Annotated in this window: 227 protein-coding genes and 8 pseudogenes (2 of these 235 only partly in view); 115 read left to right on the top strand and 120 right to left on the bottom strand. The window is 65.2% G+C overall.

Annotated features, from left to right (window positions below):
* Positions 1–199, top strand: partial view of a DUF2993 domain-containing protein gene (locus ABZ942_RS18615; protein ID WP_357383496.1) — the 3' end only. Its footprint begins 497 nt before the window's first position; 199 of the gene's 696 nt are visible here — the last part of the coding sequence; its start codon lies beyond the left edge, outside the window; it ends in the stop codon at positions 197–199.
* Positions 200–225: 26 nt separating this feature from the next.
* On the opposite strand, the gene ABZ942_RS18620 is transcribed toward ABZ942_RS18615, so the two are convergent.
* Positions 226–1,107 (bottom strand): helix-turn-helix transcriptional regulator, encoded by an 882-nt coding sequence (locus ABZ942_RS18620; protein WP_357383498.1) that lies wholly within the window; start codon positions 1,105–1,107, stop codon positions 226–228.
* A 101-nt stretch (positions 1,108–1,208) separates the two neighbouring features.
* Here ABZ942_RS18620 and ABZ942_RS18625 point away from each other — a divergent pair, with 101 nt between their 5' ends.
* Together ABZ942_RS18625 and ABZ942_RS18630 are read left to right on the top strand one after the other, a co-directional pair.
* Positions 1,209–2,114, top strand: a complete 906-nt coding sequence (locus ABZ942_RS18625) for an MBL fold metallo-hydrolase (RefSeq protein ID WP_357383500.1) — start codon at positions 1,209–1,211, stop codon at positions 2,112–2,114.
* Positions 2,115–2,141: 27 nt separating this feature from the next.
* On the top strand, positions 2,142–3,587 hold the full coding sequence (locus ABZ942_RS18630) for a carboxylesterase family protein (protein WP_357383502.1): 1,446 nt from the start codon (positions 2,142–2,144) through the stop codon (positions 3,585–3,587).
* 267 nt (positions 3,588–3,854) lie between these two features.
* On the opposite strand, the gene ABZ942_RS18635 is transcribed toward ABZ942_RS18630, so the two are convergent.
* The 3 genes from ABZ942_RS18635 to ABZ942_RS18645 all read right to left on the bottom strand — a co-directional run bounded on the left by ABZ942_RS18635 (position 3,855) and on the right by ABZ942_RS18645 (position 8,357).
* Entirely contained in the window at positions 3,855–5,366 is a 1,512-nt protein-coding gene (locus ABZ942_RS18635) for an MFS transporter (RefSeq protein ID WP_357383504.1), read from the bottom strand.
* A gap of 475 nt (positions 5,367–5,841) precedes the next feature.
* Positions 5,842–7,833 (bottom strand): NAD-dependent DNA ligase LigA, encoded by a 1,992-nt coding sequence (gene ligA / locus ABZ942_RS18640; RefSeq protein WP_357383505.1) that lies wholly within the window; start codon positions 7,831–7,833, stop codon positions 5,842–5,844.
* A gap of 68 nt (positions 7,834–7,901) precedes the next feature.
* Positions 7,902–8,357: a MarR family winged helix-turn-helix transcriptional regulator gene (locus ABZ942_RS18645; protein WP_357383507.1), complete on the bottom strand. Its 456-nt coding sequence runs from the start codon at positions 8,355–8,357 to the stop codon at positions 7,902–7,904.
* Positions 8,358–8,449: 92 nt separating this feature from the next.
* On the opposite strand from ABZ942_RS18645, the gene ABZ942_RS18650 reads away from it, so the two are divergent.
* The 3 genes from ABZ942_RS18650 (at position 8,450) to ABZ942_RS18660 (ending at position 10,902) form a co-directional block, all read left to right on the top strand.
* A complete protein-coding gene (locus ABZ942_RS18650; protein ID WP_357383509.1) occupies positions 8,450–9,145 on the top strand; it encodes an SDR family NAD(P)-dependent oxidoreductase in 696 nt (231 codons plus the stop codon).
* A 42-nt stretch (positions 9,146–9,187) separates the two neighbouring features.
* Positions 9,188–9,940, top strand: coding sequence for a HEAT repeat domain-containing protein (locus ABZ942_RS18655; protein ID WP_357383511.1), 753 nt, complete (start codon positions 9,188–9,190; stop codon positions 9,938–9,940).
* A 101-nt stretch (positions 9,941–10,041) separates the two neighbouring features.
* On the top strand, positions 10,042–10,902 hold the full coding sequence (locus ABZ942_RS18660; RefSeq protein ID WP_357383513.1) for an MBL fold metallo-hydrolase: 861 nt from the start codon (positions 10,042–10,044) through the stop codon (positions 10,900–10,902).
* Positions 10,903–10,957: 55 nt separating this feature from the next.
* Here the strand turns inward: ABZ942_RS18660 and ABZ942_RS18665 are convergent, their stop codons facing one another.
* Positions 10,958–11,860 carry a class I SAM-dependent methyltransferase gene (locus ABZ942_RS18665; protein WP_357383515.1) on the bottom strand — a complete coding sequence of 301 codons (903 nt, stop codon included), beginning with the start codon at positions 11,858–11,860 and terminating at the stop codon, positions 10,958–10,960.
* A gap of 244 nt (positions 11,861–12,104) precedes the next feature.
* Positions 12,105–12,851 (bottom strand): DUF2306 domain-containing protein, encoded by a 747-nt coding sequence (locus ABZ942_RS18670; RefSeq protein WP_357383517.1) that lies wholly within the window; start codon positions 12,849–12,851, stop codon positions 12,105–12,107.
* Positions 12,852–12,969: 118 nt separating this feature from the next.
* On the opposite strand from ABZ942_RS18670, the pseudogene ABZ942_RS18675 reads away from it, so the two are divergent.
* Positions 12,970–13,146: pseudogene (locus tag ABZ942_RS18675) on the top strand (DUF6745 domain-containing protein); the annotation flags it as partial.
* A gap of 227 nt (positions 13,147–13,373) precedes the next feature.
* The gene (locus ABZ942_RS18680) at positions 13,374–13,736 is read left to right on the top strand and encodes a hypothetical protein (protein WP_357383519.1); all 363 of its coding nucleotides are present in this window, start codon (positions 13,374–13,376) and stop codon (positions 13,734–13,736) included.
* Between the two features lie 24 nt (positions 13,737–13,760).
* On the opposite strand, the gene ABZ942_RS18685 is transcribed toward ABZ942_RS18680, so the two are convergent.
* Positions 13,761–14,960 carry an NAD(P)/FAD-dependent oxidoreductase gene (locus tag ABZ942_RS18685; RefSeq protein WP_357383521.1) on the bottom strand — a complete coding sequence of 400 codons (1,200 nt, stop codon included), beginning with the start codon at positions 14,958–14,960 and terminating at the stop codon, positions 13,761–13,763.
* Between the two features lie 154 nt (positions 14,961–15,114).
* Here ABZ942_RS18685 and ABZ942_RS18690 point away from each other — a divergent pair, with 154 nt between their 5' ends.
* A complete protein-coding gene (locus ABZ942_RS18690; protein WP_357383522.1) occupies positions 15,115–15,819 on the top strand; it encodes a TetR/AcrR family transcriptional regulator in 705 nt (234 codons plus the stop codon).
* A 27-nt stretch (positions 15,820–15,846) separates the two neighbouring features.
* Here ABZ942_RS18690 and ABZ942_RS18695 read toward each other — a convergent pair whose 3' ends face one another.
* Together ABZ942_RS18695 and ABZ942_RS18700 are read right to left on the bottom strand one after the other, a co-directional pair.
* Complete coding sequence (locus tag ABZ942_RS18695) at positions 15,847–17,049, bottom strand: glycoside hydrolase family 76 protein (protein ID WP_357383524.1); 1,203 nt, start codon at positions 17,047–17,049, stop codon at positions 15,847–15,849.
* Between the two features lie 215 nt (positions 17,050–17,264).
* A complete protein-coding gene (locus ABZ942_RS18700; RefSeq protein WP_357383526.1) occupies positions 17,265–17,828 on the bottom strand; it encodes a dihydrofolate reductase family protein in 564 nt (187 codons plus the stop codon).
* Between the two features lie 166 nt (positions 17,829–17,994).
* On the opposite strand from ABZ942_RS18700, the gene ABZ942_RS18705 reads away from it, so the two are divergent.
* Positions 17,995–18,222 (top strand): hypothetical protein, encoded by a 228-nt coding sequence (locus tag ABZ942_RS18705; RefSeq protein WP_357383528.1) that lies wholly within the window; start codon positions 17,995–17,997, stop codon positions 18,220–18,222.
* A gap of 38 nt (positions 18,223–18,260) precedes the next feature.
* On the opposite strand, the gene ABZ942_RS18710 is transcribed toward ABZ942_RS18705, so the two are convergent.
* Entirely contained in the window at positions 18,261–18,947 is a 687-nt protein-coding gene (locus ABZ942_RS18710) for a TetR/AcrR family transcriptional regulator (RefSeq protein ID WP_357383529.1), read from the bottom strand.
* A 65-nt stretch (positions 18,948–19,012) separates the two neighbouring features.
* On the opposite strand from ABZ942_RS18710, the gene ABZ942_RS18715 reads away from it, so the two are divergent.
* From ABZ942_RS18715 to ABZ942_RS18725, 3 genes are all read left to right on the top strand, one after another.
* Positions 19,013–19,468: a hypothetical protein gene (locus tag ABZ942_RS18715; protein ID WP_357383531.1), complete on the top strand. Its 456-nt coding sequence runs from the start codon at positions 19,013–19,015 to the stop codon at positions 19,466–19,468.
* Between the two features lie 201 nt (positions 19,469–19,669).
* Entirely contained in the window at positions 19,670–20,404 is a 735-nt protein-coding gene (locus tag ABZ942_RS18720) for an alpha/beta hydrolase (RefSeq protein ID WP_357383533.1), read from the top strand.
* 447 nt (positions 20,405–20,851) lie between these two features.
* Positions 20,852–21,676: a HEAT repeat domain-containing protein gene (locus tag ABZ942_RS18725; protein WP_357383534.1), complete on the top strand. Its 825-nt coding sequence runs from the start codon at positions 20,852–20,854 to the stop codon at positions 21,674–21,676.
* Between the two features lie 137 nt (positions 21,677–21,813).
* Here ABZ942_RS18725 and ABZ942_RS18730 read toward each other — a convergent pair whose 3' ends face one another.
* A complete protein-coding gene (locus tag ABZ942_RS18730) occupies positions 21,814–23,127 on the bottom strand; it encodes a hypothetical protein (RefSeq protein WP_357383536.1) in 1,314 nt (437 codons plus the stop codon).
* Between the two features lie 411 nt (positions 23,128–23,538).
* Between ABZ942_RS18730 and ABZ942_RS18735 the strand changes: the two genes are divergently transcribed.
* The 4 genes from ABZ942_RS18735 (at position 23,539) to ABZ942_RS18750 (ending at position 26,453) form a co-directional block, all read left to right on the top strand.
* Entirely contained in the window at positions 23,539–23,841 is a 303-nt protein-coding gene (locus ABZ942_RS18735; RefSeq protein WP_357383538.1) for a hypothetical protein, read from the top strand.
* Positions 23,842–24,087: 246 nt separating this feature from the next.
* Positions 24,088–24,405 carry a DUF222 domain-containing protein gene (locus ABZ942_RS18740; RefSeq protein WP_357383539.1) on the top strand — a complete coding sequence of 106 codons (318 nt, stop codon included), beginning with the start codon at positions 24,088–24,090 and terminating at the stop codon, positions 24,403–24,405.
* Between the two features lie 260 nt (positions 24,406–24,665).
* Positions 24,666–25,862 (top strand): hypothetical protein, encoded by a 1,197-nt coding sequence (locus tag ABZ942_RS18745; RefSeq protein ID WP_357383540.1) that lies wholly within the window; start codon positions 24,666–24,668, stop codon positions 25,860–25,862.
* 24 nt (positions 25,863–25,886) lie between these two features.
* The gene (locus tag ABZ942_RS18750; RefSeq protein ID WP_357383542.1) at positions 25,887–26,453 is read left to right on the top strand and encodes a hypothetical protein; all 567 of its coding nucleotides are present in this window, start codon (positions 25,887–25,889) and stop codon (positions 26,451–26,453) included.
* A gap of 101 nt (positions 26,454–26,554) precedes the next feature.
* On the opposite strand, the gene ABZ942_RS18755 is transcribed toward ABZ942_RS18750, so the two are convergent.
* Both ABZ942_RS18755 and ABZ942_RS18760 read right to left on the bottom strand, forming a co-directional pair.
* Positions 26,555–27,040: a hemerythrin domain-containing protein gene (locus tag ABZ942_RS18755; RefSeq protein WP_357383544.1), complete on the bottom strand. Its 486-nt coding sequence runs from the start codon at positions 27,038–27,040 to the stop codon at positions 26,555–26,557.
* A 263-nt stretch (positions 27,041–27,303) separates the two neighbouring features.
* Positions 27,304–27,789, bottom strand: a complete 486-nt coding sequence (locus ABZ942_RS18760; RefSeq protein WP_357383545.1) for a MarR family transcriptional regulator — start codon at positions 27,787–27,789, stop codon at positions 27,304–27,306.
* A gap of 84 nt (positions 27,790–27,873) precedes the next feature.
* Between ABZ942_RS18760 and ABZ942_RS18765 the strand changes: the two genes are divergently transcribed.
* The 3 genes from ABZ942_RS18765 (at position 27,874) to ABZ942_RS18775 (ending at position 29,753) form a co-directional block, all read left to right on the top strand.
* Positions 27,874–28,728, top strand: coding sequence for an NAD(P)-dependent oxidoreductase (locus tag ABZ942_RS18765; protein WP_357383546.1), 855 nt, complete (start codon positions 27,874–27,876; stop codon positions 28,726–28,728).
* A 7-nt stretch (positions 28,729–28,735) separates the two neighbouring features.
* Positions 28,736–29,188: a VOC family protein gene (locus tag ABZ942_RS18770; protein ID WP_357383548.1), complete on the top strand. Its 453-nt coding sequence runs from the start codon at positions 28,736–28,738 to the stop codon at positions 29,186–29,188.
* A gap of 139 nt (positions 29,189–29,327) precedes the next feature.
* Positions 29,328–29,753 carry a hypothetical protein gene (locus ABZ942_RS18775; protein ID WP_357383549.1) on the top strand — a complete coding sequence of 142 codons (426 nt, stop codon included), beginning with the start codon at positions 29,328–29,330 and terminating at the stop codon, positions 29,751–29,753.
* Between the two features lie 135 nt (positions 29,754–29,888).
* On the opposite strand, the gene arfB is transcribed toward ABZ942_RS18775, so the two are convergent.
* Positions 29,889–30,578: an alternative ribosome rescue aminoacyl-tRNA hydrolase ArfB gene (gene arfB / locus ABZ942_RS18780; RefSeq protein ID WP_357383551.1), complete on the bottom strand. Its 690-nt coding sequence runs from the start codon at positions 30,576–30,578 to the stop codon at positions 29,889–29,891.
* Between the two features lie 96 nt (positions 30,579–30,674).
* Here arfB and ABZ942_RS18785 point away from each other — a divergent pair, with 96 nt between their 5' ends.
* Complete coding sequence (locus tag ABZ942_RS18785; RefSeq protein WP_357383553.1) at positions 30,675–31,418, top strand: hypothetical protein; 744 nt, start codon at positions 30,675–30,677, stop codon at positions 31,416–31,418.
* A 264-nt stretch (positions 31,419–31,682) separates the two neighbouring features.
* On the opposite strand, the gene ABZ942_RS18790 is transcribed toward ABZ942_RS18785, so the two are convergent.
* The gene (locus tag ABZ942_RS18790; protein ID WP_357383554.1) at positions 31,683–32,705 is read right to left on the bottom strand and encodes a serine/threonine protein phosphatase; all 1,023 of its coding nucleotides are present in this window, start codon (positions 32,703–32,705) and stop codon (positions 31,683–31,685) included.
* A gap of 389 nt (positions 32,706–33,094) precedes the next feature.
* Between ABZ942_RS18790 and ABZ942_RS18795 the strand changes: the two genes are divergently transcribed.
* A complete protein-coding gene (locus ABZ942_RS18795; protein WP_357383555.1) occupies positions 33,095–35,008 on the top strand; it encodes a peptidase M61 in 1,914 nt (637 codons plus the stop codon).
* 204 nt (positions 35,009–35,212) lie between these two features.
* Here ABZ942_RS18795 and ABZ942_RS18800 read toward each other — a convergent pair whose 3' ends face one another.
* Positions 35,213–39,085, bottom strand: a complete 3,873-nt coding sequence (locus ABZ942_RS18800) for a hypothetical protein (protein ID WP_357383557.1) — start codon at positions 39,083–39,085, stop codon at positions 35,213–35,215.
* A gap of 239 nt (positions 39,086–39,324) precedes the next feature.
* On the opposite strand from ABZ942_RS18800, the gene ABZ942_RS18805 reads away from it, so the two are divergent.
* On the top strand, positions 39,325–39,891 hold the full coding sequence (locus ABZ942_RS18805; RefSeq protein WP_357383559.1) for a hypothetical protein: 567 nt from the start codon (positions 39,325–39,327) through the stop codon (positions 39,889–39,891).
* A 212-nt stretch (positions 39,892–40,103) separates the two neighbouring features.
* Here the strand turns inward: ABZ942_RS18805 and ABZ942_RS18810 are convergent, their stop codons facing one another.
* The 3 genes from ABZ942_RS18810 to ABZ942_RS18820 form a co-directional block, all read right to left on the bottom strand.
* Positions 40,104–41,669: an AMP-binding protein gene (locus ABZ942_RS18810; RefSeq protein WP_357383561.1), complete on the bottom strand. Its 1,566-nt coding sequence runs from the start codon at positions 41,667–41,669 to the stop codon at positions 40,104–40,106.
* A gap of 129 nt (positions 41,670–41,798) precedes the next feature.
* Positions 41,799–42,653, bottom strand: coding sequence for an MBL fold metallo-hydrolase (locus ABZ942_RS18815; RefSeq protein WP_357383563.1), 855 nt, complete (start codon positions 42,651–42,653; stop codon positions 41,799–41,801).
* 3 nt (positions 42,654–42,656) lie between these two features.
* Positions 42,657–43,220: an ester cyclase gene (locus ABZ942_RS18820; RefSeq protein WP_357383565.1), complete on the bottom strand. Its 564-nt coding sequence runs from the start codon at positions 43,218–43,220 to the stop codon at positions 42,657–42,659.
* Positions 43,221–43,335: 115 nt separating this feature from the next.
* Between ABZ942_RS18820 and ABZ942_RS18825 the strand changes: the two genes are divergently transcribed.
* The gene (locus ABZ942_RS18825) at positions 43,336–44,028 is read left to right on the top strand and encodes a TetR family transcriptional regulator (RefSeq protein ID WP_357383567.1); all 693 of its coding nucleotides are present in this window, start codon (positions 43,336–43,338) and stop codon (positions 44,026–44,028) included.
* Positions 44,029–44,165: 137 nt separating this feature from the next.
* Here the strand turns inward: ABZ942_RS18825 and ABZ942_RS18830 are convergent, their stop codons facing one another.
* The 4 genes from ABZ942_RS18830 to ABZ942_RS18845 form a co-directional block, all read right to left on the bottom strand.
* Positions 44,166–45,059 carry a hypothetical protein gene (locus tag ABZ942_RS18830; RefSeq protein ID WP_357383569.1) on the bottom strand — a complete coding sequence of 298 codons (894 nt, stop codon included), beginning with the start codon at positions 45,057–45,059 and terminating at the stop codon, positions 44,166–44,168.
* 294 nt (positions 45,060–45,353) lie between these two features.
* Positions 45,354–45,767, bottom strand: coding sequence for an SgcJ/EcaC family oxidoreductase (locus tag ABZ942_RS18835; protein WP_357383571.1), 414 nt, complete (start codon positions 45,765–45,767; stop codon positions 45,354–45,356).
* Positions 45,768–45,876: 109 nt separating this feature from the next.
* Complete coding sequence (locus ABZ942_RS18840; protein WP_357383573.1) at positions 45,877–46,836, bottom strand: sigma-70 family RNA polymerase sigma factor; 960 nt, start codon at positions 46,834–46,836, stop codon at positions 45,877–45,879.
* 48 nt (positions 46,837–46,884) lie between these two features.
* Positions 46,885–47,319 (bottom strand): MarR family transcriptional regulator, encoded by a 435-nt coding sequence (locus ABZ942_RS18845; RefSeq protein ID WP_357383575.1) that lies wholly within the window; start codon positions 47,317–47,319, stop codon positions 46,885–46,887.
* Between the two features lie 104 nt (positions 47,320–47,423).
* Between ABZ942_RS18845 and ABZ942_RS18850 the strand changes: the two genes are divergently transcribed.
* The gene (locus ABZ942_RS18850; protein WP_357383576.1) at positions 47,424–48,974 is read left to right on the top strand and encodes a nitrilase-related carbon-nitrogen hydrolase; all 1,551 of its coding nucleotides are present in this window, start codon (positions 47,424–47,426) and stop codon (positions 48,972–48,974) included.
* Positions 48,975–48,984: 10 nt separating this feature from the next.
* Here the strand turns inward: ABZ942_RS18850 and ABZ942_RS18855 are convergent, their stop codons facing one another.
* Positions 48,985–49,521: an HIT family protein gene (locus ABZ942_RS18855; RefSeq protein WP_357383578.1), complete on the bottom strand. Its 537-nt coding sequence runs from the start codon at positions 49,519–49,521 to the stop codon at positions 48,985–48,987.
* A gap of 273 nt (positions 49,522–49,794) precedes the next feature.
* Positions 49,795–50,586, bottom strand: coding sequence for an SDR family oxidoreductase (locus ABZ942_RS18860; protein ID WP_357383580.1), 792 nt, complete (start codon positions 50,584–50,586; stop codon positions 49,795–49,797).
* Between the two features lie 303 nt (positions 50,587–50,889).
* Between ABZ942_RS18860 and ABZ942_RS18865 the strand changes: the two genes are divergently transcribed.
* Complete coding sequence (locus ABZ942_RS18865) at positions 50,890–51,426, top strand: hypothetical protein (protein WP_357383582.1); 537 nt, start codon at positions 50,890–50,892, stop codon at positions 51,424–51,426.
* A 12-nt stretch (positions 51,427–51,438) separates the two neighbouring features.
* Here ABZ942_RS18865 and ABZ942_RS18870 read toward each other — a convergent pair whose 3' ends face one another.
* Entirely contained in the window at positions 51,439–51,834 is a 396-nt protein-coding gene (locus ABZ942_RS18870; protein ID WP_357383583.1) for a nuclear transport factor 2 family protein, read from the bottom strand.
* 84 nt (positions 51,835–51,918) lie between these two features.
* Between ABZ942_RS18870 and ABZ942_RS18875 the strand changes: the two genes are divergently transcribed.
* Both ABZ942_RS18875 and ABZ942_RS18880 read left to right on the top strand, forming a co-directional pair.
* Positions 51,919–52,365, top strand: a complete 447-nt coding sequence (locus ABZ942_RS18875) for a MarR family transcriptional regulator (protein ID WP_357383584.1) — start codon at positions 51,919–51,921, stop codon at positions 52,363–52,365.
* A 63-nt stretch (positions 52,366–52,428) separates the two neighbouring features.
* Positions 52,429–52,656 (top strand): hypothetical protein, encoded by a 228-nt coding sequence (locus ABZ942_RS18880; protein WP_357383586.1) that lies wholly within the window; start codon positions 52,429–52,431, stop codon positions 52,654–52,656.
* A gap of 15 nt (positions 52,657–52,671) precedes the next feature.
* Here the strand turns inward: ABZ942_RS18880 and ABZ942_RS18885 are convergent, their stop codons facing one another.
* Positions 52,672–53,547 carry an LLM class F420-dependent oxidoreductase gene (locus tag ABZ942_RS18885; RefSeq protein ID WP_357383588.1) on the bottom strand — a complete coding sequence of 292 codons (876 nt, stop codon included), beginning with the start codon at positions 53,545–53,547 and terminating at the stop codon, positions 52,672–52,674.
* Positions 53,548–53,900: 353 nt separating this feature from the next.
* Between ABZ942_RS18885 and ABZ942_RS18890 the strand changes: the two genes are divergently transcribed.
* The 3 genes from ABZ942_RS18890 to ABZ942_RS18900 all read left to right on the top strand — a co-directional run bounded on the left by ABZ942_RS18890 (position 53,901) and on the right by ABZ942_RS18900 (position 56,424).
* Positions 53,901–54,365, top strand: coding sequence for a DUF6299 family protein (locus ABZ942_RS18890; protein WP_357383590.1), 465 nt, complete (start codon positions 53,901–53,903; stop codon positions 54,363–54,365).
* A gap of 403 nt (positions 54,366–54,768) precedes the next feature.
* Positions 54,769–55,683, top strand: a complete 915-nt coding sequence (locus tag ABZ942_RS18895; protein ID WP_357383592.1) for a 2-dehydropantoate 2-reductase — start codon at positions 54,769–54,771, stop codon at positions 55,681–55,683.
* Between the two features lie 168 nt (positions 55,684–55,851).
* Positions 55,852–56,424 (top strand): hypothetical protein, encoded by a 573-nt coding sequence (locus ABZ942_RS18900; RefSeq protein WP_357383594.1) that lies wholly within the window; start codon positions 55,852–55,854, stop codon positions 56,422–56,424.
* Between the two features lie 12 nt (positions 56,425–56,436).
* Here ABZ942_RS18900 and ABZ942_RS18905 read toward each other — a convergent pair whose 3' ends face one another.
* On the bottom strand, positions 56,437–56,592 hold the full coding sequence (locus ABZ942_RS18905) for a hypothetical protein (protein ID WP_357383596.1): 156 nt from the start codon (positions 56,590–56,592) through the stop codon (positions 56,437–56,439).
* Between the two features lie 186 nt (positions 56,593–56,778).
* On the opposite strand from ABZ942_RS18905, the gene ABZ942_RS18910 reads away from it, so the two are divergent.
* A complete protein-coding gene (locus ABZ942_RS18910) occupies positions 56,779–58,104 on the top strand; it encodes a DoxX family protein (RefSeq protein WP_357383598.1) in 1,326 nt (441 codons plus the stop codon).
* A 440-nt stretch (positions 58,105–58,544) separates the two neighbouring features.
* A complete protein-coding gene (locus ABZ942_RS18915) occupies positions 58,545–59,009 on the top strand; it encodes a thioesterase family protein (RefSeq protein WP_357383600.1) in 465 nt (154 codons plus the stop codon).
* 106 nt (positions 59,010–59,115) lie between these two features.
* On the opposite strand, the gene ABZ942_RS18920 is transcribed toward ABZ942_RS18915, so the two are convergent.
* Positions 59,116–59,577, bottom strand: coding sequence for a GNAT family N-acetyltransferase (locus ABZ942_RS18920; protein WP_357383602.1), 462 nt, complete (start codon positions 59,575–59,577; stop codon positions 59,116–59,118).
* Positions 59,578–59,611: 34 nt separating this feature from the next.
* Positions 59,612–60,010: a PPOX class F420-dependent oxidoreductase gene (locus ABZ942_RS18925; RefSeq protein ID WP_357383604.1), complete on the bottom strand. Its 399-nt coding sequence runs from the start codon at positions 60,008–60,010 to the stop codon at positions 59,612–59,614.
* 440 nt (positions 60,011–60,450) lie between these two features.
* Between ABZ942_RS18925 and ABZ942_RS18930 the strand changes: the two genes are divergently transcribed.
* A complete protein-coding gene (locus ABZ942_RS18930) occupies positions 60,451–60,870 on the top strand; it encodes a Dabb family protein (protein ID WP_357383606.1) in 420 nt (139 codons plus the stop codon).
* A 65-nt stretch (positions 60,871–60,935) separates the two neighbouring features.
* On the opposite strand, the gene ABZ942_RS18935 is transcribed toward ABZ942_RS18930, so the two are convergent.
* Entirely contained in the window at positions 60,936–62,108 is a 1,173-nt protein-coding gene (locus ABZ942_RS18935; protein ID WP_357383608.1) for an epoxide hydrolase, read from the bottom strand.
* 102 nt (positions 62,109–62,210) lie between these two features.
* On the opposite strand from ABZ942_RS18935, the gene ABZ942_RS18940 reads away from it, so the two are divergent.
* Both ABZ942_RS18940 and ABZ942_RS18945 read left to right on the top strand, forming a co-directional pair.
* Positions 62,211–62,780, top strand: a complete 570-nt coding sequence (locus tag ABZ942_RS18940) for a CGNR zinc finger domain-containing protein (protein ID WP_357383610.1) — start codon at positions 62,211–62,213, stop codon at positions 62,778–62,780.
* 181 nt (positions 62,781–62,961) lie between these two features.
* A complete protein-coding gene (locus tag ABZ942_RS18945) occupies positions 62,962–63,243 on the top strand; it encodes a hypothetical protein (RefSeq protein WP_357383612.1) in 282 nt (93 codons plus the stop codon).
* A 112-nt stretch (positions 63,244–63,355) separates the two neighbouring features.
* Here the strand turns inward: ABZ942_RS18945 and ABZ942_RS18950 are convergent, their stop codons facing one another.
* Together ABZ942_RS18950 and ABZ942_RS18955 are read right to left on the bottom strand one after the other, a co-directional pair.
* Positions 63,356–64,108 (bottom strand): transporter substrate-binding domain-containing protein, encoded by a 753-nt coding sequence (locus ABZ942_RS18950; RefSeq protein WP_357383614.1) that lies wholly within the window; start codon positions 64,106–64,108, stop codon positions 63,356–63,358.
* A 182-nt stretch (positions 64,109–64,290) separates the two neighbouring features.
* Entirely contained in the window at positions 64,291–65,427 is a 1,137-nt protein-coding gene (locus ABZ942_RS18955; RefSeq protein WP_357383615.1) for a glycosyltransferase, read from the bottom strand.
* Positions 65,428–65,726: 299 nt separating this feature from the next.
* Here ABZ942_RS18955 and ABZ942_RS18960 point away from each other — a divergent pair, with 299 nt between their 5' ends.
* Positions 65,727–66,983, top strand: a complete 1,257-nt coding sequence (locus ABZ942_RS18960) for an FAD-dependent monooxygenase (protein ID WP_357383617.1) — start codon at positions 65,727–65,729, stop codon at positions 66,981–66,983.
* A 31-nt stretch (positions 66,984–67,014) separates the two neighbouring features.
* Here ABZ942_RS18960 and ABZ942_RS18965 read toward each other — a convergent pair whose 3' ends face one another.
* Genes ABZ942_RS18965 through ABZ942_RS18980 form a run of 4 tightly spaced genes read right to left on the bottom strand, consistent with a single transcriptional unit; the run spans position 67,015 to position 69,140 of the window.
* Positions 67,015–67,230 carry a hypothetical protein gene (locus ABZ942_RS18965; RefSeq protein ID WP_357383619.1) on the bottom strand — a complete coding sequence of 72 codons (216 nt, stop codon included), beginning with the start codon at positions 67,228–67,230 and terminating at the stop codon, positions 67,015–67,017.
* Positions 67,231–67,266: 36 nt separating this feature from the next.
* Positions 67,267–68,151 carry an NAD(P)H-binding protein gene (locus ABZ942_RS18970; protein WP_357383620.1) on the bottom strand — a complete coding sequence of 295 codons (885 nt, stop codon included), beginning with the start codon at positions 68,149–68,151 and terminating at the stop codon, positions 67,267–67,269.
* A complete protein-coding gene (locus ABZ942_RS18975; RefSeq protein ID WP_357383622.1) occupies positions 68,148–68,561 on the bottom strand; it encodes a hypothetical protein in 414 nt (137 codons plus the stop codon). Before ABZ942_RS18975 ends, ABZ942_RS18970 begins: the two co-directional genes overlap by 4 nt.
* 54 nt (positions 68,562–68,615) lie before the next feature.
* Positions 68,616–69,140, bottom strand: coding sequence for a MarR family transcriptional regulator (locus ABZ942_RS18980; protein WP_357383624.1), 525 nt, complete (start codon positions 69,138–69,140; stop codon positions 68,616–68,618).
* Between the two features lie 167 nt (positions 69,141–69,307).
* On the opposite strand from ABZ942_RS18980, the gene ABZ942_RS18985 reads away from it, so the two are divergent.
* The gene (locus ABZ942_RS18985) at positions 69,308–69,715 is read left to right on the top strand and encodes a hypothetical protein (protein WP_357383626.1); all 408 of its coding nucleotides are present in this window, start codon (positions 69,308–69,310) and stop codon (positions 69,713–69,715) included.
* On the opposite strand, the pseudogene ABZ942_RS18990 reads toward ABZ942_RS18985, so the two are convergent.
* Positions 69,701–69,769 (bottom strand): annotated as a pseudogene (locus ABZ942_RS18990) (rubredoxin); the annotation flags it as partial. The gene ABZ942_RS18985 and the pseudogene ABZ942_RS18990 overlap by 15 nt on opposite strands.
* A 300-nt stretch (positions 69,770–70,069) precedes the next feature.
* Positions 70,070–71,032: a WYL domain-containing protein gene (locus tag ABZ942_RS18995; RefSeq protein ID WP_357384553.1), complete on the bottom strand. Its 963-nt coding sequence runs from the start codon at positions 71,030–71,032 to the stop codon at positions 70,070–70,072.
* Positions 71,033–71,092: 60 nt separating this feature from the next.
* Between ABZ942_RS18995 and ABZ942_RS19000 the strand changes: the two genes are divergently transcribed.
* The 4 genes from ABZ942_RS19000 (at position 71,093) to ABZ942_RS19015 (ending at position 76,169) form a co-directional block, all read left to right on the top strand.
* On the top strand, positions 71,093–72,250 hold the full coding sequence (locus ABZ942_RS19000; RefSeq protein WP_357383628.1) for an epoxide hydrolase family protein: 1,158 nt from the start codon (positions 71,093–71,095) through the stop codon (positions 72,248–72,250).
* An 85-nt stretch (positions 72,251–72,335) separates the two neighbouring features.
* Positions 72,336–73,859, top strand: coding sequence for an FAD-dependent monooxygenase (locus ABZ942_RS19005; RefSeq protein WP_357383630.1), 1,524 nt, complete (start codon positions 72,336–72,338; stop codon positions 73,857–73,859).
* Positions 73,860–73,894: 35 nt separating this feature from the next.
* Positions 73,895–74,560 carry an SGNH/GDSL hydrolase family protein gene (locus ABZ942_RS19010; protein WP_357383632.1) on the top strand — a complete coding sequence of 222 codons (666 nt, stop codon included), beginning with the start codon at positions 73,895–73,897 and terminating at the stop codon, positions 74,558–74,560.
* A gap of 514 nt (positions 74,561–75,074) precedes the next feature.
* Complete coding sequence (locus ABZ942_RS19015; protein ID WP_357383634.1) at positions 75,075–76,169, top strand: DUF4037 domain-containing protein; 1,095 nt, start codon at positions 75,075–75,077, stop codon at positions 76,167–76,169.
* A gap of 53 nt (positions 76,170–76,222) precedes the next feature.
* Here ABZ942_RS19015 and ABZ942_RS19020 read toward each other — a convergent pair whose 3' ends face one another.
* Positions 76,223–77,089: an oxidoreductase gene (locus tag ABZ942_RS19020; RefSeq protein WP_357383636.1), complete on the bottom strand. Its 867-nt coding sequence runs from the start codon at positions 77,087–77,089 to the stop codon at positions 76,223–76,225.
* A 75-nt stretch (positions 77,090–77,164) separates the two neighbouring features.
* Here ABZ942_RS19020 and ABZ942_RS19025 point away from each other — a divergent pair, with 75 nt between their 5' ends.
* The gene (locus tag ABZ942_RS19025) at positions 77,165–77,791 is read left to right on the top strand and encodes a TetR/AcrR family transcriptional regulator (protein WP_357383638.1); all 627 of its coding nucleotides are present in this window, start codon (positions 77,165–77,167) and stop codon (positions 77,789–77,791) included.
* A gap of 102 nt (positions 77,792–77,893) precedes the next feature.
* Here the strand turns inward: ABZ942_RS19025 and ABZ942_RS19030 are convergent, their stop codons facing one another.
* From ABZ942_RS19030 to ABZ942_RS19040, 3 genes are all read right to left on the bottom strand, one after another.
* A complete protein-coding gene (locus ABZ942_RS19030) occupies positions 77,894–78,658 on the bottom strand; it encodes an SDR family oxidoreductase (RefSeq protein ID WP_357383640.1) in 765 nt (254 codons plus the stop codon).
* Between the two features lie 2 nt (positions 78,659–78,660).
* Positions 78,661–79,296, bottom strand: a complete 636-nt coding sequence (locus ABZ942_RS19035) for a class I SAM-dependent methyltransferase (RefSeq protein WP_357383642.1) — start codon at positions 79,294–79,296, stop codon at positions 78,661–78,663.
* A 382-nt stretch (positions 79,297–79,678) separates the two neighbouring features.
* Positions 79,679–80,161, bottom strand: a complete 483-nt coding sequence (locus tag ABZ942_RS19040) for a MarR family transcriptional regulator (RefSeq protein WP_357383644.1) — start codon at positions 80,159–80,161, stop codon at positions 79,679–79,681.
* Positions 80,162–80,265: 104 nt separating this feature from the next.
* Here ABZ942_RS19040 and ABZ942_RS19045 point away from each other — a divergent pair, with 104 nt between their 5' ends.
* A complete protein-coding gene (locus tag ABZ942_RS19045; RefSeq protein ID WP_357383646.1) occupies positions 80,266–80,610 on the top strand; it encodes an EthD domain-containing protein in 345 nt (114 codons plus the stop codon).
* Positions 80,611–80,680: 70 nt separating this feature from the next.
* A complete protein-coding gene (locus ABZ942_RS19050) occupies positions 80,681–81,535 on the top strand; it encodes a class III extradiol ring-cleavage dioxygenase (protein WP_357383648.1) in 855 nt (284 codons plus the stop codon).
* Positions 81,536–81,542: 7 nt separating this feature from the next.
* Here the strand turns inward: ABZ942_RS19050 and ABZ942_RS19055 are convergent, their stop codons facing one another.
* From ABZ942_RS19055 to ABZ942_RS19075, 5 genes are all read right to left on the bottom strand, one after another.
* Positions 81,543–82,295: a TIGR03084 family metal-binding protein gene (locus ABZ942_RS19055; RefSeq protein ID WP_357383650.1), complete on the bottom strand. Its 753-nt coding sequence runs from the start codon at positions 82,293–82,295 to the stop codon at positions 81,543–81,545.
* A 232-nt stretch (positions 82,296–82,527) separates the two neighbouring features.
* Positions 82,528–84,021, bottom strand: coding sequence for an MFS transporter (locus ABZ942_RS19060; protein WP_357383652.1), 1,494 nt, complete (start codon positions 84,019–84,021; stop codon positions 82,528–82,530).
* 100 nt (positions 84,022–84,121) lie between these two features.
* Positions 84,122–85,024, bottom strand: coding sequence for an NADP-dependent oxidoreductase (locus ABZ942_RS19065; protein ID WP_357383654.1), 903 nt, complete (start codon positions 85,022–85,024; stop codon positions 84,122–84,124).
* Positions 85,025–85,084: 60 nt separating this feature from the next.
* On the bottom strand, positions 85,085–85,825 hold the full coding sequence (locus tag ABZ942_RS19070) for a TetR/AcrR family transcriptional regulator (RefSeq protein ID WP_357383656.1): 741 nt from the start codon (positions 85,823–85,825) through the stop codon (positions 85,085–85,087).
* 82 nt (positions 85,826–85,907) lie between these two features.
* Positions 85,908–86,900 carry a PhnD/SsuA/transferrin family substrate-binding protein gene (locus ABZ942_RS19075; RefSeq protein WP_357383658.1) on the bottom strand — a complete coding sequence of 331 codons (993 nt, stop codon included), beginning with the start codon at positions 86,898–86,900 and terminating at the stop codon, positions 85,908–85,910.
* 117 nt (positions 86,901–87,017) lie between these two features.
* Between ABZ942_RS19075 and ABZ942_RS19080 the strand changes: the two genes are divergently transcribed.
* Entirely contained in the window at positions 87,018–87,659 is a 642-nt protein-coding gene (locus tag ABZ942_RS19080; RefSeq protein ID WP_357383660.1) for a TetR/AcrR family transcriptional regulator, read from the top strand.
* Between the two features lie 104 nt (positions 87,660–87,763).
* On the opposite strand, the gene ABZ942_RS19085 is transcribed toward ABZ942_RS19080, so the two are convergent.
* Positions 87,764–88,504: a VOC family protein gene (locus tag ABZ942_RS19085; protein WP_357383662.1), complete on the bottom strand. Its 741-nt coding sequence runs from the start codon at positions 88,502–88,504 to the stop codon at positions 87,764–87,766.
* 206 nt (positions 88,505–88,710) lie between these two features.
* Here ABZ942_RS19085 and ABZ942_RS19090 point away from each other — a divergent pair, with 206 nt between their 5' ends.
* Positions 88,711–89,145, top strand: a complete 435-nt coding sequence (locus tag ABZ942_RS19090) for a DUF4189 domain-containing protein (protein WP_357383664.1) — start codon at positions 88,711–88,713, stop codon at positions 89,143–89,145.
* Positions 89,146–89,239: 94 nt separating this feature from the next.
* Here the strand turns inward: ABZ942_RS19090 and ABZ942_RS19095 are convergent, their stop codons facing one another.
* A complete protein-coding gene (locus tag ABZ942_RS19095; RefSeq protein ID WP_357383666.1) occupies positions 89,240–90,466 on the bottom strand; it encodes a lipase family protein in 1,227 nt (408 codons plus the stop codon).
* A 194-nt stretch (positions 90,467–90,660) separates the two neighbouring features.
* Here ABZ942_RS19095 and ABZ942_RS19100 point away from each other — a divergent pair, with 194 nt between their 5' ends.
* Entirely contained in the window at positions 90,661–91,254 is a 594-nt protein-coding gene (locus ABZ942_RS19100) for a DinB family protein (RefSeq protein ID WP_357383668.1), read from the top strand.
* A 33-nt stretch (positions 91,255–91,287) separates the two neighbouring features.
* On the opposite strand, the gene ABZ942_RS19105 is transcribed toward ABZ942_RS19100, so the two are convergent.
* The 3 genes from ABZ942_RS19105 to ABZ942_RS19115 form a co-directional block, all read right to left on the bottom strand.
* On the bottom strand, positions 91,288–91,467 hold the full coding sequence (locus tag ABZ942_RS19105; protein ID WP_357383670.1) for a DUF6011 domain-containing protein: 180 nt from the start codon (positions 91,465–91,467) through the stop codon (positions 91,288–91,290).
* Positions 91,468–91,549: 82 nt separating this feature from the next.
* Positions 91,550–92,101 (bottom strand): dihydrofolate reductase family protein, encoded by a 552-nt coding sequence (locus ABZ942_RS19110; protein ID WP_357383671.1) that lies wholly within the window; start codon positions 92,099–92,101, stop codon positions 91,550–91,552.
* Between the two features lie 180 nt (positions 92,102–92,281).
* Positions 92,282–93,256 (bottom strand): WYL domain-containing protein, encoded by a 975-nt coding sequence (locus ABZ942_RS19115; protein ID WP_357383673.1) that lies wholly within the window; start codon positions 93,254–93,256, stop codon positions 92,282–92,284.
* 63 nt (positions 93,257–93,319) lie between these two features.
* On the opposite strand from ABZ942_RS19115, the gene ABZ942_RS19120 reads away from it, so the two are divergent.
* The 3 genes from ABZ942_RS19120 to ABZ942_RS19130 all read left to right on the top strand — a co-directional run bounded on the left by ABZ942_RS19120 (position 93,320) and on the right by ABZ942_RS19130 (position 95,200).
* Positions 93,320–93,673: a nuclear transport factor 2 family protein gene (locus ABZ942_RS19120; protein ID WP_357383675.1), complete on the top strand. Its 354-nt coding sequence runs from the start codon at positions 93,320–93,322 to the stop codon at positions 93,671–93,673.
* Positions 93,674–93,689: 16 nt separating this feature from the next.
* Positions 93,690–94,175, top strand: a complete 486-nt coding sequence (locus ABZ942_RS19125; RefSeq protein WP_357383677.1) for a DUF488 domain-containing protein — start codon at positions 93,690–93,692, stop codon at positions 94,173–94,175.
* Between the two features lie 461 nt (positions 94,176–94,636).
* Entirely contained in the window at positions 94,637–95,200 is a 564-nt protein-coding gene (locus ABZ942_RS19130; RefSeq protein WP_357383679.1) for a hemerythrin domain-containing protein, read from the top strand.
* Between the two features lie 12 nt (positions 95,201–95,212).
* Here the strand turns inward: ABZ942_RS19130 and ABZ942_RS19135 are convergent, their stop codons facing one another.
* Positions 95,213–96,331, bottom strand: a complete 1,119-nt coding sequence (locus tag ABZ942_RS19135; RefSeq protein WP_357383681.1) for a serine hydrolase domain-containing protein — start codon at positions 96,329–96,331, stop codon at positions 95,213–95,215.
* Between the two features lie 65 nt (positions 96,332–96,396).
* The gene (locus tag ABZ942_RS19140) at positions 96,397–97,266 is read right to left on the bottom strand and encodes an AraC family transcriptional regulator (protein ID WP_357383683.1); all 870 of its coding nucleotides are present in this window, start codon (positions 97,264–97,266) and stop codon (positions 96,397–96,399) included.
* A 44-nt stretch (positions 97,267–97,310) separates the two neighbouring features.
* Between ABZ942_RS19140 and ABZ942_RS19145 the strand changes: the two genes are divergently transcribed.
* The 3 genes from ABZ942_RS19145 to ABZ942_RS19155 all read left to right on the top strand — a co-directional run bounded on the left by ABZ942_RS19145 (position 97,311) and on the right by ABZ942_RS19155 (position 100,667).
* Positions 97,311–97,433: a hypothetical protein gene (locus ABZ942_RS19145; protein WP_357383685.1), complete on the top strand. Its 123-nt coding sequence runs from the start codon at positions 97,311–97,313 to the stop codon at positions 97,431–97,433.
* 66 nt (positions 97,434–97,499) lie between these two features.
* A complete protein-coding gene (locus ABZ942_RS19150) occupies positions 97,500–98,948 on the top strand; it encodes an amidase (protein ID WP_357383686.1) in 1,449 nt (482 codons plus the stop codon).
* 165 nt (positions 98,949–99,113) lie between these two features.
* Positions 99,114–100,667, top strand: a complete 1,554-nt coding sequence (locus tag ABZ942_RS19155) for an acyl-CoA carboxylase subunit beta (protein WP_357383688.1) — start codon at positions 99,114–99,116, stop codon at positions 100,665–100,667.
* Between the two features lie 155 nt (positions 100,668–100,822).
* Here the strand turns inward: ABZ942_RS19155 and ABZ942_RS19160 are convergent, their stop codons facing one another.
* A complete protein-coding gene (locus tag ABZ942_RS19160) occupies positions 100,823–101,092 on the bottom strand; it encodes a hypothetical protein (protein WP_357383690.1) in 270 nt (89 codons plus the stop codon).
* Between the two features lie 114 nt (positions 101,093–101,206).
* Here ABZ942_RS19160 and ABZ942_RS19165 point away from each other — a divergent pair, with 114 nt between their 5' ends.
* The gene (locus ABZ942_RS19165) at positions 101,207–101,620 is read left to right on the top strand and encodes a VOC family protein (protein WP_357383692.1); all 414 of its coding nucleotides are present in this window, start codon (positions 101,207–101,209) and stop codon (positions 101,618–101,620) included.
* Here the strand turns inward: ABZ942_RS19165 and ABZ942_RS19170 are convergent, their stop codons facing one another.
* Together ABZ942_RS19170 and ABZ942_RS19175 are read right to left on the bottom strand one after the other, a co-directional pair.
* Positions 101,621–102,391 carry a MerR family transcriptional regulator gene (locus tag ABZ942_RS19170; RefSeq protein ID WP_357383694.1) on the bottom strand — a complete coding sequence of 257 codons (771 nt, stop codon included), beginning with the start codon at positions 102,389–102,391 and terminating at the stop codon, positions 101,621–101,623. It abuts the gene before it with no gap.
* Complete coding sequence (locus ABZ942_RS19175) at positions 102,385–103,203, bottom strand: alpha/beta fold hydrolase (protein WP_357383696.1); 819 nt, start codon at positions 103,201–103,203, stop codon at positions 102,385–102,387. Before ABZ942_RS19175 ends, ABZ942_RS19170 begins: the two co-directional genes overlap by 7 nt.
* A 226-nt stretch (positions 103,204–103,429) precedes the next feature.
* On the opposite strand from ABZ942_RS19175, the gene ABZ942_RS19180 reads away from it, so the two are divergent.
* The gene (locus tag ABZ942_RS19180; protein ID WP_357383698.1) at positions 103,430–104,242 is read left to right on the top strand and encodes an SAM-dependent methyltransferase; all 813 of its coding nucleotides are present in this window, start codon (positions 103,430–103,432) and stop codon (positions 104,240–104,242) included.
* A gap of 7 nt (positions 104,243–104,249) precedes the next feature.
* Here the strand turns inward: ABZ942_RS19180 and paaK are convergent, their stop codons facing one another.
* From paaK to ABZ942_RS19220, 8 genes are read right to left on the bottom strand one after another with little or no spacing between them, the layout of a single operon-like run.
* On the bottom strand, positions 104,250–105,557 hold the full coding sequence (paaK, locus tag ABZ942_RS19185) for a phenylacetate--CoA ligase PaaK (RefSeq protein WP_357383700.1): 1,308 nt from the start codon (positions 105,555–105,557) through the stop codon (positions 104,250–104,252).
* 15 nt (positions 105,558–105,572) lie between these two features.
* Positions 105,573–106,664: a 1,2-phenylacetyl-CoA epoxidase subunit PaaE gene (gene paaE, locus ABZ942_RS19190; RefSeq protein ID WP_357383701.1), complete on the bottom strand. Its 1,092-nt coding sequence runs from the start codon at positions 106,662–106,664 to the stop codon at positions 105,573–105,575.
* Between the two features lie 2 nt (positions 106,665–106,666).
* The gene (gene paaD, locus ABZ942_RS19195) at positions 106,667–107,164 is read right to left on the bottom strand and encodes a 1,2-phenylacetyl-CoA epoxidase subunit PaaD (RefSeq protein ID WP_357383703.1); all 498 of its coding nucleotides are present in this window, start codon (positions 107,162–107,164) and stop codon (positions 106,667–106,669) included.
* On the bottom strand, positions 107,158–108,075 hold the full coding sequence (gene paaC, locus ABZ942_RS19200; protein WP_357383705.1) for a 1,2-phenylacetyl-CoA epoxidase subunit PaaC: 918 nt from the start codon (positions 108,073–108,075) through the stop codon (positions 107,158–107,160). Before paaC ends, paaD begins: the two co-directional genes overlap by 7 nt.
* Positions 108,076–108,086: 11 nt before the next feature.
* Positions 108,087–108,389, bottom strand: a complete 303-nt coding sequence (gene paaB, locus ABZ942_RS19205; RefSeq protein WP_357383707.1) for a 1,2-phenylacetyl-CoA epoxidase subunit PaaB — start codon at positions 108,387–108,389, stop codon at positions 108,087–108,089.
* The gene (gene paaA / locus ABZ942_RS19210; RefSeq protein ID WP_357383709.1) at positions 108,386–109,324 is read right to left on the bottom strand and encodes a 1,2-phenylacetyl-CoA epoxidase subunit PaaA; all 939 of its coding nucleotides are present in this window, start codon (positions 109,322–109,324) and stop codon (positions 108,386–108,388) included. Before paaA ends, paaB begins: the two co-directional genes overlap by 4 nt.
* Positions 109,325–109,354: 30 nt before the next feature.
* Positions 109,355–110,134 (bottom strand): enoyl-CoA hydratase-related protein, encoded by a 780-nt coding sequence (locus tag ABZ942_RS19215; RefSeq protein WP_357383710.1) that lies wholly within the window; start codon positions 110,132–110,134, stop codon positions 109,355–109,357.
* A complete protein-coding gene (locus ABZ942_RS19220) occupies positions 110,131–110,850 on the bottom strand; it encodes an enoyl-CoA hydratase/isomerase family protein (RefSeq protein WP_357383712.1) in 720 nt (239 codons plus the stop codon). The genes ABZ942_RS19215 and ABZ942_RS19220 overlap by 4 nt, the downstream gene beginning before the upstream one ends.
* A 114-nt stretch (positions 110,851–110,964) precedes the next feature.
* On the opposite strand from ABZ942_RS19220, the gene ABZ942_RS19225 reads away from it, so the two are divergent.
* From ABZ942_RS19225 to ABZ942_RS19235, 3 genes are all read left to right on the top strand, one after another.
* On the top strand, positions 110,965–111,576 hold the full coding sequence (locus ABZ942_RS19225; RefSeq protein WP_357383714.1) for a TetR/AcrR family transcriptional regulator: 612 nt from the start codon (positions 110,965–110,967) through the stop codon (positions 111,574–111,576).
* 105 nt (positions 111,577–111,681) lie between these two features.
* The gene (paaZ, locus tag ABZ942_RS19230; RefSeq protein ID WP_357383716.1) at positions 111,682–113,721 is read left to right on the top strand and encodes a phenylacetic acid degradation bifunctional protein PaaZ; all 2,040 of its coding nucleotides are present in this window, start codon (positions 111,682–111,684) and stop codon (positions 113,719–113,721) included.
* Positions 113,718–114,029 carry an EthD family reductase gene (locus tag ABZ942_RS19235; RefSeq protein ID WP_357383718.1) on the top strand — a complete coding sequence of 104 codons (312 nt, stop codon included), beginning with the start codon at positions 113,718–113,720 and terminating at the stop codon, positions 114,027–114,029. The genes paaZ and ABZ942_RS19235 overlap by 4 nt, the downstream gene beginning before the upstream one ends.
* Here the strand turns inward: ABZ942_RS19235 and ABZ942_RS19240 are convergent.
* Entirely contained in the window at positions 114,022–114,147 is a 126-nt protein-coding gene (locus ABZ942_RS19240; RefSeq protein ID WP_357384585.1) for a hypothetical protein, read from the bottom strand. The two genes, ABZ942_RS19235 and ABZ942_RS19240, sit on opposite strands and share 8 nt — an antisense overlap.
* Here ABZ942_RS19240 and ABZ942_RS19245 point away from each other — a divergent pair.
* Both ABZ942_RS19245 and ABZ942_RS19250 read left to right on the top strand, forming a co-directional pair.
* A pseudogene (locus ABZ942_RS19245) lies at positions 114,110–114,435 on the top strand (hotdog fold thioesterase). The gene ABZ942_RS19240 and the pseudogene ABZ942_RS19245 overlap by 38 nt on opposite strands.
* 1,191 nt (positions 114,436–115,626) lie before the next feature.
* Entirely contained in the window at positions 115,627–115,965 is a 339-nt protein-coding gene (locus tag ABZ942_RS19250; protein ID WP_357383720.1) for a DUF6300 family protein, read from the top strand.
* Here the strand turns inward: ABZ942_RS19250 and dnaE are convergent.
* From dnaE to ABZ942_RS19270, 4 genes are all read right to left on the bottom strand, one after another.
* On the bottom strand, positions 115,949–119,509 hold the full coding sequence (gene dnaE / locus ABZ942_RS19255; protein WP_357384555.1) for a DNA polymerase III subunit alpha: 3,561 nt from the start codon (positions 119,507–119,509) through the stop codon (positions 115,949–115,951). The genes ABZ942_RS19250 and dnaE overlap by 17 nt on opposite strands.
* Before the next feature lie 224 nt (positions 119,510–119,733).
* Positions 119,734–120,693, bottom strand: a complete 960-nt coding sequence (locus ABZ942_RS19260; protein WP_357383722.1) for a LysR family transcriptional regulator — start codon at positions 120,691–120,693, stop codon at positions 119,734–119,736.
* Between the two features lie 57 nt (positions 120,694–120,750).
* On the bottom strand, positions 120,751–121,611 hold the full coding sequence (locus ABZ942_RS19265) for a class I SAM-dependent methyltransferase (RefSeq protein WP_357383724.1): 861 nt from the start codon (positions 121,609–121,611) through the stop codon (positions 120,751–120,753).
* 241 nt (positions 121,612–121,852) lie between these two features.
* Entirely contained in the window at positions 121,853–122,290 is a 438-nt protein-coding gene (locus ABZ942_RS19270; RefSeq protein ID WP_357383725.1) for a MarR family winged helix-turn-helix transcriptional regulator, read from the bottom strand.
* 55 nt (positions 122,291–122,345) lie between these two features.
* Between ABZ942_RS19270 and ABZ942_RS19275 the strand changes: the two genes are divergently transcribed.
* Together ABZ942_RS19275 and ABZ942_RS19280 are read left to right on the top strand one after the other, a co-directional pair.
* Positions 122,346–123,158, top strand: a complete 813-nt coding sequence (locus tag ABZ942_RS19275; protein WP_357383727.1) for an alpha/beta hydrolase — start codon at positions 122,346–122,348, stop codon at positions 123,156–123,158.
* Between the two features lie 82 nt (positions 123,159–123,240).
* The gene (locus ABZ942_RS19280) at positions 123,241–123,390 is read left to right on the top strand and encodes a hypothetical protein (RefSeq protein WP_357383729.1); all 150 of its coding nucleotides are present in this window, start codon (positions 123,241–123,243) and stop codon (positions 123,388–123,390) included.
* A 109-nt stretch (positions 123,391–123,499) separates the two neighbouring features.
* Here ABZ942_RS19280 and ABZ942_RS19285 read toward each other — a convergent pair whose 3' ends face one another.
* The 3 genes from ABZ942_RS19285 to ABZ942_RS19295 all read right to left on the bottom strand — a co-directional run bounded on the left by ABZ942_RS19285 (position 123,500) and on the right by ABZ942_RS19295 (position 125,746).
* Positions 123,500–123,655, bottom strand: coding sequence for a hypothetical protein (locus tag ABZ942_RS19285; protein WP_357383731.1), 156 nt, complete (start codon positions 123,653–123,655; stop codon positions 123,500–123,502).
* On the bottom strand, positions 123,652–124,479 hold the full coding sequence (locus ABZ942_RS19290; RefSeq protein ID WP_357383733.1) for a hypothetical protein: 828 nt from the start codon (positions 124,477–124,479) through the stop codon (positions 123,652–123,654). The genes ABZ942_RS19285 and ABZ942_RS19290 overlap by 4 nt, the downstream gene beginning before the upstream one ends.
* A gap of 67 nt (positions 124,480–124,546) precedes the next feature.
* Positions 124,547–125,746 carry a dipeptidase gene (locus ABZ942_RS19295; protein WP_357383735.1) on the bottom strand — a complete coding sequence of 400 codons (1,200 nt, stop codon included), beginning with the start codon at positions 125,744–125,746 and terminating at the stop codon, positions 124,547–124,549.
* Between the two features lie 241 nt (positions 125,747–125,987).
* Between ABZ942_RS19295 and ABZ942_RS19300 the strand changes: the two genes are divergently transcribed.
* From ABZ942_RS19300 to ABZ942_RS19310, 3 genes are all read left to right on the top strand, one after another.
* Complete coding sequence (locus tag ABZ942_RS19300; protein WP_357383737.1) at positions 125,988–126,302, top strand: SDR family NAD(P)-dependent oxidoreductase; 315 nt, start codon at positions 125,988–125,990, stop codon at positions 126,300–126,302.
* A gap of 115 nt (positions 126,303–126,417) precedes the next feature.
* Positions 126,418–127,584: a DUF2252 family protein gene (locus tag ABZ942_RS19305; protein ID WP_357383739.1), complete on the top strand. Its 1,167-nt coding sequence runs from the start codon at positions 126,418–126,420 to the stop codon at positions 127,582–127,584.
* Positions 127,562–127,822: a DUF2252 family protein gene (locus ABZ942_RS19310; protein WP_357383741.1), complete on the top strand. Its 261-nt coding sequence runs from the start codon at positions 127,562–127,564 to the stop codon at positions 127,820–127,822. Before ABZ942_RS19305 ends, ABZ942_RS19310 begins: the two co-directional genes overlap by 23 nt.
* Before the next feature lie 218 nt (positions 127,823–128,040).
* Here the strand turns inward: ABZ942_RS19310 and ABZ942_RS19315 are convergent, their stop codons facing one another.
* A complete protein-coding gene (locus ABZ942_RS19315; RefSeq protein WP_357383743.1) occupies positions 128,041–128,937 on the bottom strand; it encodes an alpha/beta hydrolase in 897 nt (298 codons plus the stop codon).
* Between the two features lie 99 nt (positions 128,938–129,036).
* Between ABZ942_RS19315 and ABZ942_RS19320 the strand changes: the two genes are divergently transcribed.
* A complete protein-coding gene (locus tag ABZ942_RS19320) occupies positions 129,037–129,423 on the top strand; it encodes a helix-turn-helix domain-containing protein (RefSeq protein ID WP_357383745.1) in 387 nt (128 codons plus the stop codon).
* A 370-nt stretch (positions 129,424–129,793) separates the two neighbouring features.
* Here ABZ942_RS19320 and ABZ942_RS19325 read toward each other — a convergent pair whose 3' ends face one another.
* Positions 129,794–131,047 (bottom strand): MFS transporter, encoded by a 1,254-nt coding sequence (locus ABZ942_RS19325; protein ID WP_357383747.1) that lies wholly within the window; start codon positions 131,045–131,047, stop codon positions 129,794–129,796.
* A 65-nt stretch (positions 131,048–131,112) separates the two neighbouring features.
* On the opposite strand from ABZ942_RS19325, the gene ABZ942_RS19330 reads away from it, so the two are divergent.
* The 5 genes and pseudogenes from ABZ942_RS19330 (at position 131,113) to ABZ942_RS19350 (ending at position 136,508) form a co-directional block, all read left to right on the top strand.
* Entirely contained in the window at positions 131,113–132,090 is a 978-nt protein-coding gene (locus ABZ942_RS19330) for a DUF5937 family protein (RefSeq protein WP_357383749.1), read from the top strand.
* A 64-nt stretch (positions 132,091–132,154) separates the two neighbouring features.
* A pseudogene (locus ABZ942_RS19335) lies at positions 132,155–132,349 on the top strand (cytochrome P450); the annotation flags it as partial.
* Between the two features lie 113 nt (positions 132,350–132,462).
* Entirely contained in the window at positions 132,463–135,657 is a 3,195-nt protein-coding gene (locus ABZ942_RS19340) for a trypsin-like peptidase domain-containing protein (protein WP_357383751.1), read from the top strand.
* A 42-nt stretch (positions 135,658–135,699) separates the two neighbouring features.
* A complete protein-coding gene (locus tag ABZ942_RS19345) occupies positions 135,700–136,023 on the top strand; it encodes a CU044_2847 family protein (RefSeq protein ID WP_357383753.1) in 324 nt (107 codons plus the stop codon).
* A gap of 44 nt (positions 136,024–136,067) precedes the next feature.
* Entirely contained in the window at positions 136,068–136,508 is a 441-nt protein-coding gene (locus ABZ942_RS19350) for a phenylalanine--tRNA ligase beta subunit-related protein (RefSeq protein ID WP_357383755.1), read from the top strand.
* Here the strand turns inward: ABZ942_RS19350 and ABZ942_RS19355 are convergent.
* The 5 genes from ABZ942_RS19355 to ABZ942_RS19375 all read right to left on the bottom strand — a co-directional run bounded on the left by ABZ942_RS19355 (position 136,451) and on the right by ABZ942_RS19375 (position 142,006).
* The gene (locus tag ABZ942_RS19355; RefSeq protein ID WP_357383757.1) at positions 136,451–137,389 is read right to left on the bottom strand and encodes a fatty acid desaturase family protein; all 939 of its coding nucleotides are present in this window, start codon (positions 137,387–137,389) and stop codon (positions 136,451–136,453) included. The two genes, ABZ942_RS19350 and ABZ942_RS19355, sit on opposite strands and share 58 nt — an antisense overlap.
* A gap of 257 nt (positions 137,390–137,646) precedes the next feature.
* Positions 137,647–138,012, bottom strand: coding sequence for a hypothetical protein (locus ABZ942_RS19360; protein WP_357383759.1), 366 nt, complete (start codon positions 138,010–138,012; stop codon positions 137,647–137,649).
* A gap of 344 nt (positions 138,013–138,356) precedes the next feature.
* The gene (locus tag ABZ942_RS19365) at positions 138,357–138,794 is read right to left on the bottom strand and encodes a hypothetical protein (protein WP_357383761.1); all 438 of its coding nucleotides are present in this window, start codon (positions 138,792–138,794) and stop codon (positions 138,357–138,359) included.
* 114 nt (positions 138,795–138,908) lie between these two features.
* Positions 138,909–140,918, bottom strand: coding sequence for a hypothetical protein (locus ABZ942_RS19370; protein ID WP_357383763.1), 2,010 nt, complete (start codon positions 140,916–140,918; stop codon positions 138,909–138,911).
* 20 nt (positions 140,919–140,938) lie between these two features.
* Positions 140,939–142,006, bottom strand: coding sequence for a hypothetical protein (locus ABZ942_RS19375; protein WP_357383765.1), 1,068 nt, complete (start codon positions 142,004–142,006; stop codon positions 140,939–140,941).
* Between the two features lie 343 nt (positions 142,007–142,349).
* Between ABZ942_RS19375 and ABZ942_RS19380 the strand changes: the two genes are divergently transcribed.
* The 7 genes from ABZ942_RS19380 to ABZ942_RS19410 all read left to right on the top strand — a co-directional run bounded on the left by ABZ942_RS19380 (position 142,350) and on the right by ABZ942_RS19410 (position 148,412).
* Positions 142,350–142,805 (top strand): hypothetical protein, encoded by a 456-nt coding sequence (locus ABZ942_RS19380; RefSeq protein ID WP_357383766.1) that lies wholly within the window; start codon positions 142,350–142,352, stop codon positions 142,803–142,805.
* 437 nt (positions 142,806–143,242) lie between these two features.
* Complete coding sequence (locus ABZ942_RS19385) at positions 143,243–143,365, top strand: hypothetical protein (RefSeq protein ID WP_357383768.1); 123 nt, start codon at positions 143,243–143,245, stop codon at positions 143,363–143,365.
* 31 nt (positions 143,366–143,396) lie between these two features.
* Positions 143,397–143,519, top strand: coding sequence for a hypothetical protein (locus ABZ942_RS19390; RefSeq protein WP_357383770.1), 123 nt, complete (start codon positions 143,397–143,399; stop codon positions 143,517–143,519).
* 30 nt (positions 143,520–143,549) lie between these two features.
* A complete protein-coding gene (locus ABZ942_RS19395; protein WP_357383772.1) occupies positions 143,550–143,684 on the top strand; it encodes a hypothetical protein in 135 nt (44 codons plus the stop codon).
* Between the two features lie 2 nt (positions 143,685–143,686).
* Positions 143,687–144,856, top strand: coding sequence for a tetratricopeptide repeat protein (locus tag ABZ942_RS19400; RefSeq protein ID WP_357384557.1), 1,170 nt, complete (start codon positions 143,687–143,689; stop codon positions 144,854–144,856).
* A gap of 108 nt (positions 144,857–144,964) precedes the next feature.
* Positions 144,965–147,592, top strand: coding sequence for a lantibiotic dehydratase (locus ABZ942_RS19405; RefSeq protein ID WP_357383774.1), 2,628 nt, complete (start codon positions 144,965–144,967; stop codon positions 147,590–147,592).
* A 64-nt stretch (positions 147,593–147,656) separates the two neighbouring features.
* Positions 147,657–148,412 carry a thiopeptide-type bacteriocin biosynthesis protein gene (locus ABZ942_RS19410; protein WP_357383776.1) on the top strand — a complete coding sequence of 252 codons (756 nt, stop codon included), beginning with the start codon at positions 147,657–147,659 and terminating at the stop codon, positions 148,410–148,412.
* Here ABZ942_RS19410 and ABZ942_RS19415 read toward each other — a convergent pair.
* The 5 genes from ABZ942_RS19415 to ABZ942_RS19435 form a co-directional block, all read right to left on the bottom strand.
* Complete coding sequence (locus ABZ942_RS19415; RefSeq protein ID WP_357383778.1) at positions 148,375–149,958, bottom strand: MBL fold metallo-hydrolase; 1,584 nt, start codon at positions 149,956–149,958, stop codon at positions 148,375–148,377. The genes ABZ942_RS19410 and ABZ942_RS19415 overlap by 38 nt on opposite strands.
* Positions 149,959–149,976: 18 nt before the next feature.
* Positions 149,977–151,428, bottom strand: coding sequence for an amidohydrolase family protein (locus ABZ942_RS19420; protein ID WP_357383780.1), 1,452 nt, complete (start codon positions 151,426–151,428; stop codon positions 149,977–149,979).
* Between the two features lie 129 nt (positions 151,429–151,557).
* Positions 151,558–151,998, bottom strand: a complete 441-nt coding sequence (locus ABZ942_RS19425) for a hypothetical protein (protein ID WP_357383782.1) — start codon at positions 151,996–151,998, stop codon at positions 151,558–151,560.
* Positions 151,999–152,024: 26 nt separating this feature from the next.
* The gene (locus ABZ942_RS19430; RefSeq protein ID WP_357383784.1) at positions 152,025–152,693 is read right to left on the bottom strand and encodes a response regulator transcription factor; all 669 of its coding nucleotides are present in this window, start codon (positions 152,691–152,693) and stop codon (positions 152,025–152,027) included.
* A gap of 240 nt (positions 152,694–152,933) precedes the next feature.
* The gene (locus ABZ942_RS19435; RefSeq protein WP_357383786.1) at positions 152,934–155,750 is read right to left on the bottom strand and encodes an AAA family ATPase; all 2,817 of its coding nucleotides are present in this window, start codon (positions 155,748–155,750) and stop codon (positions 152,934–152,936) included.
* A gap of 271 nt (positions 155,751–156,021) precedes the next feature.
* Between ABZ942_RS19435 and blsG the strand changes: the two genes are divergently transcribed.
* From blsG to ABZ942_RS19450, 3 genes are read left to right on the top strand one after another with little or no spacing between them, the layout of a single operon-like run.
* Positions 156,022–157,170, top strand: a complete 1,149-nt coding sequence (gene blsG / locus ABZ942_RS19440) for an arginine 2,3-aminomutase (RefSeq protein ID WP_357383788.1) — start codon at positions 156,022–156,024, stop codon at positions 157,168–157,170.
* A gap of 11 nt (positions 157,171–157,181) precedes the next feature.
* Positions 157,182–158,396: an MFS transporter gene (locus tag ABZ942_RS19445; RefSeq protein ID WP_357383790.1), complete on the top strand. Its 1,215-nt coding sequence runs from the start codon at positions 157,182–157,184 to the stop codon at positions 158,394–158,396.
* Positions 158,393–160,267: a hypothetical protein gene (locus tag ABZ942_RS19450; protein ID WP_357383792.1), complete on the top strand. Its 1,875-nt coding sequence runs from the start codon at positions 158,393–158,395 to the stop codon at positions 160,265–160,267. Before ABZ942_RS19445 ends, ABZ942_RS19450 begins: the two co-directional genes overlap by 4 nt.
* A gap of 149 nt (positions 160,268–160,416) precedes the next feature.
* Here the strand turns inward: ABZ942_RS19450 and ABZ942_RS19455 are convergent, their stop codons facing one another.
* The 3 genes from ABZ942_RS19455 to ABZ942_RS19465 form a co-directional block, all read right to left on the bottom strand.
* Positions 160,417–160,656 (bottom strand): PLD nuclease N-terminal domain-containing protein, encoded by a 240-nt coding sequence (locus tag ABZ942_RS19455; RefSeq protein ID WP_357383794.1) that lies wholly within the window; start codon positions 160,654–160,656, stop codon positions 160,417–160,419.
* A gap of 47 nt (positions 160,657–160,703) precedes the next feature.
* Positions 160,704–160,850: a hypothetical protein gene (locus ABZ942_RS19460; RefSeq protein ID WP_357383796.1), complete on the bottom strand. Its 147-nt coding sequence runs from the start codon at positions 160,848–160,850 to the stop codon at positions 160,704–160,706.
* A 193-nt stretch (positions 160,851–161,043) separates the two neighbouring features.
* Positions 161,044–161,520: a hypothetical protein gene (locus ABZ942_RS19465; RefSeq protein WP_357383798.1), complete on the bottom strand. Its 477-nt coding sequence runs from the start codon at positions 161,518–161,520 to the stop codon at positions 161,044–161,046.
* A 50-nt stretch (positions 161,521–161,570) separates the two neighbouring features.
* Between ABZ942_RS19465 and ABZ942_RS19470 the strand changes: the two genes are divergently transcribed.
* From ABZ942_RS19470 to ABZ942_RS19505, 8 genes are read left to right on the top strand one after another with little or no spacing between them, the layout of a single operon-like run.
* Entirely contained in the window at positions 161,571–162,494 is a 924-nt protein-coding gene (locus ABZ942_RS19470) for a hypothetical protein (protein ID WP_357383800.1), read from the top strand.
* The gene (locus ABZ942_RS19475; RefSeq protein WP_357383802.1) at positions 162,481–163,872 is read left to right on the top strand and encodes a V-type ATPase 116kDa subunit family protein; all 1,392 of its coding nucleotides are present in this window, start codon (positions 162,481–162,483) and stop codon (positions 163,870–163,872) included. Before ABZ942_RS19470 ends, ABZ942_RS19475 begins: the two co-directional genes overlap by 14 nt.
* Positions 163,869–164,285, top strand: coding sequence for an ATP synthase subunit C (locus tag ABZ942_RS19480; protein ID WP_357383804.1), 417 nt, complete (start codon positions 163,869–163,871; stop codon positions 164,283–164,285). The genes ABZ942_RS19475 and ABZ942_RS19480 overlap by 4 nt, the downstream gene beginning before the upstream one ends.
* Before the next feature lies 1 nt (position 164,286).
* The gene (locus ABZ942_RS19485; protein ID WP_357383806.1) at positions 164,287–164,505 is read left to right on the top strand and encodes a hypothetical protein; all 219 of its coding nucleotides are present in this window, start codon (positions 164,287–164,289) and stop codon (positions 164,503–164,505) included.
* Positions 164,502–165,086 carry a hypothetical protein gene (locus tag ABZ942_RS19490; protein WP_357383808.1) on the top strand — a complete coding sequence of 195 codons (585 nt, stop codon included), beginning with the start codon at positions 164,502–164,504 and terminating at the stop codon, positions 165,084–165,086. Before ABZ942_RS19485 ends, ABZ942_RS19490 begins: the two co-directional genes overlap by 4 nt.
* Positions 165,083–166,840 (top strand): V-type ATP synthase subunit A, encoded by a 1,758-nt coding sequence (locus ABZ942_RS19495; protein WP_357383810.1) that lies wholly within the window; start codon positions 165,083–165,085, stop codon positions 166,838–166,840. The genes ABZ942_RS19490 and ABZ942_RS19495 overlap by 4 nt, the downstream gene beginning before the upstream one ends.
* Complete coding sequence (locus ABZ942_RS19500) at positions 166,837–168,267, top strand: V-type ATP synthase subunit B (protein ID WP_357383812.1); 1,431 nt, start codon at positions 166,837–166,839, stop codon at positions 168,265–168,267. The genes ABZ942_RS19495 and ABZ942_RS19500 overlap by 4 nt, the downstream gene beginning before the upstream one ends.
* Positions 168,268–168,270: 3 nt before the next feature.
* Positions 168,271–168,978, top strand: a complete 708-nt coding sequence (locus tag ABZ942_RS19505; RefSeq protein WP_357383814.1) for a V-type ATP synthase subunit D — start codon at positions 168,271–168,273, stop codon at positions 168,976–168,978.
* 63 nt (positions 168,979–169,041) lie between these two features.
* On the opposite strand, the gene ABZ942_RS19510 is transcribed toward ABZ942_RS19505, so the two are convergent.
* Genes ABZ942_RS19510 through ABZ942_RS19535 form a run of 6 tightly spaced genes read right to left on the bottom strand, consistent with a single transcriptional unit; the run spans position 169,042 to position 174,027 of the window.
* Positions 169,042–169,497, bottom strand: coding sequence for a hydrogenase maturation protease (locus ABZ942_RS19510; RefSeq protein WP_357383816.1), 456 nt, complete (start codon positions 169,495–169,497; stop codon positions 169,042–169,044).
* Positions 169,494–170,786, bottom strand: coding sequence for a Ni/Fe hydrogenase subunit alpha (locus ABZ942_RS19515; protein WP_357383818.1), 1,293 nt, complete (start codon positions 170,784–170,786; stop codon positions 169,494–169,496). The genes ABZ942_RS19510 and ABZ942_RS19515 overlap by 4 nt, the downstream gene beginning before the upstream one ends.
* Positions 170,783–171,568 carry an oxidoreductase gene (locus ABZ942_RS19520; RefSeq protein WP_357383819.1) on the bottom strand — a complete coding sequence of 262 codons (786 nt, stop codon included), beginning with the start codon at positions 171,566–171,568 and terminating at the stop codon, positions 170,783–170,785. The genes ABZ942_RS19515 and ABZ942_RS19520 overlap by 4 nt, the downstream gene beginning before the upstream one ends.
* Entirely contained in the window at positions 171,568–172,419 is an 852-nt protein-coding gene (locus ABZ942_RS19525) for an FAD/NAD(P)-binding protein (RefSeq protein WP_357383821.1), read from the bottom strand. The genes ABZ942_RS19520 and ABZ942_RS19525 overlap by 1 nt, the downstream gene beginning before the upstream one ends.
* Positions 172,416–172,910 (bottom strand): cyclic nucleotide-binding domain-containing protein, encoded by a 495-nt coding sequence (locus tag ABZ942_RS19530; RefSeq protein ID WP_357383823.1) that lies wholly within the window; start codon positions 172,908–172,910, stop codon positions 172,416–172,418. The genes ABZ942_RS19525 and ABZ942_RS19530 overlap by 4 nt, the downstream gene beginning before the upstream one ends.
* Positions 172,897–174,027, bottom strand: coding sequence for a 4Fe-4S dicluster domain-containing protein (locus ABZ942_RS19535; RefSeq protein WP_357383825.1), 1,131 nt, complete (start codon positions 174,025–174,027; stop codon positions 172,897–172,899). The genes ABZ942_RS19530 and ABZ942_RS19535 overlap by 14 nt, the downstream gene beginning before the upstream one ends.
* A gap of 226 nt (positions 174,028–174,253) precedes the next feature.
* Between ABZ942_RS19535 and ABZ942_RS19540 the strand changes: the two genes are divergently transcribed.
* The 5 genes from ABZ942_RS19540 (at position 174,254) to ABZ942_RS19560 (ending at position 180,085) form a co-directional block, all read left to right on the top strand.
* Entirely contained in the window at positions 174,254–174,502 is a 249-nt protein-coding gene (locus tag ABZ942_RS19540) for a hypothetical protein (protein WP_357383827.1), read from the top strand.
* A 61-nt stretch (positions 174,503–174,563) separates the two neighbouring features.
* Positions 174,564–176,615, top strand: coding sequence for an MMPL family transporter (locus ABZ942_RS19545; protein WP_357383829.1), 2,052 nt, complete (start codon positions 174,564–174,566; stop codon positions 176,613–176,615).
* Between the two features lie 192 nt (positions 176,616–176,807).
* Complete coding sequence (locus ABZ942_RS19550) at positions 176,808–178,169, top strand: wax ester/triacylglycerol synthase domain-containing protein (protein ID WP_357383831.1); 1,362 nt, start codon at positions 176,808–176,810, stop codon at positions 178,167–178,169.
* A gap of 74 nt (positions 178,170–178,243) precedes the next feature.
* Complete coding sequence (locus ABZ942_RS19555; RefSeq protein ID WP_357383833.1) at positions 178,244–179,173, top strand: ribose-phosphate pyrophosphokinase; 930 nt, start codon at positions 178,244–178,246, stop codon at positions 179,171–179,173.
* 39 nt (positions 179,174–179,212) lie between these two features.
* Positions 179,213–180,085, top strand: coding sequence for a 1-acyl-sn-glycerol-3-phosphate acyltransferase (locus ABZ942_RS19560; protein ID WP_357383835.1), 873 nt, complete (start codon positions 179,213–179,215; stop codon positions 180,083–180,085).
* 96 nt (positions 180,086–180,181) lie between these two features.
* Here ABZ942_RS19560 and ABZ942_RS19565 read toward each other — a convergent pair whose 3' ends face one another.
* Positions 180,182–180,520 (bottom strand): hypothetical protein, encoded by a 339-nt coding sequence (locus ABZ942_RS19565; protein WP_357383837.1) that lies wholly within the window; start codon positions 180,518–180,520, stop codon positions 180,182–180,184.
* A 542-nt stretch (positions 180,521–181,062) separates the two neighbouring features.
* Between ABZ942_RS19565 and ABZ942_RS19570 the strand changes: the two genes are divergently transcribed.
* Positions 181,063–181,974, top strand: a complete 912-nt coding sequence (locus ABZ942_RS19570; RefSeq protein ID WP_357383839.1) for a hypothetical protein — start codon at positions 181,063–181,065, stop codon at positions 181,972–181,974.
* 24 nt (positions 181,975–181,998) lie between these two features.
* On the opposite strand, the gene ABZ942_RS19575 is transcribed toward ABZ942_RS19570, so the two are convergent.
* The 5 genes from ABZ942_RS19575 to ABZ942_RS19595 are packed head-to-tail and all read right to left on the bottom strand — an operon-like array spanning position 181,999 to position 185,424.
* Positions 181,999–182,853 (bottom strand): universal stress protein, encoded by an 855-nt coding sequence (locus ABZ942_RS19575; RefSeq protein WP_357383841.1) that lies wholly within the window; start codon positions 182,851–182,853, stop codon positions 181,999–182,001.
* Positions 182,854–182,881: 28 nt separating this feature from the next.
* On the bottom strand, positions 182,882–183,460 hold the full coding sequence (locus ABZ942_RS19580; protein WP_357383843.1) for a hypothetical protein: 579 nt from the start codon (positions 183,458–183,460) through the stop codon (positions 182,882–182,884).
* A gap of 1 nt (position 183,461) precedes the next feature.
* Positions 183,462–184,370 carry a zinc metalloprotease HtpX gene (htpX, locus tag ABZ942_RS19585; protein WP_357383845.1) on the bottom strand — a complete coding sequence of 303 codons (909 nt, stop codon included), beginning with the start codon at positions 184,368–184,370 and terminating at the stop codon, positions 183,462–183,464.
* 5 nt (positions 184,371–184,375) lie between these two features.
* A complete protein-coding gene (locus tag ABZ942_RS19590) occupies positions 184,376–184,654 on the bottom strand; it encodes a hypothetical protein (RefSeq protein WP_357383847.1) in 279 nt (92 codons plus the stop codon).
* Positions 184,651–185,424, bottom strand: a complete 774-nt coding sequence (locus ABZ942_RS19595; RefSeq protein WP_357383849.1) for a PspA/IM30 family protein — start codon at positions 185,422–185,424, stop codon at positions 184,651–184,653. Before ABZ942_RS19595 ends, ABZ942_RS19590 begins: the two co-directional genes overlap by 4 nt.
* A 252-nt stretch (positions 185,425–185,676) precedes the next feature.
* Here ABZ942_RS19595 and ABZ942_RS19600 point away from each other — a divergent pair, with 252 nt between their 5' ends.
* Positions 185,677–188,286, top strand: a complete 2,610-nt coding sequence (locus ABZ942_RS19600) for a cation-translocating P-type ATPase (RefSeq protein WP_357383851.1) — start codon at positions 185,677–185,679, stop codon at positions 188,284–188,286.
* A 181-nt stretch (positions 188,287–188,467) separates the two neighbouring features.
* Here the strand turns inward: ABZ942_RS19600 and ABZ942_RS19605 are convergent, their stop codons facing one another.
* Positions 188,468–189,256 carry a sulfite exporter TauE/SafE family protein gene (locus tag ABZ942_RS19605; RefSeq protein ID WP_357383853.1) on the bottom strand — a complete coding sequence of 263 codons (789 nt, stop codon included), beginning with the start codon at positions 189,254–189,256 and terminating at the stop codon, positions 188,468–188,470.
* An 18-nt stretch (positions 189,257–189,274) separates the two neighbouring features.
* Positions 189,275–190,630, bottom strand: a complete 1,356-nt coding sequence (locus ABZ942_RS19610; RefSeq protein ID WP_357384559.1) for an MBL fold metallo-hydrolase — start codon at positions 190,628–190,630, stop codon at positions 189,275–189,277.
* A 453-nt stretch (positions 190,631–191,083) separates the two neighbouring features.
* Between ABZ942_RS19610 and ABZ942_RS19615 the strand changes: the two genes are divergently transcribed.
* Entirely contained in the window at positions 191,084–191,353 is a 270-nt protein-coding gene (locus ABZ942_RS19615) for a metal-sensitive transcriptional regulator (protein ID WP_357383855.1), read from the top strand.
* 213 nt (positions 191,354–191,566) lie between these two features.
* Here ABZ942_RS19615 and ABZ942_RS19620 read toward each other — a convergent pair.
* Positions 191,567–192,934, bottom strand: a pseudogene (locus ABZ942_RS19620) (hypothetical protein); the annotation flags it as partial.
* Between ABZ942_RS19620 and ABZ942_RS19625 the strand changes: the two are divergent.
* Positions 192,932–193,171, top strand: a pseudogene (locus ABZ942_RS19625) (hypothetical protein); the annotation flags it as partial. The pseudogenes ABZ942_RS19620 and ABZ942_RS19625 overlap by 3 nt on opposite strands.
* A gap of 513 nt (positions 193,172–193,684) precedes the next feature.
* Here the strand turns inward: ABZ942_RS19625 and ABZ942_RS19630 are convergent.
* Together ABZ942_RS19630 and ABZ942_RS19635 are read right to left on the bottom strand one after the other, a co-directional pair.
* Positions 193,685–193,873 (bottom strand): annotated as a pseudogene (locus ABZ942_RS19630) (hypothetical protein); the annotation flags it as partial.
* A gap of 159 nt (positions 193,874–194,032) precedes the next feature.
* The gene (locus tag ABZ942_RS19635; RefSeq protein ID WP_357384561.1) at positions 194,033–194,923 is read right to left on the bottom strand and encodes a DUF6777 domain-containing protein; all 891 of its coding nucleotides are present in this window, start codon (positions 194,921–194,923) and stop codon (positions 194,033–194,035) included.
* Between ABZ942_RS19635 and ABZ942_RS19640 the strand changes: the two genes are divergently transcribed.
* Positions 194,879–195,634 (top strand): hypothetical protein, encoded by a 756-nt coding sequence (locus tag ABZ942_RS19640; protein WP_357384587.1) that lies wholly within the window; start codon positions 194,879–194,881, stop codon positions 195,632–195,634. The two genes, ABZ942_RS19635 and ABZ942_RS19640, sit on opposite strands and share 45 nt — an antisense overlap.
* 9 nt (positions 195,635–195,643) lie before the next feature.
* On the opposite strand, the gene ABZ942_RS19645 is transcribed toward ABZ942_RS19640, so the two are convergent.
* On the bottom strand, positions 195,644–196,690 hold the full coding sequence (locus ABZ942_RS19645; protein WP_357383857.1) for an alpha/beta fold hydrolase: 1,047 nt from the start codon (positions 196,688–196,690) through the stop codon (positions 195,644–195,646).
* A gap of 1,131 nt (positions 196,691–197,821) precedes the next feature.
* Between ABZ942_RS19645 and ABZ942_RS19650 the strand changes: the two genes are divergently transcribed.
* Positions 197,822–198,439, top strand: a complete 618-nt coding sequence (locus ABZ942_RS19650) for a DUF4360 domain-containing protein (RefSeq protein WP_357383859.1) — start codon at positions 197,822–197,824, stop codon at positions 198,437–198,439.
* A gap of 13 nt (positions 198,440–198,452) precedes the next feature.
* Here the strand turns inward: ABZ942_RS19650 and ABZ942_RS19655 are convergent, their stop codons facing one another.
* From ABZ942_RS19655 to ABZ942_RS19675, 5 genes are read right to left on the bottom strand one after another with little or no spacing between them, the layout of a single operon-like run.
* A complete protein-coding gene (locus tag ABZ942_RS19655; RefSeq protein ID WP_357383861.1) occupies positions 198,453–198,818 on the bottom strand; it encodes a DUF1707 domain-containing protein in 366 nt (121 codons plus the stop codon).
* A complete protein-coding gene (locus ABZ942_RS19660; protein WP_357383863.1) occupies positions 198,815–200,476 on the bottom strand; it encodes an AMP-binding protein in 1,662 nt (553 codons plus the stop codon). Before ABZ942_RS19660 ends, ABZ942_RS19655 begins: the two co-directional genes overlap by 4 nt.
* Positions 200,473–200,649, bottom strand: coding sequence for a hypothetical protein (locus ABZ942_RS19665; RefSeq protein WP_357383865.1), 177 nt, complete (start codon positions 200,647–200,649; stop codon positions 200,473–200,475). Before ABZ942_RS19665 ends, ABZ942_RS19660 begins: the two co-directional genes overlap by 4 nt.
* Positions 200,650–200,671: 22 nt before the next feature.
* Positions 200,672–201,955 carry an aromatic ring-hydroxylating dioxygenase subunit alpha gene (locus tag ABZ942_RS19670; protein ID WP_357383867.1) on the bottom strand — a complete coding sequence of 428 codons (1,284 nt, stop codon included), beginning with the start codon at positions 201,953–201,955 and terminating at the stop codon, positions 200,672–200,674.
* A gap of 1 nt (position 201,956) precedes the next feature.
* Positions 201,957–203,585: an aromatic amino acid ammonia-lyase gene (locus tag ABZ942_RS19675; RefSeq protein WP_357383869.1), complete on the bottom strand. Its 1,629-nt coding sequence runs from the start codon at positions 203,583–203,585 to the stop codon at positions 201,957–201,959.
* 298 nt (positions 203,586–203,883) lie between these two features.
* On the opposite strand from ABZ942_RS19675, the gene ABZ942_RS19680 reads away from it, so the two are divergent.
* Positions 203,884–204,828 (top strand): LysR family transcriptional regulator, encoded by a 945-nt coding sequence (locus ABZ942_RS19680; protein ID WP_357383871.1) that lies wholly within the window; start codon positions 203,884–203,886, stop codon positions 204,826–204,828.
* 277 nt (positions 204,829–205,105) lie between these two features.
* Positions 205,106–205,270, top strand: a complete 165-nt coding sequence (locus tag ABZ942_RS19685) for a hypothetical protein (protein ID WP_357383873.1) — start codon at positions 205,106–205,108, stop codon at positions 205,268–205,270.
* 148 nt (positions 205,271–205,418) lie between these two features.
* On the opposite strand, the gene ABZ942_RS19690 is transcribed toward ABZ942_RS19685, so the two are convergent.
* Positions 205,419–205,631, bottom strand: coding sequence for a chitin binding peritrophin-A domain-containing protein (locus ABZ942_RS19690; RefSeq protein WP_357383875.1), 213 nt, complete (start codon positions 205,629–205,631; stop codon positions 205,419–205,421).
* Positions 205,632–206,069: 438 nt separating this feature from the next.
* A pseudogene (locus tag ABZ942_RS19695) lies at positions 206,070–206,297 on the bottom strand (aromatic amino acid lyase); the annotation flags it as partial.
* Here ABZ942_RS19695 and ABZ942_RS19700 point away from each other — a divergent pair.
* The gene (locus ABZ942_RS19700) at positions 206,227–206,511 is read left to right on the top strand and encodes a hypothetical protein (protein WP_357383877.1); all 285 of its coding nucleotides are present in this window, start codon (positions 206,227–206,229) and stop codon (positions 206,509–206,511) included. The pseudogene ABZ942_RS19695 and the gene ABZ942_RS19700 overlap by 71 nt on opposite strands.
* A gap of 53 nt (positions 206,512–206,564) precedes the next feature.
* Here the strand turns inward: ABZ942_RS19700 and ABZ942_RS19705 are convergent, their stop codons facing one another.
* The gene (locus ABZ942_RS19705; protein ID WP_357383879.1) at positions 206,565–208,217 is read right to left on the bottom strand and encodes an FUSC family protein; all 1,653 of its coding nucleotides are present in this window, start codon (positions 208,215–208,217) and stop codon (positions 206,565–206,567) included.
* 744 nt (positions 208,218–208,961) lie between these two features.
* On the opposite strand from ABZ942_RS19705, the gene ABZ942_RS19710 reads away from it, so the two are divergent.
* From ABZ942_RS19710 to ABZ942_RS19720, 3 genes are all read left to right on the top strand, one after another.
* Positions 208,962–210,962: a TPM domain-containing protein gene (locus ABZ942_RS19710; protein WP_357383881.1), complete on the top strand. Its 2,001-nt coding sequence runs from the start codon at positions 208,962–208,964 to the stop codon at positions 210,960–210,962.
* Positions 210,963–211,376: 414 nt separating this feature from the next.
* Positions 211,377–212,501: a lipase family protein gene (locus tag ABZ942_RS19715; protein WP_357383883.1), complete on the top strand. Its 1,125-nt coding sequence runs from the start codon at positions 211,377–211,379 to the stop codon at positions 212,499–212,501.
* Positions 212,502–213,177: 676 nt separating this feature from the next.
* Positions 213,178–213,951, top strand: a complete 774-nt coding sequence (locus tag ABZ942_RS19720) for an LLM class F420-dependent oxidoreductase (RefSeq protein ID WP_357383884.1) — start codon at positions 213,178–213,180, stop codon at positions 213,949–213,951.
* A gap of 165 nt (positions 213,952–214,116) precedes the next feature.
* On the opposite strand, the gene ABZ942_RS19725 is transcribed toward ABZ942_RS19720, so the two are convergent.
* Complete coding sequence (locus ABZ942_RS19725; protein WP_357384563.1) at positions 214,117–214,473, bottom strand: lipase family protein; 357 nt, start codon at positions 214,471–214,473, stop codon at positions 214,117–214,119.
* Positions 214,474–214,620: 147 nt separating this feature from the next.
* On the opposite strand from ABZ942_RS19725, the gene ABZ942_RS19730 reads away from it, so the two are divergent.
* A complete protein-coding gene (locus tag ABZ942_RS19730; RefSeq protein ID WP_357383886.1) occupies positions 214,621–215,013 on the top strand; it encodes a hypothetical protein in 393 nt (130 codons plus the stop codon).
* A 335-nt stretch (positions 215,014–215,348) separates the two neighbouring features.
* Complete coding sequence (locus ABZ942_RS19735) at positions 215,349–215,975, top strand: hypothetical protein (RefSeq protein WP_357383888.1); 627 nt, start codon at positions 215,349–215,351, stop codon at positions 215,973–215,975.
* A 272-nt stretch (positions 215,976–216,247) separates the two neighbouring features.
* Here the strand turns inward: ABZ942_RS19735 and ABZ942_RS19740 are convergent, their stop codons facing one another.
* The gene (locus ABZ942_RS19740; RefSeq protein ID WP_357383890.1) at positions 216,248–216,769 is read right to left on the bottom strand and encodes a hypothetical protein; all 522 of its coding nucleotides are present in this window, start codon (positions 216,767–216,769) and stop codon (positions 216,248–216,250) included.
* Positions 216,770–216,980: 211 nt separating this feature from the next.
* Here ABZ942_RS19740 and ABZ942_RS19745 point away from each other — a divergent pair, with 211 nt between their 5' ends.
* A complete protein-coding gene (locus tag ABZ942_RS19745) occupies positions 216,981–218,072 on the top strand; it encodes a DUF3578 domain-containing protein (protein WP_357383892.1) in 1,092 nt (363 codons plus the stop codon).
* 204 nt (positions 218,073–218,276) lie between these two features.
* Here ABZ942_RS19745 and ABZ942_RS19750 read toward each other — a convergent pair whose 3' ends face one another.
* Positions 218,277–220,052 carry an AIPR family protein gene (locus ABZ942_RS19750; protein WP_357383894.1) on the bottom strand — a complete coding sequence of 592 codons (1,776 nt, stop codon included), beginning with the start codon at positions 220,050–220,052 and terminating at the stop codon, positions 218,277–218,279.
* 361 nt (positions 220,053–220,413) lie between these two features.
* Positions 220,414–220,917: a hypothetical protein gene (locus ABZ942_RS19755; protein ID WP_357383896.1), complete on the bottom strand. Its 504-nt coding sequence runs from the start codon at positions 220,915–220,917 to the stop codon at positions 220,414–220,416.
* Positions 220,918–221,861: 944 nt separating this feature from the next.
* Between ABZ942_RS19755 and ABZ942_RS19760 the strand changes: the two genes are divergently transcribed.
* Positions 221,862–222,518: an HAD family hydrolase gene (locus tag ABZ942_RS19760; protein WP_357383898.1), complete on the top strand. Its 657-nt coding sequence runs from the start codon at positions 221,862–221,864 to the stop codon at positions 222,516–222,518.
* Here ABZ942_RS19760 and ABZ942_RS19765 read toward each other — a convergent pair.
* On the bottom strand, positions 222,515–223,792 hold the full coding sequence (locus tag ABZ942_RS19765) for an XRE family transcriptional regulator (RefSeq protein WP_357383900.1): 1,278 nt from the start codon (positions 223,790–223,792) through the stop codon (positions 222,515–222,517). The two genes, ABZ942_RS19760 and ABZ942_RS19765, sit on opposite strands and share 4 nt — an antisense overlap.
* Before the next feature lie 154 nt (positions 223,793–223,946).
* Here ABZ942_RS19765 and ABZ942_RS19770 point away from each other — a divergent pair, with 154 nt between their 5' ends.
* From ABZ942_RS19770 to ABZ942_RS19785, 4 genes are all read left to right on the top strand, one after another.
* Positions 223,947–224,174 carry a helix-turn-helix domain-containing protein gene (locus ABZ942_RS19770; RefSeq protein ID WP_357383901.1) on the top strand — a complete coding sequence of 76 codons (228 nt, stop codon included), beginning with the start codon at positions 223,947–223,949 and terminating at the stop codon, positions 224,172–224,174.
* Between the two features lie 480 nt (positions 224,175–224,654).
* Entirely contained in the window at positions 224,655–224,999 is a 345-nt protein-coding gene (locus tag ABZ942_RS19775; protein WP_357383903.1) for a hypothetical protein, read from the top strand.
* Positions 224,996–225,394, top strand: coding sequence for a hypothetical protein (locus ABZ942_RS19780; RefSeq protein ID WP_357383905.1), 399 nt, complete (start codon positions 224,996–224,998; stop codon positions 225,392–225,394). Before ABZ942_RS19775 ends, ABZ942_RS19780 begins: the two co-directional genes overlap by 4 nt.
* Positions 225,391–225,888, top strand: the start of a protein-coding gene (locus ABZ942_RS19785; protein ID WP_357383907.1) for a hypothetical protein. 561 nt of this gene lie beyond the right edge of the window; only the first 498 of its 1,059 coding nucleotides appear in the window; the start codon lies at positions 225,391–225,393; the stop codon falls past the right edge of the window. Before ABZ942_RS19780 ends, ABZ942_RS19785 begins: the two co-directional genes overlap by 4 nt.

Raw genomic sequence — 225,888 nt, forward strand, 5'->3', positions numbered from 1 at the left:
CGAGGTCACCCCGGTGTCGGTGCAGTCGGCGGCAGGCGGACCGACGATGCCGCTGGCGCTGCTGCGTCGAGCCCTCACCTTCGTCGTGCCGCTACAGAAGCTGCCGCTGGGTGCAAAGCTGACGGCCATCCAGCCGAGTGCCAACGGACTTCAGGTAACCGCCGTGGCGCACGACGTGCACTTCTCCGATCTGCCGTAAGCGTCGGAATCTATTGCAGCGCTGCGTCATACACGCACTGAGGTCGTCCGGGTAGCGCTCTCGCTCGCCTGTCGAAGCAACGCGATGGCTTCCTCGGCGGGGGAGCCCGCAGGGGTCGTGCACACGATCAGCGCCTGGTCGGAGGCACGGGCGATCGAGAGGGTCTGCTGCGTCACCGTCACGGTGCCGACGACGGGATGGTGCAGTTCGTAAGACGCTGCGTCGCAGGGCGTCACGCGATGATCGCCCCAAAGTGCCACGAAATCGGGGCTTTTCATCGTCAGCTCGCCGATCAGTTCCGCGAGCAACGGGTCGTCCGGGTGCTTGCCGACGGCGATGCGCAGGTTGCCGACGACCGCGCGGGCCTTGCGTTTCCAGTCCGCGTACAGCTCGCGGCAGTGCGGGTCCAGGAAGACGATCCGGCTCATGTTCGGCCGCCGCGCGGGGTCGTCGGGGCTGTGGAAGTCCAGGTGCCCGGCCAGCAGGGCGTGCCCGAGAGCGTTCCACGCCAGCACGTCCGTCCGGCGGCCGAGCACCAGCGCGGGGACGCCCTCGACCGCGCGGAGGAGGTCGCGCGTCTCGTCGACGAGCTTCTCGGGCCGTGGCCTGCGCACCCGGGGTGTATGGCGAGCGGCGTCGGCGAGGCGGTCGAGGTGCTCGCGCTCGTGGTCGTCGAGCAGTAGCGCGCGGGCGACCGCGTCGAGCACCTCGGCGGAGGCCCCGCGCGACATCCCCTGTTCCAGCCGTGCGTAATACGAGACGCTGACCCCTGCGAGCTGGGCAAGTTCTTCGCGCCGCAGGCCGCTCACCCGCCTGCGGGGGCCGGTTTCGCGCAATCCGACGTCCTCCGGCCGCAGCCTTGCCCGTCGGGCTTGGAGGAAGTCGCCGAGTGGTCCGGGTCCGTCCATGTCTCCAGTATCCGGGGACGGGTCGGGCGCAGCCACACCCTGCCGGTGGTAGGACAAAGCGGGAGTGGTTGGTCCGCGTCCGGATGTCCAGGCTTGACCACATGGAACAAATCACTTTGGGCAACGTCACCGTCACCCGCATCAAGGAGTTCTACGGCACGGTCGAGATGGGCCCCGGCCAGTTCTTCCCGGACAGCCCGGCGGGCTCGTGGGCTGAGCACCGCGACGAACTCGCACCGGACTTCTGGAACCTGGAGACGGACGAGTGCCACTCGGCGCTGCAGACCTGGCTGCTGCGCAGCGAGGGACGCACGATCCTCGTCGACACCGGCGTCGGCAACCACAAAGACCGGCCGTACGCACCGGTGTGGAGCCGCCTCGACACCAACTACCTCGACAACCTCGCAGCCGCCGGGGTTCGCCCCGAGGACGTCGACGTTGTCATCAACACCCACCTGCACATCGACCACGTCGGCTGGAACACCCGCCTCGACGGCCGCACCTGGGTGCCGACCTTTCCGAACGCCACCTACCTGATGCCGTTGCGGGACTTCGAGTTCTGGGATCCGGCCAACGACAACTACACCGTGTTCGGCCGCGGCAACCAGAACGTCTTCGAGGACAGCGTCATGCCGATCCAGCAGGCCGGGCAGGCCCACCTCTGGGACGGGTCGTATCGGATCGACAAGAACCTGCGCCTCGACCTCGCACCCGGCCACACGCCGGGCTCGTCCGTGCTCACCCTGGAGTCGGGCACCGACCGGGCGCTGTTCGTCGGGGATCTGATGCACACCCCGCTGCAGATCGTGGAGCCGGACATCAACTCCTGCTTCTGCGAGGATCCGGCCGAAGCCAGCGCCACCCGGCACCAGCTGCTCGGTAACGCCGCCGAGACCAACGCGCTCGTCTTCCCCGCGCACTTCGGCGGCCAGGGTGCGGCGACCGTCGAGCGCACCGGGTCGAAGTTCTCGATCAAAGAGTGGGCGGGTTTCTCCCGCATCTCCTGAACTCTCCCAGATAGGAAGCGTTTTCCGATGCCTGAATATCCAGACCCGGTCGTCGAAACCCCGGCGGGCGCCGTGCGCGGCGGTCGCGACGAGTCCGGTGAGTTCTTCCGTGCCATTCCCTATGCGATGGCCCCGACCGGTACCCGCCGTTTCGCACCGCCCACGCCGCATCCTGGCTGGTCCTATGTCCGCGACGGCACCCAGTCCGGGCCGACGGCGCCCCAGCCGGCCCGCGATTTCGGCAAGCTCGACATGATTCCCTACTTCGGACCGGGCTGGGTGCGGGGCGCGGAGTACCTGACGGTCGATGTCCGCACGCCTGCTGCGGACGGCGGCAAACGACCCGTCATGGTCTTCGTGCACGGCGGCGGGTTCGTCACCGGCTCGACCCGGGCCGCGCTCTACGACGGCGGCGCTTTCGCTCGTGACGGCGTTGTCCTCGTGCGGGTGAATTACCGCCTCGGCGTTCCTGGTTTCCTCGACCTGGAGGGTGCTCCGGCCAACCGTGGATTGCTCGATGTGGTCGCCGCGCTCGGCTGGGTGCGCGACGCGATCGCTGCGTTCGGCGGCGACCCGGAAAACGTCACAGTGTTCGGTCAGTCCGCGGGCGCCACGATCGTCGGTGCACTGCTCTCGACACCGGAGGCGAAAGGGCTGTTCGGTCGGGCGATCATCCAAAGTGGTAATGGCACCGGTGCTTTCACGCCGGAGCAGGCGCGGCGGGTTACCTCGGCGGCGGCCGCCGCGCTGGGTGTCGCACCGACTGCCGAGGCGTTCGCCGCGATCCCGGACGAGCGTTTCCTGGCGATACTGCCTGCCTTGGGCGGCCTGGACCTGCGCACCGACACCGCCACGGATCCGTTGGTCGGTCTCAGCCCGTTCAGTCTGGTGCTTCCGGTCCAGCCCGCGGACAGTCTGGCCGATGGCCCGGCCGGTGACGTCGACCTGCTGATCGGTACCAACACCGAGGAGGGCCGCCTATACGTCGTGCCCGCAGGCAATCTGGAGTCCTCGACAGCGGCCGACCTACTCGATGTGGCCGCTCGCGTGTACCCGGATCCGGACTCGGCGGTGGCCGAGTTCCGCGCGGAGCGGCCGGACGCGACACCGGGCGAGCTGCGTTCCGTGGTGCTCGGGGACGCCCTGTTCGAGACCGGTACGGCGCGGATGGTGCAGGCGCACACGCGGATCTCGGGTGGCCGCACACACGTCTACTCGTTCGGGTTCCGCTCGACGGCTCTGAACGGGCGGCTCGGCGCTACCCACACCGTCGAGCTGCCGTTTGTGTTCGACACGGCCGACGAGCCGTGGCTGCGCGGGGACACCGGGCTGCTCGGTCCCGGTGACGTGCCGGTCGGTCTCGCGTCCGAAATGCACACTGCCTGGGTCACTTTCGCCCGGACCGGGAATCCGGGCTGGGCTGCATACGACCCGCAGCGACCAGTGGTGCAGACCTTCGCCGACGTAAGCTGATGCCGTCTATCGCGCGTGATCCGATTTGAACCGTCGGGTTGCGGACACGGCTGCTGGTCGCCGCATAGACGATCGACGCGACGAACAAGCCCACGAACGCGGGCAGAGCGAGCGCTTGCGCTCGGTTCAGGTATTCCGGCGGGCGGCTGTTGTACCCATCCACCCCAACAGCCGCCCGGCGGGGGACTGCCAATCATCGGCGTCCCCGCCGTCGGACATAACCCAGCAGAAGATCGTCAGCCCGACCAGATCAGATCATGAGTATTCCTACCGGCCAGTGCCCGGTGCTTCCACCCGTGCTGCCGAAGCCTGACTGTTCGGGTGTCTGGGCAGCAAGAACATCAAGGCCCACATCACGATCAAGACGCCACCAACCCACCACAGCACGCCGGTGAACGCGTCGCGGTTGAGTGCGCTGTCGGCTGAGCCGCCGGTGGCGGCGAAGAACACGAGCCCGGTCAGGGCGACGCCGATGGCGGCGCCCAGCTGTAAGGCGGTGTTGAACAGGCCCGAGGCCGAACCGGCGCTTTCGTGCGGAACCTTCGCCAGAGCCAGGTCGGCGATCGGTCCGCCGATCATGCCGAGACCGAACCCGACCAGCAGCACGGGGACCGCCATCGCGAGCAGAGTCAGGTCGGACCGCCCGCCGCTGACCTGGAGCCCGTAGGCAGTCATCGAGGCGAGGGCGATCAGAGCGCCTGCTTGGGGTAGGCGGCGCGCGAAACGTCCGGCGGTTTTCGCCGCGATCGTCGCACCGCCCAGCTCGCCCAGGGCGAGCAGCACGAAGGCCACAGCCGCTTGGAGCGGGCTCATGCCAAGGCCGCGTTGCAGATACAGCGTCCAGGTCATGAAGAACAGGCCACACAACAGGCCCACCATGAGCTGCGCGGACAGGCCGCCGGCGAATTCCTTGCCTTTGAACAGAGACAGCACGACAAGCGGGGCGTCCTTCTTACGCTGTTGCTGGTGCAGGAACAGGCCGAGCGCGAGCAGACCACCTGCGAACATGGCGAAGCACCACAGCGGCCAGCCGTTGGTATGACCTTCGGTGAGCGGACAAACGATCAGCACCATCGCGATCGCGGACAGCAGCATGCCCGCGAGGTCGAGGCGATCGGCCTGCCGCGCGGTCGACTCGATGATGAACTTGCGTCCGAGGATGATCACGGCGAGCCCGATGGGCACGTTGATCAGGAAGATCGGCCGCCAGGAAAGGCCGAACAGGTCGGCCTCGGTGAGCACGCCGCCCAGCACCGGACCCAAGACGTTGCCCATCGCCAGGACGGCTCCATAGAGTCCGAAAGCCCTGCTGCGGTTTTCGCCGTCGAAAGTGACATGAAAGGTGGCCAAGACCTGCGGGATCATCACGGCAGCCGCACCGCCTTGGAGCACCCGCGCGGCGATCAGCATGCCGGGGCCGGCCGCGAGGCCGCACAGCAGCGAGGCGAGGGTGAACCCGGCGGTGCCGAGCAGGAAGATCTTGCGTCGGCCGAAGATGTCGCCGAGCCTGCCGCCGGTGATCAACCCGAGGGCGAAGGTCAGCGCATAGCCCGCGGTCAGCCACTGCACTGCGGCCGGTCCGGCACCGAGCGACTGTTGCAGGGTAGGGATGGCGGTGAGGACTATCGAATCGTCGAGGATGTTCATCAGTTCGGCGGTCAGCAGGACCGCGAGGGCGATCTTGGCGGCGGTCGTGATCGTCGACGATGCCTCGGATCGGACCTGAGCCGAGGGCTCAGGGGTTTGCTCGGGCTCGTTGTCGAGCGCGGGGGAATGCACGGTGGGACTCCTGGTTCAGGGGAGCTCGCCGTCAGCCGCATCGGGGGCAGAGAACACGAAACCGGGGCAGTCGGCAGAGCTGCACCCGGGAATGACAGAAAACTGCAGGGGTGACGCAACTCAGACCAGCGCGACGTCCGCCCCTCGGCACGTTCCGCAAATCAGAACGGGGGGAGTACGGACGACTACCTGGTCTGGGCGATACGCCACCACCTCGAATCCACTACCGAAGGAACAATAAGTCTGAGCCGGGCCGAAGGCACTTCACGCCCGCGCGCACCCACGATACGGCACGCCCCGGTTGCTGCGCACTCAGATATCGGGTCGTCCTCCGCGGACGGTCGGATCCCTTTTCCGAGGTCGGAGGGGGTCTACTGGTCCGTCCGCAACGTGCCGTTGCCTGTGCTCGAGAATGCTTGGTGCCGAAGTCATTTCGTCGCCCGGCCGGCGCGGGTCCGGCCGGGCGCACCGAGGTCTAGACGACCTTGGCGTCGATCAGCAGGTTCCAGATCTCGCCCTGGTCGACGACCTCGACGCCGAGCTTCTCCGCTTTGGTCAGCTTGCTGTCGCCGACTCCCGCGCCGGTGATGAGCAGGTCGGTGTTCGCCGAGACCGAGGATGCTGCGGTCGCACCCGCCTGCTCGCACAGGCGTTGGAACGTTGGGCGGGCGACCTTTTCGCCGGAGCGTGGGTCGCTGATGGCGCCGGTGATCACCACCGTCTTGCCTGCCAGCGGTGCGCCGGCCGCGATGACCGGGGGGAGGTCTTCCTCGCGCACGTCGAGGGAGACGCCCGCTGCGCGCAACCGTTCCAGTTCCGGGCGCAGGCGGGTGAGGTGTGCGACGAGGGAGGCGGCGACCTTCGGTCCGATGTCCTCCACCGCCACCAGGCGTTCTTCGCCCGCGTCGGCGACCTCCTCCAGCGAGCCGAATCCCGATCGGGCCAGGCGCGCGGCGGTGCCGTCGGAGGCCATCGGGATCGCCAGACCGATGAGCGCGCGGCGCAGGCCGACCTGGCGGCTGGCATCGATCGAGTCGATCATGCGTGCTGCGGAAACCTCGCCGATGCGGTCGAATTCGAGCAGACGCTCCTTGGTGAGCGTGTAGAAGTCGGAGGGGTTCTCCAGGATGCCCGCCTCGGCAAGGCGTTCGATCCACACTCCACCGATCGCGTCGATATCCGCCGCCGCGCGCGAGGCCCAGTGGATCAGCCTGCGTACCGTCTGTGCGGGGCAGGCGACATTGGTGCAGAACAGTTCTCGACTGTTGCCCTGCTCGGTTACCGGTTGCTCGCACGAGGGGCAGACGGTGGGCGGCATGATCTCGAGCTCCTCGCCCGTGCGTTTGGCGGCATCGAGTACGCCTGCGACGAACGGGATCACGTCGCCCGCGCGGCGGACCAGCACCGTGTCGCCGACCTTGATGTCGCGGGCTTTGATCACCTCTTGATTGGCCAGCGTCGCCTTGGTGACCGTGGTGCCGCCGACGAACACCGGCTCCAGCCACGCGACCGGGACGATCTTGCCCGTCTTGCCGACGTCCCAGATCACCTCGCGCAGCAACGTGGTCTTCTCCTCGGCGGCGAACTTGAACGCGAGCGCGCCGCGCGGGGAGTTCGATCGAGTTCCGGCCGCCGCGTAAGCATCTCGGTCGGCAAGTCGCAGCACGGCGCCGTCGAGGTCGTAGTCCAAGTCGTTGCGGCCCTGTTCGATCGCGGTGATCGCCGCCTGCGCCTGCTCGGCGTCGGCACAGTGCCGCATCTGCGCTCCGGCGATGCCGAGCGCCCGAAGGCCCTCTTCCAGATCGACGGCAGCATCATCGTCAGCGGTATCCAGGTCGAAGCCGAAGAACTGCAAGCGTCGTTCGGCGACCGTGGCCGGGTCCTTAGCCCGCAACGTGCCTGCAGCGGCGTTGCGTGGATTGATCAGCGGCTTGTCCGGATGCGCCGTGTTGTAGGCGAGGAAGGTCGAACGCAGCATCACCGCCTCGCCACGCACCTCGACCCGGCCGGGGACGTCGATCTGCGCCGGGATGCCGTCGACCAATGCGCGGACCAGCATGGTCACGTCGTCACCGGTGGTGCCATCGCCTCGGGTCACCGCGCGGGCCAGTCGCCCGTCCTCGAAAACCAAAGCCAGGGACAAGCCGTCGAGCTTCGGCATCACCACCACCGACTGGCCGGGGAAGCGGTTGAAGAACGCCTCGACCTGCTCGGGCTTGGTCGCCTTCTCGAGCGACAGCATCGGCCGCGAGTGCCGGATCGGAGCGTGCAGCACGGCGGGCGCGCCGACCTGATCCAGCGGATTCGGGTCCGGTGTGAGGTCCGGGTTCGCCTCGATCAGGGCGCGTAGCTCGTCCTCGATCGCGTCATAGTCGGCGTCGGCGACCAGCGGCGAGCCCTGATAGTAGGCGTCGCGCAGCGCCACGATGCGGTCCGCGAGCTCTTGGATATGTTCCCCAGTTTCCACAGCACCAGACGCTACCGACACCCACCGACACCTGCGCGCATCGGCGGCCGGGTGCCGCGGATCGGCTGCTACTGATTGGCCACGATCACAGTGTGCAGGCTGTGCTTCAGCTGTTCGGCGGCCGGTTCGCCGAGCGCGGCCAAGAACATTCGCTCGCACTCGTCGATGATGCGCATGCCGCGGCGCAAGATGTCGCGTCCCTTCGTGGTGAGGCTGACGGTGTTCTTACGGCGATCACCGGGATGGGGACGGCGCTCGACCCAGCCCTTGACTTGGAGCTGGTCGAGCAACGCGACCATGGTCGTGCGGTCGATTCCGAGCAGCTCTGCCACTTCTTTTTGAGAGCGACCATCCTGCTCGTTCAGGCAGTTGAGGGCTGCCCACTCCTGTGGGGCGATGCCGATCGGCGCGAGTTCGGTCGAAGTCAGCGCTCCGTAGCTCAGGGCCGCGTGTTTGAGCAGATACCCCAACCGGGGGAGCTCGCCTCCGTCGGAGGGGCTCGACGACTCGTCTTGAATGGGCACGTCATAACCATATACGGTTCTGATCGTCAGTAATGCTGATGATCAGCTAGCATGACTAGTGTCCCGATTCGTGTTGTTAGTGAAGGTGTTTCATGTCCAAATCGATCGCAGTATTCGGCGCCGGTCCTGGCCTCGGTCAAGCCGTCGCGCACCGCTACGCACAAGACGGTTACGAGGTGGTGCTCATCGCCAGACGCCGAGAACCACTCGATTTGATCGCCAAAGAGTTGGGTCCGACAGCGCACGTCATCACGGCTGACCTGGCCGACGCCGATGCCGTTCCCGCACTGGCGGCACAGATTCGCGCCACGGTCGGTGACCTCGACGCGTTCTATTACGGCGCCGCGGCCAACGGGTTCGTGCCGGTGCTCGACCTGACGCCGGAGCGCGTGCAAGACCTCATGCGGCTCGGCGTCTATTCGCTGCTGGAGTTGGTGCGAGAGTTCTTGCCCGCCATGATCATTCGAGGAAACGGCGTGATCCTCAGTGCCCAAGGGGCCAGTGCCCTGCAGGGCAATCCGCGCGTCGCGGGCGGGCTCACCCTGGCCGCGCAACGCAACTACCTCCAGGCGTTGCATGCCGAGGTGGCCGGGAAAGGCGTCTACGTCGGCGGGCTCTACATCGGTGCGGCCATCGAGAACAGTGCCTGGCACCTCGAGATGGAACGAGCCAAGGCTGCGGGCGAGCCGTTCTGGGAGGTGCCCACCGTCGACCCGGCCGAACTCGCGGACCTGCTCTGGAATATGCACAACGCCAAGGGCGAAGCGGAAGCTCGATACCCTGCGTAAAACCGCTTCGACGCTGTCGTACCGGATCGCTACGGTGTACGCGTGGCCCTGTTGGTGCATCTGACACCGGAGAAGAACGCTCGGCGAATCCGCCGTGCGGGTATTACCGCGCCTGGCTTCCGGCACGGAGTGTTCTGTATGCCGGTGCTGCCGTCGTATGTGCTGTCGCATCAATGGTTGCGTGAGCTGCGCCGGGGCGGGCAGCGGCTGTTCGTCGCGGTGCATTTCCGGATTCCCGACGACGAGCCGGTGCTGGTCGGGCATTACTCGGCGGAGGGCACGGAAATGACTGCGGCCGAGGCCGTTTCGATGATTCTGCACGCCGAGGACCCGCGGGGATACCAGATCGTCGTGCCTCGTTCGATCGCGGCCGCAGAGCTGCATCAGGTTCGGCATGTGCGGCAGGTGACGGGGTGGCGGTATCGCCCGGAGGCGCACGGTCGTCGGCCCTGCGCCTGTCCGGTGTGCCTCGGACGCGGCGGATTCAAGGCCGCCGACCTGCGTCGGCGGTTCCCGATCGGTGCTCCGGAGCTCACGAAACCGCAACTGCTGGACCGATTACGGAACGCGGCCGACGATGACGAGTTGATGGACGCGCTCTACGGCTTGGGTCGTCGTAGTCGTGGCGATGTCGCCGACGTCGCGCACCTGGTCGACCACGCCAACCCTGAGGTTCGCTACGCCCTCGCGTTCGCGTTGCGCAGATATCGTGGCAGCGAGGCGCGACGACTGCTGGCGCGCTTGGCTGCCGATCCCGATCCCGAGGTACGTGAGGCAGCGACGCGGTGCTGGTAATTCCGCCGCGGCGGCCTATCCGCGCCTGCCCCGGACGAGATGCGACGTACCCGGCCCGCCAAGACAACAAATGAGGAGGCGTCACGGGCGCAGGCCTATCGATGATCGATTTCGCTGGGGCGACCGCCCAGCCTCGTGCGCTGGATGTCCGGTGGATCCACGGATCGCCGTCGGCCAAGCACAACACCGACGAAGACATCCAGATTTACGCCTACGACGAGCACACAGTCATCCTCCGGCAGAACATGGCGGTCAATTACGAAGCCCCATTTCTGTTCCTGCTGTTCGGAAATGCTCGTGCGGTGCTGATCGACACCGGTGCCACCGCGTCCGCAGAGTTCTTCCCGCTGCGCCGCGTGGTCGACGAGCTGATCGAGGGCTGGCTCGCGCGTAATCCGCGGCAGGGATACCAACTGCTGGTGCTGCACACCCACTCGCACGGTGACCACGTCGCGGGCGACGGTCAGTTCACCGACCGCCCCGACACCACGGTGGTCGGCGCTGATCTGGACGCCGCCTGGAAGTACTTCGGATTCAACGAGGATCCCGACGCGGTGGCGCCGGTCGACCTGGGCGGGCGCGTGCTGGAATGTCTGGCGACTCCCGGCCATCATGAGGCGGCGGTTACGTTCTACGACCCGTGGACCGGGTTCCTGCTCACCGGCGACACGGTCTATCCCGGCCGGCTCTACATCCAGAACTGGTCGGACTTCATCCGCAGCATCGACCGCCTGATCGAGTTCGCCGACCGGCGACCGGTCACGTACGTGCTCGGCTGTCACGTCGAGATGACCACTGAACCGGGCGTGGATTACCCGATTCGCGCCACGTATCAGCCCGATGAGCCGCCGCTGCAGATGACCACCGGCCAACTCCGTGAAATCCGCGCCGCGATCGACGAGATCGGTGATCAGCCCGAGCGGCGCGCGTTCCCCAGCTTTGTCCTGTGGCCGATCGTCTGAACAGCGAATTGGCTACCGGGGGTGGTCGTTTCGAGCAGGCTGGGAGCGGACCAAGTTACCGAGTTGTGCGTGGTTTGGCGACCGCCACCCAGCGCGAGCTGTGGAACATCGGCGCGAGCGGTTCCGGGATCGGCGGCAGTTCGCGGTTATAGCGGGCGGCCAGGGCCGGCACCTTCTCCGGGTTCGCCGACCAGCCGCGGGCGGCGAACCAGTCCTCCGGCTCGATGCGGTGATCGGTGTAGAACAGCTCGCTCAGATCGATCTCGGCCATCGGCGAGTTCTGCGTGTTCTCGCCCTGATGCTCGGTCACCTGATCCAGATTCTGATAGTTGCCGATCCAGTCGAAGGCCAGGTGGCTTCCGGGCGCGGACAGCTGGGTGATCTGGTCGAACAACCCCTCCTGCGCGGCGCCGGGCAGATACGGCAGCAGGCCCTCCGCCAACCACGCCGTGGGCGCGGACGCATCGAAACCCGCGTCGAGCAGGGCAGCGGGCCAGTCCTCGCGCAGATCCGCGGCGACCGCGCGCCGATCCGCCGCTGGCTGCGCGTCGTTGTCGATGAGCACCCGGCGCTTGAACTCGAGCACCGCGGGCTGATCGAGTTCGAACACGACGGTGCCCGCGGGCCACGGCAGCCGATAGGCGCGCGCGTCCAGGCCTGCGGCCAAGATCACCGCCTGGCGTACTCCGTCGGTGGTGGCCGCGACGAAATGGTCGTCGTAGTACTTGGTGCGCAAGCCGATCATGCCCGAGCCGAGCAGCCAATCATCCTGGGCCGCAGGGCCTTCGAGCATGGCGATCATTCGCTCGTGCCCGGAGGCCCGGACGAAGAGCGCGGCGTACTCGTCGCGCACCAGCGGGTCGGGTTTGGCGGTCTCCATGGCTCGGGCGGCGGCGATGCCCAGTGCGGTGGCGCCGACGCTGCTCACGATGTCCCAGGAATCTCCCTCAGCACGCACGGCGTCCTCCGATAAGCAGCTATGGCACAGCACAATACGAACGGTCGGCACGATCTTAGGTCCGCTGACCAAACTACGCCCACCTGGAATCAACCCGGCGCGCCCGTGACCCTGTTTCGCGCTGATGGCTCTCATCGGGGCCATCCAGGATGCACAGCAGGCGAATCCCGGGGCGGGGCTCTGCTTTCCAGTGGTCACGTTGCCGCAACCGCCGGATCATGGACAGTTTTGTGACTTCTAACTGTCAACTTTGAGCCACCTGCGATGCCGCGGGGAGCATTTGGCCCTGCAGTTTCTCGGTAACCGTGGTGCTGCTGCGCCGCTCTCGGCGGGCCAACGGGGCCAGCGTGCGCTGGATGATGAAGTATTCCGCGACAAGGACATTGCCCAAGAGAGAGGCCCATGCACTCGCGGTGTAGATGTCTCGATACTCCAGTGACGGGATGAATTTCGCCACCTCCGTACCCGCGAGCAGGTACAGACGCAGAGTGACCGCCGCGAAGGTCAACGCGTAGTTGCGGATCATCCAGATGCGGTGCAACTGCACTTCTCGGCGGCGGATCGTTCGATAGCCCTTTGCGGCCGTGTACAACCACGCCACCACCAGCATGTAGAACGCGACCTGCAACGGGAAACCGCTCGGCGTCACTGCCGCCGCATACGACGCCGCGGCCGATGCTGCGACGACCGAGACCATGTACACCCGGCCCGCCACGCGGTGCAATCGAGGAAAGCGAGTTCGCAACTGCGGCACGAACTGCCACGGCCCGATGATCAACGCCAGGCCGGCCGGCACTGCGTGCACCACCAGGCTCGCGTAGTACCCCACGATGCTGCGGTCGATCGGGACGGTGGAACCGCCGCGCAGGTACGGCGTCACGAAGAAGGCCGCGATACCGATCGCCAGCGCGGTCAGCAGACCCCATGAGAACCACCACCAGCGCCGACGAACTGCCTGTGACATGACTGCGGACATACGAAGAACTCCCATGCTGCGATCCACTGACGTAACGCATGTAAGGCTACGACTGTAAGCCGACCTTAGGCAAGAGATAACAGCTGTAAGTTTTGCAATGTGATGGGAGCGAGCCTCAGGTGCGGTCGAGGTCGTCAATTCCACTCCGGAACCCGACGGCACCAACCGCACCTACTGGCTACGCGTGCCGCCGGACACACGCACCGCTCGGGAAGGAGTGGCATGGACTTTCGGGCTCGATGCGGAAGTTGTGAGCCGGTCCAGCAGGCGGCGCTGGCCGGGCTCCGGTGCGAAGTGGGGACGGGGGTAGGGAACGACGGCAGCGGTCCTAGGGGAGAATACGGATCGTGCGTGATGTAAGCAGGACGAAGTTCGGAGATCAGCTCGGGGTACCGACGGTCGTGGCGTCGGCGGGTGCCATGGCACTCGCCGGCTGGTAGCTCGATGTCGGAGCGGGAAAATCCGGGATCCTTGCCCGGGCCAGGGGAGAACAGATTCGATGCGGTGGAACGTTTGCGCAGGAAGCTGGAAGGTTTGATGGCGACCGAGACCGGTCGGGCCGAGGCGGGCGACGGCGCGTCGAAACTCATTCGGCTGCCGCACCGCCCGCGGCGCATGACCGAGGACGCCGGCGGGCGTCCGCGCAAAACATGGCGTTCCGAGGGCGGCTCCCACTTCGACCCGGCACCGACCAGACCCGTGACGCGATCAGAACTGCAGGGTGAGACCGGCGCCTGGCCAGCCGACCCCGCCCCGGAGCATGATCCGACCGGAGCCGAGCAGGACGCGAGCGTCATCGACCTCGCCGCATTGCGGCGGAAGCGCGCCGGTGACGACGGCCCGGCCGCAGGCATTCGGCGCATGGCCAAGCCCCGCAGAATCCGACCCGACACCCCGTAGTTCCGATTTCTGGGGGATTGGTTGTTATGCGCTTTCGGTTTGCCTGCGCCGGTATTCGGCAGCCCTCGCCTCGTAGTTCTTGTGCTCCTGCGCGTGGTCTGGGGGAAGGTGTGGCGCGTCGGGGGATGTGGTGGCGAAGAAGCGGGTGAGTGCGGTGTTCGAGCCCGCCGCGAGTTCGCCGGATCGTGGGAACATCGTTGTCTCGTAGCGTGTGATCGCTTCGTCCAGGGAATTCTCATTTTTGATGGCGTGTGCGAGTTCCGCGCCATCGAGTAGCGCGAGGTTGGTGCCGTGGCCGCCGAAGGGCGCCATCAGGTGGGCCGCATCGCCGATCAGGGTGACACCGGGGGTGTGGTTCCAGGTCAGCGGGGCGGGCAGGGCCCAGAAGCTGCGCTGGATGTAGTCGCCGTCGTTGTCGGTGATCAGTGGGCGCATGATCGGGGACCATTCACTGAATTCCCGCACCAGGTAAGACCGGACGGCCGCAGGGTCGGTGACGTCAACGCCTGCCGTGACATACCAGTCGAGTTCGGCGCGGAAGGCGACGTAGCCGCGGACCACGCCGTTGCTGTTGCGCTGGACGATCACCGCGCGGCCCGCGCCGTCGGTGGAGAACATGTGGCCGTTGCCGACGATCGCCGCGATATCAGGGTGTTTGGTGTCCACGTCGTCGAATCGGGCGTCGAGAAAGCAGACGCCGAGGTATTGCGGCACCACGTCGGTGAGCAGCCGGCGAACCGGCGACCATGCGCCGTCGGCGCCGATGACGAGGTCCACGTCCGTGCCGGCGCCGTTGGCGAATTCCAGTCGGTGCGTGCCGTTTTCGACAGGATTGGCCTGCAGGAGTTTATGTCCCCAGCGGACCGTGCCGGGGCGCAGGTGTTCATAGAGCATCGTGCGCAATTGGCCGCGGTCGATCTCGGGAGCTGCCGCGTCGCCCTCGTCGGGAGTGAACTCGGCCAGGACGGTGCCGTGCTGGTCTCGGCGGCTTTTGGCCTGGCCTTCGACCCGGGCCAACGCCAGGAAGGCGTCCATCAGCCCGGCGTCTTCCAATGCGATCTGGCCTGAGTCGGCGTGCAGGTCGAGTGTCCCGCCGGGGTCGCGGGAGTCCACGGCGGCGTCGGCGTCGTACACCGTCGGCTGGATGCCATGTCCCTGCAGGATGCGGGCGCACATCAAACCGGCGGGGCCGCCGCCGATGATGGCGATTCTGGGTGTGGTCATGGGAGTGGAACCTTTCCGAACTTGGTGCGGCGGTGTGGTTATCGCGGCTGGGCGCAGGCCGGGCGGCCTGCCTCGTCCAGGATAGGTTGATCGGTTCTAAAAGTGCAACCGTTCTACATTTATATTTGTTCTACCCAGGGGGTAAGGTGAGCACATGACCGAGCCAGGACGCCGCGAGCGCAAGAAGGCCGCCAACCGACAAGCCATTGCGGACGCGGCAGTGCAGCTGTTCTTGGAGCGCGGCTACGACGCGGTCGGCGTCCGGGAGATCGCGGAGGCCGCCGACGTCTCGGTGGCCACGCTGTTCAAGCACTTTCCCGACGGGAAGGAAGCGCTGGTCTTCGACCAGGACGAAGACCGTGAGGCAGCGCTCGTCGCGGCCGTCCGCGAGCGTCCCGCCGGGCATTCCATTCCCCAGGCTCTGCGCCAGCTGCTGCACCATGAGCGCGCCCGGCAGGTCCGCACCGATCCTCGCTTCGCGGACTTCCTGCACCTGATCGATTCCACTCCGGCGTTGCGCGAACATGCTCGCCGCATGTGGCTGCGCCACGAAAACGCCGTGGCAGCGGCGATCGTCGCCGATGCTGGACTACCTGAGGGCGACCCTGTTGCCCAGGCGTTGGCCCACTTCGCCCTCGAAGCGGTCACTCTCGTGCACGGACAAGACGACCCCGAGTCCGCACTTGACGGAATTTTCGGCTTGCTCGACGCCGGCTGGGCGGCCACTGTCGATCCCGCGACGGCCAGCTGTGCTGTACCGGAACCCAACTCTTCAGACGTCGAGAGTTGCGGTGACCTTGCGGGCCATCGCGGCCCGCGGCCGGGCTCGGTGCGCCCGGCGGGGCAGGTTCATGGCTGACCGAGAAACCTTGCGGCCGTTGTGTTCTCAGAGCCCCGCTGCGGTGAGCTGGTGATCCGCTTCGAGCAATATCCACGCGCTCAACTGCACCGAGAGATCGTGGCTCAGGTTCGTCGACGCCGTGGCCGGGCGCGCGAGCTGGGTGAGGGTGCCGGGCAGCTGTGGCACCGTGACCGGGCGGGTCCAGTCCGGGCCGAACAGCGGTAGCCCGTCCACCTCGGCGCGGTTCTGCCAGGCCGCCCGCGCGGAGGCGTGCACGATCTGTGCGGCGGTGGTATCGCCTAGGGCCAGTGCGGCTTCCGTGAGGTATCTGGCGAGGATGCCCATGAACAGTCCGGAGTCGTCCCCGGAGGCGGCGGCGATCACCCCTGCCTTCGTGAGTCTGTCGCCGGTCGCGGCAATGAGGTCTGTCGCGCGCTTGTGATGGTCCGATTCGCCTGTGCGCAAAGCCAATTCGGTTTCCAGTCCGATGGCGACGCCCTGGCAGTAGGTGTGCACGGTCCGCTCGACCCGTCCGCCGGGTTCATGGACGCCGTCGAGGATCAGGCCGCTGCGGGTGTCGCGTAGTCGGGTCTGCATGAAATCGGCAAGTTCGGTGGCGCGGGACAACTCGCCCAGCCGCGCCATCGCGATACCGGTCGGACCGATCGCAGGGGTGTTGTAGTACTCGTCGCCCGCGCGCCAGGGCACCGCGCCGACAGCCGGGTTCCAGCCGTCGATCAAGCCGGCCTTCAGCTCGCCGACAGCGCCGCCGAATCGGATACCGAGCAGCCGGTCGGCGCGTTCGAGCGCCAGCACCAGCCACGCCATATCGTCGTAGTAGCGGTTGGTCCAGCCGGTGAGATTGCGCGTCCGGATACCGCGGGCGATCGCGGCGACCCGGCCGACGCGTTCGGGGGTGCGGGCGCGGTACGCGGCGTCCACCGCACAGTCGAGCAGGTGGGCCTGCCACCACATGCACCATTTCACGAACGACCGGTCCACCAAGGACGCGGGCCAGAAGAGCATCCCGAGTCGCATTTGCGGTTGGCCCCAGAGCGTGCGCACATGTCGCTGCACGATCGCCTGTTCCGCCAGGCTCGCCCGCTTCGCCGGCTCGTCGGGACCCGCGGCGATTCTCCGCGTGATCGTCATCGCTTCCGTCGGTTCCGCCAGCACGGTGAGTGCGATCGAGGCGCCGCCCGCCACCAGCACACTGCGCCGGCTGATTCCCTTGCTCCGGCGATCCATCCGCTCGGACTCCCTTTACTGAACGATCCCGCAGCCGGAAACCATGCAGCAATTCTATCTCGCAAGACCCGTCGCAGCGTGTCGACCGGCTGCGTCACGGATAGGCGTCAACCATCGGTTCGAGATCGAGGAATTCCGTTTCGCCGCTGGTCAACCCCGCCGCCGTGACCACCATGGGCGGCGCGACGCCAGCCCATGACGGTCGGACTTTCCGCTTATTTCTTGATCTCGTAGCGCAGAAGTACCACGCCGTTTTCGAACCCGGCGGCCTCGATGAGCTCCAGGTCTCGCCGATCCTCGAAGAGGCGTGTTCCCTTGCCGCGTGCGGCCGGGCTGATCAGCATCCGGACTTCATCGATGAGGTCGGCGTCGAGCAGGAAGCGCATGAGTGTCAAACTGCCCCACAGCCAGATGTCCTTGCCGCTCTGCGCCTTGAGTTTCCGGATGGTGGCGGCCGGGTCGCGCGTCACGGTCGCGGCGGGAAAGTCACCCCAGGGGGCGTCGGCCAACTTCGACGAGGCGACGAACTTGGTGAGGTTGTTGAGCTTTTCGCCGTACTCGCCCTGGTCTTCGGCGTATGCCCAACCGGTTGACTGGGCATAGGTATTCGCGCCGAGGATCATCGTGTCGACCGAATCGATGAGCCCCATCACGCTCGTCTTGAACGCGGGATCGGTCGTCTCGGAGAAGGACTCCCCGGAGACGAAGCTGAGCCCGCCGTTCTCCTCCGCGGCGATGTTGTCGACGGTAACCCACTGCTGGACTACGAGCTTGCGCATGGCGATGATCCTCCTTCGTCGTGCGGCCCGTTGTGGCCGCTGTGCCCCTGGGACGGAGCCGGCGCTGCGTTCTCGACATCCCGTTACGAACCGCGGAGGGAAACACCAATGAATTGGGGGCAGCTGCGCGTGCAACGCACCCACCTCGCTCGCCGATTAATCCACCATGATCACTCGTAAACTCATGGCAGGCGGATTGCTTTGTGCTGCTGCACTTTTCATTGCAGCCCCGACGGCCCAGGCCGGAACGGGCAGTTCATCGCTCGGTTCGCTGATCAATGTCGGCTGCCTGCTGCAGTCCCTGTCCGCCCAATCCCCGACCGCCGATTGCCATCCGGTGCAGATCCCGACCGCCGGAATCGAAGACACCACCACCGCGCCCGCCGCCCGCTGAGGCGTCGGAATTCTGAGTGAATGAGGGCGCGAGCCGGGCTACCAGGTGTCCGGTGCGTGCGCGGCGAGTCGTTCGGCCGCGCGAGCCCTTGATTGTTCGAGGAGGGTGCGCTCGTCACCCATGCCGACGAGGAGGTCCATCGTGGCGGGGCCGAGGATGTTGGTGAAGGCGCGTCCTTCTCGACCGAGGTAGCCGGCCATTTCGAGTAGCACCACGCCGTGCACCAAACTCCACAGCCGTCCCGCGATATCGGCGATCGGATCCGGACGGATCCGCCCTGCTTCGACCATCCGCTCGACCACGTGCATCATTTGGTTGAAAGACGTTGCGTCGGTGCTGGATTCAGTGGGAGGGCGGTCGAGGCTTGTCGCCGCGGGGCGGGTGGTCTGCGGGGACACGAGACCGAACATCAGCCGGTAGCGCTGCGGATTGGCGAGTGCGTAGGCGCAGTACGCGTTGCCCGCGACGAAGAAGTCGGCGACCGGATCGTCGGTGTCGGGGACGGTCACTGCGGCGCCGAAGCGTGCGAAGGCTTCCGCCGCGACCGCCTCCAGCAGTTCGTTCATGCCGCCGAAGTGGGTGTACACGGCCATCGTGGATGCACCGATCTTGGTGGCAACCGTGCGTGCGCGCAACGCTTCCGGCCCCACCTCTTCCAGCAACTGGATGCTCGCCTCGATCAGTTGCGCACGCCTGCTCGGCGACTGGTCCGATTCCGCGGTCACTATTGCCACTGCTCCATAACGACGTTATCCTACGGGCATAACACTGTTATGAAGCTGGGGGAGACATGCGCCGTCATGATCTCGACGATGCGGAACCGGTGCTGTCGCCGGAGGCGCTACTGGCCGCGATATCCGGTCATCTCGACGCGGCCACGCCGCTGGTCGGATGGGCGCGTGAACTCGGCGGTCTGCACGCGGCTCGGATGTCGGAGCAAGCTGACCCGATCGACTTCGATGCGGCCACTGAGATCGCGCGGATCGTTGCCGCGATCGATTCGTGGGCCGAGTTGCACATGCGTCGAAACCCAGACGCGCGCAAGGAGACTCACTCCCTCGGCGAAGTCTTCAGCCGCGTCGCTGGAACGTACGTCCAGGCACGGTGGACGGTCCTGCACCCCGTCGATGACCAGGTGCAACGTGCGGCCTGGCTCGAGCTCGGCGAAGCCCAGGAGGGCTATGGAAGGCTCGTCGCGGACATCGACGCCCGGCGGTATCCCGCTGGGGCGCAACGGAATCCGTAACACCACGGAGCACCGCAGAACCTCCGCGAAAACCTGTTGGCGGACAGCGACGATCACTGCTAGTTTTCAGAGGCCGTGTTAGCCGACGAGGAGGTGGTACCCGTGAACGCAATATCGATATGGGTGCTCCCCTCTGGGGTCACGGTCGGGCGATAGGTCGTCCGGGAGCGCCGTTTACGAGCACTCCCGAAAGGCACGACCATGCAATTCATTTCTGAACAGCGCTTCGACGACGACGTTCGCGAGCGCGAATTCACCCTCGGCGAGATCCCCGGCATCCTGTGGACGCCCGCATCCGCAGTCACACCGCTGCCGCTGATCCTGCTCGGCCCTCCTCCGCTCGGACTGCGCAAGGCGTACCCGCGACTGTCGGCCCGGGCCCGGCACGCCGTGGCAGAGGGCTACGCCGCGGCGACCATCGAGCTCCCCTGGAGCGGTGATCGACCTCGTTCGGCCGCCGCCGATCAGGCCCTCGCCGACCTGCATCGGGCGCTGGCGGCCGGCGGCCGGATCGACGACGAGATCGTCGACCGGCTCATCCTCCCGCTCGTCGACAAGGCGGTCCCGGAATGGCAGGCCACCCTGGACGCCCTGCTCGAGCTGCCGGAGATCGGCGGCCCGGTCGGGTATTCGGGCGGCGTGATCTCCATCGGCGTCCGGCTGGCGATAGTCGATCCACGCATTTCGGCCGCCGTGCTGTTCGCGGGGAGTTTCGTGCCCCGCGCCATTATCGAGGAGGCCCGGCAGGTCACCATTCCGCTGCATGTCCTGCTGCAGTGGGACGACGAAGGAAACGACCGGCAGATGGCCCTGGACCTGTTCGACGCCTTCGACTCCAAGGAGAAAACGCTGCACGCCAATATGGGCGGGCACACCGGCGTCCCGCAGTTCGCAGGGGAGGAAGGAAACCGTTTCTTCACCCGGCACCTGAAGTAAGGCCGGCCCGTCGGGTCGACAGCAAACGATAGGAGCTGTCGCACAGGATGCCGCCATCGAGGACGGATCCCAGCTTTCCTCGATGGCGGTGTCCAGACGCACAACCGCCCCGACCGGGCAGTACCGGCCGGTCGGGGTCAGCGCGTCTCCAGATTGACGCCGGTGAAGATCCCGCCGGGGCAGGGCCGGAGGACCCCGATTGTCGTAGCCGGAACGTCCGGTGCCGCCCGCTGATCGGTTGGCGGCCAACGTCTCTGGAATATCCGATAGTGCCGATACCGCACGCGGTACGTCCGAAGGTCAATGGGCTGAAGCCGTGCCCTGCAGTGTGGCAGGTCATGGCGGCCGGTGTCGGATTGCCGAGGCAGTCACCGTCCAGGTTCCCGGGCGATGTCGACCACCCGGAACGTGGCAGGGGAGGGGATCATCGCCAGGTACCGTTGGGCGGTGAACCCAGCTGATGTGCGCCTCCTCAAAGATGGTGATCTCGAGACCCGCGAGGAGAATCTGCGGCTGCTGCTCGTGCGGGCTGCTGATGGTGACGTATCCGCGAAGGAAGCACTGTGCGCGCTGGTGCGCGACTATCGCGACTATCACCGGTCGCTGTACAGCCGGGCATTGAATCGGGCGGCGGTCTTCGGCGACGACACGCTGCGGGCGCCGCTGCTCGCGTCACTGGCCGACACTCGGTACAACTGTCAGGCCTGGGCGGCGATGGGTTGCGCGGCGCTCGGCTTCCGCGACGCGGTTCCCGGCTTGGTCGCGATGCTGGACCACCCACAGCAGATGGCTCGCGAGCAAGCGGTGATCGCCCTCGGTACGCTCGGTGACGAATCGGTCGTCCCGGCGCTCACGCCCGTGCTGCAGGACTCGATCGTCGGAATGCGCGAACGTGCCGCCGAGGCCCTCGGCCTGATCGGCGGCGCTGCGGCTCTGGCCGCACTATGGGACGAATTCGAGCACCGCCGGTACTACCGCATCGGCTATATCGCCAGCGCCCTGGCCACATTCGCCCCGGACGTCATTCCGCGACTCTGCGCGGCGGCCGACAGCGATGACCCGGACCAGCGCTACTGGGCGGCCGTTGCGCTCGGTTCCACCGGCGACGATCGTGCCGTGCCGACACTGGAACGGTTGATGGCTGATGACCGAGGCTCCACCGTCTTCGACGGCATGGTGAGCGTCGCCGCGAAGAAGGGCCTGCGCACGCTACGGCGAATCCAGGCCGCAATCGCAGCCCGTGAATCCGGAAAGGGTTCCGTGGCAGGGTAATTGGTGTCGCGACGGGCAGCCGTCCTGGGGGCTGTTTCCTCGCGCGCGGTCGGTAGCATCGGGCGATGCGAACGCACTGGCGAGGGCGCTGTCCGAATCGTCACCGTCGATTGGGCGGTGTGTAATCGTTCGCTCTCTCAGCGTCGCTGCATGATTCGATCTGTGGCGGCTCGCCGGTTGCAGGCTTCCTCGGTCGGGTCGTCGGCGGTTCGACCGATGCGCTCACGGACCGCTGGGATCGCTATGTTCGCGTGTGCGATGCCGAGCTCTCGGGTCTCGGGCTCGCAATCGTCGAGGCATTCCACGGCTCGCTCGTCGGCGAAGTCCGGTGCCAGGCGGCCCAATGCCGTCGCGCATTGGATGCGTAGATACGAGTAGATCGTGTTGTCGAAGATCTCGTCGATCGCCGCGCGGGCGGCGACATGGTTCAGGCGGCCTAGTGCGGAGACTAGGTCATTCTGGTCGTAGAGGTGGGTGTTGCCGCCGGATACGGCTTCGGTTAGGAACTCGAACACCCTTGGGGCATCCGATGTTTCGGAGAGTTCGGCGAAGAGTGACAGGGCGCTGCGCCCGACGGAGTCGTCTAATGTTGCGCAAGTCCGGGCCCAGGTCAACGCCTGCGGTGAGCGGAGTGTGCGCAGGGCCTTGCGCACTGCGTTCTGTAGGACAAGCGGGGTTTCCTTGTCCTGGAGCAGGTTTGGCGCGATGCGGAGAAGTGTTGTCTCCCAACGGGCCTCGGTCACCTCCGACACCGCAGTGACAAGGTTCGCCTCGACGGCGGCGCGCAGCACCCGTTCGCGGTTCGCCGCCTCTCGGGCGGCGCGATCGAGCACTCGTCGCTCACCGGATCCTTGGATGTGCGCCGCCGCCACGATGATTCGTTCCATACGGGCGCTGGCACGCCGCCAGTTCGGCCAAGGCGGCGCGGACAGATCACGCAACTGTCCGAACGGGGCGAGGGTGGACGCCAGCTGTTCGTCGTCGGCGATCTCCAGTACGTCGTTGAGTAGTCCCTCGGCCTCAGGGTGCTCGACGAACGGGATCAGACGGTCCAGCGCCTGGTCGAGGTCGCGTCCCGAGCGCAGATAGTGCCGCAATTCGGTGACCGCGCCATTGACACCACGACGGGCCAGCCGTTCGAGAACGCCGGTGGCGAGCCAAGCGTCGGAGTCTCCGTGCGGGTCTACCGGTCCGCTGTACGCCGCCCGCAACCGGGAAAGTTCGATCCCCGAGTCGGCGACGAGCATCGCGTACAGCCAACTACGTTGTTCGACTTGATGATCCCACCGTGGATCGTGAACTATGCACTCGACCACAAGGTTGCCCGCCGCTACAGGCTCCGCCCGCGCCTCGCGGTAACAGGCGCCACGCCCGCGTTGCATCATTCCCAGCAATGTGCCTGGCTCCGCCCACGACTCCGGGACATTCGTATCGGTCTCGTTCTCGGGCACGACGTGACCCTAGAGTTCCGGAGCCCGAACAGCCACCGGATTGATCGCCGAGTCGCCGACGTGAGCTCGCCTCGCCGGAAATCCTTCCTCTACCTGCGGGAATGAGCTATCGCTGACTGGTCAACGTTGGCTGGGGCGGTCGCTGGTCGCGATGTCACCGTGCACGTCACGCAGGTATCAGCGGCGGAAACGTCGGTGTCAGTGGGGCGTGTTGTGGGCGGGACTCCTTCGCTGCCAAGGCTTTTCGTGGTTCGTCAGCGATTTCGGGAGTTCGGTCGAGTAGGTGGCTGGTCGTGGTAGTGGCCGCGCCCGTGATCGCTTGCCGGGCAAGGCTTCTTGCCCGTGGGCAGTGCGCGGAAACAACGCTTTTGGGGGCATCAACGGGACGATTCTGCATGCCATACTCGTCACGTGACGACGTTTCGGCGCGGACTGCGACAGTGGCTGCGTGATGACCTCGAGAAGATGGTCGGCTTCGGTGGCGCAGCGCGGTTGATTCGCCGTGAGCCTCGGTTGCTGTGGCTGTTCGCGTTGTATCTCGCAGCCACGTTTGGGGTGACGGTCATCGGCTTCGCGTTAGTTGGTCGTCTTGATGTCTTCGGCAACTGGGCATTCGTCCCGGCCTTTGTGGCCGCTGGCATGTTCGGTCAGAAGCTTTATCAACGACGCGAAGCCATCAGGCGTTACGGGTATAACACTCCCTCCGCACACTGAAATCTGTGGCCCGGAATCGAGGCAACATCGCCGCGTGCCGCGGATCTGTGTACCTCTACAGGCGCGAACGCGGACGGACTGTTGATCTCGCGAGCCGGCGAGCCGGACCGCCTATCCGCGCGTCCGACCTTGTGGCAACTGCGACCTGCATGTGACAGATATGGCCTGCCGTCGAGTCGGGAAAACACGGTCGGCAGCAACGCGATTTGTCGAACATATGTTCTATCGTGAGGTAGGCTCGCTCGGGTGAACATACATTCGACCGCGCTTGCGCCGGATGCTCCAGCGTCAGGATGGCCGGAGCTGACCGATGTCGACTTGCTGCGCACCCTCGTCGAAACCGAACGCCGCCGGAGACGACTTGATGCCGCTATGCGCGCGGCCGTCGCCGAAGCCGCGCGTCGTGGCCTCGCCGCAGACACCGGCTATCGGGACACCGTCGAGCTATTGACTGATCTGCTGCGGATCAGCGCTGACGAAGCGCGCCGGCGAATCGGATACGCGGCTCCGCAGCCCCGCCCGCGTTCCAGAAAGGTGTGGAGGGTGCTGGCAGCGGCAAGTTGAGGCTCCCTTCGCCACCCTCCGGCGAACATTCTCATTTGTCGCGTTACCGCGTTGAAGCAACCGGCCAGCTCGAGGCATCGGTCCGCTGATGGCCAGAGCGCTCGAAGGCGAACCGATGCCTGCGTCGCGGTGGTTGACGCATCACTCGCGCTGCGGTCTTGACCGGCGGAGAACGATGACGTTAAGTTGGGTGCACTTGGTTCATTGGGGGTGAAATGAGTTCTCCTGTAACGTCTTTCATTCATCGCCTGGTTGCTGTCGTGGCTGCGATGCTCGGCACGCTGGTGATTCTGGTCGGGTTTGCGCCGGTCGGGCAGGCTGATCCGTTGGATTGCTCGGCGGTGGCCGCGCAGATCGAGGCCCACAACGAGAGCGCCGCGGCCCACAACGCGAATCCGCCAAATCCTCGGGATGAGGCGGCGGTTGCGGCGTACAACGCCGAGGCCGAACGCGGCAACGCCGAGATACCGGAGCTCGAGTCGCTGGCCGCGCAGTGCCGCCAGCAGGGCCAGGATGTGCCGCAGGTGGGGGCGCCGCCGAAACCCGATGAGCCGCAACAGTGCCCGGCCGCGCTGGTCATTACACCCGTCGCGGCAGGGCAGCCGCAGGTTGCGTGCCCGCCGCCCGCGCCGCAGCCCGCCCCGCCACCGCCGGCGAACCGCCGCAACCCGCGCCCCGCGGTTCCTGCGAACGTGTTGCCTCCGTTGAGCCGTGTCGCCCCGGGGGCGCCGACGACGGCGTATCAGCCGTGGCAGGTGACCAAGACACCGCTTGGTGCCCCGCAGTCGTCGCTGCCGCCATCGTTCGCGGCCAACCCCGCGTTGAAAACCGCTCCCGGACTGATGATTCCGGCACCGGGACAAGCGAACCCGAGCGCGGCGGCACCGAACATTTCCGAGACCGCAGCGAACTTCCTGCCCTACGCGATGCAGTACCTCGGCCAAGGAACACCGCTGCCGCCGGGCAGCTACGGCATCCCCAACCCGACCGGGTACGACGCGGCCGCCGACAGTACTCCCGTGGTCGACGTCCACCCAGGGGGCGGTGTGATCGCCTACGGCCCCACCGACGGCGTCTACGGTCCCAGCGGCGTCTACATGCGTGTGGTGCCGGGCATGAAAAACCAAGGCACCGCCGCGAACCGGGCGCTGCTGGACGGCATCACCGCCGACCAGGACGCGGGCCACCTCGCGGGAGCCACAGTCGGTGGGTCCGGGCGCATCCTGCAGAACCTGATCCGGGAGAACGCACACAACAATCGCGGTGTGAAGAGTCAGTGGGATTCGATGCTCACCGATGTCGCCGAGGGCACCATGCCCGGCGTCGAGCAACAGGTCGTGCATGCCCTGGTCATCCCGGTGTGGGGCGAACCCGGGGAACCACCGGTAGCGTTGTGGCTGTTCGCCTGGGGCGAGAAGGGCTGGAACCTGCCGCCGATCGTCATCGACAACAGCTGACCCGCACACTCCCGGAGGCCATGTGTGACCGCGCTCGACAACCTGCAGCGACTGCTCCCGCCACCGCAACCGCGCCCGGCAGCGGTCGACTGGAATGCCGTCGAGCGCGACGTCGGCCTCGCCCTTCCTGACGATTACAAACAGCTCGTCGACACCTACGGCCCGGTCGAGTTCTCTTCTACCGTGCGCCTTGCCGTACCGGGCCATCCCGCGCCGTCGCTGGACCTGCTGTGGTGGATTCGCGAAGCCCGGGACCGGCTCGGCGACCCGGACTTCCCGCCGCGCTGGGATCAGATTCCCGACGGGTTCAGCCTCGACCCACAGCGCCTGATCGCGTGGGGCAAACTCGGCGGCGGGGAATACTGCCTGTGGCACACCACCCCCGACCCTGAGGCCTGGCGGGTCGTCGTCGGCAGCAACGCCGGCTGGGGCTTCTATCCAGGCACCCTCACCGGTTTCCTTGTCGCGCTTCTGACGAAAACCCTTCCCGCCGAACGATTTTTCGACGACATCACCGATCTGGTGGATGAAAACGGCATCTACTACGACCTCCACCAGCCAGACGGCACCGTCCGAACTCGCGCTGATTAAGGGGCTATGGCCTGGTCACAATCAGGCCTGAAACGCTGCGTGGAGGCCCTGACCGCCCAAGCGGATGAAGTGTCGCGATGACCGCGTGAACCTGCGGGACATCATTGCCTGCGGCTGAACAGCTCCGCTGCGGTGTACTCGGCGCTCGGCAGCTCGTCCAGCGCAGCCGCGATTCGACGTTCCTCCCACTGGAAATGGGATTCCATAATCGCCGATAGCCCCGCGATCTCGCCGCGCACTGTCGCTAGATTCTCGGCCCTTAAATCGGCGAGCGCGGTGGTCATCCGGTTCAGGATGTCCGCGATCAGGTGGTGGTCGGCGGAGAGCTCGGTGAGTACCGGGGCCAGTTCGGGGAAGCGTTGGGCCAGAACGGGAAACGCTGTCGCGTCCTCGCTCGTGTGGTGGTCGGTGAGGGCCTGGCAGAACGCCAGGCAGTGCGCACGCAGGTCTCGGAGCGGGCTGATCGGCTCGTCGCCCCGATACTCGTCCAGTGCGCGGGCGACGCGGCGTAGTTCGCTACGCAACCAGTGGTGAGTGTCGAGCAGTTCGCGGCTCAGGACATGGGCGCGCTGGGGATCGGTGGACATGGAGATCTCTTTCGCGAAGCAGACGGGAGGCGGCCCTCGCTGATGGCAAGAATGCGCGAGGTCTGAAAGGCGCTGGGGCAGCGGTTGTCACGCGCCCGGTGTCAGCAGGGCAGGAAAAGTGGACCCATAGCTGCCTCCTGAAATGCGGTGCCTCCATGCCGACGCCGTCCACCCGGCGCGCACACGCGACACCACCACATCCTATGCGGATGGCAACTTGCCTTCCAACGGCCTGAACCGAAGCGGCGGTGAGTCCGCCGAAACTACGACCGCGACTCGCTGTCGAGTTCGCAACTGTCGTCGCCCATAAACCACAGCCCGTCGCCCATCGGCGTCGCGTCGAAGTGCCGAAAGAAGTGCGCGCGAACCGAACTCGCATGCACCGCCAGCGCCGATTCGTAGGTCCGCCGTCCCGCATCGGCGAGGGAGATCGTCATGAGGCGACCGTGCCCTGCGGAGGTACGATCGACGAAGCCTCGTGTCTGCATTCTCGTGAGCTGGTGCGACAGTCGTGTCGTGGTCCAGCCGACGAGCTCGCCGAGTTGCTTCTGGCCGAGCCGTTGTGCTTCGGATTCGTAGAGGCGAGCGAGGATCTGGAAGTCGGCGCCGGAGAGTCCGGTCGCGGCGAACAGGTCGCGCTCGACGGCGGAGATCACCTTTCCACTGAAGCGCAGGAAGGCTCGCCAGAGTTCCTTCTCGCGTGCGGAGAGTTCGGCCGGAGGGCCGGTATGCGTTGTGTCGGAATCCATCTCGCTCCAGTACTGATCCGGGGTTGTGAGGTAGCATCGTACCGTGAGTGGATGTATCAAGTTGATGCATCAGGAAGGTCGGCAATGACCACTGTGACGGTTCTCGGGACCGGCGATGCCGGATTCGCGATGGCGCAGCGACTGCTCGAACTCGGGTTCGCGGTGCGCGTGTGGAACCGGACCGAGTCGCGGGCTCGGCCGCTGGCGAACCAGGGCGCGCTGGTTCTCTCGACCGCGGCCGAAGCGGTGCGAGCGGCCGAAGTCGTCATCATCACCGTGTTCGACACGCCTGCGGTACTCGACGTCCTCGAGCAGGTCGCGCCCGCTCTGGCGGCGAATGCGGTTGTGCTGCAGAGCGCGACCGTCGGCACGGCCATCGACGAGGTTCTCGCGGCGGGGACGCGCCTGGGCGTGGCGATCGTCGACGCACCGTTCCTCGGCAACCCGGGTCCCGCTCGGCGCGGCGAGCTGACATTCATGGTCGCGGGCGCGCCGGAACACAAGCGGGCGGCGGCTCCTGTGCTCGAGGCGCTCGCGTCCAACGTTGTCGACGTCGCCGATCGTCCCGGCGGGGCGAGCCTTCTCAAACTCACCTGCAACACATGGCTTTTCGGGATGAACGCGATGGCAGCGCAGGCAACCGTGCTGGCCGAGTCCTTCGGTTTGGACCCCGCGCTGTTCCTGCGCGCGGTCGCCGGCACCAACGCCGACAGCACCTACCTGCACTACCGCGCCGCCCAACTGACCGGGAAGAGCGACGAGGTGCTCAGTCCGGTTCGCGCCGCTGTCAAAGATCTCGGCCACATCCGTTCCGCCGCAGCCGGCGCGGGCGCTCCGGAGCTGCTCCTCGCCACACTCCAGGCAATCTACGACCGTGCCGCGAATACCGGTCTGGCAGACCAGGACCTAGCCGCGATCCGCACGGTGCTCGCCGTATAGGACACCCATGGCCACCCCCACCGGATTCGACGGAATTCACCACCTGAAGATCTTCGTCACAGACCTGGCTGCCGACCTGGCTTGGTGGACAGCTGTCGTCGGTGCCCGACGTGATCCGCAACTGGACCACCGCACCTCCGACGGTGAGGTGTTCGCCCACATCGTGCACATCCCCGGGGTGGAAGCACCCGTGGAACTGCGGTTGAACCGGGACGCCGCCGAGCGGACGGCCACGCTCGATCCCGTAACCTTCGCCGTCGGCACTCGCGACCATCTCGACATTCTCGCCAACCGTCTGGATACCCTCGGCATCGCGCATTCCGCGGTGCTGCGCGGCATGCTCGGCTGGCTGCTCGTAGTCCGCAGCCCGAGCGGACTGTCGGTCCGCTTCTACACGCGCCAGACACACAACTGGGATCCCACCGCTGCCGATGCCGTTTCCCCTTGGCTCACTACGTAATTCGCCAACCAGATCAACACCCCGTCGTCCTATACCGGCTGCGCCGACGTGAGGTTGTTCGGGGTGCGTGCCGATGCGCGCGCGATCGAGGGGCAGTCGGCGTGCGCGAGGTGTCGGTGCGCCATGCCACGATCCTCGTATGTCACTGGAGTTCTTCAATGGGTTGTCCGGGACGTTGGTTATCGAGCTGACGGAACCGACCGAAGATGTCGCGGCGAACCTGTCCAATCAGCGCGCGACAGCTACCGCGGCGATCAGGGAAGTCTCGTTTGCGCCGAATGTGTTCGAAAACGGGGACTTTCGTGACTTGACCGTCGATGAGTTCGACCGCGTCGTCCTCGAACTACCTGTGCTGAACTTGCGTGGGTTCGGCGATCCCGTTGAACACCGAGCGCCCAACGGTAAGTGGTTCACGGTGCGTGACCTTGCCGCCGCTATCGGCGAGACGGAACGGAGCACTCGCCAGCAGTCGCAGTGGTTCGGCGGCGTCGACGTGCATCACATCTTCTTCGAAGGCATCCACGAGGGAGATGGCGGAGTGTGGGAGATCTATTGGGGGTCATGAACATTCGGGTAGTGCCGGGGTGAGGGCAATCGGCCAACGCACGATACTGCCGGACATCGGAGGTGTCCAGATGGTGTCGACTTCAAAGTTCCCCGTGCAAGCTCTCGGCTTCAGCTGAGGGCAATGCGAACGCGGCTAGTCGTCGGGGGAGGCGCGGCGGTTGCGTTTGGTGATGCCGCGCCGCTTCTTCGCGGCGATGCGTCGTTCCTTTGCTCCGCGTGAGGGTTTGGTGGCGCGGCGAACGGGCGGTGGGGCGGCAGCGGCGTCGCGCAGCAACGAGGCCAGGCGTTCGCGGGCGGCCGCGCGGTTCTGCAGTTGTGCGCGTTGCTCGGATGCGGCGATGGTGAGCACCCCGTTGACCAGGCGGGTCGCCAGGCGGTCGAGCATTCGGGTGCGCAACCACTCCGGCACGGTGGGCGAGTTGGCGACGTCGAACGACAACTCTACCCGGCTGTCGGTGGTGTTGACGTGCTGTCCTCCCGGACCGGACGACCGTGAGAACCGCTCGCGTAACTCGGACCCGGGTATCACCAGCTCCCGAGTCACGGTCAGGTCCTCTGCCATGATCCGACGCCGCTCTTTCCTGGTCCGCGAGTCGACTAGGCCACGCCGGTCTAGTTGCGACTGAAAGCTGACCTCGTCGTTCACGATAGCGACGACCTTGCCGACGTGTAACAAGCAGGCCGTCCGCGCATGCCGTGACCGCGTCAGTCGAACCGGCGGGGTGACCGGGCAGTTCGCGGACGGAGTAGTAGAGGCGAACACCATCCGTCGCCGTGGATCTCGGCGCGCTGACTTGTCGGTCCTCTGGGGTACGTTGATCATGTTGCGGCAATACGGTTGCAATGCTTGATATTTCGATGCCCCGGGCAGCGGGGTAGATAGTGGGGGGACGCTATGGGATCACAGGGACGACGGCCGATGCGCACGGTCGTCAGATGTGGAATCGCGGCTGCGGTGGCGGTCGCGATGGTGACGGTGGGCGTAACGACGGCGACGGCCGACGCGGAACAACCGTCCTCGGGCTGCACCTACGCCTCGGGGTCGAATCCGGCCAACCAACCCGCGGTGTCCAGCACGACTCCGCAGGTGAATTCGACCTATACGGTCAGCGCCGCGGTGCTGAATCCGAACACCACGATCGTCTTCAATGACGTCGGTCCGGACGGGTCGAGTGTGCCGATCGGCGCTCCGGTTGTGGTCGCCGATGGGGTCGGCACCACTGCCAGCGTGCAGTGGACTCCGGCGACGGTGGGCACACACCGCCTCTATGCTGCGGAATCCGGTCCGGGCTGGAACTTCACCTACGGCCCGACCACCTGCGGAGTCGCGGCAGTGTCCTTGGGCTGCACGTATGCCTCGGGGTCGAATCCGGCCAACCAACCCGCAGTGTCCAGCACGACTCCGCAGGTGAATTCGACCTATACGGTCAGCGCTGCCGTGCTGAATCCGAACACCACCGTCGTCTTCAGTGACGTCGGTCCGGACGGGTCGAGTGTGCCGATCGGCGCTCCGGTTGTGGTCGCCGATGGGGTCGGCACCACTGCCAGCGTGCAGTGGACTCCCGCGTCGGTGGGCAGCCATCGCCTGTATGCCGCAGAATCGGGCCCTGGCTGGAACTTCACCTACGGCCCGACCACCTGCGCCGTCGCGGCAGCATCCTAGAAAACCGGTTCCGCCAACGGTATTCCGTTCTTCAGCGGGCTCTGAACGCTCACTGCCCGGATAACGTGCCGCCGCTGCCCCGGAGCCAGGGGCAGCGGCGTTCGGCGGTAGATGTTCTGCGCCCCGTTCAGCTGGGCTCGGCGGACGTGCTCGCCTGGCATCACCGCCGTGTCGGCTGCAGAGAGGTGTTCTGTGTGCTTGTAATATTTTGAGCACGAACAGGATTCGTCATGTGGTCGATTACATTGATGTTCGAGCGGGATGTCAGTGGTCCGATCTGCCACTGGTGGTCGGGTATTCCGCGTGGATGTCGCCGCCGAACAATCGCCAGTAGAAGGCGTTCATCTTCGCGGCGGCTGGTGCATGCCGGGTCAGGATCGCGGCCACAGCTGATGGCACGTTGTCGGGGATGTGGCCAGTGGCGCACTGGATTACGTACTCGTTGCGGACGACCGGGCCGCCGCTGGTCGGCATGGGTATTCCGCAGACGTCGGTCACCAGCCAATTGACCAGTCGCATGGCGGCATAGTCGGCGTCGTGCGTGGTGTGGCGTTCGGCGAACTCGCGTTCGGCGGTCGAGAGGTCGAAATGTGGTGAGGTGGCGAGCCCGAAGTCGGTGAGATAGATCTGCTCCCCGTCGCAGCGCATGTTGGCGAAGTGGCCGTCCATGTGCAGCAGCGCCCGATCGCTCAGGAACGTGATGATCTCTGCGAACTGCCGCTCGACCGTGCCGGCCTTGCCGACAGGATCCTCGCGCAACCAGTCCGGCATCGGGTGCGGGATGTATTCGCTGAACAGCACGAGGCTCGACGGTGCGGCGGCCAGCGCTTCGAGACGTGCCCGCACGGCCGGGCTACCGCCCTGGGCGGCAACCACCGTGTTGATGTCGGCGTGTTCGGCGGCGATCGGTGACCGGCCGGGCAGCACCCGCCAGTGGTAGAGCATCGGGAACGACTGTGCCTCGCCGGCCAGCACGCCGTCGGTGACGATGATGTTCGCGGCCAGCTCACGCCATGCGTTGAAGCTCGGGCCGCCGATGCCGTACTGGCAGAACACCGGCAGGTCGAACAGGTTCGCGGTGGAGCCCTGGTAGGTGAGTTCTCGATCGGTCAGTGGGATGCGTTTCGCGAACACCGGTATGCCGTTGACGTCGAGGACCGCCGAGCTGCCGCCTACGCCCACACTGTTGGATCGACCCGTGTTCATGAGCTCGGCGAGCTCAATGTCGTTGCGGGAGGCCAGGAAAGCCGAGAGTCGATGCTGGCGATCGCTCCTGGCGGCTGTCATCGTACGATTCTGCCACCGAAGGAGTGGTCGACCGGTTCGCCACATCCACCCGAATTCGGCCAGTCGCGACCACGCCGCGCGACAGGTATGACGCAGCCCACACTCGCTCCTCGCACACTGCGATACCAACCCTCGTAGGATCGGCAATTAGTTCAGTAACTAAGGGACGCTCGCCGACCCGAACAAGCTATTCGAAGTGTTGACGCCGGAGGAGGAGATAGAGTAAGCGGTCGCAGCGACCGTACCGTACGCGAACTTGTTGCCACTATAAGCTGTATTGTTTATAACGGCAATCGGTAGGTCGCATTCTCGGCCGATGGGCATCAGCCGCCGGGGGTGGGCATTGCGTCTATTTCGTAGTTTCGACAACATCGTCTGTGACTCGGGGAGTGTCATTGTCTAAGACTCGTATTATCGGCGCTGTCGGCGTCGTCGTTCTCATTATCCTGGCGGGCTCGCTGTACTTCGGCTTGCGCAACAAGCCTGATGAAGATCGGGCGAATCAGAAACCGATTTCGGTGGCGGTCGACGTGACCAATCTGCCGCAACGCGTGATTCAGGTGAAACAGTCGATCCCCGTTCGGTCGGGTGAGGTAGATTTACTTTTTCCGCAGTGGCTGCCCGGCAACCACTCGCCGTCCGGTCCGATCGACAAGATCGCGGGCATCGCCTTCACCGGCGCGGGGAACAAGCTGGAGTGGAAGCGTGATCCGCTGAACGTATATGAGTTCAAGGTTACGGTGCCCGACGGCGTGGAATCCATTGACGCGAGCTTCCAGTACCTCACCCCCACCGATTCCACTCAGGGGCGCGTCGTGATGACGCCGAATATGCTGAATTTGCAGTGGAATGCCGTGGTCCTCTATCCAGCCGGTACTCCCGTCAGTGAGATTCCCTTCACCGCGAGCGTTACCTACCCGCCAGGATTCGAGGCAGGAACCGCGCTGGAGGTCGCCGGTAAGGACGGCGACACCGTGAATTACAAGACTGTTCCGTTGGACATCCTCGTCGACTCGCCCGTGTACGCGGGGCGCTATCACAAGGAGTTCGACCTGGCTCCTGGCGCGAAAACCCCTGTGCGGCTGCAAGCATTCGCCGACGCACCGGAGCAGCTCGAGGCCAAGCCCGAGCACATCGAGCTGCATAAGGCTCTGGTGCAACAGGCTGTGAAACTGTATGGCGCACAACACTATGACCACTACGACTTCTTGCTGTCGTTGTCGGATCAGCTCAGCTCCAACGGATTGGAACACCAACGATCCAGCGAAGACGGCCAACCCACGGACTATTTCACCGGATGGAACCCCTCGGTCGGCAGTGACGACCTGCTCGGGCACGAGTACACCCATTCCTGGAACGGCAAGTTTCGCCGCCCGGCAGACCTGTGGACACCCAACTACAACGTCCCGATGCAAGACAGCCTGTTGTGGGTCTACGAGGGACAGACCCAGTATTGGGGCAACGTGCTCACCGGCCGGTCCGGCTTGCGACCTGCGGAAGTCTCTCGTGATGCGTTGGCTTCGGTAGTTGCCGCATACACCGACAACCGGCCCGGACTCACCTGGCGCAATGTGCAGGACACCACCAACGATCCCATCGTCGCGCAGCGGCGTACGAAGCCGTATCGGTCGTGGCAGCTCAGCGAGGATTACTACCAGGGCGGGCAACTGGTGTGGCTGGGGGTGGACGCGCGTATCCGCGAACTGTCGGGGAACACGAAGTCGCTCGATGATTTCGCTCGCGCGTTCTTCGGTGTCGACGATAGTAAGTGGGCGTCACAGAACACCTACGACTTCGATGACGTCGTCTCGACGCTGAATGGCGTGGTCTCCGACGATTGGGCGAAGTACCTGCGCGATCGCCTCGACGGAAAGGAACCGTTCGCCTCGAGTGTCGAGAAGACAGGGTGGAAGTTGGTCTACGACAACAACCCAGGCGCCTTACTCACGGCTCAGCGGAAAGAGGCTGAGGGCGCCGTCAACTACACCTATTCGATCGGTCTCAACGTATCCGGTGAAGGCAAGGTCACCGACGTGCGATGGGACGGGCCCGCATTCAAGGCGAAAATCGGCTCCGGGATGAAGGTGGTTTCGGTCAACGACGCCCCCTATTCCCAGGCCACGATGGAAGCCGCAATCGAGGCGGCCAAGACAAACCCCGCACCGATCCGATTGCAGGTGAAAGACTTCGATCAGACACGGACCGTTGAACTGAACTATCACGACGGTCTCCGTTTCCCGCATCTGCAACGTATCGACGGCACCCCGGACTACCTCACCCAGATCCTGGCCGCGCGGAACTAGCGCCGCGGTCCAGCAGCGGGACGTCGCGGGCGCGCAGTTGATCCAGCAAGGTGCCTGGTCCTCGAATTGATCGACCAGCGCACGAACATGCGCGCCGCGACGAACCGGAATTCCCGCTGACTGTTGCCCGGCCATCGCGCCGGCCCAGGCAGCGATGGAGGGCATGAGGCAGCACAGCGAAGCCGGGTAGTGGGTGGGACTCGTTCAGCGGCAAGGGGGTTGGTAGGGGAGGTCGGGGAGGTGGGTCTGCCATTGCTGTCGCGTGATCGTGCCGTGGGTTATTCGGCAGATGCGCTGGGCTGCGTGGTCGGTGTCGAGGTCGAACAGGAGGATCGTGTCGGTGCCGTCGGCGTTGACCATGGTGTGTCCGTCGGGGCTGAAGGCGAGATCGAGTGGTGCGTCGGCGCGGGTGGCTACCGGTTGTCCTTCGGGTTCGGGTTGGTACGGGTCGGTGACGTCCCAGAATCGGATGGTGTGGTCGGTGCTGGCGCTGGCGAGAGTTGTGCCGTCGGGGGTGAAGGCGAGGGTGTTGACTCCGTTGGTGTGGCCGGTGAGTTGTGCTATCGGTGTGGGTTGGGTGGGGTTGGTGACGTTCCAGAGTCTGATGGTGTGGTCGGTGCTGGCGCTGGCGAGGGTGGTGCCGTCGGGGGTGAAGGCGAGGGTGTTGACTCCGTTGGTGTGGCCGGTGAGTTGTGCTATCAGTGTGGGGTGAGTCGGGTTGGTGACGTTCCAGAGTCTGATGGTGTCGTCGGTGCTCGCGCTGGCCAAAGTCTTGCTGTCCGGGCTGAATTCGGTCGAGGTGATGTAGCTGGTGTGGCCGGTGAGTTGCCCGAGCGGCGCGGGGCGGGTCGGGTCGGCGACGTCCCACAGTTGCGCGGTGTTGTCGTCGTATCCGGTCGAGAGCGTTCGTCCGTCGGGGCTGAACGCGAAGAAGCTGGCGTGTCTGGTGTTCAGTTCCAGCGTCGGTCCCAGGAGCGTGGGGTGGGCCGCGTCGGCGACGTTCCATAGTTGGACGATTCTGGCGTAGCTGAGCACGGCGAGCGTTCGTCCGTCCGGGCTGAATCGCACGTAGGTGTTGCAGTTGCTACAGGACTGCAAGTAGCCGGGTGCTGCCGGGATGCGGCCGGACTGGGTCGGCTGCGTCGGATCGGTGGTGTCCCAGAGTTGGACTGTGTTGTCCTCGGCGCCTGCGGCGAGCAGCGTGCCGCGTGGATTGTAGGAGATCGAATTCACGGTGGCCCGGTGTCCGGCCAGGACGGTCATCGGCAGGGACCAGAGCCGGATCGTGCCGTCGGCACTGCCGGTGGCGAGGGTGTGGCCGTCGGGGCTGAAGCCGACCGTGTAGACGGTGCTGTTTCCGTCGGCGAGCGGCACGGCCAAGGGGCCCGCATGTGCCGGGTCGGATACGTTCCACAGCCGGGCGGTGCCGTCGTCGCTGCCGGTGGCCAGCCGACGGCCGTCGGGGCTGAACGCCACCGACCAGATGCCCGCGGTGTGGCCGGTCAACGGCTGCCCGACCGGCATCGGGCCGGCCGGGTCGGTCACATCCCACAGCCGGAGGGTTCGGTCGCCGCTCGCGGTGGCGAGCAGGCGATTGTCGGGGCTGAATGCCACCGAGAGCACGATGGCGGTGTGCCCGATCAGCGCGGAGCCAACGCGCGTGACATGGCTCGGGTCGGCGACGTGCCAGAGCAGCACAGTGGTGTCGTCGCTGCCGGTGGCCAGGGTGTGGCCGTCCGGACTGAATGTCAGCGAGCGCACCGGCCCGGTGTGACCGGTCAGGGGTGGAGCGGACGATATCGGATGGACTGGATCAGTCACGTTCCACAGCCGGACGGTGTGGTCGTCGCCCGCGGCCGCGAGGGTGCGCGCGTCCGGGCTGAAGGCCACCAGATAGATCGAGCCGCTACCGACCGTGAGCGGTGGCCCGAGACCGGTGGTGTGTTCGGGGTCGGAGATGTTCCACAGTCGGATGGTGCTGTCGTCGCCGGCGGTCGCCAGCGTGCGGCCGTCCGGGCTGATCACCGCCGCGGACACCCGGCCGGTGTGGCCGGTCAGCGGCTGGCCGAGCGGTCGCGGCTGCGCCGGGTCACGGACGTCCCACAGTCGCGCGGTGTGGTCTTCGCCGGCGCTGGCCAGCGTGTGTCCGTCGGGGCTGAAAGATGTCAGCGTCACTTCGCCGCCATGTCCGTGGACCGCGGCGGCCAACGGCGTGTTCTGGGTGGCGACGAGTCGGTTGCGGCTGTTCGGATCGGCTGGTCGCAGGCGCGCGGCCACCAGATCCAATTGCGCGGCGAGTGACGGCTCCCGCTCCGTTATCCGGTCGGCCTCGGCCATCACACTGCGATAGACGACATCGTCGCGCTGGTGCAGCGCGGTCGATCGCTGTTGCACGGCGACGAACGCGGCGACGGTGGCCAGCACCGCGAAGACCACGACCGCAAGAGTGAGCAGCCGGGTGACGCGAGACCGTCGATCCGACCTCGCCTGCTCGTCGATGCGAGCCTGGATGCTGGCCTGCAGAAACTGCCGCTCCCGATCAGCCATGCTGTGGCGGCCGGAGTGCGACCACGCGCTCGCGTGAGCCAGTCGAACGCCCTGATACAACAGCGTCGGATCCCGGTCCAGCGACTCCCAAGCCTCGGCCGCCTCGGCCAGCTGGCGGTGGGTGCGCAGGCCGTCGCGGTCCTCGTCCAACCAGGTTTGCAGGCGCGGCCAGGCCCGGATGAGGGATTCGTGGGCAAGTTCCACGCCGTGCTCGGTCACCGTGACCAGTCGCGTGGCGGCCATCCGGTCGAGCACCGCGCGAGTGACGTCGTCGTCGAGCTCGTCGTGGGCGGCTCGGCGTTTGGTGTCCTCGGTGCCGTCGCCTGGCGCGATCAGCCGCAGCAGCAGGTGTTTGGCGGCCACGCGCTGGGAGATGTCGAGGTCGGTGTACAAGGTCTCGGCGGTTTGCGCCAGGGCGCCGTCGACACCGCCGACGCTGTGGTAGCCGGACAGGGTCAACGTCGTGCCGCGGCGGCGACGCCATGTTTCCAGCAGTGCGTGCGACAGCAGCGGCAGCGCGCCCACCTGTCCGGCGGTCGTCGCGATGAGCGCCGCCAGCAGTGGACCTTCCACCACACACCCGGCTCGCGCCGCCGGACCGGTGATGGCTTGGCGTAGCTCGTCGACGCTCATCGGTCCGACCGGCACCTGCGCGTCGCGCAAGGCGGCCACCAAACCTGGATGCGTGGTGAGGCGGCCATAGAAGTCCGCGCGCACGCCGATCACCACGCGACAGCGGCTGGTCCGTGCCTGCGCCGCGGCCAGCAGCGCATCGATGAACTGCTCCCGTTCCATGCGATCGGGACAGACGGTGAACACCTCTTCGAACTGATCGACCACCAGCACGAGGTCGGCTCCGGCCGGTTGCTCGGCCAGTGCCTGACGCACCAACCGGTGCAGGCCATAGACGTCGGCAAGCAGATCAGCGTGCACCCGGCCGGGCGTGTGACCGACGAGCGCGGACAGCGTGATCGCGCACTCTTCCATCGGGTGGGGTCCCGGCGTGAACACCAGCGCCGTACCCGACGGAGTCGCGCCCGCGCGGATGCGGGCGATCAGACCGGCGCGCAGCAGCGAGGATTTGCCCGACCCGGATGCGCCGACGACGGTGAGGAATCGGTGGCGCGCCAGCTGCGCCAGCAGGTCTTCGATGAGGTTGTCGCGGCCGAAAAAGCGGTCGGTGTCTTGCGGCTCGAATGCTGCCAACCCGACATACGGCGCCTGCCCGTCGCTCGCGACTGCCTGCGGTGGCTCCTGGGTTGCGGCGAGTTCGGCGGCCAGTGCGCGCCAGCGCCGTTCCCATGTCGTCACGTCGCCGTCACATGCCCGCACGTATGCCAGCGTTACCGCGAGGCTCGGCAGCTTCCGGCCGGACGCCGCCTCGGACAGCGCCGCCGCCGAATAGTGTGCCCGCCTTGCCAACTCGCGGTAGGTCGGCCCGCCCGCCTTCGCTCGAAGGCAGCGTAGATCCATCGCTAACAGGCACAGTTGCCCGCCATCCGCATCGAGCAGCCGTTCCGCGCGTGGCACCGTTACCCTCCGCATCCCACACCGTTGTTCAGCAATTGTTGTTCAGCGCAAGGAGATCGACGCTGAACAACGAATCCGGGCTAAACCTAACCCAGTCCACAACGCAAAACCTTCAGGGGAATCCCCACTTGGAGACGGCCGCCGATGTCGTCGACAGCCTTCGGGAGGGGAGTGGGCTGAGGTTCCGAGCCCTCGACACGGGTCGAGGTGCGACGCCGATCATCAGCAAGGAATTCACGATGAATCTGTTGTCCAGAGTCAAGGTAATTGCGGGAGCATCCGTTCTCGCCGCGACGGTGCTGTCGATGAGCTCCGTGCCCGCTCAGGCTGGGCCTGCCGGGGCGGCGCCGGGTGCTGCTGCCCCGGGTGCCGCGGAGTTACGCAATACAGATTGTCCCGTCAGCAACCCGCTGATCACCTATCGGGTCCACGTTCAGGACTATGGCTGGCTGGGCCAGTCCTGTGACGGCTATGTTGCCGGCACGACCGGGGAATCCCGTCGGATCGAGAAGCTCGAAGTGCACGCGAATATCGGCTATCTCTGCCTCAAAGGCCACATCCAGGACCAAGGCGACGATCCTTATTGGAGCTGCCAAAGCGGGAGCGCCAGCGCGGTGACCGGAACCGAGGGGCTGGGGCGACGCCTGGAGGGCGTCCATATCAACATTGCCGATTCCCCGCCCATTTGTGCGGAAGCCCATGTGGAGGGCGACGGGTGGCAGGAGGCCAGGTGCGGTACCGATATCTGGGTGGGCACATCGGGGCAGGGCAAGCGGATGGAAGCCATAAAGATCTGGAAGCAGTAAGTAGCGTGGCGTAGCCGATTTCGGTGTCGCCGAAGGTCTTCCGGCGCGATTCGTGCTCGAGGTGGGACTGATGCCAACTATCGGGCACGAATTGCACCGGAACCGCGCTACGGCTGTCGGGAACCGATCTCGGCCTCACGTCGTTCGATCGGACTCCTGTCCGGTACGTCGAAGCCGACAGGTCGATCCGAACATCGGGCCGTCGACGAAAGTCACTGCACCCCGGATATACCTGTGGCGTAGCGGTTTCGGATCTGGCGCTTGTAAACCTTGCCGCTGTCGTCGCGGGGCAGTGACTGCACGATCTCGATGCGGGCGGGCACCTTGTAGTTCGCGAGTTGGCCGGACAGTGTTCGGCGGACCACGTCGGCGGTGAGGTTCGCACCGGGGCGGGGCAGGATGTGCGCGGCCACCATCTCGCCGAGGTCGCCGGTGTCGGGTATGCCGAACACGGCCACATCTTCGACGCCGTCTATCGCGGCAATGGCATTCTCGATTTCGGCGGGATAGATGTTCACTCCGCCCCGGATAACCACTTCGGCGTCCCGGCCGGTCAGATATAGGAAGCCGTCCTCATCGAGATAACCGAGGTCGCCGACCCACAGCATGCCCTCGACGGGGGAGTGCGGCGCGCCTTGGTTGAGGTACTCGAAGCGCGGCCAGTAGTCGGCCCCGCGTACCCAGACGCGGCCGATCTCACCGACCGGCAGCGCGTTGCCGTGCTCGTCGCCGATGTGCACGGCCGAGCCGTCGGTGGCGTGGCCGACGCTGCCGGGGTGGTCGAGCCATTCCGCGGCGCTGATCCAGGTGATCGTGCCTGCCTCGCTGCAGCCGTAGAACTCCCAGAGCGCATCGCCGAACAGGTCGATGGCGGCCCGCTTGAGTGCGGGCGGGCATGGTGCGGCGGAATGGATGACGTGGGTGAGGCTCGAAAGGTCGTAGGTGGCACGGACTTCGGCGGGCACGCTCAGAATGCGTGAGACCATCGTCGGCACGATCTTGACCTGCTGGATGCGATGGTGGTCGACCAATTGCAGGAACTTCTGGGCGTCCCATTTGGGCATGATCACGATGTCGGCGCCGATCCGTAATCCGAGCACGGCGACGGCGTTGGGGGAGGTGTGGTACAGCGGCCCGGCCACCAGCATCGGCACGCCGGGGGCCAGGCCCATCCGTTCGGCAGTGGCGCCTGCGATGCTCAGCAGCTGGTGCGGTGTCATCTGTTCCCGTGCAACACCTTTGGGTTTGCCCGTGGTGCCGGAAGTGTAGATGACGCCCATGGATTGGGCGATCGCGCCTTCGATGTGCCCGACGGGCTCGGGGTGGGCGGCGATCCAGTCTTCCAGCAAATCATGGCGGCCGGTGGGCTCGGCCAGGGCGAGGTTCCAGCCGCCCTCGGTGAGAAGCTCTGGGGGCATGGCGATTTCGACGATGCGGGCCTGGCTGCCCGCCAGTTCGCGAGCGGCTTCGAGGACGGGCACGAACTCGGTGTGCGAGAAGATCAGGCGCACTTGCGCGTCGGTGAGGACGTGCGCGACTTCGCTTGCGGTCCAACGGGTGTTGATCGGCAGCGGGTTGGCGCCGGTAGATGCGATACCGACCGAGACTTCGAGGAACTCGAGGTCGTTGCGAGCCATGATGACGCATTTGTCACCGCGATCGATGCCGGCGGCCAGGATCGCCGACCCGAGCCGGCCTGCGCGAAGCAAGGCTTCGGGCTGGGTGCGGGTGCGGGCGCCGCAGACGAGGGTCGGCGTTTTCGGCGGGGTATCGATCATGTCTGGGAGTCTGCCATCTGAACGATCGTGTGAGTTCGGCTGTATACGAAATCCGGTCGGCGTCGACAGCAGTTAGTTTCACGGAGCCGACATCGACTCTGTCGCAGCATGTTCCGCGACGAACGAGAACTAGCCGCCTGGTTGTTGAAGTCGATCGTCTTGGCGTCTGACCGCAACAGGCTCGTCGATCACCTCGAGTTGCTGGGCGCGGCGAAGGAGAGCGGGATCGTGCGCGTTGACGAGGAGTAGGTCGGGCGTCGGTGTCGCCCACAGCTCGGCGAGACGCTCGTGGTTGGCCCGGACGTCGGCCATGCTGTGCGCGACGACGCGCTCCATCATGGTCAGCGCCCGCGGTGTCCGGTCGGTGCCGTCTATCTGCCCGCGGTGGTAGAACGCGTCACCGGCGTGCAAGATCCATCGTTTGCCGGTGTCGACGGCGACGGCGGCATGGCCGCGGCTGTGCCCGGGCAGGCTGATCATGACAACGCCGGGCGCGATATCGGTGAGCTCTTCGGTGGCGGTGAAACCGTGCCACGGCTCGCCTTGTCCGGGTGTGTGCGGAACGTACGTCGGGTGATGGTCGTATTGCGTGGGCAGATACCGCCCTCTTTCGACGAAACCTCTCGGATGGAGTGCCGCATTCGCTTCGACTGCGGTGAGATGAACTCTCGCCCAGGGGAAGTCGGCGAGCCCGCCGCTGTGGTCGGCGTCGAAATGGGTGAGGACGACGTCGCGGACATCGCGCGGGTCGAAGCCGAGGCGTTCGATCTGCCGGATCGCGGTCTCGGTCTCGTCGAACTGCGGGCGGATGAAGAAGCGGCTCGGCCCGAACCGGGCGCCCGGTTCGGCGACGTCGCGCAGGCCTAGTCCGCTGTCGATCAGCGCGAGGCCGGTGTCGGTTTCCAGCAGCAGGACATGGCAGACCAAGCCCTCGGGTGTGCCCAGCGGGCGCATGGTGCCGCAGTTGAGGTGATGAACCTTCATCTGTCACGCACCGAGATTCGGTGGTGTGGTGGTGAGCAGGCGCGGATCCGGCGGGGGGCCTGCCGTGGCGATGGCGCCGGCTGCTGCTCGAGCGAGCGTGAGCAGCTCGCGGGGGTTGCGTTTGTCCAGTCCGCCCAGCAGTTGTTTCAGGATGGTGAGCTGGTCGAAGTAGATGCGTTCGATCGCCAGGTTCTCGTGTTCGTCGAACACGAAGTAGGCCGTCATCCTGGTCCGGTGGGTCGAGCCCGTCGGTGGGATCTTCCCCAGCGGCCCCAAATGCGTTCCGAGTAGCCAGAATTCGACGATCACCGCGTCGTGACTGTGTCGCAGCGCGATGATCTCGTGGTCCTGGTCGGGAAAGGCGCGGCGGGTGTCGCGGTAGTAGTCGCGGACCTCCTCGTCGCCGTCGTGGACGACCATCGGGGCGATCAGCTCGTAATGCGGGTGGGGGAACGTCGAAAGTGTTGCTTCCCAGTCCTGGAGCACCTCGTCGTGGAAGTGGTCGAGGACGAGTTTCTCCCGTGCGCGCAGGATGTCTTCGGCGGGCAAGGTGAATCGTGTCGACATCAATGACTCCTGGGAGACGCATGTGGACTTCGATATCCACAGCGTGGGTTTTATGTACCGCCGACCATATACCCACGGCGTGGATTTAATCAACGGTTTGCGGCAGGATGGCCTGATGACCAGTCACGCTGCACCGGCGCGCCGCGGGCGACCTCCGAAAGGTGCCGGCCAGCTCAGCCGTGCGGGAATCGTCGAGGCAACCCTCGACGTCATCGGCAACGAGGGAGTCGGCGCTGTCGGCATGCGAGCGGTGGCTCGAGTGCTCGGAGTCGATCCGAAAAGCTTGTACAACCACGTCGATGGCAAGGACGGGTTGCTCGACGCGGTTGCCGAACATCTCCTCGGCTCGATCGAATTGCCAACGCGCACTGGTGATCTCCGCCTGGATCTGCGTGCGATCGCCGACGCGTTCCGGCAGCGCGCGCTGGTGCATCCGGCAGCCGCGGCGTTGGTGCTCACCCGGCAATTGGGATCGGTGGAAGGGCTGGCGCCAACTCAGCTTGTCCTGGAGGTGCTCCGCGACGCGGGTTGCGACCCGGACCAAGCGGTCCACCTGTTGCGAACGATGTTGGCGACCCTTGTCGGCGCGCTGCTGCGGGAAGTGAACGCAGGCCCCACCTACGGAACCAGCGACCTCCCCGGCATCGCCGCACGCCGAGAGTCGTTGGAGCAGTCGGGATTACCCGCCGTCGCCGAGGCCGCTCCCTATCTGGCACGGTTCGACAGCCAGGCGGAATTCGACTTCGCGATGGACCTGACCCTCGACGCGCTCGTCGCCCGCATCAACGCCTCGGCGCCGAACAGCTGACGTCGTGCGTAAATGTCTTGCACAAATCCACGCCTGCCGGGTTCGGTGCACCGGGCGTGGGAACGATCGTGCCTGTTCTCGAATGCTGGCCCGGGCAACAGGGTGGCGATGCGGTGCGCTGTTGCGCCACAAGGGCTTCAGCGGGTTCGGGTCGGGCGGGGGAAGTCCCAGAACATCCGGGGGAGGAATCCGGCTCGGTACCAGTTGACGGTGAAATGGACGCAGAGTTCGGAGGTTACTTCGACAGGCTGTGGTGTTGCGACCGCGATGCTCGGGACCGGTGCGAATCCTGTTCCGGGTCGGCATTCCTGTGTGGCGCTGACGTTGCCGGGGTCGGGGGTGTTTTCGCTGTCGAGGGCGGAGGCGGCGAGCAGCCAGTTGCGATAGCGGCCGGTGGGCGTTGCGACGAGGGCTGAGGTGACATGAGTGTCTGGTCCGTCGGCGCGGATGTCGGTGATCGTCCACGAGAACCACGGCAACCGGTCCTTGTCGCCGGTGTGGGGGTGGCCGAGCGATATGTTCGCCGCCAGTAATTTCGGGTCGGCGACGTATGCGCTGATCTGGACCCACGTTGGGACGTCGGTCCCCACTGTCCCAACGGTTTTCAAGCACACGCGTCCGGTTCGGGTGGCGTCGGGGTCGACGAGTCCGGTGCGGGGGAGTGGGCTGCCGTCTTCGGGTGCGCAGTCGATAGTGTTCGGTCCGGTAGGAATGAACACGGCGCTGTTGGCGTCGCGGATTGCCGCGAAGAATCGCAACGCGGACAGATCCGCGAACCCGCTGGTGACGTTGTGAGCGTTCACCGTCACCACGTAACGGTCCGGATGGTCCGCAGGCCCGATTGTCGTGTAGTCGGAGAGCGTGATCGACCAGGGGCCGACCCGACTGTCGCTGGTCAACTCCTCGGCCGCGCGGGGAGGTGTTGCCGACTCAGCCGACCGGGACAGCCGGGCGGCGATGACTCCCACGACCGTCACCACCACAAGTAACACCACCACGGCCAGGACAATCATCCGTGGTCGCAGCGCCATGGCCGCATGGTGCCGGTCTGTCTGCCGCTGGTCATCTGACACGGAATCGGGCTGTTCTGTCATCACGGCCTAACCTGCTAGAACACGGGTTTCGGTCCGCTGATACGGACCGCTAGGTCTCATCGACACCCCTGCGTGCTGCGTTACCCACGCACATCATTGTTTGATCATCGCGCAGCTCGGTCATCAGTCACGAAGCGAACTCCACTGCGGAAGAGCGCAAATGATTGCCGAGCCAGATGGCCCTCATCCGTATTGGCGGATGAGGGCCATCTGGTCAGTTCACGCCGCGACTCACTGAGCAGACGCCAGTACCGGACTGTTGTGATAGGCGGCGATCAGCCACTGACCGTCGCGCTTCTCGAAGACCCACGTCGCGTTCACCTTGCGCTCATCACCGGGAACTTCGGTTTCACCGGCGAACAGGATGGCGGACTCGCTGATGACGAGCGCGGCGTCCTGGCCGAGGAAGCGGATGCTGAGCTGCTTGTTGTAGGTTGAACTGCCCGCGAGCGGCCCCTCGAAGGCCAGTGCCATGATGTGGCGGATCACCGCACGGCTGTCGCGGAGCGAGCCGGTCATGATGGCGGTCGCGTCCGTCGTGTAGTTGGCGACCATGGCGTCGGCGTCGCCCGCCGCCCACGCCTTGTAGGAATCGGAAAGCACGGCCTGGATTGCGGCCTCGTCGGCGGCACGATTGTTCGACATCGAAGTCTCCCTTGTTGATCGGCTCGCCTGGTGTGTTCCGGCGAACTCGGGAGTACATACCGGCGGCGGCGTCCGAACTCATCGCGCTCGCCGGAAAGAAATCTCGGGTCTACGCGTCGACTCGGTCCGCCAGGCCGAAAGCCGCGAAAACCGCGGGATCCTGGAACACCGAATTCCGGCTGATGCCCTCGGCGGTGACGGTGAAGATCTGGAGGGTGTGCAGTTCGTACCGGCCATCGACGCGCCGATAGGCGGCGAACCCGGGTTGGCCGCCGTTGGCGGTTACCCGCTGGAGCGACCAGTCCTTCCCTGCCGCCTCGAAGACCCAATCCATGAAAAGGCCGTAGTTGTCGCGGCCCGCGAACCAGTTGAGCATCGGCGGCATCTCCATGATGACGTCCTCGGTGAGCAGCCGCTTGAGGCCCTCGACGTCGGCGTGCGCGAACGCCGTCATATAGCGCTCGACCCAGGCTCGCTGCTCGGCCGTGGACGGCTCGGTGACCCGTTCCGGCCCGACGTCGATCCCGTTCAGGCGAGTGCGTGCCCGCTGCAGCGAGCTGTTCACCGATACGACGGTGGTGCCGAGGATTTCCGCCGTCTCGGCCGCGGAGAAGCTGAGCACCTCACGCAGGATCAGCGCACCGCGCTGCCGCGCCGACAGGTGCTGCAGAGCGGAGGCGAATGCCAAACGCAGGGTGCTGTGATCGATCGCGGTCCCCGCCGGATCGCCGTTGTCCAGCAACGAATCCGGTAAGGGCTGCAGCCAGGCGTGTTCTCCTCGGACGAGCGGCCCGAGCGGATCCGCCGGGGCCACGAGCCCCGAGGGCAGCGGTCGGCCGCCGCGACGCTGCAGCGCGGTCAGGCAGACGTTGGTCGCGATCCGGTAGAGCCAGGTGCGCAATGAGCTGCGCGTATCGTCGTACTGCTCGCGCGCCCGCCAGGCCCGCAAATACGTGTCCTGGACCAGGTCTTCGGCGTCGTGCGCCGAGCCGAGCATGCGGTAGCAGTACGCCAGCAGCTCCGTCCGGAACGGTTCGATCCGATGATCGAAGCCGTCATCTCTCGTCATCACGCCTCGTCTCCACTGCCGTCAGCACCATACCGGTTTGCTCGCCGCCTATTTCGGTCGTGCGGCCTTGGTCAGTAGTCGGCTGAGTTGGCGCTGCTCTGTCGGGCTGAGGTGGGTAATGGGTGACTGGGTGCGCATTGCCGTTCCGAGTTGTCGCCGTACTTCGAGGCCGCGCTCGGTGAGGGTCACGATCTTGGCGCGCCGGTTCGCCGGATCGACCTCTCGGGTGATCAGGCCCTTGTCCTGGAGGCGGTCGGCGAGGAAGGTCACCGTGGACGGGTCGCAGCCGAGGCTGGCGGCGAGTTGCCGCATCGACGGGGTCGCGGACGGCTCGATCTTCCACAGGGTGTTGGCCATGACGGCGGTCAGCCCCAGTTCTCCGACGGTGTCGGCCAGTAGCGCATTGGTCTGCTCGGCCACGACGAAAACCAGGTCCAGCACGTCATAGATCAGCGATTCTTCCGCGTCTGCCTGCTTCGCCACCACTCGACAATACTTGGTCGCTCAAACACTTGACAACTCCAAGTATTGGCGTGAGAGACTGCCAACGCTTGGACGATCCAAGTATTTGATTCAGGAGATCTCGAATGACCACGGGCACAAGCAATCTGCGATCCGACCCCGATGCGCCGTCCAGCAATTCGCCGAGCGTCCGGCGACCGCCGGATCGGTGGCGTTATCTGTGGCTGGGCGCCGGTGCGATCCTGTCGTTGTTCGCGGTCAACGGTCGATGGGACATCCCGTTGGCCGCTTGGCTGTTTTCGATTCTGCTGCTGCGTTTTTCGCGAACCAGCCGGGTGCCCGTCGGCATCGGTCTGGTCTGGCTCGTCAGTGTTGGGGCCGCGATGTTCTTTCTGTGGCACGTTGCCGTTCCGCTGACGGGCATGACAGCACTGGGCGGGCTGGCCTTCGGTACCGTGCTCGCCCTGCCCTACCTGGCGGACCGCCTGCTCGCGCCGCGGCTCGGCACGGTCGCAAGCCTGCTGTTGTTCCCGTTGGCGCTGGCGGCGTGCGAGTTCGTGCTGGGAGTCTTCGGTCCGTTCGGTACGGCCTACGGTCTGCTCGCCGACACGCAGTACGCCAATCCTGCTCTGCTGCAGGTGATCTCACTGACCGGTCCGTACTCTGTCGGGCTTCTCATCGGCGCCTTCGCCACCGTGGTGAACCATGTGTGGGAGCGCCCGCTGTCCTGGCGCACCGCTCGCGTGCCCGTCGTCTACGCGGCCGTGCTCGGCATCGTGATCGTCGGCGGCAGTGCACGTTTGGCGTTCTTTCCGGTATCTACCGCCCAGACCGTACGCATCGCCGGTATCAATCCCAGCACGGCGGCTTTGGACGTCGAAATGAAGGCACTCGGCCAACCCGGATTCGACCCGTTGAACATACCTCGGTTCGACCCGGCCACCGTGCCACTGGAATCGAAGGCGGTGATCGACGGACTGTTCAACGACACCCGGCGAGCCGCTCGAGCCGACGCGAAAATCGTTGTCTGGTCGGAGAATGCGGCCAGGATTTCGGTCTCGGACGAACCGGCGTTCCTCGCCGCCGCGCAGGCCGTCGCCCGAGACGAGCAGGTGTATCTGGACGTCGCCGTCAACGTCTACCTGCCGACCGCACCCTACGGTCGCGACGAGGCCCATTTCATCGGCCCGGACGGGGCCCTGCTCTGGACCTACCAGAAGGCCCATCCGATTCCGGGCCTGGAGACCTACACCCCCGGTGACGGAAAGGTGCCCGTGGTGAGCACCCCGTACGGTCGAATCGCGAACGTAATCTGTTACGACGCAGACTTTCCCGCCATGATGCACGCCGAGGCCGACATCATGCTGGTGCCGGGCGGTGACTGGCCACAGTTCGGCCGACTGCACACCCAGATGTCGAGCCTGCGCGCGATCGAGAACGGCTACGCACTGGTCCGCCAGGACTTCAACGGTTGGTCGGCCGCCTACACCCCACACGGACAACCCATCTCCACCCAGGACACCACCGTCGACCACGACCCATGGATCGTGGACGTCCCAACCCGCGGCACCACCACGCCCTACCGACTCACCGGCGACATCGTCGCCTGGCTATGCCTGGCAGGCACACTCGTGCTGACGGGCATCGCACTGATCCCGCGACGCTCGGCAACATGACAGGCCGCGGTTACGCCTGCGAGTTGTTCGGCTGAGCCAGGGCGGACATGCCGGCTCCGATCCGCTGTGCCAGTTCATCGCGCTCTGCCTGTGCGATGACGAGGTAGTCGGGTTTGTCGACTGCGGCGAACTGCTGTTCGCGGAAGGGGATTCCGGGTGGGAGCGGTGCCAGGTGCCAGTGCACGTGGGCGACGCCTTGCATGCTGCCGAAGCTGAATACGTACAGGCGTTCGGTGGGTGTGATCTGGGTGAGGACGCGACCGAGGCGATGGACACGTAGCTGGAGTGCGAGGTAGTCGTCCTCGGTGAAGTCCGAGACGACATTTGTCGCGTGGCGTCGGGGTGCGAGCAAGCAGTAGGCGTAGAGGCGCGGAAAGGGCGGAATGAACACGATGCAGTGTTCGTCACGGTAGGCGACGGTTTCGCGGGTGCGAGTCGTATTCTCGTCGGCCAGTTCGCAGATGAAACACTGACCGGCGGCGTTCTCGGCTTGGATTCTGGCCAGGTAGGCGTTGGTATCGATCGTCCCGGTCTGCCTGTCGGCCACAGTGCTGGATGTTCCAGGGTCTTGTACCGATGTGCTCTGTGGCTCCATAACTATCGTTGCTCCCTTTCGTGGTGCCCGACTCATGCTCAGTCGCTGGCACGACTCCTGGAAGGTCAACGGGCCGAGATCATCTCGGCCCGTTCACCGGCTCCATAAGCAGGCCCCTTGCCGAGTATCCGATCTTAGGATGGCGCGTAGGCCCGTCGAGGTGTCCAACTAGCCGAATTGAGCTGGTTCGGCGGTCGAGACAAGGATCGCCGCAACATAGTTCTGTCAGCGCCAGTGGTGGTCACCGAGTACTACAGCTTCCGAACCTCCGTCGGCGAAGATGATTTGACCGGTCACGAAACGGTTGCCCTCGCCGGCAAGCCAGCAGATGAGTTCGGCAACCCATTCCGGTCGTCCCGGGAACCCGCCGAAAGGTTGCGGCGCAGCGGTTTCGACGGCCCTACGCACTTCGTCATCGGCGAAAATCCACGCAGCCGCCGGGGTGTCGACGACACCAGAAGCAACGACATTGAGGGCGATGCCAGCTCCGGCCCACTCCGCGGTTGGGGCGACCGTGCGCACCCAGCGATTCAAGGCGCGCTTGGCAATCCCGTAACCACCCGTCGCGCCACCGGCAGCCGGATCGGCGGCCAGATATGCGACAGCGGTGGCCTCGTCTCCAGCAAGGCATGCCTGCATGATGCGCTCGTCCGCCGGTGCCAGCGACGATGTCGACGACACGGCCACCGCGCGAGGCGCGGGACTCTGTGTCAGCAGCGGGCGAAGCCCGTTCAGCGTCGCCACAGCGCCGAAGTAGTTCGTTTCCAGCAGGCCGGTCTTTCCACCACCAGCGATCGCCAGGACCGCATCGATCGGTCCGTACTCGCTCACCTGGTCAACAAGAGACTGCCGACCACTCGGCGTGGACAAGTCGGCCCGCACCTCGGCATTATCGAGATCGCAGCCGATGACCTTGGCGCCGCGTTCGCGAAGCAGCGCGGCAGTCGCAGCGCCGATACCCGACGCCGAACCGGTTACCACACAGGTACGCCCGGCGAACTCACCCTGCGACGCCATCGCATCCTCTCCTGCCCACCCGACCGACATCACACGCCTACGCGTCCCGATGCCGGGATAACCCCATCACCCTAAGCAACGACTGCCGCCGCACGCATCAGGACCAACCAAGATCCATTGCACCCCAGAACATCCGCTAGCCGCTGTGCGCGCGATGCGGATACGTTCGCCACCCCCCGCCCCTCGGCTAGTGACTGTACAAACAACGGTGTAACTCCGAAACAGGGAGTGGCACATGAACTCCGGCGGATCCCGGTGTGGTGTGGGTGCGGGATCGGCTCTGATCGTGGCATTGTGGACTGGGTGAGCAGGTTGCCCTTTGCCGCCGACAACGATTTTCGCGTGTGGCGATACGGGGTCGGCCACAGTGAATTATTGTTGCGCGGCTACGGCTTTGGGGATTTCGAGTGCCGGGATGAGATCTGTTTCGATGGTGTAGAGCGGATGGAACTGGACTCGCGCTTTACCGGTGGGTTGACCATCACGCCCGTGTCCAGCCACGGTGACTTGGATGACAGTGCGCCTCTGCCATTGTTGCTGTTGGAGCTGGTAGGTGGCGTGTTCGGGGCCGGTTTCGTCGCGTGTCGCATGGTCACCGCTCGGCGCTTCCGGCGGGAAGGTGATGGCGTCGTGTCCGACAGCATGCTGTTCCGGGAGAGTGCCGGTAACTCGGTGCACGGCGTGGGTGGCGTACCTCCCGGTCCCGGTGAGAGGGCTTTCGGTATACCGGTGCTACGCAGGTATGCGCCTGAAAAGCACACGACGGCGCGGTTCCCGCCGCCGCGGACCGGTGGAGGCCACGTGCAGGTTGCTGGCGACGATGATGAGGCTCGTGGCTAGATTTCAAGCAGGTCAGCGGGCACTGCCCAGGTGCTGGTCCCCTTCGCCGCCGGAGAGCATGCTGGTGGTTTCGATGATCTGCTGGAAACGACCGTCTGGGGTCAATTCGGCGAAGACCAGCACCTCGAAGGCGACTGCACTGCCGTCGATCTTGTTGGCGTGGACGGTGTGCCGGTCGGCGTAGCGATCGCCGACGATCAGTTCGTCGTGCACCTCGACGTGTCCGCCGACGAGAACCTCGCGCAGATGCGTGATGTGCGCGGCGAATTCGGCGCGGTCGCTCCATACGCCGTCGGTGCGTTGGCGATAGCCGTCGGCGAAGTGACGCGTGACAGCGGAGTCGACATCGAGCTGTCGGTCGAACAGCAGGTCGTTGAGCGCGGTGGCAATGCTGGTGGTGCCGGACATAAGAACTCTCCAATCAGATGCGTGCTTCGTGCACGCATCTCAGGCTACAACATATGCGTGCTCGGTGCACGCTATTCTGGAAACATGTCACACCAGGGACCCGGCGCTCGCGTCGCCGACGCCATCGCGGAGCTGCTGCGCAGGCGGACGAGGGAGGGGATCTACGCCGAACTCACCGAAGGATTGGACCCGGCGGTCGACACGGCGACCTATCCGGTACTCAGTGCCCTGGGCCGCTTCGGCCCACGCAGTGCGGCCGCGCTGGCTGCCGAGATCGGCCTGGACCGGTCGGTGACCAGCCGCCACGCCACCCGACTCGAGCGGGCCGGACTGGTGCGGCGCTCACCGGATCCGGCCGACGCCAGAGCCACCCTGCTCAGCTTGACCGAACCCGGGCAGCGAGCGGTCGATGTGATGCGTGACCGGCTAGCCCGCCGCTTCGACCAGCATCTCGCCGCGTGGCCCGAGTCCGAAGCACAGGCGTTCGCCGCAGCCCTGACCCGGTTCGTCCGCGAGGAACCATTCGGCTGAGCCGACCGGCCACGGCTTCCAGACCGGGTAAGTCGTCTCGACCACAATGCTGAATGTCATTCTGTGACAACAGGGTCCACAGAAGGCCGCGGACCGTGGGGTACTCAACTGACATCAGGTTGGGCGTTCAGATACACCACGAGATCACAGGGCAGGCCGGACACCTTCTACGGCGACCGGGCCGGACAGTTCATCGATCTGTACGGCCACCGTTGGGGCGTGTTCAAACATCTTCGTACGGTCGCACCGGAGGAGATCGTCGCCGCCGCGGCCGAGATGTTCGGTCGGTAGACGCTGGAGCAGGACCTACTTCAGCAGTTCGATCACGGGCGCGAAGGCTTCCAGGTCCGGTTCCATCATCGTGAAGTAGGTGACCCCGTAGCGGTCGCGGCATTCACGCACACTGTCGGCGATCTGCTGGGGCGTGCCGACCAAAACACCGGGTGCGGTGCGGATTCGGTCCTCGGTGAAGCCGGGCTGGAACTGGCGCACCCGATCGATCACGGTGTTCCACTCGGTCGGGACGCCTACCGCCCATACCAGCAGGTTGAGTTCCACCTGATCGCGCCGCTCGCCGAGCAGGCCGCGGACGTAGTCGGCGCGTTCGGTGAGTTCGTCCGGGGTCATGGCGTTCGGCAGGCCGGTCTTCGGCATTGCGGCACCGGGTAGGGCGATCACATCGGCGTGCTGAGCGGCGATGCGTAGCAGGCGGTTTCCCGATCCGGCGATCATCAGCGGCGGGCCTTGCGGCCGCGTGGGCGCCGGTTGATAGTCGAGGTCGGCGTACAGTTTGCGCAGGGTGAGCACGGTCTGCTCGAGGTGCTCGACGCGGGCGCCCGGGCTGGGCATCGGTATCCCCGCGGCGTCGAATTCTGCCTTGACGTATCCCGCGCCTAACCCTAATTCCAGTCTGCCGCCGCTGAATTGGTCCAGTGCGGCGACGTCACGGGCCAGCAGCGTCGGATTGTAGAACGGCGTGTTCAACACGAAGGTGCCCAGCGTGATTCGTTCGGTCGCCTCCGCGACCAGCGACAACGCCGGAAAGGGAGCGATCAGCCCGAGATGGTCGGGCACCGAAAGCACGTCGTACCCGAGCGCCTCCGCCCGGCGGGCCTTGTTCGCCCACTGGGCATGCGACCCGGGGAAAGCCATGCTGATACCGAAACGGAACTCATTGACCATGATCTCGAACGTAGCAGGCTGCGACAACCGACGAAGCCGGTCAACTGGTTGAATAACTCCGCCGACGGGCGGGGCGGAGCAGCCGATCAGCGTCTGTGCCGCATTCGGGTCGACTACTTCCTCCGTCTGGGGATTCGACAGGAAACTGGCCGAGTGTTATTGGCAGACACCGCAATCAATCAGTTTGGGCAGGTATTTGCTTGGCGCAGAACATAACTGGGGACCATTTTGCCCCAGTCGTGTTGCTACGGTTGTGGAACGCCCGGGAAATAGGCCGGGGATGACGCACGGCGTGCTGACGACGACCCGATGCGTGGTCTGAATTCCTTTCCGACACAAGAGGAAGTCGTGTTATGGCCGAGTATCTTCGGACCGCCGAACGGCGGGCCATCATGCCCAGGAATCTGATCATGAAACTGGCCGTCGCCGCGGCTGCGGCGTTCGCGGGCTCGGCCATGCTGGTCAGCCCGGCCATGGCGGACCCGTCCCTCAAGCTCACGGTCGACAACAAACAGCACATCAACGCCGACGGCAGCGCGCAGATCACCGGCACCTACACCTGCACCGGCGTCGGTCGGGTCAACAGCGCCAGGTACGCCTTCTTGCAACAGGGCAACATCCAGGGGGACGCGCCCGGTGGGCGGGGGATGGTGACCTGTGACGGCGCCGCGCATCCCTACACCAGCGACGTCGCGGCGCCAGTGACTTTCCCCTACCAGCTCGGCCCCGCCACTGTGAACGTCACCTGGGATTTGTACAGCGCCGACGGCAGCACCGAGGTCAAACTCACCGATGTCCCCGTCACCTTGCAGTTGTGAGGTTCGAGTCTCCGCAGTCGAGGACACCCGAACGCGCGGTTTTCGACCCTGTCTGCCGGGAGCTCAGCAGGACTGTCCGATCACGACACCTGCTGCACGACGATCGGCCGAACTGCAACGTCTGTCGCCGATGTGACCCCTCAGGCTCTGGGAATCATTGATCGGAGTCTGCGCCGGGCCGGGCCATGGACGCGACTTCTGTTGATACAGCAGGGTTTCGGCATCGGTGACCGTCGCCAGGTTACGACCACCCACCGTGGGGAGCCGTAGACAACCCGACAGTTGAATACGCCATCTCACCAGTCCGGAACCTCCGTTCGACGCGCGCCCAACGGTGCTGGTTCAGGCGGACGTTCGTCGCCATTCAGCATGCCTGCCGGTATAGAGCGGCACACAATGAGGGATGGACAGACTCGAGGTCTTGGTCATCGGTGCCGGTGTCATCGGCAGGATCTACGCCTGCCGCCTGGCTCGGTGTGGTCATCAGGTGACCGTGCTCGCGCGTGGAGCAACATCGACTCATATTGCCGCAGAAGGGATTACGCTGCACGAAGGCGCTGAGGTCAGCAACGCTGAAGTGCGGGTGGTCGATGCGGCGAACGGCGAGCGCTACGACCTCATCATGATCGCCGTGCGCTATGAGCAGCGAGCGGGCGCGATCGAATCGGCAGCTCGGGCGGCAGGCGGCCTCGTTGTGCCCCTGTTCAACAATCCGCTCGGCCTCGGTCCGCTGCGCGACCGGTTCGGCGCCGACCGTGTCGTCGGCGTTTTTCCCGGGGTGGGTGGATATCTCGAGGCGGACGGTTCGGTGCGATACCACCGGATCCGGCAGCAGCCGACGACGGTGGCACGTAACCACGGACGTGAACAGGCGGTGGTTCACGCGCTGACCGACGCGGGATTCGCCGTCGCGGTGACCGACGACATGGATGGCTGGCTCGCCACACACGCGGTGTTCGTTGTGGCGGTTTCCGCCGCGCTCGAACGTGCCGGCTACTCCATCGCGCGCCTCACTGGCGACCGTGCCGCTATGACGTCAATGGTGCGGGCCATCCGCAGTGGGTTCGATGCGCTGCGGAATCGGGGCATCACCGTCTCGCCGGCCGGATTGCGGATCATCTTCACCAGGGTGCCGGTCACCGCTGCGGCGTGGTATTGGCGCCGGACATTGCGCGGTCCGCTGGGTTCGGTGGCGATCGTGCCGCATGCTCGAGCGACCCGCAACACCGAGATGGCGGCCTTACGCGCCGATGTCGCGAAGCTGATTCCGCGTGGCGCGGCACCGGAATTCGATCGCCTGGTGGGTCCGCTCGGGTAGGTACGGACTGATGATTGACCGGCCGCACGAAGCAAGGTCGGTGGCCGCGCGTGAGCGGTGTTGCGCCCGTGCCGATTTCGTTGCCGACGCTGGGGATCAGCTTGGCGACACGATCGGCCTGGGCGTGCCCGGTGGCCTCATCGAGCGGTCGTCGACCATGCTTGCTGGATGGAGCGCGTCGAAGTCGAAATGCTGGCCCCGCGAGGCAATGTCACCGTTATCCGGTTGCCTTGGCGTAGGTTTCCCGGAGTTTTCATTCAAGGCGACTCGTTCTCGATTCTCGAGGCAGCCGCCCGTGCGGCGGCCCAGAGGGCACCCGAAGTCCGGGAACTCGCTGGTGACTTGACCAAGATCCTCGCCTTGTACGCCAGGACGCTCGCCGAGCACGGCATGTCCCTGCCCTACGCGACTGCACCCTCCCAGGACAGCACCGAGTTGCTCGCGTCCGGCCGGATCCCTTCGTCGGACCTCCGACTCTTTCTCGAACTCGCCAGCAGCTACATCGGTTACGACTTCGACAACTCGGACTGGACGGCGATCACCTCTGCCTTCCCAGAGACCCCGGCGCTGGACTATCCCTTGATCGGCGCGACTTCGCTGACCGCCCGAGTGCAGTCAGCGGATGGCGGTGCGCACGTCACGGTCGCGATCACCGGAACGCCGAACGATGCGTTGCGAATCCGTCTGGCCACCCTCTTCGACGTGCTCACCCACGAAAGCCGCCGCGATCGGGACCAGTAGTGAGTCCTGCGATCACCGTCTTTCCGGCCCCCGGCCCCCGGCCCCCGGCGCGCCGAGCAGGGCGGTGATCTTGCCCGCCGGAACGGTCAGGTCCACTGCCTCGAGCACCGTTTCAGCCCATCGTCCGGTGTCGATATGGACCGTGAGGCCACGCAGTTCAGCAGTCAAGTCGATACCACCAGCCGTTCGGTTTCATAACATCCTGAATACCGATGATGCCCGGTGCAGCCGACAGCGCATTCGAGTGAGCTGGCCCCGGAGCCCCACAATGCGGCTTGTTAAGCGGACTGACCGGTCCTCGTTAAGCCTCCGCGCCTACGGTCACGACGCAATGTTCACGACAGGGGAGGTCCGGTGCCGCAGGAGAGTGGGGGAGTAGTCGAGGGGCATTGGCATCCGTTGACGCGCATCGGGTTTCGTTTCGGGGTCTGTTATTTCGGTGCGCTCGGCCTGGCGTGTGTGCTCGGGTTGACGCCGATTCTGTTGGCGGGCCTCGGGATCGGGGCGGGCTCGGTACTGCACGTGTTGACCTTCACGCGCCCGCCGATCGAGTGGACGGCGACCCACGTGCTCGGTTTGCATGTGACGAGTACGCAGGTGGGCAGCGACAGCGCGTTCCAGTGGACCGCCCTGTTTCTCCTGATGGTGATGTCCGCCTTGGCGACTGCAGTGTGGTCGGTCCTGGATCGCAGGCAGATGTACACCCGGCTGTTCGCCTGGACCCAGGTGTATCTGCGGTTCATGCTGGCGCTGGCGATGTTCTATTTCGGGATGGCCAAGGCGATTCCGACCCAGATGCCGTTCGTGCTGAATCGATTGGTGGAGCCCTACGGCAATTTCAGCCCGGAGGGCGTGCTCTGGTCGCAGGTCAGCGTGTCGCAGCCGTATGAAATCGCCTTGGGCGCAGCGGAATTGCTGGCTGGTCTGCTGTTGCTCGTGCCGCGGGCGACCGCGGCCGGGGCGCTGTTGTGTGCGGTAGATATGACGCAGGTGTTCCTGCTTAACATGACCTACGATATCCGCCTGAAAACGGTCTCGTCCCAGTTCCTGCTGCTGAGTCTGTTTCTGCTCGCGCCCTACGCGCGCCGGTTGCTGGCGGTGCTGTTCGGCGGCCATACTCCGCCTGCGCACCAGCCTGTGTCGCTGTTCGGTTCCGCGCGGGCCAACCGGATCGCGCTCGTGGCACAGCTGGTGGTCGGCCTGTTCCTGCTCGGCGTGCTCGGCGCGCAGAACTGGCGGCAATGGTCGAAGGAAACCCCCAACCTGTACGGCATCTATCGGGTGGACGGCTTCTCCTCCGAAGGCTATCCCCGCGACCCCTTGCTCACCGACGAATTGCGTTGGCGCCGAGTCATTATCGACCGCCCCTTCCACGTCTCCGACCCGATGGTGCTCACCATCCAGCACATGGACGACTCCTTCGAGGTGTACGGCGGCGCCATCGATCCGAAGCGCCACTTCATCGACCTGCACCACCGAATCGCCTTGGGCACCTACGAGGAAACCCCGGTCCGAGTACGTCTCACCTACTGGTGGCCAAGCCCCGGCCGCATGGTCATCGACGCCGACGACTATGCCGATCACCGCATCCATACCTCGTTCACCCAACTCGACCCGAAGTCCTTCCCACTGCTCGAACGCGGTTTCAGCTGGGTCCAGGAACAGCCGTACAACCGTTGACCCCGTGCTCGACATGCCGCCTCCCGACACGCCGCGCGGTTACTGGTCAGTTGATCACGAGGAACTGAGGTCGGTATCGCGCGAGAGGCCGACGGCACCAGTTCCTCGTGATCGCTTGTCCAGCTGCGCATCTCGCACCGGACGCCGAATTGTGCACATGTGCTCCGGTGTTCGATCGGGTTGGCGACCACGTCGAGCGGGTTAGCCCAATTGCTAGTGACTGGACACTGCTGTCGGACGCGCGTCTGTTGGTCCGACCGTGCGCCTGCCGAAGATCATCCAAGGATGATGCGGCTTAGCTCGGCCGCGATGTGCTGATGACCAAAAGGGTTCCGCAAGAGCAAGGTTCGGGCATCATCGTGATGGCGGCAGTTGCACCAAGCGACCGCTTGGTTGTATTTTGGCGAGGTAACTGCTGACAGTGTGGGGAAGGTGGCGGTTTGCGAACCCTCGAATGTGACGTCGATGCGACGTGGATCGATATCAACGACCATATGAACGCGCAGTACTACGGGATCGTGGTCTACCGCGCCCATGCCGCGTTCACCGACGCCCTCGGTCTCGGCGATGAGTACGTCCGTACAACGGGGTTCGGGAAGGTCGTGGTGCAGACCGCCATGACCTACGAGCGAGAGGTACTGCACGGGTCGCGGTTGGCCGTCGATTCCTGGTTGCTGGGCGTGGATGCCAAGCGGCTGCACTTCTTTCACGAAGTGCACAATCTCGGCGACGGGGCTCGGGTCGCCGTCTCCGAACAGTTGGACCTGCATGTCGACCTCGGGACGAGAAGAACCGCTCCACTACCCGCCGACGTCCGCGACCGGCTCACGCAATTCGCCGCCGAACAGCAGGCGACAGGCCATCCCGACGGTGTGGGGCGCACGATCAGATTCCCGCGGAGCTGACCCGAGAAACGCACTCGCGCCGGACGGACGGCGGCCAACCACTGATCGGTTTGCCGCCAAGGGGTTCCGATCAGGCGGAAGGCGGGTGGCAGCCGGTCGGTCCGATCTAGTTGTCGGCCAGGCTCAGCTTGAAACCCACGTGACTGGCCTCGAATCCGAGCTTGCCGTAGAAACGATGCGCTTCCGCCCGGCTACCGTGCGAGGTCAATTGCACCAGGGTGCAACCGCGTTCGCGGGCCCGCCGCACGCACTCCTCGATCAGCTGCGATCCCAGACCGTGGCCGCGCAGTGGTCGGTCCACCCGCACCGACTCGATCTGTGCCCGTACCGCTCCCTTGTGGGCCAGTCCGGGCAACATGGTCAGCTGCGCTGTTCCGATCACGGCGCCGCGGCGTTCGGCGACCAGTAACTCCTGTCGCGGATCGCTCTCGATCTCGGCAAATGCCGCGCGGTACACGCTCAGATCGTCTGCGGACTCGCGGGCGCTGCCGAGTGTGTCATCGGCGAGCATCGTCACCAGCGCTGGAAGGTCATCGATCGTCGCGGACCGGAAGATGATCTCGTCCATACCCCAATTCCATCACGAGCCGCGGCCCCATCGGCTACTCGGTGCCGCGGCTGGCGAAGTCGAAAGATCCGCCGTCGATGCCCCAGGAGATGATCTGTTCGGGGTGAATGCGGATGACCGCGCGTTCCTGGGGTGGGAACGGTGGCTCCTCGTCCGTGAGCGCGTCGGCCGTGCCGCGTACCTCGATGCCGCGAATCACGTAGGGCTCCAACGAAACCTGTTGGTCGATGACGAAGGACACCCGGCTGCCCGCCTCGACATTGCGGAACTTTCGACTGGCTCGCATCCGCATGCCGCCGATGTCGATCGTGCCGTCGGCGTTCACCCGATAGCTGGTCGGGTTGTTCTGTACGACGCCGTCGGGCGACACCGTGGCCAGTCGGCCGATCCCGGCCTCCGCGAGAAACTGCTGTTCGTTGCTGGTGAAGGTCATTTCCGTTACTCCTTGATGCGTTCCGTCTTCTAGCAGTGCTAGCAACTAGAGCAACGGTAACAGCTCATGGCTAGCTTGTCTAGCATTGCTAGGTTTTGGATCGCCACCGCGGGATCCCGCTCGGATCAGCAAGCTGCTTCACCTACCTAGTCGCTGGCTCGGCTGCGTATCTAGGTAGGAATCACCGACGCGAATGCCGGTGCGCGGATGGAAATCTCGATGTCAGCAAGCGAGCACGGCTTGCCGGACACGAGGAAGAACGCCATGAGCGCAGCATCTGACGAGGCGGTGGCACGAGAGCTGGCCACGCCGGGATCGCCATGACGCTAGGTGCGGTGATCGCGCTGCCTCTACTCCGTAATGCCAAGTAACACCACCGAATTCATCACCAACCACCGAGTCCGCAAACCTGCGGCTCACCTGAATGAAGGATGAAAGACATGATCTACCACGGCAACCGTTTCACCCTCCGCGCTGACGCCACCCCCGAGGCGATCGAAGCAGCCCTCGAGAGCCTGCGTAACCAGGGCCGGGTGATCCCGTCGGTGAAGTCGTTCGTGGTCGGCCCCGACTTCGGTGGCGAATACCAGTGGGGCGCGGTGTTCGTCATCGAGGACCTGGCAGGCTACTGGGAGTACCTGATCCACCCGGCCCACCGCAACACCGACCGCGTCGGTCTGCCCCTGGTCGACAAGTTCGCCTCCTTCGACATCACCGACGACGAGGATCCGGCGATGGCGGAGAAGATCGCCGAACTGCACCAGCGCCGCTACGACAGCGACCCGGAACTGACCCAGCTGGTCTCCGACCTCGGCGAATACAGCGGCAGCGCCGCACCCGGACGCCACGGCGAGAAGTAACCACCCGATCCAACCGCAACCCCCTGTCCGACAGGGGGTTGCGCGTTATCCACACCCAGCCGCGTTCACCGAACCGCGGCCAGCACTGCCGCGAGACCTTCTTGCAGATCCTTGACGAAATACTCGGGAACCTCCAGCGACGGGAAATGTCCCCCGTTTTCGGGCGAGTTCCATCGGACGATCTGTCGGTACCGCTCCTGTGCCCAGGGGCGCGGATACTTCTCGATGTCACGGGGATACATGGTGATTGCCGACGGGACGTCGACCCGAAGTTCGGGGTCGAGCGAGTTATGGCTTTCGTAGTAGATGCGAGCCGCCGATGCGCCGGTCCGTGTCAGCCAATACAGGGTGACGTCGTCGAGAATGCGGTCTCTGGAAATGGTTTCGAACGGGCTGTCTTCGGTGTCTGTCCACTCGGCGAACTTGTCGAGGATCCAGGCGAGCAGCCCGACCGGTGAGTCGACGAGGGAGTAGCCGATGGTCTGGGGTCGGGTCGCCTGCTGTTTTGCGTACGCCGCGCGTTGGTGCCAGAAAAGGCGGGTTTCCTCGGTCCATGTGCGCTCGGACGCCGTCAGCCCGTCGGTTGTCAGCCCGGGCGGCGCCTCCGCGAACGTCGTGTGGATGCCGAGCACGTGCGCCGGGAACCGGCCGCCGAGAACCGTGGTGATATTGCCGCCCCAGTCGCCGCCGTGGGCCAGGAACTTGCGGTAGCCGAGCCTTTCCATCAGTTCCACCCATGCGGCCGCGATCTTTTCGGTTCCCCATCCGGGTTTGGTCGGCTTATCGCTGTAACCAAATCCTGGGAGTGACGGGACCACGACGTGGAACGCCGGCGCACCCGCATCTTTCGGATCTGCCAGTTCGTCTACTACATCGATGAATTCAGCAATGCTGCCTGGCCAGCCGTGCGTCAAGATCAGCGCAGTGGCGTCTGCGCGTGCGGATCGACGGTGCAGGAAGTGGATTCCCAGATCGTCAATTGTCGTGCGGAACTGGCCGATTCGGTTGAGGCGCGCTTCGAACGCCCGCCAGTTGTACTCGGTGCGCCAGTAGTTCACGACATCGACGAGGTCGGCGAGCGGAACGCCCTGGTCCCATCGGCGCGGGTCGGGCGCGGCGCGATAGACCGTCTCGGCTTCCGGCAGTCGCGCAGCGGCCAGTCGTGCGCGCAGCTCGTCGAGGTCGGCGTCGGTTGCGTGGGTTTCGAATGCTTGTACGTCGCTGGTTGCACGGTTCATGAGACCTCCTGGCCATCGGGGACCGGCTACGACCTTCTGTGAACCGGCTAAGACGGTTCTAACATGTCTCGGTGCCGGGGTGCAACCAGCTAAGGTGGTTCCATGAATGCCGGATTCCCTGACTTTCGCCTCGGTACCGTGCTGGCGACCAGCTTCACGGCGACTCTGACGGAGCGTCAGGGCGACTCGGTGGAACGCATCCCCACGCCGCAGCGACTCATCGACTGGCTGTCGGTGAACGGCCTCGCCGTGGACTCCTGCACCACCGCCCAGCTCGAACTTGCTCGAAAACTGCGGGAATCAATTCACGCCGCCGCGACAGCGGCAGCGATCCACGACGCTCTCCCTGCGTCTGCCGTCCAAGTCATCAATGACTGCAGCATTCAGGGCCGGGCGTCGGCCATTCTGACGCCGGAGCGCAATCGGCAGTGGCGACTCGGCTCGGCTTCCCGCGTAGAAGATGCCCTAGGCGTAATCGCTGCCGACGCAATCAGCATCATCGCGGGCGAACGAGACGGAAAATTGGCCTTGTGCGCATCGCCGACCTGTCGAGCTGCTTTCTTCGACACCAGCCAAAGTCGCACCCGCAAATGGTGTGAGATGAACACGTGCGGGAATCGGCAGAAGAAGGCACGCTTCAACGCCAACAAGAACACCAGATCAGCGGAGTGAACGCGGTCTGTGGATTAATCCTGTTGTCCGCCATCGTATTCGACGGACGCGGCGTGACGCAGTGTTATATCCGGGTGACACAGTCCTTACCCTCGGCTGCCTAATCTCGACGGTGGCCCGGCCGAACGGTCTGGCCTGGACAACGGCGACGATCCGTCGTCGTTCTGGATCGGGAGTTTCGATGAGCTTGTTCACCGTTCGCCGCGGCATCGCTGTCGTGGGCATCGCCGGTGCGGCCGCGGCCGTCGCGTTGACAGTTCCCGCGTTGGTTACCGGTCAGGCGGTAGCCCCCATTTCGAGCGTTGCGCCCGCCGGACATCCGGGGACCGTGCTGGCGGACGGTCCCGGCGATCCGGATATGGGTCAGCAGGGTCCGGGCAACCCCAGCGCCGGGCAAGGCGGCGGGCCGAGCAACCCCGGTGCCGGGGGTGGCGCGGGCGATCCCACCATGGGCCAGGGTTAGCATCCGTCCGGCAGCGTGCCGAGTGCGGCAGGAGGGCACCCGAACAGCCCGCCTGCCGCATTCGGCGCATTCCTGATCGCCTGTCCGGCAACAGATCTGGCCGACTGGATCGTTACTTGCTGACGTCGCTGCCGAAGTACTTCTCGGAAATCTTCGCCAGCGTCCCGTCGGTGCTGAGGGTCGCCAGCGCCTTGTCGACGTCGGTCATCAGCGCATCACCCTTGCGGGCCGCGAACGCCTGCAGGCTGGCGGTGCCGGTCTTGCCCGCGATCCGCACGCTGGTATCGCCGGTCTTCTTGGTGTATTCGGCGACGGCGAGATTGTCGTTGACGGTGGCGTCGACACGGCCGATCTTCAACAGCTGAATAGCCTGCACAAACCCTTCTACCGCTTCGATTTTCGCGCCCGCGTTCGTGGCGACCTTGGCCCAGGTGGTCGTCGCGGACTCGGCGCAGGTCTTGCCGTTGAGGTCGGCGAGTGAGGTGATCGCGTTGTTGTCGGTTCGGGTGACAATCACTCCCTCGGAGAAGGTATATGGCTGTGACAGTGCGTACTTCGACTTGCGCTCGTCATTGACCGTCACCTGGTTGGCGATGAGGTCGAAGCGCTTGGACTCGAGCCCGGCGAAGATCGCATCCCACGGAATCTGCACGAATTCGACCTTCTTGCCGAGCTTTTCGGCGATCGCCTGCACTACCTCGATGTCGTAGCCGGTGAGCTTGCCATCGGAGCCCTGGTAGCTGAAGGGCGCGTACACGCCCTCGGTGCCGATCTTCAACACGTTCGGATCGGCACTGCCGCAGGCACTGAGCCCGGTGGCGGCGAGGACGGTGAGCATGACGGCGGCGAACAGCTTGCGACGCACGGGATTCCCTCTCTTCGGTGGGTGGACAGCAGATACGTCCACGCACCACACAAACCCGACTCAGGAAACTCCGAGACGATCTGATCGACGGTATCCCCATCGCGGTGCGCCGAGTGCTTCTATGCGGAATTAGGCCGATAAAGAATTCGACGTGCAGCTGAATCCCCGCCGAGCATGCCCCGTTACCGTGTTATCTCTGCGATCACCGTGCTGGGCTGCGGACGACCCGCGATCTCGTCGGCGATGCCGCGGGCCCGGCGGTGGTATGCACTGTTCGCGAGCACTTCCGCGACTGCCGGAGCGATCTCGGCTGCCGAGTCGACCGTGACGGAAGCCCCTGATGCCGCAGCGCGCGCGGCGTTGATGGGCTGGTCGGCGCCTTGCGGCCAGAGCACCATGGGCAGGCCGTGCGCCAAGGCGCCGAGAATGGTGCCGACGCCGCCTGCACCGACCACTAGATCGGCCTTTTCGAGCAACTGGCCCAACGGGACGAAGGGCACGTACTGTACGTGCGCCGAGTCGGTTCGGGCCGTTAGTTCCTGGCTTGCGCTGGAGTGCCGGAGCGACGAGCCGAGTGTGGCGATCACGTGGGTCCCGGTCTCAGTTACCGCCGCCACGGCGGCGGAAAGAGTGTCCGGGTCGGAGAAGATGGTGCCGAAAGTGACCAGCACCGTGGGCTTTTTGTGCCCGTCGAGGTCGGACAAGTCGAGCGCGACATCCTTCGACCGGCGGTGGGCCTTGGGCTGGACCATACGCACGGGGGAGTCGGGTGACCAGCCCGGATCCTGCAGTTGCGGCGGACACGGGTCGAGATAGCTCGACGCCGCGATCGGGCGAAGACGCAGCCGGTCATACCGGACCGAGGCCGCGCGGTCGATCTCGTCGGTGATCACCCTCGGCAGCGCCGGGCCGATGCCCGCCCGGTGCCATTCGATGCCCAGCCGAGCGGCGACGATCGGACCCACCGCGTCGAACGGCTCGGCGACAACCAGGTCCGCGTGCCAGTCCGAAGCACGGTCGATGCTTTCCTCGATCGCGAGATCGACTCGGGCGCCACCGAATATCTCGCCGATGACCGCAGGCGTCGGATGGAACACGTCGCCGCCGGTGCGGCGGGCCGCCTCCTCGGAGAACTCCCCCGGCAGCACACCGGCGTCGAGGAACTCGACCTCCGCAGGCAGTTCGCCGGCGATCGTGGCCCGGAACCCGGCACTCGACAGCAGCCCGACGGTGTGGCCGGCGTCGACCGCCGCCTGCATGAGCGGAACCAAGGGCAGGATGTGACCGAAGGCGGGGGTCGCGCTGAACAGCAGTTTCATGGAGCATCCGTTCGTCTGTCGACGTCGCGTCGACGCTTCTTCGTGAAAACGAGGTGGTACGTCAGGCGGCCGCCTCGCTCAGAGTCCTTGGCCGCCAGTCGGTCTCGCGAACTTCTGATCGTGATCATGACATCGAGTGTTCGACTGGCCGGGGTGCGGGTGTTGCAGGAGAGTGGACACGATTTCGGTTATACCGATGAATTCGGTGTGCATCCGTAGTCGATATGGCTGGATACACCGATAGCGGTGGGCCTGTGCCGGGACTGTTCCGGTGCGGGAGGAAACATATGGAGGCAGTGATGAGCGTCGACAACTCCGCACAGGAGGACATGATCCGGGTGAACGGTCCCAGGGTGTTGGTGGCGGGGGCGAGCATCGCGGGACCCGCGCTGGCGCACTGGCTGCGTCGGTGGGGCGCCGAGGTGACCGTGGTGGAGCGGGCTCCCGAGTTGCGTCCCGGTGGACAGGCGGTGGATGCGCGTGGCGTGGCCAAGGACGCCATTCGGCTGATGGGGTTGGACGCGGCGGTACGCGCGGCCTGCACCGACACCGCCGGCGCGCACACCGTGGACGCGGACGGGAACGTGCTGGAGACGTTCCGTGCCGATGACAACGGCGGTGACGGGTATATCGCGGAGATCGAGATCCTGCGCGGGGACCTGTCCCAGGTGCTCTACGACGACACCCGCGACGGTGTCGAGTACATCTTCGGCGACCGCATCGCCGAGCTCACTCAGGACGCGGACGGGGTCGACGTTGTCTTCGCGGGCGGTGACCGGCGGCGCTTCGACCTGGTGGTCGGGGCGGACGGACTGCACTCGGCGCTGCGCGCGATGGTCTTCGGGCCGCACGAGCAGTTCGTTCGCCACCTCGGGCTGGTGCTGGCTTTCTACAGCGTGCCCAACGAATTCGAACTGGATCGCTGGCTGCTCGACTACCAGGAGTCCGGGCGCTCGGCCAGTCTGCGGCCCATCCGGGACGCCACCCGGGCGATGGCCATGTTCTCCTTCCCCTCGGCCGACTTCGACGTCGACTACCGCGACATCGAGGCCCAGAAGCGGCTGCTGCGCGAGCACATCGCCGACCTGGGCTGGCTGACCCCGGACATCCTCGCGCATCTGGACGACACCCCGGACTTCTACCTCGACCAGGTCGCCCAGGTGGTGATGGACCGCTGGTCGAGCGGACGGGTGGTGCTGCTCGGTGACGCGGCGTTCAGCGCCTCGCCGATGTCGGGGGCGGGCACCGGGCTGGCCCTGGTCGGCGCCTACCTGCTGGCCGGAGAACTGGCCGCCGCCGGGTGGGATCCGGAAGCCGGATTCGCCAGTTATGAGCGACAGATGCGCCCGTTCGTCGAGGCCAACCAGGAGATCGGCCGATTGCACACACGCAGTCGCGACGGCTCCGAGTCCGAGCCGGACATCGATTTCGCCGGCGAATGGTTCACCGAACTGCTCGAGCGCGCGATCAACGGCGTCGAGTTGCCCGACTACGCAGGGGCACTGGACTCCGCGACCCCGGCCGGACCGCCCATCGCCGCGTCGGCCAAACCGTAAGCGTCACATAGCGTGTCGAGCGGGACGACCGTCAGTCTTCCTTCGTGACAATCCGGTAACGCAGATGTGTGACGTCGCCGACCGCCGGCGACGCCTGCGCCGCACCCGCGCCGTGCACCAGCACGGCGCGATCTCCCGCTGCTTCGCGGGCCTGGTCGGCACACGCGTCGACGTCGGTGTAGAACTTCGCGCTGCCCGGCGGCTCGTCGGCCGGGTCGACGGTGTGGGTGAGCACGTGGATCGGCACGCCGTCGGGTGGTCGGTGTGCTTCTCGCGGCTATCCCTATATTTCTGGGGGCTCAGTTGGGGGATGGCGGAAGGTGTCGAGGTTTTCGGCCAGGAAGGACTCCAGGGTGCGTGGAGGTCGGCCGAGAATGTTGGTGACGGTGTCGGTGGGGTGTTCTGGTTGGGCGATGGCCAGTTGTTGGATTTCGGTGAGGTGATCGGCCAGCCAGGGTGGTAGGCCGGATCGTTCGGTGAGGTGTTGGCGGAAGTCGGTGGGGGATAAGTCGATGTAGTGGATCGGGGTGTCGAGTATGGCGGTCAGCAGGGCTGTCAGTTGGGGGTAGCTGTAGGTGTGGGAACCGGTGAGAAGATATGTGCCACCGGCGATCTCGGCCCTGGTGAGGGCTGCTGCGGCGACGTCGGCGATGTCGCGGCAGTCGATGTAGTTGCAGGGTGCGTCGCCCATGGTTCCGGTGATGGTGCCCTGGGTTGCCACCTGGGGGCCGAGGAGGAGCAGTTTTTGCATGAATGCGTAGGGGCGCAGGATGGTTCGGGTCAGGCCGGTGGCGCGTAGGGCCTCCTCGATGGCGTAGTGCCAGCGTGCGACGGTCACCGGGGAGTTGGCGGCGACTGCCGGTGCCGAGAGTTTGACGACGTGTTCGATACCGCATGCTGCGGCGATTTCGATTGTGCGCGTTTCGAGTTCGACCTGGGCGGGGCTGTTGGTCATGGTCAGGAAGAGTTGCGTCGCGCCTTGGCAGGCGGTTCGCAGCGAGGTCGGGTCTGCCGCGTCGGCGTACTGGATTTCGACCGTAGGCGGATATCCCATGGCCCGCAGGCGATCTGGATTCCGGCTCAGTGCGCGGCAGGGCACTCCGAGGTCGAGCAGGCGGGTCAGGAGCGCGTTGCCGGTCACGCCGGTGGCTCCCATGACGACGATCATGTGCCGACCTTTCGTTGGATCGCGGACCAGCGCCAGGTGATGATCGTGGCGGCCAGTGCGGCGGCGATCGGGAAGTCGATGCGAATGCGATCGGGGAATGAGTTTGTGGTGGTGAGGAGTTGGGCTGTCGATGCGGCGAGCGTGGCCGCGCCGAGTCCGAAGGCTGCCGCGAGAGCGACGGGCCACGCGCGTCGTAGTCGAGTGCATCGAATTCCGCTGTACCGCAGCCACATTCCCAGGAGTAGGGCTACCAGCGCGGACGTCCCGGCGATCGACGTCACCGCGGCGCGGAGTAGTTCCGCCTGCCCGGTAATCAATCCGCCCGCGCCGGCGCACACCGCTGGGGCCAGGTAGGCGAACAGCACCTCTTGCCACAGGATGAATCGCGGAGGTGCGATAGCTGTATCCATTTGATTAGGTCCCTAACTATATGGGTATGCAAAACGTCGAACAGTAGTCGGCGGTCAGTCCGCGGTGAGTGCGCCCATGCCGTGGCCGATGCGCTCGAGCAGGTCGAGGAAGACCGTGCGTTCAGTGCGGGTCAAGCCGCCGACCATGGACTGCAGGCGCCCGAAATGTTCGGCGGCCATATCGCGCAACAGCTGCGCGCCGCGGGCGGTGAGCACCACCACCACGGCGCGACCGTCCTCGGCCGAAGCGCGCCGGCACACCAGACCCTGCTGCTCCAAGCCGTCGATCAGCCCGGTAACCGTTGCGCGCGTTACTCCGAGGCTCGACGCCAACTGTGAAGGCGACTTCTCGCCGTCCGCGTCCTCGAGGTCGGCCAGCAGTCGATACCGTCCGGTGGACAGCCCGAATCGCGCGAAGTGTGTCTCGGTTGCCTGCCCGAGCCGTGCCCCCGTGGCCAGCAGTCGCACCGCGACGAGCACCGCCTGCGGATCGATCTCGGATTCCAGCCCGTAGCGCCGCAGCTGCGTCCGCGCCTGCCCCAGGGTGGGCGTTTCCGGAGCGTCCGGGTCCGTCGTCATGAAACTAATATGGCACCTAATTACCTAGGCGTCAAAGTTGCCTCCGTCACAGGCGAAGGCCCCGAGGAGGTCGACCGCTGGGCACACAGGATTACGCACGGTGAGACCGTTGATCGGCAGCTCGGCCACGGCGATACTTGTCGGTGGCCGATGGCATCCTGTGCGCCATGACAGTCTGGGACCTCCTCGCCATCGACAACGCACTGCGCGTGAGTTGGGCCGCCGATACCTGTTCCCCGGATGACCTTGCCAGGTCCGGCTGGCAACCGGACAATCCCGCATGGGGACATTGCGACATCACAGCCTTGATCGTCAACGACATCTTCGGCGGCGATCTGCTGGTCGGCGAGGTGCGCTCAGCGGGCGAGCAACACGGTTTCCACTGGTGGAATCGCCTACCCACCGGCCTCGAATTGGATCTGACCCGCAGCCAGTTCCGCAACGGTCAGGTCATCACCAATCCCCGGGCCGTCCAGCGTCCGCGTGGCCCATCCCCGCGCCGATGGGATGAGTATCTTCTGTTGCGCCAGCGCGTAATCGGCCATCTCGGTCACCTGCCGTCACTCGACAGCTGACCAGTCGCTCGGGACATCCTGCCACCGCGTGCCGGGCGCGATGCCGTCATCCGGCTACCCGGCGCGCTCGGTGCCATTGAATGTGGATTCGGCGAGAGAATTGGGCTCAAGCCAGGTCGATCTCTTGCAAATAGCGGTACCACGGGTCGGTGGACCACCAAGGCTCGCTCCAGGTTTCGTGGGGGCCGTGGATGAGCGAGTATCGAGGGCCCACCGCTACCGTGTTGATGAACTCCGCGACGCTGTCGCATCGGAGAACGAAGCCGTTGTCCACACCGAAGCCCTCCGTCTCGTTGGTGCTGACGCTAGATCCCAACACTGACAACTGAATTCGCGCGCCTCGCAACTGCCGACCTACCCCATACGAGTCGCGCGGGTAAACCGGCCGGCGAGGGCCTGGAGGTGGGTCACGAGTTCTGGTGGGGATTCGACCTCGAATTCGACGTCCAGCATGCCGACCGCCAGCGCGACCAATGCGTAGGAGTCCGAACCCATTTCGAGGCGGCAGGTGTGTTCGTCGATGGGCGTGACGATGCCTTCGACGCGGCCGATGAGATCCTCGGCCGGGACGTGGACGCGCATGACGGAACGGTACGGCCACAGCGCGAAGCCCATGGTGTGGCGCAGGTAGGCGACGACGTCGCCGCCGGGGGAGGGGCGGTGGGTGAAGCGTCGGCCGTTGGGCGTACGCAACGACATCCGGTCGACCCGGAAGGTGCGCCAGTCGGCGCGGTCGGTGTCCCAGCCGACGAGGTACCACCGGTGGCCCCAGTGCGCGATGCGGTGCGGTTCGACGCTGCGCCGGGTTTCGTCGCCGGCATGGTTGAGGTAGTCGAAACGCAGCGTCTCGGCGGCGCGGATGGCGGCGGAAATGGTGGTGAGCGTGCCGGCGTCGACCGCGGGGCCGGAACCATACCGGGGTGGCATCGCCACCACCGCGCTGTGCAAGGCGTCGACTCGGTGGCGCAGCCGCGTCGGCAGCACCTGCTCTACTTTGTTCAGTGCGCGTAGCGAGGCTTCCTCGATTCCGGTGACGCTGCCGGTCGCGTTGGCTTGCAGGCCGAGCGTGACGGCCACCGTCTCGTCGTCATCGAGAAGTAGCGGAGGTAGCGACGCGCCCGGGCCGAGCCGGTACCCGCCGACGGGCCCCAGTACGGCGTGGACCGGATACCCCAACTCCCGCAACCGATCCACGTCACGGCGGACGGTGCGGGTCGTGACGTCGAGTCGTTCGGCCAATTCGGTTCCGGTCCAGTCTTGATGCATCTGCAGCAATGACAGCAGCCGCAGCAGGCGGGCGGAGGTGGTTTCCGGCATGAACAAATATTCTCGCATGAGTAGGACCGTTCCTGTCCTATACAGGGAGATGCTTAGGTGATGACCACAACAGCGATCACGCCCTTCCACATCGACATTCCGCAGGCCGCCCTCGATGAGCTGAACGACCGACTCGACCGCACCCGTTGGCCCGACGCGTTGCCCGAGGTCGGCTGGTCCTACGGGGTCGACCAGGACTACCTGGCCGACCTGGTCGAATACTGGCGCACCGGATACGACTGGCGGGAGCATGAGGCGCGGTTGAACAAGATCCCGCAGTTCACCACCGAAATCGACGGGCAGACAGTGCATTTCCTGCATGTCCGCTCACCCGAGCCGGACGCGACCCCGCTGATCCTCACCCATGGCTGGCCCAGCACACCGGCCGACTTCCTCGAAATCCTCGGGCCGTTGACCGATCCGCGCGCCCACGGCGGAGACCCGGCCGACGCGTTTCATGTGGTAGCCCCGTCGGTGCCGGGATTCGGGTTCTCCGGCCCGACGCGCGCCACCGGCTGGGACGTGGCGCGGATCGCGCGAGCCTGGGCGGAACTGATGGCACGGCTCGGCTACCAGCGCTACGGCGCGCAGGGCGGCGATTTCGGCAGCCTCATCTCGCCTGCGCTCGGGCGGGTCGCGCCGGAAAACGTCATCGGCGTCCAAGTGAACGCACTCGCCGACGCGGCGACGGCGGCCGGCTCGGGACAGGAGCTCGCGGGATTGTCGGAGGCGGATCGAGCCAAGGCGATCGCCAACCAGATGTGGTGGTTCGGGCACAACGGCTACGCGACCCAAATGTCCTTGCGCCCACAGACCATCGCCTACGCCCTCAACGATTCCCCGACCGGCCAACTGGCCTGGAACCTCGAGTGGTTCGTCGACTGGGACCCGACCGCCACCGATCAATCGCCCATCGACCGCGACACCATCCTGACAAACGTCACGACCTACTGGCTGACCGGCACCGCCGGTTCGGCCGCCCGCCTGTACCGCGAGTCCGGATCGTCGTGGGGCAGCAAGCCCGCACCCTCAGGCGTACCGACCGCCGTCGCGAACTTCCAAGGCGACCGCGCCGTCCGCGGTCTCGCGGACCTGGCCCACTCCATCGTCCGCTGGACGGAGTACCCGGTAGGCGGACACTTCGCCTCCCTGCAAGCCCCCACCGAACTCGTCACCGACATCCGCGAGTTCTTCCACTCCATCGGCAAAGCGGGCTGATCGAACCGGCCTGCACTTGCACGGGAATTCGCCTGCGCAAGCAGCGTGCCAGGGTGGTGCAAGAGCCCTCGAAAAACATTGAGTCATGGACGAATTCGATGTTGTGATCGTGGGGGCCGGACCCGTTGGGCTTTTCCTCGCTTGCGAGCTCGGTCTGGCGGGTTGCGCCGTGCTGGTGCTCGAGCGGGAGTCGGAGCCGCATTCGCCGTGGCGGGTGGACCCGCTGGGGATGCGGGGCCTGTCAGCTAGTTCGGTGGAGGCGTTCTATCGCCGCAGGATGCTGCCGCCGTTGCTGACGGCGTCGGGTGTCGACGATTCCGGGGTGGCGGCGGACTCGGATGAGCTGTCGTTGCCACGTAGTGCGGGGCACTTTGCCGGCCTGGTGCTCGATCCGGCCAGGGTCGACCTCGCCGCGCTGCCGTTCCGATTGCCTAGTCCCGCATCGGAATTCATGATGACGAGCCTCGAAGCGGTCGAGACAGTGCTGTCGGAGCGGGCGGCCGAGCTCGGTGTTGCCATCAGGCGCGGGGTCGCGGTCTCCGCTGTCACGCAGGACGACGAGAGCGTGATCGTCGAGGCGGGCGAGCAGGAATTCGCCGCCCGCTGGGTCGTCGGTTGCGATGGCGGTCGCAGTGCGGTGCGTCGACTCGCGGACTTCGAATTCGTCGGCACCGAACCACAATTCACCGGCTACACCATGCTCGCGACCGTCGATGATCCGGAGCAGCTGCGCCCCGGGATCAACCTGACGTCGACGGGCATGTACATCCAGATGAGCAGGCCAGGGCACATCGGGATGAACGACTTCGACGGCGGCGCGTTCGATCGGACGCGGCAGCCGACCCGCGAGCGTCTCCAGGCGGTGCTGCGCCACGTGTCGGGCACCGATGTGACACTGAGCGATGTCCAGTTCGCCTCGACCTTCACCGATCGAGCGATGCAGACGACGACCTACCGGCAGGGCCGCGTCCTGCTCGCGGGCGACGCAGCGCACATCCACTCACCGCTCGGCGGGCAGGGGCTGAACCTCGGCATCGGCGACGCCATGAATCTGGGATGGAAGCTCGCGGCGACCGTGCGGGGGAACGCACCGGACGGGCTGCTCGACACCTACACCCGCGAGCGTCATCCGGTCGGTGCCCAGGTCCTCGACTGGTCCCGCGCTCAGGTGGCGATCATGCGGCCGGACCCGCATTCCCGCGCGGTCCAAGGCGTGATCCGCGACCTGCTCGGGACCCGTGACGGAACGACCTACGGGTTCGAGCGGCTCTCGGGCTCATGGATCCGCTACGACCTCGGCAGCGAGCACCCGCTGGTCGGCCGTAGTGTCCCGGACTTCCGTTTCGGGGACGGCGCTCGGCTCGGCGACTTGATGCAGGACGGACGAGGTGTCGTTCTCGACTTCAGCGGCGATCGGGGCCTGCGCGATTCAGCGATGTTGTGGGAGAACCGGATTCGTTACTCGGCCGGGGTGGCGAAGGACGATCTCGGATTGGGCGCCGTGTTGGTCCGACCCGACGGCACCGTCGCCTGGGTAGGTGATCGCGATCCTGACCGCGAGGCGTTCGAGCGGGTCGCGGGCCATTGGTTCGGCCGTCCTGCAATGTGAATCATTCTTTCTCCCAATAACTTTCAGGAGTGCACATGACGATCACCCTCCGCCCTGGAACTACCGTGATATTCACCGGCGATTCGATCACCGACCCCGACCGGCTCGAGAGCGAGAACGGCGGCAGGTTCGGTTACCCCCTGCGCATCGCGGACGAGTGGGGACGTCGGCATCCGGAGCGAGCCGTGACCTGGCTGAACTCCGGGATCGCCGGCAGCAAGGTGATGGACCTCGAATCGCGTTGGCAGGCAGATGTACTCGACGCGCGACCGGATGTGGTGTCGATCCTCGTCGGCATCAACGACGTCGGCTGGCACACGCTCGACCCGGACAACGGCTACGTGATCCCCGCACGGGACTATGCGGCAGGCTATGACCGCCTGCTCGCACCTTTGGCCGAGGACGGCACCGAACTGATCCTCATCGAGCCGTTCCTCCTGCCCATTCGTGGCGTCATCGAGAAGCATGGTGTGCGCATCGACGAGGAGGTCCGAAAGGGCTGGCGCGCCGACCTGGACCTGAAGATCCAGGTCGTACACCAGCTCGCCGACAAATACGGCGCACACCTGCTCACGGCCGACGACATGTTCGCCAAGCTCGCCGTGACAACCGGCCCGGAGCACTGGTCCGCCGACGGCGTGCACCCGACCCCGGCCGGTCACGCCGCCCTCGCAGACGCCTGGCTCCACCTGGTGGCCTGACCGTGAAAGCCCGCTGTGAAAACCTCTAGCAACAAGAGGGTTTCGTTGTGCGAAAACCAAATGTTCGACCGTTGTCCGCCGTCGAGTCGCGTGTTCACGGAAGGCATGAAAACATCTCTGCCAGTTGATCATCGGAATGCGGAAAGCACTGCCACCGCATCGTAGCAAAGCTAAGGAATTCGGAGCGTAGATGCTGTTTTGGGCAACTATCGGAGGCGCTGTGCTCGTTGTGCTGCTGTTGCTCGGGGCGGCGGCGCGAGCCATGGATCCGCGCGGCCGGAAAGAGCGGCGGGGCACCATGAATGGAGCTGACGCGCGTGGGCCGGTACCGCAGCGGGAGTGGCCCCATGTCGCTCGTCCGGATTCCCGCCGCTAGGCAAGTCCGCAATATTTCGCCGAGGCCGTATTGCCATGGCGTGCAAGAAGAGTAGCGGGCCGGCCAAGACTCCGGCCGTCCGCACCGAAACCCGGAACCCCCAACCTGGCCAGAGCCGATTCGTCGGATAATGCTCGGATGGAGATCGGCTTTGTGCCCGGGGTGGAGCTTTCGGGGCGGTTCTACGGGGAAGTCGTCGCGCCGCTGATCAATCGGTACTTCGGTGCGTTGCCGCATACGGCGGCCCGGATCGGGGCGGGGTCGGAGGTGCTCGGGTTCGATACGGAGCGCTCGATGGATCACGAGTGGGGACCGCGTCTGCAGATCTTCTTGCGGGAGCGGGATATCGAGGTGAAGGCGCAGGACATCAGCGCGATGCTCGCCGAGCGCCTGCCCAAGACCTTCCTGGGTTACCCGACCCACTTCGCGGGCGAGGGACGGATTCGGCAGATGCAGGTCACCGACGGGCCGGTGTTCCATCGGATCGAAATAGCCGCCCTTGGAACATGGTTCGCTACGCACCTCGGTTTCGATCCGCGCGATCAGGTCACTACGTTCGACTGGCTCGCCACTCCTACCCAGACCCTGGCGGAGGTGACCGCGGGCGCGGTGTTCCATGACGGGCTTGCCGAACTGGAGCCGGCACGATCGTGCCTGGCTTGGTATCCGCCGCAGGTGTGGCGCTACGTGCTGGCCTGTCAGTGGGAGCGCATCAGTCAGGAGGAAGCCTTCGTCGGGCGATGCGGCGAAGTGGGCGATGAGCTCGGCTCGGCGATTGTCGCGGCCCGCCAGGTCCGGGATCTGATTCGCTTGTGCCTGTTGATGAATCGCCGCTATCCGCCGTACAGCAAATGGCTGGGTAGCGCCTTCGCGCAACTACCGGCAGCGGCGGCGCTGAACCCGGTACTGAGCGCGGCGCTCGCGGCAAGTGACTGGCGAGAGCGCGAGGAACACCTGTCCCGCGCCTACGAAACCGTTGCGGCCCAGCATAATCAGCTGGGACTCACCGAACCGCTCGACCCGGGCACGCGATGGTACTACGACCGACCGTTTCGGGTGCTGGATGCCGGACGCTTCGCGGTCGCACTGCGGGAGGGCATCACCGACCCCGATCTGCGCGCCACGGCGCAGATCGGGGCCATCGACCAATACGTAGATAGCGCAGAGGTTCTCGAACACCGTGACCGCTCGCGCGCCGCCGCCCACGCAGCCCTGGATCCCCGCCAGAGCTGACCTTCGACGTGCACGCGTCCGGAACTTCGTCAGGATTGCGGCCGCCTACCGGGTCAGCCCGGCAGTTGCGCCCCGTCGGCGAAGTCCGTGGTGCGCGAGAGATCGGCCCACTTCTCGATCTCGGCATCCACGGCCGCTCGACCGGCTTGCACCAGCCGCAGCGCATCCGAGCCGAGCACCAGGTGCGCCGGTGGATCCGCGGCCTCGATCACCGAAAGTATCGCGGCCGCAGCTTTTTCCGGATCGCCGAGCTGATTGCCGTCGGCGGCCTGGCGGCGTGCGCGCACCGGATCCATCAACTCGTCGTAGTCCGGGATCGAGCGTTCGGTGCGGACCATCGATCGTCCCGCCCAATCGGTACGGAACGAGCCGGGCGCGACGGCGGTGACGTGGATGCCGAATCCGGCGACCTCCTTGCCGAGCGTCTCGAGGATGCCCTCCAAGGCGTACTTGCTGCCGTGGTAGTACGCCAGGCCGGGCACGGTCATCAGCCCGCCCATGGAGGTGATGCCCAGAATGTGGCCCGAGCGCCGGGCCCGCAGGTGCGGTAACACCGCCTGAATGGTGGCGACCGCGCCGAAGACGTTGACCGCGAACTGGTTTCGCAGTTCGTCCATCGGCGATTCCTCGAATACCCCTTCGTGGCCGTATCCGGCGTTGGCGATGACGACGTCGATCGGGCCGACCGTGGATTCGATGTCGTGCACCGTGTCCAGGACCGCCTCGTCGTCGGTGACGTCGAGAAGGCGCGCGATGGCGCGGCTGGGATGCAGCGCCCGGAATTGCGCCGCGTCGGCCTCGCGCCGGACCGTGCCGACCACGACGTGGCCGTCCTGGATGGCTTTGCGCGCGATCGCCTGTCCGAAGCCGGAGCTCACGCCGGTGATGAGGAAGATCTTGCCGGTGGTTCGATCAGTCATGCCGAAAAAACTACACCCTGTCACGTAAAATTGACATAGTGTCGAAAATAATCACCCTGGAGTAGAATCAGGCTCGTGCCCGAGACCGGAACTACCCGCGGCCGTCGCCGCGCCACGCCCACCAAGGGGGACCAGCGCGAGCGAGACATCCTCGACGCCGCCGAAAAGCAGCTGGACACCATCGGATTCGACGGGATGACGATCGAGACGATCACCAAGGCGGTGGGCATCACCCGTGGTGGGTTCTACTTCTACTTCGCCTCCAAGAACGCGGTGCTGGCCGCCCTGGTCGAACGAACCGTGGCCGTGCTGCGCGCGGAAATCGAAGCCGCCGACGGCTCTGGTGAACCGGCGCATGCCCTGCGCCGCAGCATCGATCAGACCCGCGACATGTGGCGCGACCACGGCAACGTCATGCGCGCCGCCGTCGAGCTCACGCCCACGGTCGCGGCTGTCGGCGAGAGCTGGCATTCCGCCGTCACCGCCATTCGCGACATCACCCGAGCCATCGCCGAACGCGCCGGTCTGCCCGATGACGACGGCCCGACCGGCGCGCATGCCGTGACGACCGCACTCGTGTGGATGACCGAGCGCGCGTTCTATCAGGCGTCGAAGACCGGCATCTCACTCGACGACACTGCGGTGACGCTCACCCATCTGTGGCTCAACGCGCTGGGCTTGGCGCCGGGGCGCTCCACGTAGCGACGTCGCCGTACGGCCACCGGGTACTGCGTGACCGGGATGCACTGGGGCCCAAAGCATCCAGCGTTGATGATCGGATCGCGCATGGGCGACAACGTGCTCCTACAGTCCGACGCCGCCGGTGACGTCGAGCTTGGTGCCGGTGATCCAACGAGCGTCGTCCGAGGCCAGGAAGGCGATCGCGTCGGCGATATCCGGGACCTGGCCGATCCGGCCGAGCGCGGTCAGGCCGATGTTGCGCTCGACGTTCGCCGGATCGGCCAGCACCGCGGCGGTCATGTCGGTTTGCGTAAAGCCGACCGCGACGGAATTGACGGTAATGCCGCGCGGGCCAAGGTATTTGGCCAGGGTGTGGCTGAAGACGTCGAGCGCGCCCTTGGTGAGTGGGTAGGCGATGCCGTGGGCCGAGGCGATGCGGGTGGAGACCGACGAGATGTTGATGATCCGGCCACCGTCACTCAGCAGGGGCAGCAGCCGCTGGGTGAGAAAGAACGGCGCCTTGACGTTGACGGCGATCAGCCGGTCGAACTCCTCAGGAGTGAGTAGCTCGATCGGGCGACCCATGATGTTGACGCCCGCATTGTGCACCAGAATGTCGATCGCGGATTTCCGGTGTGCGCGCAGCCCGGTTTCGAGTCCGGCCATGAGCGTGTCCACGTCGTCGGGGACGCCCAATTGGGCGGGCACGAGGAACGCCTGACCGCCGGCCTCGACGATGGCCTCGGCAGTCTCCTTGGCCGCCGTTTCGTTGCTGCCGTAGTGGATCGCGACCAATGCGCCGTCGCGGGCAAGGCGTTCGGCGATGCCGCGCCCGATACCACGGCTGCCACCGGTGACCAGTGCGACTTTTCCGCTGAGATCACCCATGTCTAAGCCACTTTCACGCAGAGTTCGGTGCCGCCGTGCAGCGGCAATGTCACCGCCAGGAAGCCGTTGGCGGGATCGCGGACGTACGCGAGGAAATCCGGTTCGGCGTTGTCGTTCATGACATAGGCGCCGATGCGCAGTTGCGGGGCGATGATCTCGATGACCTCGCGGGCCAGCGACGGTTCGGCGCCGAGCCAGCCGTCGATCAGTGCGAAGTCGACTCGACCGCCGAGGTCGCGCAGTGTCGTGCGCGCGTCGCCCTCGCGGATCTCGGCGTAGTCGGCGAGTCCGGCCTCGGCGAGGTTGGCCCGGGCCACGGTGACTTTGGTCGGCACGATCTCCGAGCCGATCACCGTGCCACCGCCGTTGTCGCGCACGGCGGCCGCCGCGTAGAGCGTCGACATGCCGACGGAGGTCGCGAACTCGACCGTCCGGGTGGCGCGAATGCCACGGCATAGCAGGTAGATCAGGTCGCCCTGCTCCTGGGCGATCGAGTAGCCGTACTTGCTGTAGTCGTGTGGATCGCGCGCGCGACCGGCGAGCGGGTCATCGGGCCGATACTGCTGCGCCGCAGCGAGCCTGGCGATGACGGCGTTGACTGCGGGATCGCGGAGCGGGCGGTGCGTGTCGGTGATCATCGTGTCCCCTAATCCTTTGCGGCCCAATGCGAATCGGGCGTCATCCACACGTAGCTTGGTTGTAAGGCAAGCCTAATGTGGCGGATGTGCGGCAGGCGGCCACCTGAGGCCCCGAAACGGCCAACCTTGCGCGCGGCCGGCGCGGGTGGACGGCGATCACGGGTCGGGAGCTTCCGCCTCATTGTCGACGAGACCGGAATAGCCTTCGCCCACAGCTGCATTCGCGTCCGAATCTGAGTGGCGCGGAACTGTCTCGCCTACGTCTGTCCCCGCTCGCGCTGTCGGCTTCGGCAATCCTGGCGCGCTCAGCTGCCTCGCCGTTCGGCTGAGCGTCTATCACCCGAACCGGCAGCGCTGATCCAAGGCTGCGCGGCGTGCGTACCTATTCGGCAGGGCCACCGCCGCTTTCGCGCCGTACGGTCTCGGCAATGCCGGAAAGCGCCGTACTCAGCTGGCGGCGTTGCGCGGTGGTCAGCGGGTCGAACACGAGTCGGCGTACTTGCGCGACATGTCCTGGCGCGCTGTCGACCACCTTCTGCCGACCGCTGTCGGTCAGTGTCGCCAGGGTATAGCGACCGTCGCTCGGGTCGATGCGGCGAACGATCCACTCTCGAGCCTCGAAGCGGTCCATCAGCTTCGATAGCCGGGGCAGCGTGCTGTTGCAAACCCGAGCTAGCTCGCTGAGTCGCATCGTCTCCTGATCCGCCATCGACAGCCGGGCGAGCACGCTGTACTCGAAGTTCGAGATGCCCGCGTCGCGTTGCAGCTGCCGATCCAGGGCTGTGGGCAGTGCGATCACGACGGTGAGCAGGTCCTGCCAGAGTGCTTGCTGTTCGGCGTCGAGCCAGGGCGTCGGTTCGTCCATGCGGTCTACCTTACTTGCTCGGGCAAGGGATATCGGTTGCCTAGGCAAGCGAAAGGGGTCTATGGTTTGAGTTGCCCAGGCAAGTCAATCTAGAGGAGTTCTCCATGATCAAGCTCAGCGTCTTCCTGACTCGGCGGGCAGACCTCACCCACGAGGAGTTCGTGGAGTACTGGACGCAGAAGCACACGCCGCTGATCGCGAGCGTGCCCGGCGGCGAGGTCCCGGTTCGGCGCTACGTCCAGCTGCTGCCCACCGACGACGAGATCCCTGGCATCGCCACCGCCTACTACGACGGTGTCGCCGAGGTGTGGGTGGACGACATCGCCGACGCCGCCCGCTGGTTCACCTCCGACACCTACACCACGACCATCGCCGCGGACGAGGAGAAGTTCATCGACCGCTCGAAGACCCGCTTCCTCTACACCACCGAGAGCCCGATCTTCGGTTGAGCCCCAACGACTCCGGGCGACCCGACGATCGGGCCGCCCGGAGTCACACCCGCTTCCGACAAGGAACGACATGACCACTTCCCACCTCCCGGCCGCCGCCTACGACGACCACCTCGCGCGGGTCCTCCCTCGGGCAAACGAGCATCGACTCTGGGTCCCCGCCGATGGAGCGCTGCCGAGCCTGTTCATCAGCCATGGAGCGCCGTTCACCCTCGACGACCCGCAGTGGCTCGACGACCTGTTCACCTGGGCGCAGTCCATGCCCAAACCGAAAGCCATCGTGATCATCTCAGCGCACTGGGAGGACGCACCGGCCGCGATCTCGGGTGCGGCCGCTGGCACCCCGCTCTACTACGACTTCAGCGGCTTCCATCCCCGCTATAAGACCCTGCCGTACGCGACCCCGGACGCGACCGACCTCGCCCGTCGGCTCACAGCCACCCTCAGTCCGGCGACTACGGTGCACGAGCGCGCCGACCGAGGTCTCGACCACGGTGCGTTCATCCCGCTCATGGCGATGTATCCCGCGGCCGACGTTCCGGTCGTCCAATTGTCGATGCCCAGCCTCGATCCCGTGGCGTTGGTCGAGTTCGGCGCTCGTCTGCGATCACTGCGCGGCGAAGGCGTGCTGGTGATCGGCTCGGGCTTCATGACCCACAGTTTCGCGGTGTTCCGCCGCCCGGATCTCGCCGCACACACCAGAGCGTTCGATGAGTGGGCCGCCGACGCGCTCGGGCGCGGCGATGTCGATGCCCTGACCGACTACCGGCGCAAGGCGCCCGGCGCCGCGGTCGCGCACCCGACGGCCGATCACTATGTCCCCCTGCTGGTTACGATCGGCGCCGCGAGCGATCCCGGCAGCGCGATCAGCGCGATCGACCGCATGGTCATGGGCAACTCCATCCGCTCGGTGCAGATGAACTGAGGATGTCTCAGAGGAAAATACGGGCGATCTCCAGCCACTTCCGGGCGTCCGCGCCGACTGCGGTGAGATCGGTCTCGGCCAGGGGCCTGCGCCGGGTGACGCGGAGACAGAAATCGAGGGCGCTGCCCCGCACCCGTTGCTCGGCATCTGCGGGGCCCCATGCCCAGGTCTCGCCGTCGGGTCCGGTCAGTTCGACCCGGAAAGGCTCTGCGGGAGTTGGTAATTCGGCAGTGTAGAAGGACAGCTCTCGTCCTACGACGCCCATCGCAGCTATCGGCCGGAGCCGACTCGTCGCATGACGGGTGACACCCAGCGTGTCGAAAATGTCCTGCCCGTGCGCCCACGTCTCCATCAGGCGAAGCGGCACCATGAGCTTGGCGGTCAGTTCCGCGCCGTACCACGGAAACGCCTGGTCCAGCGGAATGTCACGGAGCGCCGCGGCAACCTCGATGCGACCGGCGCGCCACTGTTCCAGCAGTTGCGCTCGCGGCAGGGCCGCACCCTCGGCGGCATCGACATCCCGGTATCGGGGGCCGAGGTTTTCCGCGTGCTTCAGCACGGCGTCGAACGCCTCCGGGGTCCGGATGGCGATGAGCACGTTCGCGTCAGCGGAAGCGAGATGGGCGATCTGGTGGGCGATCGTCCACCCCACCGCGGGCGTGTCCTTGGACCAGTCGGCCTGCGCCGATACCAGGGCGTCGAGCTCGTATCCTTCGGCGACCAAGTCGGGCAGCGCGACGTCGCGCTGCACATCGGACATGTCAATGCCGTAATCCAACATCCCAGTAGCACTTTCACACGCGTTGACGGCAACGGGTTTGTCCCGTCTGGACGGACAGACTTCGGTTGCGAGCCGGAGATCTGCGAAGCCTTGCTCACTTCCGAGCCTATGGGGGCTGACTACGGCCCTGCAAACCCTGTGACCTGCAGTGTTACTGAAAACTGACGGGCGACTTCGCTGGAGAACCGGTTTCGGACATACGCTGTCGGTTTCAGTGCACGACGTTCGGATTGGCTGGTAGCGGGCCCGAGCGGAAGAGAAGCGCGGCCAGCGCGGCACTACCGAGGAACACTGCTGCGGCAATCCAGAACACCAGGTGGTAGCCGCTGATCGTCGCTTGGGCGATGGTCGCCGGTTGGGTCGCGGTCGCGGCGTGGGTGGTGAGGTAGTGGTTGATCGCGGTCGTGGTGAGTGAACTGAACACGGCCAGCCCGATGGCCCCGCCGATCTGCTGGGCGGTGTTGACCGTAGCGGAGGCCACGCCGGCGTCGTGCGGTAGGACGCCGCTGGTCGCCGCGTTCTGGATCGGGCCGAAGATGAAGCCGAATCCGAGGCCGATGACGAGCAGGGCAGGCAGCACGCCGCTGACGTAACTGGAGTCGGCGCCGATGCCGGTGAGCAGTGCCATTCCGGTGGCCGCGAGCAGGCAGCCGCCGGGGATGAGCGGGCGCGGCCCGGTGCGCGGCAGCAGCGCTGTCCCGGAGAACACCGCACCCACCATCACCATGGCGATCATCGGGAGGAATGCGGCGCCGGACTGAATCGGACTGAACCCCAACGTGTTCTGCAGGTAGTAGGTGAGGAACAGGAAGACCACGAACATGCCGGTGCCGGTGATCGCGACGGTCAGGTAGGCCGAACCGCGGACGCGGTCCAGCACCACGGGCAGGGGCAGCAGGGGATGCGGGGTGCGGCGTTCGATGAGCACGAAGGCGGCCAACAGGAGGATTCCAGCGATGATCGGCGCAAGCGTCGCAAGGTTGTCCCAGCCGTGGGATTCGGCGTTGCCGAGTCCATAGACGAGACCGGCCAGGCCTGAGACCGCGGCGGCTGTGCCCGCGATGTCGGGCCGGACTCGCTCGGGGCGGTCGCCGTCACACAGGAACATCAGCGCACCGGCGAACGCGATCGCGGCGATCACGATGTTCACGTACAGGCACCACCGCCACGACAGTCCCTGGGTGAGGATCCCGCCGAGCAGCAGACCCAATGCGCCGCCCGCGCCGGAGATCGCGCCGAAGATGCCGAACGCGCGGCCACGTTCTTTTGCGTTGTCCGCGAAGGTGACTGAGAGCAGCGACAGTGCCGCCGGCGCGAGCAGCGCACCGAAGACGCCCTGCGCGACCCGCGCGACGAGCAGCATTTCCAGACCACCGGCGGCACCGCCGAGCGCCGAGGCGGCGGCGAATCCGCCGACGCCGATGAGGAACATTCGCTTGCGTCCGAAGAAATCCGAGAGCCTGCCGCCGAGGAGTAGGAGGCTGCCGAAGGCCAGCGCGTAACCGGTGACCACCCACTGCCGGTCGTCGGTGGAGAAGCCCAGGTCGTGCTGGGCGCTGGGGAGGGCGATGTTCATGATGGTGTTGTCGACGATGTCCATCAACTGGGCCAGGCTCAGCACGACCAAGGCCAGCCAGCGGTTTCGGCCACGGTGCTCTTCGGTCGTCGGGTAGTCGGATCCGGTCGATGGGATGGTGGAACTCATGGTGGCCTCTCGGTGTGTGCGCAGGCGTCATCGCCGATGCAGGCCCGCGGCATCGGGAATCATGTTGTGGGCGCGACACATTCGGTGTCGCGCGGGGATGTCAGCGGGGGAGTAGCACGAGCTTCGCGCGTACCGCGCCGGATTCGCCGACACGGTGTGCCTCGGCGACATCGGCCAGCGGGAAGGTCTGGACGGCAGGAAGGGTGAGCTGTCCGGACTCGACCAGCGGGCCGATCTGGGTGAGTACGTAGAGTGCGCGGCTGGCGTCGCCGCGAGAGAACCGCACGCCGTATTTTTCCGCGCCGGGGAAGTCGGCGAGCGTGATGACGTGCTCGGGACCGCCGGCGAGCTCGATCAACTCGGGCAGCACACCGCTGCCCGCGATGTCGAGCGCCAGATCGACACCCTTGGGCGCGACCGCGAGGACCCGTTCGCTCATGCCCGCGCCGTATGCGACGGGTTCGGCACCGAGTGAACGCAACAGGTCGTGCGAGGCCGGACTGCCGGTGCCGATCACCCGGGCACCCCGGGCCACCGCCAGCTGCACCGCGGCACTGCCGACGGTGCCGGACGCGCCGTTGATCAGCACGATGTTCCCGGTCTCGACGCCGAGCTGGTCGAGTGCACGCGCGGCCGTCTCCATGGCCGCGGGCAGTGCGGCGGCCTCGGCGAAACCGACCGACGACGGAATGGGCGCGTAGTAGGACAGCACCACCAGTTCCGCCTGCGCGGCACCCTCGGAGCTGAATCCGAACACCCGGTCGCCGGGCGCGACGTCGGTGACGCCCGCGCCGAGCTCATCGACCACGCCCGCCGCCTCGTAACCCAAGGTCTGCGGAAGTTCCTGATCCATCAGCCCTTGACGTTTCTTCCAGTCGCTGGCGTTGACGCCCGCGGCCTCGACCGCGATCCGGACCTGGCCGGGGCCCGGGTGCGGGTCGGGTAGATCGACGATTTCCAGGACCTCCGGGCCCCCGAATCGGTCGAAACGAGCTGCCTTCATGATTGTCGTCCGTCCTCGGCCCGAGTGTGGGGCCGGTCGAGTGTCGTGGTTTGTGGCGACCTAGTCCTCGCGGGCCAGTCCGCGGAACAGTTGTTCGAGGGTGAAGTCGAACCGTTCGTGTCCGGCACCGGTGGTCAGCTCGTGCGCGTAGGTGACCATGTTCGGAAAGTGCGTGGGGGGCAACATCTTCAGTCGAGCGATATGTTCGGCTTGATCCAAGACTCGCCCGTCGGTGTCGGTGACCGGATCGCGGCGCAACGATGCCTCGAAGCTGTACGCGGCGACGTACAGCACTGCGGAGTCGACCGCCCACGCGGCGTTCTGCGGCGACACCCCGGCGGCCAGCAGGATCGCCAGCAGGCCCTCGCCGATCCGCAACGTGTCCAGACTGTTCGGCGCCGCCGACAGTGCCGCCCGGGATATCCCCGGATAGCGCAGGTATTGGTCACGCAACTGCCGGCACACGTCAACGATCTGCGCGCGCCAGTTCGCCGGATCCGGCTCGGGGATCGACACTTTCCGGCACAGCTGCCCGATCAACAGATCATCCAGCTCCGCCTTGTTCCGCACATGCGCATACAGCGCACCCGGACTCGTCCCGAGCGCCGCGGCAACACGCCGCATCGTCAACGCGTCGAACCCCTCGGCCTCGACCAACCCGAATGCGGCCGCCAAGATCCCAGCGACCGTGATCGGCTCCTTACGAACCCGCCGCGGCGGGTTCGTCGCATCAAGCGCCGCGATCTGCGCTTCCCACTGATCACGCGTAACAGCCCTGCTCGAGGGACTCTTCTCGGCCACTACCCAACCGTAACACAGCTGGAGAACACTGTTCAATGGGTGAACACTGTTCATTGACGAACAGTGTTCAATAGGTCGGGGTTCAGTGGGTGCCGGGGACGAAGATGTCTGCGGAAGTGAGCAGCCGCTGGGACAGGCCTTGCTCGTGGTGGTAGCGCAGGAAGGTGTCGACGGCCTTGCTGTTGGCGTCGAGCCCGTAGGGCCACCAGTCCTCGCCCAGTAGTGCACGGTTCTCCGCGAACAACTCGCTGAACCACGGAGTGATCACGGCCATGTGCTGCTTCGCCGCGTTGGCCCGATAGTGCTCCTGCACAATGTCTTTGGCCTGACGGAACGCTTGGCAGACCGAGTCGGCCAGGCCGGGCATCTCGGCCAGTTCCCGGCGGATCGCGACGACGTGCATCATCGGAAAGATGCCGGTGCGGCGGTAGTAATCCCGTTCGGCCGCTTCATAATCGACGAACAGTCGCCGGATCTTCTTCGTCGAGCCGTCGAGCAGACTTCGCGGGACGTCGACCGACAGCAGGGCGTCGATCTCGCCCGCTTCGAGCATGGCGGCCAAGGTCTGATCGCCCTCGGTGTGGCGGACTCGAACGCCGTCCGGGACGGGCTGCGGGATCCAGTCGAACGAGGGGATGGGGTGGTCGGTGCCGCCGATCACCCAGTCGATCTGGTCCGGCGTCACGCCGTATTCGTCGGCCAGGATGCCCTTCACCCAGACGCCGGGGTCGGAGCCGTACAGCGCGAACTCACCGACCGTCTTACCCGCGAGATCCTCTGGCCGCTCAATTCCGCTGTCGGCGTTCACGAACAGTGCCGAGTGACGAAAGTTGCGGTTCGGGAAGATCGGCAGGGCCAGGAACGGTGAATCGTCCAGGTCGAACGAGCGCAGGAAGTAGGTGAGCCCGTACTCGGCGATGTCCAGTTCGCCCTTGGCCATGCGCTGGAAAACGTCGGAGATCAGCGGCGAGGTGTTCAGGTGTGCGTCGACGCCATCGATCGTGACTCGCCCGTCGAACAGCGGCTCGGTGTGCTCGTACCGGTAGACGCCCAGCTCGAGCTGCAGATCGGTCATGACAGAACTCCTTCTCCCGGCCGCTTCCGTGAACGACCTTTCATTTTTATCGTTGCGGGAGATGCTGCTACCGTCAAGGCGAATGATCGTTCATTCACGGAATGAAGGAGGGGTCCCGTGCCGCGTCTCACCGACGAACATCGGGCAGCGAATCGGTCGCAAATCGTGGCGGCGGCTCGTCGCTGTTTCTCGCGCGACGGGTTCCATCAGACCTCGATGCCCGATATCGCGGCCGAAGCGGGCGTGTCGGTGGGTGCTCCCTACCGGTACTTCGCCAGCAAGGAAGAGATCATCGTCGAGATAGCGGGTGATGCCTTCCGTGTGATGTTCGCTCCCGTGGAGCGTCTCGTCGATGGGGACGGCGAGATGACGGTTGCCGATCTGGTCGCAGCGGCAGTCGACCCGGTGAGCGGTGATGTCGCTGTCGATGCGACTGGCCAAGCTATTCCAGTCGACGAGTTGCTGCGCGTAGCGGTCCAGGCGTGGGGCGAGCTGCTACGCCACGAAGGACTGCGACAGCAGGCCGAAGCGGGCTTCGAGCAGGTGCGCGGACGCATCGCGGACGTGCTTCGCAATGGTCAGCGGGCGGGCACTGTGTCGACCGAGCTGGATCCCGATCGCGGCGCACGGGTGGTAATGGCGTTGCTGCACGGTTTCGTCTTGCAGCACACGGCTTTCGGGCTCGATGACATCGCTGGTTTCGCGCACGACGTTCGCGTCGTATTCGACGATGCCGGGCTGCTCCGCGGTTCTCGCTGACGCAGTCGTACGATTGCTGATCTTCCTGCCGAGAACTATTGCAGCACAATATATTCTGTTAGATTCTCGCCCCGAGTCGCGCACGGGCGCTGCGGTGCCCTCGGTCAGCGTCCCGGGCCGAGAACGCAGAAATCGTTGCCCTCCGGATCGGCCAGGACCGTCCACGGCACATCGCCCTGGCCAAGGTCTCGGTCGATGGCGCCCAGAGTGCGCAGTCGGGCGACTTCCGCCGCTTGATCGTCACCGGCATAGGGCAGAAGGTCGAGGTGGATGCGGTTCCAGACGGTCGGCACACCGGACCTGCGGATGAACTCCAGGTAGGGGCCGACGCCCTTGGATGAACGAAACGTCGCGTGATCATCGGTCACCTCGTGCAGGGTCCAGTCCATCGCCTCGCCCCAGAATCGGGCCATGGCCCGCGGATCCGCGCAGTCGACCACCACCGCGGCGATCGGCCCGGTGTCCCGGTAGATCTCCCGAGGTTCCAGCACGCAGAACACATTGCCCTCGGGGTCGGCCAGCACCGTCCACGGGACGTCGCCCTGGCCGATGTCGGCGGGCGTCGCGCCGAGATCCTGCAGGCGCGCAACCCATTCCGCTTGATGGGCCAGGGAAGTGGTGGCGAGATCGATGTGCACCCGGTACTTCACCGTTTCGGGGTCCGGGACGGTGACGACATCGACGCAGACCGCGCTGGGGTCCGGCCAAGAGAAGCCCACGGGTTCGATATTGGTCACGCCGGGCCCCTCGCTGGAAACGCCCCAACCCAACGCCTCCGCCCAGAACCGGCCGAGCGCGGAGTCGTCCCGAGCCTTGATGTTGACTTGCACAAGCCGTGTCGCCATGTCGGCGATCCTATGCACACTGCCCCGAAACGACATACCCGAATACCGTGGCCGAACAGGCGCCGCCGTTTTCTCCGGTTCGACGTGGTGATAGCCGTCGGCCGGGAATGTGATCCTGCCGGGACGAATTGCGCGAATCGGACAGCGATCCGCCATGATTCGTCGGGTCAACGTCCGCTACACGTGTTCACAAAGGAAAGTGCTTGATGAAGTTCATGGGTAAGGCCGTCGTCGCGATCGCGGCGGTGGGTCTTGCGGCCGGGTCGGTGTTCGGTGCCGGCACGGCGAATGCGGTCAGTCTGCACGGCGCGATCGCGTTCAGTGCCTCGGACTGGAGCTACGGCACCAGCGTCGATGCGCTGAGCCGCGACGAAGCCGTTGACGAGGCGCTCGCCAACTGCGGCCTGGGCGGCGGCACCGACTGCATCCTGTTGGTGGACTGGTCGAACGGTTGCGGCGCGCTGGTCTACACCAAGCACGCCGTCGCCACCGGCGCGGGCACCGACCGCTCGCTCGCGCTGTTCGCCGCCTACACCAGCCTCGCGCGGGTCTATCCGCCGGCGATGCTGGCCAATGTCGGTTCCGCGGACAAGTCGGGGGCTGAGGTCAGCGAGGTGGTCTGCACCGCCAACGCGCGCTGACCGCAGTCGGCTCGGAAGACCCGGGACCTGTTGGGGGCCGGGTCTTCTCGACGTTGGTGCGGGTGCGCCGGTCGATCCCGATGGCGTGCGTCCGTCAGCAGGTGCTGGGAGCGGGCTTGCCGGCGAAGCGGTCGGTCAGGTAGGTGAGGGCGGTGGGGAGTCCGGCCGCTGCCTCGGTGCCGTGCTCGCCGATCGGATTCTCCACTCGTTGCACCGGAACCCCTGCGGCGCAGTACTTTCCGGCGAGTGCCCGGGCGGCGGCGATGGGGGCGAACTCGTCGGCGATCGCGTGATAGAGCAGCACCGGCGCGGTGGGGGAGCCGTCGCGGAACAGTGGGCTGGCCTTCCGGACGACGCTGCTCAGTTCGGCGTTGTCGGTGATCGAACCGGGCCAGGCCTCCAGGTCCGCCGCATTGAGAAACGGGTGCGTGAGCGCGGCGTCATGTAGGCAATCCGTTTGGCCGGCGGCCAGCATCTCGCGACCGGATTCATTCAGGTACTGAAGCACATTCGCTTCCGGATAGGACCGGTTCAGGCCGACCAGACCGACGACGACCGCGCCGCCCGCGATGCCGCCGCTGAAGCCCGACATGGTGGCCGCCAGATCGGCCACCACCCCGCCCAGCGCCGCGCCGGTCAGCTGCAGTTCCGGGGCATAGACGCTCTGTGCTTGCGCCGCGACAGCGGTGGACTGCGCCCCGCCGGAGTACCCCCAGAGGCCGATCGGAGCGGCGGGATCGATAGCCGCCGGTGTGAACGACTTGGCCGCGCGAATTCCGTCCAACACCCCGTGCGCGTAACCGTCAGCGCCGGAGAAATCCGAATCGGGCCCCTGATAGTCCGGCACTACCACGGCCCAACCTTGTTGCAGCGCAAGACGAATCACCCCGGTCTCGGAGAACGCGTTACTCGGTCCGCCACCGAGCCCGCCGCGCAACGCATACGAGGGCGCACATTTCGAGCCGACCCCGTCTTCCGCGACCTGGTACGACACCAACGGCCGCGGGCCGGTGCCCGTCCATTCTTGCTGCGGCACAAGAATTGTGGCGACGTAGGCGCTGGGCCGACCATGGTTGTCGATCGTCTTGTACTGCACCTGCCAAGCGTTTGCCGGCAGCGGCACCAGGAAGGACTCCGCGCCGATCGGCCGGGACGCGAGCACCGCGCCATTGGGCAGACCCGCGATACCGGGCGGCGCGGCATAGAACGAATCCTGGTCCGGCAGCGGCACCGCCCCGGCCCAACTGCCACCCGTCATCACCAGCCCGAAAACCACGGCAACAACCGCAGCCCGCAACGTCACGATCCGCACTGACCGCACAGCGGCAGCCCCTCCCCTGAGAACCTGTTCTAGTTCGCGTGGTTGGGAAGCTTAACGCACCAGGCGTTCCACCGTGTCAATACTTATCGCGCAGTTCGCGTTTCAGAACCAGGCGATCAGCGGTAGCCAGTGGATGGTGTTGGTGGAGAAGGAAATTCGGTGAGGTATGGGCGGGGTCTGGCAGAGTGCTCGATATGACAGTTTCTGACCCGAAATCGGATCTGCACCGGTACCTGCGTGATGCCCGCCAAGTCATGCTGTGGAAGCTGGATGGTCTGTCCGAGTATGACGTTCGTCGGCCCGTGACCCCCACCGGCACCAACCTGCTCGGGCTGGTCAAACACCTCGGCACCGTCGAGTTCGGCTACTTCGGCGACACTTTCGGGCGTCCGAACGACGAATCCATCAACCAGCACGATTTCGCGGCCGACCCCACCGCCGATATGTGGGCGACCGCTGAAGAATCGCGTGCGGACATCATCGGCTTCTATCGCCGCGCTTGGGCGCATGCCGACGCGACGATCGACAGCCTCGACCTCACGGCCGAAGGCTCGGTTCCGTGGTGGTCAGCGGACCACCGAATTGTCACGCTGCACCGCGTCCTGGTGCATGTGACCGCCGAAACCAATCGGCATGCCGGACACGCCGATATCCTTCGCGAACTCATCGACGGCGCCGCGGGCCTGCTCGCCGGCAACGACAACATGCCCACCGGCGACCCCGCCTGGTGGCAGCAGTATCGGTCCAAGCTGGAGGACGCCGCGAAGCAAGCTGCCGGACTCGGCTGACCGCGAGTCCTCCTATTCGAGGCCGAGACGGACTCAGGCTGCGATGTCGAACAGGGTCAACTCTCGTGCGGCGGCGCGCTGCTCAGCACGTTCACGGATCGCGCAGGTCGGTCCGATGCCCAGCGTGACCGATTCGGTTGACAGCAACCAGCCGTGGCAGCGCCGACAGTGCGCAACGAGTCTGGCCTCGGGCTTGTTGTCAGTCTCGGCCATCCAATTCTCCTCCGGCCGTGGGTCGATATGTCCCCAGCCTGGCACAGGGCACCGACACAAAACGCTGCGCGCTGAATCTTCCTCAGTCGAGGAGATAGCGGTGCATCACCGCGGTGTTGAAGTGCTTCGTCTCGGTCAAGCGGAGCTGGATGCGCTTGTCCAGCAAGGGGAGGAAGGGGGTGCCGCCGCCGAGTATGACGGGCATGAGGAATATCTGGTACTCGTCGATGAGGCCGTGGGGAATCAGCGAGGCGGCGAGGCTCGCGCCACCGACCTCCATGACGCCGTCGCCGCCGGCCTTGAGCTTGCGGACCTCCTCGACCGCGTTCTCGCTGACCAGCGTGCTGTTCCAGTGGACTTCGGTGAGTGTGCGGGAGAAGACGACCTTCGGCTTCGACGTCCAGAGCCCGGCGAACTCACGCTGGATAGGCGGCGCGTCCTCGGGCACGTGCGGCCAGTATTCGGCCATCAGTTCGTAGAGGCGACGGCCGTGCAGCGAGATCTCGATGTCGCGGTAGCGGTCGTTGTGGAACTGGTGCAGCTCGTCATCCGGGTTGCTCCAGTCGATGTTGCCGTCGCGATCGTTGATGTAGCCGTCCAGGGTCACGCTGAACCCGTAGATCAGTTTCCGCATAACCGGGTAGACCTCCTGCGCGCTCGAAACTCATCGGTGACACGTGCCGTAACTCGGTGACAGACATGATGCTTTGTCACTGACGGTTGGTGGTGGATATCGGGGTCAATGGACGGACTTGCCCGATCATGCCGGTGCACGGGTTGAACTTCGCCGAATCCGATGAGCACGCAGCCACTTTCAGGATGACGGTTCGTAGCGGGTGGCAATTTCGGCGGCATGGTTGTGCATGGAGGTGCGTAACCATTGGGGGGCAAGGGCTTCCGCGTTCGCACCGAGCTGCCACAGCGCCCATTCGGCGTGTTTCGGATCTTGGAAGGTCACCTCCAGCCGCAGCCAGCCGTCGGCGTCGGTATCCTCGGCGCGGACGGCGAGAGCGGTGCTCAACAGTTCCGCCCGACGTGCCGGGTTCACCCGTATCAGTACGGAGACTTGATCGCCGGCGTTCCGGAACTGCGTGCTGCGTTCCTGCCAGGCGCGGTCCAGATCGACCCGGTCCGGTCGTTGTGCGAGTTCGGGGAGTTCCTCGGCGGCCAGTACCCGCGACAGCCGGTAGGTGCGGTCCGCGCCAGATCTGGTGGCCAGCAAAAAGCCTTGGTCGCGCACGGTGACCAGGCCGATCGGGTCCACTGTGCGCCACTTCGGGAGCTGGTCCACCGCTGCGTAATGGATGCGCAGCTTGTGTCCGGCCAACACCGCGCGCCGGACCGTGGCCACTATGGCGTCGGGCACCTCCTCGGGAACCAGCCTGCGCGAGAAGAGGTCGGTTTCCGGGTCGATGAGCAATCGCTGGGCCGCACCGGTCGCGGTGTCCCGATAGCTGTCGGGTAGCGCGTCGACCACCTTGCGGATGGCCGAAGCGAGCGCCGCGCCGAGTCCGAAAGCCTGTGCGCCGCGCCGCGATCCGGCGACGAGCAGGGCAAGTGTCTCGTCGTGGTTCAGTCCGATGAGCTCGGTCTGGAAACCGGGCAGCAAGGCGAAACCGCCGTGCCTGCCGCGTTCGGCGTAGACCGGGACGCCGGCCGTGGACAGCGCCTCGATGTCACGCAGCACTGTCCGGGTGGATACCTCGAGCTCGCGCGCCAGCGCGGTGGCCGACAGCTGACCGTGCCGGCGCAGGAGCAGCACCAGTGACACCAACCGGTCCGCTCGCATGCGAAAAACCTTAGCCGGAATACACGACACAGGATGTCGTGATTGGTTGGGAGACTTATCAGTATGACAATCAAGATCGTGGCCACCGAACCGAACGACCTGGGCAAGTACTTCATCGAGCGCGCCAACGCGGGCGACGTCGACGGACTGGTGGCGTTGTACGAGCCGACCGCGGTACTGGAATTCCCGCCGGGGAACGTCGTGACCGGACACGCGGAGATCCGCAAGGTGTTCGAGCAGTTCGTCGCCGCCGCGCCGGTGCTCTCGCCGGGGCGGCAGCATCCAGCGCTGGTGAGCGGCGACCTGGCACTGACCGCATCCACGCTGACCACCGGCGAGATGACCGTCGAGATCGCCCGCCGCCAGCCGGACGGGTCGTGGCTGATTGCCGTGGACCAGCCGAACCTCGTGCCGTAGTGGCGGGCCGGGTGCGATGAAGCGCATCGTGACGATCGGCGTCTACGGCTTCACCGTCGAAGCCTTCGTCGAGAAGCTCACCGGCGCCGGCGTGGGGTTGCTATTAGACCTCCGCCAGCGCCGCGGCGTTCGCGGCCACGAGTACTCCTGGGCGAACTCGGCCCGGCTCCAACTCGCGCTTGCCGCAGCGCATATCGACTACCGCCACGTCCGGGAGTTGACGCCGACCACCGATATGCGCCAGGCCCAGTACCGCGAGGATGACCGCCAGGGCGTAGGCAAACGCAACCGCATCGCCCTGGCCTCTGAATACGTCGAGCGCTACACCCGCGAGATCCTCGACCCGTTCGACCTCTGCGCGCTCGTAGCCGAACTCCCGAGCGACTCGGTAACCGCCCTTTTCTGCGTCGAATGCGACCCGGAGGCCTGCCACCGCTCGCTCGTGGCCGAGCGTCTCCGCGTCGAGCACGGCCTGCGAGTCACGAACCTACGCCCGAGCTGAGCTCGGCCCCGCAGTCCGTCCGGCATCGCCTGCGGGTTCAGGCAGCAAGCGGTCGAGATCCGCTGTGGCTCAAGACATCTACACCTGCCGGTGATCGAGTGTCCGAAATACGCGGCACCACATCGGCGGGCCGTAGGCGCGGGTCCGACTGCTTTGGTCAGACGATCAGGAGGAACTGAGGGTGGCATCGCGCGAGAGGCGAGTTGCATCAATTCCTCCTGATCGCTTGTCCAGCAGTGTATCTCGGAAGTTGCTTCCGATTTGACGGCATCAGCGGCCTCCGGTCGCACAGTGTGAACGTGCGGGCAGGACACCCGGTAATGCACTGCTGCGGCGCGCTTCGAAGAGGCAATTGGCGGCGTGTGGCGGGGCCGTACGTTATCGTCGGCTCCCATGGGGAAATGCCAGCTGCCCCGAGGGACGTTCAGAGCTGACCTGACCTGCGGTATCAGGGAGGAATTGTGGACATTACCGAGCTGATCCTCGATGACCATCATGAGCAGCGGCGACTGTTCGCGATTCTGGAGCAGATCGATCGCGCGGAAACCGGTGTCCTGTCCGCGATCTGGGGCAGGCTGTCGGCCTTCCTCGAGCTGCATGCGAAGGCGGAGGAGGAGATCTTTTATCCCGCGCTGCTGCAGGTCGGCATCGCGGCCAGGCGCACGGGCCGGGTGGAGGACGAGACGCTCGACGCGATCCACGACCACAACGAGATCAGAAACGCGATCGCCGAGGCCGAGCGTCATCAGGTCGGCACCGATGACTGGTTCGCGGCCGTGGCGGCCGCGAACCTGGCCAACAGCGATCACATGGCCGAGGAAGAACGCGAGGGCCTCACCGATTTCCGCCGCCTGGCCGGACTGCCGCGGCGCCATCAGCTGGCCGTCGCCTTCGCCGCCTACGAGGCGCGGCACTACGCGGGCGTCAAACCCGTCGACCAGGATCCCGCCGATTACGTCCGCGCGGTGGAGGAGAAGCTGCCGGGGAGCGGATCGTTGAGCGTCGGCAGCCTGAAGCCGAACTGACCCGGCCGCGGCTCAGGCACCCAGCGCGAGCTGGATGAGCGCCTGCAGCGCGCCGTCGATGGGATGGGGCTGCGGCCGGCCCTCGGCGTCGAGCCGGTTCCACCGCTGCAGGTTCACCGCGATAGACATCTGCCGGGTGCCGTCGGCACTGGTCATCGATATCGCGCCGCCGCCCCAGACGGAACCGTCATGGCCCCAATAGATTCCGCGACCGGGCACCGTCAGCTTGTGCAGGCCGAGACCGTACTCGATGGTCTTCCCCTCGAAAGAGATGACGGGACCGGAGCGTTGCATCTGCGCCAGCGCTTCCCGGCTGACGATGTCGCCGGCCAGCAGCAGGCCGAAGAATCGATTCAAGTCCGCGACGGTCGATATCAGCGAAGCCGCAGGTCCCACAAACGACATGTCGAACACGCTGAAGTCGCGCGGCGGGTCGATCATGCCCAACCAGGCCTCGTAGTGCAATGCGTGCGGGCCGTTGATGTTCGGGCTGTCCGGGAACTCCGTATCGCGCAGTCCGGCCCGCTCGATGACGTCGCGGGTAATGCACTTCTCCGCCGAGGTGCCGGTCACCAACTCCAGAAGTTCGCACAGGAGAAGGTAATTGGTATTCGAGTACACCCCTGGTGTGCCACCCGGCGTCCCGCAGGCCGGCGTCGAGACGCCCATCTCGATCAGATCGGTCCGCTGAAACTTGGTGAACCGGTTGTCCTCCAGGCTCTGCGGTGTCGTTTTCCCCACGGCAGGAAAGCCCGCGAGGGACGGGTAGGCGCGCGGGAGGTATTCGGTGAGGCCACTGGTGTGGTTGATCAACATCCGGACTGTGATCGCCGCGCCACGTTCGCCGGGAACCAGCTTCGGCAGGTAGTGGCCGATCGGTGTGTCGAGGTCGATTTCGCCGTTGTCGACCTGCTGCAGCACGGCGGCGGCGGTGAATGTTTTGGTGATGCTGCCGACGCGGTGCCGCATATCGGCGGTAACGGGACGGCCGGTGTCGGTATCTGCGACTCCCGCTGCGCCACGCCAGATTTCGTCGTGGTCGCGCACTTCGGCGAATACGCCGGGCATGCCCGCCTGGTGCAGGGTCTCCAGGGCCGTCTGTAGGTTCGCGGGATCGAGGGTGTTGGTCACGACGCGTGTCCTCTCGCTGTCGATGGGTGACGAGTGGCGGTCGGCTCGCCGACCGCACCGGACCACTATCGACCGAGCGGTCCCGCACCGTATTGGAAGAATTTCCCCCACGCCTGGTATCGGTGCTGGGCGATGGTCGGCAGGTAGTTCGTCGTCAGCGCCCCCGGCGTGTGGTCCGCGAAGATCGACACGTCTCGGCACAGATGGGCCTGATCGGTGTACCCGCAGTCGATCGCGACGTCGGCGGCGGGCCTGCCCGCCAGTAAACCGTCGACCGCGTGCCGGAATCGGACCAGCATCGCCGCCCGCTTGGGCGCCAAGCCGATCTGGGACTCGAACCGCGACAACAGCCGCTTATGGCTCCAGCCAACGGATCCGGCGAGCTCACCGATCTTCACCTGGCCGTGCGAGGTGAGTATCCGATGCCAGCCGGCGAGTACCTCCGGGTCCGGCGTCGTTGGCCTATCGCGCTGTGTCAGAAACGATTTCGTCAATGCGAAACGCTCGTCCCAGGTCTGGGCGGACGCGAGTTGCTCGCGGAGTCGCTGAGCCCGTTCTCCCAAAAGATCTTCGAGCGCGACTGCGCCCCGGCCCAAATCCGTAGGGGAAACATTTAATAGCGAGTACGCCTGAATCGGCGACAACCGAATCTCGATGCACTCGGCCCGCTCACTGCGAATGCGCATGGCCTCGACAGGCAGCCCGACTACGAACCCGCCGAGAGCCCGTTGCCCGAGCACATCGTCGACGATCACCTCGCGCCCACCGAATTCGATCACCACGGTGACCGCCGCCGTCCCGGCAACCCGAAGGTTCAACCCTGCCCCGCCCACATCGCGGTAACCGATCATCGCCACCCCGCGCGGCACCGCCTCGGCCGGACCCGCGAAATCCCATGCCGCATCAGGTTCGCGCCCGAAGTCCACAGCTCCCACCCCATCCAGGCTACGGAAACGTGCGAACGCCGTAAGGTCGCGGCATGCGCGAGACGCGCCTTGATCTGGATCGGATCCCCTCGGCCCGCCGCCGGTGTGCACCGGCCACCAGCGTCGGCAGTCAACCGTTTTTCGAGGCGCTGACCTGCGAGGTTCAGAAAAATTGAGACTTCGACCCTATTGTGCAAAGAATTATTTTATGGCTACTTCACCCCGTATGTACGGTCGATTTCATGGAATGGAGTTTTACTGCGGCCGAGGATCTTTCGGCTGCGTTGCGGGCTGGTGAAGTGACCTCGGTGGAGCTGACCGAGGAGGCGATCGCGCGAATCGAGCGCGACGACAAGGCGATCAACGCGATCTGCGTACCGGATTTCGACAATGCGCGGGTCGCCGCCCGTGAGGCCGATCAGGCGCGCGCCAACGGCGAAGATCGTCCGCTGCTCGGTATCCCGGTGACGGTCAAGGAGTCCTACAACATCGCCGGACTGCCGACGACCTGGGGCATGCCGCAATTCCGTGATTTCATCCCGGCCGAGGACGCGGTCCAGGTGGCGCGGGTGAAGGCGGCAGGCGCGGTGGTGCTCGGCAAGACCAATGTGCCGCTGATGCTGAAAGAGTGGCAGAGCTTCAACGAGATCTACGGCACCACCAACAACCCGTGGGATCACGATCGCACGCCGGGCGGATCCTCCGGCGGCTCCGCGGCGGCCCTGGCGGCCGGATTCGGCCCGCTGTCCCTCGGCACCGATATCGCCGGTTCGTTGCGCGTCCCCGCGCATTACTGCGGCGTCTACGCACACAAGCCGACCGTCGGGCTGGCCGCGACCCGCGGCATGATCCCGCCGCCCGCACCGGCCTTGCCGGTCGAACACGATCTCGCCGTCGTCGGTCCGATGGCGCGTACCGCGCGCGACCTCACGCTGCTGCTGGATGTGATGGCCGGACCGGATCCGCTGACGCGCGGCGTGGCATATGACTTGCGGTTGCCGCCCGCACGCCACGAGCGGCTCGGCGATTTCCGGGTCTTGGTCCTCGAGGAGCATCCGCTCATTCCGACCGCCTCGGCGGTGCGAGCGGGCGTGAACCGGGTGGCCGACGCGTTGATCGACGAGGGCGCCCGCGTGGAACGGCACAGTGCGCTGCTGCCAGATCTGATCGAGGCCGCGACCCTCTTCACGCAGCTGCTGGTTTCCAACGTGGCGGCGGGTTATCCGGTGGAGCGGTACGAGCAGATACGGGCCACCCTCGGACTGAGCGACGACGACCACAGTACCGGTGCGACATGGGTGCGCAGCATGTTGTTCACCCACCGCGACTGGATGGAGGCGAACAATCGTCGCGAGCTGCACCGACAGGGCTGGCGGCAGTTCTTCGCCGAGTTCGATGCCGTGGTGTGCCCGATCACCTCGACGCCCGCGTTCCCGCACGACCATGAGCTCGGTATGGGGGAACGACGGATCGACATCGACGGCGTCGAATACCCGTTCATCGACCAGGTCAGCTGGGTCGGTCTGGCGACCATGCCCGGCCTGCCCGCCACCGCCATCCCGGCGGGCCGCTCGCCCGAGGGCCTACCGGTGGGCGTGCAGCTTATCGGTCCGATGTTCGAGGACCGCACCCCGCTGCGGCTGGCCGAACTGCTCGAGCAGAAGATCGGCGGCTTCCAGGCACCGGAGTAGGGCGTAGTGCCGCTTTCGTCCTAACTCGAGCTGTCCGGAGTGCCATACGAACTGGGCCCCCACTGTGACCTGTCCCGCATCTGCCGCCGGATGATGCGTTCTTGTGTCTGTACCGCTTAACGTCGCGGAGGCACAACAGCGTTGGTAGGGAAGGTGGCGGCGGGCGTGGTGGATACCCAGGCGAAGCTAGATGAGTTGGTCAAGATCCTGGCGATCGCCGAGGAGCCGGCGGGTGAAGCCGGCATCGCCAAGCGAGAGAAGAAGGGCGTCCCGAGCGTCCGGCAGCGGATGCGCATGCTGCTGGACCCCGGGACCTTCATCGAGACCAATGCCTTAGCTCGTCAGCCCGACCAACCCGACGCCCTCTACGGCGACGGATTGGTCACCGGTCGTGGCTTGATCGCGGGCCGCCCGGTCGTGGTGATCGCCCACGATCAGACCGTGTACGGCGGTTCGGTGGGTGTCACCTCCGCCCGCAAGTTCATGCGGGCGCTGCAGTTCGCGTTCGACAACGCGTGCCCGGTGGTGACGATCAACGATTCCGGCGGCGCGCGCATCCAGGACGCGGTCGGCTCGATCGCGTCGTTCGGCGATATCTCCCGGGTGCTGGAGAAGCTGTCCGGCTATGTGCCGCAGGTGTCGATCATTCTCGGCAAGTGCGCCGCGGGCTCGGTGTACGGGCCGATCAACACCGACGTGCTGATCGGCACCCGGGATTCGTACATGTTCGTCACCGGGCCCGAGGTGATCAAAGCCGTCATGGGTGAGGACATCACGGCCGAGGCGCTCGGTGGCGCGGAGGTCCAGGCCAAGCGCGGCACGCTGCACCACGTGGCCGACACCGAGCAGGCGGCCTACGACTGGGCCCGCCAGTACCTGAGCTACATGCCGACGAGTTGCCTCGAGCAGCCGACGGTCGTGAATCCCGGCCTGGAGCCGGAGATCACCGCGACCGATCGGGAACTCGAGAAGATCATCCCGGATTCGGATCGCGCCGGGTACGACATGCACGAGATCCTGCTGCGGATCTTCGACGACGGCGAATTCCACGAGGTGCGTACCGAATTCGCGCCGAACCTGATCACCGGCTTCGCGCGGGTCGATGGCTTCCCGGTCGGTGTGATCGCCAACCAGCCGCTGGTGCTCGGTGGTTCCATCGACGCGGCCTGCTCCGACAAGTCGACGTACTTCATCCGGCTCTGCGACGCGTTCAATATTCCGCTGGTGTTCGTCGTCGACACCCCTGGCGTGCTGCCCGGCCTCGATCAGGAAGCCAACGGTGTGATCATCCGCGGCGGCCGGGTCCCGCGCGCGATCATCGAGGCCACCGTGCCGATCATCAACCTGGTGGTGCGCAAGTCCTACGGCGGCGCGTACGGCATGATGGCGGCCCGGCAGGTCGGGGCCGACATCAGTTTCGCCTGGCCGACGGCCCGGATCGCGGTGATCGGCGCGGAAAGCGCGGTCGACCTGATCGGCAAGCGGCAGCTGGCGGCGGTCCCGGAGGAACAGCGGGCAGCCGCGCGGGAATTCATGGTCAACCACTACAACGAGACCATCGCCACCCCGTGGATCGCGGCCGAACGCGGCTACATCGACGCCGTCATCGAACCCGCCCGCACCCGCCTGGAGATCCGGCACGCGCTGAACCTGCTGCGCGACAAGCCGCCGGTGAAGCCGGGATTCAATCCACGAAAGCATGCCGTATACCCGATGTGAGTCCCGGCGGCACGATAGCGCGACGAGATCGCTTACCGCATCGAAGGTTTCGTCGTACTGTCGTGCCGCTAGTCGGTCTGGTCTCCGGTGGTTGCTGTCCACTCGACGTTCCACGACAGCAGGATTCGGAGCGCATCGTGCGAAGGGGTGCCGAGTCAATTGCCTCGGCCCGGCCAATGATCCGTGGGCAGCGGCTGCACAACCGGATCTGTGTTGATGTAGGAGGGCTGGGTCGGATCGTATTGATCGCTCTGCTCGAACACGATCAATGCGCCGATGACCAGTGTCAGTGCCGCTATCGTACCGACCAGTGGCCGCACCCACCGCAGTTGCGTTAATCGCCATAGTCGCCACAGCTGCGCCAACCGCCATAGTCGCCACAGCTGGCCCAGCCGCCACGGCTGCCATTGCCGCACTTCGTCCATGCCACAGTCCCGTCGCCGCACTGCATAGGGTGAATCGCGCTGGCGGCCAGTGCGTTACAGCGGACGTGCGGGTCGAACCGGCGGGTAGGGCGGCGGTGTGCGAGCATCGGTCGCATGCCGATTGCAGCGGAATCCATTGCGCATCTGCGCCTCACGGTCTGTGACATCGACCGGTCGCGGGCCTTCTACGAGAAGGTCTTCGGCTGGCCGGTGGCATTGGAGATTCCGGCCGATGCCGACGAGGAGACCCGGCAGCGGCTCGATTTCCTGCACGGCGGGGTGATTTATCGGATGCCGCACGGAATGCTCGGACTGCGCCCCGTGGCTACCGATCGTTTCGACGAAAACCGCGTCGGCCTCGACCATCTCGCGTTCGCGCTCGGCTCACTCGCTGAACTGGAAACGGCCGCCGCGCATCTGGACGCCTGCGGCGTGGTGCGCGAGGAAATCAAAGACATCGGCGTCAGTTACATTTTGGAGTTCCGGGACCCGGACAATATCGCCCTGGAGCTGGTCGTTCGGAAGTAGTTATTTCGGATCCATCCGCACGAGCTCGGTCCAGCCGTTCCAGCCTTGTTCGTTCAGCAGCTCGATCAGTCGACGGGTCGGTGGTGCGGTGTCGAATGCCAGTGTGTCGAGCAGTTCGACCAGCGACGGTTCGATGTTGCCGCCGATGTAGTCGTCGCCTTGCTCATCGGCCAGCTGAGTGAGGTAGGCGGCCACCTTGTCGACGAGTTCGATCAGCATCGGGTCGCTGTCGGTTCGGTCGAGGACCTCGCTCAGAGTGCGATAGAAGTCGATGAGTGGTGGGTGCGTGATTTGTACTCGCTTGCGTGCGATCAACTCCTGGACTCGTTCGGGAGAGCGCGCGGCCAGCGGGATCCAACCGTCCCGTTCCACCTGCACGATCCGTTCGTCGACCCCGAGTGCGCGCAACTGGTCCAGAAACTCGACTACTTCCGGCGGCAACGCCAGACTGTCCCCGGCCGCGAGCCGGGCGATCCGCTCGCGATGTCGCTGTCGCTGCCGGATCTCTGCCCGCAGCCGCTGATCGATCTCCGCGACCGCCGTGGCGAACTCCGCCGGGTCGGCCTGCAGCAACTCTCGCACCCGCGCCAGCGGGACTCCGGCGTCGGCCAGGGAGCGGATCTTGATCAGCTCGACCACGGCACCCGCGTCGTACCGGCGATAGCCGGAGTGGTCCCGTTCCGGCTCCGGCAGTAGGCCTTTGGCGTGATAGTGCCGCACCGCGCGCACCGTGACTCCGGCGTACGCGGCCAGCTCGCCGATGGTCAGCATCGATCCAGTATGAGCTCGGCGACTTCCGGCACCCGGTCGACGACCAACGCGTGCGTGGCATCGAGCCACGATATAGCGATGTCCGGCCGCTCGCGGACGAGCCGCTCGATACCGGCCCGCCAGAGCCGATTGTGCCGCGGCGCACGCCCTTCGCCGCTGTCGCCCGCCATCGAGCTCGCCATGATCATCCGAATCGGACGGTCGATCTTGCGATACCGGTCGAGGATTCCTGGCCCGACCACATCGATATCGATATCGACGCCGGACCGCAGCACATCCAACTCGAGATTGAGGGCGAGGATCTCCCGCGCGGTAAGCGAAACATGACGTGGGGTGCCCTGGATGGTCTCCTGCCACGCCGCCAGGTCCTCCCACAGCGCGCGAAACCCCGGCAGATCCATCGTGGTAATGAACGGTGCGGGAATCGGATTCGCCCCATCGATGAGAACGAGCTCCCCGACAGTCTCGGGATACTCGGCCGCATAATGCACGACCAGGTCCGCACCATACGAGTGACCCGCGAGCACCGGTGAGCCGAGGCCGAGCCACCCCACCTCAGCCAGCACAGCGACGAAATCCCCGAGAAACGCCTCGAACGAATACCGGTCGCCCTCCGACGAAAGCCCATGGCCCCGCAGGTCGAAGCTCACCACATCGAAGTCCCGCCGCAACACCCCGATGAGCTCACGCAACTCGGCCTGCGTCGACGTCAGCCCGGGACACAGCACCAACGGCCGCCCGGCGCCACCCCGAGACGCCGAGATCGTCACTCCATCGTGGCGAACCGTGAATTGATCGGTTTTCATAGTCATGTGACCATGCTGAAACGTTGACCCTGCGTCAGTGTCAACCCTGTGGGCTCGGCGTGAATCCCACCGAGCAATCTCGCGGAAAGTGTTGCAACACAGTAACGATGGGTCTCGCTCGACCGGGTGAGCGGGCAAATTCGAACTGGACTGCCGGATTTTTGTCGGGTCTATTGTCCGGATGCGGTATACCTCGGTAGGTACAGATCCCAACGTGCAAGGAGACTTCGGCGTGTCCGATGGCCCTATCGACCTGCGTACAGACGTGGCCCATCCGGCGCGGATGTACGACTACTTCCTCGGCGGCAAGGACTCCTATGACGCCGATCGCGTCGCCGCCGAGCAGGCGCTGCGCGACTTTCCGCACGTCCAGCTGACCGCTCGCACCAATCGCGAGTTCATGCGGCATGCCACGCGTTACCTGGCCGGGCAGGGTATTCGGCAGTATCTGGATATCGGGACCGGTATCCCGACCGCGCCGAACCTGCATCAGGTCGCGCAGGAGCAGGCTCCCGAGTCTAGGGTGGTGTATGTCGACAACGACCCACTGGTGCTCGCGCACGCGCGGGCGCTGCTGGTGAGTACCTCCGAGGGGCGCACCACCTACCTGCAGGCCGATGCCGCGGAACCGACGGCTATCCTCGACTCTCCGGAATTGCAAGCGACGCTGGATCTTTCGCAGCCGGTCGCGGTCTCGCTCATGGCGGTGGTGCACTTCGTGCCCGGCGACGTCTACGACATGGTGAAAACCTTGCTGGAGCCGTTGGTGCCAGGGTCTTATCTGGCGATGTCGCATGTCACGACAGATTTCGACGACGGTGACGCAGACCCGGAAGGCATGGCACGGCTGCTGCAGGTCTACGCGGATCGTGGCATTCCGGTGCAGCCGCGGACGCGTGCCGAGGTTGCCCGGTTCTTCGAGGGATTGGAACTGGTGGATCCTGGCGTCGAGGTGATCCACCGCTGGCGGCCCGAGGGCATCGAACGGCCGAAAAGCTATGACAAGCGGGTATCGCTCTATGGTGCCGTCGGCAAGAAGGTCTGAACGGTTCTTATCCTTCAGGCCGATTGTCGATCAGCCTGTGCGCCTTACCAACTGACCGCTCCAGCGCGGCCGGTGCCATGACGTCGACAGCCACCGTGACGCCGATGCGGTTCTTGATCAGCTCTCGCAGGCTTTCGGACGCGACCGAATGCTGGTCGCCCGGAACTCCGGGTCGAGCCTCGACCCGGATGGTCAGCATATCCAACCGACCGGTTCGTTCTAGTACGCACTGGAACTGTGGAGCCAGCACAGGTACCGCGAGGATTAGTTCCTCTATCTGAGTCGGGAAAAGATTGACCCCGCGCAGAATGATCATGTCGTCGGTACGTCCGGTGACCTTCTGCATGCGCCGCATCGTCCGCGCCGTCCCCGGTAGCAGCCGAGTCAGGTCTCGGGTGCGGTAGCGAACGATCGGCATCGCCTCCTTCGTCAGCGAGGTGAACACCAATTCCCCCGCCGCGCCGTCCGGAAGAACGGCGCCGGTCACCGGATCGATGATCTCGGGATAACAGTGGTCTTCCCAAATGTGCGGTCCGTCTTTGGTTTCGACGCATTCCATCGCGACGCCGGGACCCATCACCTCGGAGAGTCCGTAGATGTCGACGGCGTCCATCTCGAGGATGTGCTCGATTTCCTTGCGCATCTGCTCGGTCCACGGTTCGGCGCCGAATACTCCGACGCGCAGCGAGGTGGTGGCGGGGTCGATGCCCTTGGCGATCATCGCGTCGGCGATGGTGAGCATGTAGGACGGTGTGACGAGGATGGCATCCGGACGGAAGTCGGTGATGAGCTGGATCTGGCGGTCGGTCATGCCGCCGGACATCGGAATCACGGTGCAGCCCAACCGTTCCGCGCCGTAGTGCGCACCGAGTCCGCCGGTGAACAGGCCGTACCCGTAGGCGACGTGCACCTTGTCGGACGGCTTGACGCCGCCCGCGCGCAGGCTGCGCGCGACGAGGTCGGCCCAGTTCTCGATGTCGTTGGCGGTGTAACCGACCACGGTCGGCCAACCGGTGGTGCCGGAGGACGCGTGAATACGCGAAACCTCGCTCTGCGGCACCGCCAACATCCCGAACGGGTAGTTCTCCCGCAGTTCCTTCTTGGTGGTGAACGGGAACTTCGCCAGATCCGCGAGATCCTTCAGATCACTCGGATGGACGCCGACGGCGTCGAACGCCCGCCGGTAATGCGGCACATTGGCGTACGCGTGCTGCAGCGACCATTGCATTCGTTCCAGCTGCAGCGCCGAAATGCGGTCGCGGGTAGCGAATTCGATATCGGGGGTGCTGGTGGGGGAGGGCAGGACGCCGGTCATGACGGAGCTCCAGGGTCAGGCGTCGAAGTCGACGGTCAGGGTATCGCTGAGGGGGAAGGACTGGCAGGTGAGCACGAAGCCCGCGGCGACCTCGGACTCTTCGAGTGCGTAGTTCCGGCGCATCTCGACGTCACCGCGGGTGACCTTGGCGCGGCAGGTACCGCAGACGCCGCCTTTGCACGCGAACGGGAGATCTGGTCGCAACTGCGCACCCGAATCGAGCACCGACTGATCGCGGGGGAGCATCCCCGTCACCGATCGACCGTCTAGCACAAGGGTGACCTCGCTGGTGGGGCCGGTCGGCCCCGGCTCGCGATGCCGCGCCATGGGCGGCGGGACATCGTCGACGTAGAACAGTTCGTGATGGATCCGGCTCTTGTCGACGCCGAGCGCGGCGAGCACTTCCCTTGCGTCGGTGATCATGCCGTACGGCCCGCACAGCCAGAAGTCGTCGATATCGTCGGTGGGCACGACGGTGTCGAGGATCGCACGCAGGCGTTGTGCGTCCAGTCGGCCGCTGAACAACTCCACCTCGCGCAGTTCCCGGGACAGCACATGGATGACGTCGAGGCGGGCGCCGAATTGATCCTTGAGATCGGCGATCTCCTCGACGAACATCACCGACCGTGTGCGCCGATTGCCGTACAGCAGAACCACTTCCGCGTCCGAATCGGCGAGCAGCGAGCCGGCGATCGATAGCATCGGGGTGATGCCGGACCCGGCCGCGATCAGGACGTGCCGACCGCCCTTCGCCGGATCGGCCGCGAAGGTCCCGCTCGGCGCTTGCACGTCGATCTTGTCGCCCGCCTTGACCTGATGAACCAGCCAGGACGAGAACAGTCCGTCGGTGACCTCGCGAACGCCGACCCGTGGCGGTGAACCGACCGGCGCGCAGATCGAGTAGGAACGACGGTGCTCGACGCCATCGACCATGCGACGCAACATCAGTGACTGGCCGGGCCGGAAGTCGAACTCGTCGGCCAATTCGTCGGGAACGGTGAAACGAACGGCCACCGCGTCGTCGCAGAGTGATTCGACATCGGCGACGGTCAGCGTGTGGAACGCGGACCGTCGCGAGGCGGGCACCGGAGCTGCCATCGCGGTCATGGTCAGATCTCCTTTATGTGTTCGAACGGTTCCAGGCAATCCGAGCAGCGGTACTGGGCTTTGCAGAGGGTGGCGCCGAATTCGGATGTCAGGAGGGTGTTCGACGATCCGCACTGCGGGCAGTCGATAGCTCGTGGCTTGGCTGTCAGTGTCAGGGGAACGGGGCCCACCGTGCGCTCCGGCGCTGGGCCTGGCACCGAATAGCCTGCCGCGCTGAGCTTTCGGCGACCATCGGCGGAGATCCAGTCGGAACTCCATGCGGGCGTCAGGCGTGTCCTGATCTCCACCCGGTCATATCCGAAATCGTGGAGCCGGTGCGTGATGTCGTCGCGCATCGTCGCCATCGCGGGGCAACCCGAGTATGTCGGGGTGAGGGTGACGAGCACATTGCCATCCACTACCGTGACCTCGCGCAGCACACCGAGGTCGGCGAGGGTCAGCGGCGGCAGCTCCGGGTCGGTGACCGAGGCCGCGATCTCGAACTCTCTCGTGTTCACCACCGGCCCTCCGGATAAGTGCGTGCGACGCTTTGCATTTCGGCCAGCAGCGGGCCCATCGCCTCGGTGTGGATGCCGTGCCTGCCTGCGCGGCCGCCGACGGTGCCGACGCTGCGGCCGTCGGGCGGCACCAGTTCGGCGGCGTGCAGGACCTGGGCGAGTACCGAGTCGAATTCCTCGCGTATGTCGCGGGGATCGACGCCGACTGCGACGCGCGCGAGCGTGATCTCCTCGTCGGTGGGGACGAAAAGCTCGTCGACATACGGCCACAACCGATCCAGTGCGTCGCTCGCACGCCTCATGGATTCTGCTGTGCCGCAACCCAAAGTGACCGTCCACCGGGCCGCGTAGTCGCGATGGTAAGTGAGCTCCTTGACGCCCTTCTGGGCGACGGCGGCGAGTACCGGATCGCGCGAGTCGCGGAGTCGGTCGAAGATCGCGAGACGCCACGTCGAGAAGATCAGCAGTCGAACCATCGACTTCGCGAAGTCACCGTTGTCGAGCTCGCACAAGCGTGCGTTGCGAAATGCGTTCTCGGGCCGGAAGAACGCCAGCGCGTCTTCGGCGGGGACCGGGGAGGTGTCGGAAATGAACGGCGCCACCGAACCATCGGCCGCGGCGGCACGGGCAAGCAGCAAACGAGCCTGCCCGAGCAGGTCCAGGCCGACATTCGCCAGCGCCACCTCCTCTTCGAGTTCCGGTGCGCGCGTCGACCATTCGGTGAGGCGCTGGGCGCTGATGAGCGCGTCGTCACCGAGCATCAGGCAGTACGCCGCGAGCGCGGGCAGGTCGACGTCGTCCGGGACCGTGGTGTCGACACCGGCGAGCGGGTCGTCGAAACTGGTGCCGAAGGCCCACTGGCCGTGTGAGTCCTCGTCGACCAGGCCCTCGTAGGCGTTGTCGTGCTCATTCATCGGTGCACCGCTCACATGTGGGGAACGTTGTCGGGGATGTCATAGAACGTCGGATGCCGATACACCTTGTCGCCGCTCGGGGCGAAGAACGGATCCTTCTCCGCCGGGCTCGACGCGATGATCGAATGCGAAGGCACCACCCAGATGCTGACGCCCTCATTGCGGCGGGTGTAGACGTCGCGTGCGTGACGCAAGGCCATCTGGTCGTCGGCGGCGTGTAGTGAACCGACGTGCACGTGGTTCAGTCCGCGCTTTCCGCGCAGGAACACCTCGTAGAGCGGCCAATCCGCTTTCACTGCAGAGCTTTCGGTCATGATGCCCGCTCCCGCGCGGCGAACGCCGTCGCGGCTTCGCGCACCCAGGCGCCGTCCTCGTGTGCCGCACGGCGGTTGGCGATGCGTTCGACGTTGCAGGCGCCGTTGCCTTTGAGGACGGCCATGAACTCGCTCCAGTCGGGCTCGCCGAAATCGTGCGCTTTCCGCCGCGGATTCCAACGCAGTTCGGGGTCGGGGAACGTCACGCCGAGCGCCTCGGCCTGCGGCACCGACATGTCGACGAAGCGTTGGCGCAGTTCGTCATTCGTGTGCCGTTTGATGCCCCACTTCATCGACTGCTCGGTGTTCGGTGACTCGTCGTCTGGCGGACCGAACATCATCAGCGCGGGCCACCACCACCTGTTCACCGATTCCTGGACCAGCGCACGCTGCTCGTCGGTGCCACGCATCATCGTCGACAGCAGTTCATAACCTTGGCGCTGATGGAACGACTCCTCCTTGCATACACGGACCATCGCGCGGGCGTAGGGCCCGAAAGAGCTGCGGCACAGGGGAACCTGATTGCAGATCGCGGCGCCGTCGACCAGCCAGCCGATGGTGCCGACGTCCGCGTACGTGAGGGTCGGATAGTTGAAGATCGAGGAGTACTTCTGTTTGCCCTCGATCAGCTGCACCGTCAGATCGCCGCGCTCGACACCGAGGGTCTCGGCGGCGGAGTAGAGGTAGAGACCGTGACCGGCTTCGTCCTGCACCTTGGCCAGCAGAATCGCCTTGCGCCGCAAGGACGGTGCGCGGGTGAGCCAATTGCCCTCCGGCTGCATCCCGATGATCTCGGAGTGCGCGTGCTGGGCGATCTGCCGGATCAGCGTCTTTCGGTAGCCGTCGGGCATCCAGTCGCGGGGTTCGATGCGCTGCTCGCCGGCGATCGTCTCGTCGAAAAACCGTTGCAGATCACCGCTTTCGGAAGCGGTCATGGGCCTCTGCTTTCCTTGCCGAATGTGGGGTCAGGAGCCGGTGAAGACCGGTTTCTCCTTGGCCAGGAAGGCCTTGACTGCGGCCGCGTGGTCAGCCGTGCGGCCCATCCGCCGTTGCGCGGCGAGTTCCCGGTCCAAGGCGTCGGACAACCCTGCCGCCGACGCGGCGATGAGCGACTTGACCTGGCGGTAAGCGAGTGTCGGCCCGGCCGCGAGTTGCGTGGCGAGATCCGTTGCTGCCGTGCGCACCTCCGCGTCGGCGACCACCCGGTGCACCAGACCCCAGTCGAGGGCTTGATCGGCCGCGATACGGTCGCCGAGCAGCATGAGCCCGGCCGCCCGGCTGCTGCCGAGGGCCTCGACGAGCGCGTAGCTCAAGCCGGAGTCACTGGCCAGGGCGATGCCGGTGAACGCCGTCGAGAACGTCGTCCGCGTTCCCGCGACGCGAATGTCGCCTGCCAACGCAATACCGAGCCCGGCACCCACACAGGCGCCGGGGATCGCGACGACGACCGGCACCTCCAACGATTTCAGCGCCCGAATCAGCGGATTGTAGTGTTCGCCGACGGTATCCATGGCGGTCGCTGGATCGTCCTCGAGCGCGGCGACATGCTCGCCCAAATCCTGTCCGACGCAGAAGTTCTTGCCCTCGGCGGTGAGAAGCACTGCGCGTACATCAGGGTGCTCGGCGGCCGCTGTCACCGCGTCGATGAAGGCTGATTTCGTTGCTACGTCGAGCGCGTTATGCGCGGAGGGCCTCGCCAGGGTGATGGTGGCGAGCCCGCGTGCTGTCTCCAGTCGTACTGTCATCGCTTCTCCAGAAAGGCGGTCATGCGTTGAAATTTGTCGTCGGTGTCGAACAGCAGCGCTTGCGCGAGGTCGTCGGCCCACGGGTGTGCGCCAGGGGCGTCGACGATCGTTTTGGTCAACCGCAGCGCGAGGGGTGATTGACGGGTGATGCGATCGAGTAGCTGGTGCGCCGCCGCGATCGGGTCGTCGACAATGTCGAGAACCAAGCCCGTCCGCAGTGCGATCTCGGCGTCGAGGGTGCGTCCGCCGAGCAGCAGCTGTTTGGCGATCGACATGCCGACCAGTGCTGGTAGCCGATAGCTGGCCCCGGCGGCGGCCATGATGCCGAGTCCCGGTTCCGGGTTGCCGAATACCGCTGTGGGAGAGGCGATCCTGATGTCGCACGCGTACGCGAGTTCCGCGCCACCGCCGAGCGCGTAGCCGTTGACCGCGGCCACCGTGGGCAGCGGCAGTTTCGCGATGCGGTCGAACAGATTTCGGTTGAGGCCCGCGAGTGCGTCATCGCGGGTGCGCGCACGTAGCTGGTCGATGTCGGCACCACCGGCGAAGTGCGCGCCGCGGCCGGTGAGCAACAGCAACTTCGGCGTCCGTTCGATGGCCGCGCAGACGTCGTGCAGCTCGGCGATCATCCGCGCATCGATGGCATTGCGCTGCGCGGGCCGGTCGAGGGTGACCACGAACCGGTCCGGCAATTCTGTGCTGGCGATGCTGCGCACGGTCTGCTCCTGACCCGAGGTGTGCCTTCATTAATAACCGAACATTCGGTAGGTTGGCAAGAGTGGATCGGGCCCTTTGCTCGGAAGATCTCGTCAGCTGGGAGGATGTGGAGCATGACGAATGCGCGCGTGACTCGCCGGACCGGGCTGCCCGGGCGTCCGGGATACGACCTGGATTCGCTCCTGGCAGTCGCCGTGAAGGTGTTCAACGAGAAGGGTTACGACGGCACCAGCATGGACGCGCTGGCGCGCGGTCTCGGCATCACCAAGTCCTCGATCTATCACCACGTGTCCGGCAAGTCCGAGCTGCTGGAGCTGGCGCTCAACCGTGCGCTCAACGCGCTGTTCGCGGTCACTACCGAGGAGGGGGCGGTGACCGGTCCGTATATCGGCAGGCTCGAGTACCTGGTTCGCCGCAGCGTCGAGATCCTGTGCGCCGAATTGCCATACGTCACACTGTTGCTGCGGGTACGCGGGAACACCGCGGTGGAACGCCGCGCCTTGGCCAGGCGGCGCGAGTTCGACGATTTCGTCAGCGGTCTCGTGGTCGACGCTGCCGCGGAAGGGGACCTGCGGCCCGGTATCGATCCAGCACTGACGGCACGGCTCGTCTTCGGCACGGTGAACTCGCTCATCGAGTGGTACCGACCGCGAGCGGGGGCCTCCTCCGCGGATCTGGCCGACGCTGTCGTCGCCCTCGTCTTCGACGGTCTGCGTCGCACCTGACATACACCCGCGCGGGAGTCTGCTTTAGATGTCCGCTGCTTGACAACGATCGCCGCCTGAGGGGATCGTAATTACCTACCGAACGTACGGTGGGATGGAGATCTTGTGAGTAGACTCTTGGAAAGCTATGTGCAGGGCAGCTGGTTCAGTGCGGCCGACGCGGGCACGCCGCTGCGCAGCGCCATCGACGGTGCGGAGGTCGCCCGCATTTCGTCGACGGGGCTCGATCTCGCCGGCGCGGTCGATTACGCGCGCACCGTGGGCGGCCCCGCGCTGGCGGCGCTGACCTTCCATGAGCGCGCGGCCCTGCTCAAGCAGCTCGGTCAGACGTTGCTGGCGGGCAAGGCGGAGTTCTACGAGGTCTCCCGCTTTACCGGTGCCACCGAGCGCGACTCCGGGATCGATATCGACGGCGGCATCGGCACCTTGCTGAGCTATGCGAGCAAGGCGCGCCGCGAATTGCCCAACGACACGGTGTATCTCGACGGCGCGGTCGAGCAACTCGGTAAGGGCGGCACCTTTCTCGGCCAGCACATCTACACCAGTCGCCGCGGGGTGGCGGTGCAGATCAACGCGTTCAACTTCCCGGTCTGGGGTTTCCTCGAGAAGCTCGCGCCCGCGTTCATCGCCGGCGTGCCCTCGATTGTCAAGCCCGCCAGTCAAACTGCGTACCTGACCGAACTCGTGTTTCGGCGGATCATCGAATCCGGTGTGCTGCCAGAAGGTTCGGTGCAGTTGCTGTCCGGCAGCGCCCGTGGCCTGCTCGACCATCTCGGCGGCCAGGACTCCGTCGCCTTCACCGGATCGGCGGATACCGCCGCGACCCTGAGCGCACATCCCAGTGTCGTCGGCGCGGGTCTGCACTTCATGGCCGAGGCGGATTCCCTCAACGCCTCGGTGCTCGGGCTCGATGTGACGACCGACGATCCCGAATTCGAGCTCTACATCAAGCAACTCGTCACCGAGATGACCGCCAAGGCCGGGCAGAAGTGCACCGCGATCCGTCGCGCATTCGTCCCGGCGGCGCTGGTGGACGCCGTGATCGATGCGACAAAGGCGCGGCTGGCGAAGGTCGTCGTCGGTGATCCGGATGTCGAGGGTGTCACCATGGGCGCGCTGGCCAGCTTGGAGCAGCGCGACGAGGTCGTGAAATCGGTTCGGTCACTGACCAAGTCGGCGGACATCGTGTTCGGTGATCCAGAATCGGTGGACGTGGTCGGAGCGTCGGCGTCGGCAGGCGCGTTCATGTCGCCGATTCTGTTGCGTAGCAATGATAAAGCCGCGACCGAGCCGCACGAGATCGAAGCGTTCGGCCCGGTCGCGACGGTGCTCGGCTACGACAACGCCGACGAATTGATCGACCTGGTCGCCCGCGGAAAAGGCAGCCTCGTCGCCTCGGTCGTCACGAAAGATGCGGCCGTCGCGCGCCAGATCGTGCTCGGCCTAGCGCCGTACCACGGCCGGATCCTCGTGCTCGACAGCGAGGACGCGCGCGAATCGACCGGCCACGGCTCGCCGCTGCCCGTTCTCGTACACGGTGGCCCCGGCCGCGCAGGCGGTGGTGAGGAGCTCGGTGGTATCCGTGGCGTGCTGCACCACATGCAGCGCACTGCGATCCAGGGCACGCCGAATGTGCTTACCGCAGTGGGGAACAGGTGGGTCGACGGTGCGGACCGTGTTGCCGGTGACGTGCATCCGTTCCGCAAGAACCTCGGCGAACTGCGGCTCGGCGATACCATCGTCGGCGGTCCACGCCAGGTGAGTCGCGCCGACATCGAGCACTTCGCCGAGTTCACCGGCGACACCTTCTACGCGCACACCGACCCGGTAGCCGCCGCCGCGAACCCACTGTTCGGCGGCATCGTCGCGCACGGATACCTGGTGGTATCCCTCGCCGCCGGACTGTTCGTCGACCCGGCACCGGGCCCCGTCCTGGCCAATTTCGGGGTCGACAACCTGAGGTTCCTGACGCCCGTGCAGGCGGACGATTCGCTCACCGTGACGCTGACCGCGAAGCAGATCACGCCACGGCAGAGCGCTGACTACGGTGAAGTGCGTTGGGATGCAGTGGTTGTCAACCAGAACGACGCGGCCGTCGCCACCTACGACGTGCTGACGCTCGTCGCCAAACCGGAGGAATCATGACCTTTCGTATTGCCGTCTGCTACGGCAAGCCGGAGAATCCCGCAGCATTCGACGAGTACTACACCTCCGTGCACATCCCGCTCGCCCGCGCGGTGCCCGGCCTCACCGAATTCACCTGGGGCAAAGTGACTTCGGTCGATGACAGTGAGCCGCCGTGCTACATGGTGGCGAGCCTGTATTTCACCGACGAACAGGCACTGAAGGCAGGCATGTCCTCACCCGAAATGCTGGCCGCAGGCAAGGACCTGCGCAACTTCGCCACCGGCGGAGTCACCATGTTCACCCAGGAAGAACATTCCGTCAGGTGAGTGCGCACGGCATGGACAGCGCCAGGGAGACGTTCGAAGCCGACATCGCATCGCGGCTATCGGGCATCGAAATCCTGGCGTTGTCCGCAGGCCATGCCCCCACCACGATGACCGTCACATCATCGATGCTGAACGGACATTTCATCACCCACGGCCCTACGTCTTCATCGCCGACACCACCTTCGCCGTGGCATGCAACAGCTATGGCAAGGCGAATGTAGCGGCCCGCGCCGACATCCGATACCTACGCCCGACAAAGGCCGGCGACATCCTCGTCGCAGACGCCGTCAAGCGAGCCCGCTTCGGCCGAAACGAAATATACGACGTAACCGTCACCACCGGCGACCAGGTAGTCGCCGAATTCCGCGGCGACAGCCGAACAATTTCCGCCCGCAAGCAGCGGTAGTACTCCAATTACCTACCACGCGCCCGTAAACCACCCGCCAGATAGGCCAACTCCACCCACCCGCTTCGTCTTTCGCATACTCCTCAGCTCTCACCCGAGATCCGCACCAGGTACAGATCCCGAAAGGTAGTACAATTCCCGACCCTGACAGCCCGATCACCGAGCTAGTGCCCATCCACCAACCCTTTGTATAACCCCCACACCAGCTATACCGGGGGTGAGGGTCACACAAAGGGTGAGCGGCCTCCAATTCGCCACGCGGACAGCGGAATCGGCACCCCGTGTCGGGTTCGTGCACTCGGATTAGGGCCAATGCCGGGCGGATTCCGGAAGAGGGCGCGGATCCGTGGTCGAAACCGGCTACAGCACCGGCCACGAGTGCTCGGCTCCCTACCTCGCCAAGCCGAAAGCGGAATTCGCACTCTCACTCGGGACCTGCACTGTCTTTAGGGCCCTATTCCGCCCCAGTGCAGATCCCGAGTCAGAGTGCAGATCCTCGAGCACACCGGCTGCGGACCACCCGGCGGGGCTGATCGACTGGCAGAACCGCTACCGATCACCTTGTGGGGCTGGTCGACAACCAGAACCGTCACCGACCACTTCGCGGGGATGGTGGACCACCAGAACCGTCACCGACGACCCGCTGTTGTCCAAAGCGTTTGTGACGCAACCACAGCCAGATGACCACCTCCGCAACGCGACACCGCGCGCCTGACGTGCACCTAAAGCCGGGTACGGCACACGACGCGCCCACACTACTCACAGGAAAACAGGGATCGGTCTTCAGCTCATTGAGCTGGTCACCTTGGGAAATCCTTAGGTGCACTTGCCCGGATAGGTATACCCGTCCGAGGGAATGACCGGATGGTGCTGAGCACGTCAGGTGGGGTCCCCGGCTTTCTCTTCCGCAGCCTGTGATGGGCAACGCTCGAGTTCCAGCGTGCGGACTGGCTGTGGTCCGGTTGAAAGAAGCTGGGGAAAACAAGCCGAGCCGAACGATCGTTGGTGCCGTCGAGTCGAGTCAAAGGGTCGTCGGCGCCATCGAGCCGAGTCAAAGGGTCGCTGTTGAAGATCGTTTAACGACCATATGACTCGACTCGATGGCGGGGCGGGCGTTATGTACAACCAGCGGTTGGGGATTGGGTGTTTTGTTTGTTGGACAAGGCATTTGGGATCTAGTGGAATCATTCCGTGCTGGATCTGGAGATTGCGTATGTCGACGATTTGCCGTGCCATCGGTGCGCGGGCAGCTTGATTTGTGCAGTGCGGGTCCCGCATTCTTTCCTGCGGGTGGACGGATTCGAGGTGCGTGGGATCAGAACCGTCGGTCTCTGCCCGCGCTGTGACAGCGAAAGCTCTGCCGTGCGCGCAGTGATCGAACACATCGTTCGCCACGGGGATATCGTGCACGCAGACCTGCTCGAAATTGCCGCTCTGCTCAGCGAATTGGCGATGCAGGCGATACCTGCGGACGCAGACGAGGAATTGATGGGCGCTGCCGCCGCGGAGTTCGTCAGGGCAACACTTTGACCCCGCGCAGCGCCCGCAACTCACCGAGCAACGCCGGGCTCACCGCCACCGGGTAGTCGGCGATCGCGAGCGTCGTCCGCTTCGCCCGGTGGCACAGCACGATCCGCACCGGAGTGTTGCCGTGATGGGCTTGCAGCGCCGACTTGAGTTCCAAAACGCTGTCACGGCTGGTGCTTCTGGCGTTGAGCTCCAGCATCAAGGGCGGGCGCTGTTGGCCGCCGTCCAGATAGCTCACGTCGAGTACCGCGACGTGTGAGCCGAACACCGACATCTTGTCCTCGCGCCAGTTGACCCGACCCTCCACCGCCACCACGGCATCGACGGACAGATCCGTGGCGAACACGCTGTAGCTCTTCGGGAAAAACAGCACCTCGATCGAGGCGTCGAGATCCTCCACTACGGCGATCGCCCAGCTCTCGCCTTTCTTGTTCACCCGACGCTCGAGCGAGGAGATGATCCCCGCGACCGTGACCGTCCCCTCCTGCGGCGGATTGGCGAGCACCCCCGCGATCGGTTTCGGCGCGTTCTTGCGCAGGATGTGGTCGGCGCCGTCCAGCGGATGGCCAGAAACATACAGTCCCAGCATTTCTCGCTCCAGCGCGAGCATGTCCTTACGCGGCCATTCGTCCGCGTCGAAGCGCAGATGGGCAAGGGGTGAGGAATCGCCGGCTGTCTCCTCGGCGCCTTCCAGACCGAACAGATCGAACTGCCCCATCGCCTCCTGGCGTTTCAGGCCGGTGACCGCGTCCACCGCTTCCTCGTGCACGGCGATGAGCGCTTTGCGATGATGACCGAAGGAGTCGAAGGCACCGGCCTTGATGAGCGATTCCAGGACACGCTTGTTGCAGCACACCAACTGCGACTTCTCGACAAAGTTCGCGAACGAGGTGTATTTGCCTTTGGCGCTGCGGGTTTCGATGATCGAGTCGACGACGTTGGCCCCCACATTGCGCACGCCGCCGAGCCCGAACCGGATGTCGGTGCCCACGGCGGCGAAGCGCAGCGAGGACTCGTTGACGTCCGGCGCAAGGACTTTGACGCCGAGCTGCCTGCATTCGGCGAGGTAGATGGCCGACTTGTCCTTGTTGTCGGACACCGAAGTCAGCAGCGCCGCCATGTATTCGGCTTGATAGTTGGCCTTGAGGTAGGCGGTCCAGTAGCCGACCAGTGCGTATCCTGCCGCGTGCGACTTGTTGAAGGCGTATCCGGCGAACGGCAGCACGGTGTCCCACAGCGCCTGCACCGCCTCGTCGGAGAATCCGTTGTCCCGCATGCCCGCTCGGAACCCGTCGAACTCCTTCTGCAGCACGTCGAGCTTCTTCTTACCCATCGCTCGGCGTAGCACGTCCGCGCGCCCCATGGAGAAGCCCGCGACTCGCTGCGCGATCTGCATGATCTGCTCCTGATAGACGACCAACCCGTAGGTCTCGGCGAGAATGTCGCGCAGCGGCTCCGCGAGTTCCGCGTGGATCGGCTCGATCCGCTGCCTGTCGTTCTTGCGGTCGGCATAGTTGTTGTGCGTGTTCATCGCCATCGGCCCCGGCCGGTACAGGGCGTTGACGGCGATGATGTCCTCGAAGCCGGTCGGCCCGAGCCGCCGGAGCAGGTCACGCATAGCGCCACCGTCGAGCTGGAAAACGCCGAGACTGTCACCGCGGCCGAGCAATTCGTAGGTTTTCGGATCGTCGGTGCCGAGCGAGTCCAGGTCGATCGTCTCGCCGCGATTGGCCTGGATATTGTCGATCGCGTCGCCGATCACCGTGAGGTTGCGCAGGCCGAGGAAGTCCATCTTGAGCAGGCCGATGGCCTCGCAGGACGGGTAATCCCAGCCGGTGATCACCGCGCCGTCGTCGCGTCGCCACAGCGGTGTCACGTCGACCAGCGGTTCGGACGACATGATCACCGCACAGGCATGCACGCCCGCGTTGCGGATCAAACCCTCGAGGCCGCGCGCGGTATCCATGATGGTGGCGACGTCGCTGTCGGTCTCGATCAGCGCCCTGACCTCGGCCGCCTCCGGGTACCGCTCGTGCGACGGATCGGTGATGCCGGACAACGGAATGTCCTTGGCGGCCACCGGCGGTGGCAACGCCTTCGAGATCCGGTCGGCGACAGCGAAGCCGGCCTGACCGTAGTGGACGCGCGCGGAGTCTTTGATCGCCGCCTTCGTTTTGATCTTGCCGAAAGTGATCACCTGCGCGACGCGATCGGAACCGTACTTCTCCGTCGCGTAGCGCACCATCTCGCCGCGGCGGCGATCATCGAAGTCCATGTCGATATCGGGCATGGACACGCGTTCGGGATTGAGGAATCGCTCGAACAGCAGGCCGTGCGCGATCGGGTCCAGGTTGGTGATGCCCATGGCGTAGGAGACCAGCGACCCGGCGGCCGACCCGCGGCCCGGGCCGACTCGGATGCCTTCTCGGCGTGCGTGATTCATCAGGTCCGCGGTGATCAGGAAGTAGGCGGGGAAGCCCTTGTCCACGATGATGTCGATTTCGAACTCTGCCCTGCGCACGTACTCCTCGGTCACCCCGTCCGGAAACCGACGGTCGAGTCCGCGCATGACTTCGGCGCGGAACCACGAGTTCGCGTCGTAGCCCTGCGGGGCTTCATAGATCGGCATGCGGTCGGTGTGCGCCCACACTTCGGCGTAGGACTCGACTCGTTCGGCGATCAGCAAGGTGTTGTCCGCTGCGCCGGGCACCTGGGTGTCCCAGTACGTGCGCATCTCCTGGGCCGACTGCAGGTAGTAGCCGTTGCCGTCGAATTTGAATCTGGTTGGGTCGCTGAGGGTTTTACCGGCCTGCACGCACAGCAGTGCGGCGTGCGCCTCGGACTGGTCCTTGCTCACATAGTGCGAGTCGTTGGTGGCCAGCGGCGGCAGGCCGAGTTTGGTGCTGATCTCGAGCAGTCCGTCGCGGACCGATCGCTCGATCGGCAGGCCATGATCCATCAACTCGACGAAGAAGTTGTCCTTGCCGAAGATGTCGCGGTAGTCGGACGCGGCCTGCATAGCCTCGGCGGGCTGGCCGAGGCGCAGCCTGGTCTGGACCTCGCCGGACGGGCAACCGGTGGTGGCGATGATGCCGGAGGCATGCGCGGCGATCAGTTCGCGGTCCATCCGTGGTTTGCGGTAGTAGCCCTCCATGCTGGCCAGCGACGACAGCTTGAACAGGTTGCGCAGGCCCCGAGGATTCTGCGCCAGCATGGTCATGTGGGTGTAGGCGCCACCGCCGGAGACGTCTCCGCCGACACCCTCGCCGTTGGATCCGCGCTGGCCCGCCTGACCCCAGAACACCGGCTTCTTGTGGTGCCTGCTGCCCGGGGCCAGATAGGCCTCGATGCCGATGATGGGTTTGATGCCCGCCTTGGTGGCGACCTGGTAGAACTCGTCCGCGCCGAACATGTTTCCGTGATCGGTCATGCCGACTGCGGTCATGCCGAGCCTGCCTGCCTCGTCGAACAGCGGTTTGATCTTCGCCGCACCGTCCAACATCGAGTATTCGGTGTGGACGTGCAGGTGAACGAACGTAGACAACAGACGCCCTCCAAGATGCGACCCGGGGTTCGGATCGCCCTATTCGAGCCGAGCAGGGGAGTGCGGATCAAACAATCGACACGCGTTGGTGGACAACCGATGGTTGTCCGTGCTGGCAGTTCCGTTGTCATGGAAGAGGTGCTGGCGAATTCGGCGCGCGTGGCGGGGCGAGTTGCCGAGGGAAGCGATGCTGTCCGCGCGGCGGTAGATCTGGCGTGCCGGGTCGGTCAGGCGGCCGAGCCGGATGCTTTGCCCCAGAGTCCGCTGCTCAGTTCGGCCGTTGGCAGCCAATGGATTTCGGGATCATACGGCTGGAAGCCGGCCGCGACATAGTTGATGAGGCGGGGCAGCACGGGATGTCGATTCCGTGGCTGCCACAGCATGGAATGCGGGTAACCGGGTATCGGCTCGACGATCGGGATCTGCACGACCTCGGGATGCCATGGGGCGCGCAGTCTTTCGCCGGTGAAGACGAAGCTGTCCGCGGAGTCGGCGATGTCGTCGAGCAGATGATCCAAGCCGAAGTCGGGGCCCGAGGTGTCGATGGTGAGGTGGAAGTCGGCGGCGAGATCGTCGTAGAACTGGGCCCATTCGCTCTCTGGTTCGTTGCCTGGCATCCGCGCCACCGAATCGGTCAGCTCGCTCAGCCGAATTCGACGGTTGCCGGCCAGCGGATGCTTGCGGCCGATCAGGATGTGCAGTGGCTCGAGGTAGGCGGGCAGGTATTCGATCGAGGGGTCGAGCGCGCCGACGACCCTGGCGAAGGCGACGTCGATCGCGCCGTTGACGAGCGCGGACCGGCCGCTGCGCAGTCCGCTGGAGGTGATGATGTCGACCTCGACGCCAGCGTGTGCGTGGTGGAAGTCCCTGATCAATTCGGTTGCCGCGAGCCGAGTTTCGAGCACGTCGACCCGCAGGGGACGGACTCGTCCGCGGACCGATTCACTGGCCTGGTCGGCCAGTGTGATGAGCGCCCTGGCATGCGGCAGGAAGGTGGCGCCGTCCTCGGTGAGGCCGCTCCCGTTGCGCGAGCGCTGGAACAGCGTGGCGCCCAGACCGGCCTCCAGCTTGGCGATTCGCTTGGAGATCGCCTGCTGGGTCAGCCCGAGTTGGTCCGCGGCCTCGCCGAAATGCTGCAGGTCGGCGATGGCGACGAACGCGCGGACCGCACCGAGGTCCAATTCCACCCGGACTCCTCTCACAACAACCGGTTGTCGGCACGATACCGGCTGTCGGAGCTGTCGCTAGCCAGTCCCGTTCGGCTTGGTTGCGGTCAGGGCGTACAGCAGGGGGATGTGGGGGTCGGTGGGAGGTAGTTGCCACCAGCCGGTTTGGGCGTCGCGGATCATGCGGTCGAAGCGGGGCCAGGGGAGTTGCTCGGTTTCGCGGAGTCGGGTGATGGTCAGGCCTGCGTTGATCAGGGCGGTGACGACTTCGCCGACGCCGTGGGCCCATTCGTAGACCGGGGCCGCGTCGGCCGGGAGGGCGGGGCCGTCGGTGTAGGTGTGGGTGCTGTCGTGTTCGACGGGGCCGCGGCCTTGGAGGTAGTCGTTGCGTAGCACCAACTCTTGCCGGTTCGGGTCCGGCTTGGGGCCCATCGAGGTGAGCAGCGGGTGGAATTCCACGACGTAGGCCAGGCCGCCGGGCGCGAGTAGTTCGGCTACTACCGCCGCCCACCGATCGAGGTCCGGCAGGTAACACAGCGAGCCTTTGCCGATGTAGACGATGTCGAATCGGCGGCCGCCGAGCGCTGTCTTCGCTTCGTACACATTGGATTTGACGTAGTCCACGTCGACGCCGTGGTGCTGGGCGATGCGGCGGGCGTGTTCGACGGCCTGGCCGGAGAAGTCGAGGCCGACGGTGCGGGCGCCACGGCGGGCGAATTCGATTGTCTCGGTGCCGAGGTGGCATTGCAGGTGGATCAGGTCGCGATCGGCCAAGGGGCCCAGGTCATCCCATTCGAATGCGGCGAACCACCAGTGCGCCGGGGTGCTGCCATCCGCGCCGTAGAACTGCGAGGCCGCGTGGATGGGAGTGCGTGCGTCCCAGTTGCGTTCGTTGGCCCGCATCAGTTCGACAGTGCCGGAGTCGAATTCGCTGTCCATCGGTCCCCTTGCCTAGTGCCGTTCAGTCGGTGCCGACGGAGTGTGGCGCATCTGCTCGCCGCACTCCGTCCGTAGCTTCGAATCATCCGTCCGGACAACGGATACCACAGTCGCTCCGATCTGCGCCGACGCGAGCGCGCGTCCGTGCAGCCCTCTTGCCGCTCCCGGAACCGTACAGCGTCTTCCCTGCAGGTCGGCGGCATTCGACGTTCGTCGAGGTGTTATGCGGTCCTCGACCGCGTCAGGTTGTCGGGGCGGCGTTGTGTTCGAGCGGTGTGGCCAGGATCTGGTCGAGGAGCTCGCCGAGCGTGTCGATCTGCGCGGGGGATAGTCCGTCGAAGGATCGGTGCTGCGTCTCGCGGACCCGGCGCGCACCCTCGGCGCGGATCTCCTCGCCCTTGGCGGTGAGCCGGTGGCGGACGGCGCGACCGGGGCCCGGCACGCGCTCGATGAGGCCGCGGTCGACCATTCGCGTCGCCAGCGTCCCGAAGGACTGGTCGGTCTGAAAGGTCAGCTGCGCCAGATCATGCAGCGAGGCGTCGGGATGTTGTTCGAGATGCCGCAGCGTGTCCCATTGCACCAGCGAAACGCCGAGGTCGGCGAGTTCGGCGGTGAAAGCGCGGTGGTGGCGGTGTTGCACGCGCTTGATCGACAGAGCTACCGATTCGATCGAGGTCATTGCACGATCATAACTCAGCTTGTTTATATCAGCATGTTTGTATAAGGTTCCTGATATGAACTCAACGATTACCCACACTGTCGATGTCGAGCTCCCCGGAGTCGGCAGCGTTGCGGTCCGGATCAGCGAGCGAGGGGAGGGCCGCCCGATTCTGCTGCTGCACGGCGGGGCAGGCTTGGTCTCGGTTGCCGCCTTCGCCGATCGCTTCGCCGCCGAGCGGCACGCTCGCGTCCTCACCCCCACTCACCCCGGTTTCGATGGCACCGAGCGACCCGAATCACTCACTACCGTCGGCGAACTCGCTGCTCTCTACGTTGCGCTGCTGGACACGCTCGAGCTCACCGATGTCACCGTTGTCGGTAACTCCGTCGGCGGTTGGATCGCGGCCGAACTCGCGCTGCTGCACCCGGATCGGGTGTCCAGCGTGGTTCTCGTCGACGCAGTCGGTATCGAGGCGCCTGATCACCCGATCATCGACTTCTTCGCCCTCGACCTCGCTCAGATCGCGGACTACAGCTATGCGGACCCCGACACCTATCGGATCGACCCGGCACAGCTCAGTCCGGCTGTGCTGCAGGTGATGGCGGCAAATCGCGGCACGCTTCAGGTTTACGGCGGGTCGATGGTCGATCCGACGCTGCGCGGTCGGCTGCCCGAGATCACCTTGCCGACCCTTGTCATCTGGGGCGAGGCCGATCGCGTCACCGACCCGGAGAACGGGCGGGCCTTCGCCGATGCCATCCCCGATGCTCAGCTCGTCATCATGAAGGACACCGGGCACCTTCCGCAGATCGAATCGCCCGCCGAGCTCATCTCGCTGCTGTGGAACTTCGCTGACACTGATGGCTTCGGCCAACCCGCGGCGTGAGCTATCCCGTCGGCTTCGGGTAGGGCGAACTACGTCAACTGACGGATTCGAACACCGGTTGTGCCCAACTAGTTTCGGGTAGGTGGACATGACATCGGGCAAACACACCGTCGACGGCGCGGCCCACGGCGACGTAGCCTTCACCGGCAACCCGCAGAACTCGCTGCAATGGACCACCCAGGAAGTCGCCGGTCGACTCGTCAGTTTTCTTGCACAACACTTGACGAATTGATCAATACTGCCTCAGGCGGTACACCGAACCGCCGCCGTCGTTGGGGCCTTCGCCCTTGCCAGGGCGACCGGCACCGCGCACGGCGGTACCGGGCCGATCGGCCTCGGTGCTAGCGATCCTTCTTGCTCGGCTTGGGCTGGCTGGGAGTCACCTTCGGCCGCGCCGGCATCTGCTTGGTCTGCCCACCGGATTGAAAGACCGATCCGCGCGACTCCGTAGAGGCAGCCTGCGCTTTCCCGGTGCCTCGGTTGAGATGGATAGTCATGCGGGCTCTCCTTGGTTGAGCTCAGCCGTGAAGTAGTGCTTGCGGGCGATCCATCGGAAACCTTCATGCAGGTTGATGGAAGCTACCTCGACCGGTCCTCCCACTGTATCGGGTCCAAGCTTGAATCGAGTGAAGCCCGCAGTGATTTCCACCATGAACCGTGCCAGTGCGATCGCATCCGGCAGTGGCATTCCCGCTGGTACCGGATCCATGGCCTGTGCTGAGAGGATCTTGTCGATCTCGGTGTGGGAGGACTCGTCGATCTTGCTCTTCAGTGCGGCCTCGAGCCGAGCGTCGTAGCCGTTGAACAACCGCTCGACCGCGGCTGGTTTGGCGTAGGCACGGAAGCCGGTTTCGTTGGTGCCCAGCTCGAGGGTAGGGGTCGGATGCATTGTTGTCCCGTGGAACTTCAGTAGCCATGCTTCGGCCTGATCCGATCCCGCAGAGTACCCAGCCACCAGGTATCCCATCTCGCCTGGTATCTCCAGCAGGGCGGCTTCGGTTGCGGCGGTGGCGAACAGTTCGGCTGCTCTGACGGCGATCTGTTCGACTGTGTAGTCGTCGACGTCGACCTTCCAATCTAGGTAGCCGGGGTCACGTCCCATGAGCCGTAGACGAAGAGTTTTGGACAACGTCGAGATACTCGCCGGTCCGATATGGCCCAATCCCCACGTCATTGCTGCGACCGGTAGCGCCCGGTGCAGGTTGAAGATCTTGTCGGCATTGTTGTAGACCTGCTCGCCCAGGGGATGCACCAGTGTGGTCGCAGAGTCAGTCGAAAGGACGATGCCATCGAAGACTTTGACCCACACCGCCACTGTCATCCGGCCATTGTAGAAGCGTTGGCACGTTGACAAGTTGTTGCCATGCAGGGGATTTCATTATGTCCAGTCAGTGCGCGGAACCGTCGAGTTGGTCGATGGTGGCGTTGGCGGGGCGGCGGGTGTGCTGGAGGTCGGTCGCGACCGCTTCGGCGTCGCGGAGGACGCGAACGGCGTTGTGCCAGGTGAGTTTTCCGATGTCGGGGTCGGACCAGCCGCGATCCAGTAGTTCAGCGATGAGGTTCGGGTAACCGGCGACGTTGTCCAGTTTCGCGGGGAAGTAGTTGGCGCCGTCGAAGTCGCCGCCGAGGCCGATGTGGTTGATGCCGGCCACTTCTCGTAGGTGATCGAGGTGGTCGGCGACGGTCGCCACGGTGACCGGTGGGCGGGGGTGGGTGGACTCGAAGGTTCGGCGGCATTCGGTCGCCTCAGGGGACCAGTCCATGCGGTGGAAGCCGTTGGCCTGGACGTATTCGTCGGCTGCGGCGGCCCAGTCCTTGGCGGCGGGTAGTAGGAAGTAGCCGACGAACGCGGCCATCGCTACGCCGCCGTTGGCGGGGAGGGTGGAAAGGACGTCGTCGGGGATGTTGCGTGGATGGTCGCAGATCGCGCGGGCGCAGGAGTGCGAAAAGATTACGGGGGCTTCGGAAATCGTGATCGCCGCGCGCATGGTGTCGGGGGAGACGTGGGACAGGTCGACGAGCATGCCGACGCGGTTCATCTCGCGGACCACCTCGGCGCCGAAGGCGGTGAGCCCGCCCGCTTTTGGTTCGTCGGTGGCCGAATCTGCCCATGGCACATTGTCGTTGTGCGTGAGGGTCATGTACCGCACGCCTAACCGGTGCAGTGCGCGCAGGGTCGCGAGCGAGTTGTTGATGCTGTGTCCGCCCTCGGCACCGATCAACGAGGCGATCCGGCCTGCGGCGCGAGCGGACTCCATTTCGTCGGCGGTACAAGCCAATTGCAGCCGATCGGGGAATCGCTCGGTCAGCGCCCGGACAAAGTCGATTTGCTCCAGAGTCGCGCTGACGGCGGCATCCCCGGCCAAGTTGCTGGGCACAAACACCGACCAGAACTGCGCACCGACCCCACCGGCGCGAAGTCGATCGAGATCTGTGTGCAACCGTCCACTCTGATCCGTCGCCAGATCGACCGCGTCGAGATCGTAGTTGGCCGCGATCCGCATGGCCCACGGAAGATCGTTATGCCCGTCCACCACCGGGGTGTCGCGGAGGATGGCGTGCGCACGAGCGAGCAGAGGTGAATTCACGACTCCGTTCTATACGTGCGCCGCACCCGTGTCGAATGCGTTGGCCGGGACGGGGTATGACTGCCGCTGCAACGTTTCCTATCACGCTGCCGTCGGCCCGGCCGTCGCCAGTGGAAGGGGTGAGGGGGAGAGCCAGGGCAGCAACCATGCGACGTCGCCGTCCTGGATGTCGGTCTCGCAGGTAGCGCAGTAGCGCCGATCCCGGCTGATTTGACCGCAGGGTGTGTGCACGGTTTGGGCCATGGTCGCGGGTTCCGCGGGGTTGACGAATTCGCAGGCATCGAAGGCGGCCCTCTGGTCGGCGACCAACTCGCTTCGCCTCGAACTCGCGCCGCATGGAACGCAGGTCGTCGGGCTACACCTCGGCTATACCGACACCCCGATGACCGCCCGCCTCGACGTACCGAAGAACGACCCGGCCGACATCGTGCGCATTCCGCTCGACGGCGTCGAAGCGGGCGAACTCGAATTCCTCGCCGACGACATCAGCGCGCAGGTGAAGCACAATCTCGCGGCGCCGATCGAAACTATGTACCCACAGCTGGTCGCAGGCTGACCTACTGGTCAACTCGTGCACTTGATGGTTTGCTGTATGTTGCCTGCTGCTCTATAGCGGCTGATGCTGTGACTGGTTTGTTTCCTCCCGGGCCGAGTGCGACGAAGGGACCACGATGAGCACAGAACTCTCTGCGGCCGACCCGATCTCGCCGCCATCGGCGCGGGTCAGGGCCCTCCCGGCGATCGACCGGGACAGCGAGGCAGGCCGCGCGGCGCGAGCGCGTGTGCCGCGGCGGTCCGCGGGAGAGTGGAATCCGAATGATCGCACGGTGTCGGCTCTGGGCAGGCTGCAAGCCCAGGAAGCGGTGCGTGATGCGGAGTTGCTTCCGTTGCGGTACGCGCGGATGTCGTCGTCGGCGTGGGCGTATCTGCGGGGCGCGGCGGCGGTGATGGCTGCGGACCTGGCTACTCGCGAGCATTCGGGATTGATGGTGCAGATGTGCGGGGATGCCCACATCCTCAACTTCGGGCTGTGGGCATCCCCGGAACGACAATTGCTTTTCGACGCGCGCGACTTCGACGAGACATTGCCCGGTCCGTTCGAGTGGGACCTCAAACGTCTCTGTACGAGTGTTTATGTGCTCGCCGCCACGGAGGGAATCGCGACATCGACGGCTGACGCGGCAGCCACGGCGGCGGTCGACGGCTATCGCTCGGCGATGCGCCGTTACGCCAATTCGGGTGAGCTGGAGGTGTGGTACGACCGGATCACCGCGGATGTGCCGTTGCAACACCTCACCTCGCAGTTCGCCAAGGACGCGAAAAAGACGATCGGCAAGGCGAGCAAGAAGCGCTCGCAAGAGGGTACGGCTCGTCAGTTGGTCACCGAAGAGAACGGGCAGCGTCGTATCGCCGAAGATCCGATAAAACGCCGCCATGTCAGCCTGACCGATGCGGATGAGATCAGGGTGTACGAACAAATCTTCGACACATATCTGGCGTCGATCCCGCCCCATCTGATTCGGCTCGTCGGGCGATTCTCCCGGCTGGATACGGTCCAGCAGGTGGTCGGGGTCGGGAGCGTCGGCATGCGCGTCTACCTGCATCTCATGGAGGGCGACAGCGGGGAGCTGGTGTTCTTCCAGATGAAGCAGGCGACCGCCTCGGTGTACGAGGAATTCCTCGGCGCGAGCGCGTTCGGCAACCATGGCGAGCGGGTCTGTGTCGGTCAGCGGTTGATGCAATCCGCGAGCGACATCTTTCTCGGTCACGTACGTGCGGACGGGGATCGACTACTACGCACGACAATTCCGCGACATGAAGATAATTCCCAGCGGTAGTAAGATCGCGGGCTACTTGCCGCAGTTCGCCGAGACGTGTGGCGCGGCGCTGGCCAAATCACACGCCCGCAGCGGCGAACCCGAGGCGATCGACGCGTACATCGGAAAAGGTGCGGCGTTCGCCGCCGGGATTCTCGACTTTGCCCGAAAGTACGCCGCGCAAACCCATACCGATCACGCCGATTTGGTGCAGGCTATCGCGGCGGGCGACGTGAAAGCTGCTGAGCGGGGCTGGTGATCACTGCCACGTCAGTGTGCATGGCGCACAAACCCTTTCACCGGTCGAGTGCGGCCGCCATACGGTCGAGGTCGGCGAGGAATTCGGCGCGATGCTGCTCGAGTGCGGCGTCGGCCATGCGTTGATCGATGGCGTAGAAGGCGGCGCGTGCCGCGGCGAGGCGGCGGTGCCCTTCGTTGGTGAGATGGGCAGGCAGTGCTCGACCGTGGTCGGTTCAGCTAGTTGTGAATCGCGTTGCCGCCGAGGCTTGTTGACTTGAGCGCTGACTTGTCTTCGGCGGCAAGGAAATCAGTCAAGAGATCGAGTAGCTGTGTGGTGCCGTCCAATGGAATGATGTGCCCGCAGTCGGGGATCACGTGGCCGACCAGGTTGTCGGTGATCGGGCGCAGTTGGCGCTCGAGGGCGTCGCCGACGGGGTGGGCGCCGATGGCCATGGTGGGGACGGTCAGTCTGCCGGTTGCGGCGGCTTGCTCGAGCTGGCGGGCGCTGGTGGGCATGGCTCGGTAGTAGGAGAATGCGCAGCGCAGTGCGTCGGGGCCGGTGTAGGCGGCGACGAAGGCGTCACGGATTTCATCGGGTATGCCGCGGCCGTGGGTGCCGGTGGTGAGGAACCAGTCGATGTAGTCGGATTCGTTTCCGGCGAGCACGGTTTCGGCGAGGCCGGGCACCGAATGGAAGCCGAACCACCAAGGTGCGCCGCCGGCCAGGAAACCCTCGGCGCCGGGCAGCGCGCCCAGCAGCGATTCCATGAGTACCAGCCTTCGCACTCGCTCGGGGCGGCGCATGGCCAGCAGGAACGCGGCCGGTGTGCTCGCGTCGATCGCCACGATTGTCGCGGCAGGCTCGTCGAGTGCGTCGAGCAGCCCTTCGGCATCGGCGGCCAGGGTGCCTGCGTCGTAGCCGTCGGTCGCGCGGGTGGCCGCGCCGAGGCCGCGCAGATCCGGTGCGATGACTCGATGCTGTTGGGCGAGTGGGCCGATCACCTCGCGCCACAGTTGCCAGGTGTGCGGGAATCCGTGCAGTAGCAACACCGCGGGCCCTTCGCCGGCAATCGCGACTTCGGTCCGGATGTTGTTGGTTGCGATGTGCCGCAACGAGATAGTGGGCAGAGTCACTGAATTCTCCTAGGTGGTAACCATCAGTTACCAACTGAGGCTAGGTACCGTTAATCTCGGTGCCAAGAAGGCACTTTTACCTCAGGTGGTGAGTTCCAGGTGACTACCCGTTCCGTCGGCGAACGTGGCGATGTGTTCGACCCGAAATGCCCGACGCGTCATCTGCTGGACCGTATCGGTACCAAGTGGGTGTCGATGGTCGTCAAGCTGCTCGCCGAGGCCGCTCCCGGCGAGGTGCGTTTCGCCGAGCTGCGGCGTCGGATGCCCGGCGTCTCGCAGAAGATGCTGTCGGTCACTCTGCAAGGTCTGACCCAGGACGGTCTCGTCGCCCGGCGGGTGGAGCCGACAGTGCCACCGCGGGTGCACTATCGGCTCACCGATTTGGGTCTGTCACTCGAGGTGCCACTCGCCGCGCTCCGGGCGTGGGCCGAGGAGCATATGTCCGAGATCGACCGTGCACTCCCGTCGGAGCCTCGGCCGCGCTGATCTGCGCACCACGGTGTTGCGCACACGTGTGTGATGGCGACCCAACCGGGCCACCGCGCGTCGTCTGTTGTTGGAGCCCTTGACTGTTCGGGATACCGATTTGGCCAGTCGGCGCTGCTTGCGCAATCCGGCCGCTAAATCGCTTGAAGATCGATACCATCGCGAACGCGCTAACCCTCTAATTCAGGGGATGTCTGCGTCACTGTAGGCAAGGGGGAAGGGAAGGTCCGCAGATTCCCTCAGCCAGATCCTAATCCGACCTGACCGCCGAGAACCGCTGTCTACCAGCGGGTTTCGCCGGACCTCGCTGGCAGACATCCACAACTGGTCGCTGGCCGACGGTTCGTCAGGGCGCATGAATCACTGAAACCTACGCGGACAGCACATCTCGATCAGGAGAGTCCGAATCGGCGTCTGTTGCGAGCCGAGACTGGTCACGCATCGCGTGGAACAGGGTGGGCGCCGCGAGTAGTAACGCGATCCCGCGGAGTCCGCCGGCGGCGAGATACGGCGCGCGCAGTCCGAGCAGATGTGCCACCAGTCCGCCGGTCAGTGCGCCGAGCGGGATCAGTCCCCAACCGACCATCTTGTAGACGCTGCTGACCCGTCCGAACAGCTCGGTCGGCACGGTTTCCTGTCGGAGGCTGATGACCACGATGTTCCAGAGCGTGACGACGAAGCCGTTGACCGCCAGCATGCTGCCCAGCACGAACCCGTTCGGGCTCAGTCCGATGCCAACGAAGACAACGACATTGGTGCCGAGTGCGGTGAGCAGCGCGGGAAGTGCGCCGATCTTTTCGATGATGCGTGCGTTGAGCAGACCGCCGAGCACGCTGCCGATCGCGGCGCAAGCGAGCAGCAGACCATAGCCGGCGGTGTCGATCCGCAACGTCTGAGTCGCGAGCAAGACGAGCACTACGTTGCCGACCTGCCCGCAGAAAGCGTTGACACCGAGCAGGATTGCGAGTGTGCGCAGCAGCCGGTGCTGGGCCAGCCAGCGCAAGCCGTCCGCGATCGGTCGATGCTCGACCACCGGCCTGCGCCGCCTGGGCAGTGTCGACACCAACACGGCGGACGCAGCAAACGTGACAGCATCCAGCCCGAACGGCAGCGCCGCGGCAACGGCGAACAGGAGACCGCCCAACGGTGGTCCCAGGAACTGCTTGCCGACCGTTACCGCCGTCTGCTGATTGCCATTCGCCTTGTGTAGCAACGACTTCGCGACAATGTCCGCCAGATTGGCCTGTGCCGCGATGCTGAAAACGACATCGCACGCCCCCAACCCGAAGGCGGCGCATACCAGCACAAAGATGTCGACGTGGCCGACGACGGCAAGGACTGCGACGACACCGACGATTACCGCCTGGATCGCTTGCGAGCGCCACATCAGGCCGACCGGATCGCGCCGGTCTATCAGGGCGCCTGCGTGCAGCGACAATAGCAACCAGGGCAGATACATCGCGGCAGCCACGAGCGACATGAGTCGAGGGTCGTGGGTGATCGTCACTGTCAGCAGCGGAACTGCTGCGGCGAAGGCGCCATCGCCGACGTTGCTGATACCCGCCGCCCACCAGGACCGCCAGTAGGCGCGAGACAGGCGTGGCGCAACGTTTGTCCGGGTCATCTCGAGATCGTCTGGGTTTCGGCGCCGTCGCGACAGTATTTAGGTCAGTGCTACACACTCGAATGATGACCTTGCGGATCGATCTTGGCGTTGCCGAGCTGGCGGCTACGCGCTTCGCGATCTCGCCGCTGTCGGAGACGGTGTCCGGGCTGCAACAACTCGCGGGCCACCAGCGGCGGGCCAGTAACCTGCCTTGGTTGCGATGGGCGGCCGACGAGCTCGCCGGGGATCCACTCGACCTGCCACTCACCTGGCCGCTGATCGCAAACGTGCGCGCGAGCTGGCCCGAATTTCTGGTCCCCGCACCGGTGGGCGCCGAGTCAGCTATCACCGATGATCTGGCTGCGTTGCAACGCACCAGCGCCGGGCAGGTGCGGGCCAGCCTACGATACGTGTTCGGCGAGACACTTCCGGGGAGCGTCGCCTCGCTCGCCGTCCGGCCGGCCGCCGGATTGCGTGCGATCGCGGCGGAATTGCTTGCGGCACATGACCGCCTCGTCGCCCCGCACTGGTCACGTATCCGGGCGGTCCTTGATGCCGACGTCAGTTATCGCGCCAAGCAGCTGGTCGCCGGTGGCGCCGAGAAGTTGTTCGCCGACCTGCACCCGGATCTGCAGTGGCGCGACGGTCGGCTGCTGCTGCGGCGACCACGGACCGAACGTCCGGTGAACCTCGGACCGGGTGGGCTTGTCCTGATCCCCGTCGTTCTCGGCTCTCCCGAAGTGCTGATCAAGAAGAGCACGTCCACTCAGACCACAGTGCGGTATCCAGCAAGAGGTATCGGAGCGCTGTGGACTGCGGGCACGCAGACGCCCGCGGCCAGCACGGTCCGCTTACTCGGCCGGGTGCGGACCGAACTGCTCGAAACGTTGCGATCTCCCGCGACGACCGGGGACTTGGCTCGGATGTTCGGTGTCACGCCCAGCGCGGTGTCGCAGCATCTGCGCGTACTGCGCGACAGCGGGCTCATCGCTCGGGAGCGATCGGGGCGCAACGTGCGGTATGCCATTACCGCCCTTGGCATTCGCCTGCTCTCGGAGTAACGCGTTGCATATCCAACGGGGCTTTCGTAGGGGAGTGTGTGGTCGAGGAGCAAGGCGGTTATGCAGTGCGGGGCCGCACGCTTGCCCAGCGCGCTCCGCCGCGTACCTGGTCGCTCAGGAAGCCGTGGACCAGCTACTGGACATCCTGCCCGACCTCGAATTATCCGTCCCCGCAGCCGAATTGGCCTGGCGGCCGGGGCCGTTCCACCGTGCGCTCGCGACCTTGCCGGTGCGGTTCCCGCCGGTCTGCGCCGAATGAGCAAGCTGAACCCCGCGCTAGAACGGGATTGAGTTCGATCGGGATGCCCTCGGCATCCGAGCGGCTGTGTCACGATGTGTGGAGGCGGGACGTGCCCGCGGCTGGTGGGGCCGATGGACAGCGAGATTCTCAAACAGGCAATAGTGCGCGTCGAGTGTCGCAGCGGTATTACCTTGGGGACCGGATTTCTGGCCTCACCGCGTGGATACGTGTTGACATGCTGGCATGTGGTCGAGGCTTTCGACCAACTGTTGCGGGTGCGTTTCGACGGTGACGAGCACGTGATACCAGCGCAACTATGCTTCGATCTGTCTGACCCGGACGCGGACGTGGCGGTGCTGCACCTCGAAGAGGCGGTGAATCGCCGGGCGGCAGAATTGGGTTCGGAGTGGCAGGTCGGCGACACCGTCTGGTCGTACGGCTATCAGTATCAGGAGCACTTCTCCTCCGGATATCCGGTGATCGGCCGGGTGACCGGGGACATCCGGCTGCGGGAGCAGCAGCTGATCGTGGTGTGCGACACCGATGTACAGCGGGGGCTCAGCGGAGCGCCGTTGCTCAACACGCGTAGCGGCAAGGTCTTCGCGTTGGTTAACGCCAAATTCGACGACCGCGGGGTAGGGTTCGCCATCCCTATCGTCAGCGCCGCCCAGCGGTGGTCGGAGTTGGAGGCCATTATCACCACCAGCCACGCGCGCTTCCGTGACCACACAGCGCTGCTGTTCCAGTCCATGGGATATCGGGTCGATTCGAGCCGCCGCCCGGACATCGCGCGGCTGCCGTCGTTCTTCGCCGACCTTCGCTTGGGGATCACCCAGATCAGCATTGTCGTGGGCTGTTTCGACCGTGAGCCGAGTAGGTGGGACGAGGACCTCGAGCACGCGGTGCTCTCGTTGAAGTCGGTAGCGGTACAGGAAAAACGGGACAAAGCGTTTCTCGTCGTCCAGGGTGGGCGGGTGCCGGACCCGCGCGCGGGGATCGAAGCAATGGGTGTGGAACTGTTGTCCTTCAACGAGCTCGAAGGCCGCTTGATCGATTGCTCGGATTATCTGCGCGATGTCGTCTACGACTTCGAGAACTTTCATGAGTTCGCCGATGTGCACCGAGTCCCGGTGATCGAGCAATTCAGGTGGTGCGACCTGTACCGCTACTACATCGACATCGGCTGCATCGATCCGGTCTCCGGTAACGAATATGTCAGCGCCCGAGAGGCTTTCACGGAGTTCCTGAATGACGACGAGCAGAGCCTGTTGTCCTTCCTCGGTGACTACGGCACCGGCAAAACCACGTTGTGCCTGCGCCTGACCTATGAGCTGGCCAAGATCTGTCTCATGAATCCGAGGGCGACGAGAATTCCGCTGTTCGTTCCGTTGCGGGATCTGGACCCGCGCGTGGGAGTCCGCGGGTTCGTCCAGGACGTGCTGAACGAATACGGCATCCGCAGCGCGGACGCGACCGCGGTCGACATCATGATGCGCGACGGCCGCTTCGTGCTGTTCGTCGACGGGTTCGACGAAGTCGCCGACCGTCTCGACCGGCGTGGGGTCCTGCAACTGTTCAGCCAGATCAGCCATCTCGCCGCAGGACGGGCGAAGGTGGTGCTGACCTGCCGCACACACTATTTCCGCAGCGAACACCAATCTCTTGCCACGCTGGCCCCCAAGAATATGACGCCGTTGATGCGAGAAATGCATCACCGGCGCGATTTTCGAATCCTGGAGCTGAGCAAGTACGACGAGTCACGGTTACTGGATCTGATGTCGCGGCATTCGGCGAACTATCGCGAGCAATGGCTGCGCATGCAGACGATCTACAATCTTGCCGATCTGGCGAGAACGCCGATCCTGGCCAACATCATGGTCAATTCGCTCGAGGAACTGTTCGCGATGCGCTCACGGGACGAGGTAACCTCGGCGAGCCTTTACGACGTCTACACCAAGTTCTGGCTCGATCGTGACGATGACCGATCCGAGGTGACCACCCACGAGCGTGAGCTGTTCGCCGAGGAGTTGGCCTGGCGCATGTATCGCGAGGATCGACTGTCGATCTCGCACGAGGAGCTGTCCGAGGCGGTGTCGAGCTACTTCTCGGAGGGGCGCCGTCGCAACGGTGAATGGCTTGATCGCGTCGACGTCAACATCCGTGCCTGCTCGTTTCTGGCGCGCGACGCGCATGGCAACTACCGGTTTGCGCACAAGTCGTTCATGGAATTCTTCGTCGCCAAAAAGTTGGCGCGGTATCTATCGCAGTGGCCGCACATGGATTTGTGGCCGCGGGCAGTGCAATTCGAGGTGGGAGTTTTCCTCGGCCAGCTGCTCGGGGCCGACGACCTGCGGCTGATCAAGGCGTACTCGCTGGATCGGACCAACAATACGTTCCTGCGTGGATTGTGCATGGATGTGCAGATGAGCGTGGGCGACACCATTGGGGACGAGCCGATCGTGTTCCAGATCGCTGTCGGCGGCGAACATGTCGCTGCGGCGTGCGCCGACGGCGTTGTGCGGGTGTTCACCGCAGACCTGCAACCGTTCGCCGAACTCGACTCGCACCGCGATTGGGTACGGTGCGTTGCCTATAGCCGCGACGGACATCTGATGGCATCCGGTGGCTGGGATGGGCGCGTTCTGGTGCGCTCCGTGCCGTCCTATCGCGTTGTACTGGAACTGGATACGGGCGAGCGGGTCAACGCGGTCCGATTCGCCGGTGACGACGATGCGCTCCTGTGCGGCGGATACGGACGTGACATCGCGATATACACCCTGCCAGGAGGAGTCCATCGCGAGAACCTCACCGGCCACACCGACAGCATCCACGCCATCGACATCGACCCCGTCAGCGGCATGGTGGTCAGCGCGGGAACCGATCGCACTGTGCGGATTTGGCACTCGGTCGGTGGCGACCGTCTCGAGGCCCAGGAAGAACCGATCCGCGGCATGGCGGTATCGCCCGACGGCCGGCAGATCGCAACCGGATCCTGGACCGGCGAGCTGATCGTCTGGAACACGGCCGAACTGCGGCCGGAATGGCGGTCGACACAACACACCGACATGATCAACGACGTCGCGTACGCACCTGATGGTGCGCACCTGGTCAGCTGCTCCGACGACAAGACCGTCAAGGTGTGGTCCAGTGGTGTCGGGGAATTGCTGGCAACGCTGCCGCACGAGGACTTCGTGATGGGCGCCTGTTATTGCGCGGACGGCCGCTTGTTGTACTCCGGGGGATACGAGGGGGTGGTGCGGGCCTGGAACACCCGGAGTTGGACCGTCGAGCATTCCATCGCGCTACGACCGGTCACAGCACCGTAGCGATGTGCGCACTTGTCCAATCCGTGGAAGGACCGGATACCTATGTCCGAACTCATCAGATACGCACTGGAAGACGGTAGTCACGTACTCATTGCGGCCCAGACGGCCGAGGGTGTCAACCTGACCTCCCGGGCCGGGAAGACGGTTGACGCCGTGGCGACGTCACTGGCCGCAGCGTTGTCGAGCGTGCGTCAGGCAGCGGCGGAGACCGTGCGCGGATTTCGCGATGCCGTCGATGGCCCGGAGAATATCGAGATCGAGTTCGGCGTGACGTTGAGCGCCGAGGCGGGTGCCATTATCGCGCGGACCGGCATGGAGGGGCACCTGAAGGTCACGCTGACCTGGCAGGCACCTGCGCACGACTGATCATCTACGCGGCCGAGGCGTTGCTGCGGCGCGCGCTCGGCGGAGTGCCCAGGGGCGACCGGATCACCGATATCTACAACTCGGTATCGCTGGACTTTCTCATCCCGATCGGTGGCGAGAATGTGGCCGGCTTCCACGGCTCGCCTCGGCTGTCTGTCGCGGCGGGCACCGAGCCGTTCGAGACCATCGCGAACGGCGAATCGGTGACGGAGTATCCCGAACCGGGCGAGGTCGTCTGGCGCGATACGCGCGGTGTCACCTGCCGCCGATGGAACTGGCGTCAGTGTCGCAGAACCCAACTGAGCGGATCGGCCACCTGCGTCTTGTTCACTCTCGACGCGCTCAGCTGCATGACAGACGAGACCGTCGATGCCGCGCATCGGGCATTGGTGGACAGGTTGACCGAAAACGCACCCGCCGACAACGTCTACATGCGAATGTTGTCAGCTTCGGAATCGATCGCACCGCCGGCCCACACGTCATAGAGCACCGACCGTCCCCGTGCCGTGGATAGGAAGAAGCCTCCACACCGCTGATGCTCTCGGTATCGGGACCATTGCCGCAGGCATACTCGGTGCAGACTTTTCAGCCGATAATGTGGAACGGTCGGAAACCAATGGTGCAGTAGATGGTAAGAGTCGTCGGAATGCGGGCCGATCAACGTTCGGGTGAGCCGTCCCCCAAACCAGTTGCGGCTACCCCACTTTCGGCCCCTCGCGCGCAACCCCGCGTGCTCACCGAGTTCGGCCCAATAGGTGAAACTCTGAAACGTCGTGATCCACGGCACCGCCCAGAACGCGATCAGCGGAATCGGAAGTTGTCGCGTCGCCAGTGTCACCGCGGCGGCTACTGCCGCAGCGCCCAGCAGCCGGATCGCCAGCCCACTGCCGCGGCCGAGGCCATGCCATAGCCGGACCGGGGACCATACGGTGAACAGGCCGTACGCGATGTGGATCAGTGCGAACCGGCGGAACGACATCTGGTCGGACGTCTGATATTCGGCACCGGTCCGGCGGAAGAAGTCGAAGTCCGGATCGTCGCGCTCGGACCACAGCCGCGCGTGATGGCGACGATGCCGAGTCAGATAGGTCTGATAATCAACGAGTATCGGCCACGCGCACAGCGCCGCTCCCACAGCGTCATTGATCGACCGGCTCCGGAACAACTTGCGATGCGCCGCTTCGTGCATCAGATTCGCTAATGCGCGCATCCGGCTGCCGATGATCACCACCGCAAGCAACCACAGTGACCAACTGTTGAAGTACTCGGGGATGGCGATGGCGAGCGCGATGATCCCCCAATCGAGACCGATGTAGAAGGCGTTGCGCCAGTTGTCGCTACGTCCACTGTGCTGCAGCGCTGCCACGACCGCAATCGGAACGGCGTCACCGTCTTCGGGGCGTGCCCCCACCCGCCGCTGCATTGCTTCGAATCCAACCCGCTCAGTACTGCCCCACATGCCCTAGGACGCAGAGGCTCAACCACCAGGATACCGGCCACACCGCCTACGTCTCCTGCGACCAGGAACCGTTTGTCGCCGTTACCCAGCGAGCACCACATTCAGCGCAGCAGGGCGGCCACATCGTCGAACCGCGCCGAAACGCGGTGCCGGAACGGGGGAGCCTATGACGGCACGATGCATGCGGAGCCGGTGTTGATCCCGGTGCCGACCTGGATGTCCAGCGCAGCGGTATCCATCGCAGGCCCGCCCGTGAAGGTTTGATAGGCCATGATCCGGTGCCTGCCCGGCTGGGTCGGGGTCCAGCGCACGGTCGTGGTGCCCGCGGTGGGATGGCTGTAGCGGTCCGGGGCGAAGGTCGACTCTGGTCCGAAATCGTAGAACGCCACCGGATTCGGGTTGGTGACCGTCGCGGTCAGCGTGTAGGTGCAGTTCGTCCCGTATGGAGTAGCCGGGCCCCAGCTCATACCGGGCGCGGCCGCCAAGCTGGTAACCCTGGCTGCGGCACTCGGTGCGGTCGTGACGCTCACCATCGCTACGGTCGCGAAAATACCCAGTGCGCAACCCAGTTGGACCGATCCCCGCCGTAGCGTCGATCGACTCGAACCGGGGGAGTAAAGGGACCCGGTGCGTGCTCTGGACTTCAACATCGTGGCTACCACGGACACGGATCTACTGTGCCGTTGCGCGCTGCGCTGTGCAAAGGGGCGAAAGTCATTCGGCCGGTGTCGAACGACCCTGGAACGGGGTAATGGCTATGTCCCTTGGCGTCTCGGTTCCGGCGTTCCGATCAGTCGGACGATGTCCGGTTCTGCCGCCAGGCCCGCATCGCGGGAGGCCGCACACGGCGGGCGCTGGACGGCAGAACCGTGGGTCACGGAACGCTGATCTCGGTATCTGCCACGGGAATGTGCGGCCGATCCGTTGTGAGTGAAAGAGATACCCGGCCCGGGCCGGTGGGCAATTCGAACTGCTGCGAGCGGGATTCGAAGGATCCGTTACCGGTGACCACACTCGTGAAGGCGCCGTTCGCGCCGCTGTCGAGATTTCGCCAGTTCACCGACACCGCGACCGTGCACGGTTGGCCGAGTGTGGGAGTCCACAGATCGAAGGCGATCTGGCCGCCGAGGACCCCGCCCGCACCGTGGTTCCACACATAACTGTTGACTCCGCCGAGACAGATGCTGCCCATGGTCGTCATGGTGGCGAAGCTCGCGGATGCCGCGGTCGCCGGACCGGCCGTGCCGATACCGAGCGCGGTGACCGCGGCGAGCACCGCCGTACCGCCGATTGCTGTCCTCCGAATGTGCATTCCCTGCCTTCCTGTACGAGGTTGGATCCAACCACACCAGCATCCCCGCATAGGTATGCCGGGGACATCGCTGCCCCACCTCGATCGTCGGGATTCGCAGGCGCGAACGTCCCCTCATTCCGGGTTCGCACCGGGTGCTCGAGTCGCCCCCGGTATCTCCAGAGCACCGGCGAACAACGGGATTCCGGCGTACAGATCCCGGACCGGGCCGGCTGCCACGATCGCGACGGCAACGGTGATCGGCAAGCCTGCGACCACCAGATCCGCCGTGGTGACCGATACACCGCCTGCCAGCGCCTGCCCGATCATTCGAACGGCGGTGCCGATGACTGCGACGCCGCACCAGCAGAGTACGACTTCGCGCGACGGCCGCGGATCGACACCGGGTTGCCGCCGCACCCGAATCGCTTGCGCCCCTGTGAATGCCGCCGCACCGGCGAGCACCGCTGCGACCGCGACGACCACGGCGGCGACAACCTCGGTCAATCCGAACGCGAACAGGAGCACCGTCGCGAAACCGTCGACCACCGTCCAGATCCCGACGATAATCAGCGTATTGCGTCCCGCCACGAGCCAGGTGTAGCCGGCGTGCGTGCCGTCCTCCGAATCGAACGGCGCACCACCCGCCACGAACGCGGCGGCTGCCGCGACACACCACGCCGTGAGCGCGAAATACCAACCGCTGCCGAATCGTTCGACCCCGCCATGCGCTGAATGCGAGACCAGGAGTCCCGCGGCGAGTGCCGTCGAACCGTAGGCCGCGACAGTGAGCCGCCATGCCCCGAAGTCCACCCGCAGCCCCGCACCGGCAAGGGTGGCCACGGTGACCGCGAGCATCGACGTCAGCGCGAACGCCACAGCCTGCACCGTCCGCTGCGAGATGTCTTGCGCCCCAGTGTCGACCGCGAGAGCGGCGAGCGCCAGCAGGCCGGAGCACAAGCTCAACCCGGCCGCAACCCATATCGCAGGTCGCAGCACAACCAACCACGGTCGCGTCGAACCACTCCCCGGGATGGCGGCTCGCGGTTGCAGAGCGAGAATCGCCGCCGCCGCCCCCCACCACACGGCCGGTCCGACGCCGGGATTCTGCGGCGCGGAAGCATCGAGGAAGTATCCGGCGGCGATCAGATCGGTGATCGAAAGCAGCACGAGCAGAACCAGATACGGTGTGACAGCGAGTATTCGAAGGGTACGTATCGGTGCGATGCCGCCGACGACACCGAGCGCGCCGATCTTGGACAGATACGGCAATGCCACCGCACCGATCGCGAGGGCGGTCGAGAGCACGATCAGCGCGAGCAGGTAGGCCGGGCCGTCACCGGCGGACAGCGCGACGTCGCGGTTCCATCGGAGAAACAGTGCGCCGATGAACAGTGTCAGTGCGGCGCCGTCGCGCACGCGATCGGCAAGGGGGATGTCGCTGAGCAAGGTTGTCAAAGGCGTGATTGCCGGGGCTTTGCGCAGGTCGACCCGTGGGGCCGGGTGTGGCGCGATGGGCGGCGGGACCGGTGGGTAACGGAAGGCGGGTGCCCGCGGCGGCGATACGACGGCGTACGGACCGGTAGCCGGATATGCCGGTCGATAAGGCCCGGCCAGGCACCATGTGCGCGTCGACCGCGCGGCCGCGAGCAACAGGGTCAGTACCGGAAACGCCAGCAGGACAAGGGCAAGCCCGCCGGTGATCAGCGCCGCGTTGCGGAATGCCGAGTCGAGTTCGCTCGCATCCGTGCCCTGGGTCAAATCGTCGAGCGAGGTGCGCAACGAGCTGCTCGTCGATTGCGCGGCGATCCAGCCGATGATGTTCCCGGCAATGACGACGAGGCAACCCCAGATGATCATGGTGCGACCGGCCATTTTGTGTCGCAGCAGTTGGACCGCGCCACCGAGGAGCAGCAAAGCGGTGACAGCGTTGCTGATCTCACCGCCGACGACCAGCTGCCGCCACCACTGCGGGCCGAAAAAACTCGACATCTGCAGCGCGTTGTCCATGCCGACCTGTGCGGCCGCGGCCAGGAACGCGACGAGACCGAGCAGTGCGACGAGACCGCCGAGCAGTGCCAGGATCGCCGCCGTGATCGCGGTTGCGCCACTGGGCGGCGGTCCGGCGGGTGCGGATGTGTGCACAGTATTCCTCCACTGCCCTGCTATCGGCGGTATTTGGTGGTGCCGGACGAATCGCGGGTATCGCTGACCAGCTTGGCGAAGCATTCGTCCACGGCGATCCCGTGGCCGTCACACCAGCCATTCGCGGCGTCGGGACCGGCAAAGGTGACACCGGCGATCGTCACCCACCAACCCGCGAGGTCGAAGGTGCGCCACTCGTCGCTCCACACCAGCCGCACTTCGGGATACATCAGCCGTAATCGCAAATGCTGGTTCAGAATTTCGGTGGCGTTCCACTGCACTATCCGTCCGTCCACATCGGGCGCGACGAGCCCAGGACGTTTCGAGGAGAGCTGCGCGACCCACCGATCGGCGAGACCTGATGCGACGAACGGTCGATCGGCCTCGGCCTGAGCGCGCAGGGCGTCCAGACTCGCGGCTTCGGTATCGGTACGCGACGGGGGCGCGGCAGCGGTGGCGGCGAGCGGGCTGCTCACAGTCGACGTGGCGGGTATCTCGGCGCTGTCGGGAGCGTGACCTCGGCTCTGTTCCTCACATTCGACCAATTGGTCACCGGATGCGATCACCGTGGCGGTGACACCCGAAGCGCCCGATGACGTGCCGAGCGAATTCGGTAACCGCCAGAAGCTGCCGACCGGATACTCGAATTCCCGCGTTATCGTGATACCGCCGACCGAGGTGTCGGTGCGCGGCAAATACATCGGCGCATCGGCGAAGTCGAAATATCCGGAGGCCACCGTCTGTCCGTTGGTGGTCACGGTGATGCGCATCCGGTCCGAAGAGACGATATCGCCGCCGGGGCAGGTCGCCTTGATCTCCATCTTGACGATGAGTCCGCCACTGTCGGTGCGGTATTCGACCGGCCGGATAGTGGGGACCCTCCCGCATTTGGTCACCAGCCTGCTCGGGGCGGCGCTGAACTCCGACTGCTGTGGCGTCTGAGCAGTTCCCGGAGCGTGCGCGGGTCCACCGGTGGTATGCGGACTCAAGAAGACGACCACCACACTGCTGGTCAGCATGAGCGCCGACGCGACCAGGAAAACCAGCATCGCTCTGGAAAGGCGCGCGACCGGTGGCGGAGGTGGCATCGGGAAATCCCGTCGAACCTCCCCGATATCGCCGCGAATCATCCGACCCACCCATCGTATCCGTCATTTCCGGTGCCCCGTGCACGGAAGAAAGAGGGGCACAAGGTATACCGAAGTGTAGGAGCGGTCGGCTATCGCCCGGTATCCGTTGTTCGCCCGACACCGAACGGTTTTCGACCGTAGATCTACCAGGCGGGCTCGGTGGGCGTCGTGGTGTCGGGCGAACGACGGACACCACGCCGAATTCAGGGCGCGTACCGTCGAATCCGATTGCAGCCCAACAATGATCGAGCTGCGACGATCTCGAATAATCCATTTCTCCGATCGGATGAAAATGCAGCAAATGAGGGCGTATGCCGGATCGATTGTCCTGGGAGTCGCCACGTCGGCGATGGTGCTGTTCGGGGCCGGAACTGCCGCGGCGGTGGTGCCACTGGTCGCGACACCCGGTACCAACACGCTGACGTTCACCTTCCAGGACAACGACATCGACGCCACCACCTGCTCGGCGCACGCCTCCGGGCCGGTGTACTTCGACACCGTCACGCTGCGCGTGCCACCACACGCCTCGGCAACTGTCACCTACACCGACGTCCCCGCCGGTTTCTATCACGTGACCTGGGGTTGCCAAGCGTTCTCCCAAGGCGACCTCACGGTCACCGTCGGCGGCGCCCCGCTCGCGGGCGCGAAACCGCATCAGGGGTCCGCCAATCCCGCACCGGCCAATCCCGCCCCTGCGCAACCGAATCCCTCGGCTCCCTCGCCCCAGCGGCCACCGAGCGGTTCATTCGGATTCTGACCGACGCCCAGGCGCCACGGGTGGGGCCGAACGACTCGGTCGGGCATACCGTAGGACCCTATGGCCGGCGGCACGAGGCGGAAAGACTGAGCTCTGGGCACACGTTCCGAAGTGACGGAATGAATCTCGCCATCGATCCGGAAACCCATGACCGACATTCATGGACCGGGTCAGGTGTGAATCGCTTTTGCAGAGATCGTTGAGTCCTGACAATTGGTTCGATCCGCGCAACCGGCGGAATCGGGCGACACCTAGTCGCGCGGTTCTCGACCGGCAGGCCGAGTCGGAAGACCGTCCGAGAGGAGACACGTCATTGGGAACACCAATCGGCTGCTGAGGCCGGCGGCGAGAGCCAATCCTCGAACGAATCGCAGTCGATCACTGCGAGCTGCTGCGAAGTAGGTAGTAGCGCAATTCAATCCGAGAGGACATATGTCATGAGGAATATCAATCGGCTGCTGGTGTTAGCGGCTGGAATCGGCGGGTTGTTGGCCGTGCTGATCGTTCCGGCTACCGCCGTGATCTCGGTCAACCATTGCGAGCCGTTGCGAACCCTGTAGCGGCGCAAGTCAATCCGAGAGGAAGTATGTCATGCGAAGTATCAATCGGCTGTTGGTGTTGGCAGCGGGAGTCAGCGGGTTGTTGGCCGCGCTGATCGGTCCGGCCGCCGCCGGAATCTCGGTCAACCATTGCGAGCCGTTGCGAACCTTATAGCGGGGCAAGCAATCTGAGAGGAAACACGTCATGAGTAGTGTCATTCGGCTCCTGATGTCGACGGTGGGAGTCAGTGGGCTGTTGACCACACTGTTCAGCCCCACCGTCGCCGACATCGTCGACCGAATTGCGGCCAATCACTGTGAGCCGGTACGGGTCCGGTAGTGATGTCGATTCGGTATCGGTGGCGGGCGGGGTGTATCCGGCGACGGTTGCAGCTCGCCCGCTACTGGCAGTCGAAAGGTGATCTCGACGAGGCGGTCGGGCACGGTCGCCGCGCACTGCGGCTGGCCAGGGCCGCCTCGTCGGGGCCCACGCTGCTGGATGCCGAGGCGGCGCTGACGGTGGCCGGGATCGAGCTGGACCGCGCCGAATACCCGGCCGCGACAGCGCATCTGGCCGACGCCGCGCGATGGCTCGAACAGATACCGGAGACCGCAGAGCGGGACCGGCTGCTTGCCCGGGTCCTGGTGGCGCTGGCCGATTGCCATCGCCGCACTGGCGACTACTGGCAGGCCGAGCATGCCCTCGGCCGGGCGCGGCCGTTGGCCGAGGCCGCCGGCGGTGCGTTGCCGGCCGCTGTGCTCACTCAGCTCGGCATCACCGCCAAGGAGCTGGGCGCCTTCGACCGAGCGGCACAGCAGTACGCCCGGCTCCGGCAGCTCTATGACGAAACAGGCGCCACCCCAGCCGAATTCGCCGCCCTGAGCCACAATCTGGCCGGACTCGCCCACGCCCGTGGTGACTACCTGGACGCCGAAACCCATGCCCGCCGCGCGGTCGACACCCGCCGCAGTGGATCACATACCAACCCGGTGGATCTCGCTCAAGACCTCGCCGTCCTCGCCGCCGCTCTGGCCGGCCAGGACCGCCACGAAGAGGCCCGCACCCTGCTGCACGAGGCCCTGGCCATTTGCCGGGCCGCCCGCCCACCGCGCCAGTACGAGATCGCCGTCCAGCTCCACAACCTCGCGGCCATCGAACAGACACTCGGCGACACCGACACCGCCGAGCGCCACTACCGGCAAGCCCTGACCATCAAGGAACGCCTACTCGGGAGTGAGCACCCCGAAATCGCGCTGCTCACCAACAATCTCGCCACCCTCCTACACCAGCAAGAACGTCACGCCGAAGCCGTCGCATACCAGCACCGCGCCCTGTCCATCGCGACCCGCACCTTCGCACCCGAGCACCCCGTCGTCGTCGCCATCCGCCGCAACCTCGCCGGCACCGATGCCGACCACCTACTCCAGCAAACCTCACCATCCGACGTGACTGAAACATCAACGGCGCTCGGGCAGCCCGCGCGCGCAGTAGGTGACCAGCTCTGCCCATGAGATTTGGGTAATCGCGGGCCTGGTTCGGCTTCGCCGCCGCGGGGCAAGCTGATGTAGTGCGCCGCCGTCGTGATCGCGGTTCCCCGCGCATATTCCGACCACGGTGGCATGGGAGGTCGCGGGTTGGTTACCCGGATTCAGGTGTTCCCCGAGGCGGTGCTGCGTTGTGCGGCGCTGCCCGCCGAGACGCTGTTGCCTTTTGCCGCCGCGGAATTGGTGCGCGCCGCTCGGGAGGTGGCCGCCGCGCAGCGTGCGATCGAGGCGAATCGCGCGAATCTGGTCGAGTTGTTGCACCGCGCGGTACCGCGCGCCGCCGACACCTCGACCAGAAGAGTGCTGCTGCACATCAAACGCCGCGTGCATGGCACCGTGGACACGCTCGATCGCCTCGGCGAACTACCGAATGTGGCGGACGGCTCGGGTATCGATACCGACCTGAAAGACGCTCTGGCCCAAGAGCAGCGAGCGCGGGAACGGTTGCGCGAACTGCGGGCCTGTTTCGTCGGCGAGTATGCGGCGGCAACACACGACCAGCGCCGAATACTGCGGATCGCCGCCTCCACACCGCATTTCCGCAAGGCGCTGCTGTTGGCGAATCCGGAGCTGTCAGCGCTATGGGAGGGGGAACTGCAAACGTTCGCCCGAGCGGGCCAGCAGCTTCCCGACGCCGTGCGCGTCCCGACCCGGTTGGCGCGCCTCGAATTCGCCATCTTTCGTCATCTCGTTCGCGCGGCTACCCGGCCCACACCGCACGGGTTGTGGGCGGGCGTCGTGCCGGTCACCCGCGCCGAGCGATCCGACCGCGCCGACGATCGGATATCGCCGCTCACCCTGCGCCGAGCGACGCCGCGCTACTGGGTCACCGTTGACCTCTCCGTCTTTCAGGCGGTGCTGAACGCCATGAGCCGAACGCCGCGGTATCGCTGGCGAACCAGGGTGCGGTTGGCACCGGGCGTGCACCGGGACGCCGACGGCTGGCATAGCTGGAATGCCGATCGACTCGATGCGGGATGGGTTGCGCTGCCAACGGATTCGGCGACGACGGCGGTGCTCGACGCGTACGCGGACAGAGCTGCGAGGCCTATTCTGCCGGTGTTGGCTCGACTCGTCGATCGGTCCCCATCCGAGCGCGACGGCGTGGCGTCGGAGTCCTTGTTCGTCGCTGCCGCCGAGCGGCTTTTCGATTGCGGCGCATTGCATCCCGATCTGGCTCTACGCCCAGGTGCCGATGTGTGGAGTGTGTTGGATGAGGTCAGTGGCAGACTGCTGGCCGAGGACCGCGTGCAGTGGGTGGAGACGATCACCCGGCTACGTGGATCCTGTGAACATCTCGCGGCGCGTATGGCGGTCGCCGAGTTGGACGAATTTCGCGCTCAGCTGACGACGATCGATCAGCAGACGCGTGCCTTCGCCCAGCGGGCCGGAGTGCGCCTGACGTCCGCACGATGGCCGATTCGGGTCGACTTCCGTCCCGGCTTCACCGCCACCTGGGCGACGCCCTTCATCGCCACGGCGCGCACGGCGATCGCCGAGACCCTCGGCTACTACGCGGCCGACGGCGGACCGGAACTGCTTCGCACACAAACGATGACCCTCGTCCTCGGGCGGCAGGACGCCGGTGCCGCGCCACGTTCGGTCGGCGATGTCGTCCGGGACTGTCGCACAGCGTATCTGGCGATGTCGGGGCATGATGTCACGCGTTATCCGATAGCGGCGGGGGCGCTCGCGACCTTACGTCAGCATCGGCACGACAGTGCACGGCTGTGGCGGGAACGCCTGCGGCCGTTGCCCGATGCGGGTTCCAGCTACACCCTGCCCGCCGCGCTGCTGTCGCCCGAACCGTTACCGGGCCCCGGCGGTGTGGTGGTGTTGTCCACGACCGATACCGGATCGCTGCGGGTGGAATGGGGACGACCGCAGCCGATGGCCCTTGCCTCGCGTTTCGGTCCACTGCTCGCCGAATCCGTTCTGGGCGCGGCGATTCGGGAGTGGTATGACACCTGGCCGGCGCATGCCAGGCCGCTCGAAGTGGCCGGTTTCGATTCCGCCGCCCCGAACACTGCGGTGCGCCCCGAGTTGACCGGCCGAGGCGGCGCACCGCCCGAGACGCCGAATCGATTGCTGAACATGATCATTGGATGCGACGGGCACCAATCGCGGCCCTTGCTGCGGGACGGCGAAGGCGGTGGTTTCGTCCCGGTCTACAACTCTGCTGCGGCCATCGCAGGCACCGACCCGGTTGGTTTCGTGCTGCACCGTCTGGCGCTGGGGCACGGTTGGGAATTCCTGTGCCGTCGCCTGCTGTCCGAGGCGATCGGGCCGGGGTATTCGCCGCGGATCCAGCTCCCCTCGGCGGCGGTGCTGTCGCCGGCGCGCTGGTACCTCGACGCGGAGGTGGTGGCGGAGCTGCTGTCGATGGACGACGCCGACCGCTATCTCGCATGGCGCGCCCGCGCCGAGGATATCGATCTTCCCGAATACGCCTGGGCGGTCATCGAATCCGATCCGGAAGCGCCGCCGCTGTTCCTCGACACCGCCAGCCCGCTGGCGTGCTCGGCGCTGTGGCACAGCATCGGCGGCCGCCCTCGGACGCTCGAATTCATCGAAGTGCACGGACAACCCGGCGACTGGCTCGCGTGCGCGGACAGCGGTGAACGCTACGCGAGCGAGCTCGCGGTGACCTGGCACGACGAGGACTACTGGCGGGTGGTGACCCACGATGACGGCATCGGATAGCACGACGCGATGGTCGGAGATGCGTCTCGCGATCAGGACCGATCCGAGATCGGGCGGTCCGAACATGCCCTGGCCGCAGTTGGCGTCGGCGGTCGAGACTTGGCGCGGCGAGGACCGTTTCGAGCTGTGTTTCTTCGTCCGGAAATGGCCGGGGCTGCGGCTCCGTTTCGCCGGGCCCGACCTCGACCAGACGCTGACGCCGGTGTTGTCGGACTGGACCGCGGCCGCCGAGGGCGACGGGCATATCGCCGGATACTGGCCCGCCGTATACGAACCGGAGCAGCACAGGTTCGGCGGACCCGCCGCGATGGCGATCGCGCACCGGCAGTGGGATCGCGACTCGCGCCTGCTCCTCGCGTACGAAACCCTGCCCGCGGCAATGACTCTCGACCGGTATAGCTTCTGGGCGGCGGCGGTGAACAATCTGCTCGAGCTGAGTCTCGACGACGCCGCGGAAGTATGGGATGTCTGGAGTCGGCTGGGAGATCTTGTCTCGCAGGCCGAACCGAGCGCGCTCGACGTCGTGCCGAACCCGATCACACCGGATCTGGCTCGACACCTGTCCCGGATCTCGCCCGAATTGATCGCCTCGCTCGACCCCGGCGAACGACGAATCCTGCAACAGGTAACCGTGAACAACCGGCTGACCGCCGACGCGCTCACCGCGGTGGAGCGCCGCGGTGAACTGACCGTGGGGAAACGATCCTGGCTCACCGCGGCGGCGAACTTTCAGTGCAACCGGTGGGGTCTCGGCCTGCACATACCCGCGCTACGCGGCATGATCACGACGATGATCGACCTGCTGCGTCCGGATCAGTAGCGATATCCGGGCTGCTGACCTGCCTGGTTCCGAACGGCCAGGCGTGACCCGCGGCCCGGATCAATTCGGGCGCGGCGGGCAGGCCGCGCAGGGCGTCGCCCGGCCGCAGCACCCCGACCCGTACCGCCGAGCGCCCCGTGATCGAGCCGGCGAAACGGACTCGGCGGGTCGCCGCGTCGACCACCCGCTCGGGGAAGGGATCGAAGTCGACGTCCTCGGCGTCGGCGGAGCTCCGCCCGTCCAGACACGGCCCCAGGCCGATGGACCAGTACCATGGCGCGCCGCCGTCGCCGTACGGAAACAGATACCGCGCACCCCACCGCTCGGCCACATCGATCGCATCATCGGGATCGTTCATCAGACGCGAGCGCATACCCCACAGCTCGGGTGGCACGAACGGCAGGTAGCCGCTCACCGAGGAGAACAACAATTGTGCCGGGTAGGTGGTCCAGCTGCGGTAACCGCTGAAAACCAGGTCTACCGGCCCGTTCGCCAGATGCCAGTCCGAAGCGACGGTGCGGATATCGCCGCTCCCGTCCCGCCCGCAGTCGGAAACGAAAGCAGCACTGAAGGATTCGGTTTCGATCAGATAGGTGTTGCCCGCATTGCGGACCTCGGGGTGCAGGGTCGGCCCATCGGTCGGCTGCTCACCGTAGAAGGGCAGCGCGTGTACGGTCGCACTGCCGAACCGCTGGGATGTCCACCAATCCATCGTCACGATGTCGGTGAATCCGAGTTCGCGCAGCCGTCGGGCCATGTCGGTGCACAGGATCGTCTCCGGCCCGGTATTCGGGATCACGATGCGAACATCGGTGGGGAACCGGAGCAGCGACGCCGGATCGAAATGATCCGGGTGCGAGTGGGTGATCAACACGACGTCGACCTGCCCGAATTCGCTGAGCGCGTACGGCTGATAGGACGACGGGAAGGCGGGACTTCGGGAGAAGAGAAACGGATCGATGACCAGCTTGGTGGCTCCGGATCGGACCACGACGGTGTTGTGCCCGACGAAGGTCAGGTCCGGCTCCACGTCGGTGCCGGTGCTGTCCGCACCGCCATTTCCGCTGTTCTCGACGAGCAGCCCCGCCCGGCGCAGCGCGTCGAACAGCGTGCGCGCCCTGGCGCTCGGCTCGAAGTCGTCGGGCTGGACGCCCGCACCGGCCAAATGCGCGGTGAGGCTGTGCAGTTCGGGCCATGCGGAGTCGTCGACCCGTAGCCGGAGCTGCTCGCCGGATCTTCGATGGTAGAAGGTGAGCAGGTGGGGCGAGACCGCAGCCGGGTCGGGGTAGAGGAATTCGTCGCGCAACTGCCAGCTGCGCCCCGTGCGGCGGGCGATTTGTTCGAAGGCCCGGCCCGCGGTCACGTTTCGTAACAGGCCGGGTCCGGCGCTGATCAGCGATTCGCGCCCGTGCCGACGCGTGTGCTCGAGCACCGGTGCGAAGATCTGCCGGACCGATTCGCTCGGGCGATCCGTGATGGGACTGCCGAAGGCCGTGTTGTCCAGATACTGAACCGACAGTGCGACATGGGGATCCAGTCGGAACATGCCATTCTCCTCGTCTGCCTAGCTTCGCTCTCGCCACGTTCTGATGGTGGAGATCTGGATTTGCGCTGTGGTTTCGTCGTCGAGCGGGCCACGGTGGAGCTTGCCGAGTTGTCCGATCAGGACGCCGTCGGCCAAGAAGCGACGCAATGTGTCGTCCGTGATGTGCTCGTGCTTCATCCAGGCCGACACCTCGTCCAGCGATTCCAGCCGATGCTGCTGCATGAGCATGTGCAGCTCGCCGGTGATGTCGCCGTCGGCGACGGTGATCTCCGCACCGTCGGCGGCCTGGCGGGCCAGGAGTCGGAACAGGGCCTTCTTGCGCAGCACCGCTTCCGTCTCGCCGGTTCGCGCGAGCACCGACCGGGCTGCCTGAGGGTCGCGCATGACGGGCGCGAACTCGTGCGCGTGCATCAAGGCTTCAAAGTTGCTGCGATAGAAGCGATCTCGCTCGGCCTCGCTGCGTTCCGCCAGGGTGAGCTCGAATTGCCCGAGCGGGTCGAGCCCGCCCTCATCGTGCGGGTAGTCGCTGCCGAACATGAATATCTCCGCACCGCACTCCGCGATCAGCGTCCCGACGTCCTCGAACGGGAACGGAGTGACCTTCACATGACGGCGGAAATAATCACTGGGTGACATCGACAGCCGCTGCCCGTGACTGAGGGGCGCGAAGGACGGCGCCAGATCGAGGCGCCGCAAAAAGCCGGGCACCCACATCGCGCCGTGCTCGATGACACCGCACCGCAGACCAGGGAACCGTTCGAAGACACCGTCGAAGATCAGCGCCGCGAGCACTCGTTCCACCGGCACCGACAGTCCGATGAACGTGAGCTCGGCCAATGTCGTGAGGTGCCCCGGATTTCCGTCGGCGTCGGTCAGCCCGTTGTTCGCGTAGACCCGCGGTACCAGGGGGCCGCCGCTGCCGACATGGAACACCAGCGGGCATTCGGCCTGCTCGAGCATCTGGTACACCGGGTGCAGGTCAGGATGGGTGAGACTGCGCGGGCCGACCGGATAGGTCGGCATTTCGATAGCGGCGCAACCCATTTCGAGCGCCTCGGCGCAGGCTTCGGCAGCGCGTTCGGGCACATCGGGTGCGACCCAGCCGACCGGCAGCAGCCGCGGATCCTGACAGAAATCGATCATGCCCCGGTTGTGGGCCCGCACGGTGCCGTACAACACGTCCGGGTCCGACGCGACGCCGTCGATATCGATCAGGCCGAGGTGACTGTAGGTGGAAAACACCAGCTGGGATCGGAAGCCGAGAAGGTCGAGCGCATGGGCGCGGCCATCGGCATCCGACGCGCCTTTGGCGCGCCAGTTCTTCTCGGCCATCACTGCCTGCGGGGTACTCTCGGCTCCCGTTTCGGCCGGGCCGTCCACGTGTCCCTCGTGCCCGTGCAGATCCAAGGGGCGCAGCCGCGCGCGAATTTCCGGATCAGCGTATCGGATCAGCCAATCGGGCGACTCCATCAAATGACTGTCGGCATCGTGAATATAACGGTTGCCGCAGTATGTCTTTTCCAACGTTCGTCTCCTCCGTCAGGGCCGGAGGGGCCGGCTTATCGGCAACGGCCCCTTCGGCATTTCATTCGATCAGTGTCAGCAGAACCACGGGCACATGATGGTGGTGGGCGGGAACTGGGCTTTGTGCTGGAATGTGCCCATTTCCTCCGCGGTCTGCGGCGCGATCTGGTCGATCTCCTCCTTGCGGATGTAGGTGAACACGCTGATACCAGCGATCGCGTGGGAACCGAGGTCGGCGGTGGCAGGTCCGGCCGTGCGGCCGTCCAGCAGCTCGTTCAGGCGCTCCAGCCCCTGGCCCTTGACGCGCAGCGAGGTCAGCAGGCTTTCCCGAATGAAATACAAGCTGCCGGTCGCGTCCCGCAGAACCAGTCCGCTTTCCGCGCCGGTTTCTTGTGCGGACACTGTCGATATCACTTCGAGTGTTGTCATGCTCATTTGTCCTTTCGGATTATTTCGAGACAGGATTTCCTGCCCCCCCTCATCATCGGAGAGTGGCCGATGCGGTACAACGTCCAATAAGTCCCACCGTCGAATGGGTGCGTTTACCCAGTCGTCCATTGCTCGGCAATGCGCATCAATTGCGAGCGGCGTCGGATTCCTACTTTTTCACGGATTGCTTCGAGATGCCGATTGACCGTCCGCACCGAAATTCCGAGCTCGTCCGCGACTTCCCGATTGTCGTATCCATGCCCCAGGCAGCGCAGTACCTCCCGTTCGCGCGCGGTCAGCCGCGGCTTGTCGTCGGCGCCGCGGAATTGTGCGATGACAGCGGCGGTGAGTTCAGGCGGGATCACGAAACCATCGACGACCTCGGCGACAGCTCGCGCAAGTTCCGCGGAAGTCGCTGTCCTGCTCACATATCCGTGCGCGCCCGCCCGCATGGCTTGGGTGACATGACCGAGGCGGACGTGCCACAGCACAAGGACTCGAACCTCGGGGAACCGCTCACGCACGTGCCGGATGAACTCGATTTGGCCGCCCGTGCCGTCGGACAGATTCCCCATCACCACTACCTGGGGCCGGTGCTCATCGAGCACCTGCCGGGCCTTCTCGATGGTGCCGGCCTCGCTGACCCGAATCGAGCGGTTTGCCTCGAGCAGACCGCACCGCACGCCCTCGCGGACGATCGGATAACCGTCGACCACCAGTACCCACGTCACATGCGGCCCTGGTTGTTCCGCTGCCATCGGGCCGGTGAGATCATCACCCATGTTCCCTCCCGTGCTCACATATCGGTGTTTCGAGGAGCGCCCAGTCGAGACCCGAGGCTGAGGGTTCGAGTTGAATGTCCACCACCTTGTCTGTACGGCAACGGGTTACAGTCAATGCGGTGTGAAAGGTATTCAGAACGTTTGGTTTTCGCGTTTTCCCGGTGTCGTCCCTGGTGATCGACGGCAGGCAGCCGGTGGTCTGGTTGCCGAAATGTGCTGGGGCCGCCGTCATTGACATGCTCAGTTGGCCCGCGCGGCGAGGACGACGGCGGCGGCCACCTGGCTGCGTGCTGAGACGCCGAGTTTGGCGAAGACGTTGGAGAGGTGTTTTTCGACCGTTTTCTCCGTGACATGAAGGTGTGCCGCGATTCGGCCGTTGGTCAGCCCGTCACCGACCAGCTGGGCGATCTGCTGCTCACGTCGCGTCAGTCCGGCAAGGCCGTGCGGGTGCTGGCCGGGGGAGCGTCGGGGGGAGCGCGCGGCAAGCCTGCGGCGTTCGGAAATCGCCTGTCGGGCAAGGCCTGCCGCGCCGCACGCCTCGAATTGTGTGTGCGCGGCCAGTAGTCGCACGGCTGCTTGCTCGTCGTCGCCACATCGGGCAAGGGCGACTCCCTCGACCAGCCGAGCGCGCGCGGCGTCGAGGACCAGACCGGCCGAGGCGAGCGCGTCATGCGCCGTGCCGGTGTCCGCCTCGGCGCACAGTGCCTGGGCCTGGGCAAGTGCGGCGATTCCGCCGCGCCCGGCCAGCCGCAGCGGCTGGGCGGCCAGGTGGCAGCGTCGCGCCCACTCGGCTGCCTCGCGGGGGCGGCCGGCGGCGAGCGCCGCCCTGGTGAGCATTTCGTACCAGCCGACCCGCCACCACGCGCCGACCTCGGGTAGGTCAGGGCCGCCGAGACCGGTGACCTGGCTCAGGCACCGGTCGGCGTCGCCGATCGCGAGACAGGCTTCGGCATAGGCTTTGCGCGCGAACACCGCCGTCAAACCGCCCACCTCGCACGCGACCGCCGCGGCGCCTGTTCGCATCGCTTCGTCTGCGTCACCGGCCCAAGCGGCGATGGCGCATCGCGCGGCCAGCGCGGCGGTCCGCTGTTCGAGACCACCGGTCAGCTCGGCGAGCTCGACGGCTTCCCCCGCGCATTCGGCCGCCTCGGCGAGCCGACCCAGATCGCGCAAGGTCAGTGCTCTGGTGACCAGCAGATCCGGTAAGACCAGATAGCGGTGGAAATCGCGGGCCAGGCCGCGGCCGCGATCGAGATGTCGCAGCGCCTCGGTGGGGCGTTCGAGCAGGAACTCGCCGCGCGCCACCCACAGCGCGGCGTCCAAGCGCTCGGTCAACGCGCCGTCGAGCATGCTGTCCAACAGCGGAACTGCGGCGTCCAGGTGCGCGGCCGCCGTCGACACCGCTCCCGCGGCCGCTGCGGCCGCCGCCGCATGGCCATGCGCGGCGACGTGCAGCGGTAGGCGGTTTCGGTCGGGAATGACGGCCAGTGACTGCGTCGCCGGTAGGCGGCACCCGGCGAGATCTCCGCCCGCAGAAGAGTTGCAGGCGAGTTCGAACGTCAATGCGGCGAGGGCGGATGCGCGCGGCTCGCCCGCTGGTTCCGTTGCGAGGGTGGCGATTTCGTCAGTCAGCAACGCTCGGCCTTCGGCCCTGCGACCCAGCAGCCGGTTGGCCGTCGCGCACAACACCACGGCGTCGGCGCGGCGGCTCGTCGGCTCCCTCGGGAGCAGCGCGAGCACCTGATGTAGCCGCTCTCGGCTCTCCCGCAATCGCCCTGCCGCGATGAAAGCCCGGGCCAGGTCGAGTAGCAGCCGCGCTCGATGGTCGACTGCGGTGTCGGGCAGCAGCCGCAAGGCGGCCGACAGCCACCTGGCCGACATCGCCGGTGAGTAGCCCGAGACCGAGGACGCGGCATCCTCCAGCACCGCAACAGCTTCCGGGTCATCGAACTCGGCGGCCCGTTCGATGTGGTAGGCCTGCACGGACGCGGGGAGCCCCATGCGTTTCAGCGCCGCCGCCACTCTGGCATGGGCGGTGAGCCGCCATGCCGGGTTCGTGCTGGCGTAGATTACCGACTGAACGATGGAATGCCGGAAGGCGAACAGGTTTCCGGTGGCGGGCCGAATCAGATCGAGCTCGGCCATCTCCGTGAATGCGGCCAACACGGTGTCCCGATCGAAGCCGCCGGCATCGGCCACGGCACCGTCGCAGAACAGCTCGCCCGCGACCGCCGCGGCACGGGCAACCTGCTGACTCGGCGGCGACAACGTCTCCAATTCGGCGAGCACTGCCGCCTCGATCGCCACCGGGTACTCGCGTCCCGCTGCGCCGGGACCACCGTTCCTGGCCGCTATCACGTTGCGAGCCAGCACATCTAGATACAGCGGGTTGCCGCCACTGGCGTGGTACAGCGACGGACTACACCGGCCGCCGAGCAACCGATCGGCTTCCCCTTCGCTCAGCGGGCCCAATTGCAGGCGGATCGGCGGCGCTGCCGAGAGCGTCTCCGCGAATGCGGCACGTAGCCGGCCGGGCGCCTGCCGCTGCCGATACGCCAGCGCCAACAACACCGGCCCCGGTGGTGGCCGGCGAACGAGATGAGTGAGCAGGTCCGCCGATTGCTCATCGATCCAATGCAGATCATCCAATGCCAGCACGAGTCCCGGCGTGGCCAATTCCGTGAGCATCAACCGGATTTCCTCGTAGCGGAGGTACCGATCGTGCGCGTCGACAGCGGCCAGTCGCCGACATCCCTGCGTCGCCTCCTCAGCAGTGAACGCATCGAGCAGCACGCCGAACGGCACGTGCTGACGACTCCGTGACGCCTGCGCCGCGCGCACTCGCAAACCACGGGTCGCCGCTAGCGCCATCAGTTCGCCGAGGAGCCGAGTCTTGCCGAGGCCGGGGTCGCCCATCACCTCGATCAGCGCGGACGAACCTCGGCTGAGCCGGTCCAGCGCGTGTTCCATCGCCGCGCACTCATGCTCGCGTCCCACCAAGTCGGGCAGCAGGCCCGAGTCCGGATGTCGTTCGGGCAGTCGCATATCCGGCCTCATCGCCGATCCGTTCGCTGATCACGACCCGCGCACCCGAGGCGACCGGTGCCGGTCGGCTGGTGCCTGTCTGTTGATGAAACGGATTGCCCGCCAGGATGGTTCAGCTCGATCTTTTGAACGATCGACCGCCGACCCTACTTTCGGTGAAAGGTGGGGTTTTCCCCACTGCTGCCTGCCATCGGCCGGACGCACACTCCTGCTGACCGCCTCTTCCGATGTGGCACAACACAAATCATGGCCGTCGCGCGAGCGGCCGGCCGAGGAGCATCGCATGACCATTCCCGAACTCAACTTGCTGACACGGTCGGCCATTTCGGACACCGAATGGTCGGATTCGCGATGGCACATGCGAAACCGGATCACCAGTGCCACGAAGCTTCGCCGGTGGGTGCGTGTCACGCCCGAGGAGGAGGCCGCGATCATCGAGTCGACGGTGAAGTACCGGTGGAGCGTCACCCCGTACTACGCGTCGCTCATGGATCCCGACGATCCGTCCTGTCCGATACGGCAGCAAGCGATTCCGGCCTCGAGCGAGATGGGCGAGTACCCCGGAGCCGAGGTCGATCCGGTGGGCGACACGATCTACCGGAAGACGAACCGCATCGTGCACAAGTATCCGGACCGGGTCATCATGCTGATCACCGAGGCCTGTCCGGTGTATTGCCGGCATTGCACCCGGAAATTCCATACGACGAATCGCGAGGGCAGCTACTTCCGTGACGGGGAGGGGGAGTCCTTCGCCGACGACATGCGTTATATCGCCGAGCATCCCGAGATCCGGGATGTCCTGCTCACCGGTGGCGATCCGCTGTCCTATCGGGACGACAAGCTGGAAGGCATCATCAGCCAGCTGCGGGCCATCCCGAGCGTCGAGATCATCCGGATCGGCAGCCGCTTTCCGGTGCTGCTGCCGCAGCGGGTCACCGACGAATTCTGCGAGATGCTCGCCAAATACCATCCGGTGTGGCTGAATACGCATTTCAACCACCCGAAGGAGATCACCGCGGAGGCGGCTGCCGCGGTCGACCGGCTGCTCCGGCACGGCATCCCGGTGGGTAATCAGACGGTGCTGCTCAAGGGGATCAACGACAGCGTGGCGACCATGCGGCGATTGATGACCGAGCTGTTGCGAATTCGGGTGCGGCCCTACTACATCTATCACTGCGACAACGTCACCGGCGTCTCTCATTTCATGACGACGGTGGACAAGGGCCTGGAGATCATGGACGGTCTGCAAGGTCACATCACGGGGTTCGGTGTCCCGCAGTATGTCGTCACGACCACGATCGGAAAGATCCCGCTCGTCCGCCCCTACCATCGGCTGACCCGAGAAGGCATGCAGCTGCGAAACTTTCGCGGCGAAGAGCTGCTGCTCTCGGGCCCTGCCTATCCGACGGCCGACCCGCGACCGGCCGAGTGACGGTTCTTGATATGGACGGTACGTTGCGCCGCTTCCTCGGTTTCCTGACCTCGCCCGGTGTCCCGGGCCCGGCATGGTGGAGCGTGGTCTCCCGGTTACCGATGTACCTGATGGCACTCGGCCTGGTCCTCGTGATCAGGGAACAGCATGGCGGCTACGGCTACGCGGGTCTCGGCTCCGCGTGCTACACCGTCGGACTCGGTGTCGGCGGGCCGTGGGTCGCGCGAGTGATCGACCGGCATCATCGGCCTGCCCTGTTCGTCACGGGCGCGGTGTTCCCCATCCTGGTCGTGGCCGCGACCTGGCTGACCGGGCCCGGTCCGGCCCAACTCGCGCTCATGGCCGCCGCCGGGGTCACTCAGCCCCCCGTGCTGCCCTACGTCCGTGGGTTGTGGGCCCGTCTCGCCAGGGACCGGGAGAGCCTGGAGATCGCCTACCTCTGGGAGGCACTGCTCGGCGAGGCGCTGATCATCGGCGCACCACTGATTTTCGCGGTACTCATGGCCGGGTTCTCCGCCCGGGCCGCGCTGACGGTGGTGGTGATCCTCGGCGGCATCGGAAGTTGGTGCGTCGCGGTCACGACCGGTGCGGACACCGCGAGTCGACAGCGCGACGGCCGACCTCGAGCTCCGTTCCGCAATCGCGGGATACTCGCGCTGGCCGGTGTCATGGCCGCCTGTCAGCTGCCACTCGGCATGCTGACGCTGGCCATCCCGGCCTTCCTCGATCACGACGGCCGAGGCGCGGGTTCCCAGCGCGTGGCACTGGTCTTCGCGTGCTGGGGCATCGGCAGCACGGTGGCGGCGATCTGGCTCGGGCAACGGCAGTCCGCCGTCGAGGACTGGCGGCGGTTGCCTTGGCAGATACTCCTTTTCGCGGTCGGCATCGGCTTGCTCGGTCTGACCACATCGGATGTTTCCCTCGCGGTCGCTCTCGCGATCGGGGGTGCGCCGATCGCCCTGATCTCGGCCTCGGAGATGTCGCTGTGTAGCCGGCTATCCGATCAGGACTCGCTGGCCGAGGGGTTCATGTGGGCGACCTCGGCCACCATCGCCGGGGACGCGGTCGGCAAACAGTTCGGCGGCATCCTGATCGACCTCGTCGGACCTCACGGCGTGTTCGTGCTCGCTTTCGCCTGTGCCGCTGCGGCATTCGCGGCAGCTTACGCGTGCCGGGGGCTGTTCGAATCACACATCGATACCAACGCCACGGAGGTGGCACTGTGACCTCAGGTCTATTCACGGCATTCGTCGATCTCGAACAGTATGCCGTCGCCGTCGATGATTTCCTCGACAACGAATCGCCCATCCCGGTCTGGACAGGGGAGCGCGACGATCTGAAGGCGGGAATCGCACTCGCCGAAACTCTCTACTCAGGTAGCCGACAGCCAGACCCGGTCGACTACGGGGTTGTCCTCGGAGCCCAGGAGATGGATCGATCCCTAGCGGCACTGGCCGCGCCATTGGCGCGGCGCTGGCTCACCGCCCAAGAACTACTCGACGGCCTCGAGACATACCGGGACAACTCCGTCCTCATCGTCGGCGCCTATCCGCAGCTGCGGTCGGCACTGATCAGGCCGCTGCTACTGGCCAGCCACGACAGCACGATGAACCTGTCGTTCCTCGGCGGTCGCGACCTGAACTCGCTGGCCTGGAACATTGCCAAGCAGTACGCCGAAACCGCGCACGGCACAACCGAGTTCGGGCTGTTCACCGACGCCGACCGTCCGCCGAAGTCCGCCGAAGTCCGCGTGTTCGACACCCGTGATCTCGACCGCGCGGACATCCGCGCGGAGATCCTGACCCGTCGATGGCGCCGAGTCGTCTTCCAGGGCCACGGCAAAGACGAGAGCATCAACCTGGGCTTCTTCACCATCTGTGGCCGCAACGAGCACGTGTCCGCCCAGCCCGGCGCATTCCAGCCGAGGTGCGCACACGGCTGGTCCTGTTACAAGCCCGCGGACAAGCTGATCACCGCCTACGAGGTCCCCGCGGTGGAAGTGGTGCTCAGCGCCTGCAACAGTGGACCGCTGCCGGACCTGGCGCTGTTCGACCCGAAATACCAGCTGATGCTCAATGCCCTCGATGGTCCGGCCCGCACCGTCGTCTCCGCGGTGTCGGTCCACGACTCCGCTCGTCCCGAGAATGTCGCCTGGATTCACGGCGCGCCACGGGAAGCCGACTCGGTGATCCTGCTGAATGCCAGTCTGGCGGACTGTCATCCGTATCCGGCATTCATGCGCTTCGGAATGCCCGGCGCGGCATCATCGACGCCGGCACCTGCCGTCAAGGCCCCCGACGAGCTGGTGCTGCAGACCGGCCGGCGGTTGACGTCGATGCTCGCCGGACATCTGCTGCCGCACAATCATGTGCTCCGCCCGCGCCTGGCCACGCTTGCTCGCAAAGTTGACGATTGGGCTGCGCGGTCTACCGATCTCGCCGACCAGCCGCCCGCCGTGATCCGCACTGCGCTCGCTTCCGATCTCGCCTCGCTGGACTATCTCATCGCCGGTCATGTCGCGGCGAACCCCGAGTCCGAAATCATGCGCTACCCAGCATATTTCGGTAATCGCAGCAGCATCGATCCGAACCCGGAAACCTTCACCTGTCACTGCGGCAACCCCGCGCAACGTTTCGTCAAACGCGGACTGTTGCCCTACACCCTCGACACGATCTGCGGGGTTTGTATGCGCTGCGGCGATGTCACGTTCCAGGTCCCCGAGTCACCGGACCTCCTCGTCTACGCCGAGGACGTCATCGAACAGGGCGAAACCCTCGACGTTCGGCTCCAGCTCACCGCCCCACGGAAGGGGACGGTGCACGTCGGATTGTTCGTTCCCACCTATGTCCGCATGCACTGCGTGGTAGAGCCCGCGCTGACCAAGGTGCGCGTGCGCGCCGAGTCCCCGTGCGACGTCGACTTTCGCATCACCGTGTCGAATTCCGCACCGCCCCACTTCTTCTACATGGTCGGCTTCGCCGTTCAGGATCTGGCGATCACCACTGCGCGCCGACATTTCGGGGTGTTGCCAGGTCGCCATGAACTCGGCCTGGTCGCCACGGGGGAGGCGGGCGCACCGCGCCGAGTGGACTCATGAACATTGTGCGCGCGGACTGATGCCGATCAGCCGTCGGATCCCGTTCCGATCCGCATGGACTGGGCCATGAGGGCGCCGACGATCAGCACGTGATCCTTACCTCCCTACGCGAGCCGTCGAGGATTGCGGTGCTCGAGGTCAGCGGCGTATCAGTCGCTATTCGGTGCGCGTCGTCCGAAGACGAAGTATGCGATGGGTACCGCGCCGATGGAGTTCACCAGAACGATCGCCGTTGCCCACGCGCGTTTCGAGCCGCGGATCTGCTCTGCCGGTCGGCGTCGCAGGTCCAATACTGCCGCTATTTTGAGAATGCCATCGACCACACTCGCAGTCACGATCAACGTGCGGTTGCGTTCGCTCAGATCGCTCCACCGCTTTCTCGCCGACATCGCGCGCTCCTTTCGATAACCGCGTGTGCGTTCGCACGGATTTGTGGTCATCGCGCGAATCGTGGAGCCGCTGGGGCCGAGGATTTCTCGGTGTTCATGACGCTGTCCCACCAGGCGGCCAATGGGCTCGGGTCCGGCCAGACCACCTGGTCTTGGCGGCGGTCGCTGGTGGCCCGGGCAAGGGTGTCGCTCATACGCTACTCCTGGTGTGCGATGTTGCCGGCGTGGCAGCGAGCACGCCGTCGGTGCACTTCCAAGATCGCTCGGCAGGTAGGTGCGTCGCAGGAGCCGAAAGTCCACTTTCCAGCTCCCCTATGTCACATCGGAGCAAAAGAACTGAGTTCATCGTGGCGTGACCAAGGTCCCCGGTCGCAGATCCTTGCGGCTCTATCGCCCGGGCAGCGGACTGCTCGAGAATTGGCAGCACAACTCATCGAGACCAGGGGAGTCCGGATGCCGCAGTGGCGGAATTTCCTCGAACGTTTTCGGCCTGCGGGTGCGCCGGGCGCGGCGATGCCGCGGGGCGTTCCCGCGGATCGGGTCGCCGATGTCGCCGCCGAGCTCGCGCCATTGTTCGGACTGCTCGATGAGGTCCATGCCGAGGTCGAACGGATTCGTCGCGAGGGCGACGACCAGGCCGATGAACTGCGGCGCGACGGTGAAAAGCGGGCTGCGGCCATAATTGAGCAGGCCAGGGCCCGTAGCACGGTCGTCGAGGCCGAAGCGTTCGCCCGGCTTCGCGCACAGATCGGCGCGCAGCAGGCCCACCTCGATGCCACCCACACCGCGGAACTCGAACGGCTGCGAGCCCAGATCGCCGCTCGCATGCCGGAATACATCGATCGTGTGGTGACAGAGGCGCATGCTCTCATCGCGGAGGTGTGTGGACCGTCTGCGCTCGGAGCGGTCGACGGATGAGCGCGCAATGGGTTGCCGGAAATGTGCGCGCCAAGGCGTTGCTGAATCGGCGCATCGGTATCGCGCGAGCGCGGGAACTCGCGGGGTCGCCGTCGCTCGCCGCGGCGCAGCGAGCGCTCGCCGACAGTCCCTATCGGCGTACAGTGGCCGTCGGTCAGCTGCTGGAGGAGTCCGAATATGGTTTGGGCGCAGTGCTTTTGTGGCAGCTTCGAGTGCTCGCAGGCTGGCAGCCGCGCGCGGGAGCGGGTGCGATTCGCTTGCTGGCCGGCGGTTTCGAAGTAGCGAATGTGTGTTCGCACGCCAGGATGTTGTCGGGTGCGGCCCCGGAAAGGTCGTTCGAGGCGGGTGCGCTGAGTATCGCGTGGTCTCGTCTGCGGGAAACCACCTCGCTCACCGAACTTCGGCGGGGGCTCGCGCAATCGGCGTGGGGCGATCCGGGTGGTGATTCGCCTTCCGACATCGCCGTCGGTGTCCAGCTCGGCTGGGCCCACCTGGTCGCCACCGGTGTACCCGAGGCCGCCGATTGGGCGGTCGGCGCAGCGGCGCTGCTGGTGGCGCGTCACCGATTGGTCGAGCACCGCGGATTGACCGATGCAGCAGGCAGGGTCGCCGCGCGACTGCTCGGCGCGACCGCCGTATCCGCCGCCGACCTGCCCGCCTTCGCCGCAGGATTGCCAGCGCGCGCTGGCTGGGCGCTGACCGGCGTGGCTTCGATCGAGGATCTCTGGCGTGCCGAATTCCAGTGGTGGACAACAGTCGACCAGGCCGGACAGGCGTTGCTGCGCCATCCGCGATTCGATGCCGCCGTACCCATCGGCGCGGTCGCCGTCCTGGCCGCCGACACCTGGCGCTGCCGGGCCGCGCTGCAACTCGCAGCGGGCGGCGGCGCGCCGATCGAGGTCTACGATGCGCTGGTCTGAGGCGATGACGCCGGTTCGGATGCAACGGATAGCGCTGGCCGCTCCCGCCGCCGCGTTGCGTGACATGCTGGTGAATGTTGCAGTGGCGGGCGTGGTGCAGCTGGATGATGTTGCTGCGGAAGGCCATTCACCGGTCGGCGCGGGGCAGGGAACTGCCGAGCGCCCGCCCGTGCTGTCGATAGCCGAGCCCGATCTCGACGCGCTCCGCCGCGCCGATCGCGACGATGTGCTCGCGGGGGAGGCGCAACTGCGGGCCTACGCGGCCGGTGCGACCCACCGCGACGAGGTCGCCGCGCTGACCGGCTGGTGCCCGGCGGCTGAATTGGACCAACTCGCCACCCGATTGGCCGGTGTCGGCGCGGCCGTCGTGCCGATGCCGCAACCGCTCGGCGTCGACCCGCCGACCATGCTCGGCGACCACGACGGGCTGGAGCAGGCCTTCGCCCCGTTGGTGCAGACCTACGGAGTCGTCCCGTACCGCGACATCGACCCGACGATTCCCGCCGGTATCGCGTATGTGGTGATGTTCGGGATGATGTTCGGCGATGCCGGACACGGCATCCTGCTCATGGCGGCGGCCCTGCTGTTGCGCGTCGGCCGGATCCGCCGCCTGGCGAGCCTGCGGGACTTGTGGTTGTTCGTCGGGGGCGCCGGTGCCGCGGCGACTTGCTTCGGCTTGCTCTACGGCGAATTCTTCGGCCCGACAGGCGTTTTGCCGGTGGTCTGGTTGGCGCCGCTCGATGACCCACTCCGGTTGATCGCCGCCGCGGTCGCGGTGGGGGCGGTATTGCTGGCCGTCGCCTACGGGATCGGGATCGTCAATCGCTGGCGCGAGGGCGGTATCCGGCTGGCGCTGTACGCATCGTCTGGGATTGCCGGTGCCGCAGTCTTTCTCGGGATCGGGGTGGTGGTCGGTGGTGTGCTGCTGGGTGTGACCGCGCTACTGGCGCTCGGCGTCGTGGTGACGCTGGTCGGTCTGTTGCTGGCGGGCTTCGGTCTGTTCACCGAATCCGGCGGCGGCGCAGCGGGAATCGCGCAGACCGGGGTGGGATCGTTCGACCTGCTGATCCGGCTCGGCTCGAATCTTGTGTCGTTCGCTCGCCTGGCCGCGTTCGGTATGACCCACGCCGCGCTCGGCTGGGTGGTCTGGCACGCCACCGTGGGTTCGACCGGTCTCGGCCCGCTCGGAGTAGTCGCCGCCGTCGTTGTTTTCCTCGTCGGCAATGTGGTCACGTTCGCGTTGGAGGCCCTGGTAGCCGGCGTGCAGGCGATGCGGCTCGAATTCTACGAACTGTTCTCCCGGGTCTTCGTCGACGAGGGCCGTCCCTTTCGCCCGTGGCGAATTCCGACCATCACTTCGGAGGATGCATTGTGTTGACTTGGCTCGTTACATTGCCCGCGCTGGCAGCGGGTTTCGCGGTCAGTATCGCGTTGCTGCGCGGTCGTGGCCGGCTCGCCCGGCGATTGTTCTACACGGTGAACGGGGTGCTGGTGATCGGCGCGTCCGTCGCGCTGGTCCTGGCCGCGCAGGCCGGCCCCGCCGCCGCCGACCCGGTTGTCGCCGGACAGGGCGGTGGGGGCAATTGGGCCGCGCTGCTCGGTGCGGCGATCGCGGTGGCCGGGTCCTCGATCGGCGCCGCGATCGCCGTCGCGTACACCGGCGCCGCGGCATTGGCCGCGCTCAGTGAACGACCGGAACTCTTCGGCCGTGCCATGGTGATCGTCGGCTTGGCCGAAGGCATCGCCATCTACGGTTTGATCGTCTCCGTCATCCTGATCGGAAAAGCGTGACATGGGGACGGTATCGGTCATCGGCGCAGCCACGCTGATCCAGGGATATGCACTGGCCGGAGTCGCCGTGCTCGTCGCTGAGGACGCGGCTGCCGTACGCCGGGCGTGGAACTCGCTCGCGCCGCACACGACCCTGGTGATCCTCACTGCGACAGCCGCGGAATATCTTGCTACAGAACGTGATGCGCAGACAGCTTTGACTGTGGTGATGCCGATATGACGGTGCTGGACAACGATCGAGCCCGTGCCGCGCTGGCGCCACTCGTCACCGAACTGCTGCGCCGTGCCACCGCGGATGCCGGACAGGTGCGCGCCGATGCCCAGGCGGCGGTCGGTGCCGCACTGGCGAGTGCCGAAAGCACGGCGAAGACGATCGAGTCCGGCGCGACCGCCGCCGGCGAGGCGCACGCGACCGCCGATCTGGCCGCCGAACGCGCGCACGCCAGGCGAACCGGCCGCAGCGAAATACTTGCCGTGCAATCCGACGCCTACCGGCAACTGCGCGCCGAGGCGATCGCCGCGGTGCAACGTATCGGCACCGAAGCGGAGTATCCCTTGCTGCACAACAGATTACGCACCGTAGTCAGTGAACTGCTCGGCCCGGAGGCGGTGATCACCGACGATCCGAGCGGCGGGATAGTCGCGGTGACCGGTGACCGCCTGGTCGATCTGCGCCTGTCCACCATCGCGACCCGGGCGATCGAGCGGGTCGAACCGGAACTCGGCGAATTGTGGACTCCTGCAGGCACTGTCGGCCGCGGCCCTGCCCAGCTCGAGTCGTCCATTACCCGCCCCCGATGACGGACGAATCGGCCGCACAGGTCGAGATGCCACGCATACTGCGCGTAGCGGGGCCGCTGGTCGAGGTCGAGGGGTTCGCGGGCGCGGCGATGAACGACCTGCTCGCGCTCGGTGTGTCCGGTTTGCTTGCGGAAATCGTCGCGATCCGCGAGGGCATGCTCACCGTGCAGGCTTATGAATACACCGGAGGTCTCGCACCCGGCGATGCGGCGGTGCCACTGCGCACGCCGCTGTCGGCGGCATTGGGACCGGACTTGCTCGGCGGCGTATTCGACGGACTGCTGCGGCCGCTGGCGTCCGCGTCGACCTGGCTCACTCCCGATGCCTACCGGCAGCACGCCGAGCGACAGTGGCGATTTCGTCCGGTCGTCGAGCTCGGCGACGAAGTCGATGCCGGTGCGGTCCTGGGTCTGATCACCGATGCCGGGCCGGTCGAATATCGGATCCTGGTGCCGCCCGGATCCGGTGGAGTCGTGAAATCAGTTGTCCTGGAAGGCAATTACCCAAGCCACGCAGTGGTGGCGACGGTTGCCGCGACGCCGGTCGCCATCACCGGGAGTTGGCCGGTGCGGGTGGCGCGTCCCTACGCCCGGCGTCGAGACGGCGTCGAACCGTTGCACACCGGTCAGCGCGTACTGGACTTACTGTTCCCGGTGGCCAGAGGCGGCACGGCCGCGGTGCCCGGTGGGTTCGGTACCGGTAAGACGGTCATGTTGCAGCAGCTGGCGAAGTGGTGCGACGCCGACGTGATCGTCTATGTCGGCTGCGGAGAGCGGGGCAATGAAATGGCCGAGATCGTCGCGGAACTGTCCGCACTGACCGATCCGCGCACCGGTGGACGGCTCACCGACCGGACCGTCATCATCGCCAATACCTCGAACATGCCGATGATGGCCAGGGAAGCCAGCATCTACACCGGCGTCACCGTTGCCGAGCACTTCCGCGACATGGGCTATGACGCCGTGGTGATCGCGGACTCGACGTCGCGCTGGGCGGAAGCATTGCGAGAGTTCGCTTCTCGAACCGGGCAGCTGCCGGCGGAGGAGGGCTATCCGGCGAATCTCGCGTCGGCGCTGGCGGCGTTCTACGAGCGAGCAGGCTCGGTCCGCACGCTCGGCGGCCTGCCTGGCTCGGTGACCGTGGTCGGCGCGGTATCGCCACCGGGCGGTGATCTTTCCGAACCTGTCACCACGCACACCGAACGATTCGTCCGCTGCCGGTGGACGCTGGATCGTGACCTCGCCTATTCCCGACACTATCCCGCGGTCTCCTGGTCCGGATCGTTCTCCCGAGACAGCGACGCATTGGGGATAGTGCAAGTGGCGGCGGGTGATTCGGGGTGGCTCGCGCGCCGAGCCCGGGTGGCCGGCGTGCTCGCGGAGGCCGAGCGGCTCTCGGCACTGACCGAACTCGTCGGCATCGATGCGCTACCCGGACACCAGCGGATGGTCGTCCTCGGCGGTCGACTGCTGCGGGAAGGAGTACTGCAACAGAGCGCGCTGTCGGACAACGACGCCTACTGTTCATCGGAAAAGACTGCGGCACTGGTGGAATCGATGCTCGCGGTGCTGGACCGCTGCCAGCAGCTGGTGGCGGCCGGTGTGCAGGCCCAGCAGATCGAGGAGCTGGACTTCGGGCCACTGATCCGAGTGCGCGAGGCTGCCGGAGCCGACGACACCGCCGCCGTCCGGGGCTGCCGGGACAAGATCCTCGCCGTGCTCGCCGAGTTGACATCCACCGGGACCACACGATGACCGGGGCCGGACGGAGCTGGATCGACTACACCGAGATACGTGAGCTGCGTGGACCATTGGTGGTTGTTGCCGGTGTGACCGGCGTCGGCTGGGATGAATTCGTCGTCATCGAACTGGGCGACGGCACCGTGCGACACGGGCTGGTGCTCGAGGTGGATCGCGACCTCGCGGTGGTTCAGGTGCTGGAGGGGACCGCGGGCATGACTGCCAGGCCGGCGCCGGGCCGGTCGGGGATCCGGATCGAATTCACCGGGCAGCCCTTGCGGATTCCGATCGGCGACGGCTGGTTGGGTCGAACCTGCAACGGCCGTGGCGAACCGGTGGACGGCGGACCGCCGGTGACCGGTGCGCGACGCAGACCGGTGTCCGGCACCCCGCTCAACCCGACACGGCGCGACCCACCCGCGGACCCGGTGCTCACCGGGGTATCCGTTATCGATGCGCTTACCACTGTGGTACGCGGGCAAAAACTTCCGGTGTTCTCGGTGCCCGGCCTGCCGCATCTGGAGCTGGCCTGCCAGATCGCGGCACGGGCCACTACCGGCGGTGAACCGTTCTGTGTCGTGTTCGCGGGCCTGGGTCTCACGCACACCGATGCTGCGTACGTACGCGACGTACTCGACGACCGCAGCGCGGCAGGGGAATTGGCGTTGCTGCTGAACATGGCCGACGACCCGGTGATCGAGCGGCTGGTGACACCACAGTTGGCGTTGACCATCGCGGAACATCTCGCATTCGACGGTGGGCGGCATGTGCTCGTCGTGCTGACAGACATGACCAGTTACGCGGAGGCGTTGCGGGAGGTGTCGGCGGCCCGTGGCGAAATCCCGGCTCGCCGAGCATATCCCGGTTATCTGTACAGCGATCTCGCCGGAATCTATGAGCGCTGTGGACGGATCATCGGTCGCCCCGGATCGGTGACCGTAGTGCCCGTCCTCACCATGCCGGGTGGTGACATCACGCACCCGGTACCCGACCTCACCGGGTATATCACCGAGGGCCAGATCATCCTTTCCGCCGAAATGCACGCGCGTGGGATATATCCACCCGTCGACGCGTTGTCTTCGCTGTCCCGATTGATGCACCGTGGCGCGGGTCCCGGCCGGACCCGCGACGATCATCTGCCGCTGGCCGCGCAACTACTGGCAGCCCTCGCGAAGGCCCGGCAGGTACGCGAGCTCAGCGACCTCATCGGCACCGACACGCTCGGGCGTACCGAACACGCCTATCTGGATCTCGACGACGCGTTCGGACGCGACCTCGTGCAGCAGCGCAGCGACGAGACCCGGGATCTGGCGGAAACCCTCGACCGCGCATGGCGCGTAGTGCGCCGACTGCCACGCAGTGCCCTGACGATGCTGCCCGAGGCATTGATCGACGCCCACGAGCCACGGCCAGACGAGGTCTCCGAGGCCGGAAGGGATTAGGCGATGGGAACGCTGCGGGTACCTCCAGGGCGGGCCGGGCGGCAATGGCTGCGCGGCCGTCTCGGCATTGCCGAACACGGCCTGTCGCTACTGGAGCAGAAGCTGAAAATCCTGGAGCGGGAACGTGATCGGCTGCGAGTCCTGGCCGAGCGGTCGCGATGCGAATGGGAATCGACCTGTCTCGAAGCGCGGACCTGGCAATTGCGCGCGGTGCTGCTCGGCGGTCAACGCTCGATTCGGCTGGCCGCCGCCGACCGGCCGGCCGAGATGTCCATCCACTGGGCGACCGCGGCAGGCGTCCGCTACCCGGACCGCGTCGAATTCGTACTGCCGCAAGGTTCGACACGCGCCATCCCGAGCAGTTCGGTCATCGTCCACGCGCAATCGGCGCACCGTGCCGCCGTCGGCGCCGCTGGACGATACGCCGCGGCGGCCGCCGCGGTACATGCCGTCGAACGCGAATACAGCACCACGCGCATCCGGGCACAAGGGCTGCACCGCCGTCGCATCCCCGACCTCGTGGCAGCGCTGGCCCGGGTCGAACTCGCGCTCGAAGAGCAAGAACGCGCCGAGAACATCCGACTCAGACGTGCCATCGAAGGCGGGGGCGGTCACCGTTCACGCGGTCCTGCGGCGCGGCAGCCTGCGGCGGATGTCGTCGGCACCTCAGACGATGACCGGGTACGGCGCGGTGAAGGCGAGCATCCGTGACACGAAGGACATCCTGTTCCGCGATGCCCCAGGGGCATCCCGAGCCGATATCCGGGCAGGCGGCTATCGAGCCAACTCCGCCAACACCGCCTGGACGATCCGCGGCACCGCGGCGCTGACGGGCTCGGACAGGCCGAGGCCGAGATCGAGGCAGGCCGCTTCCACGGCGATGACGACGAGTGCGCCGGGCATCCGGTCGAGTGCGCGGCCCAAAGGCACCGCGTCGGGTACACCGAGTGCGTGCGAGCTGGCGGCGGTGGTGAGTCCGCGCAGCGTGTCGATATCGGTGCGCCAGATCCGGCCCGGCGTCGACGGTTCGCAGAGCACCGCGTCGACAACGATCGCGAGATCGATACCGGCCCACACGTCGAGTAGCGCGACCGGTTCACCGTCGCACAAGGTCACCAAAACACCTGGCAGGCCGAGTTGTTCGATCTGGTAGGCCACAAGCGGACCGATGCCGTCGTCGCTGCGGTATTTGTTGCCGACGCCGATGACAACGGCCCGTGGATCGGTCACCGGCGCACCACGTCCATGTCCAGGAAGTGCGCGGCGCAGGAGATGCACGGATCGTAATTGCGGATCGTCCGTTCGCAGAGCGTGGTGAGCGCGGTGTCGTCCAGGTCGAGATTGGCCGAGACGACCCGGCGCAGATCGTTCTCGATGGCGGCCTGGTTCTGCGACGTCGGGGGAATGATGGTGGCCGAACGGATGATCCCGTCCGCGTCGGATTCGTAACGGTGGTAAAGCAATCCACGCGGCGCCTCGCTCACACCGTGCCCGATGCCCGCCCGTGGCTCAGTAGGAACCGCTGGGCGAGAAGGGCGTTCATATTCCGCGATGATGCGCAGCGCTTCGTCGATGGCATACACGATTTCGACGGCGCGCACCAGGATGCTGCGGAACGGGTTGCGGCATTCGGCGCCGAGTCCGATCTCGGTCGCGACCTGGCGGGCGAGCGGCGAAAGCTGAGCAGAGTTGAGGCTGTATCGGGCCAGCGGCCCGGTCAGGTACATTCCGCCGTCGAGTTGGGCGTGCAGTGCGGTGGAATGCGGTACCTGTTGCTCGATCACGTGCGCGAGAAAGTCTGCCGCCGAGAAGTGCAGCCCGCTACTGGTGTGCACGTCCCCGCGGTCGATGGCGTATCGGTCCGGCTCGATGGCGGCGAGCAATACGTGATCGAGGTCGAGTTCGGGAAAGTCGAAGCCCGCCGCCCAGCGCGCGGTGTGCACGGCGTACTCCTGTGCGCGGCGCAGTTGCTCGGCGATCGGCGCGAACGCGGCGCGGTCGGGCACCGAGTAGAAGCCGCCGATCCGGACATTGATCGGATGGATCGAGCGACCGCCGATGAGCTCGAGCACCGCGTTGCCCGCCTTTTTCATGGCCAGTCCTTGTTCGACGAGATCGCGGTGGTCGGCAGCCAGCGTAATCGCGTCCGGATAGCCGAGGAAGTCCGGAATGTGCAGCAGGTGGATGTGTAAGGCATGGCTGGAGATCCACTCCCCGCAATACAGCAGCCGTCGCAGGTCGGCCAGCGGTCGATCCAGTTCGATGCCGCAGATCTGCTCGAGCGCATTGCACGCGCTGGTCTGATACGCCACCGGGCAGATGCCGCAGATCCGGGCGGTGATATCAGGCGGCTCGGTATAGGCGCGGCCGCGCAGGAACGCCTCGAAGAATCGGGGCGGCTCATAGATGTTCAACTCCGCGCGTTCGACGACGCCATCGGTGACCACAATTCGTAGCGCGCCCTCTCCTTCGACCCGAGCCAGCGAGCTGACTTTCAACTGTCTGCTGCGGTGACTCATGCCGGTGCCTCGTTACGTTCGCTCATCGCGGCCGCTTCCGCGAAGGCAGCGGCGCCCGCCGCGAATGTGGTGAAGACCCGGTCGATTTCGCTCGTGGACATGCCGTTGATGCGCAGAATAGGAAGCAGCGCACCGACATTAGGTCTGGCCATCGGACCGAAGCAGCCGAAGCAACCGCGATGGTGGGCCGGGCACAAGGCGCCGCAGCCTGCCTGCGTCACCGGGCCGAGGCACGGAATGCCCTCGGAGACGGTCACACACGTGGTGCCACGGCGTTTGCACTCGGTGCACACGCTGGTGTTCGGAATGTCGGGTGCGCGCCCGGCCAGGAACGCGCACAGTGTGTCGAGCAGTTGACGCCGATCGATCGGGCAGCCGCGCAGCTCGAAATCCACCGGCACATGCGCCGAAATCGGGGTGGAGGTCGCGAGCGTGGAAATGTGCTGCGGACTGGCGTAGACCACCGACGTGAACTCGGTGATGTCGGCGAAGTTGCGCAACGCCTGGATGCCGCCGTGGGTGGCACACGCGCCGATCGCCACCAGAATGCGGGACTGTGCGCGGATGTCGGCGATTCGGCGCAGATCGTCCGGCGTGGTGATCGAACCCTCGACCAGCGATACGTCATACGGTCCCGGCCGCACCGCGCTGGAGGCTTCGGTGAAGTGCGCGATAGTGACTCGGTCTGCCAGGGTCAGCAGCTCGTCCTCGCAGTCGAGCAGGGTGAGCTGACAGCCATCGCAGGAGGTGAACTTCCAGACCGCGAGTGTTGGTGTGCCCATCACAATTCCTTTGTGGCGAGCAGTGGTTGGGCCACTGCGTAGTCGACGATCGGGCCGTCCCGGCAGACCAACAGCGGACCGAGTTGGCAGTGGCCGCACCGAGCGACACCGCACTGCATGTTGCGTTCCAGCGATACTCGAATGTCGGTTGCGGCAATTCCCTTGCGCAGCAACGTTTGTGCGCAGAACCGCATCATCGGCTCCGGGCCGCACAAAAACGCCGTTGTTCGACCGGGGTCGAGCCGAAGTTGAGCCAAGGGCTCGGTGACGAAACCGATCCGACCGTCCCAGTCCGGTGCGGGGTGGTCCACCGTCTGCAGTAGTTCGATCGAATCGGCGGGCTGCCAACCGGTGTGGTCGTCGCGGAACAGGATGTCCGCCGGTGTGCGGGCGCCGGTGATGAGGACGATCCTGCGATAGTGGTCGCGGGCCGCCAGCGCGCCGAGCACCACCGGTCGCAGCGGTGCCAAACCTACTCCGCCACCGACGATAACGAGGTCGTGCCCGACGGCCGACTCCAGCTCCCATCCGGTGCCGAACGGTCCGCGCACACCGATCACGCCGCCCACCTCCGTATCGTGCAGAGCGGCGCTGACCGCGCCGACGGCACGGATCGTATGCTCCAGCACGTTATCGCGGGCGGCCGGATTTCCGCTGATCGAGATCGCGACCTCACCCACCCCGAAGCTATACAGCATCATGAACTGACCCGCTCGAAACTGTTGTGCCGCATGGTGAATCGGTTCCATCAGCAGGGTCACGGTATCGCGCGTCTGCGGGGTCCGCCCGACCACCCGGTAGGGCAGCATCGCGTCGGTCGCCGCGGATCGCGCCGGTGCGTCGACGCTCATCGGCCGCTGTCGATGCGGTACGGAGTGCAGGTTTCGGCAGGATTGCGGTAGAGGTCGAGCAGCCGGGCCCGGGTGGCCTGCAACCGCTCGAGCAGCGCTTCGAACAGCGCCAGCGTGAGCGTGTGGCCGAATTTCGGGTCGGCGTCGGCACGTTCGGCCAGCGTCGCCGCGTCGAATTCGATGGTGTCCACCACTCCGGCGGCCACCGCGCCGAAATGCCACTGATACGGCGGCACCAGCCACGACCAGCCGAGCAGATCACCGCTGCCCAGGGTCTGGACGACGACCTCGCCGCGTCCGGGGACGTGTGAGTCGAGCAGGACCCGACCGTGGCGGATCAGCCAACACCGTTGCGCAGGTTGCCCTTCCACGATCATTCGCTGCCCGGCGAGGAAGGACACGTGGCGCGCGGCCTGAGTCAATGTGGACAGTTCGGCCGGGCTCAGCGCGGACAGGGGCGCGAACGTCGCCAGTTCGTCAGCGGTGGTCATCGCCGGCCCGTTCCGCCGATTCGGCCAGCCGGGCCACCTCCGCGGTGATATCGATGGCAGCCGGGCACCACGCGATGCACCGCCCGCACCCCACGCATCCAGAACTGCCGAACTGGTCGTACCAGGTGCTCAGCTTGTGGCTGATCCACTGCCGGTATCGGCTCTCGCCGGACTGCCGCACGCTACCGCCGTGCAGATAGGAGAAGTCCAATTCGAAGCACGACGCCCACCGCTCCCAGCGCTCGGCGTGCTCGCCGGTGAGGTCGGTGACGTCCTCGGTGGTGGTGCAGAAACAGGTCGGGCACACCATGGTGCAGTTGGCGCAGGTGAGGCAGCGGCTCGCGACGTCCTGCCAGTGCGGTGACTCCCGGGAGTCACGAAGCAGTGCCCGGATGTCGACATCGGGCATTTCGCGGCCCATCCGGCCCGCGGCCGCCGACACCGCCGCCCGCGCCTGCTCGATCTCGGACTGCCGCGCGGGGCGCGCGATCACCTCGGCGAGAATGCGCGCGCCGTCCTCGCTGCCCACATCGACAAGGAACCGGTGGCCCGCGTCGTCGACGCGCTCGGTGAGTGCCAGATCGTAGCCGGCCGAGACACCAGGCCCGGTACCCATGGATACACAGAAGCACACGCCACCCGGCTCGGTGCAGTTCACCGCGACGACGAACAGATCCTTGCGCCGGTCGACGAAGCCGGGGTCGGGATGTGTCCCGCCGCCGAGCACCCGACCGAGGATCGCGATCGAGGTGAGGTCGCAGCCGCGCACGCCGATAAACGCCGAACGCACCGGCACATCGTGGATCGGCGTTGCCTCCAGGTCCGGCCCGACCGTCGAGATCTTGCGGCGGGGCGGGTGCAGGAACTGCTTCCACGACCCAGGCCCCGCCGAATGCGCGAAAACCGCGTCGTCGTCGCGTCGGTGCAACCGATATCGGCCGGGGCCGGTTTCTACGCCCCACCCGGCAGGAAGTTGTGTTCCGGAGTCGAGTTCGTCCACCACGATCGCGCCATCGCGAACTTGGGGCCCGATAACCCGATAACTGTTCTCGCGTAGCACATCTATCAGCCGGTCCAGTGCGGGCCGATCGATCACCTCGGTGTCACCAGGCAGCATCGGAGGCTCCGTTCGTTCGGATAGCAGGTCGACTTACCGTGCACCGCGGGTTCTCTTGTCGAGTCTGCTCGGACGTACCCCCGGTAGCGAGGGGCGAAAGTCCTCGGACCGCCGGGCAAATGGCGCAGGGCCCAGTCGGCAGGTCAGTGATGAACTGCCGTGTTGCCACCGCCGAAAGGACTTTCGGCCCTGCTGTCAGGAAGCCCGGAGCGGAAGGGTTTATCGGGTGATCACTGTGGCTGCGGCGCAGCGCCCTGTGCGGATGAGGCTCGACGCGGGACCGATCGCTCAGACCGTCGATCGGCTATCCGTCGAATTCGGCGACCAGTCCACTCGGGAAGGGATCACTTCGGTCGTCTACCGATGCGTGCACGACCTGGCTGGGAGTCCGCTCGGCGCCATGCCCGAACTGTGTGAACGACTTGCCCGCCAGCGATTGCTGGACGCGGCGGATTCCGTGGGCAACCGGCGGTGATCATGGCCACCGGTAGCGGCGACAGCGAGCGCCGGGCCCGTGGTTCTGCGATCGTGTGGTGATGCGCATGTGGGATCGGTTCGCGGCCGTGGTCACCGCTCGTAAATCATGGGTGCTGTTGCTGGTGCTCGCCGCCGTCTCGGTCGGATTGATCGGCGGGATCGGCGGCAACGACGCCGCGGGGGAGGCACCGAACTCGTTGCCGGGCAACGCGGAGTCGGCGCGGGTGAAAGAACTGCTCACCCAGTTCCCGGACGCGGATACCGCCCCGGCGGTGGTCGTGGTGACCCGGACCGATGCCACCGAATTGCGCGCCGAAGACCTGACCGGTCTGCGGGCGAAGCTCGGCGAACTGGTCATCTCGCCCGATCGGAAAGCCGCGACCGGGCGGCTGCCGGTCGAGGCGCGGCTGAGCGGATTCGCCTTGACCGACCGCATCAACGATCTACGCGACTCCGTGAAGGCCGGACAACCGGCCGGGCTGACCATCCAGGTGACCGGCGGGCCCGCGTTCGGCGGTGACATCGCCGATTCCTTCGCAGGCGCCAACATCACCCTGCTCGCGGTGACGGCCGCCGTCGTCGCGCTGCTGCTGATCGTGACCTACCGGTCACCGGTGCTGTGGCTGGTGCCGCTGCTCGTCGTCGGCTCCGCCGATCGGGTCGCCGCCACCGTCGGCACCGGACTGGCCCGGCTGACCGGGCTCGCTTTCGACGGCTCGACCTCGGGCATCACCAGCGTGCTCGTCTTCGGCGCCGGAACGAATTACGCGCTGCTGCTGGTCTCGCGCTATCGCGACGAGTTGCACCGCAACGCCGATCATCGCACCGCGTTGCGGCACGCGGCGCGGCATGCCGGACCAGCGATCCTGGCGAGCAACGTCACCGTCGTCGCCTCGCTCGTGACGTTGCTGCTGGCTTCGCTGCCCAATACCCGCAGCCTGGGTGTGGGTGCGGCCGCCGGATTGGTGGTAGCGGTCCTGTTCGTGCTCGTGGCGCTGCCTGCCGCGCTCGCGTTGTTCGGGCGCAATGTCTTCTGGCCGTTTGTGCCGAGGGCGGACGATCGGATTGCGGCCGAGCAAGGGATGTGGCACGCGATCGCCGCGTGGGTGGTGCGTAAGCCAGTGCTGGTGGCCTGCGGCGCTCTGGTGGTGCTCGGCGGGTGCGCAGCCGGACTGATCGGGGCCGACGTGGGGCTGTCGCAGACCGATCAGTTCCGTGTCCGTGCCGAATCCGTCGAGGGATTCGACACGCTGGCCGCGCATTTCCCCGCAGGCGCGGCCAACCCGACGATCGTGCTGGCGCACGGTGATTCGGCCGCCGGAGTCCAGCAGGTGCTGGCTGCCTTGCCCGGCGTCGACCGGGCAACGCCCACCGGAACCTCGCCGTCCGGGCTGACGCGGTGGTCGGTCGTGCTGAACGCGGAACCCGGCTCGCAGCAAGCCTTCTCGACCGTCGAGTCGATGCGCGCCGAGTTGGCGTCGATACCGGGGGCCGGCGCACTCGTCGGTGGCGGTGACGCGGAGGGCTTGGATACCAGGAAGGCCGCCGAACACGATCAACGCGTGGTGATCCCGACGATCCTGGCCGTGGTGTCGATCATCCTGCTCGCCCTGCTGCGCGCGGTCCCCGCCGCCGTGTTGCTGGTGGGCGTCTCGGTACTCAGCGCACTGGCCGCGCTCGGTCTCGGCGCTTGGATCGGTCTGCACCTCTTCGGTTTTCCGGCCCTGGACACCAGCGCCCCGCTGTACGCCTTCCTCTTTCTGGTCGCCCTCGGTATCGACTACACCATCTTCCTGGTCACCCGAGCACGCGAAGAAACCCCCGACCACGGCAGCACCCAGGGCATCGTCCGCGCCGTCTCCGCCACCGGCGCCGTCATCACCAGCGCCGGCATCGTCCTGGCCGCCGTCTTCTGTGTGCTGGGCGTCCTTCCCCTGATCATTCTCACCCAACTCGGCATCATCGTCGGGCTCGGCATTCTCCTGGACACCTTCCTGGTCCGAACCGTGGTGATCCCAGCACTTTTCAGCCTCACCGGACCGAAGATCTGGTGGCCCAACCCGCTCTCCCGCGTCCCCGCCGATCGTCGCCCGAACGCATCGCGGGTGTAATCGCCGAGGCCGTGGCGGCGCGTGAGGTGCCCTGATGCCCTGGCGGAGATACCTTTCGGCCCTTCTGCGACCAGTTCTGCGGAGTCACAGTGAGCAGACCGGCCGCAATGCCGACGTCTCGACCGTTCCTTCCGGTCGGCCGCATTGCGGTGACAACAGAGAGTGCAGATGATGGGCTCGCGCGAATCCCACATGACACAGTCAGACCTGTTCACGTGGAGCATGGAGCATGATCCGAACCTTCGCTCGACGATCGTGTCGGTCATGATCCTGGACACCGACCCGGATTGGGATCGCCTGGTACAAACGATCGACCGGGGAACCATCGTCGTGCCGAAGTTTCGGGACAGATTGATCACCGTCCCATTCGAACTCGCGCCGCCCCGGTGGCTGCCCGATCCGGATTTCGACTTGTCTTGGCACGTACGCCATTTCACGCTGTCGGGTGCCGCGGATCTGTCCTCAGTGCTCGACTTCGCGCGCATCGAAGTCATGGCCGCGTTCGACCCCGCGCGGCCGTTGTGGCAGTTCACCGTGCTGAGCGGGCTGAACGGCACCGGAAGCGCGCTCGTGCTCAAGGTGCACCACAGCCTGACCGACGGTGTCGGCGGCATTCAAATCGCCGACGAAATACTCGATTTCCTCCGAGCGGGCACCGAGCGCGGGCAGGTTCCCGACGCGACATCGACCGACGGTGGCGGGGTGTTCGGCGACATCGTGAGGTGGAACTGGTCTACCGGCTCCGGTCTGCTGCGCAGCGGGGTTTCCGCGGCGCTGCCTGCCGTCCGGCGCGTCGTCACTGCTCCGGCCCGGACTGCGAAAGATGCTGCGGTCCTGGTGAAGTCGCTGTTCCGCTTCGCTCGGCCGATTACCAGCACCCTGTCGCCGCTGATGACAGGGCGAAGCCTGGGACGGCAGCTTTCGGTGCTCGAAGTACCGCTGGAAGCACTGCGACGCAGCGCGCACAGCACCGGATGCACCGTGAACGACGCCTTCTTGGCGGCGGTCTTGATCGGCCTGCGCGACTATCACGAGCGAAACGGATCGACGGTCGACCGGCTCCGGGTGGCCATGCCGATCAACCTGCGTCAGGCCGGCGATCCGATCGGTGGTAACCGCATCACGCTGGCGCGGTTCACCGTTCCGGTCGATATCGCCGGAACCGTCGACCTCATGCACGCGCTCGACGGCGTGGTCGAGGGCTGGAAGCACGAACCGGCGATACCGATGTCCAACGCGGTGGCGGCGACCTTCAATCGCCTGCCGAGCGGCCTGGTCGCGCAGATGTTCAAGCACGTCGACTTCGTCGCCTCCGACGTTCCTGGCTCACCGATTCCGCTCTACATCGCCGGCGCCCAGATCGAGCGAATCTATGCGTTCGGCCCGACGACCGGCACCGCATTCAACGTGACCCTGCTATCCCACGACGGAACCTGTTGTATCGGAATCAATGTCGACACCGCGGCCGTGCCGGAGCCCATGACGCTGACCGACTGTATCGCGCGGGGCCTGCGAGCTGTCACCGGTGTCGATGACGTGCGGCCGACGCGATAGCGAGGACCAATGACTCTTCGTTCGGCGACAACCGGACCTGCCATCCGCCACTCGCGCGCTGGAAGCTGGACGCTATGACCGCATTACGTATCGTCTCCGGAAGCGCCAATCCCGGGCTGGCCGCCGCCATCGCCGATCGATTGGACGTGGGTTCGCCCGACTGTGTGCTGGAGCGTTTCCCGGACGGGGAGATCTGCCCGGTAGTCGATCACGTTGGCGGCAGTGACGTTTACCTGATCCAGCCGACCGCGCCGCCGGTCAATGATCATCTCGTCGAATTGCTGCTGCTGCTCGACGCCTGCCGGCGCGGCGGTGCGAAGCGGGTAACCGCGGTCATCCCGTATTTCGGCTATGCGCGCCAGGATCGGCGCACCCGAGCCGGTCAAGCGCTCGGCGTGCGGGTGGTCGCGGAGGCCATCGCGCGGGCCGGCGCGGACCGTGTCGTCGTGATCGACCCGCACACGGAGGCGTTGGAGGCGGCATTCCCCATACCCGTCGAGATATTGACCGCTGTGCCATTGCTTTCCGAGGCGGTGGCGCCTGCGCGATCAGGGCGCACCGTGGTTGTCGCCCCGGATCTGGGGGCGGCCAAACTGGCCGAACAATACGCGGGGGCGATGCAGGATTCGGTGGCGATCGTCCGCAAGTTCCGGGAGAGCGGCACCGCCGTACGGGCGGTGGAGACGATCGGTGATGTCAGCGGGCGGCCGGTGGTGATCGTCGACGACATGATCTGCACCGGTGCGACGATCGAGGCCGCGGTCCAGAGCCTGCACTTCCATGCCACCGACCTGGTGGCGGTCGCAACCCACGGGCCGCTGACGCCTGCCGCCGCGGCCCGGCTGCGCGCGCTGCCCTTGCGTCGAATCATCGTCACCGACACAGTCGCACAACAGGATTCGGCTGCGCCCTTCGAAGTGTGCTCGGTCGCGCCGCTGCTGGCCGACACCATCGCCCGGCTGCACCACAATCATCCGCTGCATGAATTGGCCGCCCGGGCCTGATCCAGCGGGGCTTTGCCCAACCCAGAGGTCGTGTTGGTAATGAAGGTATTTCGAACGTTCCCCGACCCGCTGGAGTATGCGACCGATTGGGTCTCCCGGCACGTGCAGGCGCGGGTGCCGGTGGCCGATCTCGACGATCGAGATCCTCAATTGATCTCCGCCACTGTGGATCTGGGCTGGCTGCTGGCGCGCCTGTACTTTCGAGCGGAAGTTCGCGGGCTCGATCGCATTCCAGGAAGTGGGCCGATTCTGTTGGTGGGCAACCACTCCGGTGGCAATGTCTCGCCTGAAGTGTTCGTGACCACGTTGGCGTTCATCCGGCAGTTCGGCGTGCAGCGCCCCTTCTACCAACTGGCCCACGACTTGGTGCTCGCCTACCCGCTGCTCGGCTCCTGGCTACGGCGATTCGGTACCGTGGCGGCCGATCCCGGTAATGCCAGCGCCGCGCTGCGCAGCGGAGCGGCGGTGCTGGTCTATCCCGGTGGCGATTGGGAGGTGCACCGTCCGACCTGGGAAGAAGGGCGAATCGAATTCGCCGGACGCACCGGATTTCTGCAATTGGCCTGGGACGAGCAGGTTCCCATCGTTCCGGTGGTCAATTTCGGCGCCCAGGAGAGTGAATTGATTCTCGCGCGCGGTGACCGCCTGGCGCGGTTGCTACGCCTGGATCGGATGCTGCGCCTGAAGGTGTTCCCGATCTCGCTCGCGCTACCGTGGGGGCTGGATATCGGCGATCTTGCCGGGCATATTCCGCTGCCCAGCAAGATCACTGTCGAATTCCTGCCACCGATCGACCTGCGGCATCTCGGGCCCGAACTGGACCTGGAGCTGGCCTATCGGCACGTCACCGAAACCATGCAGCGCGCATTGACGAAATTGGCGGCCGAACACCGGTTTCCGATACTCGGCTGACACAAGCTGTCCGGGCACCGGGCGGGGCCGATACCCGGACGACGGGCCTTCCGCGAGCTGCTCGACCATACGCCGCGAGGGCGCGGGGGCCAGCGATCAGCTCTTGCTCACAGTTTCAGCGGTCTTCTTGTCCTCGGCGGTTCGTTCCGCATGCTGTGCCTTGATTTCGGCCTGCCACTTCTCGAAATCGGCTCGCATCACGCCGATCTGATGTTCGACGGCTTCCCTGGTGTCCGTCCACCAGCTCTGTGCGGCATCCCGCAGCTCCGCCGTGGTCTTTTCGAACTCGTTGCCCTCGCGCTCGAGGGTCGCGCTCAACTCTTCCCGGTGAGTCTGCAGCTTGGCGCGGTTCTTCTCCCGTGCGGCCGCCGACGATTCTTCGAACTGCTTGACCCGGGCCGCGAGATCTACCAGCGATTCCGACAACGGTTTCATATTCTTGCCTCTCGAAATATTTTGATCCGCATAAGGATCCGGCACTCATCAAGCGTGGCGTCCTCGCTCTGCCGAACCAAGGGCCGAACGTCCTTTGATATCCCGAGTCTCCGCCCTGTCTCGGGCATTTCGGTTGATACTCCGGAATCCGGCTATCGTCGCCGACGGACCTGATCACGGCGCGACACCGAACTGATTCGGTACGCGGGCGCACGCCACAAGCGACCGCGTATCTCGATTCGTTCGGCCCGCGTCGTGGGGCCGTTCGGCCCTTATTCCTTCGTGTCGATGCCATGATGATCATGCAGGTGTGACGCATTACGTGCCATACACGGTCAGCGGCAGCACTGGAATCCAGCGGTATACCGGCCCCTGATCGGTAGTTCGAATTCCCTGGTCAACAACCGAGCACCGGCGAAGGGCGATATCACATGTTACTAGCAGCCTCCGAGGCGGTTACCGGAAATCCGGCTCCGTTCACCTGGCTCACAGCGGGTTCGATGCTCGTTTTCTGCGCGATACTCTGGGCGATCGTTCGCTATATGCAGTTACATCCGAGGACTGCGATGTGGGTGTGGGCGGTATCGATACTCACTTTTCCGCTGTGGATCTGGGGACCTGGCCGCGACATCGGGCTGATCAACTGGTTCTCCTGGGCCAAGATCCTGTCGGTGCTGCTGCCGCTCATCGTCGTCGGCGCCATGCGCGTCGCCGCCGCCGAACAGCGCGAAGGCCGGGTCTGGCGTCTGCTGCGGAATCCGAGATTCCTGTGGTTCCCCTATGCCATCCTGTTCCTGAACATCGCGGAAGCGACACTGCGTGACGCGCAGATCGGCAATTACTGGAACGCGGCAGTCGGCCTCGGGCTGTGCCTGACCATTCCGTACAGCCCTCGATTCTGGGAGATCCTGCCGGGGCGCAATGCCGAGCTCGTCGCCTACACGACCATGGCGTGGAACTTCATCTACACCACCTGGAACCTGTGCTTCACCTACGGCGGATACCCGCCCCAGGAGGAACATTTCGCTGCCAGTATCTGCATTCTCGGCGTCGCCGAGATCTACCCATTGGTCATGCGCAGGCCCGAGCTCTACATCATGGCGCGTATCTACACGCTGCCCGTGCTGATGCTGGTGATCGCCAACTACAACATCTTCCCGAAAATCATGCCGTCCGACGGGTGGTTCAACAACAACGTGTGGATCGTCTGGGGCGTGGTCAACTTCGTGCTGATGATCCCGTACTTGTTCTGGTACACATCGCAATTGGAGACCAGCAAGGCCTTCGTCTCCTTCCGCCGCGGTACCGCGCGGGCGGAATTCGTCCAGCGTCACGGAGACACCGTCGAGGCGCTGATGAAGCTCAATCGGTCGCTGGACGCGGGCGTCGCAGACCGGCTCGTACCCGCGGCCACCGAACGCGAACAACGCGCATCGGCGCAGCGCCCGAAATAGGGACCGAGCGGCGGATGCGGCTGGTCACGGGCGGCAAATGAGTATCGGACATGATGCGTGGTGTAACAGGTCCCGGCTGGTCGATCCCGCGATAGCGGAGATCGCGGAGCCACGGCCGCGGCTACCGACGACCAATAGCTGGACCTGTTCGGCGATTTCGGTCAGGACCGTGGGAGCGAAGCCGGGGACTGACATCTCGGTCACCGCGACGTCCGGGTACTCCGTCCGCCAACCGGCCAGGGATTCGGCCAGCAGTACGCATTCCGCTTCGCCGCGGTCGAGGTGGCGGCCGATCGGTTCGATGCGGGACGGCCAGGTGTGCACCGCGACCAATGAAACACCCAGTGCGGCAGCGAGTTCGAAGCCATGGGCAATGGCCGATGCGCTGAGTTCGGTCCCGTCGACACCCACCGCCACCGGCTTGTCCCGGGGAATCGGGTGGCCGTTCTCGCCGCGCCACACCACCACCGGGCAGTGCGCATGGTCGGCGACGTGTGCGGTGGTCGGGCCGGTCATTCTTGCGCCGAAGGTTGTTTGCCCACCTACCACCAGGAAGCGGGCGTGCCCGCTCAAATCCACCAGCGCCGACGCCGCCGACTGCGGCGCGATCACAGTGTCGATAGTCAACTCCGGTTCGCAGGTGCGGACGAGTTCGACGCTGCGATAGGCGATTTCGCGGGCGGAGCCGTACCAGTGTGACGACCGGACGTCGTCCAGCACGCCGATGCCCGCCGGGACACGACGGCCGAGCGCGGACGCGATGAGCAACGGAGCGTGCAGGTTCGCGGCCAGATAAGCCGCCCATCGTGCCGCGTTCAATGACGTCGACGAATCATCGACACCGACGACAACCGCCTGCCGGTCCGCTCGAGTGCTCATCATGTCCTCTTCGTGTGGGTAGTCCCAGTCAGGGCGCGGGTGCGTCCCACAGCGGGAACCAGCGTTCTAGTTCGGATTCGACCGGTAGTTCAGCGGAAAGCGCTGCGCGGACCTGCAATTCGAGTGTGTTGTCGCGCTGCTGAGCGCCGGTGGGGGCGAACGGGTAGACGGTGCCGCGTTTGTATAGGTAAACGAGTCCGAGCCGGTGCGGCGGCTGCTGGTCCAGTGTGCTGAAGCCGATCACGGTGCACAACAGGCTCGCGCCGAAGCCGTTGTCGGACAAGGTGGCATTGACCGCGTGCAGCGCGGTTACCAGTTCGGCGATGTCGATGATCTCCTGTCGGCAGGTGATCCAGGTGTATCCGAATTCGTCGCGGGTGAGGTTTGTGGTGATGTGTGCCTCGAGGTGCAGCAGTGCGAGAATTTCCTGCTCGGAATGCTGCCCGCTCGCGCCTTCCGCGGCTTTGAAACACACCGCGCCCACCCCGGTGGGATGTAAGCCGATTGCGGCTTCCAGGGTGTAGGTGGCCGGCGGAATGGCGAACAGCACGTCGAGGTTCGGCGGCACCGGTCTGCTGCGGGCGAAAAGCGCGTCGAGGAATCCCATCTCAGATCTCGCGGCCGAGTTCGCTGGACAATTCGGCGAGTTGGTCCAGTCGCTGCTCCAGGCTCGGATGTGTCGACAGCAGCGTGGACAGGCTGGGTCCGGCGCCGAGCGCAGGCGCGAAGAAGAACGCGTTGAATGCCTGCTCGGAGCGCAGATCGCGGCTCGGGATGCGAGCGATGTCGCCGCTGATCTTCGTCAATGCCGAGGCGAGCGCGGATGGGCTGCCGGTGAGAATGGCGCCCGCCCGATCCGCGGCCAGCTCCCGGTAGCGTGACAGGGCGCGGATGAGCAGAAAACTCGCCGCGTAAACGACCGCCGAAACCGCCATTACCGCAAGGACGACGAGAAACAGGTTGTCGCCGCGGCGATTTCGGCCGCCGCCGAACATGGTGGAGTACATGGTGAATCGGGCGATGAGCCCGGCGAGCACGCCGAGGAACGACGCGGTGGTCATCACCACCACATCGCGGTGCGCCACGTGGGAAAGCTCGTGTGCCAGTACGCCGTCCAGTTCCTCGGTGTCCAGTCGCCGCAGCAGCCCGGTGGTCACGCAGATCACCGCGTGCCGGGTGCTGCGGCCGGTGGCGAAGGCGTTGGGCAGTTCGGTATCGGCGATCGCGACCCGCGGTGTGGGCATATTCGCGGTTGCGCACAACCGGTCGATGATGCCGTGCAGCCGCGGCTCCTCTTCCGGGGTGACGATCCGAGCCCGCATGGCGTACAGGGCGATTCGATCGGAGAACCAGAACTGGGCCCACAGCAGCGCTGCGACGATCAGCACGATGACGACCACGGACTTGATCAGCACCACGAGCGCGGCGATGAATGCGACATAGACCAGGCCGAGCAGGAACATGGTCAGTGCCATGCGCGCGGTGAGCTGGTGATCGTGGCGGAATCGGGTGCGCATGGTCGCTATCCCGGGATCAGCCCGTCGCCGCGCAGCATCGCCCGCACCTCGGCGGGCGGTGTATCGGCGGCGGGCAGTACGAGATCGGAGGCAACCAGGGCGTCGGCGGCGAGCGCGGTGCCGCGGTAGCGCACGACGTCGAGCAGTTGACGCAGTGTCAGTGCGAAGCCGATGTCGTCACCGGAGTCGGCGGCGGCGAGCAGTTGGTCATCCAGGAAGTTCAGTTCCTCGGTGCACTGGTCGGCGATGTCGTATTGGCCTTCGCCGAAGATTCGGATGATCATGACTCGGCCCCTTTTCGTACCGGTGCGTCGATGGCGGGAGCGAGATTGCGCTTGAGCTGCGCGAGTTCGGTATCGACGCTGCCGCCGGCGACGAGGTTCAATGCCTGCTGGATGTCGTCGCTTGCGCCCGTTGGCGCGGTCGCGTCGGTCAGTGCGCCGGACGCGATCAGCTCGTCGAGTGCCGCCGCGCGCGCACTCAGTTGCGCGGTCTTGTCTTCGGCGCGCTGCATGGCCAGTCCGACATCGCCCATCTCCTCGGAGATCCCGGTGACTGCCTCGCTGATGCGGCTCTGTGCTTCGGCGGCGGTGTAGCTGGCCTTGATGGTCTCCTTGCGGGTGCGGAAGGCCTCGACCTTGGCTTGGAGCCGCTGGGTGGCGGTGGTCAGTGTCGCTTCCTGGGCGGCGAGTTCCTCGTGTTGCGGACGCAGCTGCTCGAGTTGGGCGAGTGCGGTGGCCCGGCGGGTCAGTGCCTCGCGGGCCAGGTCGTCCCGGCCTTGGGTGACCGCCTGCGCGGCCTGGTCCTGCAGCCGGTCGGCTGATTGCTGTAACTGATTGTGCTGCAACTCGATTCGTTTGCGGCTGGTCGCGACGTCGGCGAGCCCTCGGCGCACCCTGGCGAGCAGCTCGAGCTGGCGCTGATACGAGTAGTCCAGCACTTCACGAGGATCCTCACCCCGGTCGAGCAGCTTGTCGGCCTTGACCCGGAACAGTAATGCCATGCGGCGGGCAATACCCATGGTCATCCACTCCTTCTTCTGTGTCTGTTCCACCGTCGCGGTCCGGAACCGCGCGAAGTAGGGGAATTGGATCTCACAGCCGAGGCTTTCGGCCCCTATTGCCGATCGGCACGGCCATCCGGCGCGGGTCGGGTGCCGCCGCGCCCCGTTGATTGCGGGCCCATGGTCACTTCGCCGGGACCTTTGTTCTCTTTTCAGTGCCCGCTGTCCACTGTTGAACTGGGGTGCTGCTGTGGTTCCACCGCCAGGTCGGAGGTTCGGATGGAGTACTCCTCGTCGGAGGTAGTGCCTGACTCTCGGGCGGTCGGGCTGTCCGCGGCGGAAGCAGCCACTCGGTTGCGCCGCGATGGCGCGAACATCCTGCCGCAGCGTCCGCCCGTCCGGCTCTGGCGACGAGTGCTCGCTCAGCTGCGGGACCCGCTGATCATCGTGCTGCAGGTTGCCGCGATATTGACGGCGGTGACGGGGGATTGGACCGACATGGCAGTGATCCTGTTGGTCATCGTGGTGAATACCACTGTCGGAGTGCGGCAGGAGGTGCGGGCCGAGCATGCGATCGCCGCGCTGGCGCAGCTCACCGCCCCGGCAGCGCGGGTAATACGGGATGGGGTCCAGCGGCAGGTGCCTGCCGCCGAAGCGGTGGTCGGCGACCTGGTGGTGCTGGCCGAAGGCGATATCGTGCCCGCCGACGCGACGCTGACCGAAGCGGCGGCACTCATGGTGGACGAGTCCGCGCTGACCGGGGAGTCGGTGCCGGTGGACAAGTCGGTTTCCGGCGACACCGGAGTTTCGGCAGGCACCGTTGTGGTCAAAGGGCATGGGCGGGCCGAGATTACGGCTATCGGCGTGGCGAGTGCTACCGGCCGGATCGCGCAATTGCTCGATCAAGGTGCCGAGGCGACGCCGCTACAGCGACGACTGGTCGATATCGGCAGGCTGATTGCCGGGGTGACCGTCGCGCTGTGCGTGATCGTCCTCGCGCTCGGCCTGCTGCGCGGGCAGCCCGTCGAGCTGATGGTGGTGACCGCGCTGAGCTTGGCCGTGGCCGCCGTTCCCGAATCGCTGCCTGCGGTGGTGACATTGAGCCTGGCACTCGGTGCTCGTCGGATGGCCGAACGCCACGCGTTGGTGCGCAAACTACCTGCGGTGGAGACGCTGGGGTCGGTGACGGTACTGGCCACTGATAAGACCGGAACTCTCACCGAGGGCCGCATGGTGGCTCGCCAGATCTGGACGCCCGCCGCCGAGGCCACGATCACCGGAACCGCGCGCCCGTCCGATGGCCGGGTACGCGCCGGCGATCGGATATTGGGCCCGGACGATGTGCCCGCTATCACCGAACTGCTTGCGGCGGGGGCGCTGTGCAACGACGCACGGTTGTCCGTGTCCGTGTCCGTGTCCGTGTCCGTGTCCGACACCGGCGATGAGCAATGGACCGCGTTGGGTGACCCCACCGAGACGGCACTGCTGTGCGCCGCCGCGAAGCTCGGCCTGGACCGTCATGAATTGCAGGCCGGGCTACCGCGAACCAGCGAACGGCCCTTCGACCGTGACCGCAAGCGGATGACTACGATTCATCGGCTCCCCAGGGGCGGCTATCGGGTGATCTGTAAGGGTGCGCCCGAAGCCGTGCTGAATCACATTGTCCTGCAAGATGATCAGGAGCCGCTGCGCATCGCGGTCGCGCAGGCTGATCGGCTGGCACACGCCGGGTACCGGGTGCTGGCCGTCGCGCAGGCCGACGTGGCGGCCGAACCGTCGTCGGCCGAGGACCCCGAGCGCGGTCTGCGGCTACTCGGCCTGATCGCGATCGTCGACCCACCCCGCACCGCCGCGGCCGCGACCATCGCGGCGAGCCGACGAGCCGGCATCCGCCCGGTCCTCATCACCGGCGACCACGCGGGCACCGCTCGCGCGATCGCCACCGAACTCGGCATCATCGGCGCGGGCGACCGCGTGATCGACTGCAGGCAGTTGCGCAAGGCCGATCTGATCTCGGGGACCGTGTTCGCCCGTGCCACGCCCGGCCAGAAGCTCGACATCATCCAGGCGCTGCGCGACGACGGGCAGGTGGTGGCAATGAACGGCGACGGCGTCAACGACGGGCCGGCCCTGCGTCGCGCCGACATCGGAGTGGCGATGGGCGGGCGTGGCACCGAGGTCGCGCGCCAGGCGGCCGATCTCGTGCTGGCCGACGACGACCTCGGCACGGTGGTCGCGGCAGTGGAAGAGGGCAGACGGGTGTACGCCAACATCCGCCGCTTCCTCGTCTACGGGCTGTCCGGAGGCGCCGCAGAGATCGCCGTCATGCTCTGCGGACCGTTCCTCGGGCTGGCGCTGCCGCTGCTTCCGGCACAGATCCTCTGGATCAATCTGCTCACCCACGGCCTGCCCGGCGTCGCGCTGGGTGGCGAGCCCGCTGAGCCGGATCTCATGCGAAGACCACCGCGTCGCCCCTCCGAAAGCATCCTCGGTGCAGGACTGTGGCAGCGAGTGATCCGTATCGCGGTGGTCCTGACCGCCGTCACGCTCGGGGTTGCCGTCTGGGCGCAGCACACCGACCGTCCATGGCAGAGCATGGCCTTCTTCGCTTTGGGCGCAACGCAACTCGGTGTCGCGCTCGGCTCCCGCTCCCACCGGCGATCACTGGCCAACCCCGCGCTGCTGGTGGCCGTTGCCGCCGCGTTCACGCTGCAGTTGGCCGGCCTGTACCTCCTACCGCTGCGCGAACTGCTCGGCACCGAGCCCCTCCGCCTCGGCGACCTACTCATCGTGGCAGGCCTGTCCGTGCTCGGCTACGCGGCGGTACGTCTGGATCGGATACTGCATCCGCGCCAAGAGATAGAACCCGCAGGGCAAGTGGGCGCGCATTGTGATGGTCGGAATGTTGTATGACGGACCCGCTCTGCTTCGCGACATCACACCAATACCGAAGTCTGACAGCGGCATTCGGCAGTGCAGGACGGTCAGGGAACTTGAATGCGGGCCACATTCGGCGCCTGCGACGTGCACGGCACAGTGCAGGCTCACACCACCACTGTATGGCTATCCAGCTAACCCGAAAGCCGGCCGCCGCTCATCTGGCGTGCAGTGTTCCTGGTGCGAATAGCGCGGCCGCGGCGACAGCGAGTGCGACGATGAGGATCAGGTAGGCGAACACCCGTCGGATCGTCGGGGCCGGTATGCGGTGCCCGAAGCGTCCGGCCACCGCCGCGGCCGTCATGGCCGCACCGGCGAATGCGATGGTTATCGTGTAGTTCAGGTCGGGCATGGCCCTCACGTGGGCACCTAGCCCCGCGAGCGCGGTCACTGTGACAACCACCAGTGAGGTGGCGACGGCCTCGGTGGCGGTGAGACCCAACAGCATCGTCAGCGCGGGGACGATGATGAAGCCACCGCCGACACCGAACGCTCCGGTCAGCACCCCGACTACCGCACCGGCGGCCAGTGCCTTGGGTAGGCAGCTGCGCCAGTTCACCGTGCCGCTGCTCGTGCGGCAGGCACCGCCGGTTTCCGTTGTGCTGGTGAGCATTCGCACCGCCACCGTGACCATGAGTCCGGCGAACGTGACCAGTAGCCACCGGTCGGGCACCAACTGGCCGAGGGCGGTGCCGGCGAACGCGGCCGGCACGCTGGCCACCGCGAAGACGAGCGCCACCGGCCAGCGAATGACGTTCGACCGCCAACGGGCGATCAGCCCGGCGGCCGCCGAGAGCGCCACTACCAGTAGCGAAGTCGGGATCGCGGAGTGCAGTGGTATGCCGACGCCGTAGACGAGGGCCGGAATGGTCAGGATCGATCCGCCGGCGCCCAGCAGACCGAGCAAGGCGCCGACGACCAGCCCGAAGACCGCCGCTATCAACACGTCTGTTGCCGCAGACGATCAGGCCACGGCCATCGGCAGGCCTGCCGATGGCGCGTGGTCGAATTCGTCATCCACGGCGACGACTCGGTGGCCGGCAGCGGCAAGCACTGACGCTGCGATCGAGGCGCGGTAGCCCGCCTGGCAGTGCACCCAGATCTCCCCGTCCGGGATCTCGGCGAGACGGCCGAGCAGTTCGTGCAGCGGGACGTGCAGTGCGCCGTCGATGTGCTGTTCGGTCCATTCGAGCTGGCGGCGGACATCGAGTACCGTCACCGGCCGGTGGTGCCGCACCGACGCCAAGTCCGGAAACGTTGCGCGCGGGAAGGTTCCGAGCGCAGCGGTGCCCGTCCATTCCTCCGGTCTTCCGGTCGCCGCCGCCTCGACGCGGTCGATGCCGATTCGGATGAGTTCACGCTGGGCCACCGCCACATCCTCGGCGGTGTCTCCAAGCAGGGTCAGCGGTGTGCCCCACGGGATGAGCCAACCCAGGTAGGTCGCGAAGCTGCCGTCGATACCGAAGTTCAAACTGCCGACCACGTGACCGGCGGCGAACGCGATCCGCGACCGCAGATCCACCACCCACTCGCCGGCGTCGATGCGGGCGCGAAGTTCGGTCGCGTCAACGGCTTTGGGCTCACTCAGATCCGGAGCGTCCGGGCCCGCCAGGTTCGCCGGGCCCATCTGGGCGTAGTAGGCGGGGTAGGCATCCAAGCCCGCGAGCAATTCCTCGACGTAATCGTGTTCGTCTCGAACCAATACCGGGTTGATCTGTTTTTCCCGGCCTATCGTGGACCGGTCGGCGTCGGACTGCGTGGACGAACAAAAACTGCCGAAGCCATGGGTCGGGTAGATCTCGGCCTCGTCCGGCAGCACACCGGCCAGTCGGTGCGCCGAGGCGTACTGGGCTCGTACCAGCTCCCCGGTGTGCACCGGACCGAGCAGGTCGGGACGACCGGTCGAGCCGTACAACAATGACCCACCGGTGAATACCGCGGCCGGTCGGTCCGGCGCCTCGAGCACAAAGGACAGGTGCGTGAAGGTGTGACCCGGTGTCGCCAGCGCCCGCACCCGCATCTGTACACCGACCCGCACCACGTCACCGTCGGTTATCCCGACCCGGTCGAAGGACACCGGGTCCGCCACGTTCACGTGATACGCGGCGCCGGTGGCCCGCGCGAGTACCAGACCGCCGGTGACGTAGTCGTTGTGGATGTGTGTCTCGAACACGTCCGTGATCCGCAGTCCACGTTGCGCGGCCAGCGCGAGGACGCGGTCGATATCGCGCTGTGGATCCACCACGAACGCGACCTCTCCGTCCCCGACCAGGTAACTGCGATCACCGAGGCTCGGTGTGTCTATGGCGATGATGTCGATCATTCACTTCACTCCTAAATACCCCCTGGGGTATATGCCAGCATAGCGCGCCCGACCCTTCAGTGCTCGCGGCGACGAGCGACGCACTTGGGAATCACACTGCATGGCAACACTTTTGCGCCACAGCCAGTAGAGGCTTGAGTCATCGAGCAACGTGACGCATGACATCTTCATTGAATACCCCTGGGGGTATAGTTGGAGTGAAGTCTCCGGCTCCCGAATGGAGGAATATCAGATGTGCGAACGGATCGCCTGCTCCACATGCGGCAAACCGTCCTACCGTGGCTGTGGCGAACACGTCGAGCAGGTCCTCGCCGATGTGCCTGTTGCCCAGCGGTGTTCATGCTCGACCGGCGGTGCCGTCAAGCGGAGTCGGTGGCGCCTGCCCGGTCGCCGCTGAAGGCATATCGTCGGGCCCACTGTCGAAAACACCGAAGAAAGAAGATAATCACCATGGTCGGTGACGAGGAGAGCATCGCGCTCGTACTCAATCGGTTGCGCCGTGCGCACGGTCAGCTCGCCGCGGTCATCGGAATGATCGAACAGGGGCGCGATTGCAAAGATGTGATCACTCAACTTGCCGCGGTCTCCCGTGCGCTGGATCGTGCCGGATTCAAGATCGTTGCCACCGGCTTGCGGGAATGCCTGACCGGGGAAACGTCCGACGGCCGTGAGCCGTTGACCGAAGCCGAACTCGAAAAGTTGTTCCTGGCCCTGGCTTGAGCAGAAACACGCTGTATCGGCCAGTGGATGTCTCGGCGAGGACGTTGCTGGTTTGTCGTGCCTGGAGCTACTGGACGGAGTCGGTTGAGAACACTGCCGAACACCTTGCGGCCCAAGGGTTTCCCGAAGTCCTCTCTGGTCGCCCGTTCGGTCGCCCTTTCGTCGGGCATCGTGTCGACAGTATCGGCTCCATTATCGAACTGTTCGCGGAGATCAGACGAAAGCTGGTGCTGGCGTGGCTGATTCGGATTCTGGTGTGTTGATCGGCGGGTTCTCGACGGCGGCGGTGTTTCTGCGGTCGCGCCGATAGAACCACTGGAGCAGTCCGAGCCCCAGCAGTCCGGCCAGCGCGGTGGCGATTCCGATCTTCCAGCCGGGAGGACGCCAAGACACCACCAAGTCGGCGTCGCGGGTCCCAGGTGGGATATCGACCGCGAGGAAAGTGTCTGCTACGGCGCGGAATCCGATATCGCGGCCGTCCAGTGCCACCCGGTAGCCGGGCCAGGCCAGGCGAGCGAAGACCATGCGACCGCCTTCGCCGGAGGTGACCCGCAGGTGGCTGCTGACGCTATCGCGACGGATCGGGGTGTAGGTGACGTCGCGAGAGTCAGCGGGGCCGGGCAGGTCGGAGACCGGGCCGTTTTCGCTTTCGAGTACCCGGATGTAGCGTTCGTGGCCGGGGTAGTCGACCCATTTCCAGCCCGGCGGCGCGGGCTGATTTTCGGTGTCGGGGTATTGGGCGCGTTGCAGCACAACGCGATCCACCTTCATCAGGTCAACGTAGGTGCGTCCGGTGGAGGGTTCGATGGAGAAGGCAGCGCGGTAGGCGGCGGGGCAGGTGCTGCCGTCCCAGCCCATGCACAGCAGTTTGCTGAACTTGCGATAGCCGATGGGGGTGTAGGCGTTGACGTAGTTCAGGTGCATGTTCTTGGCGTAGTTGCCGAACACCAGTGACCCCCATGCTCCGGTGAGGTTCTGGTCGGCACGCGGGATCAGGGCTCGGTCGGCGAGTTGCAGCGTGACGCCGTCGAGATGCGGGAACGCGGTCTTCGCCGCCGACCGTCGCTCGGGAAAGCCATACGACATCGGGGTGGGCGACTGCGCGCGCACCTGGTCATAGGCGATCGGGAACATCGCCAGTATCGCCAGCACGCAAGCCGCCGCAGTGCCACGGGTGCGACCCAGCCATACCAGTGCTGCGGTGAGAGCGGCCACGACGAGGGCCGCGACCAGATGCCGGATCACCAGAGGCGGTGCGGCGCAGAACGACCGGATGAACAACAGTCCGATGAGCACGCCTGCCGCGATGCCGCGGCGCCGCAGGTCGCCGAAACTGCCGTAGCGGCTGAGCAATACGCAGACCAGCACCAGCAGTCCGACCGCGAGCATGGGCAGCACCCGGGCGGGCCAGCGCAACGGACCGATATTGCCGGGCCCGGCGGTCCACATCAGGAAGATGAGCGCGAACAACGCGAGTCCGGTGAGCTCGCGCATCGAACGCCGGACTGCGGCCCAATCGATGAAGGCCAGCAAGGGAATCAGGAACCAGGCGATGTAGACCATCGGCAGCGGCTGCACGTATTCCGCGTCTGCCTGGCCTACGAAGCGCGCGGCTCCTGGGCCGCGGTCGCCGCAGTAGCCTTCCCTTTGTCGGGCTGGTTCCTCTTCTTCGACGAGGCCAGCTGGGCGACCTCACTCACCGGCACCGCATGGATGCTGCATGCCTGGGCTTCGGCGGTGCGATACGCGCGCGGCGACCGCGCCGACCGGCACTGGACCCGAGGGCCGATTCCAGTATTCGTGTTCCTGTATCTGGCCAGGCACCAGGGCGGGGAACCGGCCGTCACGCAGGTGTCGGCCCAGCATGACCCACATGGGCCCGTACTGGGATTCGGTGTCGTCGGTATAGAAGTGCCGGGGGTTGGCCAGCAGCACCGATCCATACCCGGCGATCACGCCGACGACGGTTATCGATCCCCACCCGTGTACGTTCATTCGAGGCCCGAGCGCTTCACGAACTCCCACGAATCGGAGACCCTACTTCATCTGGGTACTCGAGCTGTCGGGTACCTCTGACCACTTCCAGCGCCTACCTCGACGCTGCCTCCACCGGCGCGCGGGCGAGGGAGCGGGCAGTCGTTCGTTCAAGACCGAGCCGACCGCCACGATCAACGCCATCCTTGCTCGCGACGCTCAGCGTGATAAATCCGCTTGCTGGCGACGCGCCTCCGTCGCAGTAGGGTGGCTGAGTGCCACCGGGCCGGGACCCGCGTCGGTGTACTGGTGATCGAGAGGAACGATCGGGTGCTTCTGGCATATCTTCGGAAGTACGGGATCCCAACGATCGGGATATCGCATACCTTGGTCGAAGTCCGCCGCGTTCTCCCGGTGCGGGGAACGCTGTAACGAGGCGATGACGCGGTCCATCTTCGGGCTCATCCTGCGCCGGTTGTACACGCGCGCCGCTAGGCGGGAGCCGTAGCCGTTGACCATGTCGAACGGCCTGGTCACCGCATTGAGGAACCGTTCACGGTGCCCGGTCAGCGCGCCTCGTTACGGTCACGCGCGCAGGCTACGGCGACCCACGTGAGTCATCGCAGCGATCGCCCAAATCCTCATCGAAACAGCGATATTCGAGCTGCCGATCATCGGTAACGATCGCGAAGTCCGCGCAGACGACTATTGCGGCCGCAGAATCATGGCGGAACCGGGGCGGATGTTGACAGCCGTTCCGTCGAAGCGGAACTTCGACACCCCGACCGGCGAAATATGTCCTTGCCCGCGCCAAGTGGCGGCAATCCCTCCTCCGGAGACGCACGTGAGTGACGCGTCCTGGTTCGGCCTGCCATCCAGGTAGCAGTCCCAACCTATGTAATCGGTTGTTTTGAAACGGAATCCGTCTCCGTCAGGCACAAGCGTGCCGATCGCGGCGCTGTCATCGGACTCGATCACCCAGGGGCCGCTCGTATCGAGGCCAGGCGGAGCGACAGAAGTCGGTCCGGGTGCACGAGGCGATTGCGGCGTCGACAGTCCGCTGGAGTTAGCCGGCGGTGTCTGGTCGCGGTCGGCGTTTCCTGTTGTGCCGCACGGCCTTTCGAACCTGACGCCAGAGCCGATAGGGAAAAGGGCGAAGTATGTCAGTTCGATGTCGGCGGGCCGGACGGCGAATACCTTGGCCGGATCGAAAGCCGTCCAGGTGTCTCCGAGGAAGTGCGGCGTGGCGTTCTGGACGAGGTGGGGCAGCGTCAGGGGCGTGCCGCTGATGGAACGGATACGGGGTACACCGCGCACGTCGACCAATACTGCGGTGCCGGCCTGCAACACAGCTTGGCGGCTCACCGGCTTTCCCTGCTGCAGCAGGTAGTAGGTCACCCGAAGATCGAACCGCAGGACAACCGGCGTGAGCTCGCGCAGATAGTCGGTGAGTTGGTCCGTGCTCAACGACTTCTTCCCGCGCCACTGGAACTGATCGTCGGAATTCAGCGCCTGCACAGCCGCTTGGGCTGCCGTTTGATCGGATTGGAAATGAGCGACGGTCTGCTCGCGCCGATCGACTGGATCGTGGGGCACGCCGGCGTATATCGACGGCTCTTTGCCTTGGAAGCTCCGGTTGTCGGCTACCTTCCCCGGTGCGAAACTCTCGGCGGGCACCGGGGGCAGGCCGGAATTCGGCGGTGGGTCCGGATCGAATGGATCATCGCCGATCGCGTCGCCGCCGTAACGGTAGATCTCGCCGGAACCTGTTGCGGTGTCGGCATTGCGGGACCACAAGTGTGCCCCGGTGAAAGCGACCGCGACTCCGATTGCCACAACCAGCGCCAAACCGATCAGCAACGGACCTACTCTGCGGGAGCCGAGCCCGCCGTCGGAATCTTTCGCCGGAAGGGGTTCACGAGTACCGCGCGGCCGGTCGGAACCCGGCATGTTGTGTATGGTCTGAGCGGTCGTCGGTATGGGAAGAGAATGGACGCCGGTGCCAAATCGGCTCGGCGGCCAATCCTGCTCGATCCGGGCGATCGCACGACCGACAGCGGGGTCCTTCCCGTCGAGCCAATTGGTCATCGCCTTCAGCAGAAGGTCACGTCCTTCGTTCTCGAGGACGGCGCAGGCGTCGATCACCTGCCGCAGGTCGAGCACGGCATTGTTCTTCGGACTCAACGTCGTGGCGCCCTCGATTTGCGGGATGCAGCCGGCGAACGCATGGCGGCCTTGGTAGGACTTCAAGGCCGAAATCTCCGCCATCGCACGGGCCATGCGGAGCAGGTTTTCCGGTGGCAGTGACATAGTTGATCAGCCTTGGCCATCGGGCCAGTGCCGCTCGATCACCGTCATGGCTCGCGGGACCGCAGGGGCGTTCGGGTCCAACCACTGGGACATACACTTCAGCAATTCCCGGCGGCCGTCGTCTTCGTACATCATGCACACATCGACCAGTTGGCCCAGATCGAGCACCGTATTATTGCTCGGGCTCAACGTGATTTTGCTGCTGATATGATCGGGCATTTTTCTGAGGAAAGCGTTACGGCCTTGAAAGGCCTTCAATTCTTCTATTTTCGACATCGCTTCGGCTATAATCAGTACTGGCGGCTTCGCATCCATCGGTTCCGCAGCCAGCGGGCCTACTGCAGCGCCGGTCATCGGGCGTGACATTACCTCCAGCAACCTGGAACGTACTATCTGGTACACGCGATCTTCCCGTGACGTCGGCCTGATTATGGTCGAATGGTCGCCGTCGAGGTTGCCGGTGACCGGAAACAAGAAATGCGCCGACTGTGGTTCAACGACCTTGTCTCGCAGGGCGGCGTACGCCTCGAACGGAATAGGTACGGAGGTCGCGGATGTCACCGTTGCATTGATGACTCTATCGAATAGAGTTCGCTGCGTTTCGGTAACCTCCGCGTTGATGGCCCGTAGGTCCTTCTCCTGATCATTCTTCAAGATCCAGCCGAGCATCTTGCGCAAGTATATGATGTACTGCGATCCTGAGTTCGGGGTTGCGAATAGCAGAACGCGCCGAATGCGTTGCAGCTCCATGCCTTTCCCCGCGGTGAGCTGTCCAGCCACATAGCGTTGCACGATCAGCCCGCCCTGACTGTGTGCGGCGAAGACGATCGGTACGGTCGGCGGGACGGCTTCCTGGATCTCGGTGGCAAGCCTGCCCGCGATCTGCGTGAGGTTCGGCAGCTTACCTGCCACCCCGGTCGGATATCCGAAATTGACGATTGATACCTGTCGGTACAATTCGTCATCGCCTTCGAGTAGCTCGACCATCGGGTTCCAGGCTGTGGGATCTGAATTGATCCCATGTATCAGTATCAATACAACTTCGGGAGACAACCGGCCAACCTCATCAATGTCGTACGGTCCGGCGGTATCCGGGTTCGGGAAAGTGTATCCACTAGTTCGAAACCCTACGACGGCGGCTCATTCGCACGGCGCTGCAGTCACATTCCACAAAGGAAAAATAAACTGAGCTAAGTAAAGAGAGAAAGGCGCACCTGCGGCTGGATTGCCGCCGAGCACCGGACGGCCTGGTTCCTGGCTGGCATCGGCAGGTGGCTAGGGAGTGGGATGAGGTAGAGCTGGCCGCGGGCGGCTTCAGCCGGATGTACGTCGAGTTGGACTGGTGGGACGGACCTCGGTCGGGTCTTGTCGATGTCGAAGGCCTGGCCCATTACTTCGAGCGTTGCGACGACGGCCACTCAGATGAAGCCGATGAGTACGTCGTTCAGCCGGCTAGCGCGCGGAGGCAGTGGCGTGGGAGCGCAAGCAATGGGAGATCTTCGTCGCCTGGAATCGGCGCTATGAGGCCGGTGGCGCGCGTTGGCGGCATTGATCGCGAGCTGCGGGCTCGCGGTGGTTGCGATCTCGGCGCGGCCGCCGACTCGGCCGGGTCGCCGCGCAGCTCGCGCCGGAGGCGCATCAGGGTGCGGCCCAGCATGTTCATTCCAGCCGTCGGGGTGGGGCCACGGTGAGGCGGGCGAGTTGGTTGGCGGCGCCGATGCCGTGGTCGCGGCACGCCGCAACGTAACCTGTTGCGCTGCTTACACTCACGCCGCCACCACGTCAGGCTGGCTGGCACATCACCTGGGCTGCGGGCGCAGTCAACAGCCCAACATCACAAAGCCCTACTGGAGTCTTGGCCGGATATCGCATAACTCCGTCTGGGGAGTATCTGGGGAGTCTCGAAGCTTCCGGACAGCGAACTCATTAGTTTACGTTTGTAATGTGGTGTAGAAAAGGGTGGTGAGGGTCGGAGAAAGTCTTTTCCGAGGTACGAGGATGACGCGGGTCGGATGGTGATCGAGACCGGCAGCGGGCAATACCTGAATAGGCAGCAAGCAACATGTAGACCAGCCATCGAGCGACTATTCGGCAAATGTGATGCCACTCACTTCGTGTTTACAGTGAGTCATGTATAAAAAGTTAGCCGCCGTAGGCGCTGCAGTATTCGCGTTCGCTCTACCGATGTCGGGTTCGCAAGCTTTCGGGGCGCCGGCACCCGAATTGAACTCACCCCCTCCGCCGGACAAGATTGTCATCGACGTGGTGACCGTCAACGGATCTGGTTGCCCGAATGGAACTGCGGCCGTGGCGGTCGCGGAGGACAATACGGCCTTCACGGTGACCTATAGCCGATACACCGCACAAGTTGGTGTGGGGGCTGGCCCGATCGATTTCCGGAAGAATTGTCAGCTCGACCTGAGAGTGCATATCCCGCAGGGCTTTACCTACGGGATAGCGTCGGCGGATTACCGTGGATTCGCGCATTTGGAAGAAGGAGCGAACGCGCTGGAAAGGGCCAGGTACTATTTCCAGGGCGACTCGCCGACCGCATACGTCGACCACACGTTCAATGGTTATATGAATGATGATTGGCAAACGACGGACTCGACCCCGGTCGGGGCGATCTCTTTCCTGCCCTGTGGCGAATCTCGCGACTTCGATATCAATACCCAGTTGCGTGTGAAAGCTGGCGCATCGGACCCGAACACGACCACCAGCTTCATCACGATGGATTCCACGGACGCAGGTATTGTCACCGTCTATCACTTCGCGTGGAAGCAGTGCCCGACCAAGTCGTGATGGTGATCTCCACCTAGTATCGACGGGCTCCGCCGCGGTAGCCGGGCCGGAAGCCTCGGCGATTGCGGAAGAGAGCGAAGAACAACTGCGGGAACACGAAGAACGGAACGAAGTGCGTCGTCACGACGACCACTGTGGCGAACACCAGCGCGGCAACCACGGCGACCAGGAGCAACCTCCACGGGCGCCCTGCGGGAGGGGTTGCCGTGACTGGCGGAGCTGGCGGCGGTAGCGGCCGGGGTAGATCCGTGAACAGCACTGCCAGTTCGTCGGCCGTCTCGGCCGGGTAGGCGCGGCCGACGCGCTCGTCGTATTCATCTGCTTGAAACCGAGACGCATCCAGACGACCGAATCCGCCTGGATCAACGACCCTTGTCATCCTTGATCTGCTGGTTCGGGTCGATCGGATGCCGAATCGGGCCGTTCGGCCCAGCGGCGTAGTTCGGCTCTGTCGGTCTTTCCTGTTGTTGTGCGGGGGATTGAGGGCAGCACGTTGATAATGCTCGGGTGCTCGTAGGCCGAGAGTTGATCGGCGAGCAGGCTGGTGATGTCGGTGATCGCGTGCGTGGCGACCGTGTTGGTGGCGAGCACCACGTAGGCCGTCAGCGCCGCGTTTCCGGGCGGTTTCGTGTATCCGACGACGGCGGCCTCGGTGACGGTGGGATGGCTCAGTAGTACTGCCTCTACTTCGGCTGGCACGACGTTGCATCCATCGATGCTGATTGCGTCGTCGGTGCGGCCGCGCATCCAGAAGTAGCCGTCGGGGTCGCGCTGACAGCGATCGCCGGTCAGTGTCCATCCGTCTTGGATGGCATCGGCTTGGCGCGGGTGTGTCAGGTAGCGGCATCCGGTTGGTCCACGCACCGCGAGCTGTCCGATTTGCCCGGCTGGGCAGGGATGGCCGTCTGCGTCTATTACTTGGACCTGGTAACCGGGAACAGGTATTCCGGTGGAGCCAGGGCGGATTCGGTCTTCGGTGGCACCGAGCACACCGTTGGTCAACTCGGTCGCGCCCATGATGTCGATGATCTTTCGTCCGGTCCTGTCGTGCCAGGTGCGCCACAGGGACTGGTCGAGGTGTTCACCACCGGACACGCAGCGACGAAGACGGGGCAACGTTTGCGTGGCGGGTAGGCAGATCCCGGCACGGTAGCCCGACGGTGTAGTGAGCACCAGGTCTGCCTGGTGGCGGGCGACCGCATCGAACAGTGATTCAGGGCTGGAGTCGTCGGGCAGTAGGGCGCCGGAGCCGAACCGGAACGGTGACAGTACGAGCCCGCCGAGGCCATAGGTCAAGGCCATGCTCCGATTGCAGGCCACCAGGTCGTCCGGCCGCAACCGCAGCAGATGGCGGCCCACGGTGTCCCCGACCGTGAGCAGGTCACGATGGAAATGCATGGAGGGTTTCGGATTGCCGGTGGTGCCCGAGCTGAACATGATGAGCGCGACATCGTCGCCTGCGAGATCTACCCGCGGGCAATGGGTGGGGTGTCGGGCGGTGCGCCGGTACAGATCGTCTGTCTCCCCGGTGCCATACCCGAGTGCAGGCAGGCCGGTGCCGGTCGCCACGTGCAGATTGTCGGAGTCACAGAGCACGGCGGATGGCTCGACCGCGTTGATCATCGAGTTCAGCTCATGAGCACGCAACATCGGTGGCAGCGGCACCGCGACCGCGCCGGCCTTGAGAATGGCCAGCAGGCAGGCGATGAACCACGGTGAGTTCGAGCCCATGAGCAGCACCCGGTTGCCGGGTACGACGCGGAGGTCGTGGTGGAGCACGTGTGCGATCTGGTTGGCGCGACCCAGTAGGTCCGCGTAGGTCCATATCGTCGAGTCGGTTACCACGGCGCGGCGGTTATGCCCCAGCCGCGCGCCGGTGTCGTCCAGCAATATGGTGGCAGCGTTGAACCGCTGCGGATATCGCAGTTCCGGCAAGGTGTAGACCAGCTCCGGCCACGGGCGTACCGCGAGCGCATGGCGTCGGGTGAACCTGTCCACATGTCCGGATGGCGTCAACTGCGGGGTGTCGCCAGTCATGCGTGCACCGCCTCGGAGATGATCACGCGGTTGACGACACCGATGTCCGACGACCGTCCACATCCGGCACACCAGCAGCAGAACCACCGCTCGTCTCGGGCCCAGAACTCCTGGACCAGCGCCGAGTCGGGGTATGGGCGCCCGCACCACGGGCAGTGCGCCGGTGTGTTCATGCCTCCTCCTCGCTGCGCTCGCTCATGAGGCTGTCCCCGCGAGGTCGGGATCGGTGAGGTTCATCCCGAGGTCCAACCCCACTTCGGTGTAGCGGCGGGCGATCTCGGCGCGCCGGGGGCTGAACCTGGGGTAGGCCGCGGACAGGAAGTCGCGGACGAAATTGATGCCGGATCCGAACTTCTCGTTCTCTTGCGGGATGTCGAGTACATCGTCGTCGCCCCGATGCACCCCGAGCGGATCACGCCCTTCCGCGACGGCCGTCATTGCCTGGAAATACATGCGGCGCAACAGGATCACTCCGCGATCGACGGTTCCGAGATGTTCTCGGGAGCGGTCGGCGATGCGGCCCTGGGTTACCCAGGCCATGATGTCCTGGCCTTCGACGTGATCCACCCTGTGTTCGCCGTTGGGCCACCGCCACGGAACCTCGAAGGATGTGATCGGGCCGGGTTCGGGGACCGGGAGACCACCGGGGCGCCATGCGGTGTACCACAGCACCCACGTGTTCTCATCGTCGATGGGCACCCGCAGGTGGTAGTGCGAGCTACCGCCGCCCCCGAGCCGCAGCATGTGGGGAAAGACCAGCGGGTGCCCGATCGACCAGTCGTCCGCGTCGGTGTCTTGGCCGTGGAGTTGACGGCGCATGAGGATGCCGTGCTCGAACTCCTCGAAGGCTACTTCGCGGTTGAGCTTGGCGAATGTCGCAGGGATGCGCGCCGCGTGTCCTCGGCTGGCCATCCATTCGCTGTACCGTCCGTGCAGCCAGGCCACGTGGTCGAGGTCGACCGCGTTTTCCATGATCTGCACGAAGTTGCACGGCACAACGGCGTATCCGATATCGCGGATGGCGTCGTCCCAGCAGAACAGGTCATAGCGGGGCAGCGTTGGCGCAGGGTCCGGGCCCAGGTAGGCGAACACCAGGCCCCCCAGTTCCCGCGCGGGATGAGCTCTGGCGCTGACCCGGTGCGCGAAGGTGGACTCGTCGGGTTCGCCGGGTTGTTCCTGGCATACTCCGGCGCCGTCGAATAGCCACCCGTGGTAGGGGCAGCGCAGCCCGTCGTCTTCCACGATCCCGTACGAGAGCGCGACGCCACGGTGTGGGCACCGATCCTCCAGCAGGTGCACATCGCCGTCGGCGAGCCGGTAGAGGACCAGGTTCTCGCCGAGTAGCCGTACCTTGCGCAGGTCGTGCGGCAGCAGGTCCGCGGAGATGGCGACCGGCCACCAGTAGCGACGCAATAGTTCGCCCATCGGAGTGCCCGCGTCGAACCGCGTGAGCCTCTCGTTCCGTTCAGCCGAAAGCATCTCACCCCTCCTCGATACACGCGCGACGCAGCTCGCCCGATCGGATGAGCTCGGCCAAGGTCGCGATATCGGAGTCCATCTGTCGATCGGTGTCGAGGAATGCGACGTGCTTGCGCACCGCACGAAACGCTGCCAGCGTGCCGCGGCCGAGCTGATCGGCCCCGCGCAACTCGGCGGCTTGGCACAGCGCGGCGAGATGGATCGCGGTGATGTTCTGTACCAGCTCGACAATTGTCCGTGCGTCACGAGCGGCGATTGTGCCCATGCTGACCTTGTCCTGGTTGTGCGCCTCGGTGGACCGGGAAAACGTCGTTGCCGGCGTGGCAAGCTTGAGCGCCTCGGCCGCCAGCGCGGAACAAGCCAGCTGCATACCTTTGAACCCGTGGTGCAGCCCCGCCTGGTAATCGTCGTCGGCGAACCGGGGAATGAGATTGGGGGTCAGGCCGCGGTTGAACTTCTCGTCGACGACGAGCGCGAGCTGCCGATCCACAAGGTCACCCAAGCTGGCCACCGCGATCTTGAGCGCGTCCATCGCCTGTCCAACGTGACCACCGTAGAAGTTCCCGCCGTTGTATACGTTCTGTGTGTCCACGTCGAACAACGGATTGTCGTTGGTCGAGTTGATCTCGGTATGCAGCCAGGGCCGCACCCAGTCCAGGGTGTCCAACAGCACGCCCGTGACGTGCGGTGCGCAACGGACCGAGTAGCGATCCTGAATGGGATGAGTGAGCTGGACGTACCCTTGGTCGCCGAGCTCCGGATTGGCCGCCAGCACCTGTGGATGGTCGCGAGCCAGCCCGGACCCCGCTAGCAACGCGCGAATCCGCGCCGCGCTGCGCATCTGGCCAGGATGCGGCTTCTGTGCGTGGATCACTGCGTCGAAATGACCACGGTTGCCGAGCAGCACCTCGACCGCAAGCGCAGCGCACACATCGGCCGCCGCGGCCAACTCGGCGGCGTCCGCGGCGGCGAGCACGGCGAACCCTGACATGAACGACGTGCCGTTGATCAGCGCGAGCGCTTCCTTGGCCTCCAACACAACTGACCGCAACCCGGCCTCGGCCAGTGCACGTTCGGCCGGCCACAGCGCGCCCCGGAACCGGGCCTCTCCCGCGCCGGTGAGCATATTCGCCAAATAGCACAGGGGAACTAGATCGCCGCTGGCGCCCACCGATCCCCGTTCCGGAATGACCGGCAGGATATCGGCATTCAGGCAGTCCAGGAGCAGCCGCACCACCTCGGGCCGCACGCTGGAGTAACCACGAGCCAGGCAGTTGGCTCGTACCAGCATCGTGGCGCGCACCACCTCGGACGTTGCGGCAGGCCCGGATCCGTTGAGGTGGTAGTTGACGAGATTGCGCTGCAACTCGATTACTTTGCCCGGGCTGATCTGCCGAATACAGCTGTCGCCGAAACCGGTGGTGACACCGTAGATGGGCTGGCGGCTGGCGATGAGCCGATGTTTGAGCGCGACCGAATCATTCATCCGGGCGACGGCGCCCTCGTGCAGCCTAGCGATCCGAGCGCGGGGATTTCTTGCTACGCACACTGTTTCGGTGATCGTCAGGGTGTCCGTGCCCACTGCCAGCTCGGTGTCCTCTGCCAGCTCGTTCGTCGTGGCATCCGGCATGACCGTGCACCCTTTGCTCGCGAAGCGACCGGGCCGACGAGGTTCTGGTTTTCGTGCCATGGATTTCCCCTTCGCGGAAGAATCAGCCACCTGGTTGCGACACATCAAGAGTGTGTCGGCCTCGGGCACCTGAAGCCCAATCCCATGTGGTCATGCCATTACGGCATGACCCGAGACATAACCCCTGAGTCCCTGCGGTCTTCGAGATGGCCGTTGCCGGGCTCGACGTTCGCAGCGAGGCATCGGTAAATAGCTTGTCCAGCAGGGATTTTCAGCCAATCGGCCCTAGCATCGCTGTATGGAGTTGGAAGTGCGACACCTGCGGATGCTATGTGCCATCGCGGAGCACGGCAGCCTGACCAAGGCGGCAGCCGCGCTCGGCATGTTGCAACCGGCTCTGACCAGGCAGCTTCAACGTCTCGAGCGAGGGCTGGGTGGTTCACTGTTCACCAGGAGCGGCAACGGATCGGTGCCGACCCCACTCGGCGAATATGTGTTGTCAAGGGCTCATGCGGTACTGCCCGCACTGGATGGGCTCAACAGTGACGCGTTCCGCGAGGCAGCCGGGTGCAAGCTCCCGAATCGGTTCCGCTTCGGCGCGGTGCTCGGGCCGTTGGCGGCAGGATTGCTGCCTCCCTTGCATCGGATGCTGCCCGCAGCCGACGTCAGGTTGCTCACCGAACCGTCCAACGCGGTGCTCGCCGATCTCGTGGCCGGGGGTCGTTTGGAGTTGGCGGCGATCCTGGAATTCCCTGGCTACGAGTTACAGGTGAAGCCCGATGTGCAACGGCACGTCCTGGCCACCGAACCGGTGTTCGTACTGCTGCCCTGCGACCATCCCGCGGCGCAGTGGCCCGAGGTTCCACTCGCCGCTCTCGCGCAGGAGGATTGGGTATTGGAGCCGCCGGACGACAACAGGTTCCGCGAGTACGTCACGGTGGCCTGCTGCGCTGCCGGCTTCATGCCGCGCGTCTGTTACGAGGCCGAGGCAGGCAGTTTGACGGACCTGATCAGCAGCGGTCAAGCGATCGGTCTGGGGCAGGCGACGTTCCGGGTGAATCCCCGGATCGCGGTGCGGCCCCTGGCAGGGAATCCGTTGTGGGAGAGCCATGTGCTGGTCTGGCAGCGGTACGGTCCGTTTGCCGGGCTCGCGCCGAAGTTGATCAGCGCGGCGGAGCAGGTGTACGAGGCTGCAGTGGACCGGAGTCCGGCCTTTCGGGATTGGCGCGATCGTCAGGTCTAGGCCAGGCGCAGCCGCTCCGCCAGCGCGCATGCGGTCGTGACGGCCGCCGGGCCGACCGCTGATCATGGTCGGTCGAACACCCGCGCAGCGGCTAGTGCATTCGGACGACCCGAGATGGTTTCCGGCCGTTGATCTTCGAAGGTGAGCGCTGGCGGCAGTGGCTGCGGCGAGGCGATGCCTAGCGTGATCCGGCAGGGCCGGCCATTCAGGGATTCTCATCGAGAATCCCTGCGATACTTGATGGATCGGAACGATCCGACCAAAACAAGGTGGCCCCATGACCGACAACCCTGTCGACGATCCCGAACCGGTCGAAGAACCCCAGTCCGCCACCGACAGCCCCGAACCCGAACAATCGACCGACACTGAGCGCACACCACCGCCGCGGGTCGGTACCATTCCCGACAGCGTCGTGTTCGTACAACCCCCGCCAGTCACCTAGCCGGGCCTTCTCTGGCTGGAAAGCCTTGCAGGACTTCAATTCCGGCAGGGATCGCTCGGCTGTCCTCCTCGCACGCTGTGCGGCTGCCGCATGTTGGCAATCACCGTCGCCTCCGAGGGGGACAAGACTGCCGGAGACCGAGGACCGGTCAGGACGAAGGGTCGGCGAACGCCTCGGGCGGGAGTTTTTCCATGCTCCCTGGCGGCATTTGCCAAGGATGCACACAGGTCACAAGCTCGGGGTGATAGTAAGTCCCCGGGCCACACTGGAAGTCGAACCGTGTGCCATCGACTATGCGATAGAACCTGCTCGGGTCCTCGGGATCTGGATAGAAGCCGTCTTCCTGAGTCTGATCAGCCATAACTCAATGGTCTCCCCGAAGCGATAATGCTGTCGGAGTTCTCCGATATTTGCTCGGAATCTGCTCGCACCAGCCCGCTGCAGGTTCGTCCGTCACCAACCCGTATGCGACACAACACGTCCCATCCACAGCGCGTGTCGTAGAAGAAGACGACCGCGATACCTCTGCTCGACTTGAAGGTTTCGTACTCTTGCTCAGACTTGATCGCCGTAACGGTCATCCGGGAACCCCTACTCGATCGCGGTGTGCAGATCCATGTAAGTTTCTGAGAGACAACGACTTCCGGGATGTCGTTTCAGCAGAGTGTCCTCGAGCACCGCGTCGAGGGCAGTGTTCCTTGATCGTTGACTGGTCGGCACGATCAAGGCGGGCTGAACGTGACCGGTGAGTCCAGGCAGTCGACGTTGCGCGTCTATGAGGGTTCGAGCGATGTCGACCTGAGCAGCGCAGCGAATACGCGTCCTGTGCCGAGTGTGTTTTCGGTCTGTGCGCCACGATGTCCGATGCCGCGAGCAATCGGGTCATATTGGCGGCAGCGGCGGCTTGCCCGGGATGTGGGCGCAATTGCTGTAGATCGGCTGCGAATACCGTGTCGGTGTCGAACAATCCCTCCCCGCTCATCGCGGCTGCGATATCCGCCAATATCAGTAGTTCATCCAAGCGGCTGCTGCCTGCCTATCCACTGCCTGCTGAGCGGCGGGACGAAACCGTCATGCGCGCGGTCGTTCGCCACGGGTTCAGCCGTGATATGGCGGATCTGCTGCTGGCCGATATCGAACGCGGTCTGCGGCAACTCGACCGGCATCCACCGTCGAGCTCGCTGACCTGGGCCGAGGCCGGTGGCTTCGACCGTAACGCCACCGCGTGGGTGCACCGATGACAGCGCCAGGCCGCGGGCGCTCGGAGTCAGGACCTCCGGCGAAACGGTCCTTGTCACGCAGCGGGATCGTCGACCGATGCCGAATGCAGGCGCGCGGCCCGGTCGTCGATGTCGGCGAGCAGTTCGCCGGGCAGCGTTGTCCAGCATGCGATCAACAGGTTGTAGCACTGCTGTTCGAGTCGCAGGTAGGTGAGCCAATGTCGTTGTGCCCAGGCGGGTTCGGTGTAGGCCGCATCCATGCCGCCGTTCACGGCGGCGAGGAGTTCGTATTGCAGATCGCGCCGTCGTCGCAGTGCGCGCGGATCGTCCGGTGGTATTTCGCGCAGTAGCTCGAGCAGTCGTTTCGCCGCGGTCGCGACTGTTCGCTGCTGCCAGAGCCACCGGCGTCGGTGCGCGCGATGGTCGATCAGCCACAGCGCGGCGATGCCGACCAGCGCGCCGATCGCGGTTTCCAGCACGCGATCTCGGATCAATATGCCGAAATGATCACCGACCACGCCGTCGGTACCCACCAGTAGGGCTGCCGGGGTGGCGAACGCTACAGCGAGGGCGTAGTTGCCGCCGGCGAGGAAGTCGGTCAAGAACAGCAGGGCGGCGAGTAAGGCGATCAATCCGATCCCGGACGGCGACAGGTAGACCACCGCGGCGAACACGCCGATTCCCAGCATTGTGCCCGCCAGCCGGTGCAGGCCGCGGATCGTGCCGTCCATCCGGGCCAGCCCGGAGCTCATCACCAGGGTGACCGTCAGGATCGTCCAGTCCGGCCGATCCAGCCGAAGACTCAGGCTCACCGCGGCCGCGATCGCACCCGCGACGATCAGCCGCACGGTCGTGATCATCGCCAAGGAGTTGGGCGATAGTGCGCGAGTAAGGCGGTAGGCCAGGCTCGGCCGCGGCAGCGGTATGCTGTCGTTTCCGAAATTTGGTGCAGCGCAAGGTATTCCGGTCATTCGTCGATTCGCGCAGAGTAGTTCGGCCGTCAGTGGGTTGTCGATGTGGACCGGACCGGCGTCGTGTAGGGCCGCCCAAGCCGCCGCCAGAGCCGCGTTCGCTTCGCGTCGCGCTGTCATGGCCCGTCGGCTGCCGTCCGGTTGTAGTTCCTGATGCCGGTCGACTGCCGAAACCGCCGCGGTGACGGCATCGCGCTGTGGTTTGTCCGGGTGGTACAACCGGCCCGACATCGACACCGCCAGGGAACCGAGCATCCCGATTACCGTCCAGACGAGTACACCGATCGGCGACTTGCCCGCGGTCACTCCGACGAATCCAACATCGCCGAGCATGACCGCCCACGCTCCGAGCGGCGGCGTCAGCGGTAGCGCGATGCTGATGTAGGTGGCCATCGCCGCCATGCAGATCAACAGCACAACCCACGCCGGTCGGGCGCCGCCGGACACCGACGCGGTGATTTCCCCCAGGTACACCCAGGCTAGAAACACCACACCCAGCACGCCGAGCAGCCGCCACCGCATCCGATAGGGGCAGGTGTGCCCGTACATGGCCAGCCAGATGCCCGTCATGATGCCGAACACGTGCTCGCCCTGACCCAGCGCCTCGGCGATCGACGCGGGTACCGCGAAGGCTGCCGCCAGCCGCAGAGCGCTCGGCCAGCGAGGCCCGATACCCGTGACAGCGAACAGCTTTCGCAGCGTCGGCACCGGCTGCGGAATCACCTGGCCGTCCTCGCACGGACTGCGATGGGGCATGAGCTACATCCAAGCACTTATCCTGCTGATAGCACACTATTGGCTACCATTGCTCGCGCGGTCGCCCGTGGAACGTGCGCGTCGGCGTCGGGTCTGAACCGGCAGGTCGCCGGGCGCGCCAGCACGGGGGATAAGTCAGCCTCATCTAGGCGCCGAGTGATGCCGTGGAATCCGCATGCGGGAGATGACCACCCGCTGCCGCGAACTGACCCGACTGTGGACTCGGCGGGACAACGTGCCGTGCCCTGGGCACCCAGCTGGTTCGTCCTCTGTCCTCGCATCGATTCGCACCCGGAGACCCCGGCCGAGTCCACACGTCGATCCTCGGCTCATCCAGGTGCGGGAAATGGTCCACCATCGGTCGCCGGTTCAGCCCGGTTCATGCGGCGAGGCCGTCGCCGAAGTACGAGCGCTCCGGTGCAGCCCCCATGTGAGTGGCGATACCTAGCGATGGACGATCCGGACGAGTGATCCGGCCGGGACGTGCGGAGCGCGCACCGACGGCCTAATGCCGATGCTATATGAGCTATGTGCCAGTTATCGCAATTTGAACCGATCCCATTGCGACATCCGACAGGGTTCATCCACAACCTGCAGCAGGCACTCGGCTACCACATAGGACCAGTCTGTGTGGACTTCACGGGATGTAACCAGGGGCAGCCGCGATCGCGGCGTCCCGGGTGGGCGGTTACCGACGCTGGCAACATTCACCGACATCTGCATCCCGGCAGCTACATTCTTAGGATGCCGCCACTGCTGTCGGGGGTTCGTCGCGTTGCGTCGCTGTCGTCGGTGACGCTCGGCGTGCTGTTGGTTGTGTTGTCGGGTACGGCGGTCCTGCGGTCGCCGACGGCCGCGGCAGAGGATCCGTTTCGGTTGCCGGACCATGTCACCGATGCGGCGCAGGTGCTCGATGGCAAACAGCGCGATCGGCTGCTGCGGGCCGTAGATGACCTTTACGACACGCATGGGGAGCGGTTGTGGCTCGTCTACGTCCACGACTTCGGCGGACTCGACCCGCAAGCCTGGGGGGAACGCACGGTCGCGGCCTCCGGATTCGGTGACCGAGACCTGCTGCTGTCGATCGCGGTCGCCGATCGAGCCTATGCGTTCACCGGTGCCCGGCCGTCGTCGGTCAGCGATGCCGACGTGGAGTCGCTGCTGCGCGAGCGGGTGGAGCCGCAGTTGCGCTCGGCGCAATGGGCCGAAGCGGGAATCGCTGTGGCGGATGGATTGTCGCGAACCATGGGCGATTCCGGGGGGCCGGGACTGTGGCCGGTGGTGGCGATCGCCGTGTCGGTGATGGCGATCGCGGCGGGTCTGGTCGTGCTGTATCGGCGGCGGCGCGCCGAGCGGGGCCATCTCGGGCTGGTCGCGGTCCGGCAGATCGACCCGGCCGATACCATGCGGTTGGGTGAGCTGCATCCCGATGTTCTCGACATCCGGTCCAAGGAGATCCTGGTCGACGTCGACAATGCGATTCGCACCAGCGTCGAGGAACTGCGGCTGGCCACCGACGAGTTCGGCGCGACCGCCACCGCACCGTTTGCTGCTGCCGTCGACGGCGCGAAAGAGGCTATCGCACATGCCTTTTCGATTCGTCAACGGCTCGACGACGATATCCCTGAGACCCCGGACGAGCGCCGCGATCTACTGGTGGAGCTGATCTCGGCCTGCGGGCGGGCCAATGCGGAGCTCGATGCCAAGGTCGCCGAGTTCGATGCGATGCGCAACCTGCTGATCGATGCACCTCAGCGACTGGACGCGCTGACCCGTGACGTGGTGGAGTTGACCACGCGTACATCGCGTTCGGAGGACCTCCTGGCGCGGCTGGTTCGCGAGTATCCGGCCTCGGTGATCGCGCCGGTGCGCGAGAACGTCATGATGGCGCGAGAGCGAATCTCGTTCGCGCAAAGCAGGATCGAGGACGGGCGCGCCGCGGTGGCCCGGCCGGTAGGGGAGCAGGGTGCGGCGGTGGCCGCAATTCGCGGCGCCGAGTCGGCGGTCGCGGCGGGCCGGACGCTGCTCGACGCGGTCGACAGCGCGGCCACCAATATCGAGCAGGCGCGCGCCGGGCTACCCGGTGCGATCGAGGAGCTGAGCCGGGCAGTGGACTCGGCGGCGACGCTGTCGAGCCTCAGCGACCGGGAATTGTCGAAGGCAGTAGCCGCCGCTCGGAAAACGGTGAAGCAAGCCGCCGCGAGCGGGGAGACCGACCCGCTCGGAACCTTCCAGAAAGTGGTAACTCGTGCTGTTGCCTTGGATCACGCGCTGGCCGCGGCGACGGATCACAAGCTCGCCGACGAACAGCTACAGCGCCGCCTCGATCAGGCGTTCGCCGCCGCGGACGGTCGGGTACAGGCCGCCGCCGACTACGTCGCCACCCGCCGAGGCGGCGTCGACGCAGCGCCGCGTACGCGGCTCGTAGAGGCTAGGCGTCATCTCGATCGCGCGCACACGCTGGCGAACACCGATCCGCAACGGGCACTGCGACATACCCAACGGGCCGTCGACTCGGCCGATCGCGCCCTGCACACGGCGCAGGCGAGCGTGAGGAAATGGCGGGCCCGGCAATCGGTTCCGCGGTTGGTCAATTTCGGTGCGGTACTCGCGGGTGTTCTCATCGAAGGGGTCATCGAGGGTTTACTCGGCCTGGACGACGACTCCGACAGCTCCGGTTGGGGCCCAGGATCGTTCGGTGGTTCCGGCAGCTCCGGCCGAATCAGCCGTGGGGGACGATTCTGAGCCGACCTGTCAGCGCCTTTCGATTCGCGAAACGCACAGTCGAAATCAGGGCCGGAAATGGCCTATCCGATACTCGTTCGGCGCGGTACACAGCAAGGGAACTCCGCGAGATGAACACGGCTGGCGAGGAGTGTCGAATCGCACGACCAGCCGGTTTCGCGCTCGGCGGTGTCGAGAACCTTTCGGCGCATTTTGCTCAACCCACTTGCTTATAAATGAAGAATCCTGCACCCGCCTTATATCGGAGTACACTCACCTCCTGCTGCCCGATTTTCTCTTCCGTCGGTTAGGCCTCGAATAGATCGATTCCTTGTCGAACCGGCCGTCTCTGCTAATTCGCGTCGACCGCAAGTGATGATGCTCGTCGAGACAGTGCTGGTCGAATGGAAACAAGGGGAGAGGAGTGGTGTCACGATGCGCCGTACGCTGATCGCCCTGGGCGCGGTGGTTCTGCTGGCCGGTCCGTTGGACGCGGTCGGTTCCGCCGATCCGCCCGCGAATACGCCGGGAACTGTGGTGGGTACCGACGCGCTGTCGCGGGATCTGTGGATCGAGGGCACGGGCGCTGCGCGACGGTTGACCTACTGGACCCAAACTTCCGACCACCAGCCGGCCCTCTCGACCGGCGCGATCTTCATGCCGGCGGGCACACCACCACCGGGTGGGTGGCCGGTGGTGTCGTGGGAACACGGCACCACCGGTCTCAGCGACGACTGTGCCCCCACGATCATCGGACGCATCGACATCGAGATGACGTATCTGGCCACCTGGATGAAGCAGGGCTACGCCGTCGTCGCGACCGACTACATCGGAGTGGGCACCCCGCGTCTGCAGCCCTTCCTCGATGGTCGCGCCGAGGCATACGCCGCCATCGACATGGTGCGCGCCGCCCGCGCGGTCGACGATTCGCTGTCGGCCAAATGGGTCGCTATCGGCGCGTCCGAAGGCGGCGGAGCGGCAGTGTTCACCTCCGCACTGGCCACCAGTTATGCCCCCGACCTCGACTTCCGTGGTGCGGTGGCCACCGGCCCGGCCTCCCAGATCGCCGAGATGCCTATGCTGCTCACCCAACCGGCGGCGCCCGATCTGCACAACTGGCACCTCACCGCCTACGGGGCCTACATCGTGGGCGGGTTGAAAGCGGCCCGGCCCGCACTCGACTTGGACAGCTACCTCAGCCCCGTCGGCAAGGACCTGGTCGAGGCCGCGAAGACACTGTGTTTCGACGCGCTGGTCGATCGCGCGCACGGCGTCGAGGTCAAGCAGATGATCACACGACCGGTATCGGAAGGCAATTTTCCGGCCATCGCCCACGAAGTGTTCGACATACCGATGACAGGCTACGACCGGCCCTTGTTCATCGGCCAAGGGCTACAGGACCAAGACGTGTTCCCCGAAATGACCGCCAAACTGATCGCCGATCTCGAAGCCCACGGTGTGCACCCCGAAGCCCACCTCTACCCGGACAAAGATCACCTCGCCACCGTCCTCGGTTCCCTGCCCGAGAGCGTGCCCTTCGTCGCCCGCCTGTTCGCCTGACCCACCACCCACGGCCCGACACCCGCCGCCGTGTGCAAGGGGGTACGACACGCTGCCAAGAACTCGATGGCTCGCGACCAGTCGGCACGGCCGAAGTCGGTTTCCACCCAAGGCAAGGCCCTCAAACAGCGTGCCGAGTCCGTGGTTCAGTCGAAGCCCTCGGGCTTGCTGTCGAGCCCTGTCCTGCGGACCTCATCAACGCCAGGTCATCGACACACCACCACGCTCCGCTTCGGGGCTTGTTTCAACAGGTTCGCCTGCCTTCTGCATCAGCGAAGCACAGGTCGATTACATGAGGCGCCGGTCGATGACATTCTGGGCGCTCTCGACTGAGCCGAGTCAACGGGACGACCGGGTTCTGGTCCGTCGAGGCGCAGGAACACTTCGTAGGCGACGTTCAGGAGCGCGACAAAGGCATGGTTCGGCTCGGGATCGTGGCCATCGATCATCACGGCCCGGAGATGATTATCGGCAACGCCTGTCAATTCTTCTCGTCCGAGATCCGCTAACGGCTACTATTCAGCAACGTGCGCGGTGCTGGTGACAGAAATCGGAAATCAGCGAAGGGCGGCAGTTGTGTGGTGAGCTTCAAGGATCCGGTTCTCGATCGACTTACTTCGATTTCGCAGTTGTTTTCGGAGAATCCTGGCTTCGGCACCCAGGATGAGGAGTGTTCATGAGTCGACCTGTTCTCATCGGAGTGCAGATCCAGCCCCAGCATGCACCCCGCTACGATCTCATCCGTGACGCCGTGCGCCGCTCCGAGGATATGGGCGTGGATGCCGTGTTCAACTTCGACCACTTCTTTCCGGTGAACGGCAACCCGGACGGCGAAACATTCGAATGCTGGACGATGCTCGCCGCGATCGCGGAGCAGACCGAACGCGTACGGCTCGGTGCATTGGTGACCGGTGGTGGATACCGCAATCCCGATCTGCTCGCGGATATGGCGCGCACCGTCGACCACATTTCCGGTGGCCGTCTGGTCCTCGGCATCGGCTCCGGCTGGTTCCAGCGCGACTATGACGAGTACGGCTACGATTTCGGCACCCCGGGACAACGTCTGGCGCAGCTGAAGGAAAATCTGGCCCGCATCGAGGCTCGCATGAAGAAGCTCAATCCTCCGCCGCTGCGCAAGATTCCGATCCTGATCGGTGGCGGCGGTGAGAAGAAGACGTTGCGGCTGGTCGCCGAATATGCCGACGTCTGGCACACCTTCGCGAATGTGGCGGTGCTGGAACGCAAGGCGAAGATCCTGGCCGAGCACTGTGCCGCAGTGGGCAGGGATCTGATGACCATCCAGCGTTCGGTCGACTGGCCCGGTGCCGCGGACGCGACCACCCTCGTCGAGGCCGGGGTGACGCTGTTCAGGTTGAGCTGCAGCGGCCCGGATTACGACCTGTCCGAGGTCGAGGGAGCCCTCCGCTGGCGCGACAAGCAGACCGGATAGCCGACTCGAACCCCCGCGGGTTCCCGCCTCGTGACCGGCTTCGACTGCCGCCACACTCGACTGATCACCCGCGTTTCCAGGGCACTACGGGGACAGGGCTACGCCCTGTGATGCGCTCGGTCGGTCACCCAGGATGGGACGAGGTCGCAGGATCGCAGTGGGTCCTCAGTTCTCCGGTGGGAGCAGTGCCGATAGCACGGTGTCGGTAGTGCACCCGGACGAAGCGGGTATTCCGTCGAAGCGCAGCCGCAACCAGGGATCGAAGTTATTCTCCAGTGCCGGGACCAGGCCATTATGGGTGCCTGTCCGATCCCGCGTGTATTCCACTGAAGTGCCTGCGGCGCAGAAGCTTTCGACCATACGATCGGCTGATTCCACGGGGGAGATCTCGTCGATGACACCCTGCAGTACGTGGGTGGGCATCGTCGGTGCCGGTGTGCCCAGTGAGGTTTGGTCGAGGACGACCTTAATGGCCGGCAGGTTGAGAAGTTGATCGAGTGAACATGCCGGCGCGAAGGATATCGCTTATGCACTGCGTTCGCGCTTGCGCGATCGTGGTGATGCCTTCGGGTGTCCGATACTCGCGTAGTACGGCATCCAGCTCCGGATACGCCTGCGCGGCCGATGCGAGGACGCTGGCGATCATGCCCGACGCGAGGGTACGGGCGGATGGATTCGCAAGCCCGTACCCAAATCGGAGAACGGCCGGCGCGGCGTGTGGCTCTCCAGGTACGGCGCGGCGGCGGTGCGCGCCCTGATGAAGGAGCTCGAGGACTCGAAGCGGCCGAATCCGGATGTACTGCTGCTTCCGTCGCGGGCCGGCACCCCGCGCAGTCCCAACAACTTCAACCGCGCATTCCGGGGGCCGAGTTCGAGTGGGTGACGTTACGGACGCTGCGCAAGGCGGTGTCGACGCGGGTCTACGAGCGGATGCAGGACGGCGACGCGGCACGGCGGCAACTGGGCAACACGAAGGACATTGCTCGCACCCACTACACCGACATGCCAGACATAGCACCAGATCACCGCTCGATCATCGAAGAGTTGTTCGGCTGTCCCTGACAGAAGCCCAATTTGTGCCGTTGATGTGCTGCCGGCTCGATTCAACAACAAACGCCAGGTCAGAGAGCGTCTCTGACCTGGCGTTTCTGTCGGGCTGACAGGATTTGAACCTGCGACCACCTGACCCCCAGCACTGAAAACCAGGCATTCGCGCACGTCACGCACGGTTCGCATCGCGACTGAGATCTGCGTGACCTCGTACTGTTCGTTGGCATGCGAGGCGTGTGGTCCCCAGTCGGTCCCCACGCTGACCAGCAGCCCGGCGGAATCTCAGTTCGACCTCCGGCGACATATATTGAGCTGCGGAAGGTCGCTGCCTGCGGCATGGTGTCTACATGTACGTCGCCGCGGACTGTTCAGACTTCGATGATGTCTACCCTGCGTTGGGAAGGCTGGTTCTGAGCAGCAGCTACCTTGAGGGGCGACTAAGGTATCTGGTCGGCTGGCTTGCAGCTACGGACGAGGCCTCGATCGTGTTCGACGGTCAGTCAACGGACTGGTTGATCCAGTCTGCCAAGGCCATGCTTGGGGAACTGAAACAGACTGGCGCGTATGCCCTTCAGGACTGCGGCAGGTTCGAAGCAGCTCTTGCCAGGGCAAAAGAGCTGAACAATGACCGCAACTTCTTTGTTCACGGAGAGTGGTCGATCGAAAGTGGCGATGATCTATGCATACCTCGGCCCAAAAGTCGCCCCATAGACGAACGTGTCTTCTACATCGCTCGCAGTCGGCTCCGTAAAGTTTTTCAGGAGCACGAGGTTGCGGTAGTTGACGTAGAACTGCTGGCAGGTCAAATGTTTGAGCTGGGGCGAGAGATTACCGCCGCAGTGGATGAAGGCCACCGTCTTCGCTTTGCGTGGGAGGCCCTCCACCCTCCGACGGTGATCGAATCGCATGACGATATAGACGTACTTCTCGAGGCGCTGCAGCGCAAGGCACGGCGCCAGGGCGGTCACCCGTAGGGCCGTCGCCACTTCTGATAAGTAGGCGAATCCAGCAGCGTTGGCGTTTGTAGTGAGGCCAACCAACTGACCCCAGGGCTGGGGCTCGACCGTTTCCGCACGTCGCACACGATTCACATAGGGCTCCGCGTGTGCGTGACCGGGGGCGTTTGGTGCAATGCACTACGTGTGGTCCCAAACTGATGGTCACCACATCTATCGTTGGCGGCTCGATCCCTGCCAGATAGGTTTCGATCGAGAGGTTTGGGCATTGCCCTCATTGATCACAGCGATCATTCGACGCCGTCGAATCGCGGCAGGACTCGTAGACCCAGTTCCCGGCGTGCGGAGGCGACGAATGTGTACTGCGCGGTCCATAGCTGTGCGAACAGCTCCGACGGGACGTCTTGCGCGCCGTGGATCGCGCGTGCAGCAGCAACTTGACGCGCTGCAGTGACTACTTGAAGACCGGCATTCGCGGTCTCGTGCGACTCAAACACCAATCTGGCGGCGATCCAGGCGGATTCGAGTCGCTCTTTGTATGGTCTTCCGGCTTCGTCGAAGAATGGCATCAATTCGTTGGGGAGTCGAGGATGCGGGACGGCCGAGATACGGGCCGCTGGCTCAAGTGCAAAGGCGACGTACTGCCGGTATGCCGATACGAACTCGTTGTATGTCGACAACCGGATATCTCGCCACTGCCGCTCATGATCGCGGCGCCACTGCCGTTCTTGATTTCTGACGGCGAGCCAGCCGCCAAGTAAGACGCCCAACAGCACAGCCAGAGCGGATATGGCGTTGCCCAACACGCTCATACTGCCCTCCCGCCGACCTCATCAAGCATGAGGCATGTGGCGATTCAGGGGAAGCGAGCCGACCGAACTAGCGTGAGACGAGCAGGCAGATCGCTCGACGGTGGCCGGGGCGTGCGGTCTCCGTTGTTCCCGAAGCAGACGGCGTGGCGTGTCGACTTCGTGTCGAGCGAACAGACGATCCGTGTCGGTGGCGGTGAGTAGATTGCCGGGCATGTCGCTGAGGGACTTGCTCAATGAAGTGCTGGCACTGCAACCCAGTTTCACGACGGACGCGGAGGATCCATCGATGGTCCGCCGGCGGGAGCTCGTGAGCAAGGAGATCCCCGGATGGATCGCGGCAGAGCTAGCGTCGAGTTTTCCGAAGTGGCAGACGGAGGGTAGTGGAGGCCGGGGTACTCCGGCGTTGATTCCGTGGAGTCGCTACTGCGATCATGACCGCAGCCCAAAAGCTGGCATTGGGTGGTACGCCGTCTACCTGTTTAGCGCCACTGGTGATGCGGCCTACCTGTCGCTGAATCAGGGCACAAGCCCGTTCGACCCGATCCGGCAACGGATCATTCCCTTGCCGGACGGCGTGGTGACGGCCCGCGCTGACTGGGCTCGCTCGGCGCTCACCGTGGACGGGTCAGCTCCTGCGAGCTTCGACACCATCGACCTGCGTACAACCAGCGGACTTGGGCACGCGTACGAACTGGGGAACATTCATGGCATTCGGTACAGCGCGGGTTCCATCCCCTCGGATGACCAGCTCCGCCAGGACTTCAACCGAATCGGCCAGCTGCTGGACAGGCTGTACCAGATCGACGATGACACTGCCTTCATTCCGGGTGATGTCGCACCGGAGATCGTCGATGCGGAGGTCGCTGCGGTCGAGTCGGCCGGAAACCCGCGGCGCGCTGCCGGCCAAGGGAGCGGGCTGAGCCAAGCCGAAAAGACCGCGCTTGAGGACCATTCGGTCAAGCTCGCGATCGAGTATTTCAAGTCGAAGAACTACACCGTCAAGAACACCGGCAAGAAGAAGTCCTACGACCTGCTGGCGTCACTTGGGTCCGAGAAGATCTACGTAGAGGTCAAAGGAACGATCTCCCTGGGTGAGGAGGTCATCCTGACCTACAACGAGGTCGAGCACCATCTCAAGGAGCATCCCAATAACGCCCTCGTGGTTGTGCATTCGATCAAGCTTGACCGGAAACAGTCTCCCCCGGTCGCATCGGGGGGAATCGTCGTCGTCCATCAGCCATGGCAGATCGATGTCACGATGCTTCGGCCAATTTCCTATCGCTACGTCACCCCGTCGGCATAGCGGACGATACCAAGCGGAACTGTGACGGGGGAGCAACGTCACGGGTCACGGCCCATACTCACCGCGGCTACGGAGGAGTGAATCCGTCCGGCCATCGGGTGGGCTCGTTTGGAGATCGCATCGGTCGGATCCTTTGGCTCGTTCTCTGTGACTCTCGCTTTAGGACTTGCTCGATGGAGTGCCGTCTCTGCTGCCCCCTTATGGCTATTTGGTTTTAGCCTGAGCCGCCTCGAGAAGGTCCGTCTGCACTTTTCGGGCACGGACATCATCCTTGCGCAGTGATCTGCCCTCACTGACCACTTCCGCGAAATGAGCACGCACTAACGACACGGCAGCCTCAACACCCTCGTCGATGCCTTCTTTCCACTGACCGGTAGAAGTCTTCTGCGCAATTGACTGCATTGTCTTGCGTTCGCTCCGGTCAGCATAAATTTTGGCGAAATCCGGGAAGGATTGCACGGCCACTAGCATGGCTATATGGTATTTCGCAGCTTTAAGCACCTGGATCTCAAAGATGTCCCGAGTGCGCCTGAAATAGCTCTCAATGCGATAAACTATCCATGCGGAAACGTAATATAGAGCGACTGGAACTCCGTCCCAAACGAACGAATCTTCGGATGCCAATTCATTTGGAGACCCGATTGCGCGCGATGATTCTCCAAAGACGCACGAAGCAACCGCACGGTTGAGGTCGGGTGTAGTAACTACCCGCAAGCGGGTGAAACCGGCCGTGTTGATAGGTAAACCGCTCTGCCGAGCATATCGAAGTCCATCCTGCCCGGACTGCTCGAAATATTGCTGCACATTCTTCGCATCTTGCGTGCTGGCTTGTATGTCGGTCGATGCGATTGAGGTTTGAAGATTTGTCGCGATTGTTACCTCTGAGACAATATCAGTATTCGACGTAGCAATAACCTTGATTGGGACCCAGATAGACGTAAGATCATAGCCCGACCGCTGCTCCTCGGTCAGATTTCTGTACCATCGAACTAGTTGATGACTCGTTTGACCTCCGTTAACAACTTGATATCCTGAAATGGAAAACTTGTCTGCAACGTTTGTCAGCTTTCTAGCTACAATCGTAACTCCGTTGTTGAGAAACGGAAACATCTCTCTACGCTGTGACTCAAGAGTCGAGTAGATGCGCTGGTTAACTTGATTCTGATCGCCTTGATAGAGGCGTACGTTGTCGTCGAAGATTCCTGGCCTAATGGCCTCTCCGTCGAATAGTATCTTAATGAACTCGCTCGCCTCAATTATGCCAATGTAGGCCTGCTCAATTCCTTCCGTCTCCGGAATAGACGACTTCCGTGAGAATCTGAACTCAACATCTTGCGGACCCCTCCGCTCCTTCTCTTTCGCCGAAATCTCATTCTTGCCATGCAGCTTCAGGGTCAAGTCGTCATTGTAGACATCTAGGTCTCGGAGCCTCTCTACCGCCGAGATTACTTGACTCTCACTCAACGCATCAGCGCCCAGATGCTTCGCGGTGGTTACGTAATAGATCTCCACCGGTATTCTCGCCGTCCGGAAGCGATCAATCCTATCGATCACCGCTTCGAGAATCGCAACAGTCTGCGACAGTGCGGAGCCCCTTGGTAAAGGTGATCGTTTGGCCGCAGCTTTGGTGCAGATCTCAATTCCATGCAAGAACTTTGCGATTAGCTTAGAGTCAAATTTCTCGCTGGTTTTCGCTTGTATGTAAATAGCGCGAACATCGTTATCGTCACGATCTTCAGTTACATTGGCCACGTCGTCTGGATCGGTAACGATTTCACCATTCACTACAATCGCAACTACGTCCACACCTTCGTCATCTCCGCCACCTATTACGATGTCATCGAGAAGCTTGATATTGCCACCAATGTACCGTTCGGCATAGATGCTAGCTACGTACAATTCGAATTGCTCAGATTGCTTGCATGAGAATCCGTTTCTCTCGGCAAACGATCGCATCTTACTATCGGTCAGGATGTCCATGTTAACCTATCATTGATAGCGAGTTCGGGACTCATCGGATTAACGGGCTCGGTCGATTATGTGAGCTGCTGCGCAATCCAATTTTTCATCGAGCTGTAGGCTTCTCAAGCCGTCCACGCTTTCGATTGGCGTCTGACCTCATGGTCAACGTGTACAAGTGATATAGATCACGGCAGGCTTGGCGTTACTATCGGGCGACTCGATGTCTGGATGGCATCGTCCGGATCGGGGTACGGCTGGCTCACGCACCGATAGCTGCCTCGTTTGGATAGTTGGCCTCAGGGCGGCGGCTACGCGAGCCAGGTAGCCGGAGCCGACCCTGCGGAGTGTTCCGCGTTGGCCTAGCAACGGCCACGGTGGCCTACTCGCCATACGGGAAGTACGGGAGGGGATAGTCCGGGCGTGAGGGCAGTTCATCTGTGTCCCTGACGAACCATCGTATGAAGGCGGTTGCGTGCTCTCGGTACGTCGAGTCGACGGCTCTCAATGCCTGCTCAACCCGCTCTTTCAGCTCGGCGTCTAGGGCTACTGTCATGACGGGTTTGCGGGCACGCTTCGGACGGGACGGGACCGCTTTCAATGCCTCGCGACGGCGAACATCAATGGCCAGATTGGCGGCATCTTCCTCTACGTCAGGGGTTAGTTCGTTTACTAGCTCCGACGTGTGCTCCCAGGAGCACTTGGATACGTGGTTCCAGTGGATCGGAATCATCCCCACTTCTGGCGGTTTGGTGGTCTTCACCTCCCGCTCTCCCAGTTCCGCCGGCGTCGCCAACGCCGGCGTCCCCATCGGCATGACTATCCCGAAGGAGAAGTTCATGTCGTGGTATTTGCCCGGGAAGAAAGCCTCCTCCGCCGCCCACACACGCGTTCCAGGCTGCCACTGGTCATCCGTTTCTTGAGCCACGCTGTCCCCCAACCTCATTCGTCGTACCGGCACGGTTCGGATTTCAGCGTAACCAGAGTAGGCCATCGGGAGCCCGCTATCGGCGCGAAAGGTGATGAGCCTGCTCGCTGCTGCCGGGACAGTGCCGGGACTATGACGGGAGTCGGCCGGGACTGTGCCGGGACTTGGCAAGTCCCGGCACAGTCCCGGCACCCAGTATTGAAATTAGGGCTCTACCTGCTGTGTTTGGCGCCGCCTCTTCTTCTGCCCGGTCCCCACTCTCTATGGCTTCGCTGTTCATAGAGAGTGGGGACCGGGCAGAAGAAGAGACAACACCAAACAAAAGATCAGAAAGACAAGAGCAGGAGGATGGAGAGGAAGAACCACAAAGAGAGACCACAAAGCAGGGTTGGGAGCGGGTTGCGCCAGGTGGGTCAGTTACGTCTAGAGCTGCGCCACCTACGGTGACGTGTTCGCGCGACAGCGCGCTCAGTGCGGGAGTAGGCCAAGTGCGGCAGTGGCGGGTTGCAGGCGCGCATGTTCCAGCGGCCAGAGCATGCAGCGCGAATCGCGGTGGTATCTAGGCGGGAGAACCACAACGGAGGAGTTGGTCGCAAGCCGAAGTTGTCGGTGCCAGGGCGCATTATCAAATGCATCTCGTCGAACATCCAGTTCGACCCTGGCGAGGGGAACGTCATGCAGCGCAATCAGTTCGGGGCCTTCTGTATTGAGTGTCAGCGGGGGGTCGGGCGCGACGGAGGGTTCATCTACAACCCAGGCAGCAAGAATCTTGTCGTATGCGACGACTGCGTGTATCTCATCTACGGCCGGCACAAGGGTCTGATCGCCCCGGCGAAGACAGCAGGGTCGACGGCTCCAGTCCGGCCGACCGACGGGGGCGGCCAGCCAGGTACGGTTGGAACGTGATTGAGGCAGTTGTCTTCGACGTTGGAGAAACGCTGGTCGACGAGACCCGTGAGTACGGCACTTGGGCCGATTGGCTCGGTGTGCCGCGGCATACATTTGCGGCAGTCTTTGGCGCCGTGATCGCAACCGGCCTCGACTACCGCGAGACGTTCCAGGTTTTCCAGCCTGGGTTTGACCTGGACCGCGAACGGCAGGCACGGGCCGACGCGGGTAAGCCCGAGTGGTTCGGTGAAGACGATTTGTACCCTGACGTTCGCCCAGCTCTGACCAAGCTGCGTGAAATGGGCGTGTGGGTTGGCATAGTCGGCAACCAGACCGTCAGGGCTGGAACGTTGCTCCGCGGACTGAACCTGCCGACCGACTTCATCGCCACGTCCGACGACTGGGGCATTCAGAAGCCAGCGCTCGGATTCTTCGAAAAGGTTATCGAGGCCGCGGGCTGCCCCGCTTCTGAGATCGTCTACGTCGGCGACCGGATCGATAACGATGTCGCGCCGGCGAAGCAGGTTGGGATGCGTACGGCCTACCTGGAAAGAGGGCCGTGGGGGTGGATCCACCGCGACAAGCAAGAGGTCGCGGACCTTTCCGACTGGCGAATCCGCGACCTCAACGAGCTTTCCGGCATTGTCGGCGCAGAGAACAATCTGAGCTAGCCGACGAGTGAGTTGACCGTCGTATGCCAGTCATACAGGCGCTCATCGAGGCTACGGACTGCCGGTAGAGAATCCCACTGCCGCAGGGATTGGCGCACCACCTTGATCCGATCCACGGCCGTGGCGTACCAGTTTCTCCCGAGTAGGTCGAGCGCCTCTTCCAGGAACCGGCATGCCTGCTCGGGGTTGTTTTCAAGGACGGATGCCGCGGCGACGTCAGCCAAGTAGATTGACCGCTGCTTGATTGCGCCCTCCGGTAGGTCACTCAGGACCGCCTCCAGTGTTTCGCGGGCTTCGCGGCCCCGACCCGCGACCATCAGGGTGTTTCCCTTGAACCCTGCTAGACGTACAGGCGAGAACCAATCCAGCCACGCCGGTGAGGGTTGCTCGTCATCGCCCTCCTCTCGGTATGCCTCCTCCGCATGGTGGATCAGCGAGAGTGCGCGTCTTGTGTCACCGAAGCGAGTTTCAACTTCGGCCTCAACTGCATCCAGCCACGCGGTCATCTCGGCATTTGCACCACCCCTCCTGGCGAATGCTCGTGCAGCGCGGAGGCGTTCCCGTGCCTCCTCTGCTCGAGATGCATCCCCAGAGAACGCAGGCGCGAAAGCCATGTGTGCTAGCGCCGCAGCACCTAACAGCGAGTCGCCTGCTTCGTGTGCAGCCTGAAGCGCTAGGACAAAACTGGGCTGTGACAGTTCGGGTTGCTGAAGATCAAAGAACTCCAAGCGACCTGCGAGCAGGCTGGATTCTGAAACCGCTTTCGCGAGCAAGTCTTTCGCTGGACCGGATACCTGAGGAAGAAGCTCGACACCGAGTTGTGAGTGTTCGGCGACTGATCGATGAAGGCGGACGGCTGGCACAGACCAATAGAGGTGGCGATGCGACACCGTGACCGCCATGTAGTCGGTCGCGACTGAAGCCGGAAGTTGCGGAACTGATGCGCCAAACAGGCGTTGATTGCTTGCCATCCGGTTGTCAGCTGCTGAACGGCCGACGGGCCTGCCAGATCCTGACAGCTCCTCCGACCAGGGCGGTGTGAACCCAAGCTCTGTGATGGGGCGCTTGAACAACGCTTCCAGAGCTGTGGCGTGGTCGGGGTGTGGCCATGGCGGTTCCGTCGATTCCCATCGCCGAACGGTTCGGCTTGCGACTTCGATCCGCAAGCCAATCTGGCGGGCTGTCTCGGTGAGGGCATCGGCAAGTGCCCCTTGAGATCGGTAGCCAAGTGCTTGCCGCGCTGCTCGCAGCGCTGCGTTCCCTTGAGTTGCCATATGGGCAGTCTAGTCCCAGATCTGGACGTATTCGCCCCGATTCAGTGTTAAATGTCCCACTCATGTCCTCATAATCGGCCTTCTTTCGGACATGTATTCGAGGGACTCTCTGGTTGACGAAATTTCCGTTTCTTCTCCCAGGGGAGTGATCCTGTTGACCACAAGCTCTTCATCGGCCGATACGCCCACAGGTCTGATCGGCACGAAGGCTGCCGCATCGCTGGTCGGCGTCGACGCCAACACCATCAAGAACTGGATCAAGGCTGGTCACATACGAGGCTGGCTCCTGAACGGTCGTATGTGGCGGGTCCATCCCGACGAGGTGCTCGCGCTCGTCCAGCCCGCCGGACTGCGTGCAGACCGCACCGGTGGTGACTCCTAATGCGCGCTCGGACAGCTGGATTCGCTCTGGCCGCAATATCGGTCGGATTCCTGATGCTGGCCCATCCCGAGGTCGTTGGCTTCACGGTGATGCTGTTGGGTGCGTTGACTCTGTGGCGGTCGAGTCGTCGGGCGGGGTGGCGGCGATGAGCACCCCGTGGCGGCAGGACCCGCCGATCCAGGGATACACAGTTACGCATTTCGATCGCCGTGGTGGTCACAGCCCGTTGCATTCGATGGCTGGCCCTGAGTTCACGGGTGTCGCGTCGGTGTATGCGCCATTAGGTGTGTTGCCGCCGGTGGTTCGGCTCGGTGCGCTGGCGGCGCTGATTCTGATCGCGATGGCCGGATGCAGCGCGGCATGGGTCGACTACCAGCACTACACGCCGTCACCGAACGTCTGCCGATCTGTGAACTCCGGTGTTCCACCGGAGCGCTCGGGATCGTGTGCTCCCGCGTCTGACGTTGCGGGAGTGCACCGATGAGCACACCAGAGTGGGACGACAGCGAGCTGACGGCGTTGAAGGCGGAAGATCGCCGCCTTCGAGTGGTTGATGGCGTCTTGGACGACATGCTGATGGCTGCTACGCATTCGATGGAGGCGAAGAACTTCCAGGGTGACTGTCAGGGCGAGCTTTCGAAAGTCGAGCACCACCAATCAGTTTCGGCGTCCGTCTGGTCCGAGAAGGCTGAGGTCACTGATCGGCTGTGGGACATCGAATTTGGCCGTGAACGTGCCGACCAGATGCGCGCAGAGGTCGCCGCTCGGCTCGCCGACAGCGAGCGAACTGCGCAGAAGTCTCGCCGAATCGGGCGGTCCCGATGAGCAAGTTTCTGGACCCGGACGGCCGTGAGTACGGGCTTCCGACGTGGCCGTGGCGGATGGCGCCACTGCATTTGCGGACCAAAAAGCAGCTAGCGCAACGAAATCAACGACCCAGCGAGCGTGAACCGCAAGCGCAGGTGATGCGCGGCCGGCGTGGGCGGCCGCCGATGGTGGCGCACCTCTACGACGGCGAGAAGGCAGTGCCGAAGCGGGAGTCGTCGGAAGCCCAGTTGGCGGCATTGCAGGTGGCGCGCTGGACCCGGTCGGTGACCGCGTGCGAGCGCCGCGGGATCGATGCCAGCGACATGCGCGAGGTGATTGAGCGCGCCCGCGCCGATCTGGCCGCCCGTCGGCGGACTACGACGCGAGGGCAAGGAAGGACGCGAACCCGATGAACCACAACAAGAGGGCGGCGAGTCGATACGGGGATCTGGAGTTCGACTATCGCGACCAGATCATTAGCGGGCTGCGCGGTAGCGGGGCTGGCTATCGGGAGATCGCGCGGTTGCTGGGCATTTCAGCGCGCAAGGTCGAGGCCGGTCTCGGTGAAATCGCTGCGCTGCACGAAAACGGATACAGCCAGAGCGAGATAAGCCGCCGCGTCGGTCTTCCGCGGACCACGGTGCAGGACCTGTTGCGCTCGCAGCGCTCGTCGATGTCGACGGCGCGCAAGACGACAGCACTGGCCGCGTTGTCGGAGATGCATGGCATGCAGGTCGATGTGTTGGCGTGGTTTCTCGGGATGGAGAAGAACCACACCTACAGCCTGGTCAAGGCGCTGTTCGAGGACAAGCGCATTGGTGAGTTGGAGCAGGTGCAGCCCGGCGAGAAGTGGGTGGTGCCGACGCGGGTGACCGCAGCGCGCTACCTGGGGTGGCGGCCCAGGGAT

The organism is Nocardia sp. NPDC046473 (assembly GCF_040645995.1).
Classification (GTDB): domain Bacteria; phylum Actinomycetota; class Actinomycetes; order Mycobacteriales; family Mycobacteriaceae; genus Nocardia.

Coding starts and splice junctions, on each gene's coding strand:
- ABZ942_RS19565 (WP_357383837.1), bottom strand. CDS start 180,520: ATGAAACCGTTGTCGGAATCGCTGGTAGATCTCGCGGCCCGGGTCAAG.
- ABZ942_RS19090 (WP_357383664.1), top strand. CDS start 88,711: ATGAAGTTCATGGGTAAGGCCGTCGTCGCGATCGCGGCGGTGGGTCTT.
- ABZ942_RS19680 (WP_357383871.1), top strand. CDS start 203,884: ATGGAGTTGGAAGTGCGACACCTGCGGATGCTATGTGCCATCGCGGAG.
- ABZ942_RS19455 (WP_357383794.1), bottom strand. CDS start 160,656: ATGTCGGCGAGAAAGCGGTGGAGCGATCTGAGCGAACGCAACCGCACG.
- ABZ942_RS19225 (WP_357383714.1), top strand. CDS start 110,965: ATGACGAATGCGCGCGTGACTCGCCGGACCGGGCTGCCCGGGCGTCCG.
- paaB (WP_357383707.1), bottom strand. CDS start 108,389: ATGACCGAAAGCTCTGCAGTGAAAGCGGATTGGCCGCTCTACGAGGTG.
- ABZ942_RS19285 (WP_357383731.1), bottom strand. CDS start 123,655: ATGACTATCCATCTCAACCGAGGCACCGGGAAAGCGCAGGCTGCCTCT.
- ABZ942_RS19050 (WP_357383648.1), top strand. CDS start 80,681: ATGACCACTTCCCACCTCCCGGCCGCCGCCTACGACGACCACCTCGCG.
- ABZ942_RS19505 (WP_357383814.1), top strand. CDS start 168,271: ATGGGAACGCTGCGGGTACCTCCAGGGCGGGCCGGGCGGCAATGGCTG.
- ABZ942_RS19235 (WP_357383718.1), top strand. CDS start 113,718: ATGACCTTTCGTATTGCCGTCTGCTACGGCAAGCCGGAGAATCCCGCA.
- paaC (WP_357383705.1), bottom strand. CDS start 108,075: ATGAATGAGCACGACAACGCCTACGAGGGCCTGGTCGACGAGGACTCA.
- paaA (WP_357383709.1), bottom strand. CDS start 109,324: ATGACCGCTTCCGAAAGCGGTGATCTGCAACGGTTTTTCGACGAGACG.
- ABZ942_RS19035 (WP_357383642.1), bottom strand. CDS start 79,296: ATGATCACCGACACGCACCGCCCGCTCCGCGATCCCGCAGTCAACGCC.
- ABZ942_RS19100 (WP_357383668.1), top strand. CDS start 90,661: ATGACAGTTTCTGACCCGAAATCGGATCTGCACCGGTACCTGCGTGAT.
- ABZ942_RS19145 (WP_357383685.1), top strand. CDS start 97,311: ATGCGCGAGACGCGCCTTGATCTGGATCGGATCCCCTCGGCCCGCCGC.
- ABZ942_RS18955 (WP_357383615.1), bottom strand. CDS start 65,427: ATGAAACTGCTGTTCAGCGCGACCCCCGCCTTCGGTCACATCCTGCCC.
- ABZ942_RS19085 (WP_357383662.1), bottom strand. CDS start 88,504: ATGGCGACACGGCTTGTGCAAGTCAACATCAAGGCTCGGGACGACTCC.
- ABZ942_RS19330 (WP_357383749.1), top strand. CDS start 131,113: ATGACCTTGCGGATCGATCTTGGCGTTGCCGAGCTGGCGGCTACGCGC.
- ABZ942_RS19470 (WP_357383800.1), top strand. CDS start 161,571: ATGAGCGCGCAATGGGTTGCCGGAAATGTGCGCGCCAAGGCGTTGCTG.
- ABZ942_RS18995 (WP_357384553.1), bottom strand. CDS start 71,032: ATGCCGGAAACCACCTCCGCCCGCCTGCTGCGGCTGCTGTCATTGCTG.
- ABZ942_RS19125 (WP_357383677.1), top strand. CDS start 93,690: ATGAAGCGCATCGTGACGATCGGCGTCTACGGCTTCACCGTCGAAGCC.
- ABZ942_RS18830 (WP_357383569.1), bottom strand. CDS start 45,059: ATGGCGCTGCGACCACGGATGATTGTCCTGGCCGTGGTGGTGTTACTT.
- ABZ942_RS18835 (WP_357383571.1), bottom strand. CDS start 45,767: ATGTCGAACAATCGTGCCGCCGACGAGGCCGCAATCCAGGCCGTGCTT.
- ABZ942_RS18825 (WP_357383567.1), top strand. CDS start 43,336: ATGACCAGTCACGCTGCACCGGCGCGCCGCGGGCGACCTCCGAAAGGT.
- ABZ942_RS19055 (WP_357383650.1), bottom strand. CDS start 82,295: ATGTCCGATGTGCAGCGCGACGTCGCGCTGCCCGACTTGGTCGCCGAA.
- ABZ942_RS19385 (WP_357383768.1), top strand. CDS start 143,243: ATGAGGAATATCAATCGGCTGCTGGTGTTAGCGGCTGGAATCGGCGGG.
- ABZ942_RS18660 (WP_357383513.1), top strand. CDS start 10,042: ATGATCGATTTCGCTGGGGCGACCGCCCAGCCTCGTGCGCTGGATGTC.
- ABZ942_RS18870 (WP_357383583.1), bottom strand. CDS start 51,834: ATGTCCGGCACCACCAGCATTGCCACCGCGCTCAACGACCTGCTGTTC.
- ABZ942_RS18720 (WP_357383533.1), top strand. CDS start 19,670: ATGCAATTCATTTCTGAACAGCGCTTCGACGACGACGTTCGCGAGCGC.
- ABZ942_RS19590 (WP_357383847.1), bottom strand. CDS start 184,654: ATGATCATCCGAATCTTCGGCGAAGGCCAATACGACATCGCCGACCAG.
- ABZ942_RS19325 (WP_357383747.1), bottom strand. CDS start 131,047: ATGACCCGGACAAACGTTGCGCCACGCCTGTCTCGCGCCTACTGGCGG.
- ABZ942_RS19170 (WP_357383694.1), bottom strand. CDS start 102,391: ATGCTGACCATCGGCGAGCTGGCCGCGTACGCCGGAGTCACGGTGCGC.
- ABZ942_RS19775 (WP_357383903.1), top strand. CDS start 224,655: ATGAGCACACCAGAGTGGGACGACAGCGAGCTGACGGCGTTGAAGGCG.
- ABZ942_RS19780 (WP_357383905.1), top strand. CDS start 224,996: ATGAGCAAGTTTCTGGACCCGGACGGCCGTGAGTACGGGCTTCCGACG.
- ABZ942_RS19405 (WP_357383774.1), top strand. CDS start 144,965: ATGGGAGGTCGCGGGTTGGTTACCCGGATTCAGGTGTTCCCCGAGGCG.
- ABZ942_RS19270 (WP_357383725.1), bottom strand. CDS start 122,290: ATGACCTCGATCGAATCGGTAGCTCTGTCGATCAAGCGCGTGCAACAC.
- ABZ942_RS19305 (WP_357383739.1), top strand. CDS start 126,418: ATGAGCACAGAACTCTCTGCGGCCGACCCGATCTCGCCGCCATCGGCG.
- ABZ942_RS19435 (WP_357383786.1), bottom strand. CDS start 155,750: ATGAGGCCGGATATGCGACTGCCCGAACGACATCCGGACTCGGGCCTG.
- ABZ942_RS19415 (WP_357383778.1), bottom strand. CDS start 149,958: ATGTTCCGACTGGATCCCCATGTCGCACTGTCGGTTCAGTATCTGGAC.
- ABZ942_RS19300 (WP_357383737.1), top strand. CDS start 125,988: ATGGTCGCGGGTTCCGCGGGGTTGACGAATTCGCAGGCATCGAAGGCG.
- ABZ942_RS19720 (WP_357383884.1), top strand. CDS start 213,178: ATGAGTCGACCTGTTCTCATCGGAGTGCAGATCCAGCCCCAGCATGCA.
- ABZ942_RS19750 (WP_357383894.1), bottom strand. CDS start 220,052: ATGGACATCCTGACCGATAGTAAGATGCGATCGTTTGCCGAGAGAAAC.
- ABZ942_RS19655 (WP_357383861.1), bottom strand. CDS start 198,818: ATGACAAGGGTCGTTGATCCAGGCGGATTCGGTCGTCTGGATGCGTCT.
- ABZ942_RS19685 (WP_357383873.1), top strand. CDS start 205,106: ATGACCGACAACCCTGTCGACGATCCCGAACCGGTCGAAGAACCCCAG.
- ABZ942_RS19380 (WP_357383766.1), top strand. CDS start 142,350: ATGAGGGCGTATGCCGGATCGATTGTCCTGGGAGTCGCCACGTCGGCG.
- ABZ942_RS19430 (WP_357383784.1), bottom strand. CDS start 152,693: ATGGGTGATGATCTCACCGGCCCGATGGCAGCGGAACAACCAGGGCCG.
- ABZ942_RS18960 (WP_357383617.1), top strand. CDS start 65,727: ATGAGCGTCGACAACTCCGCACAGGAGGACATGATCCGGGTGAACGGT.
- ABZ942_RS18630 (WP_357383502.1), top strand. CDS start 2,142: ATGCCTGAATATCCAGACCCGGTCGTCGAAACCCCGGCGGGCGCCGTG.
- ABZ942_RS19175 (WP_357383696.1), bottom strand. CDS start 103,203: ATGACTATGAAAACCGATCAATTCACGGTTCGCCACGATGGAGTGACG.
- ABZ942_RS18770 (WP_357383548.1), top strand. CDS start 28,736: ATGGCCACCCCCACCGGATTCGACGGAATTCACCACCTGAAGATCTTC.
- ABZ942_RS19165 (WP_357383692.1), top strand. CDS start 101,207: ATGCCGATTGCAGCGGAATCCATTGCGCATCTGCGCCTCACGGTCTGT.
- ABZ942_RS18820 (WP_357383565.1), bottom strand. CDS start 43,220: ATGTCGACACGATTCACCTTGCCCGCCGAAGACATCCTGCGCGCACGG.
- ABZ942_RS19490 (WP_357383808.1), top strand. CDS start 164,502: ATGACGGTGCTGGACAACGATCGAGCCCGTGCCGCGCTGGCGCCACTC.
- ABZ942_RS19690 (WP_357383875.1), bottom strand. CDS start 205,631: ATGGCTGATCAGACTCAGGAAGACGGCTTCTATCCAGATCCCGAGGAC.
- ABZ942_RS19640 (WP_357384587.1), top strand. CDS start 194,879: ATGAGCGACGGTCTGCTCGCGCCGATCGACTGGATCGTGGGGCACGCC.
- ABZ942_RS19730 (WP_357383886.1), top strand. CDS start 214,621: ATGGATTCGCAAGCCCGTACCCAAATCGGAGAACGGCCGGCGCGGCGT.
- ABZ942_RS18940 (WP_357383610.1), top strand. CDS start 62,211: ATGAATGCCGGATTCCCTGACTTTCGCCTCGGTACCGTGCTGGCGACC.
- ABZ942_RS19400 (WP_357384557.1), top strand. CDS start 143,687: ATGTCGATTCGGTATCGGTGGCGGGCGGGGTGTATCCGGCGACGGTTG.
- ABZ942_RS18970 (WP_357383620.1), bottom strand. CDS start 68,151: ATGATCGTCGTCATGGGAGCCACCGGCGTGACCGGCAACGCGCTCCTG.
- ABZ942_RS19390 (WP_357383770.1), top strand. CDS start 143,397: ATGCGAAGTATCAATCGGCTGTTGGTGTTGGCAGCGGGAGTCAGCGGG.
- htpX (WP_357383845.1), bottom strand. CDS start 184,370: ATGCGCACCCGATTCCGCCACGATCACCAGCTCACCGCGCGCATGGCA.
- ABZ942_RS19530 (WP_357383823.1), bottom strand. CDS start 172,910: ATGACCACCGCTGACGAACTGGCGACGTTCGCGCCCCTGTCCGCGCTG.
- ABZ942_RS19060 (WP_357383652.1), bottom strand. CDS start 84,021: ATGAGTTCCACCATCCCATCGACCGGATCCGACTACCCGACGACCGAA.
- ABZ942_RS18860 (WP_357383580.1), bottom strand. CDS start 50,586: ATGGCGTCGCAGGGTGAGTTCGCCGGGCGTACCTGTGTGGTAACCGGT.
- ABZ942_RS19105 (WP_357383670.1), bottom strand. CDS start 91,467: ATGGCCGAGACTGACAACAAGCCCGAGGCCAGACTCGTTGCGCACTGT.
- ABZ942_RS18895 (WP_357383592.1), top strand. CDS start 54,769: ATGGACAGACTCGAGGTCTTGGTCATCGGTGCCGGTGTCATCGGCAGG.
- ABZ942_RS19520 (WP_357383819.1), bottom strand. CDS start 171,568: ATGGGCACACCAACACTCGCGGTCTGGAAGTTCACCTCCTGCGATGGC.
- ABZ942_RS18930 (WP_357383606.1), top strand. CDS start 60,451: ATGATCTACCACGGCAACCGTTTCACCCTCCGCGCTGACGCCACCCCC.
- ABZ942_RS19705 (WP_357383879.1), bottom strand. CDS start 208,217: ATGCCCCATCGCAGTCCGTGCGAGGACGGCCAGGTGATTCCGCAGCCG.
- ABZ942_RS19340 (WP_357383751.1), top strand. CDS start 132,463: ATGGACAGCGAGATTCTCAAACAGGCAATAGTGCGCGTCGAGTGTCGC.
- ABZ942_RS18680 (WP_357383519.1), top strand. CDS start 13,374: ATGGCGACCGAGACCGGTCGGGCCGAGGCGGGCGACGGCGCGTCGAAA.
- ABZ942_RS19310 (WP_357383741.1), top strand. CDS start 127,562: ATGAAGATAATTCCCAGCGGTAGTAAGATCGCGGGCTACTTGCCGCAG.
- ABZ942_RS19740 (WP_357383890.1), bottom strand. CDS start 216,769: ATGAGCGTGTTGGGCAACGCCATATCCGCTCTGGCTGTGCTGTTGGGC.
- ABZ942_RS19345 (WP_357383753.1), top strand. CDS start 135,700: ATGTCCGAACTCATCAGATACGCACTGGAAGACGGTAGTCACGTACTC.
- ABZ942_RS19375 (WP_357383765.1), bottom strand. CDS start 142,006: ATGCCACCTCCGCCACCGGTCGCGCGCCTTTCCAGAGCGATGCTGGTT.
- ABZ942_RS18945 (WP_357383612.1), top strand. CDS start 62,962: ATGAGCTTGTTCACCGTTCGCCGCGGCATCGCTGTCGTGGGCATCGCC.
- ABZ942_RS18755 (WP_357383544.1), bottom strand. CDS start 27,040: ATGTCCACCGATCCCCAGCGCGCCCATGTCCTGAGCCGCGAACTGCTC.
- ABZ942_RS19535 (WP_357383825.1), bottom strand. CDS start 174,027: ATGCTGCCTGGTGACACCGAGGTGATCGATCGGCCCGCACTGGACCGG.
- ABZ942_RS18620 (WP_357383498.1), bottom strand. CDS start 1,107: ATGGACGGACCCGGACCACTCGGCGACTTCCTCCAAGCCCGACGGGCA.
- ABZ942_RS19665 (WP_357383865.1), bottom strand. CDS start 200,649: ATGAACACACCGGCGCACTGCCCGTGGTGCGGGCGCCCATACCCCGAC.
- ABZ942_RS19215 (WP_357383710.1), bottom strand. CDS start 110,134: ATGACAGTACGACTGGAGACAGCACGCGGGCTCGCCACCATCACCCTG.
- ABZ942_RS19030 (WP_357383640.1), bottom strand. CDS start 78,658: ATGGGTGATCTCAGCGGAAAAGTCGCACTGGTCACCGGTGGCAGCCGT.
- ABZ942_RS19735 (WP_357383888.1), top strand. CDS start 215,349: ATGTACGTCGCCGCGGACTGTTCAGACTTCGATGATGTCTACCCTGCG.
- paaK (WP_357383700.1), bottom strand. CDS start 105,557: ATGACCGGCGTCCTGCCCTCCCCCACCAGCACCCCCGATATCGAATTC.
- blsG (WP_357383788.1), top strand. CDS start 156,022: ATGACCATTCCCGAACTCAACTTGCTGACACGGTCGGCCATTTCGGAC.
- ABZ942_RS19005 (WP_357383630.1), top strand. CDS start 72,336: ATGGACGAATTCGATGTTGTGATCGTGGGGGCCGGACCCGTTGGGCTT.
- ABZ942_RS18790 (WP_357383554.1), bottom strand. CDS start 32,705: ATGACAGCCGCCAGGAGCGATCGCCAGCATCGACTCTCGGCTTTCCTG.
- ABZ942_RS19410 (WP_357383776.1), top strand. CDS start 147,657: ATGCCCTGGCCGCAGTTGGCGTCGGCGGTCGAGACTTGGCGCGGCGAG.
- ABZ942_RS18775 (WP_357383549.1), top strand. CDS start 29,328: ATGTCACTGGAGTTCTTCAATGGGTTGTCCGGGACGTTGGTTATCGAG.
- ABZ942_RS18685 (WP_357383521.1), bottom strand. CDS start 14,960: ATGACCACACCCAGAATCGCCATCATCGGCGGCGGCCCCGCCGGTTTG.
- ABZ942_RS19765 (WP_357383900.1), bottom strand. CDS start 223,792: ATGGCAACTCAAGGGAACGCAGCGCTGCGAGCAGCGCGGCAAGCACTT.
- ABZ942_RS18765 (WP_357383546.1), top strand. CDS start 27,874: ATGACCACTGTGACGGTTCTCGGGACCGGCGATGCCGGATTCGCGATG.
- ABZ942_RS18695 (WP_357383524.1), bottom strand. CDS start 17,049: ATGGATCGCCGGAGCAAGGGAATCAGCCGGCGCAGTGTGCTGGTGGCG.
- ABZ942_RS19460 (WP_357383796.1), bottom strand. CDS start 160,850: ATGAGCGACACCCTTGCCCGGGCCACCAGCGACCGCCGCCAAGACCAG.
- ABZ942_RS19040 (WP_357383644.1), bottom strand. CDS start 80,161: ATGGACGAACCGACGCCCTGGCTCGACGCCGAACAGCAAGCACTCTGG.
- ABZ942_RS19575 (WP_357383841.1), bottom strand. CDS start 182,853: ATGAGCACTCGAGCGGACCGGCAGGCGGTTGTCGTCGGTGTCGATGAT.
- ABZ942_RS18850 (WP_357383576.1), top strand. CDS start 47,424: ATGACCACGGGCACAAGCAATCTGCGATCCGACCCCGATGCGCCGTCC.
- ABZ942_RS19560 (WP_357383835.1), top strand. CDS start 179,213: ATGAAGGTATTTCGAACGTTCCCCGACCCGCTGGAGTATGCGACCGAT.
- ABZ942_RS19650 (WP_357383859.1), top strand. CDS start 197,822: ATGTCGGGTTCGCAAGCTTTCGGGGCGCCGGCACCCGAATTGAACTCA.
- ABZ942_RS19020 (WP_357383636.1), bottom strand. CDS start 77,089: ATGACTGATCGAACCACCGGCAAGATCTTCCTCATCACCGGCGTGAGC.
- ABZ942_RS19465 (WP_357383798.1), bottom strand. CDS start 161,520: ATGCGCCTCTGTCACCACACGATCGATGTATTCCGGCATGCGAGCGGC.
- ABZ942_RS19485 (WP_357383806.1), top strand. CDS start 164,287: ATGGGGACGGTATCGGTCATCGGCGCAGCCACGCTGATCCAGGGATAT.
- ABZ942_RS19010 (WP_357383632.1), top strand. CDS start 73,895: ATGACGATCACCCTCCGCCCTGGAACTACCGTGATATTCACCGGCGAT.
- ABZ942_RS18920 (WP_357383602.1), bottom strand. CDS start 59,577: ATGGACGAGATCATCTTCCGGTCCGCGACGATCGATGACCTTCCAGCG.
- ABZ942_RS19150 (WP_357383686.1), top strand. CDS start 97,500: ATGGAATGGAGTTTTACTGCGGCCGAGGATCTTTCGGCTGCGTTGCGG.
- ABZ942_RS18705 (WP_357383528.1), top strand. CDS start 17,995: ATGATCACTCGTAAACTCATGGCAGGCGGATTGCTTTGTGCTGCTGCA.
- ABZ942_RS19500 (WP_357383812.1), top strand. CDS start 166,837: ATGACCGGGGCCGGACGGAGCTGGATCGACTACACCGAGATACGTGAG.
- ABZ942_RS19115 (WP_357383673.1), bottom strand. CDS start 93,256: ATGCGAGCGGACCGGTTGGTGTCACTGGTGCTGCTCCTGCGCCGGCAC.
- ABZ942_RS18935 (WP_357383608.1), bottom strand. CDS start 62,108: ATGAACCGTGCAACCAGCGACGTACAAGCATTCGAAACCCACGCAACC.
- ABZ942_RS19525 (WP_357383821.1), bottom strand. CDS start 172,419: ATGAGCGTCGACGCACCGGCGCGATCCGCGGCGACCGACGCGATGCTG.
- ABZ942_RS18670 (WP_357383517.1), bottom strand. CDS start 12,851: ATGGGAGTTCTTCGTATGTCCGCAGTCATGTCACAGGCAGTTCGTCGG.
- ABZ942_RS19420 (WP_357383780.1), bottom strand. CDS start 151,428: ATGGAGTCGCCCGATTGGCTGATCCGATACGCTGATCCGGAAATTCGC.
- ABZ942_RS19545 (WP_357383829.1), top strand. CDS start 174,564: ATGCGCATGTGGGATCGGTTCGCGGCCGTGGTCACCGCTCGTAAATCA.
- ABZ942_RS19670 (WP_357383867.1), bottom strand. CDS start 201,955: ATGCTTTCGGCTGAACGGAACGAGAGGCTCACGCGGTTCGACGCGGGC.
- ABZ942_RS18805 (WP_357383559.1), top strand. CDS start 39,325: ATGAATCTGTTGTCCAGAGTCAAGGTAATTGCGGGAGCATCCGTTCTC.
- ABZ942_RS19555 (WP_357383833.1), top strand. CDS start 178,244: ATGACCGCATTACGTATCGTCTCCGGAAGCGCCAATCCCGGGCTGGCC.
- ABZ942_RS19265 (WP_357383724.1), bottom strand. CDS start 121,611: ATGGACAGCGAATTCGACTCCGGCACTGTCGAACTGATGCGGGCCAAC.
- ABZ942_RS19275 (WP_357383727.1), top strand. CDS start 122,346: ATGAACTCAACGATTACCCACACTGTCGATGTCGAGCTCCCCGGAGTC.
- ABZ942_RS18890 (WP_357383590.1), top strand. CDS start 53,901: ATGGCCGAGTATCTTCGGACCGCCGAACGGCGGGCCATCATGCCCAGG.
- ABZ942_RS19515 (WP_357383818.1), bottom strand. CDS start 170,786: ATGAGTCACCGCAGCAGACAGTTGAAAGTCAGCTCGCTGGCTCGGGTC.
- ABZ942_RS19075 (WP_357383658.1), bottom strand. CDS start 86,900: ATGACCGATCTGCAGCTCGAGCTGGGCGTCTACCGGTACGAGCACACC.
- ABZ942_RS18810 (WP_357383561.1), bottom strand. CDS start 41,669: ATGATCGATACCCCGCCGAAAACGCCGACCCTCGTCTGCGGCGCCCGC.
- ABZ942_RS19715 (WP_357383883.1), top strand. CDS start 211,377: ATGCGCCGTACGCTGATCGCCCTGGGCGCGGTGGTTCTGCTGGCCGGT.
- ABZ942_RS19570 (WP_357383839.1), top strand. CDS start 181,063: ATGCAGTTACATCCGAGGACTGCGATGTGGGTGTGGGCGGTATCGATA.
- ABZ942_RS19660 (WP_357383863.1), bottom strand. CDS start 200,476: ATGACTGGCGACACCCCGCAGTTGACGCCATCCGGACATGTGGACAGG.
- ABZ942_RS19445 (WP_357383790.1), top strand. CDS start 157,182: ATGGACGGTACGTTGCGCCGCTTCCTCGGTTTCCTGACCTCGCCCGGT.
- arfB (WP_357383551.1), bottom strand. CDS start 30,578: ATGATCAACGTACCCCAGAGGACCGACAAGTCAGCGCGCCGAGATCCA.
- ABZ942_RS18975 (WP_357383622.1), bottom strand. CDS start 68,561: ATGGATACAGCTATCGCACCTCCGCGATTCATCCTGTGGCAAGAGGTG.
- ABZ942_RS18700 (WP_357383526.1), bottom strand. CDS start 17,828: ATGCGCAAGCTCGTAGTCCAGCAGTGGGTTACCGTCGACAACATCGCC.
- ABZ942_RS18690 (WP_357383522.1), top strand. CDS start 15,115: ATGACCGAGCCAGGACGCCGCGAGCGCAAGAAGGCCGCCAACCGACAA.
- ABZ942_RS18980 (WP_357383624.1), bottom strand. CDS start 69,140: ATGACGACGGACCCGGACGCTCCGGAAACGCCCACCCTGGGGCAGGCG.
- ABZ942_RS19495 (WP_357383810.1), top strand. CDS start 165,083: ATGACGGACGAATCGGCCGCACAGGTCGAGATGCCACGCATACTGCGC.
- ABZ942_RS18650 (WP_357383509.1), top strand. CDS start 8,450: ATGTCCAAATCGATCGCAGTATTCGGCGCCGGTCCTGGCCTCGGTCAA.
- ABZ942_RS18785 (WP_357383553.1), top strand. CDS start 30,675: ATGCGCACGGTCGTCAGATGTGGAATCGCGGCTGCGGTGGCGGTCGCG.
- ABZ942_RS18715 (WP_357383531.1), top strand. CDS start 19,013: ATGCGCCGTCATGATCTCGACGATGCGGAACCGGTGCTGTCGCCGGAG.
- ABZ942_RS18875 (WP_357383584.1), top strand. CDS start 51,919: ATGTCACACCAGGGACCCGGCGCTCGCGTCGCCGACGCCATCGCGGAG.
- ABZ942_RS18840 (WP_357383573.1), bottom strand. CDS start 46,836: ATGACGAGAGATGACGGCTTCGATCATCGGATCGAACCGTTCCGGACG.
- ABZ942_RS19160 (WP_357383690.1), bottom strand. CDS start 101,092: ATGGACGAAGTGCGGCAATGGCAGCCGTGGCGGCTGGGCCAGCTGTGG.
- ABZ942_RS19015 (WP_357383634.1), top strand. CDS start 75,075: ATGGAGATCGGCTTTGTGCCCGGGGTGGAGCTTTCGGGGCGGTTCTAC.
- ABZ942_RS19745 (WP_357383892.1), top strand. CDS start 216,981: ATGTCGCTGAGGGACTTGCTCAATGAAGTGCTGGCACTGCAACCCAGT.
- ABZ942_RS18885 (WP_357383588.1), bottom strand. CDS start 53,547: ATGGTCAATGAGTTCCGTTTCGGTATCAGCATGGCTTTCCCCGGGTCG.
- ABZ942_RS18925 (WP_357383604.1), bottom strand. CDS start 60,010: ATGACCTTCACCAGCAACGAACAGCAGTTTCTCGCGGAGGCCGGGATC.
- ABZ942_RS19290 (WP_357383733.1), bottom strand. CDS start 124,479: ATGACAGTGGCGGTGTGGGTCAAAGTCTTCGATGGCATCGTCCTTTCG.
- ABZ942_RS18760 (WP_357383545.1), bottom strand. CDS start 27,789: ATGGATTCCGACACAACGCATACCGGCCCTCCGGCCGAACTCTCCGCA.
- ABZ942_RS19110 (WP_357383671.1), bottom strand. CDS start 92,101: ATGCGGAAACTGATCTACGGGTTCAGCGTGACCCTGGACGGCTACATC.
- ABZ942_RS18625 (WP_357383500.1), top strand. CDS start 1,209: ATGGAACAAATCACTTTGGGCAACGTCACCGTCACCCGCATCAAGGAG.
- ABZ942_RS19045 (WP_357383646.1), top strand. CDS start 80,266: ATGATCAAGCTCAGCGTCTTCCTGACTCGGCGGGCAGACCTCACCCAC.
- ABZ942_RS18985 (WP_357383626.1), top strand. CDS start 69,308: ATGACAGTCTGGGACCTCCTCGCCATCGACAACGCACTGCGCGTGAGT.
- ABZ942_RS19365 (WP_357383761.1), bottom strand. CDS start 138,794: ATGCACATTCGGAGGACAGCAATCGGCGGTACGGCGGTGCTCGCCGCG.
- ABZ942_RS19475 (WP_357383802.1), top strand. CDS start 162,481: ATGCGCTGGTCTGAGGCGATGACGCCGGTTCGGATGCAACGGATAGCG.
- ABZ942_RS19065 (WP_357383654.1), bottom strand. CDS start 85,024: ATGAAGGCAGCTCGTTTCGACCGATTCGGGGGCCCGGAGGTCCTGGAA.
- ABZ942_RS18815 (WP_357383563.1), bottom strand. CDS start 42,653: ATGAAGGTTCATCACCTCAACTGCGGCACCATGCGCCCGCTGGGCACA.
- ABZ942_RS19580 (WP_357383843.1), bottom strand. CDS start 183,460: ATGGGATTCCTCGACGCGCTTTTCGCCCGCAGCAGACCGGTGCCGCCG.
- ABZ942_RS19550 (WP_357383831.1), top strand. CDS start 176,808: ATGACACAGTCAGACCTGTTCACGTGGAGCATGGAGCATGATCCGAAC.
- ABZ942_RS19395 (WP_357383772.1), top strand. CDS start 143,550: ATGAGTAGTGTCATTCGGCTCCTGATGTCGACGGTGGGAGTCAGTGGG.
- ABZ942_RS19710 (WP_357383881.1), top strand. CDS start 208,962: ATGCCGCCACTGCTGTCGGGGGTTCGTCGCGTTGCGTCGCTGTCGTCG.
- ABZ942_RS18900 (WP_357383594.1), top strand. CDS start 55,852: ATGGAGCGCGTCGAAGTCGAAATGCTGGCCCCGCGAGGCAATGTCACC.
- ABZ942_RS19675 (WP_357383869.1), bottom strand. CDS start 203,585: ATGCCGGATGCCACGACGAACGAGCTGGCAGAGGACACCGAGCTGGCA.
- ABZ942_RS19615 (WP_357383855.1), top strand. CDS start 191,084: ATGGTCGGTGACGAGGAGAGCATCGCGCTCGTACTCAATCGGTTGCGC.
- ABZ942_RS19000 (WP_357383628.1), top strand. CDS start 71,093: ATGACCACAACAGCGATCACGCCCTTCCACATCGACATTCCGCAGGCC.
- ABZ942_RS19120 (WP_357383675.1), top strand. CDS start 93,320: ATGACAATCAAGATCGTGGCCACCGAACCGAACGACCTGGGCAAGTAC.
- paaE (WP_357383701.1), bottom strand. CDS start 106,664: ATGACCGCGATGGCAGCTCCGGTGCCCGCCTCGCGACGGTCCGCGTTC.